Origin of the sequence: Vibrio ulleungensis (genome assembly GCF_016900875.1) — a bacterium.
GTDB classification, from domain to species: domain Bacteria; phylum Pseudomonadota; class Gammaproteobacteria; order Enterobacterales; family Vibrionaceae; genus Vibrio; species Vibrio ulleungensis.
This window is the reverse complement of sequence record NZ_JAFEUM010000001.1, coordinates 113,011-343,696: the sequence shown is the minus strand read 5'-3', so window position 1 is coordinate 343,696 and position 230,686 is coordinate 113,011. Positions and strand designations below refer to the sequence as shown.

Below are 230,686 nucleotides of genomic sequence, written 5' to 3'. Positions count from 1 at the left end.
GGCTCGCCCCTTCTGGGTTTGCTGGAAACAGTGAGTGAATTGGGTTCAAGCCCACAAAGTCGCCACCACGTTCCGCAATCTCTGCAACCAGTTGTTTTAGATCGCCAAAGTCGCCCAAGCCCCAGTTGTGTTGAGTTCGCAATGTGTAAAGCTGTACACTTGGGCCCCAAATTTTCTTACCGTCAACAATAGGCTGTTGCTTATAACACGCAGTTGGCGCAACGATTAGAGTCATCTCGTATGGCGTTTTACGACGCTTACGGGATACTTCCAAGGTGTGGTAGCCCAAATCAATATCAGCAGGAAGAGCAAACACTAAAGCACCACCTTGCTCACGGTCATCGCGAACAATTTGAGACTGTAGGTAACCTTCTAGGACTTGCCCTTGCTCGGTATTGATTTTCCAAGAAAATTCGCTTTCGCGGGCGCTGGTGCCAAGATTAAGCTCAATCTCAATAGGTTGACCTTTCTTAACCACCTTAACCGCTTCTAGCACAGGCTTTTTATGTTTCTTTTCTGCAGAAGCGAGTAACGCTTCATCTGACGAAACGTCGTAACCCATTGAACCTAAAAGGCGACGAATCGTCTCGTCGCTCACATATGCTTCATCGCCCCATGCACTGACATAGTTGTCAGCGATGCGCGCTTGTTCCGCAACTTGTTTTAGTACAGATTGATCTTTCATTGCTCTCTCCGAAGGACAAGTCCTTCATCTAATATGTGCTTAAACTTTTGTTTCCATTCCAGGAGTGGCTTTTCTGTTGGGCAATAGCCACTTTTGGAATGTTCATTATTTATTAGGTTTTAAGGCTAACAACTTAGGCGCCCAGCATCTGGGCGCCTAAATGAATCACTATTAACGGTTAACCGCTTCTAGTTTCCAGATGTTGTTCACGTAGTCGCGAATTGAACGGTCTGAAGTGAATTTACCCACTAGTGCTGTGTTAAGAATCGCTTTCTTAGCCCAGCCAGCTTGGTCTTTGTACTGCTCGCCCATATCTTCGTGCGCTTTCACGTAAGACGCGAAGTCTGCAAGACATAGGTATGGGTCACCACCGTCTAGTAGGCTGTCGTATGTTGCACGAAGCAGTCCTGGTTGACCTGGAGTGAACTCCTCACCTAGTAGTAGGTCCATAGACGCTTTCAGTAGGTGATCCGCGTTGTAGTAGTCATACGGGTTGTAGCCGGCAGCTTTAACACGATTAACGCCGTCAACATCAAGACCGAAGATGTAGATGTTCTCATCACCAACTTCTTCACGGATTTCAACGTTCGCACCGTCCATCGTACCGATAGTTAGGGCGCCGTTTAGAGCCATCTTCATGTTACCGGTACCTGATGCTTCTTTGCCTGCCATTGAGATTTGCTGAGAAACGTCAGCGGCTGGGATCAGCATTTCAGCCATGCTTACACGGTAGTCAGGGATGAAGACCACTTTCAGCTTGTCGCCAATGCGTGGGTCGTTGTTGATCTTCTCAGCGATCTTGTTGATAGCAAAGATGATCTCTTTCGCTAGGTGGTAACCTGGCGCCGCTTTAGAACCGAAGAAACATACGCGTGGTGTGCACTCGAAGTTAGGCTCGTTGATGATGCGGTGGTACAGAGACAAGATGTGTAGCAAGTCAAGTTGCTGACGCTTGTACTCGTGCAGACGTTTGATCATTACATCAAAGATAGCATCAGTATTTAGCTCAATACCCATGTTCTCTTTAACCCAAGCAGCCAAACGCTCTTTGTTCTCTTTCTTAACAGCCATAAATTCTTTTTGGAATTTCTTGTCTGTAGCGAATTGAGAGATACCTTCAAGTTGCTCAAGCTTAACTGGCCACTCAGTGCCAACCTTATCAGAGACTAAGTTAGACAGGCCTGGATTACAGAACTTCAGCCAACGACGTGGTGTAATACCGTTTGTCACGTTATGTAGACGTGTTGGGAACATTTCGTGGAATTCAGGAAATAGGTCTTTCTTAACCAACTCTGAGTGAAGTGCCGCTACACCGTTAACTGCGTAAGAACCGATTACACATAGGTTAGCCATGCGCACCATACGGTTGAAACCTTCTTGGATGATAGAAAGCTTAGCTTGCTTTTCACCGTCGCCAGGCCACATTTTACGAACTTCTTGTAGGAAGCGGTGGTTGATTTCAAAGATGATTTCCATGTGACGTGGAAGTAGACGCTGGATTAACGACTCTGGCCAAGTTTCTAATGCTTCTGGCAGTAGAGTGTGGTTGGTGTAAGCGAATGTCTTAGAGCTGATTTCCCAAGCTTGATCCCAGTTAAGCCCTTTCTCATCCATCAAGATGCGCATTAATTCAGGGATAGCGATGGTTGGGTGTGTATCGTTAAGCTGAATGGTTTCTTGCTCTGGAAGTTGCTCTAGTGTAAAGCCCGCTGCTTCGTGACGACGTAAAATATCGCGAACCGACGCTGCTGAGTGGAAGTACTGCTGCATTAGACGCAGAGTTTTGCCTTTCTCGTGGTTGTCGTTCGGGTATAGAACTTTAGTGATGTTACCCGCATCGATGAGCGAGTGCTGAGCTTCAAAGTAGTCACCGTTGTTAAAGCTTTCTAGAGAGAATGGGGCAATTGCCTGACATTCCCAAAGACGCAGTGGGTAAACAGTGTCTGACTCGTAACCAACAATTGGCAAATCCCAAGGCATAGCTTTTACACTCATACCAGGAACCCACTTACGCACTTCTTTACCGTCGACGTGAACAACTTCTACGTGGCCGTAGAAACCAATTTCTTGTGCGATGTCTGGGCGAGCCACTTCCCACGGGTAGCCTTCAACACCACGCCATGCGTCAGGTGCTTCTTTCTGGCGACCATCTTCAAAAGATTGCTTAAATAGACCGTATTCATAGTGCAGGCCGTAACCCACAGTTGGAAATTCTTGAGCAGCACATGAATCCATGAAACAAGCGGCAAGACGACCTAGACCACCGTTACCCAATGAGGGGTCACGCTCTTCTTCAAGAAGGTCTGTAAGGTTATGACCTAGCTCTTCCATTGCGTCTGTTACAGCTTCGTACAGGCCCATGCTGATAAGGTTGTTACCCGTTAGACGACCGATAAGGAATTCTAGAGATAAGTAGTTAACGCTTTTTGCGTTTTTGATTTTCTCGTCTGATTCTGTTGCCAGTAGATCGAACGTAGTTAAGTCGGCAAGTGCACGACCCATTGCTAGGTACCAATGACGAGCATTTGCGTCTTCTACTGTTGTCGCATAAGTCGCTGACAGGTGATTCTTAACGCTTTCTTGAAAAGCTTTTTTATCAAATTGCTTCTGTTGAGTAGGTTTCATCTCGAAATCTCACATTTGGGTTAACTTCATCTTGTATACATCATGGGGTGTTACAGTTTTAAGAACATCCTCCCGTATCAAGGAGGAGGAGGAGGAGGAATAAGGGCGTAGAGTCGTAGAGGTGGTATCTGTGTTGATCTAACTCTCATAGGAGTGAACTACTGCCATATTTCTCGTGACCACGATCACCAAAAACAGCTCTTTACACAGAAATCTAACCAACCTCACAAAATGCGTAGCCAAGCGTATTCGCGCGCATTTTGAGAGTTAGATCACGCAATTATTTATTCTCCGCCTCACCAAATATCGCTCTAAATCTCACTACCTACCCTTTCGACCACCAACCAATTGAGATGCGCATCACATTAATAGGGCGTAGATAAGCCGTTGTGGCCCGAAAATAGCCAAATAGGACTTTGATCAATCTGATGGCTCAATAAATTGACGTACACTAGTTGCCGGTGCGCAAGCGTGTACTCAACGAAATCAAAATTGTCATTAAGAACTCTTAGGATCACTAATAGCTATGTGGATACCCTCTAAACTTACTCGCCCTGGCCGTTTGCACAACGCAATACTACGACCAAGAGTGTTGGATCTAGTTAATCAAGCTTCTCACTATAAGCTGGTACTATTTCGCTCTCCCGCTGGTTACGGTAAAACCACCATGGCGGCACAGTGGCTTGCAGACTGCCCCAACCTTGGCTGGTTGAGTTTAGATGACAGTGATAATGACACCGTTAGATTCATGAACTACTTTATCCAAGCGTTAAATAGAGCCACCCACGGGGCGTGTCCAACGGCACAATCATTGGCAGAAAAACGCCAGTTCTCTTCAGTAATGAGCTTAATGGGCGAGATCTTCGGTGAGTTAGGCCAATATCACGAAGAAGCCTTTGTGGTGCTCGATGATTACCACATCATTAATAACGAAGAAATACACGAAGGGTTGCGCTTCTTTTTAAAGCACATGCCCGATAACATTACCGTCGTGGTAACCAGTCGCGCGAATCCTCCACTTGGCATCGCTAACTTGCGTGTTCGCGATCTTATGATCGAAATAAACGATCAGCTTCTAGCTTTTGACACTGAAGAAACGACTCGATTCTTGAGTTCTCGCACTGGTAACGACATCGACAGCGACACTGCCAACAATTTGCGCGGTTACGTTGAAGGTTGGCCATCGGCACTGCAACTGATCGCAATCCAAGCTCAGCAGCAAAACATCAGTTTGGCTCAGTCTGCCGAATCGATGGCCGACTTTAATCATGCGCATCTTTGGGAGTACCTCGTTGAAGAAGTATTTGACTTCCTAGATGAGAAAACTCAGCTTTTCCTACTGCAGTGCTCGGTATTAGAAACCTTTAACGACGCGCTGGTCTCGCAAGTGACCAATCGGGATGACGCCCTGTCGGCGTTAGAAAACCTCAATCGATTTGGACTGTTTGTCACCATGATTGAGGGCGAGCAAAACTGGTATCGATTCCATCGCCTGTTCAATGACTTCCTAGGTCATGAGCGACTTGCCCGCATTCCACAACAAGAACAAATGTTGCATCAACGTGCGGCAGAAGCGTGGCTCAATCTCAATAGCCCTAGCCAAGCACTCTATCACGCTCAAAAAGCCAAAGATTCGGAGTTGTGCGTCACCATATTGGTAAAACATGGCTGGACCATGTTCAATATGGCGGAATTTGCGGTCATGGAGCAGGCAATCCAAGAGCTCAGTGATGATGAACTGTATTCAAACCCAAAAATTCCATTACTAAGAGCTTGGGTTGCTCAGACTCAACATCGCTACAATGTGGTTGAGGAGCTACTCACTGAAGCAGCCAAGCAACTTGAAGAGCGTAATATCCCTATTTCAGAAAGCGAAATGGGTCAAGTTAACGCGCTGCTTGCACAAGTCGCCATTAACTTTGGCAAGCCCGAAAAAGCCCTTCAACTTGCCGAGCTTGCTCTGAGCCAAATCGACAATAATGATTCACGTAGTCGCATTTTCGCCACCTCTGTGATTGGCGAGGTCAACCACGTATTGGGCCGCCTAAACCGCGCTCTACCTATGATGCAGCAAACAGAGAAACTCGCGCGCCAATATCGAGTCTTTAATCAGGCTTTGTGGGCGCTTCTTCAACAGAGTGAAATTTTGATTGCCCAAGGCTACGTCCAAGCTGCTTACGAAGTACAAGATAGTGCCTTTAAGCTGATTGAGGAGCAACAACTGCATCAACTTCCACTGCATGAGTTCTTGTTGCGTATCCGCTCTCAAGTATTGTGGTGCTGGAATCGTTTTGATGAAGCCGAAGAGTATGCGTATCGCGGAATCGATGTGCTGGGAGAAAAAGCCGCCAGCAAGCACCTACACTGTTACTCGATGTTAGCTCGAATCGCCATTGGCCGCGGGGAGTTGGATCGCGCCGGTCGCTTTGTTGAGCACATCCAGCAGCTACTGAACGAATCAACCTATCATATTGATTGGAGCGCTAACGCATCGCTTACCCTCATATTGTTCTGGCAAGCCAAAGAACAGCATGACGACATGCAAAAATGGTTAGACAACGCAGAGCGACCTGAGATTGCACCAAATCACTTTATGCAGTTGCAGTGGCGTAATATTGCACGTGCGCAGATCTATTTAGGCCAGCTTGAAGCCGCTAAACAGTCCGTGGCATTTTTGGTTGAGCAAGCCGACTCACACGAGCTACTGACCGATCGTAATCGAAACCTAATTGTACAAGCGCTGTTAGCCGATGCCTTAGGGCAAGAAGAAGGCGCCATGAATCTGATGTTGCAAGCCATTAAACTGACCAATCAAACTGGCATGGTGGCTAACTTCCTCATTGAAGGTGCTATTGCTGGTCGCTTACTCGAAAAACTGATCCAACGCGGCGACCTTGGCGACCTAGAGAAGCATCGCGCACAGTCACTGATTAAAGAGATATCCAGTAAGCAGCGCAGCCGTTTTGTCCATTTTGACGAAGAATTTGTTGAGCGCTTAGTCAATCACCCGAATATTCCAGAGCTGGTAAGAACCAGTCCGCTAACTCAGCGGGAGTGGCAAGTACTTGGGTTGATCTACTCCGGCTACAGCAATGAACAAATCGCTCATGAACTTGATGTTGCTGGGACTACGATTAAAACCCACATACGTAACTTGTATCAAAAACTCAATATTGCCAATCGTAAAGAGGCGATCGAAACCGCTGAGCGACTGATGAGCCTTATGGGTATGTAAGTCTGGCTACTAGTCACGCATCAAATGAAGCCCTGCCTATGCAGGGCTTTTTAATTGCTTGTTTTATATAGGGTTAGTTCGTTTAGCAGTAAAACTATCTAGTTTTCGATGTCGCAAAGCAAAGAAACCAGCCGTAATCACCAACAATAAATTAACAAGCAGTTCAAAGCTCTTTATTTGCGCAAAATTATCGAGCTTAACTCGATATTTATTGATTTATATAGAATATTAATAAAGAATAAATGTAAATCAAATGTAAACAACAATTATAAACATGTGTGTTTCTGAGGAGACCGTAATGTTACATGCACATACCCTACACATCACCCAGCTTAGCGAAAAAGCACTATCTCAACTTTCACCAAGCTTTACTCAACTTCCACGCACTCAACATGCCGATGGCCAATACCGTTTAAGACGATATTCAGTGATTCGTGTCGAGCAAGGTAAAGTGGTCAGCACGGGTAAAACCGAGTTTATGCAAACCGAAGAGATTAATCATTTTCAAGGCAACGTTGTACGCGAGTTCGAAGCCATTGAAGAGTGTACGTTATCCAGTGAAGGCATGAGTGAGATGTGCCAAAAGTTTATGGAAACCAACAACCTACCTGATGGCCAAGAAATTGAAATTCATCAAATGCGCATCACTGCCATTTATGACGAAACACAAGTGGCACCAGAAGGCGTACACCAAGATGGATTCGACCATATTGCCCTCATTGGAATTGGTCGTCACAACATTGTTGGCGGCGAAATCATGCTCTATGAAGATCAACATCAAGCCCCGTTTTTCCGCAAAGTACTCGAGAACGGTGAGATTGCGATTTTGGCTGATGATGTTCTATGGCACAACGCCCAGCCTATTCGTTCGATACAACGAGGTGAGGAAGGTCATATGGACGTATTTGTATTAACCGCGAAAGAGGCCTCACATGCTCTTCACTCCTGATAAAGCTCGAGCTCAGTTTTCAGCATTAAACCAAACTTATCAAGGCGAACCTGTCATCTTTGCCGACGGCCCCGGTGGTTCTCAAGTACCTCAATCGGTGCTCGACGCTATGGTGCAATATCTCGGTCACTTTAATTCCAACCTTGGTGGGCACTACTTTTCTAGCAGGATAACCACCGATCTGGTTACGACGGCTCGCGAGCACGCCCAAACCCTGCTGAATGCTGAATCTGCAGGCAATATTGTGTTTGGGGCAAATATGACCAGTCTCACATTCTCACTGAGCCGTGCAATTTCTCGCCAGTGGCAAATGGGGGATGAAGTGATCGTAACAGCGCTTGATCATTACTCCAATGTCTCTAGCTGGCAACAAGCGGCTGAAGATAAAGGGGCCACTTTGCATCAGGCTCGCGTCAATACTGAGACCGGCTCGTTAGACGTCGAACACTTAATAAGCTTATTAAGCCCGAATACAAAACTGGTGGCTCTGACCTACGCGTCAAATACCACGGGAAGCATTGTTGATGTACAACGAGTGGTTGAAGCCGCGCACAATGTGGGTGCTCTGGTGTACGTCGATGCTGTCCACTACGCCCCTCACCATCTCATTGACGTGCAACAACTAGGTTGCGATTTTCTTGCCTGTTCTGCGTACAAATTTTTTGGACCACACTTAGGCATTGTTTATGTTGCTGACCAATGGCTTCATAGCTTGTCGCCGTACAAAGTGGAACCTGCAACCAACATTGGGCCTGGCCGTTTTGAAACAGGCACACAAAATTTTGAAGCATTGGCAGGCTTCATTGCAACCGTCGATTATCTGGCTCAATGGGGCAATCCCACCAAGCCTTTGCGTGAGAGACTGCAACAAAGCTTTGAACAAATTAATGCTCATGAACAGGCATTGAGCGAACGTTTCCTAAGCAGAATCAGTCAGCGCTCAGCAATTACGCTGCATGGTTCATCCCAAAGCGCGAGTGCAATCCGAACACCAACGTTCGCTCTCACCTTTGATGGTGTATCGCCAAAACAGGCGGCCACAGCGTTAGGTAAACACAATATCTGTGCCTGGAATGGTCATTTTTATGCGCTTGGATTAATCAAACAGCTCGGACTCGATGATAACGGCGTACTTCGTATTGGATTTATGCATTACAACACCCTGCAAGAAGTCGATGCGCTGTGCGACAACCTTTTTGCTCTGCTGCCAGAAACAGAGATCACTTTATAACATGGGGTAATCCTTGCTTCGCTAACTCACCGTTAGCATCGAAGTGGGGGCGCTAGAGCATTGTGAACAGGCTGGGCGTTGGGCAAACCCTGTCCATATCAATAGATAGTAATCATCAGCGGGTTTGGTAGGCAATTATGTGAGCGGTGGCAAAGAATCCAATCAACTAACAATGATTCTACAACTTTCAGAGCATGCGCAATAATTCTGAAAACTAGATGCGGTACTACTAGATGTAAGCTCATTAGTTGTTGATATTGGAGGAATAAGTGCCTACCAGAAACTTTAGTAGCAATAAACGTAGCGGCTCGAAGTGCGGTCGCAAAAAAATGACCTACACCCAAGCCAGCAAAAGGAAAGCGGCGCAGCAATATTGGCAATTCCGGCTAAGTAAACAAGACAGCAATCGCACACGGCTCAAAGAGTTAGTGAATCAGTTAGCGTACCAATAAGGTGGTGATCTTCATCTCGTCTCGCTGAACGAGCGACATGTCCTTTGGCAGCTTTAGCAAAGCAATGGATACAACAATAATTGTTAGAGTGTGAAATAGTGGAATTTCGGTTTTGCATTCCTTTTTTATTTAGTGGGCTAGTCGCAAGCGGCTAGCTTTCTTTTCTCTCAATAGGCCGGCTAGCCTAGATGAGGAAAACCAGATCCTCCTTTCACATCTACACCTATCAGCTGTTGTCACTTTAACTGCTGTTTGACCGCACCATCATTCCCTTTAAAGCGTTATTTTACTGTTTCGAATGCGCTATCGCATAGGTTTATGCCTTCAACTACATCAAATTTTTTGACCATCTTGATAAATCTTGCCGACTACAGACTCGATACCGCTCCTTTTATACTCACTTTAACCAAGGAGATACACATGACTCTATTTAAAACGGTAAAACAGCTCATTGCAGCCCACCCGACCAGCGATGGTGACGGTGTTAAGATTTCGCGTGTAGCTGGATTTCAAAACAGCCAGTTCTCACCTTTTTTAATGTTGGACGAACTTAAATCCGATCAGTCAAAAGATTACGTCGGTGGATTTCCTCCGCACCCACATCGTGGAATTGAAACACTCACCTACATGAAGCACGGCCACTTTCAGCATCGCGACCATATGGGTAACGTAGGTGAGCTCAGAGGAGGAGGCGCCCAGTGGATGGCTGCGGGACGAGGCGTAATACACAGTGAAATGCCTATTATGACCGATGGTGAACTTCACGGATTCCAGTTATGGATCAATCAGCCTGCCAGCCACAAAATGACCCCTGCAAAGTATAAAGACTTTCAGCCAGAATCGATTGTAGAAGTGCCGCTCCATGATCAGCAAAATAGTCCTTTACGATTGCTTGCTGGTGAAATTGGCGTGGAGGCTAAAACCTACCAAGCTGCATTAACCGATACGGCCGCCGAAGCTACCGTTGCCGATTGGGCACCTGAATCCGAGCAATCTCTGCAGTTTGAGGTGCCACAGAGCCATAATACGCTGCTTTTTGTCTACAAAGGCGAGATGAATATGGACAACCAAACCATCAAACAAGGTCAGCTGGCTGTGCTATCACCAGGTGACACGGTGGCTTTGAAATCTGCTGATATTCCATCGGGGGTATTGATATTGAGTGGTGAGCCCCTTAACGAGCCCGTCGCTCATTATGGACCGTTTGTAATGAACACGATGCAAGAAATCGAACAAACGATTCAGGACTACAACAGTGGCGTATTCGAAACTTACTGAATAGCAACGTCGTTGTACGCTGAATAATTTGGGAGCATCGTTGATTAAATGCGCGTTGAGTCATACGCCCAGTGCAGTAGGGCTTGACGCTGTTTTTTACGACAATTGTGGTCAAAGGGCTCGCAATTCTTAACTACTGCACTCCAATGACGTCGAAAGCTCTTCCATCGTTTGATTTGTCTTGCATCATCCTCAGTTCTGCGCCCCATATAGTACCGGCAATACCACTGAAACCATCCTCGAGGATCTTGTGGGTGTATCCACCCTTTTCGTTGCCACTCAGCCAGCGGTTGGGACGCATCTACACCAAAATAGTTAAGGGAGGTATCTTTAATGTCTGGACTAATGCGCGCCTGCTCAAACCAATCTTTCGGGAACTCATTCTGGCAATCGGTCAAATACTTCCCGCCAAACACGCCCAGGGCTAACATCTGCTTAGGGGTAAGGTGAGGGTCAAAATCTGGTGCAAAGTGTTGACCTTCAGGCTCGGTTAAACAGTATTGATAATCGATTTGCATTTTGTCTTCAACGACCACTGTAATCATGGTTTTTTCCTAAAATGAATCAGTCACAATGTATACGAAACGTCCCCCTAGAGCGATCATCAATGTCGCAGGGAAGTCATCACTTTACGAGCGAAAAAAAACCGCTCATTATGAATGAACGGCCTTATTTGAAGTAACCAACAAAGGTTGAGGTTAGAGTTTACAGCGCAGGATCTGCGTAAATAGTGCCATCACCTTCTAATATCCACACCTCTAGGTCGGTCTCAGGTACGTGGAATAAGTCGTCAATGCTGTTTTTCTCATCCCCTTTATGCACAATGAATCCAACTTGCGCTGTGGGATCATCCAACTCAATCAATGCGTATTGGCCGAATGAGTCAACCCCACTAAACGCTATAGGTTGGGTCCATGTAGGAATGCTAGCAGGATTTACCCCATCTCCCCACACATGGAGTCCCCAGCCATCGTAATCAGCGTTTTGACGTTGATAATGTACGATAAGTGCTTGTAACTCATTAACAGTCAAGCTTGGCGCGGCGGTATCTGTCGCATTGATGGTGACACGATAGGCAGTATTACTTGCCGGTGTTGCGAGTGTTAGATTTCCTCCATTATCAACAAGTCCCTGCTGCTCGCCTAGGGTTACAGCGGTGCCACCAAAGTTGATTGATGCCCAATCGGCATCAGCCACCTTAAACTCAATGACCCCATCACCATTGCCATCCGATTGCGGCCCTAAAACCACATCCAGTTGATAGCGATTTTGACCGATATACTCAAGCTCATCTTGAGTAGACCATCCGTTTAGCTCGCCACGAACAAATACCGGAACATCAAACGACGGTAAATCCTCACCCAAGCTCGCACCTTGTTCAACCAGCAACTCTAAGTTGTCACCAATAGGCGTAAACGTTAAGTCGTAATACGCGGCAGCGGGTGCTTCAAATTGGTCATTTCCAGACTCAGCGCTGGTCAGTAATACTGGCGTATCTAACTCAACCAATTCAGACGGTGCTGACAACTGGCGACTCCAATCGCTATTGGCTAACTTAAATTGAGTGTTCCCAGCATCCAGTACAATTTGATGACGATACAGCCCATCACTCCAATAACTTAATGGAGCATCTGCCGCCCAGCTATTGTGGTCTCCACGCAAGTACATCGCTTCCCCAAGCGGCCCAAAATCTGGACGTATCAATGGCAGTAGGTAATCTTGCAGGCCATCTCCATCTTCATCGGCAACCACCAACACAAACTCGGTCAACCCACCAACATCGAGTGTACTCACCAAATTGCTTGGGTTTGAAGACATCAACAAACCATTTTCTGTTACTGGCCCACCTATATTGAGCGGGCTCCAGTTACTGTCCGCAAACTTAAACTCCATGTCACCGGCAGACACATCAATGCTGACACGGTAGTGTCCTTGACCTAGGTACTCCATAGGGTCTGCGCCCCACCCATTTAGGCCGCCACGCAAGTTAACATCACTGCCAATTGGGAGATCCACCGCACTCAGTAAGTCAATGCTTATCGCATGTTGAGCGCTAGAGTTGTCTTCTTTGGCCAATGCTCCTTCATGGTTAAGGAATAAATTAGCGCTAAGCTCTGCCGAATCATTTTCATCAGACAAGCTCACTACCTGATTACGGGTAATGATTAAAGGTTTGTCCAACTCGTAGAAAGGTTCCGAGTAATCACCAAAGACCAGTAGTTGAGTTTGATCTGACTGCAACCATTCTAACCTAAACTGCCCCTGATTAAGCTCGATAGGCCCTTGCATACGTCCACTTTGGTTGATTGCGTACGCAATGGATCGATCATTGCCATTTTGGTAGGTAACACTTAATTCTGTAGGCACACGAGAGTCCACCAGAGCGTTCACCCACTGCTGAGCAAAGACACCATCAGCATTACTGGTACTCACTTCGACTTCCAATTGAGTACCATCAGCAAACTCGCTGACATCCCAAAATAGCTGATAAGGGGGGGTCATATCTGTGGCGATAGGCACCAACTCACCACCATTGGCTCGATAGGCGAAGTTAACTTGGTAAAGAGGGAGTGGCGTCGACGCAAGCGCGTCTAAATCGACCGATAGCGCGATGCTACCGCTGGCAATGTCGCCATCATTTAACCCTGTGACTGACACAGAGGATGTTGGCGAAACTTCAGCAGCGCCTTTTGCTTTTAACACCACAAAATCCAACGCACCCACTTGAAGTTGCAGCTCTCCACTACGAACTTTGCCGGCACGTTTTCCACCGTAGACCACATCGTATTTTTTAAATTGAGTCTCCAGGGTTAAGCTTTGAGCGTCGCTGGCGTTATTCATTGCCACTAAATAAGTTTCGCCAGTTTGAGGATCGACACGGTTAATCACATAGAGGCCAGCACCTTCGGTTTCGGCGTAGCGTTCGATCTGGATTCCGCTTCGTAATACAGGATGCTCGCGATAGATTTTGGCGATCTTGCTAAGGTGTTTATAAATAGGGTGCTGCTGATCGTAATTTGCATCAGCGGTCGTCGCAGACGTTCCGATGAGCTGATTGTCATTGTAAGTATCGACTAATGATGGGTCCATATTCTCACGAGCATCTTGATCGTTACCATCACCGGTAAAGCCCTGCTCATCGCCGTAGTAAACCACAGGTACGCCGCGTAAAAAGTACATCATTGAGTGAGCTAATTTGGTTTTTTCCAAATTCTCGGCGGTATCTTCGCCACCCAAGAAAAACCCAAAGCGTCCCATATCGTGGTTACCCACGAAATTCATTAAACGACTCGCGTCGCTGTCCGCATCGTTGTAATAGTCATCTGCGATAAACAAATCGCGCAGTGCAACGGGAGACTGCTGATCCGCAACCACCGATCGCATAGCGCCTTGAAATCCAAAATCGAGCACGGAGGGTAACTGACCAACAGTCGTAAACTTGCTTAAATTTTGTGGGTTGGCATCGTACACTTCGCCAAACATAAAGAATTGTGGAATGCCTTCTTGCTGAGCATGCGCTTCAATCGCGGGGGCAAACTCCTGCCAAAACTCAATGTTTACGTGTTTTACGGTATCGATTCTAAACCCGTCTGGCTTAAATTCAGACACAATGTTCTTGAAAATATCGATCATACCTGCGACCACTTCCGGGTCATCGGTGTTGATATCGTCTAAGCCAACAAAGTCGCCATAGACCGAGTTTTCACCCGAGAATGTACTGTCACCTTGATTATGGTAGTACTTAGGATCGTTCAACCACTCTGGTACTTTGTCGTACTCTTCTCCTGCAGGAATAAACGGCGTGTAGGTATCACCGGCCGCGACTTGCTCAAGAGACTTGTACTCACATGAGGTTAAACCCTCCTGAAAGCGACCATCAACATCGTGACACTCTTCGTATTTAATAACGTCAGCAGTGTGGTTGGTAATGATGTCAAAGAAGACTTTAATGTTTCTATCGTGAGCGTCATCAATCAGCGCTTGTAGATCATCGTTACTCCCCAAATGTGGGTCTATTTGGGTAAAATCGAGTGTCCAGTAACCGTGATACGCCGAGCTTTCTCCTTGTACCGCTTTGTTCTTTAGAATCGGGGTCATCCATATTGCCGTCACCCCCATGTCTTCTAAGTAGTCGAGCTTAGCTCGCAGGCCTTGCATATCTCCACCGTGATACCAGGCTTTATGCGTAGGATCAAAGCCGTGGTCCTCGCGACCACCACCAATATAGCCCTGGTCGTTATCGGTATCACCATTGTGGAATCTATCGGGCATAACAAAGTAAAAAACGTCATCTTTAACGTCTCTATCTAAATAATGATCAAGTTGACTATCTGGCTTACAAGCACTCAAGCCTAGCGCTAGGGTGATCGCTGCTGCTACCCCAGTCCAAGCCGCCTTTGGTTTTGACATTTTGGTTGTCCTCCATTGACATTGACGTGTATTTTTCTCACACCTCAATGTAGCAACGAAATTGACGACTTTTATCGTGAAAAAGGGTTAAATGCTGATTTACCAATTAGAAAGCGGTTTCTTAGAGCTTTTTTATTAAAATCATGATTTTTATAACGTTTTGTAGGGTATACAAAATGCGAGGTAGATAATCATTTGTACAATTTTGGATAACTCTCAACTAGATTACACGCTGTGCAAAATGTGACCAGTAACTCAATCACTTTTACCGGCTGTCGCACGAATTATTCCGCTATCACAAAGTGAGCTCTCAAATATGAGAATAGTCAATCTGATTCATAAAAAAGGGGCATTTCAATAAGCCAATTACTCCACGTTGGTATTGCGGAAAGGGTTTGTTTTTGAACAGTAGAAACGGATTTTGGTCACATTTTGAACAGCTAAAACTACACCTTTAACATTCGCCAATAAGACTTGGATCACACGTGCTCATACTTCATTAGCACTGTCTAAGTAGCCCACTACTTTCATTCATTGTTCAGATTGGAAAAGGAACTCAATCATGTTCAGAAAGCCCTTATTGGCCAGCAGTGTCATTGCCGCGATTGCCGCGCTCCCTGCTTACGGTTCGTCACCACACTCAGTGTTTATTTCAGAGTACATAGAAGGTGGCAGTTTTAACAAATCAATTGAAATCGCAAACCCAACCGAAAGTGACATCACTCTCGACAACTATTCTTTGGCTAAGTCCGTCAATGGTGGTGGCGCATGGGATAACCTGTTAAGCCTCAATGGTTATTCCATTGCTGCTGGGGACGTTTTGGTTATTTCACACACCGATGCGGATGCAAAGATACTATCAAAAACTGACTTAACCAATACGAGCGTCATTAGTTTTAACGGCGATGATCCTGTTGCATTGCTCGACAGCAATGGCGATGTGGTCGATGTTGTCGGCGTTATGGGCGACATCAACTTTGGTAAAGACGTAACCTTAGTAAGGTTGTCAGAGTACTTCACACCGTCAAGCACCTATGATGCAAATCAGTGGCTACAATTGGGCAAGGACAACAGCGATGATTTGGCCATGTTAGGCGCAGCCACTGCACCGACTGCCTTTAATTGCCTAGACAATGATTTAGAGCCTGTATTTACCGATATCCAAACATTGCAAGGGGACGGTTTTAGCTCTCCCTACGTCGATGGTTACCCCTACGAATCGTCAGAAGAGTTTTACGTTAAAGGTGTCGTATCGGCAGTTACCAGTGGGCTAACTAAAGGGTTTTATTTACACGCCTTAGTCGACGACAATGATCCCAATACCTCAGAAGGTCTGTTTGTCTCAACCCAAGCGAATGTCAGCGAATTGAGTCCTGGTGACGTTGTGTGCGCCTACGGTAAAGTGCAGGAATACTACAACCTTACGCAGCTAAAAATTGATGATGACAAATGGGTCACATTAGACAACCAAGAAGCGCCACAAGCTGTCGCGATCTCGGTGCTCGATACTGATCAAAGCTTTGAGCAAACCTTAGAACGCTATGAAGGTATGTTGGTCGAACTCGACCAAACTTTAGACATGCGTGTTACTCGCACCTTTGGCTTCGATTACGCCGCCTATCGCAACAACATGGTCGTGGCCCACGAGCGCGTCAATATGCAGCCTAATCAGCTACACCCTGCTGGATCGCTAGAAGCAAACCTAGCACAAGCTGAAAATGATGATCGTCGATTGTTCATTGAGTCTGACGCCAAAGCACCCAACGGCGTGATCCCTTATTATCCCGATTTCGGACTGTACGATGATGATGGGGATGGTTCTGCCGATGATTATATCCGCATAGATGACACCCTCACTGGTGCTCAAGGTGTGATCACCTACAGTTACAACGATTACCGTCTGATTGTCACCAATACGCTGTCGAAGGATAATTTTGTTCATAATCAGCCTCGCATAGATGAGCCTGATGTGGCCGCGGGTGATTTGCGTATTGCCACCTTTAATGTCCTAAACTATTTCAACTCTCCGTTTGGTGGAAATGACAATCAGTTTGGCAGTAATAGAGGCGCATACAGTGACGACGAGTTTGCGCTGCAGCAACAGAAAATCGTTCATGCTATAAAAGGCTTAGATGGCGACATTGTAGGCTTGATGGAGATTGAAAATAATGGCTTTGGAGAAGGTTCGGCCATTGAGCAACTCGTAACTGAACTCAATGCTACGATTGACGACGAAGATAATCATTATGAGTACGTAGCTGTCGACTCGAACCTTAATGATGAATTCGATGCCCTTGACTCAGTGGGAACCGATGCGATTGCAGTCGGCGTTATTTACAAACCAAGTGCGGTAAAACTGCTTGAAACAGGCGTGATCGTTATGCCACGCCAAGATGCCCCAGCGGTGATCATCGACGGCGAAGAAGTAGAAAGTGGCAAGAACTACCAACGCGATGCACTCGCACCCACCTTCCAAGTATTGGGTGGTAAAAAACGAATCACTGTCGCGGTCAATCACTTTAAGTCGAAAGGCTCTTCATGCTGGGAAGACGTTGCACCAGTTGAGGAAGGCGGTCAAGCTGATCAAGACCCTGATAAGCAAGGCTCTTGTGAAGCATTTCGTGTTGCTGCGGCGGTTGCCTTAGGCGAAGCACTTAAAGGCGGCGGCTCGTATAAAGTCATACTGGGCGATCTTAACTCTTACGCTAAAGAAGACCCAATGCTTATCTTAACCGATTACACCATGGGTCAATATGGCAAAGAGATTCGAGCTGCAAGAAACACCTACATTGGCGATGAGCCTCAGTTTGGTGACGAAGGAGCAGTGATTGACCAACACTACGGGTACATCAATGCAGTTGAAATGATGCAACCTGAAAGTTGGAGCTACTCGTACAACGACGAAGTGGGTGCGCTGGACCACATTTTGGTCAGTAAATCTCTTAAAAATCGAGTCGTTGATGCCGCTGAATGGCACATCAATGGTGCAGAATCGAGTCTGTTTGCATACAGCGGTCAATACACTGGAGACTTACCTAAGTACTCCGATATTTATCGCTCTTCGGACCACGATCCTGCTGTTGTCGAGCTGCAAATTTATAAACGTGGTGGCTCAATGGGATGGGGTGTGCTCTTTGGTCTCATAGCGTTGCTAGGATTGCGAAGACGTAACCTCGCTTAACCAATAACCCTGTTACCCAACCGTTACTAAGGTCTCTAGATAGCTAGGGACCTTTTTAATTTCTAATCTGTTCACTGTCTATCCAAAAACTTTCTAATCAATAACGGTGATATTGTCTTCTTATAACTGATTCTCAATAAAGTAAGTTGACAATCTCAACCATTGTCCGTGACAATGATCGCGTTTTAGTCCACTACGCAGCAAATACAATGAAAAAATTACTTACTCTCTTGGCGCTGATTCCACTATCTAGCCTAGTGCAAGCGGCAGAAGCCAAGGAAGACAATCAAAAGTTGGCGGATGACCCAACCCGTATCACGACACAAATGGGCGTCTCATACTCAGATAACTACCATGGCAATAACGACAAGTGGACATTTTCTGGCTCATTGGCGTTTGATCCAGTACGAAAAATCAATGTCTCACTTAACGAAGACGCTTCACAGTGGCGTGTGGGTGGTTCTTGGTTATTCGACGTAGGCATCGTTAATTTTAATTTTGGTAAGAATGAATTTGCTGACGGTACAACGCAGACTAATTACAGCGTTGGAACATTCATGCCATTGTCGTACTTTGGGTTCACCCCAGGTGGATTCCAAATATTCCCAATGGCTGGTTATACGTATAACGACGCTGAAGTAGTGTGTGACACATCAGATACCAGTGCAGCGTGCTTCAATCCAGGAGCATCACTGGATAACCCATATGTCGTGATTCCACAAACCAGCCACTCCGGTTACCTTGGTGCATTTGCACTTAGACCGTTAACGACCAACCTTACCTTTACCATGTTTGGAGGCGGAGCTATGGGAAGTAACGACTACAGTGGCTACTGGATTGGTGGTGGATTCGGTTATCAAGTCACCGACCAACATAGTTTGACCGCGTATACCTTTATTCAAGATAACTCTTACGGTCAAGAAGAGCGCTTTAGCCTAGGCTACAAATACCAGTTCAATTAAAATTTTGCGCTCACATTTCAAGGTGTGGGCGCATTCGCTTCAGCTCTAGTCGCAATCGTCTAGCCGATTCGGTATCCTAAGCGCAGTTTCCCACTGTACTCTGCGCGATCTACTCTCATGCCGACCCCTTCTCTCGATACACTGTTTTTCCCTCTGCGCTCTGACTCTATTGAGCTACCAAAGCGATTTACCTTTCCCTTTTATTATCAGCCACACGATATTGCGGTTTTAGCCTCTCAACACCTACAGCAAAGGCTAATAGCGAACAAAAAGTGGAACGCTCTATTTGCGCTTTCCGAGATCGGCGATTTAAACGATACGCAACAAAGTTCGCGCGGGAAGATGTTTGGAGTGCTGATAGTAAAAAACGCACAAGGTGAAACGGGTTATTTGTCGGGCTTTTCTGGCAAAATTGATGATAGTAATCACCACCTAGGGTTCGTACCTCCTGTTTATGACATGCTGGATGCAACGAGCTTTTTCGCAGAGGAGATGGACACGCTTAACGCATTGCACGCCAAGCTAAACGATCTAGAAGCCGACCCTACACTGCCAGATCTGCTTTCTAAGCTATCCACTATCGAGCAGCAAGCCAAAAGCGAAATTTCCGCTTTACAAGCAAACATGGTGAACAGTCGCGCGGAGCGTAAGCAGCAGCGCCGCCTCGCTGAAACGTCTCAACAGCCGCAAGCCATTGAGGTACTGAATCAGCAGCTGGCGCAGCAAAGCATTGTAGAAAAAAGAGCGCTGGCGACACTAAAAGCGGATTGGAAGCAAAAGACAGAGCACATTCAGTCTCAAGTGAATGAGTGTCAGCAAAGCTTGGAAAACGCTCGACAAGCTAGAGCCGAGCAGTCACATCGACTGCAGCATAAACTCTTTGCTCAATACTCGTTTCTTAATGCACAGGGTGAATACAAAGATTTAAACCAAATCTTTGCCAATACCGCCTATAAAGTGCCGCCCGCAGGAGCCGGTGAGTGCGCTGCACCTAAGCTCCTACAATACGCTTACGCGCATGGCTTAACGCCAATTGCCATGGCCGAATTTTGGTGGGGACACTCTCCTAAGTCAGAAATTCGCCATCACAAGCAAGTGTACCCGTCATGCATGAGTAAGTGTCACCCAATTCTGGGACACATGTTACTAGGCTTAGAGGTTGACCCAGATCCCTTAGAAGAGAACCCAGCGCAGCATAAATCCATCGAAGTGATCCATCAGGATGAGCATTTTATCGTGATCCATAAGCCCGATGGGTTGCTATCGGTACCGGGTCGCAAAATCACCGACAGCGCCAAAACACGCGTTGAAGCACTGTGTCCAAATGCCGATAAAGTGTTTGTGCTGCATAGACTCGACATGGCAACGTCTGGCCTGCTGGTATTTGCTCTTTCGCAACGCGCTAACAAGCACCTGCAAAAGCAGTTTATTACCCGAGAAGTCAAAAAGCGGTATGTCGCGTTAGTGCAAGGTGAGCTGTTAGAACAAAATGGTCAAATCGATTTGCCGCTATGTGCTGACCCTTATGATTTGCCACGTCAAATGGTCAGTAGCCAAGACGGCAAGCCTGCATTGACTCATTTTTCAGTGGTGGATCATGTCGACGCCTTCACCAAAGTCACGCTTGAACCTCACACAGGACGTACTCATCAGCTACGTGTTCATTGCGCCCACAAAGAGGGATTGAATGCTCCGATCGTCGGTGATGCATTGTATGGACAAAAAAGTGATCGCCTATATTTGCACGCAGAACAATTGGCGTTTACCCATCCTATCACTCAGCAATGGGTGAGCTTTTGTCGAGAAGCGGACTTTTAAGCTAGCCCATTGGGCCAAGATTCTTAATCGTAAAGAAGTGAGCGTTATTGTATTGCCGACAGCGTAGAAAGTTTTTTATGCAATTCACTTGACCTGGGAGCTACTCCAAGGTTTTATGCTTAAGTCATGATGTTACCGTGGATTGCCATTATGCTCACTTCTCAACTCGCTAAAAAAGCTGCCGTACCAACGGACACCGTACGTTACTACACCAAACGTGGTTTACTGACGGCAACGAAAAACCCGCACAACGGATACAAAGAATACGACTTGGCAGCGTTGCAGCGACTCAAGTTTATTCACCAAGCGCGTGAAATTGGTTTCAGCTTAAATCAAATAGAGCAAATCATCGACGCAGCGAATGAGGGGCAATCTCCCTGTCCAACCGTCCGTCAGTTATTGCTGCAGCACATAGAACAAACCAAAGCTCAAATTGAGCAGATGAAAACACATTTGACCATGCTTCAAGAGACCAAAGCACAGTGGGAACAAGAGCCCGATTCGACGCCCAATGGTGAATCTGTTTGTTGCTTAATCGAATCTTGGGCGGACACCACCAAGGAGATCAACGCATGAGCCAGTATCAATTGAATGTTAGTGGTTGGTCGTGCATGGGCTGCGTGAACAAGACTCACAAAGCGCTCCTTGAGCACGATCCTCTGTTAGAATTAGCAGCCGCTGAGGATAAACAATCTGCAGTATTGACCACTCACCTAGCACCACAACAAACCATCGCCATTATTGAAGAGGTGGGTTACCGCGCGAGCTTATGTCATCAGGATAATCAATTCGACACCCAAAATGTAAATTGTGGTGGCTGTGCGAAAAAACTCACTAATGCCATTTTAGAAGACGATGCGAGTGCAAAGGTTACGGTAAATGTCGCGGACAAAACGGTGACGATTGAGTCGTCGCTTAGCCGAGCACAATTATCTGCGCGTCTTAATGACTTAAATTATCTTGCGACTTCCAGCGCGGTTGAAACGGTTAAAGAAGGCGCTCCTAATCAAGACCCAACTACCTCTCTTTCTGACAGTGACTCTCAAACACAAAAATCAGAACAACCAAACACTCAATCCTACTTGCGATACAACTTGTCTGGTGTCACCTGCGCAAGTTGCGTGCGAACTATCGAGAATGCATTAAACAAACTCGAAGGGGTTGAAGACGTTGCCATCAACTTTGGTAATCGTACCGCCACGGTCTATACCGAGTTGGATTCTGCTCGTATCAAGCAAGTTATCGAAAAAGCCGGTTATGGCGCATCGCCGATCGTCGATGAAGCAAAATCTGCAGAGCTACGAGAGCAAGCAATACAGGACGAATACAAGGATAAACTGCGCAACGCCGCACTAGGGACAGGCTTGGGACTGATCCTCATGGCCAGCATGTTTGTCGATGGTAGTATGGAGCTTGTCAGCACCAGTTCACGCATTCTTTGGTTCTTAGTAGGACTTGTCACCCTTGCCATCATGTGGATTGCAGGGAAGCATTTCTTTACTGGTGCTATCAGTGCACTGCAAAATCGAACCAGTAACATGGATACCTTGATTGCCCTTGGCACCTCATCAGCGTGGCTATATTCGATGTTCGTGGTGTTATTTCCAGAGCTTGTTCCTGCCAACTCTCGTCATCTCTATTTTGAAGCAAGCGCGATGATCATAGGACTCATTAATCTGGGACAAGCTCTTGAGGTTAAAGCGCGCGGTCGAACCTCAAAAGCGATCAATCGCCTGCTCGACTTGCAAGCCAAAACCGCGATGGTCCTCGATGCCAAAGGTGAGCCTCAACTCACTCCCATAGACGATGTGCAGGTGAGTGACCAAATTCTGATCCGTAATGGCGAACGCATCCCAGTAGACGGCATTGTGCTTAATGGGAACACCAATATTGATGAGTCCATGTTAACGGGTGAACCAATTGCCGTCAGCAAATCGAAAGGTGATAGCGTATCGGCAGGCACGGTTAATGGTGATCACTCCATCACCATCGAAGCCACTAAAATTGGCCGTGACACGTTGCTGGCGCATATTGTCGACATGGTGTCCAAAGCGCAAAATTCAAAACCACCCATTAGCCAGTTGGCAGATAAAGTGTCGGCGATATTTGTCCCAATCGTCATCATCATCGCTATTGTTACTGCTGTCGCTTGGGCTCTATTTGGACCGCAGCCTGTACTGGTCAATACTTTGGTCGCCGCTACATCGGTATTAATCATCGCTTGCCCTTGTGCTCTGGGATTAGCTACGCCAATTTCGACGATGATTGGGATCGGCAAAGCCGCTGAGGTCGGTGGGCTGATCCGTAATGGGGATGCATTGCAAAAAGCCAGTGAGATAGATGTGGTGATCATGGACAAAACCGGCACGATCACCCAGGGTAAACCTAGCGTGACACACCATTATTTACACGCCAGTGAGCTCGCCACGCCAGAACAGATTTTGACATTGGTGTATCAAATGGAGATAGGGTCGTCGCACCCTCTTGCCGATAGCCTTAAGTCATTTAGTTATAGTGCGCATGAAGCCACCACCAACCTTACTCTTTCAAACATTCAAGCGGTTGCTGGGTTGGGCTTAACAGCCCATTGGAATGAGCACCGCATTTCGCTAGGCAATCAGACTCTAATGACACAAGTTGGTGTCGACAGCACCAAAGGTCACTGCTTTGCTAGTCACCCGAGCGATACCCATGTTTATTTGGCGATCGATAACCAATTTGTGGCTGAGTTTGCGATTAGCGACCCTATCAAGTCCGATTCCAAACAAGCCATTGCTCAATTGCAGGCGCTCGGTGTCAAAGTCGTCATGCTTACCGGAGACACACCAGAAGTGGCGAAGGCAGTGGCAGCGCAAGTCAATATTGATGAATACCATGCCAGTTTAATGCCCTCAGATAAGCTCGACTGGGTTAAGCGCTTGCAGCAACAGGGATTAGTGGTCGGAATGGTTGGAGATGGAATCAATGATGCCCCTGCCCTTGCGCAATCGGACGTAGGATTTGCCATCGGCCAAGGAACCGATGTCGCCATCGAAAGTGCCGACATCACGCTTATGCGAGGCTCACTCAATGGCATATCGCACACGATAGCCATCAGTAAAGCGACACTCAGCAACATAAAACAGAACCTGTGGGGGGCGTTTATCTATAACAGCTTAGGCATTCCTATCGCTGCGGGGTTGCTGTACCCAATTACGGGTATGTTGCTTAACCCAATTGTCGCGGGCATCGCAATGTCTTTGTCGTCAATTACGGTAGTCAGCAATGCCAACAGGCTAAGGCTTTTTAACCCCAACTCACGTTCTGGAACAAAATAGTTCCTTAGACGCGACAGGCGGTTAATCAGTCGCCTAAACTGGCTTGTCGAGGTTGCGTGCTGCGATTACACTGTGCCAAATACTAACGCTGTCAAACGGTTGAGAACTTTAATGCCAAATCCACACCCTGTAAGTTGGGTTATTTTAGCCGGTGGCCAAGCCACGCGCATGGGAGGCGAAGATAAAGGCCTTATTGAGCTGGCAGGCATCCCGCTGATACACCATGTGTTCAATCGTTTATCAGCCCAAACAGATAGCATTAGCATCAACGCCAATCGTAACCTTGATGAGTATCGCCAGTTAGCCCCTGTTTTCAAAGATGAGCTAACCGGATACCCAGGACCATTAGGCGGTATACATGCAGGACTCACCCATTCAAGCACTCATTGGGTTGGTTTTGTTCCTTGTGATAGCCCTTATCTTGCCGATGATTACGTTAAGCGCTTCATGCACGAAATTTCTGATGATATCGACATCTTAGTCGCTCATGACGGCGAGCATCAGCAGCCGGTTTTTTGCATGTATCATCAAAATGCTCTTCCTAAGCTCAACCAATTTCTTGAAAGAGGAGAGCGTAAAGTTCGCTTGCTCTATCGAGAGTGTAAGGTCGGTTACGTCGACTTTAGCGATGCTACGCATTGTTTTATTAACCTTAATACGCCGCAGCAACTTTCTGAATATGGACAAAAAAATGATAACCAATGACCACACACTACCCATACTAGGTTTTGCCGCGTATTCAGGAACCGGAAAAACCACCCTTCTTGAGCAACTGCTGCCTAAGTTAACTTCAGCTGGCCTAAGAATAGGCATGCTTAAACACGCTCACCACGACTTTGACATCGACCAGCCAGGTAAAGACAGCTATCGGCTGCGTAAAGCAGGAGCCGCTCAAATGCTAATAGCGTCTGCAAATAGACACGCAATGATGGTTGAAACACCTCAGCAAGAGCCCAGCTTTGAAGAATTACTTTCTCGCTTTGATATCGCACAGTTAGATCTGATTCTTGTCGAGGGCTATAAGCATCTATCCTTTCCCAAAATAGAGCTTCATAGAACGGAACTGGAAAAACCGTGGCTGCACGTCAGCGATCCAACGATTATCGCCATAGCTGCCGACGAGCCTGTGCAACGCACAGACCTGCCGCAGTTAGCGATTAATGATATCGATTCTATTGCACAATTTGTGGTGGATTACGTATCGCAACACTCAGCGTTAAAGCGCAAATAGCACCGTTGCACTAGAAACGATATCGACCGGCGACGCCCACAAGAAGCTGCTTATCGTCGAACTCAAGGTCGCGCATATGGACAGAGAAAGTACCTCGTATATCAATATGGCGGCTGAGCATGTGGATCACATCAAAATTGGTGTAGGTCGTTAGCCCATCACGCCAACCCAATGGCTCGATACTAAACTCTCCACGCCAATCAGAACTCAGCTGATAACCGGTGTAGAGATTACCAGTCACTCCAAGACTTTGATAGTGTGAAAATCCGTAGTCTTCGGTGCCCCTTACTGGACCTGCATTAAGCCCAAAAGACCAACGTTCACCGTCATACTGATAGCCCATAAGCAGCGTGAATTTACTGAACGAATAGTCAATCTGCTCTAACGAGGTCGCTTCGTATTGATATTTGGGCAATAGATACAGGCCATTCCAATTCCCACTTTTTAAAGCCATGTCCATGCGAACAGGGTACTGACCCGACATTTTTGATTCATTGGCCACCAACAGCCCAAGATCCGCATACTCTAGATAGCGATTCACCTCAGCCTGAGTGATCACAGGGGTTAAGCTGGCCATTGCCGCCAGACACATTATGCTATTAGACTTCATGTTACCCCTGGTAGTACGCGTAATCTGGATAGGTTTGGTCAAACTCTATGATTGGTATGTAACGCACACCCTCGCTAGAAATCTGCATCGCTATTGCGCCGTATTGAGGAGCAGAAAATACGCTGCCATCGCCAACGCCGGACTTGCGTAACGAGCCACCACCACCGCCACTCACCATGTAGGTTGTGCCGTCAAAGCTTTCTATCAGCTGCAAGTGATGATCATGCCCAGCCGCACAAAGGGTCACGTTATACTGCTTAGCCAATGCACCAATGGTGTCGACCAGATATTGATTGTCTTCATATTGTCCATACACACGTATTGGGTGGTGAGTGACAATGATTTTGTGGTCAGCTGTAGACTCGCGCAACTCTTTGTCCAGCCATGCGATTTGGTCCAGACAATAGCGGTTTTTAATAAACGGATACGAATCCAAGACATAGATATCGACGTTTAGATTGCTGTCGCTGATTTGAGTTTGCGTGACTTTAAAAAAGCGCGAGGGCATCGCCAGCACTTCACTATGTTGGTTCGCGAAATCGATCAGTGCTTGAGGGTCGCCATAATGATCATGATTACCCAGTGACCCAATCATAGGAATGTAGCTGCCATCAGACTTTGTCAGCCTTGGGTTGGCGTAGATATGTTCAAACTTCGTGTAGGCTTGGGGATCTTGAGCATCCAAAATGCCGTCAGGATAAATAATGTCGCCCGTATGGATCATAGCGTCCACTGGATACAGGGCGTGATAATCGGCGATGTTATCCGCCACTCTCTGCTGCTCGGCATTACCCATACCTGAGTCGCCCAAAATGACCAAATTTATGGTGTCATTGGGAAGCGGCAATAACTCATCGAGTGGGTTAAAATAACGGTCTAAGCCGAAGTTCCCTTCACCGGGCTCTAGGTAGTAATGTGCGGTGTTTTTAGCTTCATCACGAATATATTTACACCCAATAGCGAGTGGACTGAGAACAACAGGAAGCGTTGACAAACCTTTAAGAAGATCGCGTCGTTTCAAAGCGAAAATGACTCCAATGGATAAATCATCGGGCAGCTTAAATCACCAATCTGGATAGCGCACGACAAGTCACGATCACTCTATATTTACAGTGATCTTGCGTTAATTTAGGGTGCTATAGTAGCAACTTTAGCGAGCTGGTGCTGTACTGAAACTGTGCGATACAGTAAAAAATAATAACAAAAGGAGCTAGAGTAACTAATTGAAGTATTTAATTAATATTTTTGAGGCACAAAAGCTTGTTCTTCAATAGGGGCTCGAATGTAACCTTCTTTATTGAGCTCAGGTAAATCGATTGTATCGTACTCAATATCATTATAGTCAATTTGCGATAGCAGATGACTTATGCAATTAAGTCGAGCACGCTTTTTATCATCCGACGGAACCACCCACCAAGGAGAATGTTTAGTGTCGGTATAAGCAAACATTTTATCCTTAGCTTCGGAATATTCGGCCCAGCGATTACGAGATTCCAGATCCATCGGACTAAATTTCCATCGTTTCACCGGTGTTTTTATACGCTCCAGAAAACGTTTTTCTTGCTCTTCATCGGAGACCGAAAACCAATACTTAATCAAGATAATGCCAGAACGTTGCAACATACGTTCAAACTCAGGGCATGAGCGCAAAAACTCATCGTATTGCTCCTGCGTACAAAACTCCATCACCTTTTCAACACCGGCTCGGTTGTACCAACTGCGGTCGAATAACACGATCTCACCCGCGGACGGTAAATGCGCCACGTAGCGCTGAAAATACCACTGGGTTTTCTCTTTTTCTGTCGGTGCAGGAAGCGCGGCAATTCGGCATATACGCGGGTTGAGCTTTTCGGTGATCCGTTTGATCACTCCCCCTTTACCCGCAGCGTCTCTACCTTCAAACAAGACCACGACCTTAAGACCTTCTTGCTGCACCCATTGTTGCAGCTTCACCAGTTCGACATGAAGCTTGGCCAATTCCTTCTCATACAACTTTTTGTCTAACTTATTTCCCATACGCCTTTCCTCCTTGGCTTTTCAATATGTTAGCAGTTAGACCTGTATTTAGCCTGTCGCAGCAATCAATTTTGTGCGCACCTTATCTCATCGAAAATAGGCTCGGCAGAACACTTTAAACCCCAGTAACAAACAGGTACAGTGCCTTATCTTCCCCTTAAACACGATTGCTATGACTATCTCTACTACCATCATTACGGGCTTTTTAGGCAGCGGTAAAACTACCACCATTTTAAACTTACTCAATACCAAGCCCTCAAACGAAAAATGGGCGGTGTTAGTTAATGAATTTGGTGAAGTAGGCATAGATGGAGCATTGCTATCGGACTCTGGGGCGTTAATCAAAGAAGTGCCTGGAGGCTGTATGTGCTGCGCCGCAGGAGTGCCCACGTCGGTCGCACTTACCGCACTGCTGCGCCAACAACCCGACCGGCTGATTATCGAGCCAACCGGATTAGGACACCCAAAAGAGATTATTGCGCTATTAGAGTCGCCACAATTTGCGCCCTACCTCACGCTCAATGCGACCATTGCCTTGGTTGAAGCTAAACATTTAAGCATTCCGCGCTATGTAGAAAATGACAACTTTAACCAGCAACTGTCGGTTGCAGATATCGTCATTGCCAATAAAGCCGATCAAGCGACCGAGCAAGATCGTCAACGCTTTGAACAATGGGCCAAAGCGCAAACGCCACCTAAGCAGCACTACCAGTTCAGTGAGTATGGCAATTTGCCCCTTTCCTTACTGGATACGACTAGAGTTCTCGAAGACGCAGCGCATTCACAGGATCCGCACAATCATCACCATCATGATCACGCGCAGCAACAGCCGCAGTTTGAGTTAACTCCGCAACAGCGATATATCCGCAAGCAAAATCAAGCTCAAGGCTACTACAGCTGTGGTTGGGTATTTGGGGCGGAGTTGGTGTTTCCGTATCAATCCCTGTTTGATTCTCTGTCAGCTCTTCAATGCGAGCGGATTAAAGGCGTTATAAACACCGATGAGGGCTGTTTCTCATACAACAATGCTAAGGGTATGATCACCATAACGCCAATAACGCTCGAAGGCTTTGAAACACGTCTTGAGCTCATTCACTCTGCAGTACTCAATTGGGAAGAGATTGAACAAAATTTATGTCAGTTAGTCTCGCTGTAGCTGCGATTTTACGTAAACACAAAAAGACTCAAGCAGAGGCATAGGCGAATCGCAACAATATCGTTACAATGAATTTACTTTCACTCGACGATACTGCGCTTATGTCTGCTTTGGATCGCTTCCAACATCGCTTTGCTGATTTACCTAATGGGTTTTACACCCGCGTCACTCCACAACCACTGGAGGAATGTCAGTGGCTGATTTGGAACGGTGAACTTGCCTCTCAATTAGGTCTGCCAAGCACAGGGCCCACCGGTGAGTTGCAGCAGTTTTTGCTGGGTGAACTCAATACTGCTGAGCACCCCATTGTGGCGATGAAGTATGCCGGTCACCAGTTTGGCAGTTACAACCCAGATCTGGGTGATGGTCGAGGTATGCTATTAGGGGAATTGCCCGATCAGCATGGAACCTGTTTTGACATTCACCTCAAAGGCGCCGGACTGACGCCATACTCTAGGATGGGAGATGGCCGCGCGGTACTTCGTTCGACCATTCGCGAGTACTTAGGCAGTGAGGCCTTGGCAGGGCTCGGCGTTCCTACGACTCGCGCACTTGGCATGTTTAGTAGTCACACTCCGGTCTATCGCGAACAACAAGAAACCGGAGCCATGTTACTCAGGGCAACGGAAAGTCATATTCGCTTTGGCCATTTTGAGCACTTTTTTTATACTCAGCAAAATGACCATTTGCGTCTACTCGCCGACACTGTGATCCAGTGGTACTGGCCCGAATGTGTTCACCGAGAAAAACCCCATCTGGCGATGTTCGAGCGTATCATTGATGCCACAGCGTTGATGATTGCCCATTGGCAAACCAAAGGCTTTACCCACGGGGTAATGAATACCGACAACATGTCGATTTTGGGCCAAACTTTCGATTTTGGACCTTACGCCTTTATGGACGGCTTCTACCCTGAGTTCGTTCCCAATCATTCCGATTATCAAGGTCGCTATTCATTCTATCGACAACCCAGTATCGCTCTGTGGAATCTAAGTGCACTGGGCTATGCATTAACGCCTTTACTCGACAAACTAGATATTGAGCAATCCCTAGAGCAATTCTCTACGCTGTATCATGGTTACTTTGATCAGCAAATGTCATTAAAGCTTGGATTGGTCGATTGGCAACAAGATGATCGTGACAGAGTTCGCTCGTTACTGGATATCCTCACAAAAGAGCGCACCGACTATACTCGATTTATGCGCGAGCTTAGTCGTATCGACCAGCATGGGTTAACTCCAGTTACCGACCTATTTGTCGATAAAGACGCTATCTCTCAATGGTTGACAGAGTATCTAGCACGCTGTGAACACAACGTTGATGAGCACGGGAAAAACCTTGATGCTGCTGCGCGTTGTCAATCTATGCGAGCACACAACCCCAAATATGTACTTAGAAACTACCTAGCTCAGCAAGCTATTAGTCTCGCCGAAGCGGGCGACTTTAGTGAAGTTCATCGATTAGCAGAGCTGCTGAAACGCCCCTATGACGAACAACCAGAAAACCAGCATTACGCAAACCTACCGCCCCAATGGGCAGCAGACATAGAGATCAGCTGTTCGTCTTAACACACTCGGCAGAGCGTCACTGATGTATACGCACTATGCGCCACTTCATCAGTGACGACTAAACATAGAGTGCTGCAAAGGCTCAATCTTCACTTGGTTTCGCCCTTCACTTTTAACTTGGTAAAGTTGCCTATCAGCCTGCGCAATACTCACTTCCATCACTTCGTCAAAATGCGTAGATGCAGTTAATGGCAAAGATGGCTCTATGAGTACAGAGCCAATAGAGAGTGTAACGACACCAAAAGGCGCATTTCCGCTGTGAGTGATTTGTGCATTCTCTATCTCTTGATTAATTGCGTTAAGCCGCTGGGTTAACACCGCTTTAGAGCCCGCTTTAGCCAAGATAACAAACTCTTCTCCACCAAAACGAAACACCTCACCATATTCGCCAATACCCTCTTCAATAATGCTCGCAACCACGCATAAGGCGTTGTCACCATCGATATGCCCATAGGTATCGTTGTACGATTTAAATTGGTCTATATCGCACAACGAAATAGAGACAAACTCACCGTCTTGATGGCCACGAAGAATGAATTCGTGCGCAACTCGATTGTATTTGTGGCGCGAAGCAAGACCGGTGAGTGAATCTGTATCGGACAGTTTTTGCAGTACCCTCAGCTGATTATGAATTTTAACAATCAAACTGGAGTAAGCACGAGTAAGCTCACCAATTTCATCGTTACGCTTAGACATATTTAACTGAGCGGGATCTATTTGATGTATATCTTGCCTCATCGATTTTGCCAAAGATTTCAATGGTGATACGATCCAAACGGTAATGGCTGAAATCAATAAAATTGAAATAACGATTGCAACACAAGCTTCAATTAACAGATCCATCAGTAACGATTGCCTCATCGCGATAAGACCACTCGCGTCGACAACCGCCCATATTTCGCCACCATTTTTATTGGTTAACTCTAACGCTATATGCAGCACCGACTGTGTGGTATCCAGCGCATAGCCATTGGTGAAAAGGTTAGGCCGTGGCCACGCCAGCGACACTGATTGTGCAAGCTCTATACTTTGGCTTAGAGAGTCGATATCAGTAATCGATTTGTTGATCAAATAGTCCAGCTTTTTATGACGAACTTCATTGTCTTCCGCTGTCATAAGTTTTTGTTCTAAAAGGGTAGAAAGTGTTGCTTCAAGGTCGGATAGCTCTTGGGGTTCTATATCGGTGCGCCAAACCATGTCTTGGCCAGGCAAGTAACGCACCGAAACAGCTTCTTGTTGGTAGTCAGATACCCCAGCGACTTGCATAAACAACAAGTTTTCGATTCCAAAAATGGTGCTACGAGTGGTGGGCATCATTAAGTTAGCATAATTACGACCTGCCACACTGCCCGACAACAGGGTCATAAGCGATGTGTAAGAGCTCTTCGCTGAGGAAACTTGCTGGGAAATGCGAACGTCAAGTTCGCTGTGATAGCGTGAATAACTCATCCCTGCTATCACCACAGAAATCAGCAACAGATGCGAAACAAATAGCATCTGATTAATGGTTAACTTACCCCAAAGTCTCTCGTTCACATTCTATTACCTTTGTGAGTGATCAAGACTAGTTGGTATCGCCGTACACCTTCAGCACAGGTTCAGTACAGGTGCCGTTCTTACAGATGTCTTTGTAACGAGTGTGGCAACTGCTGCAAAATTGTGGCTCTAAAGCGGGATGGCTGGACGAAATATCCTGCCCTTGGCGATTATAACTACCGTAAATAGCTTCGCCTGCGATGTGCTCCGTCACCCAAATAATACCTTCAACTTCCGATACCGCGACTGCGGTGATGCCGTCGGTATAGGGGCCATGAGTTTTATACTGCTCTAGCTTTTCTGGATGCACGCGAATAGTCAATGGAGAGCCTTGACCATTATTGATCCAGCTGTAAGAGCTCACTGATTCTTGAATAAATAGAGACGTGTCTTCGGGTAACACCACATCGGCAGGTAGATTGACCGACTCTTTAACAACAGGCCATGTTTCCCACCCTTCAGGGTAGCTTGCCAAGGATGCTGCCAACGCATTTGTCACAAATAAAGTCATTGCTATTGCAGCTAACCTAAGACGAATACTTCCCATGCAAAATCCTTGTCATATTTTGTTACAGTCAAAATTAGGCGCAAAGTTGACCACATTCGGATGGAAAAATCCACATATTTTGGATTAGACCCAACAGTTGTATGCAACTAAATGCTTTAACGTCAACAGATTAAACAAGACGCTGTTTTTTAAGTTTTACGAGTCCATTGTGAAAGTGAAATACCCATGTGTAACTTGTCATCATAACCATCAGCAAGCTTATAGTAATCGGTTTGCCGGCCTTCCTCACTAAGCCCTGATTTTTGCAAAGCGCGGTAAGAGCCAACATTTTGCGCGTAACAATCGGCAGTGACTTTATGCGCACTTAACTCTGAGAAAGCAATCTCGATAAGCACCGTTGCCAAGCGTGTTGCAAGTCCCCTGCCCCAACTGGCATAGGGTAGCTGAAAGCCGACTTCGAAATTGCCCTCATGAAAGGCTACTGGTGTCAGTCCAGCCATTCCAATAAAGTCACCGTCTCGGTTTCTGGCCACTAGCAATAGATCGCTAGGCCATTCAGCTTGATCTTGCGCCTCTGCGCATTTATCAATGATGGGTTGAAAATATTGATGGTAAACCTCTACTGGAGAGGGGGCAAAAAACAGGTACTCAGTGACTCGCTCATCGGCGAGCATCTCTATCAAATCATCTAGATCTGTTTGCTTAACGAGAGTCACTATCACATCGTTATCTAAGACAACTGCATGACCTTGCTTTAGTAAATTAGCATCAACGATATTGGCCATTCACTTTACTCCTTGGGAAATCACTCCCTAGCATACTATTTTTTTGGCGATTAACGAGTTGCTCGCAGATTTACATTGTAAATAGGTACTCTGCTTGCCTTTTTATGACGACAAACGATAGACTTCTTGTCACGGACATGAATAACAAGAAAAGGAGGTCTATTATGTCGCTGTGGTGTTCCATCAACCCACACTTATTTGGTATAGACACTCGCTCAAGAGTTTTTGATATCGCACTGCGATAATCTCAGCTTGAGCGAACGATATATTTGGGCAAACCCCACCTAGAGGTCTCACCTCAAGCTCGTGAATTATTGTCAGTATAGACAACGGTGCTTTGCACCCTAAATTCTTGAGTTTATTATGAATACATTATTATCAGCACAATCCTTAGCACTGTCTCATTCTAGCGCTCCGCTATTTGAAGATGTCAGTTTCACCTTATCGACTGGCGACAAAATTGGGCTTATTGGCCACAACGGATGCGGCAAAAGTTCACTTCTAAAGCTACTCGCAAACCATAGTGAGCCTAGTCTAGGCCAACTTTCTGTCGCAAAACATTGCATCGTCAGTTACGTAGAGCAGCACTTACCCGATACATTACGTGGCCAAAGTGTCTTACAAGCTCTGTGCGACAAAACGGACCCAATGCAAGAATGGCAAGCAGAGCGCTTGCTCAATGAACTTGGCTTTGATCCTCGTGAGCAAGCTATGTCAGTTGAAAGTTGCAGCGGTGGTCAGCAAATGAGGTTGCTACTTGCAAGAGCAATCATTAATCAACCTGACCTGTTACTGCTTGATGAGCCAAGTAACCACTTAGATCTCCCGTCACTGCTCTGGCTTGAAGGCTTTCTTGATAGTTGGAAAGGCGCATTTGTACTGGTTTCCCACGATCAAAGAGTATTAGACAACACCACCAACACTAGCTGGATCATGCGAGATGCAACGCTCTATCACTTTGACTTGCCTTGCTCTGAGGCCAAACTTGCGCTCGAAGAACGAGATCGTACTGACGAGTTAAGGCATGCCAGTGAACAAAAAGAGATCGACCGCATTGAGAAAAGCGCCAAACGCCTCGCACAATGGGGAAAGGTGTACGACAACGAAGATTTAGCCCGAAAAGCAAAAACCATGATGGCTCGAAAAGAAAGACTGCAATCCCAACAGACGCAGTTAACTCAGGGTGCGCCATGGACACTCAGATTGCTTGGCGATGCGCTGCCCGCCAACAGACTGCTCGAGCTCAATCGCTATTTAGTCACCCCACCTGAGAGTGATTTTGAACTGTTTCAAACCGACCTGCAGCAGCTCAAAAGCGGCGATCGCATCGCGATTATGGGCGAAAATGGCAGCGGAAAATCATCTTTGCTAGAGCAGCTTTATTCTCAGTACTGTACGCAAGTAAACTCGGTTCCAGACGATCCAGTACGTTTTCACCCATCGATTAAGCTAGGCTATTACGATCAATCGCTTAGACAGTTACGTGACCATCATTCGCTAAGCGATGCGTTGATTCAGTTTGCGTCCATTAACGATGATGACCGAAAACATGCACTCATCAGCGCCGGATTTGAATATGCAAGGCATGGGCAAACTGTCTCCTCTTTAAGCGGCGGAGAGCGTGCGCGACTACTGTTTATTGGTTTATCGTTGGCTCGTTATCAACTGGTCTTTCTGGATGAGCCCACTAACCACCTCGATATGCATGGGAAGCAGGAGCTAAGTGCAACACTCAACGACTATTTGGGTGGAGCAATGATTGTCAGTCACGATAGAGAGTTAATCGAATCGAGCTGCAATCGATTTTGGGTAATTCACAACAAACAGCTCCATGAAGTACCTGATGCCGATCGCGCCTATGAGTTGATGAGTGGTGGAGGGTTCGATCAAAAACAGAAACATTACGCTCATGATGAAGCTCAGCTTACGAATCAAAGCGCTGTTGAGGGTGAGCTATCTGAAGAGCAGAAGCTAGAGCGGCTTATCGAACTTGAAGCTTTGCTTGAAGCAGACAGTGCTCGTAAGCCAAAGCATCAAAAGCCAGCGATGCAAAAAATGTGGCGACAAGAGATAGACCAGTTGTCAGCTCAACTTTAATAAGGTATTAGCAAAAAAAAGCCCAAATGTTCTATCTCATTTGGGCTTTTCTTAATGATTAAGCTTCGTTAAAACTAGACTGTCGCCACTACATCTTCAAGTGCAAGGCGCGCTTTAGGAAGACCGTGATTGTAGTCTTCACCGTCTTTGTGGTAACCCATAGAAAGCGCCACAGTACAGATGTGTCCATCCAATTCCTTTTCAAACGCTTGACCGATGAGTTCGCTGTCTACACCTTCCATCGGAGTAGAGGCGATGCCTAAGCGAGCCAAAACATGCAATAGGTTTCCAAGCGCGAGGTAAGACTGCGCTTTTGTCCACTCACCATTGTGTCCATGTTCATCGGTGTTTGCATCAGCAAACGCGTAGGCACCCATAAATTGGTCATACATCTCTGCTGGCAAGTGGCCAGATGCAACTTCTGCATCTACACGCTTAGCAAATTTCTCTTTAGTAAACTTAGGATCGTAAGCAAACAAAATAGTGTGTGACGCTTCTTTAGCGTGAGGCTGGTTAAACTGGTGCATGCGAGAAAAAGTATCGTGAAATCGCTGCTTGGCTTCGTCACTTTCTACCACAACAAACTTCCAAGGTTGAGAGTTAATTGACGAGGCAGACAGGCGCAACGCTTCTTTGATCACGGCCATATCGTCGGCAGAAATGCGTTTCTCAGCATCGTATTTTTTAGCAGTATAACGGGTATTTAAATCTTTGATGATTGGGTGAGTCATAGTTGAATCCTCTAGTAAATTACGCCCTAACGCACGACTTTGTCTGCTGTGCCTAGTTGATGAAGGACATAGTACGCTTTTTGATTGCGACCACAATATGTCACCCAAATGAATCACTTTCAATATTTCGTTGATAATCAGATCACCACCAATTGAGTAAACGTGAACTTGTTTACAGTATGCGTAATCAACACTTTCTATAGTGGATGCAGCTTCCTACCGTCACCCTAAATAGAGCTTATTATGCGACTCTTGGTTAAATTGTGTTTTGCACTTACTTTTTCAGTCTCTGCAGGTGCGAGCGAATACCCTCTTCCAACAGGCGAAGAATGGCTCACGCACGCTCAGCAAGGACTGGCCCCGTATTGGTTGATGCCTGAGGCGCAAGGTGAACCGGTAGGCAACTTTCCTACCTTTCGGTGTGACGATGGATCGTTGATGAAGCTACAACAACTATGTTCTGAGCTAAAGCAAGGGTGGATGGAGCCTCACTACGCACGTGAGTACACTCGGATGAAATCGCGGCAAACATACGCGTACGGCGTTTTATTCCATCTCACCGGCGATCCACAAGCACTTAAACTTGCAAAAGCGGGGGTCGATTACTTATTAAGTGAGTTACGTGATATAGAAAATGGTGGCTTTTACAGCTTTACCATCAACGGCAATCCTGGCTTAGAGTGGACACAGCGCACCTCTCAAGATCTGTCTTACGCCCTGGTCGGTTTGGCTATGTACTACTACCTTACTCGCGACAAAGAGGTGGAAAAGGTTCTTATAGACACTCAAGCTTTTATCTTTGAGCACTATAAAGACATTGAACTTAACGAGCTCAAATGGGTCATTAAAAACGGCGATGGGCAAAGCAACCATCAACGAGAGCTCGTTGCCCAATTGGATCAAATTAACGCTTACATGCTGTTAGTGACACCTCTGCTACCAGAGCCTTTCCAGTCTCAATGGCGCAGCGATTTAGATTGGTTAATCGAGAGTATGATCGACAACTACTATAGCGCCGAGGACAATCGATTTTACGGCGCAATTCACGATAAGTTCGCGAAGCAGCAGAGCGCTCGCCATAACGATTATGGACACACCGTTAAAGCGTTTTGGATGACGTATTTGTCGGGAAGGATGCTAGATAATGGAGGATTTGAAGAACTCGGGTGGCAAGGACTCAAGTACATAACCGATGCAGCGGCGAGTACCGCGCTAATCTATCAGGTGGACCGCTACTTCTCGGACGAGCTTAAACTGCGATGGAAAGGACTGCGACAGATACCAATATGGATCAGTGGCCCTTACGACTACAGTGTATCTTCATGGCAATGGGCGGAGCTCGCTCAAGCCAGTATGACATTACATATGCTTGAAGGTAGTCAAACCAAGCATCTTCACTACACACACAACCTGTATTTTGACGCTTGGGTGGACCATGAATTTGGTGGTGTTGGGATGTCGCCAAAATCGGTCAAAGCTTTTCATTGGGGTAATGGCTATCACCAGTTCGAACATGCATTAGTCGGCTACTTATCTGCTCAGCAGCACTACAATCAACCTGCAACACTTCATTATGCATTACCACTAACCGATGATTTAGCGGTGTCACCCTATTACTATCAGGCTAAGACCCAAGCTAAAACACAAATAGGTACCGACCAGGTACCTATTTTAAAAGTCGAATTTATCGACGTCACACCATAGTAGCAAGAGTAAACCCACGCACTGCCAAGGACTGCATTGCTGCTGTCGGTTACTTGGCAGTTGTAAATAGCGTAGAGTTAGCGGCCTAGCATTCGGCTAATTGTGCCATCTTTATCGATAAACTGATGCTTAATCGCGCCGGCAAGGTGGACCAATAGCAGTAAAATGATCACGTTAACCGCACTATGGTGCACGGTACTTCCTACGCTCTGCAACCACTCAATTTTATCGCCTGCAGCAATTAGCTCGAACCCAAAGACTTCAAGTGCTCTACCGCCACCGCTACTCATCATAATTCCCGAGATTGGCATGGCCAATGTGGCCAATAGCAGTAAGTGGTGGGTCGATTTTGCAGCGATTTCTTGCCATCGAGGAGCTTGTGACAAAGGAGGCAGCGCCCCTTCTTTAAAGCGCCAAGCAATACGAGCAAGCGCAATCACCAACACAATAACCCCAAAGGATTTATGATTAGCAAGTAACTCAAACTTTTCCGCGCCTCTTGGCATATTTTCGACAATTTTACCGACGACTAGTGTGCCAATGAACAAAATCGCGGTGAGCCAGTGAAACAAGATAGTTGGTTTAGAAAGTTTTTTCACAGTTTCCTGTCCTATTACTAGTTAATCTGCGCATAGCGTACTTCTAAGTAAGCTTTTTGGCGATAGAAACAGTGTAAATCTGTGTAAAGTGCACCTTCAAGTGACTCATTTAATTAATTTATATAAAGAAAACCAGTAAAAGTAAGCACTTAAACGAAACTCGTCCATGAGTCGTATCCAGTTAAGTCCTTAAAGACTAATAATGCAACGTAGCAGTAAAGTTAATTAATGGAGTGTTTACTTTGTATCCATAGATTTATCCAACATTACTGATTTCTTTAGTTGCGATATTGGGCGCGCTGCCAGATACCCATTTTCTCGACCATTTGATCGATTGAAAATGATCCTGGCACTTGTCTCGGCGGGAACGCTTTAAAGGTTTGCAGGTATTCTAAGGTATAAGCAGCGCCTAAATACATGTAGGGTAGGTGCTCGACAAACCACTGGTCATATTCTCCGGCCTCTTCCACCGCTATCTCGTATGGATCTTGGCGCAAGTTGTAGATATAAGGTGTACGCAACTCGTCAAATTGGCACATCCAGGTTTCCAATCCGTGGCAGTTATTGACTGTATAGACGATTTTCCAATCACCAATGCGGACCGCCGAAATGTGGCCATCATCAGCGGCATAGACAAATCCCTTACGTGGCCAGTTCGAATTATTGTATTGAGCACTACTCTTGCCTTCTTTAAGCGCGGGCAAAATGTTGTATCCATCAAGATGAACCTTGTAGTCACGCCCATTAATGGTAGTACCTTTCACAAGATCTTCGTTTAAAGAGTCATTGCCTGCTGCAGCCAAGAATGTTGGTGCCCAATCGTTGTGCGCGGTGATCTCATTGACTACTTGTCCGGCTTTGATGCCATTAGGCCAACGTACCATGGCAGGAACTCGCATTCCTCCTTCCCAGGTTGAGTTCTTTTCTCCACGAAAACGCGATGTACCACCATCAGGCCAAGACCACTTTTCGGCGCCATTATCCGTGGTATAAAGGACTATGGTGTTATCCGCGATATCCAATTGGTCCAGCTTGTCCAATAGTGTGCCGACCATATTGTCATGCTCCACCATCCCATCACCGTACAATCCACCGCGTTGTGATAATCCTTTAGACTCTTCTTTAAGATGCGTCCACACATGCATGCGGGTTGCGTTAAACCATACGAAGAAAGGCTTGTTCTGCTCATGAGCTTTATCAATGAACGTTAGCGACGCATCTAGGAACTCTTCGTCGACCGTTTCCATACGTTTAATGGTGAGCGGCCCTGTGTCTTCGATTCGCCCGTCGGCAAAGGAATGAATCACACCACGAGGACCAAATTTCTTCTTAAACTCAGGATCTTTAGGGTAATCCGGATGCTCTGGCTCTTCCTCTGCATTTAGGTGGTAAAGATTGCCAAAAAATTCGTCAAAGCCGTGCTCTGTCGGCAAATGCTCATCCAAGTCGCCTAAATGGTTTTTGCCAAATTGCCCCGTCATATAGCCATAGTCTTTGAGCATAGTCGCGATGGTAGGATCTTCAGCGCGCATTCCTTGTGTCGCACCCGGCATACCTACTTTTGTCAGCCCGGTTCGCATTGGGTGCTGACCGGTAATAAATGCGGATCGGCCTGCAGTACAAGATTGTTCGCCGTAGTAGTCGGTAAACAGCGCGCCTTCATTAGCGATTCGATCGATATTGGGCGTCCAATGCCCTGCCTGTCCTCGTGTATATGCGCTGATATTGTCGATACCAATATCATCACCCCATATAGCAATAATGTTAGGACGAGTCGTATCGGTCGTCGCTATTGCTGGTATAGCGGTTGTGCAGGCCAACGCTGCAAGCGCAAATTTGACCGTAGAGTGGTGTTTAAACATGTGTTAAACCTTAAGTTAGAAACAGGGAGACTTACGGACACATTATTTAACACCAGCTTTAAGTGAGTAATCAGTATATTTACTGCTTTATTTGCTATGAGATAACACCATACTGACCGTCTCTCAATTATGGACGATTGTTTGCTTTGCAAGGCAGCGTTACACGTCGACATTCCAAATTGAAAGAGAGAAGCCAGTATGCCTATTGCTCAACAGACGATCCTACCTGTATCCGACTGGAATCCATCAAGCCAAAGTTTTGAACAGCTGATGATAGCCCAAGCTCATCAGATCAATCGCGCAGCGCCAAACCAATTTATTGAGGTTCTAAAAGCTCTTTCTCTAGAAGCAATGGAGTGGTTTAAACTCGATAGGATCACCCTATTTCCTAACTCAATGCTGCTCCTAAATGATGGTCGAACACTCACCACCGCTCGGACAGGTCACCGTCAGCTCGACATTAATAACTATCTACGCAGTAATTACAAAGAGTACTTGGATCTATTAAGAAGCAGGCAGCCGTGGCAGTATTTTAACCAAGATCAGTTAAGACAATCGCAACTCTCCACGCTCAACTTCGTGTATGAAGAAGGGGCCTTTTCCATGGAATTATCCGTTTAGAAATGTTTGGTCAAACTTGGGGGGCCATTTCATTCTCACGCTTTACAGATGAACACAGTGACTTCAGTGAGCAGGACTTTCAACGACTAAAAACTGCTAAGCGACCGATGGCTTTCCTACTGGCAGCATGCGACCATAAGCTTAGGCTTAACTCAAGGTACAAAGGCAACATCTGATGAGTCAGATAAACTCTTAAGGCTATCCATAAAACAATGTTCAGTGCTCGCGCTTTTGGCTCAGGGCAACACGGCAAAACAGTGTGCAGAAAAGCTGTTTCTGAGTCCTAGAACAATAGAGTCGCACAAATACCGTATGTTAGACATTTTAGAGCTGGATAATCATACCGAATTGGTGCGCTTTGCGATGCGTAATGGCCTTGGCTTAGAGTCTCAATCGAAAAGGGTTTAGGCTTTAACCAATTGGGCACGGGCAACCACATACAGACTTCCAACAATCGATAGCAGTGCAGACGACATTAACAACCACATAGGGTTGTCTATTTTTAGTAGTTGAACGGCAATACACGCAGCGACGAGAGGACAATTTACTCCAATCGCCCATTTGGCGTTGATGTCTATTTTCACTTGCTGGCTACACTGAGGGCAGTAGCGATGGCGCGTGTCAGATCGCGGCTGCACACCGTACTTATGAGTCTTGCTTAATCGACTTGCAGTGAGTCTAAACCCACATTTGGGGCACAGTTTTTCGAACATCCTTGTTCCATTTTTAGGTTCGGCTGAACTTAGCGCGACAACTCAACTGCGCAATACGACGGTATGAGAATAGTGTACCGCCACACCCAAGGTGTTCACAAAACTGAGAATTGGAATAAAGATGCCATAGCGATTGATGCACCCATCACTTTTTTAACCAAAACTGTATGGCTTCAAACTAAAAACGCCTACCTCAACAGCGTTAATACCAACCAAAGCAATTAACTGATCATTCTTGCTTGTTAAAATCGCTAATAGCGGCGTTAAAGATTTTGTAGGTAGAACAACTATCTACGGCAATCTTTGCCTTGCTCTTAGCGATTTTACCAGCGCAATTTTCTGACCAGTTAATTACTTCGATTGGTATAAGATAGGCGTTACCATCCATTTGTAAAACTAGAATAAAAATCGTGTTTCCATACCAACAGAAGTAGAGTCAGGTGCATCCCCTCCTGCAACATAGTCGGCGATAACCCCCAATCCAAAGTGCGTATTGAAGTAATAATCGGCGTTACTAGATAGAGTCATACTGGTGTTATCAAAGCTATTGCTAAGTCCAAGACCGACACCTGCTTCCCAATGGTCACCAAAACCTTGGCGCAGCTCAACATCGCCACCATAAACAAAGTCGTTATCTGAATATGTTTTGTTTAGGTTTTCAAATTTTACTTTTTGCCATGCATACCCTAAATCGGCACCTACTAAAACATCGGTGTTTTGCGCAACGGCAAATCGGTATTTTAGTGACGCGTCGATTTGGTCACTATCGAAATCCGTGTCTTCGAAATAAGAGTTATTACTGGCGCTAGTACCTTTATATTGACTGCCTACTATCCAGTGTTCTGAAAGCATATTTTCGCCTCCACCCGTTAAGGCTACACCCGTAGAGTCAGCGCCGTCCATCGAAAAGCCTTGGACCCCTAGTTGGGCGTAATTGTAATTCACTGGAGTACTATTATCTCGATAACGCTCTGTCGCAGCCTGCGCAGAAAAAGCGGCTAAGGTTGCAGTACCAAGCATCAAGGCAAGAACGGTAAAACGAAATGAAGTAGTGGCTGTACGCGCAGAAGGTGAAATTGCGGTCATGATTCGGTTCCTCACACAAAGAGTGAAAAGAGTCACTGCTCATCAAAGAGTGAGTAGGAGGGCTCCGTAATGTCCTTTTAATTTACGCCCTCTCATCGCCACTAGCAATCACTTGATAAGACCGTTTCGTAATATTATTACGTAATTTAATTCCAACATTAACTATAAAGGCAATTTTTCAGCCCATTTCAATGTTATTTACATACAAAAAAGCCTGAAGGATAACCTTCTGGCTTTTTACAACTGATTCAATTATCGAATCAATTAAGTGTTACTGCTGTGCAAGCTCTGGCTTATCGCCGCTACGAGATGCATTGATGAGCAATATACCGACTGTCAGTACAATCGAACCACACAACAAGAACAGTAGACGACCTGTTGGCTCATTTGGAATCAGTGCCATTGCAAGGATACCAAAGCCAGCGGTGCTGATAAGTTTACCAAGCATGCCACGCTGTTTTGTGTCTAGGTTAGCTTGTTCTTCACTGTCTGCGATTACTGGAGTATTCCAATTCTCAAACAGTTTATCGACTTCTTTCTCACGCTCTGGTGACAGACCTTTGTAGAAGCGAGTTGTCATTAGGAAGTAACCACCCGTAATCACTACGTGCGCTGCCAAGCTTAGACCCACTTTCAAGTCAGACCATTCGCGACGAGTTAGTTCGTGCTCAAGACCAAATAGGCTTTCGATATGACCCGCTGTTAGTGCAATACCGAATACGTAAGAGACGATACCACCGACAACTAGCGTTGACCAACCTGCCCAATCTGGAGTCTTGCGTACCCACATACCAAGCAGTACAGGGATAAGCATTGGGAAGCCAATCAATGCGCCGACGTTTAGTACGATGTCAAACAGACTTAGGTGGCGCAGCGAGTTAATAAACAGACCGATACCAATGATGATAATACCCATCATGATCGTGGTGAACTTACTCACTACAACCAATTCTTTTTGTGTCGCTTGAGGACGTAGAATAGGTGTATAGAAGTTAACAACGAAAATACCAGCGTTACGGTTTAGACCCGAGTCCATAGAAGACATGGTCGCAGCAAACATTGCTGACATAAGTAAACCAACCATACCTGCTGGCATTACGTTTTGAACAAACGCAAGGTAAGCAGCATCACCGGCTTTATCACCCATTGATGCGTATTGGTCAGCAAATTCTGGCATGAACGCACTTACGTACCATGGTGGTAGGAACCAAATCAGTGGACCAACAATCATCAGCACACAAGCAAGACCTGCTGCTTTACGTGCATTGTTACTATCTTTTGCACATAGGTAGCGGTATGCGTTGATGCTGTTGTTCATTACACCGAACTGCTTAACGAAGATGAACACAACCCAAAGAATGAAGATGCTCACATAGTTAAGGTTGTTACCGACTAGGAAGTCGCCATCGAAGTTAGCAACAATATTGCCAATGCCGCCACCGTGGAAGTAAGCCGCTACCGCACAGGTAATGGTTACAGCCATGATCACAAGCATCTGCATAAAGTCTGACGCGATAACCGCCCAAGAACCACCTGTAACCGCCATAAGCATAAGCACTAGGCCAGTTACCACAATTGTGGCTTCCATAGGAATGTTAAATACTGCAGCTACAAAGATTGCAAGACCGTTTAGCCATACACCCGCTGAAATTAAGCTGTCTGGCATGCCCGCCCAAGTGTAAAACTGTTCTGATGTTTTACCAAAGCGTTGACGGATAGCTTCAATTGCCGTTACAACACGAAGTTGGCGGAATTTTGGCGCAAAATAGATGTAGTTCATGAAGTAGCCAAACGCGTTGGCCAAGAATAGGATAACTACAACGAAACCATCGCTGAAGGCGCGTCCTGCGGCTCCCGTAAACGTCCATGCTGAAAATTGAGTCATGAAGGCGGTAGCACCTACCATCCACCATAACATCTTACCGCCTCCTCGGAAGTAGTCACTGGTCGATGTCGTGAACTTACGGAACATCCAACCAATAGCTACTAAGAAGAAGAAGTAGACAAGCACAACTAAAGTATCAATAGTCATCTTTCAGCCCTTAATAATTAACATTTTGATGAAGCCTAGCTTACCTGCGACTCCACGCCATTTGTACTACAATATGCCTTTTATGTGATCTAGAACAAGGGTTATTTACCGCCTAAAATCACACCAAAGGCACGCAATGCCTAGTCCCGAAGCATAACACCTTGTTTCAAAACATAATATAGGAAAATTCAAAAATTACTTTTGTATTACAAATAGATTTATGCGTTCAAATTGACAATTAGCTGACAATCACCCACTCAACGTTCGCTAAACACTTTTTAAATCATTAAAATACAAAGGGTTAATACAAATTCGCACTCTCAATGCCGATATTACATTGCTCATTAATCCGCAGTATTACCTGCTGAATTAACAAATAACATCCGCCTATAAAAGTGACAAAATCCCATATCAATACCCCTAAGCAGCAATTAATAGCGTAAATAGACCTTATTTGTACTATTTAAACATCAGTATTGCCAAGATTACAGAATGCTATTTTGTCTTACAATTATAGAGAGTACAGATATCCAAACATAGCCTCGTAACAAATTGTTACAAACTGAGCACAGTAGAGAGTAGCCTATAACGGGAAAAAATGTGCATTGAGTTTAGTAGCAAATTGCTGTCAAAAGGCATTTGTGTGAATCGCGAACGTTGGGCGTGTACTCATTGATGGCTAATGACAGCACTCACCAGCCGTGAGACTTTCTAGCAGCAAGTCTCACCCGAAACTGTTGCACATTACCCTTCGCTTCATTGAGGCGTGTCTACGGCTCTATATACCGATAAACATTGAATCTAACCCAATATGCTCACTTACGATTTGCACTCCAATACGAGTTACACGCCGCGATCAATTGCGCTCAATAGGAATCTTCCTATCGCACTCTAAGCTGGGTCTACATTGAGGAAGAATTTTCACATCTTTGGCAGGCTTGGGCTCACCTATATAGCCACTATTTGACAGAGATTTTTCAAAAAAAAAAGGCGAGCACAGAGGCTCGCCAAAAATTGACAGAAATAAAATTATAATTAGTTTACTTTTGCAACAGCATCTTTAACTAGTGCACCTAGTTCGTCCCACTTACCTTCGTCAATAAGGTTAGTTGGAACCATCCAAGTACCACCACATGCTAGTACAGAAGGGATCGATAGGTAGTCGTCTACATTTTTCAAGCTCACGCCACCAGTAGGCATGAATTTAACTGGGTAAACCGCTGTTAGCGCTTTAAGCATGCCAACACCGCCTGATGGCTCTGCAGGGAAGAACTTAAGTGTGCGAAGACCCATTTCCATTGCTTGCTCAACAAGGCTAGGGTTGTTAACACCAGGTACGATAGGCATATCTTTATCAAGACAGTATTGAACGGTGCGTGGGTTGAAACCAGGGCTTACGATGAAATCGACACCGGCTTCAATTGCTTCGTCTACTTGAGCGTTAGTAAGAATAGTACCCGCGCCAATCAGCATTTCTGGGAACTCTTTACGCATGATAGAGATCGCTTCAGCTGCACACTCTGTACGGAAAGTGATTTCAGCACATGGCATGCCGTTTTCAACCAAAGCACGGCCCAGAGGGATCGCATCTTCAGCTTTGTTGATTGCGATTACAGGGATAACTTTTAGGCTCGCCAGTTTGTCATTTAAAGTGGTCATATTGGGTTTCCAAATTTTAAATGGCCAGGCTAACTGGCCGTTCAACTTACATGTAAATTAAAGAATTACAGCTCAATAGTTGGCATAACTGCGCGATCGATTACCGCACCTTTATGCTGAATCACTGCACCAGCCATCACGTGGCCAGCTTTGGCAGCTTGCGTTGCAGTGCCACCAGTAAATCGCTTCGCTAAAAATCCAGCGCTAAAAGAGTCGCCTGCTGCGGTTGTATCCACAACATTCTTAACCAGTGTTGGTGCTACGTATTCAGATTTCTCTTCGGTAACAACAAGACAATCTTTGCTGCCGCGCTTGATGATTAACTCACCAACACCCATACCAAGACTGCGCTCAATACACTGCTCTACATCAGAGTCACCGTAGAGGTCTTGCTCGTCATCAAAGGTTAGCAATGCAATATCGGTACAAGACAATACGTGTGCATAGGCTTGTTGTGCTTGCTCAGCATTTTCCCAAAGCTTTGGACGGTAGTTGTTATCAAACAATACCTTGCCACCTTTCTCTGAAAACGCTTTAAGGAAGTTAAACAGAACCTCGCGACCAGCTTCAGTCAATATAGCTAGAGTGATCCCGCTCAGGTAAACCGCGTCAAAGGTCATTAGCTTATCAACAAGTGCTGCGCTGTCTGCTTGTTCAAACAAGTATTTTGCTGCGCTGTCGTTACGCCAGTAAAAGAATGTACGCTCACCTGTGTCATCGGTTTCGATGTAATAAATGCCAGGTTGCTTGTCTTCAACAGTCAAAATAAGGCTTGTGTCGATACCTTCAGCATCCCAAGATGCTTTCATATCACGACTGAATGCGTCTTTACCTAGCGCTGTTACATAGCTAGTAGAAATATTTTTCTCACCCGTTAAACGAGCTAGATACGTGGCAGTGTTTAAGGTATCACCACCAAATGCTTGTTCAAGCCGACCATCCTTATCTTGAAGCTCAACCATGCACTCGCCAATAACGGCAATGTTCATTGCTGCAGTCATCTGCTTACCTCTTAAGTTGGAGTGGTCTTATAAAAAGTCTTGACGAACTGGGTTGAAGATATCAACTAGCACGCTGTCTTGCTCTAGTGCAACAGCACCGTGCATTACATTTTTAGCGGCAAAGTAAGCATCGCCTTTCTTAAGTACTTTTTTAACACCGTCAATTTCCGCTTCGAAGCTACCTTCAGCAACGTAACCAATTTGGTCGTGGATTTCATGGCTATGAGGAGCACCGATAGCGCCTTTGTCAAACTTAACAAGGACTGCCATAAGGTCGTCAGTGTATGCTACGATTTTGCGGTGAAGGCCTTCGCCTAGATCAATCCACTCTACGTCGTCTGCAATAAAAAATGGGTTCATTGTTATCTCCTAAACCAAAACTGAATTTGTTTGTTGCCTATTACAATAAGGCATTTTAGCTAATTGTCATACAATATATCCAATAAATTGTGATTTGAATCAATATATTTTGTCAGCAAGGTTATCTAAGCCTAATTGTACTCAGTAATTACAGCCACTAACAAACATAATTTACCCCTTTAAATTCAATGCTATAGATAGACAACCGTGATGTTGATCATTATTTTTTGCGGCAATACTACCTAAAAACCTATTATTGTATTACTTTATATAGCAAAATTGACATTACGAATCCGCATAGGGTGGCCAGCAATCATGACAACACAACCAATTTTGTTAAATGAAGACGAAATCGAGGCACTTCGCAGAGAAGTCGGTACATCAACCCTAATGGGCAAAACCATCGCTTCGCACATCAAAGACGTCGAAGCATTTATGGCACTACCACTCGATGTTCCAGGCCACGGTGAAGCTGGCGGCTACGAACACAATCGTCACAAACAAAATTACACCTATATGAACTTGGCGGGTCGATTGTTCTTGGTCACCCAAGATGACAAATACGCAAAGTTTGTTCGTGACCTACTGGCGATGTACGCAGAAAAATACCTAACGTTTGATTTTCACGTTCAGAAGAACACCAACCCTACGGGTCGCTTGTTCCATCAAATTCTCAACGAGCATTGTTGGCTAATGTTTACAAGCCTAGCCTATTCTTGCGTAGCGTCCACCATGAGCGAGCAAGAACGTCAAACTGTGATCGATCGCGTGTTCGATCCTATGCTCGATATGTTTACGGTTAAGTATGGACACGATTTCGATCGTATTCACAATCACGGCATTTGGGCTGTTGCTGCTGTCGGCATCTGTGGTCTAGCAGTAGGCAAACCAGAATACCTAGAAATGTCTGTGTATGGGTTGGAGCGTAACGAAACTGGCGGTTTCTTAGCTCAAATATCTAAACTGTTTGCGCCTTCAGGTTACTACATTGAAGGACCTTACTATCACCGCTACGCGATACGTCCTTTGTGTGTGCTTGCAGAAGTGGTTCATCGCCACATGCCAGAGCTCGATATTTACAACTACAAAGATCAAGTGATCGGCAATACCGTACAAGCTCTACTCTCTACCGCTTACCCAAATGGTGAATTCCCTGCATTAAACGACGCATCTCGCACCATGGGCATTACCGACATGGGTGTTCAAGTGGCTGTAAGTGTTTACAGCAAGCACTACGGAATGAACGACAACATCCTCGGAATGGCAAAAATCCAGGACAAAGTGTGGATGCACCCTTGTGGTCTAGAGTTATCGAATGCTTACGAAGCTGCTGTTGCAGAGCGCAAAATTGGCCTACCGTTCATCCCAAGTGTCGAATTGAACGAAGGTCCAAATGGCGATCGCGGCGCACAAGGCTTTGTCCGTATGCAGGATAAGACCGGTGACGTTTCTCAGCTCGTCATGAACTATGGCCAACACGGCATGGGCCACGGCAACTTCGATACCCTTGGTATTAGTTTCTTTAACCGTGGCCAAGAAGTGCTTCGCGAATACGGCTTTGGTCGCTGGGTGAACGTAGAACCTAAATTTGGTGGTCGCTACTTAGACGAGAATAAGTCGTACGCTCGCCAAACCATCGCTCATAATGCCGTTACGGTCGATCAAACTTGTCAAAATAACTTTGACGTAGCGAAAGCAGATTCGGTGCATGGCCTTCCTCATTTCTTTAAAGTAGACGATGAGCGTATTAATGGCATGAGTGCATTTGCCAATGAACACTACGACGGTCTTGGTATGCAGCGCTCAGTATTCATGCTTAACCTTGACGAATTGGAAGCCCCGTTGCTACTGGATCTTTACCGCCTCAATGGCGAAGGCGAGCATCAATACGATTACTCTCATCAATATCAAGGCCAAGTAATCCGCACCAATTTCGATTACCAAGCGAATCAAGAGCTGCACACACTGGGTGATGATTTTGGTTACCAACACCTTTGGAACGTAGCATCTGGGCAAGTTGATGGTCCTGCACTAGTAAGCTGGTTGCAGAACAATCAGTATTACACCTGGTTGGGTACAAGCACCCAACAACAAGGTGAAGTTATCTTTACCCGTACGGGCGCCAATGACCCAAGCTTTAACTTACGCAGCGAGCCTGCGTTCCTATTACGAGCAAAAGGCAAGTCGACACTGTTTGCCTCTGTTCTCGAGACTCACGGTTACTTCAACGAAGAGTTTGAACAGTCAGTCAATGCTCGCGGCCAAGTTGACAACATTACTGTCATTGGCAGCAACGAAATTGCATCGGTTGTAGAAATTACCACCAAATCGTCTACGGTTACTGTCATGGTAAGCAACAACGCTTCGGCAACAGATGCTACAGAACACAATGTCGAATTTAACGGCAAAACTTTCAGCTGGACCGGTTTCTACTCCCTTGAAATCGCCAACCAATCTTCTCAGGAGAAATAATAATGAGCTATCAACCTCTTCTACTTAACTTTGAAGAAGCAGCGGAGCTACGCACAGCACTTGGCACGGATAGCCTATTAGGAAAAGCCCTTGCAAGGGACATCGAAAAAACAGACGCATACATGGCAGAAGTAGGCATTGAAGTTCCTGGCCATGGTGAAGGTGGCGGCTACGAGCACAACCGCCACAAGCAAAATTACATTCACATTGATTTGGCAGGCCGTCTATTTTTGATCACTGAAGATCAAAAATACCGTGACTACATAGTCGATATGCTTACTGCATACGCAAACGTCTACCCAACACTGGAAAGCAACACCAGCCGTGATACCAATCCTCCTGGCAAAATCTTCCACCAAACACTTAACGAAAACATGTGGATGCTTTACGCATCGTGCGCATACAGCTGCATTTACCACACGCTTTCAGACGCACAAAAGTCACACATCGAAACTGACCTGTTTAAGCAGATGATCGATCTATTCGTTGTGACTTATGGCCACGACTTTGACATCGTTCACAACCACGGTTTGTGGGCTGTTGCCGCTGTGGGTATTTGTGGTTACGCCATTAACGATCAAGAATCTGTCGACAAAGCTCTGTATGGTCTAAAACTGGATAAAGTGAGCGGCGGTTTCCTAGCACAGCTAGACCAACTGTTCTCTCCAGACGGCTACTACATGGAAGGTCCGTACTACCACCGCTTCTCATTGCGTCCAATCTACTTGTTCGCAGAAGCGATTGAACGTCGCCAACCTGAGCTAAAAATCTATGAGTTTAACGACTCAGTGATCCAAACAACCTCTTACGCTGTGTTTAAGACTGCGTTCCCTGACGGAACACTGCCTGCACTTAACGACTCATCAAAGACGATCTCTATTAATGATGAAGGCGTTATTATGGCTACGTCTGTGTGTTACCACCGTTACGAGCAAAGTGAAACACTGCTCGGCATGGCGAATCACCAGCAAGATGTATGGGTGCACATTGCAGGTAAAACCTTGTCTGATGACGTTGCTAAAGCCGACAACATCAAACCGTTTACTTGGGGCAGCTTGTACGTAACCGACGGTCCTAAAGGTGAGAAAGGTGGTGTGAGCATCTTGCGTCATCGTGACCAAAATGACGACGACACTATGGCGCTCATCTGGTTTGGCCAACACGGCTCTGACCATCAGTACCACTCTGCACTGGATCACGGACACTACGACGGCCTGCACCTAAGTGTATTTAACCGTGGGCACGAAGTGCTGCACGACTATGGCTTTGGTCGCTGGGTTAACGTAGAGCCTAAGTTTGGCGGTCGTTACATTCCAGAGAACAAGTCTTACTGTAAGCAAACTGTTGCGCACAATACTGTTGTTGTTGACCAGAAGACCCAAAATAACTTCAACACTGCTCTGGCAGAAAGTAAGTTTGGCTCAAAGCATTTCTTTAATGTACAAGACGAAAACTTCCAAGGCATGAGCGGTCGTATTTCTGGCTACTACGAAGGCATCGATATGCAACGTAGCGTGATCTTGGCAGACATTGAAGAGTTTGAAAAACCTCTCGTTATCGATGTATACCGCATCCTTGCTGACGCTGAACATCAGTATGACTTGCCAATGCACTACAGCGGTCAAATCATCCGTACTGATTTTGATTACCAAGTAGAAAGCACACTTAAGCCACTGGGCGAAGATAACGGTTATCAACACTTGTGGAACGTGGGTTCTGGTAAAGTCGAAGGAAGCTCACTGGTTAGCTGGTTGCACGACAACAGCTACTACAGCTTGATCACAAGCGCAAACAGCGAGTCTGAAGTCATTTTTGCTCGCACGGGTGCCAACGATCGTGACTTTAACCTTCGTAGCGAACCTGCATTCATCTTCCGTCAATCAGGCGCAAACCACGTATTTGCTTCTGTTCTAGAAACCCACGGTTACTTCAATGAGTCTATTGAAGCCTCTGTAGGTGCTCGCGGTTTAGTTGAGTCTGTAACAGTGATAGGCACAAACGATGTCGCGACAGTGGTTGAACTAAAAACAACTACTGGTAACAGCTACAACTTTGCCATTTGTAATCTTGACGAAGCACAGCAAGATGCAACGCACAGCGTAGAATTTGAAGGTCGCACCTTCACGTGGAACGGCGCATTTGCTCAAGTGTAATACTCGGGTGTAGATGTCCACAAATGAATTAGCCGAGCAATGCTCGGCTTTTTATTGGCTAAAAGATTTCTCGCCGATTGCGGCAGTACATTTTTGTTAATTAGGGAGCGTTACTATGAACACACTATTTGATCTATCCGGTAAAGTGGCCATCGTTACCGGCTGCAACACCGGTCTTGGCCAAGGGATGGCGGTGGCGCTTGCCCAAGCAGGCTGCCACATTGTCGGTGTGAATCGAAGCGATTCAAGTGACACCAGAGAACGTGTTCAGTCCAATGGCCAGTCTTATCTAGAAGTGCGCGTAGACCTTGGTGACACAAAGGTGATCGACTCCATTTTAAAAGCGACACTAGACAAGTTTGGTCGGGTTGATGTGCTGGTAAACAATGCAGGGATCATACGACGCAATGACGCGGTGGATTTTACCGAAGCCGACTGGGACGCAGTCATGGATCTTAACTCAAAATCGTTATTTTTCTTATCCCAAGCCGTTGCCAAACAGTTCATTTCTCAAGGCGAAGGGGGAAAAATCATCAATATAGCCTCCATGCTTTCTTTCCAAGGAGGGATTCGCGTACCTTCTTATACAGCGTCAAAAAGCGCTGTGCTTGGCTTAACTCGTCTAATGGCCAACGAATGGGCCAAATACGGTATATGCACCAATGCCATTGCACCAGGCTATATGGCGACGAACAATACTGAGGCTCTGCAACAAGATGAATCTCGCAATAGAGAAATCCTAGGCCGCATCCCTGCTGGCCGTTGGGGCACACCACAAGATATGGCCGGTGCGTGCATATTCTTAGCCTCTGACGCCGCCAATTACGTAAATGGCCATACACTTGCTGTCGATGGCGGATGGTTAGCGCGCTAATCAGTAGACTGTCGATACAATAATCGCGCAACATTTTCCTTACATTGCAGTTTACTAACGAAGACTCTAAGCATGGGCGATGTTGCGTAACAGACCCTATTTGACTGATAAATTTGCTAAAGGGACGCTATGCTTTCTGATTTTCACCTCTATTCTGCAAACAACAGATTTCAAATACCAGATTTCAAACAACACGAGCTTTACACATAGATTGTTGAACCAAAGTCAAAATTCGCACTCTTGTTACTAAAATATTTACATCTAGATTGGGTGATTGTTTGACGACTCTTTTATGTTTAAGTTCACTTAATTGAGCAGCAAATAGACACTGCTCGTTTTTGGTGCATCGTACGCAATAAAATACTACAAATAGTGGTTGCTTTTCACCCGACCACAATCAAACCCCCATCACACAAAACGTGAGGCAAGCGAACAAATTCGGGATCAAACGCACCATATTTGATCACCGATAGTGATCAGCACAACATTTAGTAGAACATCCATTACAATTCTCACATGTCATACAATATCATTTGTTCATCGGTTAACCTTTGTTAACACAAGGACTATAAATGAGAACTCACCAAGAAATCGCAGCTGATGCAATCCAACTCGTAACACCCGCGATTGAGCGCCTGTTTGAACGCACAAATCGTAAAGAGTTGCATATTGTAATCATGGACCCACGTGTCAAACCTTGGGAAAGCAGTTTCGAAGACGCTATTTTGCACCAAGCTTCACTTGGCTCACCGAGCGAATGGACAATCCCATTTGATCAGTTCGCACGTAAAAAAGCGCATCAAGCTTGGCGCAGCAACACATCAAATCTAAACAATCAAACGTTTCACACTTCATCACTACGAGATGACGACCTACTTTTCTTTGGTTCATTTACCTATGGAGACGTAGTTGTTGGTTGTAGTGGCGTAGAACAGTGGTACGACATGCTAATTAGCGGTTGGATTGCAGTCGCATTCGAACAGCTATGTATGGCGGAGTACCAAACCAATAAAACCCAAAACCCTACTCAAACTTATAAAGGCGCATAGTTATTGCGCTTAAATCAAAACAACAAAATGTAAACACAAGGACAGAGCTATGAGCAAATTACTTAAAACCCTGCTTGTTGCAGCTGGCATCATGATGTCAGCCTCTACAATTGCTGCAGACTACCCTACGAAAAACATTCGATTGGTCGTTCCATTTGGTGCCGGTGGTGGTACTGATGCTGTTGGCCGTACACTCGCAAACTCAGCCAAAGACATTCTTGGCCAAAACATTGCGGTAATGAACCGTACTGGTGGCGCAGGTGCTGTAGGCATGAGCTTTGGTGCACAACAGCGCGCTGACGGTTACACACTTACCGTTGTTACCCGTGAAATCGCATCACTACCTCAAATGGGCCTAATGCAACACGACGCAAGCGACTTTAAACTGATTCGTCTTGTTAACCTTGATCCAGCAGTTGTACTTGTTCCTGCGGACAGCCCATTCAACACCATCAACGACCTTATAGCTGAAGCGAAAAAAGGCGAAGGTAAAGTTAAATTCGCATCGACTGCAGCGCCAAACTTTTACTTGATGGCTCTTGAAAAAGATCAAAACATCAAACTTAATGCAATCCCTTACAACGGTGCTTCAGAAGCAATCCCAGCAGTACTTGGTAAGCACACTGACGTAACTATGGTTACTCCTGGTGAAGCAATTGCTCAGCTACGTTCTGGCCAGCTAAAAGCATTAGGTGTTATGTCTGAAGATCGTATCTCTTACATCCCTGACGTACCTACTCTTAAAGAGCAAGGCGTTGATGTAACGACAGGTACATGGCGTGGTATTGGTGCTCCAAAAGATACTCCAGATGAAATCATCGAGATCCTTGGTAAAGCATTTGACGAAGCAATGGCAACTGAAGAGTTCAAAGAGTTCATGGCTAAAGGAGCTATGACTATTCACCCAATGAACGCTGAAGAGTTTACTTCTTTTGTAGAACAAGATGCTAAATCACTTGGCGCTCTAATTAACTAAGAAATACACAATTTTGGAGCACCCCTTTGGTGCTCCAACTTTTTTGTGGGGTAAGTACTATGAACAATAGAAATATTGTCTTCCCATCTATTGTGATTGTATTAAGTGCAATCATCCTATTTGTTATTGGCCAGTTTGCTGAGCCACGTTTTCAAGATGCCAGTGTCGACGCTAAGTTTTTTCCAACGGTGATCGCCATCGGCCAAATCCTTCTCTGTATTGCTCTTATCATTCAACACAAACTTAAGAAGTCTCCTGAGCAGCTGGACCCTCTAGTCAGCAAAATGGCCACCTACGCTGTTGGTTTCATTATTGGTTACGCACTGCTCATCTCTCAAATTGGCTATCTGTTTGCGAGCTTGGTTGCTTTTACAGTGTATTTACTATTTTTCAAAGTCAAAAAACCTCTCTACTACATTGTGGCATGGGTATTTGTTGGCTGTGTTTACTATCTATTCGGCGAAGTGTTCTATATTGCACTTCCTGAAGGCCGATTCTATTAAGGAGGCGCTATGTTAGAACATCTTATTAATGGCCTCTTTACTGCCTTTAGTCCTGAAATTTTACCTATCTTAATCTTTGGTGTTGTCGGCGGTATCGTCCTCGGTGCTCTGCCTGGATTAACCGCGACGATGGGTGTGGCGATTTTGCTGCCATTTACCTTTGGCATGGAATCAACAGCCGCTCTAGTAATGCTGATTGGTGTTTACATCGGTGGTATCTACGGGGGCTCGATCGCTGCTATCTTGCTTAAAACGCCGGGTACCCCAGCGTCAGCCGCGACCGTTCTCGATGGGCATACTTTGGCAGCGAAAGGCCAAGCAGCACGTGCGCTTAGTATTTCCGCGGTTGCGTCGTTTGTTGGCGGTTTGATCAGTACCATAGTGCTGATTGCTATTTCTCCGCTGTTGGCGAACTTCGCCTTGCGATTCAATGCTCCAGAATATTTTGCACTCGCGCTATTTGGCTTAACCATAATTGCCAGTGTATCATCGCAAAATATATTAAAGGGTCTACTTGCCGGTACTATTGGTCTATTGGTTTCTACCATCGGCTTAGACCCAATCAGCAGTGTGCCTCGCTTCACTTTTGGTGTCATGGATCTATACAGTGGCGTAAACGTCATTCCTGTACTTATCGGCCTGTTCGCGTTGTCGGAAGCAATTAACCAGATCGAAAAGATCATCAAAGAGAAACAAGCTGAAGTACCTAAGTTTGATCACAAACTGATGAGCAAACAAGACCTTAAAGACATGATGCCGACCGCGGTTAAAAGTGGTTTGTTAGGCACATCGATTGGTTCTGTTCCTGGTGCTGGCGCCGATATTTCGGCCTTTGTCTGCTACAACGAAGCCAAGCGTGTCTCTAAAAACCCGAACGAATTCGGTAAAGGATCTGTGCGTGGCCTTGCAGCAGCCGAAGCGGGTAACAACGGTGTAACGGGCGGTTCATTAGTACCGCTACTAACCTTAGGCGTACCTGGTGACGCGGTAGCCGCTGTATTGCTTGGTGCATTGATCGTACAAGGTTTGACCCCTGGTCCGCTTCTGTTCGCTCAAAACCCTGACGTGGTTTACGGTGTATTCAGCTCAATGCTGGTTGCCAATGTGGTAATGCTTCTTGTCGGTCTTCTCGGTATTCGATTCTTCTGTCGAATCATTGAGGTGCCTAAGCTGCTCATGATTCCTATCATCATTTTCTTGTCTGTCGTTGGCGCATACGCCATCAACAACTCGATGTTTGATGTAGGTATTGCAATCAGCTTTGGTATTCTGGGTTACCTATTGGGCAAACTCGAGATCCCATCATCGCCAATATTGTTAGCGATAATCTTGGGCCCAATGGCTGAGACAAACTTACGTAAAGCGTTGCTGATGTACGATAACTCATGGTCATTCTTATACGACCGTCCTATTGCACTAGGCTTTATTTTGCTGTCTGTTTTCTCTGTATACTCTACATACAAAATGAAAAAGAAAGCTCAAGTCCCGCAAGAGCAATAACGTACTCATCGCGACCCCTACTTCGCCCACTGTCATGACAGTGGGCGTTTTTATTTCTATCTAAAAATGTGATCCATTAAGGTGGCTTTGGACTATAACTAACTCATATAAAGGAGATAACAATGAAATGGATACTTCTCGTTGGCACTGCTTGCCTGTGGTTTACACAATTAAGTCATGCTGCAACTTACGTGCGTTACCAAGCCGGTGACGACATTCAATACGCTGAGCGTCGTGGTGATGCCCTCTACCCTATTTCGGGCGATATTTTCAGTTCCTTCGAAGTAAGCACAAACAGCCTACCAATTGATGACGTTGAATTGCTCTTACCTACTCAGCCTGAAAAAGTGTTCGCCGTTGGAATGAATTTCGCTAGTCATTTGGCCTCACGCTCTAGCGCGCCCCCACCGATTTTTTTGAAACTTCCCTCGTCACTTGCTGTGTCGGGAGAAAAACTTTTAATGCCATCAGATGCGACAAACGTTCACTTCGAAGGGGAGTTGGTGCTGGTAATCGGTAAGACATTGACGGAAGCAAATGAATCTGAAGCCAGTGCTGCCATCTTTGGCGTCACCGCGGGCAACGATTTGACCGAGCGAAATTGGCAAGGCAGTGACCTACAATGGGTACGAGCCAAAGCGTCAGATGGGTTTGGACCTATCAGCCCCGAGATCATTACAGATATCGACCATACAGACGTCGTCATAACCACTAAGCTCAATGGCAAAACCGTTCAGCAAGAAAGTACTAAGAACATGATCCACAGTGCAGCTAAAGTTGTTAGCTATCTCAGTCAATACTACACGCTTAAGCCAGGAGACTTGATTTTTATGGGTACACCAGGGCGTACAAAGGCGCTCTCAGATGGTGACGTGGTTGACGTAAGCATTGGCAATTACACACAAGTTAGTAATCAAATTGCGTTTTAGCGTCAATGAGATAAGTGTTGCGTGCGCAAAGTGATAGCTATCTCTCGAAGCCGTTATTTTGGGTTAATCATTAAGTAGTATATCTGTAACAGATCGTTTCTATTAACGATAGAACAGGTTACTATACGGGCAAATATTCTGTAAAAATGTTGAGTAATGGCACAACAAGATTCTAACTTGGTCATGGTAGAAATAGACCGACTAGTTCCTGGTATGTTTGTCTCTGCCATTGAGCAAGGCAAACGTATCGATCTAGCGTCTCCGGGCCGAGTATCTTCCGACAAAGCGATCCAAAAACTGCGTGCTAGCAAAGTGCAGTTTGTGTGGGTTGATGCGAGTCGATCCGCCAAAGGCGTTAAAGTTGTGGAGTATGTTCCTCCAGTTAAACCTGCGCCAGTTGAAGAAGCCAGTAAAACCCCGAAAAAGAAAGTCAGCCGAGAAATCAGCCAAAAGCGAGCCAAGAGCTTAATTATAGAAGCGAAAGGTCTCGTTAATAAACTGCTTATCCAAACCAAAGCCAACCAAGAGATGGATATTGGTTTGGTCGCCGACCTTTCTGATGAAATGATAGATTCTGTTCTGTACGCGCCAGATGCCATCAAATGTATGGCCGCACTGCGTCAAAAAGACAGCTATTTATTAGAGCACTCTATCAATGTTGCACTGCTTCTTGTCACCTTTGGCCGCAGCTTAGGATTTGAACGTGAAGAGCTTAAGGCCCTATCCATTGGTGGTCTCATCCATGACATTGGCAAAACCCAAATTAGAGACGACGTGCTGCTTAAACCTGGCAAATTAACCCCCGAAGAGTTTGAGCATATTAAGCTGCATCAGGTGTACGCGCAGCAGCAACTTAAAACCATGGATAACTTGGACGAGATTAGCCGCAATGTGTGTCTAATGCACCACGAAAAGCTTGATGGCAGTGGCTACCCACTAGGGTTAACGGCCGACCAAATGCCAATCTATGGCCGTATGAGCAGTATCGTTGACATCTACGATGCACTGACAGCGGATCGAGTTTATAAGCAAGGCATGTCGTCTTCTGAGGCCTTTAAGATATTGCTAAAACTAACCCCAAATCACTTAGACGCTGATTTGGTGTACAAGTTTATCAACTGCATAGGTATCTACCCGGTAGGTTCGCTGGTCGAGCTCAGTGATGGTCGTGTAGGCATTGTATGGACAGGAAACGACAACCAACCGCTTAAGCCTGAGATAAAGTGCATTTACTCGAATAAGTACAAACGTTTTATCGACGTGTCGCTTATTAACCTTAAAAATAGCTCTGTAACTATCAGCAAAGCGATTTCACCCAATACGCTTAACTTCGATGTAGCGCCTTTTTACGATTAGTGGGCCCTACTGCTACACAGTCTAACTATTCCCCGAGTTAACATCTAAGCGTTTTAAAATAAATAATGGCCAACTTTACGTGGCCTTTATTTTATCTAAGGCTTTGCCTGGGCAATTACCACTAATGAATCTTTTTTGGCAAATTCGCCATAGGATTGGATATTAACAACCCTAAAGTCACGCTCAAACAGTTCTTGTAGTTGCGACTGCTTGTAATACTGAAAGTGCAACTCATGGAAGACTTCAAACCCTTCACCGGCCCAAAAAGTGTGTACTAACCAACCTTTAGGGTTCAATTTTTCGCGCTGCTGTTCTAATGACTGTTTTAGCTCATCGATGTCTAAGTGGTGCAGTACTTTATTGCTGTAGATCACATCAAATTTTGGGGCGTCTGGCAAAGATGTCGCGTCCAAATAAACAAAATGATGAGCAGGATAATGGCGACGCAAATGCACCAAAAACGGCTCTGAACAATCCGAGCCAGTATAATCAAAGTGTTTGTTAAGAAATGGGATGTCATTGCCTGGGCCAGCGCCAAGTTCAAGAAGCGAACCTTGCATGGGGATCGAGACTTGGATGATCCGCTCTAACGACACACCATCGTACTCGGTACATGAAGCGATATAGTCAGCCACATTTTTTGCATCATGGTAAAACGACATGCTATTTCCTTGGTGGGTAAATGACTAACAATCAGACTTGTTCAGCATCAAATTGATATTGGCGTTTTAACTCAAACACTTCCACACGATACGAAAGATACCACTTATCCTGTCCCAATTGCTGGGCCAACTGATGCTGTCCATCCTTACGCCACGCGGCTATGTCTTGCTCACTTTGCCAGTAAGAAATCGCAATTTCTTCACCCTTGTGGGTAGTGGTTATAAAGTCGAGACATCCATATTTTTCGAACGCCAGTGCTCTTAAACACTGCACCATGTCATCATAGTGACTATCTTGAGCGCCAGCTTTCGCCCTAAAAATTACCGTAAACATTGTCACTCCGATTCTTGTTGGGGTGGTCCGAATGGATATTGCGGCACCCCATCTGCAATCTGTTCCCACTGCGCCTTTGATGCCACGTGAATATGCCGCTCTAAGCGGATATCAGGATCACCGTTGACACACCCCAAGGTAACGCCATGTACGACCCCATTGCCTATCCCTGTAAGCGTGGAGCCACACTTGCTGCAAAACTGCAGGCCGTATCCATGTTTACCGACATACGATGTTAAGAGGTGCTCCCCTGCTGTCCAAGCAAATTGCTCGGGCTTAACCAGTGCATAGGCCGACGCTTGTGCACTAAATGCTTTACGACACCGTGAACAGTGACAAGAACGTGCATCAAACAACTCGCCAGAGATTCGATAGCGGACGTCACCACAAAAGCATTCCCCAGTTATATCCATGTTTATGCCTTTACCCTTTAACGAACCACTTCAAAGTCGACGCCCCGGTGTTGGGATAAATCGACTTCTACACTTTTGCCACCGTAACCGTGCTGATTGCATTTAGCACGCACTGTAACAATCGCCTCATCATCCAAAGTGATCCCGCATTGACTGCGTGTAAATGGTTGCTCGTTGTCATGGGGGTGCATCAATTCTCTAAATGCGATTGGGCGATTGGACCTATCGACCACTTCCCATCCGTCAGCGTAATGCTCCCAGCCTTGATCGTCATGTCGAACGGTAGCCTCAAAGCACCAAGAGCCACTGCTAGACTGAGTGGCTTTAACAAACACCACCTGCGCATAGTCCAAGCTTGAGTTAACCTCAGTGGACGCTAAAGCATCAACAGATAGTGCCATAGCGCTGCTAAGTAACGCTGTCTTAATTAGATGTCGTCTTTTTGGTAACACTCTCATTGTGTGTCCTTTCGGCCGCTTGCAATCGAAGTTATAGCTCAATGCTAGTGTTGTTTAATGCGTAGTTCCATACTCGATAGAAATAAAAAATATAGCCGATTCCCAAAGTTACAATAGAGATCAGCATCCAGATGATCACATGTCCCAAATCACTAAATAGGTCGATATTACAGCGCATTTTTCTTTCATCTCCGCTGTCATCAACCAGTGAGGTTCTGTTAATGATGAACTTAGAGAACGAATAGGGGAAAAACATCATCGCAATACCGAATGTAATAAGCCCTAGCAACAGCCATAACACTATATGACCGATAATATCCATAATCGCGACATCTGCTTTGAGGTTCATTGAAGGCTCCTTGCCAAAAAATAGTAGTCTTGGGAATACTACCAGCCATTCCAATTCGGCTGCATTATCTTTCTGAATTTAATCAGGTTTAGTTGCAATTATGAATACGCCCAATCCGCTTTTCCCATGATGCCACTGAGTTTCAACCACCAACCCCGCTTGTTCCAACTCAGCAACTAACTGCTGCTGTGTAAACACAAACACGTCTGGCATCAAACCCAGCGCTTTACCAATGGGGGCAACAAATTTGATCAGCGCAAGTGGCGTTCCACCGATACAGGCACTGCTACTCACAAATGACCCACCGGGTTCAAGCAATTCTACTACGTGTTTAATGACGTCTTGCCAATTAGGCAGCAGGTGCAAAATATTAAGACCTAGTACCATGTCAAAACGGTGCTGCGAGGCGTCTAGTTCGTCCAGTGTTTGACGTTTGAAGGTAATGTTGGTGATGTTCTCTTTGTCTGCCTTTTGACGAGCGATTTCCACCATGTTTTCGGAGATGTCGATCGCCAAAATGTGCTCGACAAAAGGGGCATGTATAATTGCGGTGCTGCCCGTTCCACAGCCAAACTCCAGTATTTTCATGTCGGGGGTAAACTTGGCTTGGGTTTGCTGCAGTTTTTTCTGGTAGGCTTGCTCGTCTGCAATCGGAGACTTAGCGTATTTTTGCGCGACTTTGTCCCAAAATTTCTGAGATTTGTTCAAAATATGACCTCTTTATATCCGTATCAAGAGTAGTCAGTGTAGACTAGAAACGTGTTGAAAATAGTATCAATTTACTGAGCTAGCCACTGCCGCTCGATGATTAGCGTGTCGTCTAACCAAACCTTAGCACTAAACCGATCTCCAGCCTTCACTTCACCTACCCCTTTTGGTGTCCCTGTCATCACAATATCGCCGTCTTGCAATGTCGAGAATTGACTGATTTCTTCGGCGATCTGTATGGGACTGTGGATCATCAGGTTTGAATCACCACATTGAATAACGCTATTGTTTATCTTCACCTCAAAGCGAAAATGATGATCCAAGCTATCGATGTCGACAAATTCACTAAAGACAGCAGAGCCATCAAACGCTTTTGCTCTCTCCCACGGCAACCCTTTTGCTTTTAACTGAGACTGCAATCCACGTTTAGTAAGGTCAAATCCAAAGCCGACAGCGCTCAATACACCGTCTTTTGCAACAAAGCATAGCTCTCCTTCATAGTGAAGCGGCTCTTGATCAAAGGAGTGCAATTGGTCACTGATCGATGAGTTAAATTTTGCAAACAGCACCATCGAGTCGGGGATGTCGTTATTGAGTTCTTCAATATGAGCGTAGTAATTGCGCCCAACACAGAGAATTTTACTGGGTGAAACGTGAGAATGATTGACAACGACGTGATTCATTTGGCCTCCCTGCCCTATTGATTAGTGGAAACTTGGTACGGTGCTTAGCAAAAGGTTTGGATATACAGCGCTTCGACTTTATCTCTAGCCCAAGGTGTTTTTCTAAGAAACTTTAGCGATGACTTTATCGAAGGGTCGTTACTAAAACAGTTGACTCGAACGTGTTGATGCAAGCCTTCCCACCCATAATGTTCGACCAATTGTGTGACGATTTTTTGCAACGATAGCCCATGTAGTGGGTTGTTTGGCTGATCTTGGCTCATTATCTACTCCTAATGCTACGAGGTGCGGTCACTCGTGAATGCCTACACGGTAATCACATTATTTTAGGAGTACAACCGATTAATAGCTTTTTTCGTAAATCACCCCTTCACGCTGCTCATCGACTTTTACAAAGCCACATTTTTGCTCGTAGAATCGATGATTTCGCGTAGACCAATTAGGCGTATCCAATCGCCACTTTAGCGTAGGAAAGTGACGTTCAATATACGTCCAAGCCTGCGTGGCAAAACCTCGTCCTTGATACGCTGGATCGACAAAAATATTACCCAACACGCTGGTACCATTTGGGTTCCACCACACTATAAACGCACCGACTGGCTGACCATCTGCAACCAATTTGAACGCCTTTGAGTCACTGTTGTTGATCGCGTACTCAGTCAAAAAACTACCATCGTCATAGCCTGGAGGCCCCATTTTTTCTTGCCCTAAATGCACAAACGCATCATCGTCAAACGCAAAAGTCATTGGCTGTATCAGTGACGATACGTCCTCAGCAAGCAGAGGCGATATGTCTAGCTGAGAGACTTTCCCTACTCGCATATATCGACGAAAGGTGATTTCACCATGAGTTTTTAGGTAAGCTTGGTTGCCAATCAAATCTTGCCCATATTTGTCCCAGCGGCGAGCGAACTGTTTAAATTTGAAGCAAGGGTAGGACGAGCATTGGTGGCAAAACTGCAACTGTTTTTTGGTGACACAGCATTGGTAAATCCCTTTGCATTGGTGACAACCGTATTCAGCGCCTAAGCAGTCGTGACAATTGACATAGCGAGGGCACCCCCCACAAAAAATTCCACATGGAGGAATTGTCCCTTGATAGGTTTGGTTCATACCACCTCCACCTCCACGACAACACACTGATTTCTAAAGTGTAGTAAGTGGAAATTTGTGCGCAATAAGGGGCATTTCAAACAGTGAACCAGATGCTCTAAAAAGTCCTTTAGTACTAGTTATAATTTCACCCAACCTAATAGTTGTAGCTCATCGATAGACGACTTTAAATCGCTCTAAAAGCAGTAACATCGTTTCGGCTGGCTTAATGTCTAGCTCCCTACATTCGTCGCTAAAAAATCGCCAATGCGCCTCCCGCCACCACGCGAGTGATTTATCCCCTTCTCCTTCTGCCGCAGCAAACGCTTCATCCACATCGCAGAATCGGCTTTCAGACACAGACATCGTTTCAATAATACACACCGGCTCGCCATCCCATCGGGTCACTACCTGTAAATGGCCAACGGCAGGCCTCAATTCACCCTTTTGGCTATACCAATATTCAAGACTGCAGGTCGCCTGTTTGTCACCTTGCACCACAAGATCAGCACACACATTCGCGTTGTGCTCATCGGCACAAAAATAGTCCGCACTGAACGACGTATACTGTTTGGCGACATCCAATGGCAAAGAAGATAAATAGCGCTCCAAATACGCTTTACTTCTAGAGTCCATAGCCTTTCCTTAACATTTAATTTTGTTAAGCAGCGTCATCAACTGCGTGATCTCGTGCTCTTCAAATAAGGAGAATGCTTGATTACAACTGTATTCGAATGACACCAATGCATTGGCATACAGTTCATGTCCAGTGGCGGTCAAGCCGACTAGGCTCTGCCTGGCATCTCTTGGGTTTGCCGTTTTTTCGACAATATTGTTTTTATCCATAGGCGCCAGCAATCGGGTGACACCCGATGCGGTAAGGCCCACCGCTTCAGCAAGCGCAATTCGACTCATCACGCCACCAGGCGAGTGATGCAGTTTATGCATGATAATAAATTCGCTATAACTCACCCCATGAACGCTCAAACCGCCCTCCACTCTTTTACTGAGCAAAGAGCTAATATAGCTCTGCTCTAACATGAGCGTGGAAATGGTTGGTGATGTTGGGGTGGGAGATGACTGACTTGAAGACATAATAATAACCTTGAAATATACTTGATCAGTCAAGTATATTTCAATTACCAAGCAAGTCAAGCCGTATTAGTAGCTATTCGATAAATTGGAACCCAGCAGGGTAAGAGTGGAGGCCATCGAAATCACCTTTACTCAGAGGGACGCCATTGGCTCGAGCGATTGCGTACACCATTCCCATATGAAACAGCAAGTTAGGGATAATGTACAAAGAAATATACTCGGATTCTGGTAAGTCTACCTCGGCAAAACCCGCTTTATCTGAAATGCGATTGTTGTCGTCCAAAGAGGGTTTATTTTGTAGCGACTCCAAGTAATCCACAGTCGCGTCAATCTGTTTTAGTACTGGGTCGCGCCCACTGTCTGACTCAAACAAATCAGGTGTATCTTGCTGAATTAAGGGGCAATATCCACGCAAACTAAAATTGCTGGCAATCTTGGCGTGCATCTCTAAAGAAAACATTCCCTCGGTCAACGTTTCGCCAAAATACCCGTCGGGTATTTTTGAGACCATGTGTCTAAGCTGGACTAGATGATGCAAAAAAAGCGCTTTTACTTGTGTCACACTACAACTCCCTTTTTCTCAGTCGTGCCTATTTTATCTCTAGCTGTAAAACAGGCAACAGTCGTCCAGATGGAATAGACGCTTTTGTCGCGATCTGTCTAGCGCCCATTTTTTCATAGAACCCTAAAGCATTTGGATCGGCGACAATCGTTAACTTCTTCCCGTTATGTTGCTTAGACCATAGCAGGACAAAGTCCATTAACTTGCGCCCAACGCCCATTCCTTGGCAAGACGGCGACACCCAACAGTCTTCTAACTCAAAGCTGAACGGTTTGCTAGCAGACAACGACACCACACCCACTATCTGCTGACGCTCTACAGCAACCCAAAAATGTCTAACCGTTAAAGCAGAAGGATCAATAAGTAGATCTGGCAACCACAACGCCATCATCGCATCACTGTAACCCCAGCTGCGCTTTGCGTCAGTGATCACTGTGTTTATTTCTGGGATGTCGTGCTCGGTCGCAGGAATAATCTTCATCGCCTTAATTCACTCATCATTTTTTCTCTTGCGTACAAGTACGCGGGGAATGCGCAACTTAATCCAACAGTGAGATTGATAATGATGAATAGTGCCGGACTCGGCGCTTTCGCACGACGCTTCTCATTGAACATATAGATCCAAAACACACAGGAGGTCACCAATAAATCAGCGCTAAACCCACCAGCAGCACCGTTAACAAACAAGGAACGCAGAAACAAAGGTAGGTTTACCCCTTCCGCTTGAATAAAGTCCATAATAAATAGGTACGGGATCACTGCACCCACTATTGCCAAAATCAAGTATAAGGTTTTCATGTTTGCTCCCACAGACTCTTCTCAACCAAGGGTAGTGGCAAGCTTCAAAAATGACCAATGTTGTAGAGAAAAAGCAAAACCAAGACTATTTGATCAATGAAAGAATCGGCCTAAACGCTGGTGAACGGCAGTCTTGAACAAGTTCATACAAGCACATTTCTAATCCAGTAATCGATATGCCCCTAGCGCTTAGCGTGTGAATAGCCAGGCGCTTATTCTCTTCGCTGCGAGACGAAACGCAGTCACTAACAACATGCACATCGTACTTGTTTTCCATCAGCCCAAGTGCGGTCTGGTACACGCAAATATGCGCCTCGATGCCACAAATAAGCCATGATGTTTTTTGGCTCAATTCAATCTGTTTAATAAACAGGGGCTCTTCACACGCATTAAAACCGAACTTTGTAATCGGCGGTGAACCCGACAAGCGCTGGTGCAACTCTTCGACGGTTTGGCCAAGTTTATCGGGATTTTGCTCTAACCACACGACAGGTAATCCCAGTACTTTAGCGCCATCGATCAATGCTGCGCAGCGTACGATTAACTCGTCGCTGTTGTCAACCAGTCGCGCAAGCTTGCCTTGAACGTCTACGACAATCAGTCCTGTGTTATCTGGGTCTAGCATGGTCACTCCTTTGACGCTTAACAATTAAGCTTGGTGCGCCATCCACGAACAAGGCTGCAAACTCAACTCACTAAATCGAGCGCTGAAAGACGAATCCAACGGACTGCACGCGTAGACACCAAACTGAACGGGCGATTGTGCCGGCAGAGGTGGGTTACTTTTTCCCATCGCTTCACTGGTTTGCCCCAATGCGTGCAGATGAAATATTCGCATCTGATTGAAGGTTTTACCGTCTATCGACGATTCGATTAAAAAGTCTGGACCGCGACGACTCAAGCGATACCACATGCACTTAGGCAGTGGAATGTCGGTTGTTGCCCAGTCTGAGTAACCCAAGTTAGTGACAACGCTTCCTAATCGAGAGAAGTGCTCATTTTCAAATTCTATAGAGGCTTTAAACCAGTTTTCACTGTCTAAATAGATGATCAATCCACATTGATCAAACCGTGTTTGATAATCAAAATCGACTTTTGTAGTAAAGGTGAAGTTTTCGTTACTCTCGAGCTGCAAAGCCGGTGCGTTATCGTTGCGAAAGCCATAATAAGACCGTTGCCAAAAGTCGGTGCCAGGTTCGGTAATGATCTCGATACTGTCTTCGGTCACTGTACTGTTTTTTGGAGGGTGCACCCAACTACCCCGTGTAAAATCGACCATACTTTTTCCTTTAATTTCCAGAGTTGGGGAGTAACAGGTATTGATAAAATACAACGGACTGCTGCCTATCGTGCGGCATTGCAACAAATCCCAACTTCTCCAGCAGTTTTATCGATGCCACATTACTTTGATCTACCCCACCAATCAAAGCGTGCCACTGCCCTAGCTGAGAAGAGTGTGCCATAAACGCTAGCAGTAATTCGCTGGCCAACCCCTTGCCCCAGTGCGACTCAGCAAGTAAATAACCGATATGCGCACCGTCATCACAAGGAGACGCAAACAAAAAACCAACCACCTCTTCACTGTCTCTCGACTCAACCATAAGCAGCACACTCTCTGCGAGCAAAATCTCTAACCACTGGCGCGCATCTTGCCGACTCGCAATATTGTGAAAATAGGGTGGCAGATTTTCGACAACTTTTGCGGTTAATAGAGTTGGGATCCGCACACACAGAGAGTCCATAAACGGCTTTTGCAGATCGGCGCGACTGAGCTCTGTGATCATAAGCCGCTCGGTAGAGAACTTAATCATCTGGGCGCTACCTTTGTTGCCATTGGTAATCCATTTGACGAGCCACCGATTGAGCAAATAGATAGTTAGTTAAACGCGAGACCATATGCAAACTCATATCGATGCCCGCTGATATTCCGCCGCTGGTCACGTACTTTCCAGTATCGACCCAGCGCCTACCCTCAACGACCTCTAATTGAGGAAAGCCATCTCGCAAATCGCCAATATCTTCCCAATGGGTTGTCACAGCTTTACCATCAATAACCCCAGCCTTAGCCAACAAAAAGGCTCCGGTACAAACAGAAATGACATGAGTAGCCTGCTTGTCGACTCGTGCAATCCAATCGATCACTGCTGGCTTCTCAAGCTCGGCGGTATGAACGCCACCAACCACAACCAGTAGATCAATCTCAGGATGGTTCGACATACTATAGTGAGGGAGCACTTGATAACCACCTCTGGCAACAACGGGCTCATTGTGCTCAGCAACTAAAAAGACATTCCAGTGATTAGAGGCTAGACGCTTGGCGGTGCTAAATACTTCAAATGGACCTGAAAAGTCGAGCACCTCTGCATCATCGTAGATATATATCCCTATGTTCATCGCGTCTCCTTACGCTTGGCTGTTCAGTTATTCGCTGGTTTGATAATCACCACAATGGAATGTCATCGACACATAATCAATGCCTTGGCCATATCCATTTTCAACAATGTCTGTTACCTCAAAACCTCGCTTGGCATAAAAGCCTTGCGTAAGTTGTGACGTTTCAATCTTAATCCTGTCTATGCTGGAAATACGTTTGATCTGCGCCATGCGAAAATCAGTTATCTCAGCGCCAAATCCTCGCCTATGGTAGAGGCGATGTACCATTCCCCAAGCCAGAGAGCCTGTGTTTTGATTGGCGAAATACCCACCACAGGCTACAACGGTTCCTTGCTCCTCAAACACAAAGTAGTGTTGCACTGCATTTGCATCTTCTAGATAAGCGACAAAATCGTTACGCTCTGATGGGTCAAAATAGACCCCAACATTACTGTCAAATATCGCCAAACATTGGGACTGATACTCTGTGGTATACGGCTTAACGTTCAAAGTAAAAGGCTCTTCAAAAAAGATTCATTGCAACGTTAGGATACCTGTTTAATGTGCGCACGCAATTTCTTCGTTGCCCAATCATAATGGCTCGGTAATGCAGACACACAGTAACTGCCTAGGGTTGTAGTGCCTGTCCAGTCATAAAACTGTTTGGTGAAGAGCTCGTCATTGCTAAACGTCGTAACAAGATCTAGGGCCTCTGCATGACTTTGCCTAAGCATCTTTTTAGCTTGTTGCAATTGAGTCGACTGATGCTTATCCCAAAATTGAATATTCAACTCTCCATAGGTTTTCCAATTGTATGGAGGGGGTAAGAAAGGGGTGTTTTTTCCACACAAATTACCATTGACCCAGTTAAGTAACAGTTGATGCCACTCATAGAGATGGATAAGTATATCGCGAAGGTTTTTGTCTCTTTGCCAGTGAGCTTCTTTCTTTTTGGGGTCAGAGTCAAAATCGAACTCCGTCTCTAGCGCTCGCGTTGACATACTATCGATAACTTGCCAAAGCTTATCGAAGTTAACCTGCGATTGTTCTATCAGTTCTTGCTTAGTCTTTGGCCTGGCCATAGTGATACTCCTCATCATCATGCGCACAGACGGCTCAGAAAAGTGTCCGCCTGTTCATCGCACCGCCACCTTATGGCTGCCAGAGTAGTACAAAAAACAACCAAGCTTACTGATTTAGGGCAACCAAATACTGTTTATCGGCAACGATGATTTAGGATTTCAAATACTGCATCAACTCAACAGGGGCACCATCAACTTCAATAAATGCCACAATCAGCCCTTCACTGGGTGAGTTTGGCTTAATAATCACGTTTTTGCCCTGCAATTCGGCGTGGAGATCCTCAACTTCAAAGGCAACGTGCGGCACGGATTTAACCAATTCGGGATAGGGTGCATCATCCCAATATCGCTGCCACTGGATCCCATAAGGGTTACTTTGATGATCCGATACGGTCATTTTTAGGTGTGGAAGATCGATTTCACCCTCAAAACGCTCGGTGGTAGGGATCCCTAAATGGTTAAATTTCATGAATCAGAGTCTCCGGATTTCTGGTTATGGCTTCCATTGAACAGGGATATCAAAATGCAGTACTTCTTCTTTCTCACCCAAAGAGTCATAAAGCTTTATAGCAGGTTCATCGACATAATCAGCTTGCACAAAAATCACCCAAGCGCCCATGTTCTTTGCGATAGGCTTCAATGCGTTAATCAGTCCGGTTGCGATCCCTTGTCTTCGAAAGCGTTCATATACCCCCAGATCGTAGATGTACACTTCACTGCGAGCCTGCTCGAACTTTTTCAGCTCATAGGCCACCAGCCCTGCCACCACTTGATCACCCTCTAACGCCACCAGTGCGATAAATGACGGATCATTCAATCGCTCTGTTAAATAAGCGTCCGTGGGTCGTTTGTGGCCGTAATTCTCCGGTTCTTCAAAAACGGTTCCAAAGCAATCCATAAGCTGCTTCATCCACTCAAGGTGATCTCCGTTAAGTTGAACATAATTGATGGCCATGGCTTCTCCTTTAACGTTGGAAAAACAATATGTTAATGATAAGGGCAATACACGAAGCACGAATTAGTAGCGTTACCACGTTGATACTGCTCTTCAATGCAACATCACTATAAGCTAGCACAATATAATCACTCGCGCGGTTGGCGAGCCCCATAACTAGCACTAGCCCTTTGGCCCATAATCACACACGGACAGCCTCTTACCACGCCCCTCCAAACTGAATGTACGTGGTCGTTTCTTCTGGACCTACCGCAATATCTATCCCCGTGGTCAAACCTAATTGGCGAGCGACAAGATAGCGGAAACCTGCACCTTGCATGTTATAAACTTTTGCATTGGACAACTGTTGGTCATGGTTAAACGCTGTGCCCGCACCTGCAAACCCTAGCACTGTCCAGCGGTCATCAATGTCATAACTCAATTCAGCCTCTAGTACGCCGGTGTTATCACCCTGATAGCGCATCATTGCGATACCACGCATATCTATAGAGGGCGCGGCATAAAAGGGGCTATATTTGTCGCCATCTAATGACTTTGCGTCGGCACGTAAGCCGAGACCCCATTTACTGGCAAGGCGAAGGTGATGTTGGGCGAACGCGTGCCACAGTTTATACTCGCTTTGCGAGCCAAAAGCCTTCGAGTGGGCAGATGCTTTAACGCCCGCTTTGGTGCCCGTTGTTGGCGAAAACTGGTTATTTCTACTGTCATAAGTGAGCTTTAACGCCAATGCGCCGTCGCGTACTTCAACCGCTGGAGTCGGGCCTAATCCAGAGATTATCGACGAAATATCGAAAGCCGTGTCTGAATCTGTGAATGTATAACTCGCACCAGCAAAAAAGTTAGAGTTTCCAAGACGAAAATCAATGTCTTGAAAGAGGTGCATAGCTTTAGATTCGAACTTAATGGGATTGTTGTCTGCATAGAAGTTCATGTTAATTTCTGCGCCAAACAAGCCACCAAGATATCGAATATTGTCATTCTTCCAGTTTCCAGAATGAAACCCACCGTAGATTTTGGTGCCGTTGTTGGTAGCAATGCCGACTAAGCCCGAAACGCTGGCTGGGATATCCGCCACTTCTTCTCCCGCTTTACGTTTTTGTTTACGATCGTCCGACTCATGGAAAAACAGCAGCGCCGCACCACCGCCAATACCCACCGCGGGATCGGTCACAACAACCGGTACAGGTAAAAAACCTGTGGCATTATCTAAAATGTATTGGCTGGCATCGAGCTTTCCATCGGCAGGGTCGATAAATTGGTCTAATGCACCGGCATTCGAAATAAGAGGTAACACAATCCCGAGCAATAGCACATAGGCTTGCAAGGGCCGATGTGTTTTGATTTTATTAAGCATAGTCTGATCTCATTAGTACGCGAGATCGAAATATAATCTTACAATTAGAAACATCCCAATGAGTAAGTATTAGGATATTTAATAGGTTGGTGAAGTAAACGGCTTGGTTAAATCAACGGCCTGGTGACAGCCAACCATAGCTGGGGGTGCATTAGGATCTGTAGAGATTCACACTGCCTGCTTTTGTACAATCATATAAGCATGAAGCTCTGGGTATTGATCAAATTCCAAATGCTTTATTTGGCAGTTCAATTCAATAAACAGCGACAAAAAACCGCTTGTACCCAAGGAGGAGTAATAGACTTGTGGCCCCATAAAGTCATCAACGTGATCGCCTGCTTCATCTACTCCACCAAAAGACAAAATAAACACTCCATTAGGATTTAGGCTATCCACAATCTTTGTCAGTACCGCTTTTTGCTCACTTAACGGAATATGCCAAATGCTGTCCCATGCGCTAATAAAGTCGTACTCTTCTTGCATGGAATAAGTGCAGATATCCGCTTCAATAAATGAGATTTCTGGCATCCGATGTCGAGCAATATCCAGCATTTTCTTCGACACATCCAGACCGCTTGGCGTAAAACCTTGTTGCTTCAACAGGTGTATAAATCGTCCAGTTAACCCACAGCCAATATCCAACGCCAACCCACGTGACTGGGTAAGCTCAATCGCTTTGACATGCGCATCTATGCCATTGTTTAGATTAAATTCAGGCTTCTCCCACAAACCTGTAATTTGATCGTAAGCTTGGCCAATCTGTTTTGGGTTCATGTTGCACATCCTTGCGAATCAAAAGTAGCTGAATTGATTTGGGTACTTATGTGGACTATTTTATCAGCTTGACGATAAACAGCACGTATCACAGCACGTATCTAAGCCCAGGGCGAGCGCATGAGTATGCAAAAACCGCACAATTTGGTGTATGACTGCCGCAAAGCGCCGTGAGATCATCCCTGATGGCTCCACCACGGCGTCCATGCCGTGTAGGTTTGCTCCAGTCACACACCAAATTGAGCTCACAAAACGTTCATGATCTTGCCCTGTAATTAAGCCCTTCTTTACAATGTAAATCTTAGCCAACTAATCAGTGATCGTTCCAATCAATACTCTACAACTGTTTACGCATAATGTGCTGTGGCCCTGCTGCTCCGCCGTGGTATAGCTCTAACGTGTCTTCAAAGCCGGCGTTTAAGTAACAGGAAATCGCTGCCGGATTTTGACAATTCACGGTCAAGTACACATACCGGTAGTGTGAATATTGGCTGCGTAAATAGCTAATCAGCGCCACTACGCTTTTTGTCCCTATCCCTTTTCCTTGTTGGCGCGAATCCAGCGCGAAGCTTCGCAGTCCCACCCCATCCGATGGACAGAATTCATAGTATTCAGCGTAAGCGACATCGAGCTTAAAAAAGCCCACCACATCCCCCTGCCACTTGATAACGTGTAAGTGTGTGGTATCGACCGTATCGGCCAAAAACTCCTCCGCCGTTGCGGCAAACTTTACCTGCTCAGGTGCAAGCTGGACAGCCTTTAGTGGCGTAATATCGGACTGTGTTAGTTTGGATAGGGTGATCATTTTTGGCTCTTATAGTAACGAATGCACTGCAACTAAAATTTAAACCTGTTGCATCGACAATACAATACGGTGGGCGCACTCGTTAGCGCTTGATTGAGATGTATCGACAGTAACATCATAACCAACGCCAACATGGACTCGCCGCGCTTGTTCTATGGCGGTTCCGCATTGACGATCTTCGCGGTTTTTTTCGCGCTCATTCAAAACGTCTTCATCACAAAACACGCCAACATACGTCACTTGGTGATCCTCAAGCGCTTGTTGCCATTGAGCCTGCTCTTGCTGACCATTCATGACGTCATCGACAATGACGTTAAAACCAGTATCGGCAAAATGCTTCACCGTTGAGCGATAAAGTTGATTGATTTTATGGCCATAAGCGCCGCGCTGTATGGTGAGCATTGGTTGCTCATCTTGCCTTGTCGATGCCCAGTAAAAGCCATCACTGATACGCTTTGAGCCATCAAGGGCGTTACATTTGTCCGGCATCATGGCTATAAACGTATCGATGCCGATGTGTAAGTAAGGTTGAGATAACTGGTTTTGTAGTTCTTTAGCCAGCGAGCTTTTCCCTGAGCTACTTGCTCCGTTTAGTATGATGATGTCCATATTCGAAAGTCTAACGCGTATCCATTTGCTCAAAGAATACACGTTTTTTGCCACAACGAAAAAAACCTGCTAGTCAGCAGGTTATTTAACTCTTTGGTGCTTAAGCAGTCTTTATTTGTATTCAATCACACGGGCAAAGTAACGAAATGTGTGGGTATCGCTGTGAAACTCGCGAAATAGATCAACCGAAAAATAGTCTGGTTGCTCTTTCTCAATGCGCACTTTAATTTCATCGCTGACTTTATCTAAGGTCGTTTTGTCAAACACATGAAATTTGGCCACTCTTTCTAAGCCAAGCTCTTTTGCTTCATGACGAGTCACGTATATTTTATTGTAGTGTTCAACGATGTAGCTTTGGTATTCCACTTCTTCAAAGCTTGGGGAAACTTCTACTTGCGCAAACACTTCTTCGGCCACTTCGCTAGAAAGGCCTGCCATGTCGTGTTCAAATTCAATTTTTTCATCGCTGAGATTGTTCGCCATGGCGGTGCTAGTGGTTATGGCAAGTAGGGCTAATAGTAGTGATGTATTTTTCATTGAGATTCCTAGTGGGTCATTTGCATCCACATCAGTCATGAATCGCGAATGACTGGCAGAAGACAAAACTTTTAAGTTATTGATTTAAAGTTAGATTAAGACCTAATCATAAATACCTTTAAGTCTACAACCACATAGTATCTGCAAACCACACCGTACCTAACTCGGTTATGATGGATCCCATCATCGCTAGAGATCACACTAGTTTTTCATGCAGCACACAAAACCCGTTGCCAAAAGGATCGACGCAGTAAGCAATAGCGCCCCAGTCACCGCGTTCGCCACCTTCGTGTTGCCCACCCAGCTGCAGAATTTTTTTAACCACACTGTCGACGTCTTCGGTAAGAAAGTCCAAATGAACCGGCGTCCAATGACGTTGGTAATTTCGCGCAATATCACCGCTAGGCGTTGCCTTACTGCCCTCGCCTTTAAGCTGTAAGTAGATCGCGCAGTTTTCGACCGAGACGACGCTCATGCCGTTTTTTTGCGGTCGAGTCAGAGTGCATCCTAGTGCTTGAACATAGAACGTTTCGGCTATGTCTAGATTGGATACATCGATGCTGATAGTCACTTTCATATAAAATCCTGTGCTAGCTGAGTACGAGGCAGAGCCTTAAATCGGACAGACACTAAAACGCTACATCACTGAAGTGGTGTCCTACTCCAACGCCTCTAAGCCTGAAGTATCCACGCCTTTAACCGCTTCTTTGGCAACATCGTCTGTGCTTTGCGTAGCACTGTGAGCTGAGTAACCGCTGGCTAAGCCTTGACCTACTGTAGCCGCTTGAGATTGAAGCTTTTTACCTTCAGCTTCCCCAGCCAACCAACCTTGCTGATACTCTTGGTCGGTAGCAAAGCGCTGCTCATCTTTGATAAATTGCTCGTAGTGATTACCCGTTTCCTGCATGCCACTATGACGACCATCGTGAAACCCCATAATGTACGAGTCGCCATGGCCACCTTCCCTCAACGCGGTATCGCTAGTACCACACCCAAAGGATAGCAAAACTACCATGCACAATGTCATTATTCTTGCCATATCGTCTCCCGCTTGTTGAGTTAACCTGACGTTAAACACTGAAGTAAAGTCTCGACTTAAACCATAGACGATGAATCTAAAAGGCGCTGTTTAAATGCCAACAGAAGCGCTTTTCGGTACTTTAAAGCACTGAATATTTTCAACGCATAACATAGGAGGATAGGCAGCTAATTAGAGGCTGAGTTGAGTTGTAGCAGATCCCATTTGGTTCCATAGAGATCCTGAAAAACCACAACGGTTCCATAAGGTTCAACCCTTGGCTCTTCATTAAACACCACGCCATTGGCTTCCATTTGACGATAATCTCGCCAAAAGTCGTTGGTGTGCAAAAACAAAAATACACGCCCGCCGGTTTGGTTTCCTACTGCATTAGCCTGCGCAGTATTACTCGCTTTGGCCAGCAACAAGTGGGTGCCATTGGAGTTTGGAGGGGAGACGAGTACCCAACGTTTTCCGTCACCAAGATCGGTATCCTCCACCAAGGTAAACGCCAGTTTTTGCGTATAGAACTCGATAGCGTCATCATAATCTTCGACCACCAGCGCAATGCTGCCGATGTGTTGTGAAATAGGATCAGACATTAGGATTTCCCCAGATTAAATAGTGAGTGTACACAAGCCTTGTGGCCTTGTGGCCTTGTGAAAATATCTCCGATTGCGTTTACCCGTTTTAGCACCACACCATGTTTGCTCAGCACACAGGCAAATGGACTGTCTACTTGTGAAACTACCTGGCGTATTTTTCTGGCAACCACTGTCTAATGGTTGAATGATGCTCACTCCATGCCTGCCAAACACACTTTGCCCACGCTATTACGCGCTGTTTATGCTCACTAGGGGACGTTGCTTTAGCCACATCCGCGGCCGTAATGTCGCCCAGATTGGCCGGTGGTACTAAGTAGGTAAAACTGTGTTTGTTTTTTCCCGCTTCCAACATCGCCGCGTTTGCTTGCTCGGGGGTTAGATTGTGCTCTAGGAACAAGCACAGCCTAATTAGGTGTACGCCAACCGACTGGACACTTTGTCTATCCTGCCCGCCCGGATGCTGCACAGCATAGGCATCGACCGTTAACCGATGCACATCAAAGTATTGTCTATCACTGTATTCTTTCGCCAATACATCACCGTAAACGGCCCAGCAACCTGGCGATGAACTCATATAGGCGTGCGTAGGCCCGTCCCTATCTGGGTATAAACCTTTGCAACTAAAACAAGGGATATCTCGCATCGTTCCATTCCTATTCCATCATCGCCATTGCGGTACTTTTTGCAGCGTCCTTGCCGTACGGATAAGCATCAGTTTTCAAGTATTTTGCCTAGAGCCGTGCAGGTTACTCGCCAATGAAACACTTAGCCGCGAAGGATGATCTTCTCTCAATAATCTTTACGAAACAAGGCTCAAATTATATCTCCACCCATCGCCCATGCTTAAGCTAATGATTAATATGGCTTTATAGACAGCACCACAAAGTTTATTGTCTAAAGTTTGTACCTTTCCTTGACAAGAGACCATCGGTCTCTTAATCTTTAAGCCAATAAGAGACCAGTGGGCACTTAACGGTATGAGTTGGAAACGAGCAAGAACAGACGACAAGCGGAATGAAAGAAAAGCTGCGATTTACGACGCTGCCTACACACTGTTTAAGGCTCATGGGTACGATGGCGTTAGCTTTAACGGTATCGCTGCTCAAGCCGGATTTACCAAATCAAATATGTACCGCTATTTCAGCTCTAAAGAAGAGATTTTTTTGGGCATATTTCAAGATCTGTTTGAAGTTTGGTTTTCGGACACCCAAACACGTTTACAAAAACTAGAGGTCGACTCTCCCACAGAAACATTTTCCCAACTTTGGGTGGACGCCTATCTCGCTCACCCCGAGTTTTTAGACCTCATTCCACTGCTGTTCACTGCTTTAGAGCGCAACAGTTCACTTGAACAGTTAACCGTCTTTAAGCGTCGTTCGAAAGAGCTGCTTTACATGCTCACACTCGACATAGCGCGAATTTATCCCGACATACAGGGTGACAAGGCTTTTCAATTCTTATCTCTAAGCTTTGCAGCCACATCCAATTATTGGGCAGGGGCCACGCGCAATGCGGTCTTAGACAGTGTCTATGCCTTGGATGAATTCAAAATGCTAAAACCCGATTTTAACAACGACCTCTTTAACTCTATTTGCATCATTGTTAAAGGGCTACGCGTAGGCTAAGTCGTACTGTCTACTGTTTGACACTCGCTGGCAAAAAAGGATTTACCTATGAAACAGCACATTGAGAAAGCCATGACATTCAACCTTTCGGCTTCGGCAGTTTGGAAAATACTCGACGACTTTGGTGGAATTGAACATTACGCGCCAACCATTCAATCGTCATCGATCATCGGCGAAACTCACACAGGGCTTGGCGCACAGCGTCAGTGCAGATTTGCGGACGGTTCGAGCTTGATCGAAACGATCATCGAGTACAACGATGGAGAGGGCTATCGCATGGAGCTGTCGGACTATTCGTTCCCGCTAAAATATATGTATTCAGACATTTCGGTTATCCCATTAAGTGATACGTCTTGCGAAATCACAATGTCGACCGATTTCTTGGTAAAAGCGGGACCATTAGGGTGGTTACTAGGGCATTTTGTGATGCGGCCGATAATGAAAGGCGCGTTTGAAAAAGTGATGAGTGGACTGGCTTGTTATACAGCATCAGGGGAAGTCATTGGCGACGCACTGCCTACTGACAACACGTTAGAGCGGCTAACCGCAGCCTAAAGCAATAATCGCAACTTGATTGCAGGGTAGTAAAAAACACCTCAAAGAACGAGTGTTGTCATTAATAATGAGAAGCTAAAAAGTGTCGAGACAGAGCGAAGCGCGCTCTATCTCGTATCACTTTGTTGGTGAGTGGCTTACTTGTAATAAGCCTCAACAGCACCTTTTAGTTTGATCAACATTGGTTGACCCCAACGGTCTTTCGCTTTTGGTGAAGGGATCTTCACCCAACCTTCACTGATGCAGTACTCTTCCACGTCTGTACGCTCTTTACCATCAAGACGAATACCGATTGGATGTTCAAAGCATTCTGCCACGTGGTGAGGGCTGCGTGGGTTACCTGATAGGTGATCTGGAAGTGCTGGCTTAGTGTTAGAGTCGCTCATTGTTTTGACCTAAATTTGTAGAGTGAGCCCGCATTCTAGACAAGTCCAGTGGCCGACTCAACCCACTTCATCGCGTGAACCACGATTCGGACGCTATAAAGCGTGAGCCATTTTGTTTAACCAGCTAGGTAGTACCTTGTTGTACCACTCTATATAGGTGTTTTTTTGAGGTTTATTTCGTAACTCGAGCAGGTTAATAACTTCAACCACGATCCACGTTTTAGCCACGATAAGATTGCGCAGTGGATTAGCAGGTAAATTAGCGTGGCCAAACCTAGCGTAATGAGCGATCACTCGTTCAAAATCGTCCAATGTGCCCATACCTTTAACCAAGGGTGCTAGATCGATGGTTGGACAGCCATAACCAAATCTCTCCCAATCAAACTGCACATATTGCCCATTGGCCCTACGTGCCCAGTTACCAGCATTGCTGTCACCGGAAATAGCCGATTGGTGATTAAAAAGTAGGTGTTTCGCGGCGAAAATATGCTCAAAAGCATCCAGTGATTCTTGTGGGAGATTAAGCGATGCTAAGGCACGCAAAGACGCGTTAAGCGGCCAATGATGGCAATGCATATTATGAGTAGCTGGCTCGCTATATTCGTGTATTGCTGCAAGCTGAGCGAAGGTTTGGGGAGAGCGAGAAAGCTCGTCAACAGAAACGGCATGAGGTACATACTCAAGTACTAGGGTATTTCCATTTATCTCATAAACTTCGGGAACGACCACACCAACCTCATTCAGTCGTGGCGCTGTATGCTTATAGAAAGCAACCTCCGTAATGGCTGCGTTATTTTTTATGACGCAAGGCCGTCCTTCATGCTCGGCCAGTTTAACCGATGCTCTGCCCATTTGAGAAAGGTCTTTAGACTCCATTACATCTATCCTTGGTGGCATTTTTGTTCAATGCGTTTTTGCTTAACGCGGTTATTGAGTACGCAAGGATCACAGCGGTAATAAGGATTCCCAATAACCCTTGTAACTAGCTAATAAACCTAAGCAATCTCTTTACAGTAAATTCGAGTCTTCTCTCCCGAAGGTTCAAAGCCATCTTCGATTCGTTGCCAACCAAACTTTTCATAAAGACCGTCATGATCTGTAGTGAGATACAACGTCGAATACCCCATTTTTTTGACCACACGATACGCATGATCAAACATCGTTTGACTCAGTCTTTGCCCGCGATGCTCGGGTTCAACAAACACCGAACTTAGCCATGGGTAGAGGTCGTGACGGCTAATGAAGTCATTAATGATCACCCCAAAGCACCCTACAATGCGCTCGTCATGCACAAGCACATAAAACTGAGGTACCGACTGTTCGTGTCTGTCCGAATGGCGCATTGCATCTTCAAAATAAGCGTAGTTATCCTCAGATCCCCACTTAGAGTGAATATACTGTGCACACTCAGCAAAGCCCTTAGCGTACTGATGCACATTGACTATTTTGTACATTTTCCCTTCCGTTTCTTTATAACCAACTGCTTAAAATCATCTCTTTATAAGCATCGCAATTTAAAACCTTTTACGAGCTCGAACTTTGACAACTACCTACAGATGACTCGATGGCTTAACGAAGGTAATTTTGGGTGCATTTGCAGAAAAGCCCAAATGAACGTCGCTGCAACACAAGCCAAATTGCCACCTATCATTGCCGCGATCGCTCACATCAAATCGAATGATGTCCCAAGGCAGGGCTAAATCGGTGCTGTCTGCTGTCGAATCGAAAATGGTATCAAAATACTCAACCTGCACGTCATCGAACACCGCAGTAGCTTCATTTTCAAGGTCACTCCATGGCGCAACGACCAACGCAATAGAGTTTGACGACATTGAAAGCTCTTTTAGTGCGTGAGTGCCTAATGAACGAAACAGCTGATCTGAAATACTGGTCATCGGTTTTCCTTGCTTCTTTATTGCTGACGCGCCCTGCCAAACATTTTCATACATTAACGTTTAGGCTTACATGATACGCCCTATTCACTTAATAATTTTTTGATGACTCACTCGAGATTCCGCAGCCGGAGTGTAGCCTCGCGCTTCATAAAATTTACTCGCGCTCGCTGTGTCAGTAAATAAGGTAATACGAGAAAAGTATTGAGACGCAAACATTTCTAAATTTTGCAGCAGTAATGTCCCTACGCCTGACTTGCGATACGCTTTTTTCACATAAAAGCGACGCAAACGGGCAACGCCATCGTAATTGCTAATGCCACCAATCGCTATTAGGCGATCGGCATCTCGAACCACCATCAGCGTTTCGCCCTGTTGATCAAAAGCTTTACCGTTACTGTCTAACTCATTGCTTAGTCGAGTTAAAAAACGAAAGCCTTCTAACTCGCTTTCACGAACTAGCTCTTCTAGTCCTATGGGCCGTCTATTTATCGATTCGATGTCCATTTTCTCCTAAATTGAACTATGTTAATTTGCCCACCACACCGACAGTAACAGTAAACACTTCACTTCCACTCTAAGCGCTTGTGATGTCACTCCCCAACAGGCACAATCGCTAACCAAGACATCAACAGCCCGTGGCTAGGCAATCGAAATATGCTATTTGATAATGAAATTGAAGAAATGATGGTCTATTTAGAGCGTTACTGCAAACAGCCTCATATAACGGCCCTTGATGACGTCTCGGATGAACAAATCAACTTGTTGCTCGATTTTTTATCACTCGCGCATAAGCTCAAAAGCGATATCTACGCCACCGCAAACAAAAGCAGCTCACACTTTCTGGCCATCGGGGTGTTTGCACTTGAGCAAGAAAGAGCGCCACAAGGAAATCTGTTTCTCAAACTCGAAGCAAACCAACTCTATTTATCGTTTGAACTAGATAGCTGTGATAAAGACACGTTGCTCACACCGATTCGGGTTATAGACGCTCTGAACTACTTATCTGATCTGCAAGGTCATGCTTATTTGCCTGAGCATTATAAGTAACGCCTGTAAGCGGCTTTCACTCTCGTTGAAATTATGATGAAACGGATCCGAGTGTTCGGTGATACACTCGTCCCACTCTCCCTAACCCTAATTGAGGCCATGAAAGAGTGTAACCAGTGCGGTAAATGCTGCATTAAATATGGCGACGGCGATCTCGCAGCCACACAGGAAGAAATTGACCTTTGGGAGCTGTTTAACCCCGATATTTTTGACTATGTCCACAACGGTAAAATTTGGCACGACCCTAACACCAAAGAGCCTCTGCGCCGCTGCCCATTCTTAGAGCTTGCTGCTAAAGCTCGGCCAGACGAAAAAGACAAATACACCTGCAGCATCTACCTCGACAGGCCAGAAGATTGTCGCCACTACCCAAGTTTGATTGACGAAATGGTGCGTGATGAGTGTGAAATGATTGAGGTTGTAGACCTAAATAACCCAACAAAAGCTCAAAAGACATTAGACAAATTAATGAGCAACAGCCGCCCTACTAGCCACTCATAGCGCTATTTACACCAATCGAAGTAATTGACTGGACAGAAAATTGCGCCGGTAAAATCGCTAAGAGCAAGGCAAAGATTGCCGTAGATAGTTGTTCTACCTACAAAATCTTTAACGCAGCTATTAGCTATTTTAACAAGCAAGAATGACCAGTTAATTGCTTTGGTTGGTATGACTAAGCCGAACCAACGCAAACAAAAACGCCCAAAGCACACTGCTTTGGGCGTTTTATTCACCATTTAGTATTTACTGCATATTCAGGTTTATTCTGAATCCATCTCGGCAGAGTTGGGACGCAGCTGGCGCTGAACACCCAATAAGAAATTACGCAAGATTTGATCTTTGCATTCGCGATAATGCTTATTACCAGGCTTGCGGAAAAATGCGCTCAGCTCGTGTTTACTCAAACGAAAATCAACCAAATCTAAGATCTCTAGAATATCTTCGGCCTTTAAGTTAAGGGCAATACGCAGCTTCTGGAACACCATATTGTTATTTAACTTATCTTCCGGCGTTGGTTGTTCACCATCGCGCTTTCCGCGCTTAAGATTAATCAATCCATTTAAAAATGTGGCCAATTCTGTATCGGTCAGCGTAATAAAGGCATCATCTTCATCTTTCTTAAGCCAGCTGGTCACTTGTTCGGCATTAACGCTCACATCGGCCAGAGCGAAGATTTCGATGACTTCATTATCTTTAAAATCAAAGGTGTAACGTACACGACGCAAAATATCATTATTGGTCAAAATAGATCCTAGTCTTAGGTAAACCCAGCATAATCAGAACGATCACTGGAGAGACGTTGATTTTAGCAGAGTTACGCCTCAACCCCTATTAATACTATCCAGCCACTACCCAGAGAACACGTGGACTCTGGCGCTTCGGTGCCGCTTTTCTGTGAAGCCTTTCGCTTAAGTCTTTTCAATGCACTAAGTCGATCTTCTCCAACGTAGTTACGTTGAGCCGCACGCCAATCAATCAGGTACCACAATAAGCCCTAACGGCTCCAACAACTGCTCTTGTTGCCATGCACAAATCTTCACCCCAGTAAGATCGACCCTTCTTGGATCTAAGCCATAAAGCTCTGAGTGACTCAAATCGCATCCGCGCACAGTAAACTGCGACCAACACTCTTCAGAAAAAACACCGCGGCTCAGATCGGATTCTTTAAACGATGCGCCACTTAAATTGGCTCCAATCCATCTATTTTCGAATAGATCGCACTTTTCAATCACCTGCTTTTCGAAGTTTGCGTACGACAAATTACAGCCGGTAATGTAAGCCGAACAAAAGTACATTTTGTTGGACACCTGATTCACGAAACTGGTTTGTATAAAGCTAGCTCCTTTGAGATCGCACTCTCTCATCTCAATACCAAAGCGGTTGGCACCATTAAATGTGGCCAAAGAAAGTCGACAACGCTTGAACGATGCATCGCGTAGATCAGCGTAAGAAAAGTCACAGCCGTCTAAATTGCCTTGTTCGAGGAAGGTGCAATCTACAAACTGAACGTCTCTTAAGTTTGCGCGGCTAAAGTTACAGCGGACAAAAGTGCATTTTGAAAATACGCTGCCATTTAAATCCTGCCTAGAAAAGTCCATGTGCTCGTACGACTGTTCTGTTTTTTCCATTGCGAGTTCCTCATCATTCTAATGCGCTGAAGATTACCACGTAGTGTTAACTTCACAAGAAAAACAAAATCAATAAAAACAACAAGTTAAAATCGCTCGAAATGGGCTATAGAAGGCGCCAAATTGGCTCTGTAAGGTGTTTGAAGCGATCCATCGAATGGTGGTAACCAGAAAATAGTTTAGCCGCCTGTATGACGTAATTAGAAAAGGGGTGTATAGCCATTCTTTGCGACTCACTCGACATAAGCCTGCAGCAAAAAACCATCACAAAAAAGCACTTAAAGGGTCAATGACTGTAACCTGTTACTGTGTATTCTCTGCCACCCTACTCGACACCAGTTTACCGGCCTCAAAGTTCAGGGACACCTTGTGGCTGTAGCAAAGTTGATAGCCAAGTTCCAGATTGCATCCTAAAAACTTGCCGTAGGGAAGCTCCAACTCCCCAGTAAACCAGTGGGCAAGAAGTGGTGCGTTATCTAAGAGCTGATATTTCCCATCAATGTGTTCCAGAAACAATTGACCATTTTTTACCGCCCACCGAGCCACATAGTTTCGCCAGCACGCGGTAGAAAGATACCAACCACTGGTGTCTGCCTCTGCCAGTTCGGCATCACTTAACACCGCAATGCTAGGATGATCAACCGGAATCCCCATTTCAGTATGTATCGGGTACTCGCCATCTAAGTACTTGCAGGTATCTTTAATTTGGTCTGTCATTTCGCTTTGGTCTTTTGCTTAGGTTTGGTTGCTCATTGATGAGTCGTAGTGCACCTCGATGTTTAAGCTGCACTATTTAGTACCAGCACTAAAAGCTCGAGTTGGGCTGCTGCAAAAAAGCCAACTCTTCTTCAGTTGAAGTTCGGTCCAATATCGCATTGCGGTGTGGATAGCGCCCAAACTTATCGATGATGGCCTTGTGCTTATATTCAAAGTCCAACTGCTCAGGGTTATCTAATTGCTGGATAAGTTTTACCGCCTCCAAATGAACGAGTGGCGATTCGCTGTGCATAAACGGCATATATAAAAACCCGCACTCAGTCTGAGTAAGCTCACGATCAAAGCCCTTTGAAATCGCGGTTTGCGCCAGAGCCAACGCTAGCGGATCGCTGGCAAACGACTCGGGAGCATCTCGGAAAATATTTCGTGAGAACTGGTCAAGAACAATGACTTCGGCAAGGCTGCCGCGAGCAGTATTTCGCCAAGAGGCATGCTCTCCAGAGTGCGCTTGTTGATGCACCGCGCCAAAGCGGTGTTTAATTTGCTCGTCGAGCGCCTGATCTTTCACCCACCACTGTTTTGGCTCTAGCTCAGAAAACCAAAATGTCATCACATCTTCATGCGTCATAGATCTGCCTCTTGGTATTATTTGGTGGTGCGTTGGTCGTTGGCTATCAATCAGTTTAGTTGGCTAAACGTGTTTGTGACACAGCCCCAGCGGCACTATTTATCGCTTTTGCGAGCGACTTTAAGGTACTAAGATCCAATATCATGGTCGTAGATCCCGAAAACCCCACCAACCATTTTAGGTAGGGAAAGCTCTCGACCTTTGTTGCCACAAAGCCTTTCGATTCATACAGTTTTTTGGCTCGCGGATTACTGTCAATCACATCTAATCTCACCGAGTTAAACCCATTGTCTTGAGCATGCAAAATAATTTGGTCGAGCAGTTGCGAGCCAATCCCTTGCCCTCGGTAATCACTGTCTACGGCTATACCATCCATAACCAATTCGCCTTTTTTGGGCGTTCGTTCAAACAGGCTAAACACCGCACTTGCCCACAGGCCAGCAAAAAGACCAAGTTGATGAATGAGCCCTTTTGCGCCAATTCCCCCAGTTAACGACCCTTCTCGCACATTAAACCCAGACAATCCCACAATTTTATCGTCACTGTACGCAACAAAGGAAAACTCGGTAACAAAGCTTTTAGAGAGAACGAGAATACGCTGCTTTTTATCGGGAATAGCTCGTTGAAACTTAGCGCCAAATGCCTCTTCATACAGTGTGGCTACTTGCGTGGCATGCCTGATGTCCCAGCCTTTTTCGATACGAATCGTCACTAGAATCCCTCTCTTTGTAAATTACGCTACAAAACCCAAATTGCGATTAGCAAAGTTTACTTAGAACATCAAAAGTGCAACGCGATTGCCGAGTGAGCACTGTCTCAACTGTTACGAAGGCTTATTTCCACGAGCTTGTTTTCGCGCATGTTTTCGTGAATGGCAATGATGCAGGACGGTTTTCTTTTCTTGGTCTGATGCACCCGACCAAGCAACAATTTCGTCAATGCTACGAAAACAGCCCACACAAATATCGTGCTCATCTAAGCAGCAATTTCGCACGCAAGGCGATTCGACGCTGCAACATTCAATCTCACTGTCCATGTTGGAATTCTAGCCTGTGATTATTTTAGTAAGTGTTTCTTAACGTTACCTTTAACTGCCTACAAAGCCAATACCGTCGTAACTATACATAGGCTTCAAGCAGCAGCGCTGAATAAAAGTGACAAATTGATCCGCCGTTACCCAGAGTGCTGCTGGTAACTAGGAATGGCGGTTATTTTTTCCAGCCAGTGTAATTGGGTATCACAGTAAATGTTCACGGTAGGCTTAGGCAAAACGTCATTGTCTAAGGTGCAAATATAGATCATTGCCAACCCTGGATAACGAGCGTTTATATTGTATATCGCTGTCCCACAGTGGCCGCAAAAGTGCTTATGCGCGCCCTCTTTAAAGCGATAGCTATTTAATTGTCCACTGATTATCGAAAGCTTGTCTTCTGCAATAACGCCGTAAGTAGACAGTGCCGCACCGTTCATTTTTCGGCAGCGATTACAGTGACAATTAACGACTCGGTTAATCTCTACCAGTACTTCAAATTTAACATGGCCACATTGACAACTACCATGAAGGTTTTCCATTTTTTGTCCTTTCGATCTCACATCAGCTTTGCGTTAGTACAATGAAGATGGAACCTGCGGCGCCGTTGCACGTATTGCACCAACTCGCCAAGATCCTTGCAAAAGCCATTCTGTACCAATGTATTGTGTGTTTAACTTGGACAACGCCCCAAAACCTATCGAGTTTGGTGACACAACGTGGACCTGTACAAAACGTGATGGTGCCAATAAATGTACCCAAGCTGAGCAAAGTGCACGATAAGGACAGAGCACCCTTAATGTGAACACTGCTGGCCTAGCCTACTCAGAGCGACTCAGCATGCTTTTTGAAGTTATTCAAAATGCTAAGCCAGCCTTGGCGTTGTTCTTCACCTGTGTGAATGTCCTCTGCATCAAAGGTTTCAATCACTTGAGTACCCGTTGCCGTTTCAATAAACCTTACCGTGACTGTTCTGCCGTCTTCTAGGATAAAGTCTATCGCTGAGCTTGGTTCGATCGCTGTAAACTCACCGCTAAAATCAAACCCCATCGAGCCGTCTTTCGCTTCCATTCTGTAGGTGAATGTCCCGCCAACAGTAAGATCAATATCGGCCGATGGGCAGCACCAGTCGTCAGAGGCAAAATTCCAATGGGTGATGTCTGTAGGCGACGTCCACGCGCTCCAAACAGTGCTGAGAGGGGCATTGACCATGACCTCTATGGAAATATTCATCGTAACTCCTTGTACTCTGTAAACTGTCGCAGCCAATCACGTTATTATCCGCAATTGGGCGGTTTCTTTTAACACAGCAAATCCACTCGCAGCGCCTCCCACCTGAGAGTGCTACCTGCGACTTAAGACATGCCTACATAGCCTTCTAGTGACGCAATAGACTGAATCCAGCGCGCAATGTTGGGATAGTTTTCTAGATTAAAGCCTCCCTCATCCGCCACATGGGTGTAGGCGTACAGCGCAATATCGGCGATGGTGAGAGTGTCACCCACCAAGAATGCTGATTTGGATAACTGCTGCTCCATGATGCGCAGCGCTTTATGCCCACCAGCCTGCAGCGAGTGATATTCATCGAGACGCTCGGATGGCATACCTTGGTATTTTTGAATAAAACGCGCCACCGCAATGTATGGTTCATGAGAATACTGCTCAAAGAACAGCCATTCGTACACTTTGGCTTTTTGATAGGTGTCGGTGGGTAGAAAGTCGGTGCCTTCTGCAAAATACCCCAATATGGCATTAGATTCACAAAGGACGCGTTGATCATCGAGAACTACGGTCGGGATCTTACCGTTTGGGTTTAGTGCTAAGAATTCGTCTGTATGTGTTTCTTTTTCTAAAATATTGATGTGCATCCATTGATGCTCAATATTGAGTAAAGACAGTAACAATTTCACTTTTAAGCAGTTACCGGACTGCATATCTCCGTATACGATCATTGCACACTCCATGTGTTCATCGTGAAAGGCAAAAACGCCTCAAAAAACTGTTATTGAGTTAACCAACTTTAACGACGCTAGGGTGTTTTTCCGATGCGTACTCATGGTAAATATCGTCAAGATATCGGCCCAATTCTGTGGCTTCCAATTCAGAAGGTATAACAACATCATAAACTCGTGAGCGCAATCCAGTCGCGGATTCATTGTACAAATGCCACTGGTGCTCTTTTCTATGCACCGACATCGCTTTGCCAAAGACATTAAATTTGATGATCATGTCCTATCTCCCCACGCTTTCGCATCACCGCACGCGCCAAAGCGCTTAAGTGTTACACAGCGCCAATCACTCTACGCTAATTTAGCGATAGGCTTGTAAAACGCCTTACCAGTTTATTTCGTTTCCGCCGTCAACCACGCGGCCAGACTCAATAAGCGATGTCATTACAATAACCTTATCCGGCTCGATCCCAAAATGCTCTGAGAGAGCGCTTGCCAAGCCCAATTGGAGCAAACTCACGGATTTAGGTGACCATAGGTTGGGTAAAGTTAAGGTGCAAGTCGCGTCGTACGATTTACCCGCTTGGTCTATCGCTTGTACAATGGTTATGGTCATTTCTGAGGAGTCTAATCCAGAATGTCGTCCCCACTTTTCAATAAGCAGTGTTGAATCATTGCTTGGATTGGCAACATAGGGTGAGAGCACGCAGTGAGCAATCGGCATTGAGTCCTCCATCAATAATTAAAGTCAAAGCTTATACGAGTTCGCATCGTAAATTCAGCCTTTACTTTAATTAGTTTAGTTAAAAGTGACTGTCACACTCATCAATCAGCTAATTGAAATTCGAGCACTGATTTAGCCCGTTCATTCATCAACGAACCGCAACACCTTCAACTTCAATCACAGAACTCACGTTCGCTCGTTCAATAATCTTTAGCACAGTGGTTTGAATAAGCTCATTTTCTCGTATCTCGGTCTCACAAGAAAACCGCTCCTCTTGGGCGCTTTCACCCTCGGCCATCTTAAATTGAAGCACCACCTCTGTTGCGCACTCTTTGGTATCGCCGTAGTACGCTAAGGTGATTTGTGGGTAACCATTGAAGCCTTTCTTAACGTGTTTTGCGATTCGCTTTTTTGCTTTATCTAAATTCATGTTGCTTCCTTTTGATTCGGTATCCCGTGAAAGAATAGGTCGAGTTACAGGGTAAGTGAATGGTCACTTACTTGTGAGCTTCTTAAGGCTGGTACACATTATCTGAGCCTATCATTTTGTTAAGACTTTTTCTCAAGCAGCTCAGACACTGTGACAAATTCAAATCCGTCTTGCTTTAATCCGTCAATAATAGAGGGTAAGGCGTCTCTGGCGTGAGTGTTTTTGCTGCCAAGAACATGCAGCAATATAATCGCCCCTGGCTTTGACTGCTCGATAACAAACTCTGCGATGGATTCTGAGCTCTTATTTATCTCTGAATAGGTCTCGGGCTCAATGCTCCACATTACAGTGACTATGTCTTGCTGAGACAAGTAATGCGGCAATACAAACAGCTTTTTACCGTAAGGCGGCCGAAAGGTAATGTCGCCCTCATACCCAGCCGAACGAATTAATTGATTGGTGGTCTCAATTTCGTAGGCTATTTCTGTGGGAGTTTTAAACACCAATCTGTCGTGTGAGTAACTGTGATTGCCAATCTCATGTCCATGACCAATGATACTGCTGGTCGCATTAGGGTTGGACGCCATACCTTTGCCATTCAAATAGAAGGTTGCTTTCACCTGATGCTGATTGAGGGTGTCTAACACTTGGTCAGTAATATCGGCATTCCACGGTCCATCATCAAATGTCAGCGCAATAAGCTTCTCGGACGTCTCAACCTGTGACACAATGTCGCCAAACAGCTGGAAACTTCTCGCTTTGCTAAGCTGCCACAAGCCTGCTGCCAGCGCGACGACGAGCAGTAAACTAACCATTACTTTTTTCATTGTGTCTTTCTCAATAAATTGTGGACGTAAACCACCTAACAAATCTGAGTAAGGTTAGACAACGGGCAAACCGATGCGCGCTTGCGTTCCAATCATACATGCTTTGACTCGTAGAAACGGACGCTTAGCGCTTGAACCAACGTTGGTTAATTGCCTTGGCGATTTGCAAAAACGCATTAACCGCTGCACTTTCTGGGTGAGAATTATTCATCTCTTCCGTCAGGTGAGTAAAGTGGGAGGTGTACTTCTCGATGGCTTCGCGATCGGTGGACGCAAAAATGACGTCACCGTCAACTTCAAGCCCAGAGTTCAATAGCTGAGCCTTTTCTTCTAAAAAGGTCTCGGTCCCCATGACAAGAAACGTGAAGTTTTGTCGCTCTTTTCCTGGCTGGCAGAAGAACTGATACTTGGCCATTAATCATTCCTTTTTACGCGATATCCAATACACTGTGCATGCTAACTTAAATGTGTTGCGAGGCTTAGTAATCAATTGATAATCAATGAGATACATACCAAACATTAGCAAGACTGCGATGACAAATATGTCTCGTATCCAATACTTTATCTGTTGATTTTCACACTAAGACAGGTCAAAAAGCAAAACCTATCGGTCGATAGCTTATGGGGAGGATTGCCAACCGACTTCACCACAACCGCAAAAATGGTAACATGCAGCATCTGTAAAAATCATGAGATAAAACAACCATGTCCAATCAAAACCCAGTCATCAAAGACGTATACGTCGCATTCCAAGTTATCCCTAGACTAAAAGAAGGGAATAACTTTGAAGTCGTTGATAAAGCGATTGAGGTGGTAAAAGCGGCGGATGTGCCCTTTCAGGTAGGCGCGATGGAAACAACAATGAGAGGAGAGCTAAACCATCTGCTCGAGATTGTAAAAGACGCCCAACAAGCCTGTTATGACGCGGGCGCTCTTGAAGTGATCACTAACATCAAAATTCACAGTAAAACTGAAGCCGCAACCGATACATTCTGCACCTACGATCGCGGTGTGACTAAAGCTAATCACATGTTTGTAGACAAGTAGTTTTTTAGCCACCGCGATTACATCATCGTGGTGGCTTACCGACTTTAAGGAGAAACTGGCGCGTAGCCTAGTTAAGCAAAAGTGAGTCTACACGCGTTCATAAAGCCGACTCAAATAACCTCGATAGGCGTATCAATATTAACCCGTACGCAGCGCTAATATGGCAGGAACATCATCAATCTCTCGGTAGCGTGACAGATTTTCGTCCTTGGCATCAATAGCAACAATAGACATCCTGTCAGCCAACTCATTCCCCTCAATGCCCACGTGTCCGTTGACATGATGAATAGCGATCTTAGAAGCAATTTCCTGATACAGCGCATACGCAGGTTGAATAATGTCTAGGTTTTTAATCTCACCACCCGCTTTCGTCCAACCATTTTTCTCCCAACCAGCGGCCCATTTGGTAATGCAGTCGATTGAGTATTTAGAGTCACAAAAAATACCCACAGTTTGGCCAGAGCTTAACTTCTCTTTAGCGATGATCAGCGCTTGGTTTAGACCATTTAGCTCAGCGGTATTATTTGTGCCCATAGATTGGTAAAGGCCATACCAAAGCTCACTCAATACATTGTCGTCATACACCGCCAGACCAGTCCCCGCTTCACCTGGGTTTGGATCGCAGGCGCCATCGGTAAAGACTTTAACTTGATACTCCATAGCATCAATTTGCTGCTGAGTGAGCGGAGCTGCTTTTACTTTTTTAGGCTTGCTTGCGCCCTTTATTGCTTTGCTCGCAGCGGTATTAGTCGAGCTACCACCAAACGCAGACTCGGCTTCTTCTAAAGTTGGGAACGACTTATACCGAGCACCCGCAAAACCATCAACCAGTGACTTGCACTTAGGCCAAGTGGTGAAAATGCCCGTTTCACGTCCTTTCCAAACAACATAATATTTTTTAGCCACACAGCCTCCGCGACTGAAATCTTAAAATAGAACTATCAACGCCCAATAAACAGGCGAAAAACGCGACCTCATGGGTCGAACGAACCGCCGCGATCACCCACCTAAAGCCCAAATAAGTAGCGCCACATTGTGACTGCCCGCTTAAGTTGTCTTTTAAAGAGTTATGTCAACATTATAAATTGTATTCTGCTCGTTCATCCTTGCATTCGTATGAGCCCATTTCAAACTCTCTACAAATTAAAGGGCGATTTTCATAAATTGTGCATGTGTAGAGTTCGCGGTCTAACGCAGAGCACCAACCATCCGATAGCCTAAGCATGGTTTCACCGCCCCATCTATCACGCTTTATATGCTCTTCCGGCACGCCAGTATCGGTGAGAATCATAACCTCTAAGCGGCAACAACACGCTTTGCAATTTGAGCAGGATACTTCGAGGGTTGATAGAGTTTTGGTGGGGATATTCATAAGGCTTGGTCTGGTGGTCAATTGGGTAGTATACCTGAATTAGACCGAGCTAGGGGTTGGGAATATCGCGATGGATTGGCTACTGACGCCATAGTCGTTTGTTAGATGCCCGACCGCTTAACTTAATTTAGTAGTGGTAGCGACATGAAATTATTGTTATCGCTTGATCATCGACTGCGTAAACAAGTCTATTAGTGTCGTCAATGCGGCGAGACCAAAAACCAGATAAGTTCTCTTTTAACGGCTCTGGTTTGCCAATACCCTCAAAAGGCGAACGCTTAACATCATTGATGAGCTTATTAATGCGCTTGAGTGTTTTCTTATCTTGGGTTTGCCAATACAAATAGTCACCCCAAGCCTCATCAGTCCACGATAGTAAACGTTGGTTACTACTCATCAATTAACTCTCGTGCGGTTGCTTGACCAGCACGGTACTGCGCTATAGAGCGGTTTAAGTGTTCAGCATTTTGAGGAGAGCGTAGTAAGTGCACTGTCTCCATAAGACTGTTGTAGTAGTCTAAAGACATAACCACAGCATCTTCAGAGTCACGACGTGTAATGACTGTCGTGTCTGCGTCATTAACTACATCGTCTAAAACAGCTTTAAGACCATTCCTAGCTTCAGTAAAAGATACGATTCTCATAAGAACCTCAACATGTACGTTTAATGGTACAAGTATAGTCTTCACTCATATACTTGTACAGTAAATTGAACATGCGATATTGATAAGGCAACTAACGCTTTGCTAACACCACGAAACCCAAACAATGCCACCGTAAACACTAAAGCCAACCGAACCGAAAATGCCCAAGGTTGGCCGTCACTCTTAAGCAATTTGTTAGTTGCCCGACCCAATGCGTAGTGCTAACATTTGTACACACACAAGAGGAATGCATTATGGACACTAGAATTCAATTTCGTGTTGACGAGGAAACCAAACGCCTAGCACAGCAAATGGCTGAGAGCCAAGGCCGAACACTTAGTGATGCTTGCCGGGAACTCACAGAGCAACTAGCTGAACAACAAAGAAAATCATTATCGCATGATGCTTGGTTAACAGAACAGGTAAACCTAGCATTTGAGAAGTATGACTCAGGGAAAGCCGTTTTTATTGACCACAATACAGCAAAGTCTCGAATGGCAGAGCGTAAAGCAAGAATTCGTGACCGTGGCAACCAATGATTTTCTGGGAAGAAGAATCTCTAAATGATCGTGAGAAGATTTTTGAATTTCTATACGACTTTAACCCAGCAGCAGCCGAGAAAACTGATGACCTCATTGCGTCAAAAGTTGAGTGCCTGTTAGAGCAACCTTTAATGGGAGTTCAGCGAGATGGAATACGAGGCAGGCTGCTGATCATTCCTGAAATTTCGATGGTTGTCTCGTACTGGGTTGAGGTAGAGATCATTCGTATCATGCGTGTACTCCATCAAAAGCAGAAGTTCCCGACAAACTAATTTCAGCCGCTGGGCAACTAACGCCGCATTAAGGTGTGAGCGGCGCTTGGCTATACTTGAGCGAAGCGAAACTGCCAAGCGTTGCGAATCACTCTTAAATGCTTTGTTAAATTGCTATTTTCCGTAGCTTTGCATTTGCTGATAACACGATTGAGCCAGCTGAAATACGCCTTACGCCAAAATAACCACCTGACGACGAAAGTTGGTGTACCTGAAGTGAATCTGAGTTAAGCCTGTCAATCCAGTATGGAGCTAAAGAGCATTGAGCGGAACCTGTCGCTAGATCTTCAGATATACCAATTTTGGGCGCAAAATATCTTAATACGTACCCATTTTCGCCATTTGCTGCGGTCACGATTAAAGCATGGTAATTATCAAGCTGTTTAAAGCGCATATCATCAGGCTTAAAATCTCTTACAGATTCTATTGAGGGCAAGACTATAACTAAGTCTCGAGTTGAAAATACATCAATAGCATCAACAGCCAAATCCGCTATTTCTGGTGGAACGACACATGTTTCACCTTTCCAACTAGGCAACTCAAGAGTATAAATACCATTCTTTTTGGCAATTGAGACGTCTCCGTATTTGCTACTGAAAAGTACACGATCGAGTTTGTTCTTAGAGATGATTGCAGCACCAGCCCCTAAGCTACCATGCCCACACAGGTTAATTTCCCCATCCAGCGCAAACCAGCGAATGTGAAACTGTCCATTAATTTTAATAACAAAAGAGGTAACTGGAAGTCCTGCTTCACAAGTTATTTTCTGTAACTCTTCATCAGAAAGCCAATTATCAAGCTCTAATACACCACAAGGGTTACCAGAAGCTGACTCACCACCAAACACATCATATGTTTCTAATTTAATAATCCACCATCCTCGATTGCAATTTAACGCCGCATTAAGGCGTGGAGTAACGTGTGCCACACTTGAGCGAAGCGAAATCGGCACACGTTACGGAATCGCTCTTAAATGCTTTGTTATGTGCGCTACCCAGCTCTAGCGCCATTAGGCATTTCTGATTCTGGGCAAGCTAAGCATGGTTGTAACTTATCTTCATAGCCAATGTCGAACAACATACCTTGAGATACTTCACCTACCATTTTTCTTTCTGGCAAATTCACCACAAACAAAGCTTGCTTACCCTCTATCTCTTTCGGGTTTTCACGCTCTTGTTTTATACCAGCTAAAATCGAGCGCTTATGGTCACCAAAGTCTACTGTTAACTTCATTAGTTTGTCAGATTTAGCTACTTCAGATACCTCTTCGATTAAACCAACTCGAATATCAATTTTAGAGAAGTCATCAAACGTAATTTCATCTTTAATTGGGGCATATTTCATACTTCTATCCTCAAATTTCTCACTAGCACATAACGCCATGTTAAGGGGTGAGCAACGCAATACCGATGTTGCCGCAACCACCTTAAACACAAAAATCAACGCATAGTAAAAATGCCACGCGTTGCGAATCCCTCTTAAACATTTTGTTATACATATCTACCGGGGACTGTAATCTATTGATGGGTCAACCCCAAAACAGATCGAACACTCATCCTTACCAATTGAGTATCCGCATGATAAAGCTTGGACAACAGCGTCAAACTCGATTCTAGCCTTGCTTAATATATGCAATTGCTCTGGTGTCAATTCCGAGGAATTATTAGTTTCCATATAAATACGAGCTTTACTAACCTCATTAGATAAATACGCAGCAATACTGTGCAAATGTTTGCTTTCCCCGCCTAAATTGTCTTGGAACATCCTCATCGAAGCAAAAAAATCCTCATATTTCTGTTCATTCCCAGAAAGTACAAAACCATGATAATTAAGCCTATTAAAACTATTTTGCACTTCAAGAGATAATGGCGACTGCTCAGCACACTCCGGACGTTCTAAAAATTTAGTAGCCCAATATGTAACAGCGCTCACTATTATTGGGATAATTACGCTCAAGAGTAGTATCTCAAGTTTCTTCCTTTTCAAACCTTCAATTTCATCTTTCATCTTGAGCCTTCCATATGTATAACGCCGCATTAAGGGGTGAGCAACGCTACCATGGAACTTAACCATGCCGCCATAGACACAAAACCCAACGATGGAATGAAAAATGCTATTCGTTGGGAATCACTCTTGAATGCTTTGTTATGCTATCGCTAGCACTGAACCCACTGTTTCTTATCTGTATCAGAACGTCTGATCTTATTGCTACTAGAAAGTGTATTCACCGCTTTAGTAAATGCCTGACGGGATAAGCCCAACTGTTCTTGAAAACTAGGGTCTAGATTTTTTGGTGACTTTAACGCCGCATATAGCTTTTGTTCAGCTGATATAAAGTTAGATTTTTCGTTCACAACAATAGGCACGACAACTTCATCTTTAATTCTTACAACTCTGAACTTAGCTCCTAACTTTTTACATTGAAACTCGAAAGCTGAAATTAAGCTTTCATCATTGCTAAATAGCTCAAAGTGAGCAGAAGCAAGAGCTTGTTGCTCCAATGTTGAAAGCACACGTGATAGGTATGAAATGATATAGAAATCAGCTTGGTTTTGACCACTAGGGTAGTCAGAAAGATGATGGAAAAGCTCTTTTTCACAATGTTGCTGAATACTATTTGATTTGGAAAAAACAAAAACTTTATCAGCTAGCGTAGCTTTTACTCGCTCGATTCCTTTCACTCCAACGTTCTCTGCGTCCACAAACACAAATTTCATTAATAGCTCCTGCTATATTGCGATAAATGATGTTTTAAATTACCTAACTTTAGTCCTGATATCAAATAGGTAGCATAACGCTTAAGCTAACCGGCGGCAAAAGTGCTGTAGCGCGAAGCGCGACTTTTGGCGTCCGGTTGAGCGCCTTGTTAGAAGTTGCTTCAACGGCAACTCCTCGTTTCCACCTGCGGGTCGTGCGGACGGCAATAGTTATAGGCATATGCGATGTGCCGACTCCCAAAGTCATCAACTATGTAACACTCAACCTGGCAAGGTTGACCTATAGCAGAGCGGAAGAAATGGTGCTCTTGCTGAAACTTCGCCTCAAAGCGAACGACAACCTTCGCGGACTTTACCCAGCCCTTAGGAATTGATCGTTTCCTCAGCAGGTTAAGTAGCATATCGCGATAGAACGCCAACATTGTGTCGAATTCATGTGTGGGTGGTGCTGTAGAGGACGCTAGAAGATCCAACTCAACCACTTTCTCATGAGCGAACTCGACAAATTTATAGAGTTTGCCTATTCCCCAATAGCCGTCGACATCATTGTTCCTGCTATTAAATGAGCCTACGATTCCACTTGCGAGGCTACCAAGCTCTCTTCTGTTAGCCATATCTCCTCGGTAACTTCTAACGCCAAGCTAAGCTGTGAGTGAAAGTGTTCCAGAATTAGAGCGAAGCGAAAATGGCACGCGTTCACGAATCAGACTTAAGCGCCTTGTTAGTTGCGCAGTTAGGTTATTCGTTGCGAAGTATTGAAAATACCAATTGCAATGAGACAAAATACCACGGTAATTAATCCAATATAATTGACCTTAATTTTGTCAGATTCTTTGGAAGGATACTTTCCTAACGTAAAGGTTTTGGATACCACAAAACCAACACCATAGAAGAAAAGTTCAACGACTCTTATCTCAAGAACAAATTTAATAGCAGCACCAAAAATTCTAAGCACTGCATTTATTAGATCATCCATATCGAAACCTTTCCAATTAGCAACTAACGCCAAGTTAAGTGGTGAAATACGTGTGCCATGTTTGAGCGTAAGCGAGTCGGCACGCGTATGGAATCCATCTTAAACTTTTTGTTATATGGTTTTTCGCGCAATTATGTGGCTTGCACTACTCTTATGCCCTGTCATCGTATTCGTGTCAGTTAACCGCGATAGTTCAATTACTAAATTGCTAGCAAGTTCTTCAAGTTCATGATGACTACTATGCCACATTGGCACACCTTGGCCGGAGAGAAACTTGGAGCTTTGTGGCGAGCTAAATTCAGCAATGTAAATAATACCATTTGGTTTAGTCACACGAACTAGTTCGTCAAATATACGCTGCCTTTTTTCTAACTGGTCAATACACGTAAAAACTGCACACGTAAAAACAACATCGAACTTAGCGTCTGGAAATGGCAAGGTATCCGCATTTGAAAATCGTAAATCCAAATGGGGAAAGTCGAAACTCCCTCGATTAATCATTTTTTCAGAACTATCAACACCGACAATTTTGCGATAGCCCAGAGAATACAATTGATTTGATATTCGCCCATAGCCACAACCGAAATCAAGGATATTTGAACCAATTGGAGCATGATCCATTAGATCTTTAGTGGATATTTCAAGGTTAAACTGCACTGTATTTGCTACGGAATTCCAATTATTCAAACGGTTACTCCTTGAACCATATAACGCCTCAATAACCGGCGCAGCTTTGCTGTGTCCGGCGCCGAAGGCGCGAAGTTGATTGACTTGTTAGCTGTTCCATCTAGTGCCCAAATTTGCTAGCTGGATGCACTTTTTCAATGTAAGCATCTATCTGTTCTAACGTTGGGTTCTTACTGTTGACAAACTCAGCGAGCATTTTTACATCATCTTCTGTTACTGGGGGGAATGCTGTTAGCTGCCCATTATTGTCCTTTTCCATTTTTGTGCTTCCGGTACTGTGACAGCTATAACAATTTGATTCTTTACTTCCCCATTTGGGGCCACCTATCATTACGCCTCCGTATAGGATTTTTGCTTTCTTCTCAGAGACTCCAGCAGCACGATTTGCATAGTAAAATATTCGATGGACATCTCTATAAGGTTCTGATTTTGTATCGCAGTACACATCGTGAATTACGGCAGCTTCACGATATTGACCAGCATATGGACCACCTACAAACGTCCAGACCACTTTGGGAATTGTTGCCCCATCAGTCTTACTTCCGGCAGGAGCTATCCATTTTTTTCCTTTGGGGTCGATATAAACAAAATCTTCTAACAAAACCATACGACGCTCAGATTCTGAACCTCGCATCCATTCGGTTTTTACTGTGCCTACATAACTACCGTAATCGGCCTGTGAAAAAGCCATACATGGGATAATCGTCAATAAGACTAGTACAATTAGATTACGCATTATCTTCTCCGTGACAGCTAACGCCGCAATAAGCGGTGACATACGCGTGCTATGTTTGAGCGTAAGCGAGTCGGCACGCGTATGGAATCCGACTTAATTGCTTTGTTATATGCGTTCACTCTTCATCTAACTCCCTAGTACATTTCACTGAATTTAAACCCAAGTACACAGAAGATAATATGAAGAAACTAAACGATACTAAGTAGTTAGTGGAATAAAATAGCACAATTCCAATTGTCACTAAGATAACGGCTTTATACCTATACTTTTTATGCTTAATCCACAACCGTCGCATTTCAGATGTAAAACCAAATGCAATACAAAATATAGACATAAGCAACAGCGAAATACCACCTTCTCTTTCTGGGTACTCTAATAAAGCCAAAATCATAGGGAATGCGCAAAAGAACAAAACATTAGTTTGAACTCTAAAGTATTCACTGTATTTATCGTGCCTTCTTGTCATGTATATCTTAATCTAATTTCAATTCTCTTAAGTTAAGTATGCCGTGAGAGCTTCTAACTCTTGAGCATATAACGCTAACCTAAGCGGTGAGTGAACGTTGGCTATGTCTGAGCGAAGCGAGTTCAGCCAGCGTTTACGAATCCGTCTTGAGCGCCTTGTTATGGCTTTAGCTCAAATTTATCTACTTTAGTTCCTTGATGATAAACCATTTTCCAGCCGTCCACTTCTAGTCTCCAAATTGAAGTACGACGAGAATATGCCCCGACCACATTATCGCGAGTTGTAATATGTGCTCTAAAAATTAACTGAGCAATATTCTCATCCAACTTTCGAAACTTAAAATCTTGTGCATGGCATTTCCAGTTATTTTGAATCGGCAGTTCGTTCAATACTTCTGGTAACCCGAAATAATCTCCTGATGCACCAACTTCTAAGAACTCAGATGATAGCAATGATTTCAACGCGCTTTCACTATGCCTTACCTCAAAGGTTAATAGAGAAAGCTCTTTTTCAATGATCAGTTTTTCTAAATCCAAGTTAGTCATCCTTAGCAAACGGTTAGGCGAGCCATAACAGCTTATTAGTAGGCGTTCCCACTAACCCACACGATACCGTCGGGACTCATAGCCTGCTAATAGGTTTCCTATTAACTCATCAAGATAGTTTTTAACCTATTAATAATCAAACACATTTATCCCTCATTGCGATCCAATCGGGAATACTCATCTCAAAATCACACCTTTTTCAGTCCCTGGCCTTTCGATCAATCACATATGCTAATAGCTTTATAACAGCGAGGGTAGGCTCGGCCGTATGGCAAGCGAATTTCTAAGTGAAGTGAAGCAAGGAATGCGACTGCGTGGGTATGCGCTTAAAACAGAAAAAAGCTATCTGTATTGGATCACCTACTTTATTCGGTTTCACAAGTTTCGACACCCCAGTGAGATGGGCGCAAAAGAGGTTGAAACATTTCTATCGTACCTTGCCAATCAGAAATGTGTTGCCATTGGCACTCAAAAACTGGCTCTCAATGCGCTAGCCTATTTATACAACCAACACCTCAATAAGCCGTTGGGAGATTTGGGTTTTCATCATGCAAAATCGCCTAGGAAGATACCGAGTGTCCTCACTCCTATGGAGGTAAAGCAACTTATTGAGGCGAGTGATGGTAAATTTCGCACGCTTTTTTCTTTGCTATATGGATCAGGACTGCGGGTGAACGAGGGGCTTAGGTTAAGGGTGATGGACTTTGATTTTGAGGCTTGCGCCCTTACTGTCCATGATGGAAAAGGGAAAAAAGATCGCAAAACACTACTAAGTCAGCATCTTGAACCCGAGGTTTCGGCATTGATTTCCCAAGCGAAAGCGCTACAAATTAGAGACAATAAACAAAATGTTGGACCATCGCTTCCCTATGCGCTCGATCGAAAATACCCACACGCATATAAGCAGCTAAGTTGGATGTATATTTTTCCATCTGTTGGGTTGTGTCTACACCCTTATACAGGGGTTTTATGCCGACACCACCTCAGCGACTCTGCGGCAAGAAAAGCACTGAAGAAAGCGGTGAATGCCTGTGGGTTTGGCCACAAGCGGATCCATTGTCATACCTTTCGCCATAGCTTCGCGACCGAGTTACTTAGAAATGGCAAAGATATTCGAACGGTGCAAGAATTGTTAGGCCATACCGATGTTTCTACTACCCAAATTTATACCCATGTACTGGGTACCCATTTTGCTGGCGCCAGAAGCCCTTTAGACGACATAAAATAAAGCCCCGCGACTGCGAGGCTTTTAGTGTGATTTTCTGCGACTTACACGTCGTAGGTGGTCGATGCGGTATCGCCGCCTGTTCCTGTCCAGTTGGTGTGGAAGAACTCACCACGTGGACGATCAATACGCTCGTAGGTGTGTGCGCCAAAGTAATCGCGCTGTGCTTGCAGCAAGTTTGCTGGCAAGCGAGCGGTTGTGTAACCGTCTAGGAACGTAAGCGCTGAAGTGGTACAAGGCATTGGAATGCCGACTTCTAGCGACTTAGCCGCAACTTTACGCCACGCGCCAAGGCAGTTGTCTAGGATGCCTTTGAAGTATGCGTCTGAGCCAAGGAAAGCAAGCTCTGGATCGCTTTCGTAGGCGTCACGGATATTGCCTAGGAACGCCGAGCGGATAATACAGCCGCCGCGCCACATTAGCGCTACGTTGCCGTAGTTTAGATCCCAGCCGTTCTCGTTAGACGCTTCACGCATCAACATAAAGCCTTGTGCGTAAGAGATGATCTTAGACGCAAGCAGTGCTTGGCGAAGGGCATCAACCCACTCTTTTTTGTCACCCTCAACAGGTGCAATGGTTTTGCCAAACAGTTTTTCGGCGTCAACACGTTGGTCTTTAAGTGCCGATAGGCAGCGAGAGAACACAGACTCAGAGATCAAGGTCAGTGGAATGCCAAGATCTAGGGCGTTAATGCCGGTCCATTTACCGGTGCCTTTTTGGCCTGCGGTGTCGAGAATTTTTTCAACCAGCGCTTCACCATCTTCATCTTTGTAGCCAAGGATGTCGGCGGTGATTTCTACAAGGTAGCTGTTTAGTTCGGTGGTGTTCCAGTCGGCAAACACGGCTTGCATTTCGTCGGCGTTCATACCTAGGCCGTCTTTCATGAACTGGTACGCTTCGGTAATCAGCTGCATGTCACCGTATTCGATGCCGTTGTGCACCATTTTAACGAAGTGGCCAGCGCCATCGTTGCCCACCCAGTCACAGCAAGGCTCGCCGTTGTCTGTCTTTGCAGAAATGCCTTGGAAGATTGGCTTAACCGCTTCCCAAGCTTCAACTGCGCCACCTGGCATGATAGACGGGCCAAAGCGCGCACCTTCTTCACCACCCGATACACCAGTACCAATAAAGTGGATGCCTTTTTCGCGAAGGCTTGCCACGCGACGGTTGGTGTCTGGGTAGTTAGTATTACCGCCATCAATAATGATGTCGCCTTTGTCCAGCAGCGGTACCAATGCGTCGATGAACTTATCGACAACGTCACCGGCACGTACCATTAGCATCACTTTACGCGGTGATTCTAGTTTCTCTACCAGCTCTTCCAGTGAGTAAGCACCCACAATGTTGGTGCCCTTTGCTGGGCCTTCCAAAAACTCGTCCACTTTTGCAGCAGTACGGTTATGAGCCACCACTTTAAAACCGTGGTCGTTCATGTTCAATATTAGGTTTTGCCCCATAACAGCAAGACCAATTACACCAATATCACCTTTCATTATCTCTTTCCCTATATGTTTTGGTAGCAGTCAAATCAGGCGATTTTCGCTGCTGCATCTAAATCTAAAAACCACTCGGTTTCACCCTTAGTGGAGTGAATTTTTGCTGCCGGATAAGGCAGGTTCGCCGCGTCGGTGGTGTGAATTTCTTCTACTATGTCAACTTTGCCTGCGCCTAGCACCAAGTAGCTAATGCGTTTGGCCGCTTGCAACACTTTGGCACTTTTAGATACGCGCACTTGCCCAGATTCTGGGTGTGTGGCGGTAATGCCTAGTCGCGGCTCGTCGTAATCGGTTTGCCCTGGAAACAGTGATGCAGTGTGGCCATCGGCGCCAACGCCTAGCAGGATCCAATCGAACACTGGCACGCCGTCTTCACAGTCAATCTCGCTGGCCATTTCGTTGGCAAATCGCTCGGCTTCGGCTTCTGGCTCGTTTTCACCTAAAATGCGGTGAATATTTTGCGCAGGAATGTCAATGTGGCTAAACAGCAGTGTATTGGCTTCGCCGTAGTTGCTCTCGGCGTCGGTTGGCCCAACACATCGCTCGTCACCCCACCAAAAATGCAAGTTAGCCCAATTGATACTGGTGGCGTAATCACGCGCCAGCAAATTGAACAGCATTTTTGGCGTGCTGCCACCAGATAAAGATATGTGAACAGGTGTGCCCTGCTCGCTCAGTTGTTTTAGCTCTTGCGCAAGGTGTGTGACCACCTTGTCGGCTGAATCAAAGATCTTGGCATTGATCATAGTTCGCAATAATCCGTGTCAGTAAGGTTTTTACATGGGAAGCGCCAAGCGCGATCGCGACGTGCGAGCAGGTCGTCCGCTTCTTTTGGTCCCCACGTACCACAGGCATAACCAAACAGTGCTTTTGGCTCTTGCTTGTAGTCCAGTATGGGTTGTACATATTCCCAGCACGCTCGTACCGCATCGCTACGGGCAAATAGAGTTGCATCGCCGTTGAGTGCATCGAGCAGCAGTCTCTCGTAAGCGGTCAACATGCCGGTTTCTTGTAATGAGGTGTAGTGGAAGTTCATTTTCACTTCCTTGGCTTTAAAGCCAGCCCCTGGCTCTTTTAGACCAAAGCTCATCTGTATGCCTTCGTCAGGCTGAATACGGATGATCAATTTGTTCTCTGGTGCATTTTGGCCAAACACAGGGTGTGGCGTGTTCTTAAAGTGGATCACCACCTCGGTGACCCGCGTTGGTAGGCGTTTACCACTGCGAATGTAAAATGGCACACCGTTCCAACGCCAGTTGTTAATGCACGCTTTTACCCCTACGTAGGTCTCGGTGCGCGAATCGTCTGCGACACCGTTTTCATCACGATAGCTAGGTAAGAATTTACCGCGCACGGTCGATTCGGTGTATTGGCCTAGAACGAGGTTGTCTTTTAAATCGTTTTCATCCAGCGGTTTTAAGCACTGCAACACTTTAACCACTTCGTCACGCATTGAGTCTGCGTTGATTTGAGCTGGCGGCTCCATGCCCACCATCGCAAGCACTTGCAGAAGGTGGTTTTGGAACATATCGCGCACCGCACCCGACCCATCGTAATAGCCGCCGCGCTCTTCAACACCAAGCGACTCGGCGCCGGTGATCTCAACATACTCGATGTAGTTGCGATTCCATAGTGGCTCAAACATCGCGTTAGAGAATCGAAACACCAGTAGGTTTTGAACGGTTTCTTTACCTAGGTAGTGGTCAATTCGGTAGATCTGATGCTCTTCAAAATGCTGATGAATATCGGTGTCTAATTTGATTGCCGATTCCAGATCATAACCAAATGGCTTTTCAACAATGAGGCGTTTCCAACCGTCACTTTCGTCGTTAAGTCCATGGTAGCCAAGGCTTGCCGGGATCACGCTGTATAAGCTCGGTGGCGTTGCCAGATAGAACAACGTATTGCGATGCTCAAAGCTATATTGTGTGGCTAGCTCGTCTAAACGGGTCACTAACTTCGCGTAGTCTTCGCAGTCGGAGGTGTTCACTGCTTGGTAATGCAAATGATCACAAAACGCATCCAGCTTTGAGGGCTCGGTTTTTTCTAACTGGTGAAGGGATTCTTTGAGTTTTTCTCTATAGCTTTGATCGCTATATTCAGTGCGGCTTACGCCCAAAATAACAAAGGATTTTGGCAGTTTGTCTGCGGCATAAAGGTGATAAAGAGCAGGGATCAACTTACGGGAAGTTAGGTCACCAGATGCACCAAAAATCACAATACTACTGTTTTCAGGTATTACCATGGTCTTTCCTTGAGAAATAGTCACAGTTTGCACGTTAATGCCTTTTTCCCCGACGTAATGCGGATAGGAGTCGACCAAGTCGCTTCGATCCCAAGGCTAATTTGTTAAAGAAGATGAGTCTATCTTGTTGCGAAAAGGCTATATGGCAAAGCCAACATCGTCAAACATAATTTGATATTTATCACAATTCTCATTCTCACCTATACAGTTGTGGTCGACCCTAGCTATTTTCAACCCTCTGAGCGCAGATTCTGCGGGCTATTTTGTTCCTGTCTATACTTAGTGCATCAAACTGACCATAAGGACAGACTATGAAGATTCGCCCCTTGGTAACCACCCTGATTTTCTTAGCATGTTACGGCCTGTCGTTGAGCAGCTTTGCGGCCGCAAACTTTGGCTTAAAGTGTCAGCTTAAAGAGACTCAAGATCACTTCGTTTTCTATCCGTCGCAATTGGTTTTTCAGAGCGAACAATTTGCGCTTTTTCAGAATTTTAAAGGTCGTGTGGTGACCCAAGTGGATGTCAAAACATCACAAATGGTGAGGACAACCTATTTAGGGGTAGATTACACGCCTCAATACCAAATACTGTTTGGCGAATGTAACAAAGTGAAAGAAACTTTGTCACTTTGGCGTAATGAACAGGTGTCACTTCACTCGCTCAATTAACAGGCCATTAACCAGCATGGCGAGAAAATAGCCAGCCGTTAATTTCGGCCGATTTTGTGCGTGACATAAAAATAAGATTTGCTTACCATACGCGCAATTATCGAAACCCGATAATTGTTCCGGTGAAGACCGCAGGAGAGTGGAAACGTCCAGCTTATGATTAAGAACTGGCGCTTCCTACCGAAGAAGTAAATCTTTCAGGTGCTTTATTACGCAAGTAATGGGCGGGGACTGTCGTTGGAGGAACCTCTGGAGAGAGCCGCACTACTTAGTGGTAGAAATCGGCCGCCGAAGGAGCAAGCTTTGCGCATATCGCAGAGTGAAACTCTCAGGCAAAAGGACAGAGGAGCGAAAGGCACCAATATTATAGTATTGTTTTTACTACACATTTTTGTACGTACTATCTACTGGTCTGCAGGTTAATACCCATAAAATTTACCCTTTACAGTGTAAATCCTTTCTCTCTTCTCCTTATTTTTTAGTTGTTTAAGGAGAAATCATGCTTGATGCACACGCGATACTGCTCGCAATTGACAATTTTGTTTGGGGACCTCCCCTGCTTCTGCTACTGGTCGGCACTGGCGCGTATTTTACGTTTAAGCTTGGGCTTATTCAGATCCGCCATTTACCTACGGCTTTAAAACTCGTTTTTAGCAAATCTAGCTCCAGCAGTGCCAAAGGTGATGTCTCGAGTTTCGCAGCACTATGTACCGCATTATCGGCGACCATTGGTACGGGTAACATCGTTGGTGTTGCCACCGCTATTAAAGTCGGTGGCCCAGGTGCGCTATTTTGGATGTGGTTGGCCGCTTTATTTGGTATGGCGACCAAGTACGCCGAGTGTTTGCTCGCGGTTAAGTACCGCAAAACCGACAGCAAAGGCGAAATGCTAGGCGGGCCAATGTACTATCTGCGCGATGGTGTTGGTTCTAAATGGCTCGCAAACCTGTTTGCTCTATTCACTATTGGTGTGGCGTGTTTTGGTATTGGTACATTCCCGCAAGTTAACGCCATTTTGGATGCAGCCAGCATCACGTTCTCACTTCCTCGCACTGGCTCAGCGGTTGTGCTAACCCTACTGGTTGCGCTTGTAACCTTAGGCGGGATTCAATCTATTTCAAAAGTCGCGACTAAAGTGGTGCCTACCATGGCCATTGTCTATGTAGTGGCGTGTTTAAGTGTGATTGTGCTTAATGCCGATAAACTGGCCGACGCGGTGCAACTGGTATTGGTGTCTGCCTTTACCCCAACAGCAGCCAGCGGCGGCTTTTTAGGGGCGAGCATTATGCTGGCCATCCAATCGGGTATTGCGCGCGGGGTGTTTTCTAACGAATCTGGTCTGGGTAGTGCTCCAATGGCAGCGGCAGCGGCGAAAACCGACTCGTGCGTTAAGCAGGGCCTAATCTCAATGACGGGGACGTTTTTCGATACCATCATCATCTGTACGATGACGGGTTTGGCTCTGATCCTAACGGGTGCATGGCAAACAGACTTTGCCGGTGCTGCGATGACAACGCATGCCTTTGCAACGGGGCTCAACTCTGACACCTTAGGTCCAATGCTAGTGTCTGTGGGTCTTATCTTTTTTGCCTTTACCACTATTTTGGGTTGGAACTACTACGGTGAGCGCTGTGTGGTTTACTTGTTTGGCCAAAAAGCAGTTCTGCCTTTTAAAGTGCTATTCATCGTATTGGTGGCGCTTGGGTCTGTGATGAAATTGGATATGATTTGGATCATCGCCGACATCGTTAACGGATTAATGGCCATCCCTAACCTAATTGGCCTAGTGCTGCTGCGCTCTGTGGTAATTGAAGAAACTAAACTGTTCTTCCAGCAGTCTCGCTCTGCACCAATCGATCACAACGCTTAATCTTCTGTGCTCGCCTCTTTAAGATCGATGTTTCTCTTTAACATCGATCATTGAGGCGAGTCCGACTGGTAGGTAACCCCATCCCAGCTTTGCTGCTTAAAGTAAAACTGCTTAGGCTGGACGCTCGCCAAAGACAAGCCTAACTGGCTCAATACCTTGATTGCAGCTTCGTTGTCATGCAGCGTCTCTGCGTAAAAGCGCGTCACCTGATATTCGCTTTGCATAAAGCGCATTAACTCTCGCATCGCTTCAACAACATAGCCTTTTCCCCAATGCTCTGGCGACAGGCCAAAGCCTATCGACGCCGTACCACTGCTTTCAATTCGTGCGCTGGCCACACCAATCCATTGGTCATACTGCGAGTGGCAGATCGCCATGTGAAATCGCAAACGCGGCCACTGCTGCGATTCGTCAATAAAGCTGTGCACCAGCTGCGTGCCAAAGGCTGCGCTGCACTGCTCGTCGGGGTAAAAGCGTTGATACGACTCACAGGCAGTCATCGCCAAATAGTGGGGAAGATCTTCTAATCGAAAATTACGCAGCATAAGTCGTTCGGTAAATATTTTCATTTCTCAGACTCGTTTTGATAGATACCAGGCTGCCAAATTTGCATCAGCATTTCTGGGTACAGCACCGGCTCAAAACCTAATTGCTTATATAACCCATGGGCATCTTTTGTCGCCAACATCATGCGGCGAAGGCCTTGAAGCTCGTCATCGTCTAACACTTGTTTTACCAGTTTCTTTGACAGGCCTCGCCCGCGATAGTCGGGCATCACAAACACGTCGGCTAAATACGCAAATGTGGCGCAATCGGTGATCACTCGCGCAAACGCAACTTGCTTACCTTGTTCGTCTACATAGCCGTAGCAGCGCGAATTGGCCAACGCTTTATCAAATAGTGGCCGTGGCATGTCTTTCGCCCAGTAGCTCTGACTGATAAATTGATAGATGGTCTCTGTATCCATCTGCTCAAGTTGAGTATGTAGTTTATAAGTCACAACCCCTCCTTGGTTATTACGATGCAATCAATCCTTGAATGATTGTGTCTCGGTTTGAGTGCATATACTTAATGTCATTTATGTAGGTGACTAACTGCGAAGACGTCCCGTATTCGCCACCTTGGCTCGACTGCATAAAATCCACCAACGCCTGTACTCTATCTTGCATCACTTGAACAAGCTGAGCCCGCTGCTGATTGTCTAAACCATAGCTATCACAAAACAGTTTAGCTCGTTGGATTTGCTGATCTAACGTAAACAGCTGATCGTGCTCGTCGGTTTTAAAGGGTGCGAAGCAATACACAGTATACGCCACATCCCATAATGCAGGCCCCGGGTGCACGGTATCAAAATCAAACACGCCAGTTACCGTCTCTTTGTTAAGCGCGACATTGTAAGGACTAAAATCCCCGTGACATAACACCTCAATGGGCTGGCGGCTGGGTAACATCCACTCTATTTGTTGCCAATCTGGGCGTTGACGAAGCTGCTCTAAGTAAGCAGCAGAGAGAGTGTGGTAACGCTTGAGTAATTGCGCGCAGCTTTTTAAGGCCGTTGCCGATGCTATGGGTCCTGTGAGCGGAAAGTCATACGTCTCTCCCTCGACCAGCGTCAACACTTCCCACTGGTTTTGCTGCTGGTCTGTTTCTACTCGTATTAGCTGTGGCGCTGTCTCGTATCCGGCCTGAGCGAGAAAATTAAGCAGTTTATGGACCTCAAATGACCATGTTTGAAAGGGTCTACGTACTTCACTGCCGTTTAGCGAAATGCCATCGCGGCCTAGTGCGGGTTGCGTCATGGATAGTCCTGTTTTTATGTTCTTAATCTCGCCATATAGATAGCATCAACATACTCACCTTTTCGATACGCAAAACCTTGCGCGATCCCTTCTTGGACGAATCCAAACTTTTCGTACAATGCAATCGCCGACAAGTTATCTGAAAATACGGTGAGTTCAATGCGTCGTACATTCAACCAGTTGTCGGCAAGCTCAATCATGGCACCAATCAGTGCGCTTCCTACACCTTGCCCCTGATAGTCATCCATAACCCCCATCCCAAACGAAGCGACGTGACGACGACGAGGATTTTTTTGGATCTCCATGCCTAGGTTACCCACAATTTTGCCGTCAAATTCGGCGACAAAGCTGTAAACATTATCGGGGATGTTGGATAGTCGCTGCTCCCATACCTTTCCTGATGGGTAAGGCAATTGTAACGTACCGGAATGAGCCACTGGGTGGGTGTAAATGTCTTTTACCGATGGCCAATCTTGTGGTTCGGTATGACGGACGACAATGGATCCCATAGTGCTTCCTCGCTGCTTCTAACTGTGATCATCTACAATTACAGTGTGCAACGAATGAGCAATGAAAAACAATAAGATTTTGTTTATTAACAGTAAATAGACGCAAAAAAGCCAGTCAATGACTGGCTTCTATCTTTAGAAAATTGGCTACTGTTGACGGCGACGGCGTACACCCACTCCCATACCTATCAACGCAAGACTGAATAGCGCGAGATGAGCCGGCTCTGAAATTGGATCAGGATCGGGATCGATACTGACGGTCGTAAACTCAAGGCCTCCGCCATAGATGAATGCACTGTCGCTACAATCGCTATCCTGATCATCATCAAATGACGTAATCACGTTACAACTCAAATCAAGTGCTTGCACATGTGCGCCAAATATTCCACCAGGACCTGCGGCATCGTCATTACTTACGCCTAAGGGTGCATCGGTAAAATCTTCAATCACCCACGCTGAGTCTTTGGTGACGGTAAATATAAGATCCGTACTAACCGTGACATCTTCAACCGCATTCCCTGGATTAGGTTTATCAGCCTCGAACGCAAAACATGCTTTACCAGAGCCTTTAGCCGTACCACCAACTGTACATGTTGGAGAGTCCAGTTCATTCATAAGCCATCCAGCTGGTTGAAAATCACTAAACGAAAACTGGCTAAGCTCACCATCCAAGTTAAAGTAAAACGCATCTAGCTTGGCACCGCTATGGTAATACGGCGGTGTCAAACCAGCGTCTTCACTTTCAAACGAATCCAACAAATCGAATGTAAATTGGATCTCTGTGGTGGATAACGCTTCTAAGCGCAATTCGGCAAAGACGTTATTAGGGTTATCTGGCCTTGAATCCCCAACCATCAAAATTGTTGCGGTATCACCCGCCAAAATGGGGGTAGCCTGTGAGGTAAACGGAAGTAACATCACTACGCAGAGTATAAACAGCTGTCTCATTTGCGCTCTCCTATTTTTGATGTACGCCTTTATCTACAGGCATAATTAGTGCCATATTAGTAAATGCTTGAATACGTTCACCTTGAAGTATTAGCTCTAAACTTAAGTGTAAAGAAACCTGACAGAAACTAGCCCTAAAACAAGCGTAGCCAGCTAATCCTTTGCAGCGTTATACTGCTTGGGATTAATGCTTTTATAGGAAAAGGATATGCAGAAAGTTAAAACGGCCGTTATCGGCTTTGGGATGTCAGGACAAACGTTTCACGCTCCTCTTATTGAGGCTATTGAAGAGACTGAATTAGTAGCATTTCTTTCCTCTAATGAAGCACTGGTGCACCAACGCTATCCGCAGGTTAAAGTCTTTCAAGATTACGACGCGTTGCTTGCTGATCCCGCCATTGAATTGGTCGTGATAACCACACCTAACCAGATGCACTACCCCATGGCTAAAGCCGCTATTTTGGCTGGTAAACACGTCACCATTGAGAAACCTTTCGTGGTGGACGCCGCGCAGGGCGAACACTTAATCGATCTTGCGAAACAACATGGCGTTGTGCTCTCGGTCTATCACAATCGCCGCTTTGATGGTGATTTTAAAACCGTTAAATCCCTAATACAAAGCGGTGAACTAGGCGATGTTCATACCTTCGAATCCAGCTATAACCGCTATCGACCTGAAGTAAAAACCCGCTGGAAAGAGTCTGATGATGCAGGAAGCGGTATTTGGTACGATCTTGGCTCTCACCTTGTCGACCAAGCGTTGCAGTTATTTGGTTTACCGACCTCGGTATACGGCTCATTACGTGCTCAACGAATTAATGCGAAAGCGGTAGATCAGTTTCTGGTGATCCTCCAATATCCTCAGCTAGATGTGCTTTTACGTGGTGATTGCCTTAGTACGGAAGCAGGACCAAGATTTACCATTAAAGGTACGAAAGGTCATTTTATAAAACATGGTTTTGACCCCCAAGAAAATGCGCTACAACAGGGCTTAACACCAGAAAAAAACTGGGGTATTGAGGAGCCAAGTTATCACGGTACCTTAACCAACGAAAATGAAGTAAGCAGCAAAGTGGCTACAGAAAATGGTAGCTACCCTGAATATTATCAGCAACTTGCAACCCACATTCGTAATGAAGCCGACACGCCTGTGTCAGCGATTGACGCGCTAAATGTCATTAGAGTTATTCAGGCTGCAGAAGAGAGCGCTGCGACACAAAGGGTAACATTTATTTAACATCCATTGGTTTTCTGGTTCACCTAGGGCATGTTTTGAACCACGCAAAATATGTCCTAGGTCACAATTCGTACATCTAGTTACATAGAAGTGAACTTTAGGACCAAAAAACAGTCTTCGTTACACCCTGTTACAATTGACCCTGTTTAACGTTCATCGTACTATTAATTGGATAAGGAACCCCGTTCCGTAACGAAAAATTAACAATGACACAAGGCAGTGGCTATAATGAAAAAAACTCTTCTATCGGTGGCGATCCTGTCAACCGGTTTCGGCCTAGTGGGCTGTAATGAAGTTGACCAAAATGGTGAGCTTTGTTCTTACTACGTTAAACAAGACATGAACGCAAAAGACTTTGACTCTGCGCTCTCACGCCTAGAAACACAATCTTGCCAAGAATCTTACCCAGCAGATGGTTACATGGTCGACAAAGGCACCGCATACATGGGCCGCGCCGGAACCTCTCTGCCGGACATTATGTTCTCGGTTATGGACTCGAATGATGAAGGCTCAGAACAAGACGACAGCTTCCAGACGTTTGTAGATTCGATGACGAGCACTCAGTCAGCTACCGCGTTGACTGACCTAAAACTTGCAAACGACGTTTTATCAGAATACCTCGATGGTACGGGCGATGATGAACGGCTCGGTGTACGCCTGATCAATAGTATGGTGAACATGGCGCAAACCACATCTGCGATTAACAACCTGTTAGGTGGTGAACTAGACAGTTGGTTTGATGATAAGTCGGATATTACCGACACTAGCGAAGCTAACTATAAACTAGAGCGTGCAACCTGTGCGTTAGAGATCATCAACTCAATTGGTACGCAAGAAACTTGTAATGATACCGCTGTGATCACTAGCTACTCTGGTCCTGTTTCAGTCACTTTTAACGATGGTTCAACCTACTCAACATATACGGTTACTGATGTTAATGCGGTTGAAGAAACTTTCCTTGCTGGTACTCCTGCGTTCATGGTCATGACCGAAGGCTTCTGTGACGTCAACTACGCTACAGGTACCGAAGGCGATACAGATATCTATCCGTGTCCACTAAACCGTGGTAACGGCGACGAGTTAGGTATGGAAGAATACCTACTAGACACATTAAAAGACGGCATTGCAAATATCGAATCGGTAGTCGATAACCTTCCTTCCGTTAGCGAAGAAGATAAAGCGGATATTCTTGACAGTATCGATGAGTTTAAAACCGAAATTCTTGCCGAATCTTCAGAAACTGATATCGCAAACATTGAGATTGAAGATCTACTAGCCTACCTAAACAAAAGTGAGAGCAACTAATGAAAACGAATTGGATTTTACCCTCACTAGTAGCAATGGCAGTATCTGGCGCAGCAGTCGCGGCACCGCAGTCTTACTTATATAAAGATACGCGTACAATGGCTATGGGCGGCGCAAGTGTTGCCACTGGCGGTTACAGCACAGCAGTTTTTTCTAACCCAGCGGGTCTGGCAAAGTTGCCGACTGATCACGGCATGATTGTCGAGCTACTGGGCTTCCAAGCGACGGCCACTCAAAATGGTACAGAAATCTTTACTGACCTTGCAGACGCGTCTGACTCTGGCGACAGTAGTGACATTGAAGATGTCCTAGAAAAATACGCAGGCCAACCTGTGTACATCGATTTTTCAAACTACAGCTCTGTCAGTTATAACCATGGCGACATTGCCTGGAGCATTGGCTTACTAGCAGCGACTGACATTAATGTTATTGCAAACCCATACAACATTAGCGTATTGGAGCTTCAAACACGTGCCTACGGTGGTGTAAATGCGGGTGTAAGTTACACCTTGCGCGATATGTGGTTAGGCGATCTTTCACTGGGTCTTGGTGGTAAGTTCTATGGTCAAAACTCTTACGAGGATGTTTTGGACCCAGATGACATTTTAGATTTCGAAGGAAAAGCTGACGAGATCATTGATGAAGCAAGCGAAACCAACACTGCATTTGCATTTGATTTAGGTGCTATCTATCAGTTTAACGTACCTCTAAAGCCATCATTTGGCCTTAGCATCATGAACATTGGCGGATTGGACTTTGACGACGCGTACGGCTCACAGCCAATGACTGTGAACATTGGTGGTGCTGTTGAACCTGAAATTCCATTCATCAAACGCACTCGTATCGCTATCGACTATGTTGATGTCCTTAATGCCAATACATTCCGTATCTATGATTACAACCCAGATGAAGATGGCTTGAGCTACCGTGATGTTGAATCAAACGACATCATCCAGCAGCTCAACCTCGGCATGTCTGCATTGCTTTACGATAACACATGGTCATCGCTTGAGCTTGCTGCGGGTCTATACCAAGGTAACTGGACTGCAGGCATCGACTTTGCTGCATCGATATTCAAACTCTCTTTTGCCTCTTATGCAGAAGAAGTTGGACCAGTATCAGGTGACAAAACTGACCGTCGTTACACAGCAAGCCTAGGTCTAGGTTGGTAATCTCAATCAATCGACACTGATACATTCATCAAACTTCTAGAATGATCAACCAAAGCGCCTCACACTGAGGCGCTTTTTTTTTGTTTTTGTCCTTCACACACAGCTAACGTGGCATCTTCCACCAAAATAAAAAACACCGCCTGCTTTTATTAAAGTCTCTTACGCACAGGGCCGATAGCCATCGTATTAAGAAAAGCACGTTTATGCGCGTCCATTAATCACAGCACTTTAGACTTCACAAACAGTACGTCATTCTATAAAATACACGTTCTTATAAGAAAAACTATGAACACAGAAAAGTAGGGTCTTTCAACATGAAATTCAGCCACAAAATTATTGCCGCATCATCGGCCTTATTCTTACTTTCGGTAGGGATTCTCGCCACCAACCAATATTTTGAATCCAAAAACGCCATTCATGAGCAAGTTCAAAGCTCGATGAGTGAGCTCACTAATAGCCTTGCTAGAACGGTGTCTGCCGATATTCGTGACAAACGCTCTATGGCAAAAGTGGTCACCGAGATGATGTCACTCGATCCTAGTGAACAAAGCGTTCGGTCAATCATTGAGCGTCCTGAAGTCAAAGAGCGTTTCATCATTGCCGCACTAGGTATTGAAGCCACCGGTGAAACATGGGAGAACGACAGTGGTTGGGATCCAGAAGGTTACGACCCAAGAACTCGTGGTTGGTACTCTCAAGCGCAAAAGGCAAACTCGCAAACTCTGACCGAACCCTACCTAGACGCCAATACTGGGGAGACAATTATTTCGATTGCCGAACCGGTTCGTGAAAACGGTCGTTTTGTCGGAGTCGCTCTGTTTGATGTTAGCCTAAAGGGCTTGGCTGAATCGGCTAATGCCGTCAACTTTAGCAATGCTGGACATGTTTTTGTTATGACAGAAGCAGGAACCATCATTGCGCACCCAAATGCCGAGTTTAATGGTCAAAACCTCAATGACTATATTGCAAACCTAAGCGTTACTGAGCAGCTTCAACAGGTAGAGCAGTCGGGCAAAGAATACACGTTGAAGCTGGCTAAAGTGGCGGGCGAGAACTGGTATGTGGGCATACTCGTTGATGAGAAGATTGTCTACGCGAGCATCGACTCCCTGCGCTCGACCACCATCGTCTTTAGCTTAATTGCACTTGGTTTAACCATGGTTGTTCTCTACTTTGTCATTAACCGATTAATGCATCCATTAGGCCGTCTAAACGCAGCGATTGAAAGCTTATCTCAAGGGGAAGGCGATCTCACTCAGCGCCTCGACACAAACACCGATGAAGAGTTTGCCTCGCTAGCCAAAGGCTTTAACAGCTTTATGCAATCTCTACAAACCAAGATCCAGGACACCAAGTCTATTGGACAAGAGATCCTTAATGGTACAACCGTTTCGACGACTAACGCGCAAGATACGGCGAATGCAATGAACGTTCAGATGCAAGAGCTAGAGCAGTTAGCCACCGCAATGAATGAGATGGCAACCACATCGACCGAAGTTGCCAATACTGCGCAAGGCGCTGCATCTGCGGCTAAAGAGGCCGATGAAGCCACCTCGCTAGGCTCATCCATTGTTGAACATACTGCGAGCGCGATTGGCGATCTCTCCCTAAGGATCGACCAAGCGGTTGAAGAAGTGGGCACACTGGAAGCCGCGACAGACAACATTGAAACGATCTTAAAAGTCATCAACGATATTGCAGACCAAACTAACCTGCTGGCGCTTAATGCTGCTATTGAAGCGGCTCGAGCGGGTGAATCAGGCCGTGGGTTCGCGGTCGTTGCTGACGAGGTTCGAACGTTGGCACAACGTACCCAAGAATCCACCACTGAGATTCGTAGCATGATTGAGCAGCTTCAAGCTGGGGCAAGCGCGGTCTCAACAGCAATGAATCAGAGCCGGGATACCGCAAATAGCACGGTGCAAAGCGCGGAAGAAGCGAATCACTCATTAGAGCGTATTCGCAACGCTATTGCTCAAATCAGTGACATGAACATTCACATTGCCTCGGCCGCCGAAGAGCAGTCTTTAGTCGCAGAAGAAATTAACAATAATACGTTTAAGATTAAAGACTTGTCTGAGCAAGTTTCTGAATCGGCTCAAACTGCAAGCATTGCACTCCAAGCACAAACAGCCAACGTGCAAGATCAAGAGGCAATCATGAACAAATTTGTCGTGTAACTAAAATCCTTTCAATTGGCGACATCTTTTAGCCGCAGCGTGACACTGCGGCTCTTTTTGACTCTGTCTTACGCGTGGCTACAAACTACTTCGCCTGCTCAAAGACACTCACACTCCATGGTCCCACCGTAAAGGTAGTATCGACTATCGAAGAAAGTGCCTCATTGCTCATTGCTAAGCTTCCTTGATGCTGCTGTAATGTCGACAGCTGATACCCGCTCATGTCTAACCGATTAAACCTTTCTACTGCATTTGGAGAAGCGTTGATCACTACAACAATTGACGAGCGCAGAGCATCGAGTGACTCATCAAACAGCACTCCGCTGTTATCAATACGCATCACAATCAAACCTGGGATCTGCTCGCTACCGGTATTATGAAAACTCACACGCTCACTAATCAGTTCTCCCTTACCCAGACGATACAGTGCTGAAGATTGTCTTAGCGCTGCCAGCTCTTTAAAGAAGCTATCCATGGCTGAAATGTGCTGTGGTGTAGGCTGTGCATTGTCGGCAGCTTGTTCGATCACCTTGCTAATGAGTGGCCAGTTTTTCCCATCTTTGTCTTCTCTAGGTAATCCGCGGTTCCAGTTATTCGACTGCTGAGTAAAATCAACTTTGTTGTACCAGTCGCCAGAGTCGTAAGAGTCTCTTTCCATCGATTTTGAGCGAAGTAACTCACTGCCCATATGAACAAAAGGAACGCCTTGACCTAGCATCACCGTGGCCAAACTCACCGCCTGCATTCTTACTCGGGTCTGGGCATCTACTTGATAGGCAATTTTGTACTGATGGTTATCCCACAAGGTTTGGTTATCGTGCTTAGAGACGTAGTTTTGGATCTCCCAAGCGTCTTTCGCGTAACCGGCCGGTACGCCGTTATAATCCACTTCGTGTCCTGTCACTAGCTTATCTTTGCTATCGACAAACCGGAAGTTGGCTAGATTACCCGCCATGCCCAAGCGGATCACATCAGCAAGGTGCAGTGCTTCTTGTTTTGTATGCTCATCAGCGGCGCTTAAATCATTAGGCAGAACGTACAAGCCATTACCAAAACCTTGTCGTCGACGAATCGTTTCTTGCTCATCAAACGGGCCGCCACCACGAACAGCATCACGTAATCGATCTGAAAACGAGCCTATCCCCGTGCCAGCTAAATTGGGCTGAGTCGCCTGCTTAAAGCGTTTATTGTTTTCGACCTCACCGAAGTTCCACCCTTCGCCATAAAAATAGACCTCTGGGTTATGTTGGTGCGCGGCCTTTAGGGTGCGTTTCATCTGCGACAGTGGATGGTGCCCCATCAAATCCCAACGAAACGCGTCAATTTTATAGTCCTTAACCCAAGTTTGAATCGAGTCGTCAATCAACTTGGCAAACATCCGATGCTCAGGAGCGGTATTGGCACAGCACGTTGATTTTTCAACCGCACCGCTATACTCATTAAGCCTGTGGTAATACCAAGGGACCACCTTATCCAACACTGATTTGTTCTCGAGCCCTTGCGCATTGGTGTGGTTATAAACCACATCCATCACCACGTTCATACCTATGTCATTTTTGATAGCCATGACCATTTCGCGAAACTCTACGATCCGCTGCATCCCTTCTGCATCCGTTGCGTACGAGCCCTCTGGTACGGTGTAATGGTAAGGATCGTAACCCCAGTTGAAACTGTCCAGATTACGAATATGGCCATGTAGCTGCTGCACTAATGGATTGTCGACGGTTTCAAATGCTTGGAGCGATGCAAGCACCTGCGCAACGGTATCACTCGAGGCGCAATATTGGCCAAAATCCTTACTCTCTAATAGCTCAGGTGCGCGCTCGCACAGCTGGCTAATTGGTTGGTCAATATTAACCACGTTGGGCTCTGCTTCATCAATCGTCGCAATATCAAAGGCGGGTAAAAGGTGAAGATGAGAAACTCCCACATCGCTGAGCGATTTTAGGTGTGACAAAGGCGCCGTGTTTGCTAGCGTAAATGCCGAGTATTTTCCGCGGTGCTCAGCGGGCGTCGATGCATCTAACGCACTAAAGTCACGAATGTGCGCCTCGTAGAGCACAAAATTCGCTGGGTTAGCTTGAGAGTGAGGGGCTTGTAATTGGTCCCATCCACTAGGTTTAAGCGAGGCATCATCTAAGTCAACCACTTGGCTAAACTCAGAGTTTGTCGACAGACTCAGGGAATACGGGTCAGTCACTTCATAAGTCTCGATCTTTTTGCTCGAAGGATGATACAAAGTGATCAGGTATCGATAATAGTCGCCGTGTGACAACTCTGCGTGAGTGTGCCAAGCCCCCGAGTGGCTATCTAAGGTCATCCCATGCGAGGCAACTAACTGCTTGTCAGCACTGTACTGCTGTAGGGTGACCTGGTGAGCAGTCGGTGCCCACAGTCGAAACTCTGCGCCTTGCTCAAGCACCTTTGCCCCATACTCTAACGCAGTAGCTCGCTTTGCATACAACGCATCGAGCAATCTCGCTGTTTGCACTTCCGTTACCAACAGTACGCCGTTGTCATCTTCTGCCACTGCAAACAATTGACCTTTTACCCACTGTTTTAGTAACTCAGTATCAACATCAAGGTCAAAACCCACAAAGTTAGACTTTAAATGGGGTGCAGATACTTGCCACACGGTGCGGCTTACACCTACCGCATCGATGGTCTGCTCGCTTCCACGTACGGCCTGCTTCTCCTCGTCAAAAGCCATCTCGCCTGTAGAGGAGTAGTACAAAGTGAGTGACGTTGCCTCTTGCGCGGGCACCGCTATAACGTTTTTATCAACAAAAATAGCGCTTGCCCCCGATAACTCCGCCTTTGACACTGGCGCGGCGGTTAACGGTTGGTAAAACACTTTGTCGGTTCCTTTAAAGACCATAGCGATGTTTCCCGTTACGCCGACTTTATTAAGCCTAAATTGAAGATCGGCGGTTTGAAAGTTGTCAGCAGATTGATTATTGGCAATAAAGTTAAAGCAGCCTTGCACGCTTTGAATGGGCACATCCCAATACACACCGTAAGCCTCACTCACACCCGTTGGTGCAAATCCTGGCCAGGTACTGTTTTCTCCATCATACTGGTCACATTGCTCGTCATTCCAAACGTGTAACGCAAACTCATCGGCCTTTAAATCTGGGGTATTAAAGTGGATCCGAGCGGTATTGCCAGTCACTTCTTTTACAGGAATTAACTCTGGATACACCGCCGCAACAGAGGCTTGCGTATAAACAGAGCGATCAACGCCAACCGCACTAAAATCCAATTTTGCGTCAAATTCACCCAGCGGTTTCACACCATTGACTCGAGGAATAAAGTTGATGCATTGCGAGGGGTGATCGGTTGGTGTTAGTTCCCAAAAAGCCCCCAACGAATCATCAACGCCTGTCGGCTTCATCCCCACCGCCCAGTCGTTAGCATCCGGCGAAGGCATCTGTAGCGCACCACAATTATTATCATTCCACAGATACAGCGTAGCACTTTGATAGTCGTGATTAGACGGCGCTTGATAATAGACGCGATATGGCTCTAGTGAATTATCACTCGCAATCGCTGGCGTAGGTTGCCATGCAGTTCCAATCAATGTTGCCGTGGCTATGGTAAAAGATAACAAACGAAAAGGTGTGGTGATCACAAGAGCTCCTTGGCACTGTGCAGTCCAGCAATAAGTGCGATGAATCCTAGTAAAAGCTGGGGTGTACAGTGTGTGAAGCAGTGTCCAGTTTTATAGATTGGGGAGTAGGATGCCCTGATTTACCGAGCAAGATCACTTTATGTAAGCCTACAAAATCTGAGTTTCATCACAGCTTAATTGACGTCACTATTCAGAAATTTAATCCGAATTTTACTTGGCAATTCCAATTCTAATTCCTACTATTTCTCAATAGGTTATGAAATCATTGAGGGAATAATGAAAACACTACTTCATGGAATGATGCTTTTCATCCTGTGCCTTACTTTGCCAAGCTTCGCAAACGAAGAATCAACGCAAAGTGATTTAGCAGGACAAATCTTGGCTGTATTGGAATCTGATGCCACTCAAGCCATCTACTTAGAAGATATCTTACGTCGGAAAAACACCGAACACAGGAAAGCGCTCTCGGAGTCAATCGAGGCTGGCGTGCAAACACCAGAGATTAAAGCACAAGTTTCTGAACAAATTTATGTGTTAGAGACCCTGTTGGTTCATTCCGATAAAACCGCTGAACAGCTATTAGAAGCGGCGCTAACCGCAGAGCCAGACAAAAAAGCAGTGCTATTTTTTGAAGCTCAGCAGCGGATAAGTGCAGCAGACACCTACACCCAGCAGCTTGCTCAAACCTTTAAGTGGGCAGACCAACTTGATATTGAATCTGACACCAGTGATTTTCTGACCGAGCTTAATCTTCGAGCGAAAGATCTGTCCGAACTCATTCTATTTTTCGATGAGCGCAACAACGGGTTGGCACAACTTGCCAAACTTACCCCAGCAGATGAAGTGGCTAACGTTGAAAAGCAGCAACTTGTCTACACCCAAATGCAGAATTTCATGTTGATTAGCCTCAATGTAACGGTGGGCCTGTTAGAAACCTATAAGCAAGATGTCACCGAGTACAAACAGTTGCTGTTCACTCTCACCGGAGACATCAACTCTGGCATCTTGGATGTCAATGTTGCTTATGGCTTGCTCAATCAATGGCTGGAGTCTTTTAAAGACTGGGCAATAGAAAATACCCCCACAATCGTCATGAAACTGCTGGTATTTTGCTTGATCATTTGGATTACCCGAATGGTAGCGCGCGGTGTGGCTAAGCTAGTTAGGCGCAGTGTTACGCAAGCTAAGCTTAAGTTCAGTATTTTGATGCAAGAATTCTTTATCTCAATGGCATCCAATGCGGTGACCTTTGTGGGTATTCTTATTGCGCTTTCGCAATTGGGCATCAACCTCGGCCCCTTACTCACCGGTTTTGGTGTAGCCGGTGTGATCATTGGTTTTGCGCTGCAAGATACACTGTCTAACTTTGCATCCGGACTCATGATCTTAATATATCGCCCATTTGATGTACGCGATTTAGTTCAGGTTGCGGGGATTAAAGGTAATGTTAGCCACATGAGCTTGGTATCTACTACTATTCGAACCTTAGATAATCAGACTCTGGTGATCCCAAATAACAAGATTTGGGGAGATGTGATCAATAATATGACCGCCGAGCGCGAGCGTAGAGTCGACATGGTATTTGGCATTGGTTATCAAGATAACTTTGAAGACGCAAAAGCCATTATTAACGACATACTCAGTGAGCACAAAATGATCCTGGCGACACCAGAGCCTATCGTGCGCGTCCATACACTCAACGAGTCATCCGTAGACATCGCTGTTCGCCCATGGGTGAAAACCGACGACTACTGGGACGTATACTACGACGTCACCGAGCAAGTGAAACAGCAGTTCGACGCCAAAGGCATTACCATTCCATTCCCTCAACGCGATGTGCATATATACAAAGAAGAGAGCTAATACCAACCAAATAAAAAAGCCCCAAGTGACACACTCACTTGGGGCTTTTTTTAGAGCTCGTCAATCAGCATGACATACCCGCGAGCTGGGATCTCAAACTGAATGTGTGTCCCGTCTTGATGCACTAATTGTCCATCGACCATATTTTTCATCGCTTTGGACCATCGCAGTCGAACCGTTTTAGCCTGTTCTGATTTATTAATGGCAACAATGCCTTTATCGCCACGGCGACAAACAAAGTGGTCATCACTGACTTCCGACACACCCATTTTTTTGCCATGGACTAAGTTGTGAAACGCAATCATTGGCTGAATGCGCGGATCGCACCAACTATTCTGCCAACGAGGCTCTCCATTTGAGTCCTTAATACCACTAGTATCTAGGTCGGTGTAAATCAACGGTACGCCACCGTCACGACACAACACATAGCAGTACGCCAACCATTCGAGCTCTTCACTCATGATCAAAGGCATAAACACATCGTTATTGGGAATATCGTGAGTAATGGCAAAGGTGATGGCACGCTTACGAGACAACGCCTCACCAAAGGTAAACGGGTCGACCAGGTCTGACAGTACGCCGTCGGCTTGCAATGAACGATACAAGGTACTGAACAACGGGAAGTCGTACGCAGCCAGCAATGTTTCTTCTAAATAGGGCTTCAAAAACAGCGCGTATTCTTTGCGTGTTGCACCACCATCGGTGATGATTTCACCAAATATATGCACGCCTTCACTGATCTCTTCGGTCCAAACTTGTTTGATATGTTCGATGCTCAAATGTTTTGCCGCATCGATTCTAAACCCTTTTACACCTAATGCCTTGAGGGCTTTAATATAGTCTTGTTGGACTTGAACAACGCGATCGCACACCTTTAACGTTGGTAGGCCTGGATCGTGCTCACCGCCTGTAATACGGCCATTTTGAACTTCCCATGTGTTTTGCCAATCCTTGATACCAAACGCTTCAACAAAGTGCTCTTCAGTAAAGAGCGGTTCGGACAAATCGCCAAACAGTTTTAGCGATTCATAATACTTAGCGTCTTTTTGGTAAGCGGCCATCTCTTGCACACTCGGGTATTGCAAGTCTTGGCGCTGATAAGCTTCATTGGCCATATGGTTAAACACCACATCGACATACACGCGCAATCCGTGCTGCTCAAGCGTATTGACCATCTGTTTAAAATCTAATGTATTCCCTAACTGATTCTCGATCACTCGATAATCTTGCGGCTGGTATCGCTGCCACCATTTTGTGCCCGATTCATGGACGAAAGACTTCATCGGTGGTGATATCAACACGGTTTTATAGCCAAGCAGATGGATCTGCTCAGCGCGTTCGGTGATCAATTGATAGGGCCAATCAAATGCATGCAAAATCACATCTTTTGGCTCACTTTGGTGGGTTAAATGCCCCATACCTTTAATCCTTGTGTCTCGATCGTCAACTGGACGCACTGTAAATCAAGCAATAATTGCACCTAGTGGCGCTCAATGAATCGTTGTGATTTGCCCGAATTCAGCAGACCAGTTGAGAGTATAACGACCAATGATTACAGTTCCGTCCTTTAATGGCCGACATTATAATCAACTCTCAATGTTCTCACTCCCCCCTAGTCAAAAATTAGACGGTGGAGAAAAAAGGCGTAGAAACAAAGCTATACCAAAGGGCGAATATCAAATTGTTGCATAAGAATGGTGTATTTCAGAGGTATTTAAGGCGAGCTAGTTGGCATGGGTTCCAAAGTTCACAGCGTCCATACCAAAGGCAGATTGTTGGTCAAGAGCGTATGAGGTGTTCGATGTTCCTTTAGGCTGTTCGTGACTCACCTGCTCGGTTTTTGCACCAATTTGAGTCGCATCGTCAGCCGATGTAACTTGCGAATCGGCTAATTTTGAATCGGTTTCGGCCGTTTTCGCTGTGACTTCAGGAAAATAGATGGGCCTGCTATACAGCTTATTGAGCGCTTTGATGATGGAGTGTTTCACCACGTCACCCTTGGCAATCTTTTGATGAAGCGGCTTTGCCAGTGCTTGCAAACCAACAATAACGTCAACCCCAATGGCAGAGGCGACCACATCACGTTGCTTAACTGACTCGGCGTGGCCACTTTTAGCGGCCATAAATAGCCATACGTAAGCAACAGTATGAACACCAGCATTGGACCAAAGGCATCCAGCTCGATATTGAGCGTTCACATCGCCTTTTTCGCCCGCCAGTTCATACCAGTACCCCGCTTTACCAATGTCTAACGGCACACCCTTACCGTGCTCGTACAGCTCGCCCAATCGAATCATGCCCACGGTACTTTGCATCTTAGCAGCGCGTCGAAACCAGGTAGCCGCTTTGGGGTAACTGCGCTCTGAATTCTTAGGGGACTGGCACCAGTCGCCCATATAAATGATCGCATCAATATAGCCAAGCTCTGCGACTTCTTGCATTTCTTGAATGCCTTTCTCTAACGCGATGTCGACCCCAAGACCTTCTATTAGCGCAATCGCCTTTTCTACCTTGGCTTCATTGCTGCCTTGTAGCGCTCTAATGGCTAACTGCCAAAACTGTGCTTTTTTCTGATAGATAGGGTCGCTTTGCGCGCGCTGACACACACGAACGATTCCGCGCATCGCAATTTCGTTATCTTGCATGGCGGCTTTTTCGTACCAGTACAGCGCCTCTTTGGGTTGGTTGCGCTCGGCTTCTTTGGCCAAATAGAGTTGCGTCGCTATGTGACCGGTCTCGGCTTTAAATACTTTATCACTGTGCTCTTGCGCTCGGGCCTGTTGCATTGCTTTTCTGTAGGCGATTTCTTGGCGACGCTTTTCACGGCGCTCACGCTTTTGACGTGCGATCGTAGAGGCGATGAACATACAGGCCATCAAAACTAAAAAACAGATCGCGCTAATAATCAGCGTGGTTGAGGTCATATTTCCTATACCGTTTGCCTGATTCCGAGTTCAAGCACCAAAAAAGAGTCAAATGAGAGTATACAGTAGCCCTTCTAATATCGGCCAATGCATTCCATTCTTTACAAAAATTTATCTGGATCACGGTTTTGCGCTCTACGCCCCCTAAAGATCAAGAAAAGGAGGAGTATGAGCCCCACGAATCAGCGATATGATTATGGCATTAACCTCAACCTTATAGAATGCCATGTCATATAATAAACTTAACGTGTACCAAGTTTTCACCCGCCTTTTTGGTAACACTCAAAGCCATGTCACACCATGGGGCACCATCGAACAAAATGGCGTCGGCAAGTTCGGCGACTTTACGCCTCTTGCATTACAAAAAATCCACGAGCTCGGGATGACCCACATTTGGTATACCGGAGTTCCGCACCATGCGGTCATTAATGATTATAGCGACATTGGCATTAGCAATGACCACCCTACCGTTGTAAAAGGACGTGCGGGCTCTCCTTACGCGGTAAAAGACTACTACAATGTTAATCCAGACCTTGCAGACGACCCATCGCAGCGTTTACAAGAGTTTGAATCGTTGATCGAGCGAACCCACCAAGCCAACTTGAAAGTGATTATCGACATCGTACCTAACCACGTTGCACGCCAATATCAGAGCACCAGCAATCCAGCTGGTACGGTTGATTTTGGGGCAAATGATGACACCCGCGTAGAATACGCCAAGCACAATAATTTCTACTACATCCCAAAAGCGCACTTTGAATTGCCGGATATCCCGCAGCACCTTCAGCCTTTGGGTGGGGAAAAGCACCCTTCTATGGCAACGCCTTTTGAAGAATACCCAGCAAAATGGACTGGCAACGGCTCTCGCCTTGCCAAGCCAGATGTGGACGACTGGTATGAAACCGTCAAAGTAAACTATGGCGTTCGCCCAGATGGAACCAAAGATTTCGATACTCTACCAGAGCACTACCGCACACTAGGTCACCAAGAACACTTTGAGTTTTGGCGAGGTAAAGAAGTCCCCGATTCGTGGGTTAAGTTTCGCGATATAGCCCTATATTGGATTGAAAAAGGGGTCGATGGTTTTCGCTACGATATGGCTGAGATGGTGCCTGTCGAGTTCTGGAGCTACATGAATGCTTCTATCAAAATGCGCAATCCAGATGCCTTTTTGATGGCCGAGGTCTATCAGCCCCATCTTTACCGAGACTACATTCAGCTCGGTAAAATGGATTACCTATACGACAAAGTAGACCTCTACGATACACTAAAAGCCATTATGCAAGGGACACAGTCCACACAGGCTATCAATTCCATCCAGCGCGACATGCTCGATATAGAGCATCACATGCTGCACTTTTTAGACAACCATGACGAGCAGCGAATTGCCTCACCGGAGTTTGCGGGCAATGCCGATAAAGGCAAACCGGCGATGCTGGTCAGCGCGCTGTTAAGCACGTCACCAACCATGATCTATTTCGGTCAAGAAGTTGGAGAGCCTGGTGACGAGATGGCTGGGTTTGGCCAACCCACTCGCACCTCGATTTTTGACTACGTGGGAGTGCCGCATCATCAGCGCTGGATGAATGACGGTAAATTTGATGGTGGGCAGCTTACTGAGAAAGAAGCTAACTTACGCCAATTCTATCAAAAACTTCTCAACTTCACTCTGGCAAGCAAAGCGTTAGAAGGCGATTTTGATGCACTGCATGAGGTGAATGAGCAGCAAATGTCTGATGCCTTCTCTCGCTGTTACGTCTTTGCACGCAGTAACGTAACAGATGATCAATCATCCATCGTGATTGCGGCGGCTAACTTTGACGCGCATACTGCCCATGAATTTGAGCTCACAATTCCTGCCGAGCTAATCTCAAAGTGGGGCTTGTCTGATGGCACACACTTAGCCGTTGAGCATATAGAGCAATCCGATGCTTATCAGCTAAAAGTGACGCAGGGTGTTGGCACATTGGCCATTACCTTGCCGCCACTCGGTGCGATAGCACTCACGCTTTAACGCGTTTAGTTAGAAATAGGGTGGTGCAGCGTCTAGGGACGATGCACCACTTTTTTTGTAGTTGCTTTTCTAAGAGCAGTGTTGGATGAAACTAGGGACTCGTTTTTGCCAGTCCCGTTCGTTGTGAATCGCGTCCTCACATACCTCAAACCGGACACACACATTGTCCATTTGGGTCATTACCTCAGCCACTTGTTTTGCGTCATCAACGTAAATTTGATTAAAGTCATCGCGTGACTCGTCGCTGGTCTCATTGGTCCCAACGTCCATATACAAGCGCAAAGGCAAGTTCAATTGCACTCCAGATAACCAGGTTAAAAATTTGGATTTGTTAAACCAGAACGCGGGAGAAAACACACCTGCACTTCCAAACACAGCGTTATAGCGCATCGCTATAAAGGCGCTGATTAAACCGCCCATCGAACTTCCCATAACGATTCTATTCTCTCGTGCAGTTAGGGATCTAAACTCGCTATCAATATATAGGCGCACATCGTTAGCAACGAACTCTGCGTAAAGTTCACCGAGTCCTCCTAGCTCATAGATTCCAGCGTCTCGTCCAGGCAACTTAAAATCTGAGTCCATTTTCCAAGGAGAGTACTCGTTAAACCGTCCATTGAAATCATGCGTTGGGCTGTTATCTATTGCCACTACGATCCACTCTCTAGTGGGATCAGCTTGATAAATACGCTCTAGTTCATCTTGAATGCGCCAACTAGTGCCATATTTGGCGTCCTTATCAAAAAAAGCATTCTGCCCATCGTGAAAGTAGATGACGGGATAATGCGCGTCCGATTGTTGGTAACTGCGTGGCAGTAACACCCGAATTCTTCGGGTTGTGTTTAGTCCTGGAAAAGGAAAGTTGTCAAGAGTGACAAGTCGTGATTCGATATCTAATGCAGACATAGCAGCCTAATTGAAAAGAGATTTGTGCAACCACAAACTCTTTCATATTTTGTTGTTTTTTGACGTGATCTCGTTGGCAATCAGATTAAAAGTGTCGTCAAATAGGCGAAATACGCGTGTTGGGCGTTTATCGCGAAAAAAATCAAAGCGCAATTTGCAGCACAGCCACAATGTGGGAAAATAGGCATGTCAGCCGAAAATAACGCCCAACCATAAAAAACACCACAAAGTAATGTCCATAAAGGCCAAACACCACTAGCCAAAAAGATAAAACGTTAGCCAGCAAAGCCTAATGAGCCTTGCAACCGGCCTACGAACAGTGAGCAGAGTCACTTTGTCATGACTTATTCATGAAATGATGCGACACTGTTGTTGATTTTCGTCCGTGAAGTATTAATTTAGCTATCAAAACAGTAGATTCGCAAAACACTATGAATGTTCAGTCTCGCCCTTTCCCACTAGGCGCCACACTTAGAGACGGTGGCTGTAATTTTGCCGTCCATGCACCACACGCATCGCAACTCAAATTAGAACTCTTTGACGGCACTTCGCGCCGCACTATTGAATTTGAGCATCACTACTCTGGTGTACGTCACGTATTTGTACCTGGTGTCACTGCTGGTCAAGAATACGGTTTTAGCGTCAACATTGATGACAATGCCTATTTGCTCTCAGATCCTTACGCTAAGGCGATAAGTAAAGCGCTTGATTACAAGCTGCCGTACACCGCTGAAAAAAGCTGGGACATGGCGCACTCAGTGGTCTGTGACCCTGACTTTGATTGGCAAGAGACTCAGCCACCGCGCATTCCTCGTGAACAAACGGTACTGTTTGAAACACATGTGAAAGGCTTGAGTATGCTTCATCCCGAATTAAGCAAGCAAGAACAAGGTACGTACCTTGGGCTCGTTAGCAAGCCAATGCTGGAATACTACAAGCAACAAAACATCACTGCATTACAGTTACTCCCTGTTGCCGCGTGCATGCACGAGCCGCATTTGCTCGATATGGGTAAAGTGAACTATTGGGGTTATAACCCTTATCTGTTCATGGCACCGGATCCACGTTACGCCAATCGAGATGCAGTGACAGAGCTTAAAACAGCAATCAGAGAGCTGCACCGTAATGGCATCGAAGTCATTTTGGATGTGGTTTACAACCACACCGCGGAAGGTGGCGAAGGCGGACCCATCTTTAACCTTAAAGGTCTGGATAACCACTACTACCTGAAGCACGGCTGTCACTATGCCAACTACACGGGCTGTGGAAATACTGTCGATTTAGACCATCAAGCGTCGCTAAATTTGGTCATGGATACTCTGCGTCATTGGGTGAGCGAATATCAGATTGATGGGTTTCGCTTCGACCTTGCTGCAACGCTGGGTCGCAATGGTGACGACTTCAATCCACGCGCTGCGTTTTTCCGCGCGGTCGCTCAAGATCCTGTGCTTCAACAAGTTAAGTTGATAGCAGAGCCTTGGGATATCGGTCCTAACGGTTATCAAGTGGGCGCTTTCCCTGACGGCTGGAATGAGTGTAACGATAAATTCCGCGATATTACGCGCAGTTTCTGGCGCGGCGATCAAGGCTACTTGAAAGAGTTTGCAACGCGCCTTATGGGTTCTCGCGATCTATACAGTGCCAGTCGCTGGCCTCAAAAAATGACCATCAACTACATCACCTATCACGATGGTTACACGTTACAAGATCTGGTGAGCTACAAACATAAGCATAATGAAGCGAATGGCGAAAATAACCGTGATGGTCATGGCGACAACCGCTCAGACAACTACGGTGTAGAAGGCCCAACTGACAGCATGACCATCAAGGCCATGCGCGAAAAGCAAAAACGCAACTGTCTGGCTAGCCTACTATTCTCATTCAGTATTCCGCACATTCTTACTGCAGACACCTTGTCACATACACAGAATGGCAATAACAACGCTTACTGCCAAGACAATGAAATCAGCTGGCTAAATTGGGATCTCACCGAGCGTAAGCGCTACTTTAGCCAATGGATTTCGGATATGTTGGCGGCACGTAAGCAATACATGACTCCGTTTATCGAAGCTTTCAGTGGTGAGACACGCAATCAGAACCGTGTCGGTTGGTATCGCCCAGATGGGCACAATATGGAAATCGCAGATTGGAATCAGCTAAAAGCTGTTGCGCTGCATTTGGGCATTAATAAAGACGGTGACGAACTGCTGTTTTTCATTAACCAATCTCCATCACCGGCGCGTTTTGTTACTCCAGTAAAAGGCGACAACTGGAAACTGATTGTCGACACCGCTCAACGCTCTGTGGGCGAAGGGGATTACATCGACAAACCACTCATTGAACCTGTTTCGATGATGATATTCAGTCGAAGTGTTAGCTAGCTAACCAACGCCAAGCCTAATCAGCTTGGCGTTTTTGTTTACCCTAAAGCCCGCCACAAACGTCAATAAAGGATCCGGTGGTAAACGAGGCCTCTTCAGATAGCAGCCACGCAATAGAATGAGCGACTTCTTCTGCTTTTCCGCCTCGCTGCATCGGTATGATCGATGCCAACCTATCGACGCGAGCAGGCTCACCACCATCGGCGTGCATCTCGGTGTAAATCAATCCTGGCCTAACCGCATTGACCCGTAAATTTTGATGGGCAACTTCTTTTGCCAACCCAACGGTTAACGTATCGATTGCCCCTTTACTGCATGCGTAGTCTACATACTCATTCGGTGAGCCACTTTTGGCCGCACCAGACGAAACGTTCACTATCGCCCCTGCTGCGCCATTACGGCGCAACACAAACTCTCGACAGCACAGAAAGGTGCTGGTTAGGTTGGTGGTTACGGTTTGTGTAAAGCGCTCTAGAGACGTATCCACTAATCGCGATTGAGTGAATAGTCGACCAGCATTATTCACAAGTGCAGTAACTTCGCCGTACTGCTGCTCGGCAAAATCAAACAGCTGCTTAACCTCTACTTCATCCGACACGTCCGCTTGATAGATCTGCGCTTCAAATCCGAGCTTGGTCAACTGTTGTTGCAACTGTTCAGCGGGTGCGCGTTGAGAGCGAAAATTAATGATCACCGAATAGCCCTTTTGCGCAAGCAAAGTACTCGTTGCCCTGCCAATACCGCGACTTCCACCCGTCACCACAACCACTTTTTTCACAGGTAAATCCTTTTACATTATTGAGTTAGGTGCGAAGCAGTATGACCAAAATGACGCTTAAATTCACGGCTAAATTGCCCCAAGTTGTTGTACCCGACTTTATAAGCGGCTTCAGACACACTCAATCCTTGCCATAAATAACTGCGCGCCTGTTTGAGCTTTTGGGTTTTTATAAAGTGTAGTGGCGTATCGTGCATCACCAGTTTAAATTTTTCATGAAAGCTCGAATGCCCCATGTTCGCCAAACTAGCCAGCTCGTCCACGGTGAAGTGCTGTTCGATGTTCTGGGTGACATGTTGTACGACTCTCGACATGGTACTTGCATCCTTCGTTTGATGTAAAAGACGCAACAACTGCCCAGCAGGCAATGGTGACAAAAGCCGGTAGTACAGCTCGTCGAGCAGTGATTCACATAGCACCTCCCGCTCACTCGCATCATCGAGTAACCACGAAAGACGCAGTAAAACCATCCATAGTTTGTCATCTAAATCCATCGCAAAATGATCGTTGGGGTTGTTGCTTTGACTGTATGACGACGCTCCGCGGCTCGATTGCAGTTGCAGTGCAACTTTGGTCATTCGGTCTGGGTCGAGCAGCAGTACCAGGCAACTGATCGGATGTTCTGCACTGATCATGTCTTTTTGGCACTCCACCATAGTGGGTGACAAATTGGAAAATAGAGTCCCCAAAGGTTGCGCATATTCTTGCTCGGCAACTTTCAATACTCGCTCACCTTGCAGACCCACAATCGCCATAGGTTGATACAACTCGTCGACAGGACACCCGCGACGACTATTGCGATAAACAAACATCTCAGGAATTGGCGTCTGGTGGAATCCATCAAACTGCATATACGGCTTAAATCGCGACTCAAGCTCTCGCAATGATTGTGTCTGTTCCATCAAACTGCTCCAGTTAACATTTGTGTAACCAATATACTATGTAAACGTTACCAAAACTACAAATTGGAGTTTTGTGTAAAAGACTCAGATTTTCGTGCATTCATCCCTCTAGGCGGTTTTCTTAGACTGAGGCCACATTCCTTGGCCAGTTCTCTGAGCCTTAGGATTTCAACCCGTTACTTCAAGGATCGAGTATGAAACCAACAACCGCACTATGGTTAACTGTTGGGGTGTTCAGCGCACTATTAACAGGCTGTAACTCCTCCAGTTCGCCCAAACCCGAATCAACACCCAGCGCGTCAATATCCACGGCGACCTGCGAAACAGAGCTTACACAGGGTCGCTGTGTGGCCAGCACCGATGGGGTCAATGATCGTGGTTACTATGAGTACATAGCAGACAGCGTTACCGACGAATCACCTGCACTATTAATCAGCCTGCACGGCTTCGGAAACAACATTGATTTCGTGACTGAGTTCGCGCACGGAAAGTCGTTGAGTGAGGCGCAAGGGTATGTCTATGTCGCCCCTCAATCTTTTAAACAGACCGACGGCGGAAGCGCATGGAATGGCCCGACAGCGTGCTGTTGGTTTGACCGATTCAACCCAGCAGGTGTGCCCGAGCCAGACGACAAGGCATTTCTAAAGAACATCATCGACCAGCAAGTTGCAGACAACAACGTCGATCCTAATCGCGTGTTTATAATGGGTCATTCTAATGGCGGATTTATGGCGCTGCGAACCGCGTGCGAAATGTCTGAAAAAGTGACTGCGGTAGTGAGTATTGCAGGATTAATGAGACCTGATGTTGACCAGTGCCAACCGGAAAACCCCGTCTCTGTTTTGCAGATCCATGGTGAAGCAGACCAAACCGTTTCCTACTTGGGCAACACCTTTAACGCGCGTCTTTTGGCGATGGCTAGCGCCGACGCTGTAGTGGGTCGTTGGGCGCAAATCAATCAGTGTGATGCTACCCCGACAGCTAGCAGCACGATTGATTTGACCGAATCCGATGTGGTCGGTGGCATTGGTGATCCAAGACACCCATTGCTCCTGACAACACGACAAGCACAGGTCTCTCAATATCAGCAGTGCGCCAACGACACCAGTGTCCAGCTCGCCACCATAGAGCAAGGCACCCATGTACCTGAGTTTATTGAGTCGCAGTTTATCGATCTGGTTGGACGCTTTTTAGAGGATTACGGCACTCGTACCATCAGTACGGTTACCGACGTTGCCGACATGGCAGAGCCTATCGTTTTTGATGTGCAACATTACGCCATTACACCGCTTAATCGCAAAGCCTTGTCACTAAGCAGTCCTTCGGAGGCATTTGGCATCGCAAAAATGACGCGTGTTAACGACGACACGGTTCACTTTGAGCTCAACCTCTACGATATTGACCCGGCGACCATTACCTCAATTGCTATCAATAGTGATGCTAACGGTAATGCTGATAGTGAACTGATCGAGCTGTTTGCTGGCACCTCGTACGCTTTCCAAGGTCAAAGTTTGTTTGGCTTGGCGGCACTGTCCCAAACTGCGTTTGATGCCGCCAATCAGCCCTATTTGCTGATCAAAACCACCAACAACACCGCAGGTGAACTAAGCGGTAACATTGTCTTTGATCGTGCGCTGCTACCCACTCAGCAAATGGCCACCCTGTCAGGTGGAAGTGGTGAAACTGCAGACGTCACGCTGTCTTGGAATGGCCGTGGCAACATGAGCTACTCTCTCGCGCTCGAGGGTGTTGATAGTAATAACATCACTTCTATCACCATAAACCCAGTTGGCAGCGATGAGGCTGTACTCAATTTGTACCCTATCCCATCTGGCTTTCCAGATCCTGACGACTTTGCGGGTATCAACGCAGTGAAACCTGAGCTAGAAGCGTTGTATGGAAGTGTAGACTGGGTTGGAACCATTTTAGATGATGGCGGCCTGCAATTTGTGAGAAACAGTGCCACGTCGGCTGAACTGTCTTCTACGCTTGAAATAAAATCGGGCACACAAGGCGTGTACGAACAGATGCTTGCTTACCCAGAGCTGTTTGAAGTGATTGTCGATACCAACGCGCAATCGGCACAGCTAACTGGCACTCTAACGCCATAAGTAGCTTAAACCTTTGAGTAGCATTACCCTTTGAGTACTAATGATTCAGCGAGCAGCTAGCCTGCTCGCTTTTTTATTCCGCTGTTGCCAATTCAAAACAGATGGCATAGAGCTGAGTGATTCCAGGGTAAATCTCTCCGATAACACTGACTAGCTCATCTAATGTCATATTTTCTTGCTTCGCGTGCTCGATGGTTAAGTCCTCCAGCCGAATAGGCTCAACCGACAGTATTTTTAAGTCGCAGAAATAGCGGTCGTCTTCAAAGGTAGAAACCGGCACGACGCTGCCGACTTTATAGGCTTTTTCAGCCTCATCACGTAAGGTGATGGTTTTCTTGCCAGCAACAATATCGTGCTCAAATCGTTCGAAGAAGGTCATTTTAGATAGGTACATTGTGTGCTCACTGTATAGGTCTGAAAGGACAGGTTAAGTGGTGACATTTAGCCGCAGTTTTGGCCATTGACTGAGCCAGCGCTTTGCGACAATACGCTGCTCAACCACAGTAATATCTCGTTTGGGGTTAGGGGTAACCTGCAACGACATCAGAGACTCGAAACCAAAGGCCGACACACACTCGTATTGCTGGTGTGGGAGCTGACGAATAGCGACTGCCGTTTCAATTTCCGGCCAATAACGCATGGCATCTATCGAACTGGTGTAAGGAGCGTCACCGTTTTGTGCATGCATCCTAGCTTGGTTTCGAACCTGCCAGTTAACGTCCGGCATCCAGTGCGAAAGCAACCGCTCGTAGTGATACTCCATTTCCGCTGAGACATTCTCAGGATCGTAATAAATCACGTCGATGTCATTGAGCGGGGTCGACGATTCAACGTGGTGCAGATGGTCCCACACTAAGTTGCGTATAAATCCTGCAGCTATATAACACTCTGGCAACTGCAGGCGAAATACACCCTCTAAGGCTTTACATCGGAGCGGATCGTTTTTGACCCACTGAATTATTTGCTGCACCAGTCACCTTTTAGTTGGTTTACGCGCGTCGACCTGCGACAATCATACCGAATTTAATCTCAGGCAACTATTATGAAATTACTCGTACGCAATTTGGCTCGTACAACTGCAGAGCAAGATCTTCGCGTGGCATTTTCTGCACACGGAACCGTCACTCACTGCAACCTAGTCTTAGACCAAGAAACCGGCAAATCTAAAGGTTTCGCATTTGTGGAAATGCCAGAAGAGGCAGAAGCAAAAGCGGCACTTACGGCCTTAAACATGACGTCGATGGACAAAAGCACGATTCGAGTGAAACAGGCTAAGGACTAACTCTTAGGCGATATTTGTTGGCAATACGATGACAAAACCGGATATTCAGACAACGATTGAACGCTTCACTTGTATTGAAGAGGCGCTTGATTACTTTGATATTGGTTACGACAGTCAGTTTATCAATGAATATCGCTTACCTCTGACAAAGCGATTTAATGGCTATTTGATCCTAGAGAAACCCGACGATTGGTTTTCAGCTAGGCGTGCACTGAAAAATGCTTATTGTAAAATCCAGCGTGGCCGACTGGACAAACACACCCGTCAAGCGTGTACTGGATGCACCACCTGCCAAAGACGCTAGCTCTCTTTATTCGTTAAGTATCACCACTTCATTATCCAGTCTCTGCAACAGTGGCTTTAACTGAGCCATATTGATGTCTAGCGTAACTGCATTATCAAACGGATGACATTGGGCACTTTTGCAGTTCCACACCGATGACGTCACTAACAGTGTAACTTGATGTGGCTGCGCGTTAAACATGTCCAATAACGATACGCGACCCGGTGCCGACTTAAGAAATGCTGCTAGTCGATCATTAGACGCCAAACTTAGTCGTTTTACCTCTAAACGTAGTGCAAGCGTTGCGAGATCCAATGGATCATCGTCCGCTCCGACCCATAACCAATGACGCTTCCCCTTACCATCACGCAAAAATAGGTTTTTTGTCGCCAAACCCGATATCTTTACATCCAGTTGATTGGCCTGATGAACCGTAAACACTGCAGCATGGTCGTAACGCTGATACGACACATGTTGCTCAGTAAGAAATTGAATAATGTCCATGAGTCCCTCCTCTTTCATTAAATCAGACCTCCGAAAACGAGAAAAGGCACTTTTCAACTTTAATCAGTCTCTAAGTGCCTCTTATTACCAATAGTTACGAGAGCGACTCTCTACCAACTATTAGGCATTCGCATAACGTAATGAGTGCGCCGCTAGCTCTGTTTTAAGCCCCATAAGCAGTGTCACACACATCAACAGCAAAATAATAGTAAATGGTAGCCCTGTCGAGATTGTTCCCGCTTGGAGTGCCTCAATGGTTTCTGTTCCACCTACCCAGAGTAACGTACCCGCAATAGCCCCTTCTGTCGTCGCCCAGAATATTCGCTGCGGGACAGGAGCTGTCACCTTGCCACCGGCGGTAATACTGTCTATTACCAGCGAAGCTGAGTCTGAAGAAGTGATAAAGAAGACCATGATCAACGCGACAGAAAGCAGCGACAATAAGTTGCCCATTGGCATCGCATCGAAAGTATGGAACAGGGCTAGCGTGATGTCGTTAAGGCCATTTTGCCCCAACTCACCCACTTGATTTGCCAACTGATCAATCGCCATACCACCAAATGCCGCCATCCAAAGAAAGGTGATAAGAGTTGGTATAAAAATCACGGCAGATAAAAACTCACGAACAGTGCGTCCCTTCGACACTCGCGCGATGAACATACCGACACAAGGTGACCACGAGATCCACCATGCCCAATAGAATACCGTCCAGCCGTGCATCCAAGCTTCGTCTTCTCGGCCATACGGATTACTGAGCGGGATCATGTTTGTCACATACCCACTCACCGTCGCCCAAAGTGAATCAAAAAATATTGAAAACCCCGCCACAATCATAAACACCAACAGAGCAAATGCTGCCGCTAAGTTGATGTTACTCAGTATTTTAACTCCGCCATGGATGCCGCGGATCACCGATACAATCGCCAATGAGGTCACAAACACCACAATGGCCAGCTCAACTTGGACCGTCGCATCAAAACCAAACACATGACTTAATCCACTTGCCGCTTGCTTTGCGCCTATGCCCAAAGACGTCGCGAGACCAAACAGGGTCGCAAGTACCGCTAGAATATCGATGACATGTCCCATCCAACCCCACGCACGATCACCTAAAATAGGATAGAACGCAGAACGAATCGACAGCGGCAATCCTTTGTTGAAGGCAAAAAACGCCAACGACAAGGCCACTACAGCATAAATTGCCCAAGCGTGGATTCCCCAGTGGAACACACTGGCTCCTAACGCTGCTCGTTGTGCTTCTTCTGTAAACGGTTCAACAGCCAGAGGGGTTTCGTACCACCCTGTATAATACGCTGCAGGCTCCGCAACTCCGTAGAACATTAACCCTATACCAACGCCAGCAGCAAAGAGCATCGCTATCCACGACACATTAGAATATTCTGCTTTGGCATCGGCTCCACCAATACGGATTTTTCCGTAAGGGGACACGATCAGCCCTAAGCAAAATAAGATGAATATGTTACCTGCCCACATGAATAGGGTGTCAAATTGACCAATGATGCTCCATTTAGCACCATCGAGGACGGCTTTAGCGGTAGAAGAGTCGGCGACCAAAAGGGCCGCTAAGAAAAGAAAGATGAGTCCGGCGCTGGCGCCAAAAACAGGGTTGTGAACGTCAAACCCCCACTTTGTAATGTTGTCTTGACCAACTTTATAGTCGGTGTTTTCTATACTGTACTTATCAATGCCTCGAGTCATGGATCCTCTAGTGTCTTGCAGACACAATTAAAAATGAGCCCGAAGTATACCAATCCATGGTCCAGTATATTATCTGTGCTGTAAGCAAACCTCACTAAGTGTTTACAGAAGTTTCTGCGCCTCTTTCCCGTCAAACACCTTTGAGGCTCATTCCATCACATACGTAAGTCTTGAAGCCGCAATTAACCAGCATTAAGACCTAGCGCCTGGCAAGCATTTTGATAAGCGTCCAGTAACTCTTGTTGCCTAGGGATTTGAGCAATCACGTCGGGCTCTAGGGGGACATTTTTTAAAACTTTTCCTGAGAAAATGTTTTTAGAGTTATCACCAACCAAGCGTGCTCCTGTTTTGTCCATTATGGTGTAGGACTCGCTAAGAGGCTGTTTAAGATCCATAAAGTCACTGATTTGAGCCAGAGTATCGGTCGGGTTATCTCGCACCGCTGACGCGCGAAAGCACATTGCACGGCTCTTATCGCTTAATGATTGATATATTTCACTCAGGGAGTTGGCACGCTGGATATAGTAATCGATAGCACCTTCGTAGGTTGCATATTCGTGCTCTGGTTTATTCTTTTTGTATAACTTGACCGTACTCACTACCGTTTCAAAAGGCTCACGTATGGAGAAAAGCAGCTTAACAGATGGATGATTGACTATGGCTTCACTCACGTGATGACCATCGTGCAGCACCTTATCAAAAAAGATCGACTGAAACGGCTTATTTGGGTTTTGCTCCATATACTTCAGCTTTTGGCGATACAAACTTTTCCAGCTGTAATAACCAATATGCATTTCGTAGTAGCCGCTAACCTGTGGATTACTGCCAATCAAATGAGACACAAGGCTGGAATTAGAGCGCATGTGACTTAACAACAACACATGCTTTGCAGGTAATAGAACCTTGGCATAATTAATCACAGTATTCACAGACTCTCCTTCTTTGGTAAAACCACCCGTGCTGATTACGCTGCACCAAGTGATGGAAAAATTCCCAAAAGAGAGGTCGAATTCAGGCCTGCTCTTTGGGTGCAAGAATAGGAGAAAGTGTGGGACTGTAGATGTAGCAAAACTAAGATCAGTCGATCTGAGAACCTATATTCACTTTAGTTTGAATATTTGTCTCATAAATGGAGTTAATAGTATTAGCTGGCTGAGTGCACTCCCGTCACAAATCGGCAATGCCCAGCTCTTGTTGTTTTCGTTTACTCAATCCTTTTGCAACCAACTTATAAGACTCGGATAAATAGTATCTTAAGTCCTCATCCAATTCTCCACTGGTGTTGGTCTGCTGGATCCATTTCATCCCGCGGTTAGCAAAATACGGTGCGGGAATATAACCGTCATGATCGCTAAGAAACTGAAAATTTAAGTCTGAGGTTTTAAAGGTGAAGGTTGCTTGGCTGGCTTTGCTTGTCCCGCCAATGGCAAATACCTTCCCGCCTACCTTCCACACCTGCGCATTCCCCCATTGGACGACGTGTGTGGTTGCTACAAAGCTTTTGCAAAACTGATTAAACTGATCATGATCCATGGGTAATATTGACTCCGTTTGGTCTGTTTGGATAAAGGCTTTATGGTTCTACACACCCAACAATGGCAAGTGCTTAACACGTTTGTAAGTAAGTGCTAACTCTAAGCAATGTGTAACGACCGTATGTGAGGGTAATGCATCCATCTTGAGGACAATCGCTCGGTTTCCTTCAAAGTTCAAGCAGTCAGAATAGATCTCTCGAAATGTCTCGACCAACCTAGTTTGGCAATGAAACAGCAACTGACACTGCCCTGGACTTCGGTCACTCCAGTCTAAACGCACCGGGCTTCCCGACTTAACACTGTAGCTAGGTTGCCCCCATTTAAGCTCTTCTGACACAGGCCCCAGATCGTGTCTGGTCGCAATATCAAAAATGCATTGGCGCATTTCCAGTAACAGCGTTTGAGCCTCTTCAGAAAACAGTTCAAACGCTTCTTCTACTTTAGGGGGCATCACTTATCCCTCGCTCCACGAGCCTTCACCACAAATTTTACCACTACAGCTACATTCAAGCAGAGAATCCACTTAAGTCCAATGCAACTTCATTCCCGAGCCAATAGGCAAAGCGGGTGTGATCAGCATAGTCATCCCCAGTATCGGCATGGACAAGTATGCTAAGAGATTGTCGGTGCTGGTCGAGCCAAGGAATAAGCTTATCGAACTCTGAGCGGCTAAACAGAATTTGGCAGCTCCACATTGTATGAGGACCAACAGGCTTTTGATGAACGCGACCTACCTGCAAACCAAGCTTTTCTCTAGCCGCTTGGCATAAATCCTGTGCAATGGCCAAAGTCTGCTGATCAAAATAAACGTGAGCATGATAGTGCTGATGAACGTTTATGGGTCGGTTGGGTGACGGCATTAGTACTCCTTAAAAATGCATTCAATCCTTATAATCTATCGCCAATGCTAAGCTTTCTTCACATATTTGGCCGTGATCATCATCTCACCCGCACCGTCGACTCTACAATCAAGTTGATGGTCTTTACCTTCAACAATGCGGCGTATTTGCGCTTTGGTGCCAATTTTTATTACCTGTGAACTGCCTTTCACTTTTAGGTCTTTTGCAACCGTCACCTTATCGCCTTCTGACAACAATGTACCATTGACATCCTTTACCATCGGTTGTTGTTCTAACTCATTAGGATCCCACTCATAAGCGCACTCTGGACACACCAAAAGACGTTGGTCTTGGTAAACATATTCTGACTGACAATTTGGACAACTAGGAAAGGACATGATGGCTCTCATTTCATTGGAATGAGTAAGACTACTCATAAATGTAGTTAAGTCAAAGAAGGCTGTTATGGGGTTCATAAAAGTTGGCAATCATCTGAAAATAGATAAAAAAAATGCCTAGCTCAAAAGCTAGGCATTGATTGTTAGTAGCAAAAAGCCACCAATCTAACAGATAGATTATACCAATCGGAGTAATTAACTGGTCAGAAAATTGTGCCGGAAAAATCGCTGAGAGCAAGGCAAAGATTGCCGTAGATAGTTGTTCTACCTACAAAATCTTTAACGCCGCTATTAGCGATTTTAACAAGCAAGAATGATCAGTTAATTGCTTTGGTTGGTATTATAGCTCGATAGTGACTTTTTCACCGTCGATGACTAGCTCAAGCGTACTACCGTTTAATTGGTAAGATACGTCCGCTGCTACGCCATTTTTCTCTGGTACTAATAGCGTCAATACATTGTGCTCTTTAGCGGCAGAAAACTCAGTTTCAACATGGCGGTGGATTTCGAGATCTTTAAACTCGTACGGGTCAACCTCACCAAAACCTTCAACGTTCTTAATTGAAGTGATGTTGTCAGCGCTGTCGTTAATGAAAGACACGTTAAGCGTGGCTTTTTCGCCAACAATCTTGAACGATTTGTCTGAAGTCTCAGTGCTGAATGTGGTGTGCATTAGCCAAGTCAGGTCTTTTTCAGACTCAAAGCTTGCTTTGTCTTGCATTACGAAGACTTTACCTTTTGCAAACCAAATCTTACGCTTGTATGACTTGATGTCTGGAGTAAAGAACTTGTACGACGCAGTCGCATCACCTTCAACAAACTTCACTTCTGACTCGGTATCGTAGTCAGTGATGTTGCCGCCTGCTTCGATACAGAAGCGATCTTGGTGACCTTCAAACTTGGTGTTCTTATTCTCGCCGTATTGGCCTTTACCACCAAACAGTGGCAAATTTTTAGAGAACGTTTGACGACGCCACTTAGTGTGCATGTCTACACCAAAACCACCGTAGTAACCAGTGATAGACGCAAGCGTCTCGCCAAACGCGTGCAGCGTAAAGGCATTTTGGTCACCGTGTGAGTGGCTGATAGAGCCAAATGGGCTGCACTTGAAGACCATATGAATGTGCTCGTCACGCTCACACATCTTGTTGTGGAACGCAGCCCAACCTGTGATTGGGAACACTTTCAGTAGTGGATCATTTGACGGTGCTTTCTCTTCTGGTGCATCCCAAAGGATGTTGAAGCGAAGATCGTCGTAGCCAAAGTCCCACCAACCGAAGTTGTAGAATTTAGTGTGCGCTTCAGTGTCACGACCTTTAAGCTGGTTGTAGTACCAAACGTACTCTGGCTTTTGGTTTACGCCAGCGTAATGCTTGATGTTGTATGCCAGTTTAAGTCCTGGGAAATCACCAATGGAAGACTGGTCACAGAAGCTTGCGCGCTTTGAGTGAACAGGCATGCAGTAAAGTGGGAAGTCGCCAGTGTTTTCGTAGAATGTTTTGTTAAACATGTCTACACCACAGTACGCTTTCAATAGGTCAAACGCTTCGCCTAGGAATGCAGTCTGCGTGTTCCAGTAGTCAGGACCTTCAGCCCAACCACCATCTTCACCGCCCCATGGTGGGTAGTGTACTGCGTAGTATTCTAGTGCGTAAGCGATGTACTCGCCTGCTTTCGGGTGATCGTGATAAAGCGCGATACACGTTGGGATGATAGCAGAAGAAATTGAGCGAACACCGTGGCTGTTTAGTGGGTTGTTAAGTAGATCAACGGTCACTTTCAGGTGGTGCATGATTTCGTCTAGACGCTCAATCAACGCATCTTGAACTTGCTGACGCTCTTCGTCTGTAAAGTAAGCGTGTAGCCAGTCGTAACCCCATGCCATTGCTGCAATAACGCGAAAAGCCGCTTCATCGTTGTAACCGCGAGACGTTACACCTTCTGGATCGTACGTCGATAGCTTCAACGTCCACGCTTTCGCTTTTGCGATAAGCTCGTCGTCTTCTTTAACGATACCCGCGATAGACAAGTTACGCGTTGCGTTCATCGCCATTTGGCAATCAACGTACATTTGACGCCAGTAAGGACGCCACAATGATGCTTTACCAACAGTCTCTTCTGGGTAAGGCTTTGGCTCTTCGTATGGTGCGGTATCAACAAACTTCTGAGTTGAGTTTTTGAAGAAATCGTCAAACATGCAGTATGAAGGGTCAGCCTTCACTTTTGCTTTAAAGTCAGCCAAGTCTGCAGACTGAACCAACAAGCGTGGACGAGCCTCAGATAGGGTATCTAAGAAAGAGAGGTCGAAGTCGCGCTTTTGCACTTCGATTGGCAGCAAATCAACTAAGTTACCTGCTGAGGTATCATTTTCTAACTTCATCGCTCTAATAGCGTCTAACGATTTTTCTGTACTCATAAGAACCCTTTACATATCTAAATATGGATGCAAATTCACCGTACCGGTGTTTATATGACTTATTGTATTACAAAACGACAATAACAATAAAGCATAACCGACCAAATTGAGATCTCAGTACGAGAAATAGTCAGTCATACCCCTTGATTTCGTAGCAACGCTTATAGCGTAGAAGAGTAAGCGTAAGGATCAAACTGAACTGCGAGAAAGTGTAACCAAACGTGACAAGGAGACTAAAGATGTGATTTGGTATGAGTATTGACTCCCGAGTTAAATGCATCTCGATTCAGCGTAATTGAAATAGTGATATGGGATGGTCTGGAATGAATATTTACCAGCATTATTAGTGGATTACGATTTACTTTATCGATAACGTATACGGATAATGATAGGAAGACATAGAAGGATCGACGAATAACGATGGCAACCATGGAAGAGCTAATTGCGCAGTACACAGGTGCAAACGAAGATTCGCGTTTAACGCGGCAATACATCGCCCAACTTGAATACGACACCACTATGCACAAGCTGCGGCCTTACTTACAAAACGCTGAACATGTTTGCGAGTTAGGCGCGGCAACGGGACGTTACTCGTTAGCCTTTGCCAAGATGGGCTGTCATGTCACTGCGGTGGAATTAGCGCTCGATCAGGTCAACATCCTTAAACAAAAAGCCGCCCAGCAGGGCTTTGAGCTGACCATCCATGAAGGTAATGCTTGCAGTGTTCCCTATATTTCCGACGAGTCGCAGCACGTATGCGTCATTCTTGGGCCACTCTACCATCTAAAGACACTGGCAGAGAGACAACAAGCTCTCAGCGAGGCTTATCGAATGCTCAAACCTAACGGCCTGCTCGCTGTTGCCTATATTTCTTCCTTTTTTGTAGCCGGTATGTTCGCACAGCAATGTCCAAAGTTAATCACTCCAGACGTACTGTTGCAATTGCGCCAAAGCGGTACTGTCTCTGACCCACGCGCTGACGACTTTTTCAAGGTTGGGTACTTTGCGACCCCTAGTGAAATAGAACATCTAATTTCTGAGGCGGGATTTTCGGTGAATGAGCATATTGCGACTGATGGGTTTGGCCGCTACATCGCCAAGGGAGTCAATCACTTTTCACCCGAGCAATATCGAGCCTGGCGAGATCATCATTTTGCTACCTGCAACGAACCGACTCTTCTCGGCTCAAGCAATCACGGTTTAGTCATCGCAAGAAAAGTGGGTTAAAGCATTGGTAAACGAGTACCTGAACATATCACTATTGGCCCAATGCCCAGATGAAGCCAACAAGATAGCCATTTGGTACTACGATGAATGGGCGCAACATGCCCCAGCTGTCACACTCGATATGGTGCTTAAAAACGTCCGAGAGAAAGCCGCCAATAACAGCGAACTCCCAATGGCGTTAGTTTGTCATATCGACAATGTGCTGGTTGGCGCATTGGAGCTCAAAATCAGAGAGAACAAACACTATCTTGACTATGAGCATTGGGTGGGTGGGGTGTACACGCACCCAGACTATAGAGGCAAAGGTATTGCCAGTGCGTTACTCACGCGCGCCAAACAGCAAGCGAGCGCGATTGGTGTACATAGACTATATCTACAATGTGACAATCAATTAGTCTCGTTTTACACCCAGCATGGCTTTACACAGGTACATGCTGCTGAAAATGATCTATCGACCAGCATCATGCTGTGGACGCAAATACCATAATGTTGAGTGGTGGTGGATTCTAGACTGTTCCACCAACCAACTCATTACGCGTCGAGCTGATAGAGCAAAGCTGTCATTGCTGCTGCGCAAACACCTCCGCCAGCATGCAACGCACACTGCCACCGCCAATGGATTCGATGGTAGACACATCAAACGGCAGTAACTTTCCATGAGAGGCCAACTGCGCCTTTTGCGCATCGGAGAAATGATCAAACGCAGACTGTGACATGGCAATCAGCTTGTTACCTTTAGCGTTCTCTAACTGCAAAATATTTCCACAAAAATGAGCCATTTGCTCAGCATTGATTGAGATCACCTGTTTCGTTTTTGCTAACTGCTTAATCACATAACGCCTTTCAAACTCTGGGATCACTTCATCACAAATCACCGCAAAACGTTCACCTACCGCCATCATTACATTGGTGTGATACACCGGGGTGCCAGATTGAGTTTGGGTTTGGAAAGTGATCGCTCGATAACCTACCTGCTCGGCAAATCGCTCTAAAAGATCGCGATCGCACCGCTGTGAAAGCCCTGCGTACAACTCACGATTTTGATGATCAAAAATCATCACACCCGTGCTTTCTAAAAAGCTTTCGTGGATGGCATCGTCTAACCAGTGATCTTGCACATTTTTCAGGTGAAAGCTGTGCTGAGTGAGAAGCTGCGTAAGCTGATCGGTGCGAACCTCTTCTCGTCGATTGGCGCAGGCCATGGGAAACAGGTGTAATTCGCCATTAGGTAACGAGCAAAACCAGTTGTTTGGAAACACGGCATCAGGTGTCGACATTTTACTTGGGGAATAATCCAACGGCATCACATTGACGCCATTTTCTCGAAGTGCAGTGACCATGCGCTGAAATTCACTCATCGCCCGTTCACGGATTTTCTCAGAGGTCAGAGAGCTGCTGTGCTGAAACTCATTATCCGCTGCCGTTTGTGGGTTAAACCCAAACTCTTTGGGCGGCACCATCACAACATGACGAGTATTTTGAACAGCCAATTTTGGCTTATGCGATAAAAAATCGAGTGAACGCATGGTTAATTCCTTTAACCAAATTTAGGACGAAAGCCAATTGTAATCAGTTTGTAACCCTTACTTTTACCGTTTACCCTTACTTTTTGAAACAATCGCAGCAATTTTCACTTAGTAATAACGAATATTCAGCAATTATTGCTTTTAACTAAAGCTACCCTAACAGCAGCCGATATAAAGTTATGTAAACAGTTGATGTTGTTATGTTTGTCTGTTTTTTCGTCGCACTACCCTTTTAACAGGTATACAATAGACTCGTCACGGATGATTTAAGCAATGCATTTCACAGCGCCTTCTCAAGGGTTTTCTAACAATCGTCCTCTTTGCTTACTCTGTTTAGGAAAACACTATGTTCAAACTGTTTGAAGGCTTCACTCAAGCCTTCCCGCAAGACGATCCCGGGCAACCACCAAAAGGGGTGTTTGCTTTTTGTCGTCACTACACCAAGGGATTTGAAGTACCACTGATCTTGATGGCCATCATGAGTACTGTCGTCGCCATTGTCGAAGTGTCATTATTTGGCTTTATGGGGCAACTGGTCGATTGGTTGTCCCAAAGCGATCCCGCAACCTTTTTAGAAGACAATGGCTCAACACTCTGGTTTTACGGCATTCTTTTACTCGTGGTCATGCCCATCCTGATCGTCGTCTACTCGCTGTTGGTTCATCAAAGTTTACTTGGTAACTACCCAATGTCGATCCGTTGGTCGGCCCATAGGTATTTACTAAAACAAAGCCTGTCATTTTACCAAGACGACTTTGCTGGACGTGTTGCCACCAAAGTCATGCAAACCTCGCTGGCGGTTCGCGAAAGCGTTATGAAAACCATGGATGTGTTTGTCTATGTCGCCGTTTACTTCACCTCTATCGTGATATTGCTAGCCAGTGCGGACGTTCGTTTAATGGTGCCATTTTTAGTCTGGTTAGCGGTCTATGTAGGTATTCAAATTTACTTCGTACCTAAGCTTAAAAATGTTGCTTCACAGCAAGCCGAAGCTCGATCGATGATGACCGGACGAATTGTAGACAGCTACACTAACATCGCCACCGTTAAGCTGTTTTCGCACAGTACTCGTGAAACCGAATACGCGGAAGAAGGCATGGATGGCTTTTTACAAACCGTTTATCGACAAATGCGCCTAGTTACTGGCTTTGATGTGTGTGTAGAGATCACCAATTACATCTTGGTATTCAGCATTGCCGCTCTATCCATAATGCTGTGGATGGACAGTGCAATTTCGATTGGTGCTATTGCGATTGCGATTAGTTTGGCGCTGCGTATTAACGGCATGTCTATGTGGATCATGTGGGAAGTCGGTTCACTGTTTGAAAATATAGGTACTGTAGTTGATGGCGCATCGACACTCTCCAAGCCTATCGACATTACTGACAAAAAAGAGGCAAAGCCTATTGATGTGGCTAAAGGGGAGATCGCCTTTGACGATGTTAGTTTCCACTATGGTGAGAATAAAGGTGTCATTGATCACCTTAACCTCACCATCAAGCCGGGTGAAAAAGTCGGTCTTGTGGGACGCTCAGGTGCTGGCAAGTCAACGCTAGTCAATCTTCTGCTGCGTTTTCATGATGTTGAGCAAGGCCAAATTCGAATAGACGGACAGCCTATTGATGCTGTAACCCAAGACTCTTTGCGCAGTAATATTGGCATGGTGACTCAAGATACGTCACTGCTGCATCGCTCCATCCGTGACAATATTTTATACGGACGCCCCGATGCGACAGAAGAGCAATTGATCAAGGCAACGTCACAAGCACAAGCCCACGAGTTCATCGAAACCCTGACCGACCCGTTTGGTAATATTGGCTACGATGCACAAGTTGGCGAGCGTGGCGTTAAGCTATCTGGTGGGCAAAGACAACGCATCGCAATCTCGCGAGTATTGCTCAAAGATGCACCACTACTTATCTTGGATGAGGCAACATCGGCACTCGACTCTGAAGTTGAATCGGCGATTCAAGAAAGCTTAAACGAATTGATGCAAGGTAAAACGGTGATTGCCATAGCGCATCGTCTTTCTACCATTGCTGCGATGGATCGCCTGATCGTTTTGGATAAAGGTAAAATTGTAGAAGAAGGTACCCACCAACAATTGATCAAAGGCAGCGGCATTTATGCTCAGCTTTGGCAACACCAAACCGGTGGGTTTATTGGAGACGACCCTCAATAGACATACTCCCTTATGCGATAATCCATCACACTTATAAAGCCCGCTTTGCGGGCTTTATTGATCTAAGTCCAACACATCCACATTGACGCCAAAGCTGGTTTTATGTTCTTCAATCACAAATTCACTTCGGGTTTGAATGACGCCTGGTAGGGTCGGCAACTTGTGAGCCATAAACGCTTGGTACGCACGCATGTTTTTCACTCGAACTTTGATCATAGTGTCGAAGTCACCAGACAAAGAATAACAAGACTCTATTTCTGGCAGCACGGCTACCGCATCTGAAAACTTTTGGAAAATTGAAAAGTTATTTTGATCCAGTCTTATGTGTATGAACACTTGCACATCCATGCCTAACTTTTCGGGGTTCAATTGCGCATGGTAGCCAATAATGTAGCCTTCTTTTTCTAGACGTTTGACCCGCTCAGAACATGGGGATGTGGTCAAGTTAACGGCTTTTGCCAACTCAACGACAGGCATCCGGCCTTGTTTATGCAATAACCTCAATATCTGTTTATCGACTCTATCTAATTTCATCCGATCTTATCTCGTAGTTTCGGCGCAATAATTGCTTACATATTATCCTGTTATGAGCCAAATTTGAAAATTGATTCTATACCGTACAGTATGAGCTAAATCGAAACATTGATTTAGTATTCACTAAGATAAGTGTGATCAAATGTAAGATCTCGATCACGCCACGGTATATAAGGCATTCAGCGTATCAATGATCTTATTATTCATTAACAGGCAGATACAAAACACTGACAAATGTGTGCTTTCTAATCAATCTTTTGAGCTAATTTAGAAAGCCTTATGTCAGAAAAAAGTCAATAATGTATGTGTAAAGTGTAAGAAGTTACCCTTAGGGTAAGGCGCATAATAATAACTAGGAAGATTTTTGCGAGGGTAAGGAAAATGATTAAAGCAACATTGTCGTACATTCCATTGGGAATTGGGTCTTGGAATACAGTAACTGTTTCTAAAGAAATCGCCGTAGCACTAGCGGAAGAGTACAGCTCATACGGCTGGCCAGTACAGCTAGATGGTGAAGACTTCTCAGTAGATTTGTCGACAGCAGCATAAGCTTAGCAATCACCCATAAAAAAAGCAGCCAATGGCTGCTTTTTTATTTTTAAATTCATTACTTTACGTCAACAATCGCTTGGCTTATTAAATGTGATCTTGACTGATTTTCTAGACTAGTTTGCTGGTTACATTCTCGACAAAAATAGCGATGAACAAACTCCTCGTTGTCGTCAAACTTGCTTGAGCCAAAAGTTAGTATCGACAAAAACATTGCAGATTTTGGTGTTAACTTTCGCTTTACCAGAGATTTGTGCTGAGTTTCACGCTCACATTCGCAGCAAAATAGTTGAGGCATCACTTCCTCTCGACTTATCTTTCAATTTATCAGTTATTCAAACTACTCTATTAAATTGCTTTAGTTTTGTACCACTAAAGTATCAAAACTGTGTGCTTTCTCGCCATATCATCAGGACTTACCAGTTAAAGGTTGATCATCATCACGTTCAAATTACGACCAAGATATGCCTTGCCAGCGGCAAGGCATCACCTCAACTAAAGTACTAGAAAGTTCTTAGTGGCTCAGCTCCAATAAGGTGGCATTTCCCCCAACGGCAGTCACGTTAATAGTGCGGGTGCACTCTGTGATGTAGCGGAAACTCAACCTTGGGTCATTGAGTAGCGATGAGTCCAGATGCCCCGTATCCTCAATGATCGCAGTTATCGCCCCGATATTGCCAGCCAATAATGACGCGGTCTCCGCGGTTGGTGCTTGTTCTCCCACCAAAGTAACGACGGCAATGTTTTCGTCGCACAACTGCATCCATTCTTCAATCGATACCACTTGCAGCACACCCTGAGGAAAGTCTAACCCTACAGTGTTTAGTCTACCTGAGAGCGCCTCAGAATCGGTGGCAACCAATGCGGTGTTGCCGGTCATCAAAGCAATCACCACATGGACAAGCACGCTTAAAGAGTCACCGTGTGCCGTAAAATCGCCAATCAACGCCACGCCACGCCCTTGCGTGTAAAGCTCATTGCTTTCGCCCGTTGGACCAGGCATTGGTAGCGTCTTACTCACAAATATCTCAATGTCATTGCGAATCTTCGCCATCGTAACGTCATCACACACTTCGTGGTGAAGAAAGGATTTCGCCACTAACTCAATGCGAGCGTCAATGTCCACCAAATACCAAGTCTGAAATGCGCTCATCGCATCGGTCTTAATAAGTGTATTATTCATAATAGCTCTCCAATTACTGCCAACGACTTGCACTAAAACGCGCTAAGTATCTCGGGCCACCCGCTTTAGGCCCAGTCCCAGACAATCCCTGCCCACCAAAGGGTTGGACACCAACAACCGCACCAACTTGATCTCTATTGATGTAGCAGTTGCCAACCCGAACGTGTCTTTCTATCCAGCGATAGGTGGTTTCATTTCGGCTGTGAACACCCAGCGTTAAGCCAAAGCCCGTTTGATTGATTGCTTCGACCACTTGCGGCAACTGATCCGATTTAAAATGAATGATATGCATGATTGGGCCAAACATCTCTTGTTCCAGTTGGGCAATAGACTCTAAACGAATCACTGTTGGTGGGACAAAATCACCCTGCGCACAGACATCACCGATCTCCAACTGAGCAATCACGCTGTTTTGATGGTGTTGAATGTGTTTCAGCAATTTCTGTTTTGCCGCGTTATCAATGACCGGTCCAACATCCGTTGAATGATGATATGGGATGCCAATGCTCAACTGCTCCATTGCACCTTTGATTAAGGTTTCTATTCTTGGTGCGATATCTTCTTGTACGTATAAGACACGCAGCGCTGAGCAGCGCTGGCCAGCCGATGCAAACGCCGATCGAACAGCATCTTGCACAACTTGTTCAGGTAACGCAGTACTGTCAACAATCATCGCATTTTGGCCACCGGTTTCAGCAATCAGAGGGACACTGCCGACTCCTCGTGCACTCAAACTGCGGTTGATTGCTTGCGCAGTCTGAGTGGAACCGGTAAATGCCACGCCCGCAACACTTGGATTGGATGTGAGTGACTGCCCCAACTCCTTGCCACTTCCAAGAATCAATTGGATGGCCTGTTTAGGAAAGCCAACTTCCAACATAAGCTCAACAGTGCGAAAAGCGATCAAACTGGTTTGCTCTGCAGGTTTTGCAACGACAGTGTTGCCTGTGACTAGTGCTGCACTAATTTGCCCCAAAAATATCGCTAGCGGGAAATTCCAAGGGCTGATACACACAAACACTCCTCGACCATCGTAGTGCATCGTGCGAGTCGTTCCATCAAATGAAGCCATAACTTCCGGCGTTAGCTTTAGCGATTGATTCGCGTAGTAACGACAAAAATCGACCGCTTCTCTCACTTCGTCAATACTGTCATGAATGGTTTTGCCGGCTTCCATATGACATAGGGCGACCAACTCGTCCATATGCTCTTCCAAACTGTTGGCGAGTTGTTCGAGTAACGTACTTCTTTGTTGTCGAGGCGTGCTATTCCAAGTTGGCTGATAAGACTGAGCAACGTCAAAGGCTTCGGAAACATGATCAAGGCTAGCAGTTGTCCAACGTCCCACTTTAACTCGGCGATCAAACGGTGCGCAGACGTCAATACTCGTTTGATCATCCTTGATCATGCTTTCGTGATTGGTCACTCCATTTACAATAGAACACGCCTGCCAATGATGATCTAAGAAATGCTCTACACTACGCTCAAAAGGTAAGCGCTCACTATCCACATCGATATTGATACCTTTAGAGTTTTTTCTATCTTCAAAGATTTCTAATGGAAGCGGGATTTTGTTATTAAATAGCTGGCTCTGACGCTCGATTGCTGTGACAGGGTGTTCGGTCAACTCTTCAATGGGACATGTTGCATCAACGAGTCGATGGACAAAAGAGCTATTGGCACCATTTTCCAATAGTCGACGCACCAAGTATGGCAATAGGTCTTTATGGCTGCCGACAGGTGCATAAATTCGAACGCGCTGTTCATACGCCGCAATAGCATGTTCGTATAACGCCTCTCCCATGCCATGCAGTCGCTGAAATTCATAATCACCGTGTTTAGCCATTGACGCTATGGCACTGACCGTGTGTGCATTGTGACTGGCGAATTGCGGAAATAGCGCACCTCGAACCGAGTCACTCAATAGAAAACGAGCACACGCTAAATAGGAGACATCCGTCCCTTCTTTTCGCGTAAATACGGGGTAATTGTGATAACCCGCTTGCTGAGACCATTTTATTTCACTGTCCCAATAGGCACCTTTAACCAACCGCACTGGAATGGTGTCGCCCATCTCTTTAGCCAGTGCCGTTAGCCACGCCAACACAGGAAGTGCGCGTTTTGAGTAAGCTTGAACCACCAAGCCTAGCTTACCCCAGCGCCGAACGGCTTCATTTCTATAGACCTTTTCAAATAGACGTAAACTGAGCTCGAGCCTATCGGCTTCTTCTGCGTCAATGGTGATAGCAACATCTTGTGCAATCGCTCGCTTAACAAGGCTCATTAATGTGCTAAACAACTCGTCCATGACTCGCTCTTCGCAAGCCACTTCATAACGAGGATGCAGCGCTGACAGTTTTATGGACACCGAAGGGGCTGGATCCACCTGATGCTGCCTTGTATGCGCACCGACTTCATCTATCGCACCTAAATACGCGTCATAATATTTCTTCGAATCCTGCTCGGTGAGCGCCGCTTCACCCAACATATCGTAGGAGTAGGTTTGGCCCTTCTTCATCGCCGATTTGCCATTAGATTGCGCCTCAGCAATTGTGCGACCAAGAACAAACTGGTGCCCCATTATTTTCATTGCTTGTTGCATCGCTTTTCTGACTACGGGCTCAGAAAGCTTATTAACCAAACCGCCAAGAGCCGAACTGGCCGAAGCATTGTCTTGAGGCGCAATACCCACGACTTTGCCAGTCAACATCAGCCCCCACGTGGAGGCATTGACGAATACAGAATCAGAGCGTTTAAGATGCGACTTCCAATCTGCTACTGTCAGCTTATCCTTAATGAGTGCGTCTGCCGTGGCTTTGTCGGGGATCCGCATTAATGCTTCAGCAAGGCACATCAACAAAATACCCTCTTGGGTATCTAAACTATATTCCAACAGCAACGCATCAATCATCTGAATGGCATTTTTGTCCGCTCGAATTGCTTCAATTAAACGAGTCGTAGAAAGCGCTATAGTATGACTTTCTTCTTCAGTGGGTGTTGCTAAGGGGATCAGTTGCTGTAACCACGCCGATTCATCAACGCAGTACATTGGAGATATTTGTTGCCACAAAGATTGAACCAAATCGCTACTCGATGATTGGTCAAAATACCCTGGTGCAAGCAAATGCGATGCAGTAAACATATCAACTCCTCACAATAATTTATGCGCGCCAATTAATGCCCTTTTGCAGGGCGTGGCACGTTAGTGTCGTGAGACGCAGTGTAATTGGATAGCAACGCGTAAAATTGCAAAATTCTCGGCTATGATTGCAATATTCTTCACAACCTAACAAACCTAGAACAACCTCTCACATTTTGCTCACAACTATGGCAATTTGTTGGCAGGTGTAGGAATGAGTGATTGGAATTTTGCGGGGGTCACCCCAACCGCTTTTTTAAAGCTATTGGTCATCGCGCTTTGGCTACTGTAACCGCATTGCTGGGCAATTTGAGACAGAGGTAGATCGGTCAGCAGCAAACACTGCTTAACCTCTTCAATACGTAACTGCGAGACATAATGCGCTGGTGTAATGCCCATTTGCTGCTTAAAACGGGTGTAAAACTGGCTGTCGCTCAGAAACACCAATGCGGCAAGTTGTGGAACGGTGAGTTTGCTCCCCAAATGTCGTCGAACGTAAGCTTCGATGACCGAAATATCGAGCTTAGACTCTCTAAATTGACGCTCAAAAGTTTGGCTACGGCGCGCGACAAGAGTCAGCATTGTTTGCTGACAGGTTTGCAGCAGAATAGCGTCACTAGGATCACTGCGCGTTTGCGCCAACAACATGGCAATGAGTTGCTGTACTTGAGCATCGAGTTGAAAAAAAGCCGGTGAATGTGTATCGCCCAATGAGGACGCAACTCCCGGCTGATTAAGCACTAAAATTCGAGAATCGTCCGACAGTGCCGCATACTGATGCGGCAAAAATGCATCCACGGCACAGCCTTGCCCAGGCAAGATTTGTCTTGGCTCACCATTCACTTCCATTAACGAGACCCCTTCTAATCCAACCACCACTTGTGAGTGCTCGTGATGATGAGAATGGGCCTGTTCTGGTAGCGTGATCAAATCGATTAAAGGAAGTCGTTGCAGCATACTGTATTTTGAAAGCTATTCACCGTATAGTGTGCATCAAACCCTAAACAGAGCGATCTGGTTAAGACTTTTTTACTTCTAATCTATGGAAGAATGATCAAGCGCACACTAATTACGGTAAACGCTTGCTCAACACCCTTAAAAAAGGATTTACTCAATCGATCAGTTTAGAACTATTACACCAATTAGTATGAATATTAGTGGTATATTATTTGCTTCTACTATTTACTTTCAGCTTGACTGGCAATGACGATCAATTGGATGATGACTATTGCTATGGGCCGTTAAAAAATAACTAATAATGACATATTTTGGCAAGGAACTATGATGAGATGTCGACAGTCAGCGCTGCTTGTTGCGCTGTTATCCACGCTAACCGCGACCAGCTATGCTGCCACTGAGAACCGCTCTCCTGTAGATCCGGTTTCTGCAATTACGCAAGATATTGAACAAAAAAGAACTGATATCGTCGCTATCGATGCGGTTGTCGCTCAAGAAGCTGACGCCCTCAGCGAACTGCAACAAAACAGCGTCATCTTAAGTCGTCAATACAATGATCTAGAAACACGCCTAAACCGTGCAAAATCAGAGCTCGACAAGCAGTACGCTCGCCTTCTAGAAGATCCAGATGTCGATCTCTCTAGCTTTCAAAAGCGCTATCAAGAGACGTGGGCTCAAATTAAAGAGAACCAGCGTCTACAGCTTGAAACCAAGCAAAAAATAGCCGAAAGCGAACTTAAGGTTAGCCAGACCAAGCAGAAAAAAGCTCGTCTATACAGCGAACTAGAAAACCTGCGCGAAGCAAAAGTGGGTGCACGAGTTAAACGCATCAACAGTGAATTGCGTGAAAGCTCTGTCGTTGAGACAAGCTACCAAACCACGTGTTCAAGTACGATGACCTTAGGTGAATGTAGTAACCAAGGACGTCATCTAAACAAACAAAAAGCCGTTAACGAATTTAAAACCCAGTTGATTGCCAAGCTCACCGAAACCAATCTTGCTAAGCAAAACATGGAAGGTGTGCAGCTGAATATTCATATTCAAGAAAGCCAGTTTTTGACCAGCGGTTTTACCGGAAGCAATGGTTACTACACTGAGCTGCAAGCTCAACTACAAGCCAAGCCAGATACAACGGCCGCATGTTCGTTACTAAACGTGGCAAATCGCTACTGTTTAAATAACAGCTCCCAAACAAGTAAGAATGATAAAGAGTGGGCAAACATTACTGTTCGTTCTGATCAGTACAACGATCGTGTCACGATTAATGGCGTCAGTTACGGCAGTACGCCGGTTGAAATTGTACTGCCATCGGGTCAACATCAGATTTCTGTAGCAAAAGATGGCTACGAAACATACAACCGCAAAGTGAGTGTAAATGGTAACGACACCATTTGGGTGAAATTATCACCATCTAAAGAAGGTTAGCCCTTCTAAAACAGAGACTTTTGCGCTTCTAACGCCACTATGTTCACATCTGCATCGATTGCACGTTGTGACCTAGTGGCGATTTTGTATAGAATACGGGATATTCAACTTTCGTTTAGCTATTGGAACATGCGCCAAGGATTATCAGCACTATGCAGTGCACTGCTTTTATGTGGTGCAGCAAGCGTCAATGCGGCAGAAGAGACGACTCAATCAGTAGATCCGGTCGCTCAAGCACAGCTTGCCATTGAACAACAACAAGCGGAAGTTACCAGTACCGGTACCGAACTCGACTTAATCAAGCAATCTCTTGATAACGCCAAGAGCAAACAGTCACGTCTCGAAAATGAAGCCGTTGAGCTTGAGAAGCGACGTAAGTCTGCACAGACTAATTTGGATCGCGACTATGCGCGTATGCTTGAAGAACCCGACCTCGATATCGCCGCGTCTCAGCGTGCTTACCAACAGACGTGGGAAGCCATTAAAGACCACCAGCAATCGGTACTTAACAACCAGCATCAAGTCCATGAGTTAACGGCGTCGTTACTGCTGGCTCAGGCTCAGCAAAAACGAAACCTTGAGGCACTTGAGCAAGTCAAAGAAGAGCACATCCGTGCTCGCGTCACTCGATTAAGAACAGAGCTTAGCACTGGAGAAATCGCCAACGTCGACTTTACTCATGACTGCGACACGTCAATGACGATTGCTCAGTGTGCCGATCAAACTCAAACCCTTGCGGTTCAAAAAGCGGTGAGCCAATATCAAGACAAACTGATCTCTGGCACAACCGAAACCAAGCAAGTTAAACGTCACTTGGGTGAAGCGTCTCTCAATATTCACGTTGTCGGTAAAGACGTAAAACTAGCCCAGTTATTTGGTGATAACAAATACCGCACTGAACTTGATATCCAACTGGAAACGCGTCCAGCAACCAATGCTCCTTGTCGCCTTCTAGACGTTGAGTCTCGATACTGCTTTGCACCAAGCAGTAACGACAGTGAAGCGGGTCAAAGCCAAGAAGTTCAGTGGGTCAATCTAACGATTCGTTCAAACCAATACGACGACCAAGTATGGGTGGATGGCGTATCTTATGGCAGCACACCTATCGATGTGATGCTTCCTGTAGGCGTCCACCGCGTGACGGTCTCTAAAGAAGGCTACAAGTCGTTTAATCAAGACCTTACTGTTCGAACCGATCATACGTTACGGGCTGTGCTTCGTGAACACAGCAACTTGCCTAAATCAGGCAAGACATTTGCTGACAAGCTAAAAGATAAAAGCAATGGCCCAACCATGGTGGTGATCCAACGTGGTGAATACGCAGTAGGCGATAACGCCAGTGAAACAGCCATCATTAAGCGCTCGTATGCGATTGGCCAAGCGCCCGTAACTGTGGCTCAATTTGGACGATTTGTTGAAGAAGCCGATTACCAAACCGACCCAGAAGTGAACAAAAGCTGCCTAGCCTTTGCTACGAGTACCCTGACGCCAAAAGTAAACAGCAGTTGGCGCAGCCCAGGCTTTAAACAGCAAGGTGACTCACCGGTTGTTTGCCTATCGCGAACTGACGCTCAGACATATGCAACGTGGCTTTCAAGCCAAACAGGGTTTAAGTACCGCTTACCAACCGTTTACGAATGGGAAGTCGCGGCGCGTGCTGGTAGCGACACACAATATTGGTGGGGTGACGAATTTGGTACTAGCCGCGCCAACACTGGCTGGGGTGGCACCAATTGGTCTAACCAAAGCACTTCTCCGGTGAAAAGCTTCAGTGCAAACGCATGGGGCCTATACGACACGGTAGGCAACGTATGGGAGTGGACCAACTCTCCAGAAGGTGTTGCTAAAGGTGGCGCATGGAGCTTTGCACCAAGCAAAGCAGCCGCATCGGAACTGCTGTATGTGAACCCGAACTCTGGTGCGAACTTCTTAGGCTTACGCTTAGTTCGAGAAATCAATTAGCGCCCAAACTAAGGTTTACCTTCAATTCAATTAAGGCCTTTCATTGTTATGAAAGGCCTTTTTCTTTCTTACCGATACCCATACCTATACCCATGCAATCCCAACATGTATCCCTCAACTCCAACTTAGAAAACGCGCCAAGCCAGCTTTTATTCTGACAACCTATAAAAGTGTGACATTGCGCACTGCACGACATTCTATAAGCTGAAAGAATCTGTGCGGATTTTTAAACCACAAAACACATTAAAACAGGTTTAATTAACTATCCATTCGCATAATCACAACATAAGGTACAACAATGATCAATAAAAAACGATATCTCAACAATATCGGTGTTCAAGTCGTCATCGCCATGATTGTCGGTACGATCGTCGGTGCTCTCATGGGCGAAACTGCCGCTGTTTTTGCGCCTCTTGGTGCTATCTTTATCAGCCTAATTAAAATGCTAGTGATCCCGCTGGTTGCGGTTGCGCTCATTTCTGGTGCAGCAGGATTGGGCAACAGTCAGTCTGCCGGCAAGGTGGGCGTGGTTACTTTAGGCTACTTTGCGCTTACCAGTGCCTTAGCAGTCGCGCTAGCCCTAGTTATGGGTGAAGTGTTTAAGCCTGGTGTTAACATTGACATCGCTGGCATCGAGAGCATGTTCTCAGCAGAATATGCGTCTCAAGGAGAGCTACCTACATTTTGGGCTACCGTTATTGGTATGATCCCAACCAACATTTTCCAGTCTCTCAATGAAGCCAATATTCTTCAAATCCTAGTGTTCTGCCTATTCTTTGGTATTGCACTATCAAAACAAGCAAAAGAGAAACGCGATCCTATTATCAGCGGTGTAAACACCATTGTTGATGCGATGGTTTGGATGATCAACAAAGTGATGATCATTGCTCCTCTTGGCGTGTTTGGCCTGATGGCAGAAGCGGTGGGTACCTTCGGTTTTGGCGCGTTGATGGTGGTATTCAAGCTGTTTGTTGTTTACGTCGCCGCAATCTTAATCTTTGGTTTTGTCGCATACCCTCTAATGGTGCAAATCTTTACCAAAACATCGGCGAAGGAGTTCTTGTCGGTAATGAAAAAGCCACAAGCAGTTGCACTATCTACAGCGTCTTCTATGGCCACTCTTCCTGTGACTATGGACGCGGTTGAACACGACCTTAAAGTTCGCAATTCAACGGCCTCTTTCGTGCTGCCACTGGGTGCGACAATCAACATGTCGGGCAACGCGATTTACTACGGCTTGGTTGCTATCTTCTTTGCGCAGCTGTTTAACATCGATCTGTCGATGGGCGCATACGTTGCGATCATTCTAACATCGACGCTAGGTGCTGTTGGCCAAGCAGGTGTTCCAGGCCCGTCTTTCCTTGTTGTTGCAGTACTGATTGCAGCAGGTATCCCAATTGAAGGTCTACCACTGCTGTTCGCTTTGGACCGTGTATTTGACATGATCCGTACCGCATTGAACATCACCGGTGACGCAGCCTGTGCTGTGATTGTGGATGCGCTGATTGAAGAAGAAGATGCTCAAGCACTCGATCTTGCAGAGCAGAACTCTTAATCGCAACACCAATAAATAGTGATAAAGGCAGCCAATGGCTGCCTTTTTTGATTCGGCCGCTCATAGAGTAAAGCCGATTCCCGATGATTCAGTCATTCATCCTTCCCTCACTAAATACGCAATTTCAACGCCAAAACATCAACTCAAACAAATAAATAGACATCCATACGTCTAACTATTACACTGCCTCTCGCTGGTCTCCGATTGTCACAACAAACGGATCTAACAGGGAATCTGGTGCAATTCCAGAACTGACGCGCAGCGGTAATAGAGAACAAGCGTTCATTCGCACACTGTCTTATGGAAATTAGGCGGGAAGTGGAACGTAAGGTGGGTGAATAACCCGTGCTCTTAAGTCCGAATACCAACCAGTGAACGGGGATGGATATCCCTTCAAACTACGCGATTTTAGGATACAAAATGAAAATCACACCTTTAGCGAGCAAGGTTGCATCGCTGTGCCTTTGTGCGCCACTTTTTACAAGCCCATTCGTATTTGCTCAAGATACATCTGATGAACCCGTTGAACTGACTATATCGTATACAGCGAACCGTTTTGAACAACCGACTGCATCGGTGTTAGCGTCGGTCAGCACAGTAACACGCGAACAGATTGAAACTCTTAACGCAGACTCCGCTCTCGACGTCCTCCGAACTCTATCTGGAGTTGAAGTGGCTTCACAGGGCACGAGAGGCAGCACTACCGGCGTATTTTTACGTGGGACAAACTCTAACCAAACCGTCGTACTAGTCGATGGTGTTCGTATTAACTCACCGTCTAGCGGCGCTGCTCAGTTTGGTTTAATCCCTGCCTTTGCTATTGAAAAAATCGAAGTCATTCGCGGACCGCGTGCAGCCGTATATGGTTCTGATGCCATTGGTGGTGTGATCAGCATAACTACGATTCCTTCTAATAACGATTCAGTGAATGAAATCGCACTTAATGGTGGCAGCAACCGCTATAACCAACAAGCGTGGAGAACGGTAGGTCAAATTTCCGATAAAACTTCGGGAAGCTTTGTGGTCAACAATGAAAGTGACGCAGGCTATAACTCCAACCAGGCAGGTCCAGACGACGAAGAGTACGGGTACTCAACGCAATCTCTGTTTGGCAATCTTAATCACCAATTTAACGAGCAATGGAGTGCAGCGTTTAATGGCTATACGGCTAACAACACTGCTGAGTTTTGGGGATACGATCCAAATACATTCACCAACGTTAAAGATGAAACGACGCAACAGTTTTATAGTGTTGCAGGAAGCGTAGCCTTTAAACAAAATAACTACCGCAGTGTTGTACAATACAACTTAACTAATGATGAGCTTGGTACGCGAGATGTTGAGAAAACACGTGCCGAAGCAATCATTTCCGCTAAACGCCACACTGTATCTTGGATTAATACGGTTCTTCCAACCGACTACTTAACCCTTAATGTCGGTCTCGACTTTTACAAAGAATACGCCGACCAATCTGGTGCAAATGACGCCAATTTTGCGAACAACAAAAAAGACAACGCCGCTATATTCGCAACATCTCTGCTCGATTTTGGTGACACAATTTTGGAGCTCAGTGCTCGTTATGACGATAACAGTGCCTTTGGTGATCATTTAACTTGGAACGCAGCCGCTGGGTATTACCTAACCGACTCGATCCAATTGACGGCAGGGGCTGGCACTGCATTCAAAGCGCCAACCTTTAATGATCTATACTGGCCAGAAGATCCTTATGGCGTAGGTAATCCAGACCTCAAGCCTGAAACATCGATTAGCGGTGAGATTGGGATCCGTGGCCAGCACGACAAGTTTGATTGGTCGTTGGCAGCATACAGCTCGACTATCGAAGACCTGATCGAATGGATGCCTGTTGATGATGCCAATCCATTTGGTCAATGGACACCAACAAACGTAAGTGAAGCCGAAATTAAAGGGATTGAGTTAGAAGTAGCCTTCGATACTGGGCCTGTTGAGCATCAATTGGTCGGTGATTGGAAAGACACCGAAAATGTCACTACTGGTGAACAACTGATTCGTCGTGCCAAGCAAAACTATAAATGGGTAGGTACGTATCGTATTGGTGCACTTAGCACTACGTTGGATACCCAGTATGTGGGAGAACGTCTCGATGCTTCTGGCGACATGATGGATGCCTACACACTTGTAAATCTGGCTGCGATCTATCAGTTTACTGATAACTTCAAAGCCAACGTAAAAATCAATAACCTGTTGGACAAAGACTATGAGACCTCATATTACGGTTCTGATTTCGTAACCGGTGAGAAGTTTTATTATGTAGGGCCAGAGCGTAGCTTCTACGCTGGGTTAAACTACAAGTTCTAAGTTAACTTACAGTATGCCAGCACTTTCAGTGCTGGCTTTTTTACGGATATTACGAGGTTGTCACCCGAGCCTCGGTTTTCCCCATCTGATACCCCTCCTCCAAAATCTCAACGTCCGTCGTTAACCTCCCAACCCGAAATTCAGGTGGAGGTGCAATCACATTGATTGTGCAGTCTGCTGGAGGGTTCTCAATAAAATCGATGGCAGTATTATAGTTTTGGGCGCGACGCAGCATGGCTTGAGCTAACACTGGTTGTTGCTTTAACAGCGCTTTTACTAACCAACCGGCTTTAGTGGGCTTTTTTCTATACCCGAGCGGTCGCGACAATACAACAGTAATCTCCTTTGCTCCCATTTCGTATGCTTTGATCACCGGAATCGAATCGGCGATGCCTCCATCGGTCATCTCTTGCCCAAGATGTTTCGGAAAGCGGCGAAATGCCAAGGGTACCGAGCAAGACGCCTTTAAAAGCTCTTCCAATGTTTCGTTATCACCTCGATGGTACTCTGCTTTTCCTGTTGCGATGTTGGTGGTCACCACATAAAAAGGCATGCTTTGCTGATTGTAGGAGTCCATATCAAACGGGCAGTCGGTAGCTAAGATATCCCACAGCCAGTCTAAATCTAACCAGTGACCGCCTTTGACAAAGCGCCTAAAGCTTATGAACTCAGGCATACAGGAGAAGTGAGTAATAATACGGTGGTTACGTTGCTTTTGCCCTGACAACCAAGACGCCAACGCCGTTGACCCTGCGGATACCCCAATACAGAAATCAAAAGGGTTGTATCCTCTGTCTAAATAGTCGTCGAGTACGCCAGTGGCAAAGATGCCGCGCATAGCGCCCCCTTCGACCACTAACGCGTGCGCAGCGCAAGGTTGGTTTTCCGATGTCGAGTTAGGCATAACAGAAGTTCTCAGCGTCCTTGTTTTCATTTAACCTACTGATAACTAGCCTAAAGGGTTTTTACTCTAGACACAACTTCACGTTGTGAGTGCTCGGTAGGCTAAACTATAGAGTTTTCTGCATCCATACATCACACCCATTGTGGATTGTGCCGGGCATAGGTTGGTCTAGGTGCTCGAAGCCAAACTTTTGATACATGCGAATAGCCGATAACATGCTCGATAACGTATCGAGATAGCATTGGGTGTAACCTTGCTGCTCAGCAAAGTCTAAACACATTGCAGTCAGTTTTCGCCCTAATCCTAAAGCGCGATACTCGGGCAGAATAAACAGTTTTCTGAGTTCACACGTCTGTGGGTTAGGCGCTCCCTCAAAAGCGGCCAAACCACAGCCTCCAACCACTTTGCAGCCAACGAGCGCGACATAGTAAACACTCTTATTAGCTTGGCTGTAGTGTTGACTCATGTGGTCCACTTCCGCATCTGAAGGTCCAAACCCGTCCCCTACCGCGCCAAACTCCTCGCCCACTTGACGAATAATCTCGGCAATAGCTAGGTCATGAACGGGCTGAATAGGTTCAATTGTTAACGTCATTTTCGCTGCGGTGTCATCCATTTGAGTCTCCTAGAAGCATGGTCGCGTTGGATCGGTGATGTTATGGAGCAAGTCGCTGTATCTGCCACGCATCATCTTCACGCGTATACACAAAGCGATCATGCATGCGATGAGCGCCACCTTGCCAAAACTCTATCGACTCAGGGATCACCCTATATCCGCCCCAAAACGCCGGTACAGGCACTTCCCCTTGTTGGAATTTTTGCTTTAGTTCCATAAATTTACCTTCCAAGACACCCCGTGCTGAAATGCGTGAACTTTGTTTGCTGGCCCATGCCGCGATTTGGCTTTCGTGAGGGCGGCTTAAAAAGTACTTCATATTTTCTGCGGCGCTGAGTTTTTCTACACGCCCCGTAATGTGCACTTGTCGCTCTAAGGGGTGCCAAGGGAAATGCAGGCTGATATTTGGATTGTTTTGAAGATGTTTGGCTTTGCGGCTTTCAAAGTTGGTGTAAAACACAAACCCCTGTGCATCGACATTTTTGAGTAGCACGATTCGTTGAAACGGCATGCCTCTTTCGTCAACGGTCGCAGTAGTCATGGCGGTTGGATCCGTTAACTGCGCCTTCACTGCCTGCTCTAACCAATGATTGAAAAATTCAATCGGATCCTCGGTTAAGTCTTCTCGGCGGAGTCCACCTTGTAGGTAGTCTCTACGAATGTCCGCTAGTTTCATGCCATGTCTCCTGCTGTATGGGCGTGAATCGATTCCATTGATGTTGTTCGCTTGCAACGCACTTTCGCGTACCGCAACTAGGCTGTGTATGCGCCTTGTTTGCCACAAAGTGATTGCAGTTCTGTTACTTAGGATTGTGGAGTGAAGCGTTTTTAAATACAAGTTCAATTCGACAAATGGCGCTTGCATCAATCATTCGACATCAAATAGAGCCGCTGTGGTCGATTTTCTTGCCCAAATAGACCTTTGGAATGAGAAACTTGCCACGTTGGTACAACCCCGACTTAACATTTGTGTGATAACCCCGTAAAATCAAACGGTGTGCTGTAAAAATCAAGGAATGCTTTGCAGCACGGTTCGGGCTTGTCTCTAGTTAGTTAGTGCCCACCCACTTTTCACCGTAGACATACGGGAGCACATGGAAGTATATGGACAAAAAAGATCTTAAGCGGCTCAGTGCAGACGAATTGGATTTTGTCGACGACAAAACCGCGGCAATTCTGTTAAACACCCCGTCTCACGCGCGTATTTTATTATGGATATTGGTGCTGTTTTTTGGCTGTGCCATTGCTTGGGCGCACTGGGCAGAGATCGACAAAGTGACTGTAGGCTCAGGAAAAGTGATCCCAAGCTCCCAATTACAGGTGGTGCAAAACCTGGAAGGCGGCGTCGTTAAAGAGATCCTAGTTCGAGAAGGCGCGCAAGTTGTCGAGGGCCAACAACTGCTGCTCATTGATGACACCCGCTTTCGATCGGACTTTCGTGAACGCGAGCAGCAGGTTCTCAACCTAACGGCGAGCGTTTTGCAACTTTCTGCATCTGTTAGCAGTGTGCAAATCAGCGAAGATGTGAACCTTGGTAATTGGAAGGAAAGCGTCATCATCGACCTTAACAAGCTTGCTTTCCCACCCTCGTTTGAACAAGAAAATCCTCAACTCGCGTCTCGTCAAAAAGTGGAATACCGCCAAGATCTTCTTAATTTACGTAACCAAATCAGTCGTCTCGATCAACAAGTGGCTCAAAAACAACAAGACCTCGTTGAGATAAATGCTCGCATTCGAAGCCTCGAAGAGGGCTATCAGTTTGCTCAAGCAGAGCTCGAGCTCACTCAGCCACTCGCCGACGAAGGCATTGTGCCTAAGGTCGAGTTATTAAAACTGCAGCGTCAAGTCAACGACACTAAGCGAGAGCTCACCTCTTCGCAACTCACCGTACCTGTGCTTGAATCCGCCAGTCGTGAAGCGGTATTTGCGCGTATAGAAGCGGCGCAAAACTTTCGTTCTGAGCAGCAAGAAAAACTCAATAACGTGCAAGATGAATTGTCTTCATTAACCGAATCGACCATTGGCCTGCAAGACAAGGTCAACAGAACCACAGTGATATCGCCAGTAACAGGCACAATTAAGAAACTCTATGTTAATACCGTGGGCGGTGTGGTTCAGCCTGGCATGGACATTGTAGAAATCGTCCCAACAGAAGATACCCTACTGGTTGAAGCCAACATTCTCCCCAAAGACATCGCTTTTTTACGTCCAGGATTGCCGGCTATTGTGAAATTTTCGGCGTATGACTTTACTCGCTATGGCGGCTTACAAGGACAACTTGAACACATCAGTGCCGATACCATTCAAGATGAAGAAGGCAACAGTTACTACTTAGTCAGAATACGCACCGACAAAACAGAGTTTGGCCAGCAGGGAGAGCTTCCTATCATCCCAGGTATGACGGCCACCGTAGACATTATTACCGGAAAACGAACTCTGCTCGATTACTTGCTTAAGCCGATTATTAGTACCGGCAGCAACGCGCTGAAAGAGTAGGAACACCCTTTGCGTTTTTGGATATGGATATCACTAGCGTTATTAAGCGGCTTTACTGCAGCGCTAAATACGCAAGAGCAAAGGTGGGTATCTGCGGTCGAGTCGCTTTATGGTGAGGCAGCAGGTCGACGAGTCACTGCTTGGCGTAACTTAATTGCCGACCTGCATTCGCAGCCAGAGCAGCAAAAAATTGAGCAGGTGAATCAGTTTTTTAATCAGCTCAACTTTGTCGACGATATCGATTTGTGGGGTCAGAGTGACTACTGGGCGACCCCGCTTGAATTTTTAGGTGCCAATGCAGGGGATTGTGAAGACTTTACTATCGCCAAATATTTTTCATTGCGTGAACTGGGTGTATCCGACAACAAGCTACGCCTCATTTACGTAAAGGCGTTGGAGCTTAACCAATTTCATATGGTGTTGGCTTACTACTCCACACCGAGCGCCGTACCAATCATATTGGACAACTTGAACAAATCTGTACTGCCTGCGACGGCTCGCAACGATTTACTGCCGATTTACAGCTTTAATGCTCAGCACCTTTGGATCATGAAAGAGAACCCATCAGGCAAACTTGCTGGAAACTCTTCTCGGTTGAGCTTATGGAACAATTTGCAACAGCGAGAGCGCGACCTGTCGCTCAAGCTGCCTGTATTAAAATACTGAACGAGTAACGATTATGACACTATCTCGACAACTAGTGATTGGAATGATCTTGGTCTTTACCTTGCTACTGAGCGCGGTATTTACCATTGAGTTTCGATCGACACAGAATTACCTGATTGAGCAGCAACGCTCCGAAGTGCACAACACAATTAATACTGTGGGGTTGGCTCTCGCGCCCTATCTACAGGATAAAGATCATGTTGCCGCTGAGTCGGTCATAAATGCCCTGTTTGATGGCAGTTCATATTCGGTGGTTCGGTTGGTATTTTTGGATGATGGTCATGAAATTGTTCGCTCTTACCCCATCACCGCAAGCCATACCCCAAAATGGTTTGTCGACCTTGGCCTGTTCTATCCACAGCACGATAAACGTATTGTCACAAGTGGCTGGATGCAGTTGGCTGAAGTTGAAATTATTTCTCATCCAGGTCAAGCCTATGCTCAGCTCTGGAAAACCGTAAACAATCTTGGACTGCTGTTTATTTCGACGCTGCTGTTTGGGGTGTTCGCAATTTCTGTATTGGTGCGTAAAGCACTCACCCCACTCAACGCCATTTCAACCAAAATGCGCCAAGTGGCAAACAAGCAGTTTGGCGAGCCTCTTCCATTACCAAACACTAAAGAGTTGATCCCAGTTGTGGCAGGCATTAATTCGATGGCAAAACAAGTTGAAGCCAGCTTTATTCAACAAGCCAACGAAGCGGAAGCGCTCAGACAACAAGCCTACATGGATCCTGTATCTAAACTTGGTAACCGTAGTTTCTATATGGGGCAAGTCACTCAATGGTTAGAAGAAAGTGCGACTGGTGGATTAGCACTTATCAAAGCACCTTTCATAAAAACCGCTTACGACGAACTCAATTACGAACAAGCTGACAAGTTGGTTAGCAGTATGGGCGAGCATTTTGAAGCAACCCGTCCAACACAAGATACCGTTATAGCTCGACTCAGCGTCGATGAGTTCGCGTTTATTATCCCTAATGTTGGCGAGCAAGAGCTGAAAGATATTTTTGACAATTTGTACAGCTACGCCACTAACCTGCGTCCTGATCCTCTGGGCACTGCAGAGAAAGATTTATTTGCTGGGGTGCTGTTTAACGATGCTCCAAGCGATAAAGGCGCAATTTTGTCGCAGCTCGACAACGCATTGTCACTGGCGCTCTCTCAGCCAGAAATTAGCTTTGGTTTCGTTGGCAGCAAGCAGCAGCACACCAGTTTGGGCAAGCAGCAATGGTTAACGGCGGTGCAAGAAGCCATCACCAATGACAGCGTCGCCTTTCGCTTTCAAGCGGCCAAAGATGCGCAAGGCAATATCTACCACCAAGAAGTTCTTTCCGCTATTGAGATCAATGGTGAGCGTGCAGGTGCGAATCAATTCCTGTTTGCTCTCGATCAGCTCAAATCCGGAGCACTGTTTGATGAATACGTCATTGCCTCGATGATAGAAAAACTCGAGTCAAAAGAAATTACCACACCCATCGCAATCAACCTTACCCCAAGCAGTATTGAACAACCTAGCTTTATTCGCTGGTTGAATGACACGTTAGCAAAACACTCATCAATCTGCTCAATGCTGCACTTTGAGATCCCTGAAAGCAGCTTTATCGACAATCAACATCACACTGCGCTGCTTTGTCAGGCGATTGAACATCAAGGAGCGCTGTTTGGTATCGATCACTACGGCCGTCGTTTCCACAGTTTGGAATACATTAAACAGGCTAACCCTAACTACGTGAAGCTGGATTATTTATACACGCACCAATTGGAAGACGAACAGCAAAAATTCACGTTAACCTCGGTGGCCCGTACTGCGCAAAACTTGGGTATTAAGACCATTGCGTCGCGAGTCGAGACTCAAGATCAACTCGACTTTTTGCTGGAACACTATGTCGATGTGTTCCAAGGTTTCATTGTTAATCAATAAGCGGTTAGATTACTTATGCAAGATGCATTGCTTCACTCTCTTATCTATGTGAGCCGCTACTATGGGCTTTCAAATTCTCCCGAGGCGCTGGTTAACGGCTTACCTCTTGCCGATGGGCAGCTCACCCCATTTTTATTCACACGCGCTGCCAGTCGTGCGGGGCTACTCGCCCAAGAACATAAAAAGTCTCTGGCCGATATTTCTACTATCAGCTTACCAGCGGTTTTGCTGCTGGAGTCGGGTCAAGCTTGTGTGTTACTGAGCATTGATACCGAGTCTCAACAGGCGGAGGTCGTCACTCCAGACTCTCATAACGTGCCTATTTCTCAGTCTCTTAGTGAACTAGAGCAGCACTACATCGGCCGACTGTTTTTACTTAAAAAGCAGTTTCAGTTTGATCAGCGCTCGCCAGAGGTATTAAAACCCAAAGAGGGGCACTGGTTCTGGGGTACACTCTTTCAATCCAAACACATTTATCGTGACGTGTTGATCGCAACGATACTCATCAACCTGTTTGCGTTAGCCACCCCCATGTTTACTCGATTGGTGTATGACAAAGTCGTCCCCAACCTTGCCTTTGATACTTTGTGGGTCCTCTCGTCAGGGGTGCTGGTGGTGTTTCTGTTCGACTTTGCACTTAAATCTCTACGCGCCTATTTTATTGATGTTGCTGGGAAAAAGTCGGACGTACTCATCTCATCTAAACTGTACGAGAAAGTACTGGGAATGAGAATGGAAGCGAAACCCGCGTCAACGGGAGCGTTTGCCAAACATTTGCAAGAGTTCGAGTCTATTCGCGAGTTTTTCACCTCTGCAACGATTTCATCTCTTATAGACCTTCCCTTCGCCATTCTGTTTTTGGTTGTGATTTGGCTTGTCGCTGGCCCTGTAGTGATTGTTCCAATCATTGGTATCGTGCTGCTATTGATCCACTCTTTGATTATTCAGGGACCTCTAAGACGCAGTATTGAGGAAGGGTCGAGACTATCGTCGCAGAAATACGCAAACCTAGTAGAAAGCCTTGTAGGGCTTGAGTCGGTTAAGTTATTTAATGCACAAAGTCACTTCCAGTATCGATGGGAAGAAGCCGTCGCACACATGTCTAACTGGGCCATTAAATCACGCCGCTTAACGGACTCTATTCAAAATAGCGCCTCTTTGGTTCAGCAGCTCTGTAGCGTTGGAATGATCATTGTGGGTGTGTATCTGATTTCGGAAGGCGAGTTGAGCATGGGTGGTTTGATTGCCGCTACGATGCTTAGTAGCCGCGCTATCGGCCCAATGATTCAAATCGCTGTGCTCTCAACACGATACAACCAAGCCAAGTCAGCCATGACCATTATTGAGCAGATCATGCAAACGCCCGATGAACAAGTAGAAGGTCAGCGATACATCCACCGTCCGGTATTGCAAGGTAACATTGAACTCGAGAACGTGACGTTTAACTACCCAGAAGCACCGATGCCGTCAATTCGAAACCTATCTTTGCGCATCAAACAAGGTGAAAAGGTCGCGGTCATCGGCCGAATAGGCTCGGGCAAGACTACGCTCGAGCGCTTGATTATGGGATTATACCTTCCCACTCAGGGCTATATTCGTATTGATGAAACTGACATATCGCAGCTACACCATGTCGACCTACGCCGAAATATTGGTTGCGTGCCTCAAGACACCCAACTGTTCTTTGGTAGCATTCGTGACAACATCACCTTGGGACAAACCATAGTGGATGACCGTGAAGTGATGGAAGCGGCGCAGCGTGCTGGTGTCACCGCCTTCACTCAGCAGGATCCTGCGGGATTAGAAAGGCAAGTAGGTGAAAGCGGTCAATTGCTCTCTGGTGGCCAACGGCAGTCTGTTGCTATTGCTCGAGCATTACTGGGGCGTCCACCGATACTGATCATGGATGAGCCAACCAGCGCCATGGACAATCGCTCCGAGATGCACATTAAAACGCAACTGCGCCAGCTTAAAGACGATGAGACGCTGTTATTGATCACCCACAAAACCAGCATGCTAGACGTTGTTGATCGGCTAATTGTCATGGAGAAAGGCGCTATCATCGCTGATGGCCCTAAAGAGCAAGTACTGAAAGACCTACAACAAGGCAAAGTGAAAGGCGGCAGTTAACTTCGGTTTGTACAACTGCCAAACCGTAGCCACAGTTAGCCCCTCTTGATTTGATGCAGAGGGGCTTTTTTATAAGCGGCAATTAGTCTCAGATTTTGGGTGTAAATTTTGCTTTTTGACAAAGACTACCTACGCTTAAATTGGGTTCCCAAACGACTTCAATTAAATAAGAGGCTACGCACTATGTTAGGAGAAAATCACTCCCTTTTGCACGACTTCCCCGAGTACAAAGATCAAATCCAAACCTTGCTCAACAGTGACAGCAAGTTTGCTGAAGACACCAAAGCTTACAATGCACTAGATAAAGAAATTCGCACCCTGGAATTAAGAGACTCTCCTATCGATGACATCGAAATGCACCGCCTAAAGGCTCAACGAGCAGATTTAAAAGATGCTCTGTTTAGTCAATTCAAATAGAGCCTTATAGAAAGAGAGGGCCGTCAAACTGCCCTCTTTCCATTACTAATCTCAACCTTCTTAATCCCCCCACAGACAGAAAATCTCCTTAAATCACTGCTTCAGATTAGACATCAGAATAACTCTTCAAAGCCATAACGCTCGCGTTGTACTTGGATTTACACTGTAAAGACAAACATTAGACAGAACGGGAAAACATAGCGATAAGATTTAGATCTAAAACAGAGACATTTGTGCGCTTGGTTTAGCTGGGGGCTCGGCATTTGAAATGATAAACTCTTCGTCAGGCAGCACATTAAGCAGATGTGCGCGCTCGTCAATCGTGCCAAGTACCCAAGGCGTTATTTGGTCGTGATGAAGAATAAGAGGCATACGGTGGTGGTAATGACTGCACTGCTCCGTCGGCGAGCGAGTTAAGGTGACGACATTCCCATCTACGACAACGCCTGCCATATAGAGAACGGGGCTTTGGCCTTCAAACAAAAACTTTTGCTTTACCCCTTGTTGCGTCGACCATTCGTACCATCCGCTGCAAGGAACAACTACCGGTGAATGGGCGAACCCGTACTTAAATGTTGATTTACTGGCGACAGTTTCACTTTTGGCATTGATCAATAATTTGGACGACCACGCTGGTTGTACGCCCCACCCTAAGGCCGTTTGCTCAAAGCTATGATTAGACGAAGCAGATACAACAGAGAGCGACTGCGTCGGTCTAACGTCGTGATTGGTGGTTGTCCAAAACTCGATACCTAAGGTTTCAGACACTAATTGCGCGAGAGGGTCGGCTATTATGTTGAGTCGTCCACACATACGAATCGTTCCTAATCTGTAGCTTTAGTGAGTCACTATTCTGGCTTTATACTTTGGCGATCGATGTGGTATTTATCGAATGAAAACAAACTGTAATCGTGTTCACTGCGAGTGGTCACCACCTCTTCACCGTAGTGGATACTGACATGAGTATAGACCTTTTTCAAAACTTCAACGGTACAGTTTTCTAGATGATCATTAAGGGTTTCTTCTAATGTGTCTTTTCGCTTTTTAGCGACTTCGAGGTTACGTTGAGACTGCTCTCTATACTCATCGAGCGCTTGAACTTCTTCTTCGGTTCGCTCAGTTTTCGGCTTTTTCTTAAGCTCAATTTCTTTACGCACCACATCCATGGTTTTTTCTTGAGCCAAGGTGTACACCTTTTTTGCCTCAGCCAGATCGACAAGGTGCTGTTTGAATGCGCCAAACATGTTCACTTCCGTTGCCGCGTCTCCTTCGCTGCCCAGCTGAGAGCACAACAGTTTTCCACCGACATTGACCACACCACCGCTTAACAAGCCGCGGTTTCTTGATTGGTTGAGCACTGTGATGTCGCCTTTTGCGGTCAATAACGAGTTAATGCAATGTAGGCCAAGCTCGATGTCTTTTCCGCTTTTTATTTGTGCATTCAATGCGTAGCCGGCTATAACGCCTTGCTTAGCCGTCACTTGGCAATTGGACTCATCACCTGAAACCTGACCTATAATTCCTTTTGCAGCAGTGACCGTGCCGTGAGCCTGTACCGTTGCCGACTCAATAAATCCCGTCACTTTCACGTCGCCAGTGGCTTTCACCACCATACCTGGCTCTATATTACCTTCGACAACCACATCGCCTTTAAACCCGATATGACCCGTTGCAACCGACACAGAAGAGAGCAGCAATGCATCGTCTACATCCACACCATTATCTCGAACTTTAGGTAAGCCATTGCGTGCCGCAATCATGTAGGCGGGATCTTTCTTAGAGAGGCGACTGCCCGCAAACTCGCCATACGGGATATCTTTGCCTGGTTTTGGCGCTAAAACCGCTCCTGTGACCGTATAGCCTGGTGTACCCGGTGTTGCCGCAATGCGTTTCATTAACACGTCACCCGGTGCGACAGTGATCTGCTCGCCAAAATCTTTGAGGTCGACTTTTCCGGTTTTACTTTGGGATTCAACTTGGGGAGAGAGTACGCGAGTTCGGAAATCTTTGGTCATTGAGACAAAGCGGGTGTCTTTACCTGCAACGGCGTATTCACCTTTTGCTATTGGTTGTGAATGCCTTTCACCAGGTTTCAACTCTTTGGCGTCATTCAGCGCTTTCTTTAACGCTCGCTTATTAATTCCCTTAGTCACATGGGCCTTTGATAACGCATCCATGATCATTACCGGGGAGAGACTTTTCCCTCCATAAGCGCCAGTAACGTGTAAAACGGCCAACAAGTCATTATTTTGAAGTTCGATCTCAACGAGAGTGTCGACGCGCTCCGCTATGACCACTTTCTGGCTTTGTAATTTATCACCAGAATGAACCAGCCCTATAAAGGACTTAACTGCCTCGTCATCAACTTTAAATGATTCCGCTCCGACTTCTTGCAACGCCTGAGCTAATCCTTGAATATCAATATTGCCTTCACTGTGCTGACTATCGTCAATGATAGCCATCAAATTAGGCTCCTCGATAACCAGGTACTGTGTCCACATTTGATGTTCCTCAGAGATTGTTTTTCACTAAAGTTAACCGAATTCTATACTTTATGCTGCGCAAGCGGTCATAAAATCACACAAAAGTACTAGAGAATTTAACGATTTACACTGTAAATCGGAGTTTATACGGCTGACACTATGAGTCTAGTGTCAATTTACAGTGTAAATTCATCCACTCACTAACGGTGTCTCGAAGCCTTTGTTCAATCTGTCGACTACCTGTAACAGGGTAACGCTTAACTAATTGTTCTGTGCTCACATTTTTGATAAACACATCAATGAGCAAAGTTCTAAGCTCGATAGTTTGTAATGCAGAAGGATCGCTTCGTAGCCCCTCCATTACTGACGAGCGCACACTTGCAATGCTGTTTCCACCTTGGCCAAAGAGTTTCATCATATGTACGTCATTATTCGGTATTTGAAGAGTGTCAAAGCTACTTAACAAGATTAGCGCAAGTTCGCTATCAAGAGCCTTTGTTTCATGACTTAATTGATCTAGGAGCTGAGATCTAGAAACAGAAAGAGCCTGCGTAATCCACTCCATTGGCTTCAGCGAGTACAGCCAAATGCCTGAATATGTGCCACTACTGTTGTCTTTAGATACGCCCATTTTTACAAAGCGAAAACCACAATGCTCCCAGAAGCAAACTAAATCCTGAGTGACACCAAAGCTGGTAGAAATGAATTCAACCTCGCTTTTTTTGCGGTCTATCAACTGCTCAAGTAGATACTGCCCAACCCCGTGCTTCTGCCAACTCGGGTGTACGGCTATTCTCATTACTCGACAACTAGGCAATGATAGCGCCAGTTGCTCACCCAGGTGATTCGCCAAATTAGCTGCAACCAGATGACCTTTAGGGCGACGTTGCCCAGCTTGTACATCAGCCACTACATCTTGACTGACGCCACCTTCATCGACGGTGAGCAACACGCCAACTACACTATCGCGGATAGTAGCTACATTGAGAGATATTGCGTCATCGTCAAGCAAAGTAAATATATCGTTGGGAGAGGTCTGATAATGAGCGTTGACCAGTAGCCCTACACAAGAAGAGAGTAACGATGAATTGTTTAGCAACTCTGGCTTATCAATCGTGTTATAACACAGCTCGAGCTTGTTAACCGACTCAATAGTATCGGGCTCAGCAGACAGCAAAAATGTTTGGTTGAGCCAGTATTCGAGAGGATCGCGTGGCGCCCAACGCATCGGGTTTTCTAGGTGAAGTTGTTGCCAACCCTTGCGATGATTGTCTAGCCATTGCATAAACTTAAGCGAAAATCCTCTCCCGCATCCTTCGTATCCATGGATGGTGGAAGAGAAAACCAGTCGATGATAATGCTCAGCAATCGTTGTTAGTATTGGTAATGGAAGTGCTGATGCTTCATCGACAATAACAAGATCAGCAAAAGGCTGAGTTTCTATTAGTTCATCGGGCGCAATGAATCGAATCGAACTTCCTTGATACTCAAGTTTTGCCGAAGCGGAAATACCAAGGTTTTCTGCAGCGTACTGAAATAGTGGCTCGACGGCAGCACGTCTTGGCGCGGTAACAATGACTTGGCAACGTTGCTTTTGCAGTAGCTTGGCCAGTGCGAGTCCAATTCCAGATGACTTTCCCCTCCCCCGATCAGCCGTTACTACCAAAGGACGTTTGCGATGCCCAGTAACAACCTTACCTAAGGCGGGAACGATGTGTTCTTGTTCTGTGGTGTCACATTGATAGCGAGAATAGTGTATTTCAGAAAATAAGTCTTGAGCAGATGCACAAACCGGAGAGGTTCTATTTTCGTCGAAAAAGATTGTAGGTAACCGATCTAATGCAGCGCTAAGCCATTTCATCGAATGTGAGGACGGTTCATCTTGAATCGACAAAACCAATAGACCGTTTCCTGCAAGGCAACCTATCGCTGCGTTAAACCCATTGGCATCAAACGGTTGATCTAAGCTAATTGCAAGAAACTGACACTCGCTTCCAAGCAGCGTGCGAGCCTGCTTAAACATAACATGACGCCTAAAAGGTAATGGTTCCCAAGCAACAGCAATAGCATCGACAGTGCGAGAATCGAGAATACTGTCATAGTAGGTGCGAACTATCTCGGTCGCCCACTCTGTAGGGCCTTTTAGAACGACAACTGCGCGATGACCGATGTTTGCAGCTTGTTGATGCAACGAGACGATGCGCTGCAATTCCTGAGCTATTAGAGTCACATGAATACCTTTAACCTGAGTGCCCATCAAGTGTAACACGCAGATTTATGAGTGGTCATGATTGTTGTGAGCATTCTGTGTTATCAACTCTTGCAGATGCTACGCCTCTTTGGCAATAAAAAAGGCTGCACTAGGCAGCCTAAATCTTTCGACATTTTACTGATGACGCTTAAACAGCTAAGACAAAGTCTTTTGCACAAACTCAAGAATCTTTTGACTCACTTCTTCATCAACAGATTTTAGGTTCAGCGTTAAGTTATTGCCCTTCCTGACATAATCAGCGCGGCCCTTGACCAATTGCTGCTTCCCGCTAGGTTTCACAGCAGATTTAGGCGCATGTTCGCCAATCCAACTGAGAAGAGTTTCTGTCACTTCCTTTGTCACTTGTGTCAAGCTCGACAGCTCGACATGTTGCTTATCGACAATAGCCTCAGTTAAACTTTTCTCTATAACTCTTTTTTGCTGCGACGGAGCGAGCTCAAAGAATTGTTTATGAAGCTTAACGACTGTCGGACGACCAAGTTCGGTAACACTAGGGTAAGCTTGCAACAGTTCAACCGGCAAAGTCGCTGCTTTTAGCGCACCAGAGACTAGCGCTTCACTGCATTGGAACAGTTCGGCCAGTCCTTTTTGATCTTGCACTTCACCTGAATCCAGCTTAGCTTGCATTTCGCGGCCTTTTTCGTAAAGAGACAATGGCTTATGAGCATTAGCCACGTCAGACAAGAACTTAGCGTGTTCAACGTCAATACTTTCGGCAACATAAATCAGGAAGTCTTTCTTAGCCAAAATACACGACATACGACGTCGGCTACCATCAAGGACTTCGATTTTGCCCTCAGGGGTTCGACGACCTACTGCTGGGTATTGCTGACCGTGCTCTTTAAGAGTGGTCAAAATATCCGACAGTGCTGTTTCGTTTAAAAACGACTGTTCACGAGCGTTTTGCTCAAACACAACCGTTTCAGACTCGATCTTAGAAGCAGCAACAGTGGTCAGCTCAAACTCTACAGCGGCCTCCCCTGCAACAGCCAGTTCAATCACTTGGGCCTTTGACTTAGCGGCTGATTGTGCCTGCTCGGGACTGGTTACTCGACGCTTATTTGCTTTGCCGAACAGTTTGGCATTTAATTCAGATGTTTTAATGGCCATAATAAATTACTCCTGATTTAGTGAATGCCAGTGACTGTGTAAGACTCGCTCAAGCTCCAATGCGCTTTTTTGAACCGCGTCCTGTGCTGTGGCTAATGTCTTTTTGCCCCCTTCAAAGTCCGACGCGGTCAGATCGAACACCGTACTATAGGTGTCGGCACAGGTTTCAAACGCCCGACTTCTAGGGATTGTCGCCATCATTACCTGATCTTGGAGCAAGTAATTCATCTCGGTCAGTACAGACACTTGTTTCTTATTATCATCTTCAAACATGGTCGGAAGTAACTTAACAAACTCTAAACCGCTCCAATCGTCCGGGAACATCTCGTACACCGTTGGAAGGTGTTGGAAGAAGTTAACGGTTGAAGCCCAATCGAGGCGTTTTGCAGCGCACGGGATCAACAAGGAGTTTGAGGCATACATCGCGTTCCAGACCAATGGATCAACGTGTGGACCAGTGTCTATCATGATGATATCAAAGTCGTCTGCAATCCGATCAATGAGCTTTTCTTTTAGTAACTTTACGATATCCAGTGAGTCACTTTGAGTCAGACTTTGCCATGCGTCGGCATTAAACATCGCATCTTCAGGGAAAGCTGAAACGGTCTTCAAGTTCGGATATTGAGTCGGCAACAGCACGTTTTTACGCAAGAAAGCGGCATCAACAGTGACATCCTCAGGAACGTTATCCAGCATAATATCGACAGCTGAATAGATGTTATCGTGTTCACTAATGCTGATCTGTGGGTTTAAAAACAGACGTAACGAACCTTGAGGATCCAAATCTATGAGACAAATTCTGTAGCGTTTGTCTAAGTTTAATGCCAGACAAGCCGCCAGATGTACCGCGGTCATTGACTTACCAGTACCGCCCTTTTGATTTTGAACGTTCACTACCCATGGCTTATTGCCAACACTTTGCTTACGCTCGTGAAACTTGGGTACTCCAGCAGCGTCCATCAAATGATGCGCTTCCTGGAGAGAAATTGAGTAATGGTTAGCATTATTCTTAGTAAACTGATGACCGTCTTGTTCCAATTTAGAAATGGCATCATCGAGTTTTCGGCGCGTCAGTCCTGAACGGGTTTCCATTAATGCCTTGGACATAGGAGGAAAATGTTCATCTGAGCGCTCTTCTAATACTATCTCGATACGATCGGCTTGAACTTGCTGAGTTTGCTCGGCAAGCCGAGCTAAGTTTTCTATCGTTTTCTGTCGCTTCATATTACATGCCCAATTAACTTTTCATCCATTGTACAGCATTTCTTTAACCAAACAACGAAATGGTGCACACCTCTAAATTTTTACCAATAGTATCAAAAAACTGAATTTTAGCTCAATCAATATGAGATATGAATTTGGTACAAATGGGGTCAAACGCACATTTTATCAGCATAACATCACCATTTTTCTGAATAACTTTATGTTCTAATCGACACAGATTAAAAGTGTTACAGCGTCACTTAATTTTACACTGTAAACGTTATTCGATGCGTTACTCGATAGGCAAGGTGCAATAACTTCGGAAGCATAATAAACATACGATAAATTACAGTCGATGTAATTTTGACTTAGAAACTGGAAACGAACTGCGTGGTACTCGCTAGCATATGACCTCTACACCAAAGAGAATAGGAACGATGATCAAGGGTATGCTTGATCATGCTTTCGGATCGATTTGTATGTAAATGCAGACGACCGAAACGATGATCAAGGAAAAAATTGCGCTAGCGTAGAGTAGGGCAGTGAAAGAGGCTTAGACATTGTAGTCGGAACGATGATCAAGAGTGAGCAACTATCGGAAGCATGTAAATCATCAGCCAAATTACGGTCAATGTTATATACAGCGGGGGCTGAGAGGATCCAAAGCGGATCTTCATTGGTTATATTCCGATCTTCATTTTTCCACTATAATCTTACACATCTCTTGATCAAGCTTCCGAACTGACTATTTCTATAACGAAAAGATGCATTTATCTGTTACGAAGGTCATAAAGACGAACTGACAATCGACCGTTGTGTAAACAATCAGCAATCAGTGTCGATTGAGGCATTATCAACGTCTTGATCATCGTTCCGATTGGCTATATTCAGAGACTCTAAAGAAGCAAAGTTACAGTGATCACAGTTCTGCTGTGGATAACCTGTGACGTATACATGATCATCGTTTCGTAAGTCGCTTGATCATGGCTCCAAAATCCAATGATCATCGTTCCTATTAGAAATGATCATGCTTACGGAGATAGCTTGATCACCGTTTCAACAACGTCTTGATCATCTTTCCGAACACACAAAAAATTAAAACAATCAAATACAATAACTTAGAGCGGTTTTCACTCTCGGATCATTAGATCATATTTATCAATATAGATCAGTTAATCAAATAAGATCAGTATTATAGAAACAATAATAAGTGCTTTATTTATCTTTGGATCCCCGTTAGAGTACTCGGAACAATGACATCTTTACAAAGTCAGTCAAATAGAATGAGCAAACCGGAAAAGATCTTAATCAAGCTACCTCGCAGTCACAAGGATGGACATTTATTTGAAATCAATGACCAAGCGATCGACTGGATCACTCAATACCAACACTTTAAGGGTGTGACTAAGAGTATTGTTGAATTACTGAATTTAATTTCTCTAAACGGAATGACATCGATTGATGGCCTGGTATCAACAACGCAGATTATTGATGCGACGGAAGGGCAACTGACTCGAGCAGCGGTACAGCAACGGCTTCGTGCAGCGGTCAACGTTGGTTTATTCGAACAAGTTCCAGTTAGGTTTGAAACAGGTCTTGCGGGCAAAACGATGCTACATCGATTCATCAACCCGTCAAAGCTGGTTACTGTCTTGGGGACTCAAGTGCTGAATACTGAGTCGACTAAACAGACTCAAAAGCAGAAAAAGTCTAAGGCACTGGCGCAAAACCTCGTCAATAAACAGTTGCTTACAGAGCATGGTTTACCTACGCCGCCTTCAATGCGCAATGAAGCCGACCAGTTTGTTGTTTCTCCGACTAATTGGGCTGGGATCATTGACCAAGCATTGGCGCCACCGCGGACTCGTAAAAGTTATCAAAAGTCGTTGGTGTCAATTTCCGGAACGCGTGCAGTGATTGAAACACGCTCGTCAAAGAACATAATGACAGTTGATGATCTGATGACGCTGTTTGCCTTGTTTACATTGACGGTGCAATACCACGATCATCACAAAGATGAATATCACATTGATGTTAAGACGCCGCCAAATAAGACTCCGTTGTATATCACCGATATTTTGTCGATTCGTGGCAAGAAAGACAGTGGGCCAGCACGAGATTCTATCCGTGACAGTATTGATCGCATCGAGTTTACTGACTTCCAATTGCATGAGCTAACCGGGCAATGGCTCAGTGAGAACATGCCAGAGGGCTTTAAGAGTGATCGATTCCGCTTTTTAGCCAGAACGATCACCGCCTCAGAAGAGGCTCCGATTGAAAGTCAGACTGGTGAGATCAAGATCAAACCGAATCTGTACATTTTGGTGTGGGAACCTTCGTTTTACGAAGAACTGCTCACCAAAGATTATTTCTTTTTGTTTCCACCAGAGATCTTGCGTCAACACTCGTTGATCTTTCAACTGTATTCATTCTTCCGCAGTCGACTGTCTCGTAAGTACCGTGAAAACATGACCTTAAGCGAGTTGAACCAAAAACTCAGTCGAAATATAGAGTGGCGTCGATTCTCTATGGATATGATTAGAGAACTGAAACGCCTCGCAAAAGACCCAGTTACTGAAAGCATGATCAAGGTGAATCTGTGGGGCTATCATCTAACGATCACGCCCATAGAGTCTGATCTCAAACTAAAAGATTATCAGTTTGATATAGAGTGCCACGCCGATGAGGTGTTGAAGTACGCTCGCGCTAAGATGAAAAATCAGGGCAAGCGGAATATGGCGCCGACACTTCCAAACCCATTACGTCACGAAATTGTGTCGAAGAAAAAGCTGGAAGAATTGAGTGAAGTGATCGATGGTGAGTTTGAACCGATCCAGCGCAAAGCGACAAGATCTGGCCGCTTAGGACGTCGTGTGAAACTGAAAAAACACCTCGTCGAGATAAATGCGGAAGAAATCACTATTACATTGACCAAGTATACCTCTTCAGAAGCGCTAGAACGCAGTATAACAGCCTTGTCCGCTATGACTGGTCACCCAGCTTCGATAGTTGAACAAGAGTGCTTAGAATTGATTGAGAAGCTTGATTGGCTAAAAGCGGGAGAGCAGGTTATTTCGTACGATAAGCTTAGTGAAGTTATAGACCTATTCCAGCAAAGCAATCAGGACAAGCACATGACCATTGAAAAGTTGATTGGTGGGTTAGCTGTGCGTCGCAAGGTGTGTCGCAATATTGCTGATGGTCATTACGATGAAAGCGTGATGATTGCGTTACAAGATATTGCAGGGTAGGGGTCTAACCTTGGGTTAGCACGCAACTGACGACACGCTGACATTTGGTGCGAATTCAATACTTAAGATGTGGTTGAGTTCAGCCTTTTTCATAATACCCGAAGCGTTGGCTCATTAAGTTACATTCATAGTTCATTTTTGGGCGAGGTTTCATACCTCGCCATTTTTTTGCTTGTACGGATAGCGTGTCATGAACTTTACATGCGCCTCTATTTGATCGAACTGTTCCTGCTTCCACTCATCCCCTTGTTCGCTGCAAAACTCTAACGCCAATATGATCAATTGATCCAAACGCTGCACGCACCAAGTCTTAATTTCGATGTCGACGTCGCTATCACTGGCGACTTGTTGCAATTTGGCGATGGCAAAATTGAGGTATTGGTATGAGTCGTCCGGATGGCCGGTTGAGCTAAAGTGTTGATGAGCACGCAGACAGCCATCGAGCCAACAGGTTAACCCTTTTTGTTGGAAAGACGAGAGAGCAGGCCCCCAAATTTCATTGGGAGGAGATTGCAGCAACGGTAACAGATCTTCTACTTGATCATGCTTCCGAGATTGATACCAGTTTGACACGGCTTCTTGCCACAGCTCTTTATTAAGAGACGGCTTTGAAATCATTTCGCACACCTTGGACGCTAATTAAAGGGAACCGACTAGACGTACTCTCTACTGTAGTCCCTTCAAATCGTCATACTAGGTTCATAATTGCGACACATTCAAAGTTGTAAACTGTGTCCGAGCTCACGCTCAGATTTGCGACTGCGAATTTCTTAAACCTATCGCGAAATTTACTCGGGGGCAACGAATATCCATCGTGTAAATAGGGTTTATTGTGAGAGTTTCTATGAGTTCACATTTCGCGATTAATCGGCTTTTCTAAGCCGTGTTGTATTGATATCTATAACTCGAGAAAACAACCTAACTAGGAGATGAATCATGTCTATCAATTCGATTAATCATGACGAAATTTCAAACATTGCTGAAAAGTGGACACCCGTTGATGATACGCCGAAAACACGGTCTGACCGACGCGTAAAATCTGCTGTCGCTCGCCGACGTATCGAAGCGCTTCAAGAGATAAAAGAGAGTGGTTTGACGATTGAAGAAGCACGCGAATTGGGTTTAATTCACTAAAGGAATGTCTGTGATTGTCTATAACTGACACCAAGCAGTGGTAACATTGCTTGGTTTTCCGTTTCGGTCACCCCGCACACATCACATCTTGTTGTACAGTTTACACTGTAAATACCGCATCAAGAGCAGCAGTTACCCTCACCTCATTTTGTGTTAAACTTCTCTCCCTAACACTCACAGCTAAGATACTCTCAACATATGGCTTTTAATCTATCGCTTCTGCCAGCCGACGAAAAAAACGCAATCGAACTCGATAAACAAGCGTCCTATATCGTATGGCAAATCAAGAATGGCAAAGTAGGAAATGAAGCGCTTCGCGATGCTCAACAAAAACTGTCTCCGCAACAGAGTGCAATTTTTGACAGCAGCGTCAGTAAGTACAAATCGATGTTAGGTGTGCAGTAATTCGTTTGTGGGTCTAAAAATCGAGCTTCGCTTCGCATTTTTAGACTGGTCAATCTAAAGCGCGTTTTGATATCATGCGCGCATTGTATGTAAAGATGAGAGATACCCCAAATGGGAAGAAGTTTTGAAGTGCGCAAAGCCTCGATGGCGAAAACACAAGGCGCAAAAATCAAAGTCTATTCAAAGTACGGTAAAGAGATCTACATGTTAGCCAAGAATGGCGGCAGCGATCCTGATACAAACCTGTCTCTGAAACACTTAATCACTAAAGCAAAACGCGACCAAGTACCAGGCCATGTTATCGACAAAGCGATCGATAAAGCGAACGGCGGTGGTGGTGAAGACTACCAACCGGCACGTTATGAGGGCTTTGGTCCAGGTGGTGCAAGTGTGATAGTTGATTGTTTGACGGACAACGGTAACCGAACTTTCCAAGACGTTCGCCAATGCTTTGTGAAGACGGGTGCAAAAATTGGTAGCCCAGGTACTGTTGCGCACATGTTTGATCATCAAGCGGTCTTTCAGTTTAAAGGCGATGATGAAGAAGTGGTTCTTGAAGCACTGATGATGGATGACGTTGATGTGACTGACATCGAACTCGACGATGGCGTGATCACTGTATTTGCTCCCCACACCGAGTTTTTCAAAACGAAAACCGCATTAGGGGCAAACTTTGCTGACGTTACCATGGATGTTGAGGAGATCACTTTTGTTCCTCAAACCCATACCCCTGTAACGGGTGAGGACGCTGAAAAATTCCAGAAGTTTTTAGATATGTTGGACGACTGTGATGACGTTCAGCAGGTTTATCATAACGCTGAATTATAGATTGAAAGAAAGCCGAGCACCCGCTCGGCTTTTTTAGTTTTGGTCAGACTACGATTTACAAGGAGAGGGCAGTGAAGGTTACATTTCTAGGGCTAGGAGTGATGGGATTCCCAATGGCAGGGCACTTGTCTGCTGCAGGGCACGATGTGACGGTGTATAACCGAACTCAGAGCAAAGCAAAGCAGTGGTGTAAAGAGCATACCGGACGTTGGGCTGCAACTGTCGCAGAAGCCGTAGAAGACGCTCAGGTGGTGTTTAGTTGTGTTGGTAATGACGATGATGTGCGTTCGGTGACGACAGGCCCTGAAGGCGCATTTTCGGCGATGACCAAAGGTGCCATTTTTGTTGATCATACCACGACGTCGGCAGAGTTAGCGCTTGAGTTAAACGCTGCCGCTAAACCGCTGGGTATTCGTTTTATGGATGCGCCAGTGTCTGGTGGGCAAGCGGGTGCAGAAAGTGGCATGTTAACCGTTATGTGCGGCTCAGACCCTTGTCTGTTCTCGACTCTTGAACCTGTATTTGAAGCTTACGCTAAGTCTTCGGTTATGATGGGTGATGTTGGTCAAGGTCAACGTGCAAAGATGGTCAATCAAATCTGTATCTCTGGTGTGCTAGCAGGTTTATCTGAAGGGTTGTTGCTGGCGCAAAAATCAGGGCTTGATATTGAAGCTCTTATGCACTGCCTTAAAAATGGTGCAGCGGGTTCGTGGCAGATGGAAAATCGCGGCTTATCGATGAACTACGACAAGTTTGATTTTGGTTTTGCTATCGAGTGGATGATTAAAGATCTTGGTATCTGTGCAACAGAAGCGCGTAAACATGGCTTAGGGTTAGCGTTGACAGAAAAAACCTTGCATGATTATCAAGCTCTGGCAGCCCAGGGCCATGGCAGAGATGATACCTCTGTGTTGATCAAAGCGATTGCAGAGCAGTCCAAAGTACCTAAAAAATAATAGATTGCCGCGGAGCCTTGTCCGCGGCACTAGAACGTCTGAGTAATCCAAAGCACCTCTATAAGCGTACAACAGTAATAAACCATCATTACGAGTGCGCTTTATGTCCCTTTCAGCCACCTCACCGTCAACTTTCACCGCTCGACGTGGCCTTTTTGTTTTCACTCATGATTTGCGAGTGTGTGACAATCGAGCCCTCAGCGCATTGGCCTCTCAAGTCGACGCTCTTGATGCCTTGTATGTGTTGGAGTCGAGCTCAGTAAACTACCGCAGCGCCTCTAGAGGGGCTCTCCCTACGTTGTATCTCGACGCTACTCTCAAACAATTGGACGCGGCATTGCGGCCGTTCGGTCAACGCCTCGTGCTAGAACAGGGAGCATGGACAGAGACTATTGTTGCGTATTGTCTTCGACATGGCGTGACGCACGTAGGGGTCAGTGAAGCGTTCGGTCTCGATGAGCTCAAGCGCCAAGCCACGTTAGTAAAAGCATTGCAAGAACTGAATATTGCACTCACTACTGTCGACCAACACTCGCTGTTTGAGAAGCACCACTGGCCTGTCGTACCTCATCCACATCAGTTGAGCTTTAGTCAGTTTCGCCGCTTTATTGAACGCGCGAATCTTAATGTAAAAGGTGTATACACACCCACGCATTTACCTGCGCCTATGTCAGAGTCTACTGCTAACCACAGTGAGCGAAGTGCTGCTGGCACGCAAAGCCACAGTTCATCAGTGTGGCTTGCGAAAGCGGGCTGCATAGAAGGGAAAAAGCATCTTGCTGATTATTTTTGTAGTGACTTACCGCAAGTGTACAAGCAAACGCGCAACGCAATAGACGATTGGGATTCGTCCACCAAATTGAGCCCTTGGCTGGCGCTGGGTAGCCTATCTGTGCGTCAAGTATTGCGTGAACTAAAACATCATGAACAGTGTTTCGGCAAAAACGATTCGACACAGTGGATCCAAGTGGAGCTGTTGTGGAGAGAGTATTTTCATTGGCAAATGCACCACGCTGGACCTGAGTATTTTTCAGCATCAGGAGTTAATCGACAGCCTAGGGCAAGTCGCCAAAGCACTGCCGATTTTAAGCAATGGAGTTTGGGAAAAACGCCTTATCCCATTGTTAATGCCATCATTAGGCAGCTCAATCAAACCGGGTATATCTCCAACCGAGCGCGACAAATAGCTGCCAGTTGCTGGGTGAACGAGTATCAGGGAGATTGGCGCTGGGGGGCTGCTCATTACCAACAACAGTTACTCGACTATGACGTCGCGATTAACTGGGGCAACTGGCAATACATCGCGGGTGTTGGGTTCGACAAAAAAGGAGGAAGACATTTCAACTTGGGTAAACAAACGCAGTTGTTTGACCCACAAGGTCATTACATTCAACGTTGGGCACCCACATCCCATCAAGATTTTGAGCAAATGGGGCAAACGACGACTGTGCCCAAAAGGTCTGTTCAGCCTCATAGTGTAGAGAGTGACAGTCCACAACTAGGGCTGCCATCGTCGTTTGGCTGAACCCTTAGCAATTCTATATAGGACAGATTATTAATACGCTTTAATACCGTATTGGCGAAGGCGTTTTGGCAATAGGTCATCCAACTGCTCAATCTCATCGGCAAATAGCTCAATCAATTCGAGGTCATTGCTCTGATACAACGAAAGCAACGCGTCTCGCACTGAAGAGGGTTCATCGTGATTAAAAGGCCAATACTGCAAGTACAAATTTGCTTGAGGTAAATAGAAGTCGCACCACTCTTCTTGCTCAATAGGTAGCTGCCGCGCATAGGCGTGGGTGACGCCGGCCATGTACAGCCAGTTATCCAAAATAAGCTCGCCTTCGGTTCTTACATAGTGACCATCAAGGGTACGATGTTTTGCCTCAAATTTTTTCCTAAACTCACTGATGGAATGATCGGTAGCTAGCTTTGCAGATTCTTGCCCGATAAATTCACGCACCGTTTGCACTAAGCGAGGGTGGCGTTGAATTGATGGGTGCCACAGCGCATAGTCATTGTCGTCACGTTTTTTCTGATGACCACCAGCACGCTTTCCATGATCCGTCACGCGCCAACCCGATTCAGTTTTAGCAAGCCAACCTAACTCTTTGAGCAACAAGTTGATCTTTTTTGCCGCAAGGGAGAAATGATCACCCAAAGCGGTAGCAGTCATTAACGGGTGATCTTGCCACGCATGATCAATAAATAGAGTTCTTGGCCACGCTATGTATTTACCATAGGTCGGATGATCTTTATACTGCCCACCAAATCGCTCTCCAAGGTAAGTGAGTACCCAACGGGACTTTCCTTTGGTTGATTGTCGGTATAAGTATCCGGCTTGTTGCAACTGGTCAAACAGTTGCGCCGCCTCAAGCTGCTTGGTTTTGGCCAGTGCAGTGGTTGAGAGCATCGAATCCATATAGTTCCCCCTTTTATGCCTATTGCTATTGTATGTGGCGTTGGTGGGGTTTGAACAGCGCTACAGAGCAAGTTTCCTCAATTTGGCGACGATTACCCAGTTGAGACGCTTTTAATGCGCCATAAGATAAGTACCATCATCGTATGAAACAACATGTCATCGTTTCCATATCCACCGTCGAAGGATCGCGACACTACCAATTAGGTAAGTGGGTACGACGCAGCCTAAAAGTGTTGGGTTATTTGACCTTATTAGGATTGGTCGCCATTGGTGGAGTCATTTTTCATCTAATGGATGAAATTGACTTAAGTAAGCTGCGCCACGATCAACTGCGCAATGAGTCACAGGCACTTAACGAAGAGTTAGCGGATCTTAAGTCACTTAAGCAAGAGCTTGAGCAAGATCTGGTTGAGCGAGAGCAAGACATCCTTGAACGAGAAGATCGACTATTAAGTGTATCTGAACGGCTTGGCGATCTTGAAGTCGTACTCGGTGTGGCAAGTACAGAAGGGGATATCGATAGCGAAATTGAGGCCCGCCTCGACACCGCTGCAATTACCTCGACAGTTAGAACACATATGCTAACACTTATTCCATCGGGCTCCCCTGTTGGCGACGAGCGAATTTCGTCAAAATATGGCTATCGAATCCACCCTGAAACCAAGCAAAAGCGGTTACATCGCGGCATTGATTACGCGGTGAATATAGGGACTCCGATATACGCACCTGCTGATGGCGTAGTGGAAGTGGTTAGGCCAAGTAACACTGGCTCAGGCAATTTCATTCGCTTACAGCACGCCTATGGCTTTAGCAGCTCCTATTCTCACCTGCAGAAATTTGCGGTAAAGTCAGGCAATTTTATACAGAAGGGACAATTGATCGGATATAGCGGCAATAGTGGACTGTCTACTGGGCCCCATTTGCACTATGAAATCCGATTTGTTGGTCGCGCATTGGATCCCATCGACTTTGTTGCTTGGGACGTAGAAAATTTTGACACTATATTTGAAAAAGAACGAGGCATTCGATGGGACTCTTTGGTAAAAATGGTCGAGCTAAGAGTAAGCAGTCAACTACAACTCTCATCGCAGATGGGTGTTTCATCACCGGAGAACTCCGGTTAGAGACTGATATTCAGGTAGACGGTGAAGTACAAGGTAAGATCCAAGCAGAAAAAACGCTGATCATCAGCCCATCAGGTCATTTGGTTGGCGACGGCTATGCCAAACTGGTGATCGTAAATGGTCGTGTAGAAGGGGCGTTGCACGCCGAAGCGGTTGAGATTTTACGTCATGGCGCGGTGTCTGGAACGATTTTTACCGATGATTTAAGTATTGAACGTGGTGGTAAGTTCAACGGTGAAACACTGCCTTACGCTGTCGATGGTGACAATGCTCCTAGTCATGAGTCAATAAGCGAATCGATTGATGAACAAGATGGCGATAATCGAGACTAACCGGTGATCCAAATTTATGCAGATTCGTAAATAGGATGATAACCGCTATTAACAAGGATTGTTCAATGGACGTTTCAAGCTCGCGCATCGCATCTACAATTGGCATTGCATTAGTCGCTTTTACCTATCCACTGTCAGCATTTGCGCAGATACAAGTTACTGCCAACGTGACGGGATTTACAAGTCAATCAGGCAATGCCGTCTTTGTTTTGTACGACGGTAAAAAAGGTTTCGCATCGGATTTAGACACTGCAGTGTCATTACAAACTCTGCCAATACAGGGTGCCGGCGTATCGGCTACGTTTGATGGTCTAAAGGACTCGGATTATGCGCTGTTTGTGTTTCATGACGAAGACAATAACGGCGAGTTTAAAACCAACTGGATCGGTTTTCCGAAGGAAGGCGCGGGTAATTCCAACAACCATCAAGGTATGCCTAGCTTTGCGAAATCAAGCTTTAATCCTGCTGCCGTTGATACGCTCGATATCGAGATGTGGTATCCCTAATCAAACCTTAATTTCATTTAAAAAGGTAGAGACAATGTTGTCTCTACCTTTTTTGTATCCCTAGAAGTAAATGGCATTTAACCATAAGTGAACGGCAATACTTGCTGCGTACCCAAGGGCTATGACAGGCATCCACTTTAGGTGTCCAAAGAATGTGTATTTCCCATGTGCAGCTCCCATCAGGGCGACACCTGCCGCAGAGCCAATCGACAGTAAACTGCCTCCGACCCCCGCGGTTAAAGTAACCAGCAGCCAGTTACCCATCGAAAGGTCAGGATTCATGGTTAACACTGCGAACATCACTGGAATGTTATCGACGATCGCCGACAAAATACCGACCATCACGTTTGCCCAGATAGGATCCCATTGGGTGTACATGATTTCGGAAACGATGGAGAGGTAGCCCATCAAGCTTAAACCACCCACACACATTACAACGCCGTAGAAGAACAGCAGCGTATCCCACTCCGCGTGAGAAACACGGCGAAACACATCAAAAGGCACTACTGAACCAAGACGCTTTAACGCTGCGGTATCGTGATGAGCTTCTGCTCTGGCGCGTTTTTTAGCCAATGACGCCGGTAAGGTTTTGCGAAGGAAAAACCCAAAAAACTGCAGATAGGCCAGTCCCATCATCATGCCAATGACCGGTGGGAAATGCAGAAAGCCATGAAAGCCCACAGCCGTTGCGATAGTCAGGATAAATAGTCCAACAATCCGCTTAGCACCGCGTTTGAGTTCAACATACTCGTGCACCACTTCGGGCTGCTCTTTAGGAACAAACATCGCCATGATCATGGCAGGTATTAAATAGTTCACAACGGACGGAATGAACAGCAGTAAGAAGTCCTTAAACGGCAGATGACCGGCTTGCCACACCATTAGAGTAGTAATATCCCCAAATGGGCTGAAAGCGCCCCCTGCGTTCGCTGCAATGACGATATTGATACAGGCTAAGTTGATAAAGCGATAGTTTTTGCCGCCGACTTTAAGCACTACGGCGCACATTAGAAGTGCTGTGGTTAAATTATCGGCAATAGGCGATATGAAAAAGGAAAGAATACCGGTGATCCAAAACAGCGAGCGAAAATCGAATCCTTTGCTGACTAACCAGGCTTTTAAAACGTCAAACAGTCGCCTTTCTTCCATGGCGGAGATAAATGTCATCGCCACCAACAGAAACAACATCAGTTCTGAGTACTCTAAAAGGTTATGCTCAATGGCTCTTTGTGCGACCTCTGACTCGCCCATTTTTGAGAATGTGAAGCCTATAATGATCCAGATTAATCCGGCTGCAAGCAGCACTGGCTTGGATTTGCGCAGTTGCAAATACTCTTCAGCCATAACCAAAGAGTAGGCGGACACAAAGATTGCTATACACAGATAGCCAGCGGTCGTCTGGGTGAGATCGAAACTGGGCATTGCGCTGGAAGCAAAGGTTAGGGGGCTAAAAAAAACAAGCAATAAAAAGAGTAGTTTTAGAGGCATAAACAGGCGTCCACTAGATCAGAACTTTTAAAGTTCTTTAAGGTTAGGCCGTAATAAAAACAATGACTTGAAGCGGATCACCTTTTTATTATCTCGGTGGATTATTGTTTGTCTTGCCTCACAATCTAAACGATTAGCTTTTTGCTCGCGGGACGACGTTGTTCAGCGCGTTTTCTAAGTCTATGGGTTTAAACGGTTTGAGAATAAATCCGTTAAATCCTATTTGCTCACATCGCTCTTTCGCGGATTGCTGAACATCGGCGGAAAGGGCAACAATAGGAATATGTTGAAACTGCTCGAGTTGACGAATGCGCTGCGCAGCTTGATAGCCGTCCATTACCGGCATATGCAGATCCATAAAGATAAGATCAATAGCGTGCTGCTGCAATGCATCAATCGCTTGAGCACCATCACCGACAATAACCGACTCTACCCCAAGGTTTTTGAGCATACGCTCTATGACAAGCTGGTTCATCAATACGTCTTCTGCGACCAATACCTTAAGTTTCATGGACGCTAATGTAAGGTTATTTTTCGCGTGTTGTTTCTGCCCATCTGGCGTTGTTGTCATACAATGCTGAAGTGTAGTGAGTAACTTTAGCTTAGTGAATGGCCAAGGAAGATGCGTGACTGAGCCCCAATGGTTGTCTTTTCTGTCTTGCTCAAAGGCGTACAGCGGACCTATAAACACTAGCGGTAAGTTGCGTGCTATCGACTGTGGCTGACTATGTGTAGCAGCGTGATGGTCAACGATGAGTAGAGAGCAAGACTCAAAATGATTGCTCACCTCTATATTCAAATGCTTGAGCAGCATTAGGCAATAATTATATTGATGCTTATCGTTTAACTGGAGCCCTACTTGGATATGAGGGCCAGAGTAAACCTGATCTGAAAATGCCTCAGGTTGCGCTGATGCATCAGGTACTTTTAATGGCAGAGTAAGCGTGGCTTGACTTCCCTTACCCAGACGACTTTTGATGGTGATTTCACCGTCGAGCAGCTGTGCGTATTTTTGTGAAATAGCCAATCCAAGGCCAGTACCTCCGAAAGTTCTTGTGGTGGAATTGTCAGCTTGGATAAAGGGGTCAAAGACTCTATTGATTTGCTCTTCACTCATTCCAATGCCGCTGTCGGTAACGGAAAAATGGACGTGAGTCAGCGTTGCAGATACATGCAAAGTGATGGTGCCTTGCTGAGTGAATTTGATCGCGTTACTTAGCAAGTTGAGCAGGATTTGACGTAACTTTGCAGCATCCGAAAGTAGCTGTACAGGCACGTTCTCATCGATAATAACATCGTAATTAAGAGATTTTTCTTCTGATGACAGTCTAGTGACGCCAATGACAAAATCTACTTTTTCACCAAGATTTACCGTACTTAAGTCGATGACACTTTGTCCTGAGTCGACCTTAGACCAATCCAAAATGTCGTTAATAATGGTCATCAACGCGTTAGCAGAACGCAGTGACATAGTGGTGTAGTTGCTTTGGGTGTCGTTTAGCTCTGTAGCTTGTAGCAAGTGACAAAAGCCTATAATGCCATTCAATGGCGTTCGTATCTCATGACTCATATTGGCTAAAAATTGCCCTCGAGCCTCGGTTGCCGCCTCGGCCTGGCGCTGGGTAACCTCCAGCACCTCAATCTGCTTTTGCGCTTGTATGACGTCATTGTGGATGCGCTCTTGCATATGATTGATGGCGTTATTCAAGCTTTTGAGCTCGTGAATTTTTGAACGTAGTTTTAGCCGGCCACCAGGTTGGCTCGGTGAGTATGTGTTCGCGTAATCACTGAGAATAAAAAGTGGGACAACAATAGAGGAGTATAGAAAGCGGATCAGCACTAAAATGGACACTACCAGTGCAATATTCACTGTCCAACTGATGCTTCTGTAAAAGCGAATGTTGTCGATGATGGTCTGAATTTGACCACTATATTTGTCATCCACATCGGTCGCTAGATGCTGAATGTGCTTAAAGATGCGTTCTTTTATTGTGTAGTAGTCTGCGTTATACAGCATCGCCAAAGCGTTGGATTTGTTGACATCAGCGAGCGCGATGGCGTCTTTTTCGATGATGGCGAGACGATTGGACAACTGCAATGCTTGATCAAATTCTTGCAAATCAATCGTAATTGTAGCCGATTGAGTAAGCTGCTCGCGTATAGAGCTCAGCTCGGTGGTCGGTAAGACCGACTCACCCCAGAAGTATTTTTGTTTTACGGTGGATAGGATGAGTGGAGTTTGTCCTTTGCGGGCTTGCAGAATTTGATCATAGTCTTCTGCAAACGCGGGATCCAAAGTGACTACATAGGCGCGAGCAAGCCGGGTAAGGTCTTCTGAGCTGGCAGCGAGTTGGCGAACGATCAATTGAATGTTTTTCTGCGATTCCGTCAGTTGATTCAACTGACGAAGCTCAGTTTCATAAACATGCTTAGCAACTAAGTTGACGGTAAGCAGCAACCCAATAAGCGATAGAAATAAGACAAAGTAAGTGCGCAGTGACATAGTAATCTTTAGGATCGTTTTAGGGTGAGTATTGCTGTTAACGCATGCTTAGTCCACCCACAACGTTAGACTAGCACTCATCGCTCAATAGCATGTAGCCTTTACCGCGTACTGATTTAATCAGCGTTTTGTTCGCGCCCGCTCGCGACAGTTTATCTTTAATTCGAGAAATATTAAGATCAAAACTGCGGCTTTTGCCATCGTATGCAATGCCTTTGATCGCAAGATAAAATTGTTCTCGGGTTATGACTTGGTCATGATGTTGCGCCAAGTAAAACAGAATCTCAAATTCGCTCTCGCTTAAGCTTATCGGCTGTCCGTTTAGCTGACACCACTGATTTTTAGCGTTCAGCGCGAGGTTATTGACGTCAACGATGTGCGATTCGCGTTTTTCTGGCTGACTACTGAGTAGACGTTTGACTCTTTCAATGAGTATTTGGCTATCTTTGGACTTAAATACGATGTCGTCCACACCTTTTTGAAGGGCGCTGATTTCGTTTAGATCCGACTCGTGACTGGTGTAAAAAACGATAACCCCGTCGAAGGTTGACTTGATGCGCTCTAGTACTTCATAGCCGTCTAAGACTGGCAAGCCGATATCTAACACCACGCAGTCTGGGTGAAACTTGTAGATCGCGCGTTCGACCTGATCACCTTGGTCTACGATGTGAGTAATATACCCAGCATGACTGAATTTTTGGGCAAGTACCGCCGCGGTGATTTTGTCGTCTTCGGCGATTAGGAGTGTTTGATTCATCTTTTCCCTTTAACCAATGTGGCTATTCTCTATCGTAGAGTTAATGCTAAACATTGTTAATGTGGTTGTCGTGTGTATGGTACAAGTTTCACACTTTCAGTGAGTTATTGAGTAAATTCTTGGCGTAAACGGTCTAAAATAGGGGAAAGCAGAGTCTGAATATCGTTTGGCACCGATGTTAACTCGACCATTGTGGCACTTTTGGAATATTGGTACAGCTCATCAAGTGCGTTTTGTTGTTCACTAAACCCTAAGATCGCGGTGCTGCCTTTGAGCCGATGTACGAGCTCACAAACCATGTGGCGATCGTCATTGTGTAACGCATCGTCTATTTGCTCTGCTGTTTGTTGGACTGCGTCTATGTACATATCGGCGAGTTGTTGTGCCAGTACAGGGTCATGATCCGCAGCGTTCCAAAAGTGAGTTAAGTCAATCATAAGCTCTCGTCGGTTATGCAGTTTATGTTTTTAGGGCGAGCTTGGTACCATCAAATTTCAATTGAGCCAGCAGTTTCTTAACGGCCTGTTGCCCCATGTCGTCAAAAGCAACCCCATATTTCGCATAGTGTTGGCTATTTTGCTGATTACATATAGTGCCACTAAGCACCCCAATGTTAGGGATGGCTTTCCCTTCGTACTTCACTTGCAATTTAACAACATCGGTCAGCTTAAACTGACGAATGAGCGGTGATGTCACCATTCGGCAACCTCCCCGAGACAGATCTCTTATTTCGCACTCAAAACGATTATCGTCGACGAGCCCCATAGCATCGAGCGCGACATCGTAACGTGCTTCTTTACGAAGTTGCTCGACCTGCATTTTAGGTGGCAGAGTGATCACTGCCAATGATATTGGCTCAGTAATTAGGTGCTGAATTTGGCTTCTAAAGTGAATGAGTGCGCCTTCACCTCGATGAGATATGGCACGAACATTTATCCAAAAACCGGGTTGGAAGAAGTAGTCGCGATCGCTGTCGGTCATGGTAGGCAGCTCAATCAAAATGAGGCTTTCATCTTGCGTTCCAATAAAACGACTGCATCCCAGATACTTTATCCCAACAGGGGTCGTAATGTTGTAGGTTAACTCACTGCCGTGAGACACCATCGCAATTGCATCACTGCTTTTGACCGCAAGCTCGATAACATTGTTGCTGTCTGACACGCCTAGCGCCTGGGTGTTGGGGGCACTCATCTTCCGCACTTCCTTTATGATGTTCTTTTTATTTGTTGATGTTGGATTGATACCCTAAGCTTGTGATTTAGATAAATATTTGTCAACACTGCTTGGTTTTTGGTGTCATACTTTGTAACACATTACCTTGGTATAGCTAAAATCTTACCAGATGACGTATTGAAATCAATCGAAACCCTGCTACCAATAAGACAATTATTGGCCAGAAAAAAGGAATTAGGAGAGGTCATGCCCAACTCAGATCAACAAGACGCACCGCATAACTCTAAGGTCTTGGTACTCTTTGCTCATCCATCCATTGGACGGTCCGAGGTCAATAAGCCGCTGTTTGAATTGTCACAAACGATTCCAGGAGTAACTGCGGTCGATTTGTACGCCGAATATCCGACTTTTCGAATCAATATCGATAAAGAGCAGCAGCGGCTTAAAGACCACGATGTGGTGGTGTTTATGTTTCCGCTTTATTGGTATTCGACACCGGCGATTTTTAAAGAGTGGCAAGACTTAGTCCTTGAGTATGGCTTTGCTTATGGCCACGACGGAACCGCGTTACATGGTAAGTCGTTTATGTGTGTGATTAGCGCGGGTGGTAAAGAAGAAGCTTATCAAACCGACGGCTATAATCACTTTTCTATTCGAGAGTTACTCCAACCGTTAGAGCAGACGGCAAATTTAACCGGAATGCGTTATCTCGCACCTTTTGTGTTGTTTGGCTCGCGCACCGCTGTTGAAGAGGGCAGGGTTAAAGCGCATGCCGAACAGTGGAAGCAGACCTTACAAGCTTTGGTCGCGGATCAAGTGGATCTTAAAAAGGCCCGCCAAGTCCCTTTACTTAATCAGCATCTCGGAAGCGTGATCAAGGAGCCTCAACTATGACAGGTCTGTTTTTACAAGCATTTATCTATTTGATAGCAGCGGTTATCGCGGTACCAATCGCTAAGCGGTTGGGCTTAGGGTCAGTGTTGGGGTATCTCATTGCAGGAGTGATTATTGGGCCGATTACCGGTTTAGTGGGAGAAGAAACCACGACCATTCAGCACTTTGCCGAGTTTGGCGTGGTGATGATGTTGTTTCTTGTGGGTTTGGAGCTCGAACCTAAGATGCTGTGGGGAATGCGCCACAAATTATTGGGGCTCGGGGGGCTACAAGTTGTCGGTACCGGTGCTGCGGTGATGGGCATCGCTTTGGCGCTTGGACAACCGTTTACCATAGCGCTTACCATCGGGATGATCTTTTCTCTCTCTTCTACGGCGATTGTGTTGCAAACATTTAGCGAAAAGGGACTGGCCAAAACAGAAGGTGGGAAAAGTGCGTTTTCTGTGTTGCTGTTCCAAGATATTGCGGTTATCCCAATGCTTGCGTTCATTCCCTTATTGGCCATACCTGAACTGGTTGAGCTTGCACAAAATGCCGCTCATCACAGTGACGGGCATCATGAGGAGTTGAGTCTCGTCGCTGGATTGCCAGGGTGGGCCTACGCACTTGTCATTGTGGCTTCAATCGCCATTGTGGTCGTGGGTGGTCACTTCCTAAGTCGACCGCTGTTTAAGTTTGTTGCCGCCTCTGGACTGCGAGAAATCTTTACTGCGACCGCATTAATGTTGGTTATCGGTATAGCAGCATTAATGAGCCTGGTTGGCTTATCTCCAGCCCTTGGCACGTTCTTAGCCGGGGTTGTACTGGCCAACAGTGAGTTTCGACATGAGTTGGAGTCCAACATCGACCCGTTTAAAGGGCTATTGTTGGGGCTGTTTTTTATTACCGTAGGCGCAGGTATCGATTTTGGTATTTTAGCTAACGATTTTGTGGTGATTGTCGGGTTAACTCTGGGGGTGATGCTGCTTAAAGGAGCGGTGCTATTTATTCTGGCGCTGATCTTTAAGATTAAAAACAGTGACCGTTGGCTCTTTGCGTTAAGTCTGGCGCAAGCAGGTGAGTTTGGCTTTGTATTGCTGAGCTTTAGTGTGCAAAACCATGTGCTCCCGACAGAGCTGGCGCAGACACTTCAGTTAGTCGTTGCCCTCTCAATGTTCCTAACGCCGGCGCTGTTTATCTTGTTTGATAAAGTCATTTTACCTCGCTATGAGGCGAGCAGTAATGATCGAGAGTCGGATGACATTGATGAGCAAGGCAGCGTGATTGTTGCGGGCGCAGGACGGTTTGGACAGATCATTAATCGCCTCTTGTTGGCCAACGGCATAAAAACCGTGGTTCTGGATCATCAAAGCAGTCAAGTTGATGTGTATCGCCGTTTTGGACGCAAAGCCTTTTATGGGGATGCAAGTAGGCCAGATTTATTGCATACCGCGGGGATTGAATCGGCAAGTTGCTTGGTCGTTGCGATCGATAATCGCGAGAGCAGTGTCGAGCTTGTACACTACGTTAAACACACTTATCCAAAAGTGAAAATATTAGCGCGCGCGTTCGACCGCGGTCATGGCTATAGGCTTAGGCAGGCAGGAGCAGACGTTATAGAATCAGAAACCTTCCACAGCGCGTTGGAGGTGGGGTGTCATACGTTAATCGAATTGGGCATTCACCCATTTAAAGCCCAACAACAGGTCAGTGCGTTTAGAGATATTGAAGATTCGTGTTCTGATAAATTGTTTAAAGCGTGGCAAGAAGAGAGCGAAGAAGAACGTTATGACAATAACTACCGTAAGCTGTTTATCGAGCTCGAAGAGTCGATCAAGAGCGCGGTGAATACTGAAAGAAGCGATCGACATACTGGCAGTGAACGAGGCTGGACGCCTCCACCTAAAGGTTATGCCGATGATTTTGATGAGTAACCGAACGTCGTAAAAAAGCGAGCCCTCTGGGCTCGCTTTTCTATTTTGTAGTGCGTTTCACGCAAACTAAAATCGATACGTCATACCTACACTGGTGATGAGTCCTTTAGAGTTGTAAAAGTCCACATTAGCGTCACTTTGGGTATAGCCTGCGATAGCGTTGAGACTGGCATTTTTCCAACCAAAAATCCCAGCGTAATCGTAAATGAAGAACCCGCTGTATTGGGTTTGTTCAATGGTTTTATCAAAGATTGGATTAGCCTCTTTAGTTTCACTTTGACCCCCTTCAAAGTTCATGATGAAGGTGTGAGGGGCATTAAAATGAAGCACACCCATTTTTAGTGTGTAATCGGTGAAGGCGATTGCTTCACCTTTGGCATCGCGATAGGTCGACTGAATCGCTGGGCGCAAAAACCACCCTTTAGCAAATGGAAACATCGTTTCTAGTTCGAGGCGATGAGCGTTGCCATCTCGCTCTAGAAGCTGCTGCTGCGCTTCATTAAGACCTAAACTTGCGCTTGAACCACTGTTTTCCGTTTCGACATCAATGTTTGCGTATGCGTATTTCACGGTCAGTGGTGTACCTAAAAACTGCTGCCAAGCGATACGCGCGCCAGTGGCGTTTTCTTCAGTTTCAACTCTGGGTGCGCCCAATAGGTACGGATCTTCCCACGTAGAATTTAGAAAGGGTAATTGCGGGAAGTACGCCAAAGTCACTTCTCCGAGCTTTGGCGACTGGTGGGTATAGCCTAACTCGTACTGAAACTGTGCGTTAGAGATCTGCTCGCTAGAGTTACCAATATAGAACTGGTTTCTGCGATCGCGTGTGGTGTATTGAACACGCGCTAGCGGGTAAACGATAGTCGACGAGGTTTTGTGCTCTGGTGAGCCAAATTCAGTGATGGTTTGATTGTCATCGCTGGTGGAGAAATTATTTTCACTGGTGACGTAACCCAAGCTGAGGTTAAGTGTGAAGTCCCAACCCGGTTCGCCGAGTGGACGTAGCTGCGCTTGAGCTGATGTCGTGCCCATCAACAACAACGACGCAATAATGGCCTTTGAATGGTGCATACTGTCTAAATCCTTTTTGTTCCCTTAGTAGGGCATCCATAAAGTGAGGGAGCCTTGGCTCCCTCCTTTCAGTTTTAGTGATCCAAGTAGAGGTAGTTTTGCCAACTCTTCATTCGAATCAATACTTTTCGCATGATCGCTACGTGGGTGAAGCTATCGGAATACACTGCTATTTCAGCTGCGCTACCCATTGGAAGCTGATACTCACTGAGATCATCGTTTATACGTAACTTAACCAAAACTCGACCACTTGTGACTAACGCCGCCGAGTTAAGCAGTGCGCCTCGTGCTTGAACTTGGCCCTCTGCAATCGCTGGTATCACCTCGATGACTTCACCTTTGAAGATCTTGCCGGGCAGGGCACGGAAGATGAACTCGGCCTCAAACCCTTTTTTCAGGCGCTGGGTGGAGTTTTGTCTAAAGGCACCTACATAGTGACCATCATCAGTATGCACAAAGGTTAATACTGGGCTAAGCGGCAATGGTACGGCCATCATGCCAGGGCGAAGCGCTAGGTGTGACACGTATCCATCAGTAGGAGCACGAACCGTGGTTTCTTCTAGGTTGAACTCCGCGGTGGCTAGCAGTGCTTTTAGGCGTGCAACAGAGGTATTTTCGCCATTGATTTCAGACTCAAATGCCAAGCGAGCGCTGTTTTCAAGCGCTTTAGCGGCGTCTAGTTGCGCTTCACTGGCTAAATAAGCCTGTTTGCGGGTGTCGACTTGCTGCGCGGTAAATGCCCCTTTTTTAAAGCCTGCTTCATAACGCTCGTATTCGCGCTGAGCTTTATCTCGATCGGCTTCGGCTGCAATACTGTCAGCGGTTGACGCTTTGTAGCTCGATTCCAATTGGAATACTGATTGCTCGGCTGCTGCGACTTCAGCTTTTAGACGAATAACTTCGCTCTCAAACGGTGTCGATTCTATCTTGAACAATACATCCCCTGCCAGTAGAGGCTTATTTGCTTCTACCTTGACCTCAGTTACGCGACCGCGAACTGTAGACACAATCGGAGTGGTGTTAAAGACACTGCTACCAGTTTGGGTGTAAGGGTGGTTGTAGTTCATCAATAAAATCAGTGTACCGATCAGCACGATGCCGCCCAATACAGCGGTTGGGACAGTCCATTTGTTGAGCGGTATTTTAAATATTTTGAATACAGCAACACAGAGCGCGGTGTACGTCAGTATTAACAGTAAATCCATTATGCGTCTCCCTTGCTTGACTCAGTATCTGTGGTCACCGTATTTTGCGTGCCGTCTACTTCACTGTTTGCTCGCTCATTTTTGAGGCTGTCGATTTGATGGTGTAAGTACTCGATATTTTTATGCAGTGACAGTATTTGAGATTGGAGCTCATCCTGCTCGTGTTTGATTTTACTGAACCCCCAACCTCGGTCTTTGCGCCACAATGTTGACCAGATCCACAAAAATGGCCAAATTGCGTGTAGAGTGAATAGACTCACCCAACCTGCTACATGGATGGCGTCCGCATGCGGGTGGTCGCGTTCGAGCGCGATTTCGTAGGGAATATCATGAATGACGATGATGCCGTAGAAAATGACTAGGGCGACGAAAATGAGCAATCCGAGTGCGAAGTAATCGAGAAACATAGGTATCCTTATGTTTTGCTGTGTAATATATCGGTTATCATACGTTATTATTTGGTAATCGGTTTAAATATACAAACCTTTGTTAGATCAAATTGTTATTAGTCTGTGCTTAAACATTACATAGGGAAGTGTCAATGAGCTTTGTTGGGGAAAGTGCAGCGTTGTCTGCAGCGGTTGTGTGGGCTATAGCAACATGGATTTACGGGCAATTTAGCCATCAATTTAGTGCCTTTCAGCTTAACTTTATTAAAGGGGTTGTCGCGTCGACATTGATGGTTGTCGCAATAGTCTTTACGGGTGCATACGATGGCCTTGCCGAGATGCAAGCGGAACATATTTGGGTTCTGGCTGTTTCCGGGGTCATTGGTATCGCGATTGGCGACAGCGCTTACTTTGCTGCGCTAAAACGTATCGGTGCAAATAAGACTTTATTACTCGAAGCGTTAGCACCACCGCTATCCGGCGTTTTGGCGTTGATGGTGTTAGGAACGCAAATTCCTATGCTGTCATGGTTAGGGGTTGTGGTAACTACTATGGCCGTCACCTATGTAGTGTTTGAACCCAGCGATGCTGAAGCAGTAGACCGAAAAGGCATTCTCTTTGGCCTTCTTGCCAGCGCTTGTCAGGCAACAGGGGTGGTGATTTCTCATTTTGCCTTAGTCGCGGGTGATGTTGATCCTTTGGTTGGCGCCTTAGTTAGGTTATCTGTTGGCACATTAGCCGTTTGGTTGGGTTTGCGCTGGATACAGAAAGTGACGTTGAAGCAGTTATTGGTCAAATGGCAAAAAATGCAAACATCGCAACAAACTCTATTGATGTGCGCCATCGTCATCGGGACTTTTCTTGCCCTTTGGTTACAACAAATTGCGCTTAAGTTTGCGTCACCAGCGATCGCTCAGACGCTGATCGCAACGAGCCCAATCTTTATCCTCATGATCTTTGCATTGCGAGGCGAAAGAATCACCCTTAAACAAGCGATGGGGACACTCTTGGCGGTGGTGGGAATTTCTCTCTTTTTTGTTCGTTAATACCAACCAAAACAATTACCTGAGCATTCTTGCTCGTTAAAATCCCTGATAACGGTGTTAAAAATTTTGCGGGTAGAACTACTACCAACGGCAATCTTTGCCTTGTTCTCAGCGACTTTTCCGTCGAAATTTCTGACCACTTAATTCCTTCGATTGAGATAACTCTGTTTAGAGGGTCGTAATCGGGGGATTTTTCGATCACGGGCAGAGTCATACACCCGATGTATTTACAGGAAATTGACTGGGCTTCTTGTGTATTTCACCTACGCTTAAAAGGTGTGTGAATAGGAGGTGGCATGGAATACCCTGTTAGTGACAGTCAACGACGCTCTGCAGCGTTTGTGACCTTTTATCCCGTCCTTTTGGTCGCTATGGCATGTTTGGGAAATTGGGTTGTTTTTGGCGTAAAGCCCCTTCAAGTCGGTCTTCCATCTAATTTTAGCTTGGCCATTATGACGATAAGCGCAGTATTGATGTGTCTAAACCACACTTGGTTAATGACCGTGACGGAACTTACCCGAGTTCGATTTCATATCCAGACTACTCCTGAGGAGTGGTCCGACAGTTCAGTCGCGCGAGACGAGATCCCGCAAAAGGGATGGGATGAACTTGCACGAGCGCGCAATGCGCATCGCAACTGCACTGAAAACAGCGTTTATTTTGTGATGTTAGGTATCCCACTAATGTTTTGCTCCGCCAATGACATTGTCAGTGTTTGGCTACTCGAGTTTGCATTAGGGCGACTTGGGCACACTTATGGCTATCTATACAAAAGTGACGTGCTAAGAGGACTCTTTATGTCTATCAGTTTGCTCGCTATGTATGGCATGGCGACCTATCTGTTAATGTCGACGTTAATGCTACTATTTTAGAGGCGCTCTACAGGTCGTAGCATACTTGGTTGCGGCCATTTGCCTTAGCTTCATATAACGCTTTATCTGCACGATAGAAGGTCCGCTGGGTATTTTCACCCTCACGATGTAACGTAACGCCTATGCTCACAGTAAGTGCTCGCTCACCTAGCACTTTTTCCCAGTCGTATTCGGCGATTCGTTGACGGAAATTATTGGCATACATTTGCGCTTTCTTAAACTCAGTATGCTCAAGCAGCACCAAAAACTCTTCACCACCAAAGCGCACCGTGGAAGAGCCTTTAAACTTAAACTGTTGTTTTAGCTCGCTGGCAACTTGGGTGATCGCTTTGTCACCGACTAGGTGGCTTAACTCGTCATTAATCGATTTAAAATGGTCGATATCGATGATGAGCAGGGCGAAAGGTGTGGTATTGAGCAGCAAGTCTTTTAGCTTGATATCGAGCCAGCGACGATTGTTTAACTGTGTCAAAGGATCGGTGTACACGTCTTGTTGCAAGCGAGCAACATGGCTTTTTTGTGTTTTGGTTTCGGCTTTGAGCTCGCGATTCTCTTGCTCGGACACAATGAGTCGTAGTTTTGATTCGTTCTGAGTTAAGCGATCAATCTGTCCTGTCCCTAATTCTGAAATCGGGATCGCTTTAATCAGTTGCAGATCTTTACTAAACGCAATTTTATGTCGGGCTAATGCGGGTTCGAACTGCCCTTGCGCTGCGTATACCTGGCTCAATTGATGATTGACCGTTCGAGAAATGGGCAGTGATTTTAGGCGGTGGCTTCGTTTAGCAATATTGGCAAGAAATAGCTCTGCCTTTTCTGTTTGTCCGCAATCAAAAAACAGCTGAGCAATTTCTAGTTGGATCATACTCCTAAGCCAAAAATCTCGATTTCCTTTAGACAGCTCGATGGCTTGGCCTAGACGGTGTTGCGCTAGCTGAGTTCTTTTTTGTAAACGATACAGTCTGCTTTTGAAAAAATAGAGGTAGGCTTTAAGGCTTCTATCATTGACCAAAATAGACAGCTCTTTGCATTCCTTAAGCAGAGAGCTAGCGTCACTAAATTGCTCCAGCTCTAGCAAACAGGTGATTTTGTGCAGTTTGTAGCGCAGACGAAGTTCACGACTTGCGATTGCAGCGTCGAGCAAATCGATGTGTTTAAAGTAACGCAAAGACTGTTCGTATTGCTGTGCATCGGTACTTAAGACGGCAATCCCCAACACTGCATATACGTACTCATCAATATTACCGTGCTCCAACGCCAATACCTGCGTGGCTTCGCATATGCGTAAACACTCTTCAAATTGATTATTGGTGTGCAGCACTTTATAAAGTTGGTGATGGATCTCGAAATATAGGCTTAAGTTCGCGGGTAGATCAAGCATTGTAAGCGACAGAGTGAGCTCGTCAACGCTGCGAGTGAGTTCGCCATTGGAGAGGTAAATTTCGGCTTTGAACAGATGACAGAGTGCTTTTTCCGGTCCTTTATCAGCAATATGCAGTTCAACGTGATCCCAAAAAGTGAGCGCCTGCGTATTGTCGGTTTGTTTTGGTGAAAAACCAGCTTGGTCAATTTTCTCTAGCAGAGTTTGTAAAGGCAAAATTACTCTCCCATTTGGGTCAATTGTTCGAGCGTGAACGGAAAGCGAGTCAAACTGTGAAGTGAGACGTCGATTGCGCCACTAGGAAGAGCGTGGCGCTCCCACGGGAAATGGTCGATAAGCTGCTTAAATTCCCCAAATGCGGCATTGGCACCTTCATTTTGCTCCTCAATGAGCCACCCAAGATACTCGTCATTGAGCATCGCTAAGTAATCGTCGGGGCTTGCAATACTATTGATAAATTGAGTCGTACGTTCCACGACCTTCGCATCGTTGCACTTAATCAATATGACACTGTGGGTGCTGCTATTGAGCTGTGTTTTAAACAGGATCAGCTTCTCCCACCAACTGGTTTCTGGAACGAGCGCACCGTTGTTGTTTCGTTTGGTGCTATCGAGCAATTGACGCAAACGATGCAGCAGCTTTAAAGAGCGTTGATCAAGCTGGCTCTTTGACCAATGCGCTTTACCGTGTGTGAAGCTGGCAGTGTAATTGGCGTATTTTCTGAGGCTGTACTCTCGATACTGCTTGTGAGCCTCGAGAGCTTGTTCATATTTGCCTTGCTCTTCGGAAGATTGAGAACGGCGTAAAAAGATCTCAGCTAAGATTTCACCATTGTCAAAAGTAACAGCAATGCGCTCTGCAATTGACAAATGATGGTCGACTTTTTCGTACTGGTGCTGACTGAGATAAAATCGCGCTCGCGCGACATGAGCAGGTGCACTCATCCACGTTAAATCGAAGCGCTGGCAAAGCTCTAAAGTCTCTTGCGTGGCGACATCAGCGTCTAGTAACCTGTTGAGCTCCAGCATCGCCATCGCTCGATAATTGCTGATCTCTGCTTGCCACGTATAGTCTATATGCTCGACCGCAAGCTCTTCCGCCGCATCAAGCTCCATCAACATGTTTAGGTAATCACCTTGTTGATAAAGATCTTTGGCTAATAAAATTCGTGATTTCTTTTCTAAAATTAGTAGATGCTGGTAATTCGCAAGATCGATAGCGAGTTGGTGAGCAGTCCCTGACAAAATGGTTTCATTAGTCAGACGCCATGCATTGCCAAGCCCAACAATGGCCTCAAGCTCTATGTGAGAATCACTGTTGAGCGCCGCTTGTTCTAGGGCGATATTCCAGTGGTGCTGTGCGATGAAGTATTCGGCCTTGCCAAAGTGGTTGAGAGCTTTTAAATGATTGATTTCGGATGAAAACTCATCACTGTCCAGCATATCTTGTACCTGACCAGCTTCAGTGGCCACTTTTAGTCCCTTGCCATAGCTCATGTTGTTCCAATGACAATGTGCAAGGATCACTTTCGCCAAGATAATGCCGCGCGGGTAATAGTATTTTTCAGCGCGCAGCAATACTTGCTGAGTTTGTTCAGCCGTTCTTAAGGGGTGATCGAGGATCGTGGTGCGCAGAACACTCAGTTCTGAATCGATCTGCTTTTGTGGTTTATCCAACATCATCCTCTTCCTTAAAGAATCCCCTATTATACGGACTGCTATACCATTTACCATCTAGAAATGGTCAATTATTGCCGTACAACACTGTTATTTCGAAACAATTGGCAACTTAATGCAATAACTATACCGAATAAATGACGGTTAGTTGGCTATGCAAGTAACTGTCTTAAAGACAGCGGGTGATGGATAAGCCCTTGTTTCATAGCCGGTGTTTGTCCTTGTTTGTTTTGACTGCACAAGTTATTCCAAGCTCTAAAAATATCCAATAGCGGAATAATCCCAGCGGGTCTTGCCTTGCGTCTAGGTTCGTTTATGAATGACGCAAAATGAGCCTGAAACTTTGCTTGGTATTTATGAACAGCATTGATTGAGGCGTGCGATAACCAATAGTCGGGGTCCGATGTTGGGCCAGCAATATAGCAAATGCCTTTTTCGATATCTTGATTCGAATCACGGTGCGTCTGTGAAGAAATAGCCCAGCGATCTTGCCACCAGCCCATGTGCACAATATCTATCTTTCCGTGGCTCTGGTGTTTATTCCAAAGGTACGGCTCATCGACATACAGTAGATGCATGCTGTGATCGTTGATGCGATCTTGATAAATGCTGATCACCGCAGAGCGAAGTAACGGCTCTTGCGTGAGGTACATGATCAAAGGCTTTTTGGGATCGCATTGCAATTTCAAATTATAGAAATGCGCATAACTGGTGTACGGCGGAAACACCAGACGTCCTTTTTTTGGGTGATGCAGCTGGTGGTAATTGCCTAGAGGATCTTCAACGTTGTTACGCGCCAAAATATTCTGGTACTTAGCATCGATTCGTTCTCGTAGAGTCAGGTTGTCGTGCTGCGACGATTTACCAATGTCTGCAAGGAAGCTACTTTCTACATAACGATTTGGCGTGAATGGCTCAGATATGTGCGAATCAAAATCTTGGCTGGCCGATACGTCGGCTTCGTCGTAGCTTACGTGTTGGCTCACCACATAGCCGCTTTGGGGCTCGGCGGTGACTAACCACTGGACGCCATTGTGGCTTTGAGGCTGCAGTGCTTGGTGGTGAGTGGCCAGTTGATACTGTTCGACTTGACCAAACCATCGCATATCGAACAAAGCCTGTTTTTTACGGCATCGGCTGGCGATTTGGTTAATGTGGTCGTAAAACGTTTTTGGATTTATTCCAAGTTTAGAGCAAATCTCTTGTACTGAATATCCGGTAAAAAGCAGTGCTAATAATTGCTCTTGGATATCGAGCTTTTTGTTCTCACCTGACCATTTGTCCACAAAGGTGGATTGACAGGCTTTACAGCGGTATCGTTGGCGCTCGCCTGAGTACCCAAACGCATGATAAAGATGTTTATGATGATAGATAGACAGGCCAAGGTTTTTACACTCAATATTTCTGCAGGCAGGCAGTCCATCGGATTCGTGTTTGCGTAGGCGACGCCATTCGTCATGAATTAACTGATTACTCAGCAGTGGCGGAAATGCACCACATTTTTTGCATACAATTGCGGGACGTTGAGGGTTGAGATATTGAATGACATACCGCTCTTCGTCGCTGCACGCAAAATTTTCACAACCGACCGTTTTGCAAAAGTTGACCTGCAAATGATCGTGCCTTGGGGGAAGTGTTGCCATTAAAGTACCTGCTGTAAGTTCCATGCGACTCTATATTAGCTGCAGCTAACATGCTACCACAGGGTTCAAATAACTGAAATTGTTGAGCGGTGAATGATGCGTTATTTGCGCTTCGTCATTGCCTTCATGTAATCTGAAACCAAAACAAGCTAAAGGTGTCACAAAATGACCAAAAAGGTATGGCTCTCGTGGAGTAGTGGAAAAGATAGCGCTTGGGCTCTGTGGCAGATGCAACAGGACCCTTCGCTTGATGTAGAACGTCTGTTTTGTACCATAAATCAGCAGCACGAAAGAGTGGCTATGCACGGGGTTCGAGTCGCGCTTTTACAGCAGCAAGCTAAAGCATTGGGGCTACCTATCACTATTATTGACCTTCCAGACCCCTGCACCAACGATGACTACCAACGCATTATGGGCGAGTTTGTTGAACATGCTCAGCAGCATAAGGTTGATGCGTTTGCGTTTGGCGATCTTTTCTTAGAGTCGGTACGTGACTATCGGGTAGCGCAGCTTTCGGGCACCGGCATTGAGGCGCTGTTTCCACTGTGGTTGACCCCGACGGCAGAGCTCTCACTGCGACTTATTGATCAAGGGGTGAAGACCGTTTTGACTTGTGTGGACAGTAAGCAGATTGATGCGAGCTTCTCGGGTGCACTGTACGACAAAAAGTTGTTAGATTCGTTACCCGAAGAGTGCGATCCATGCGGGGAAAATGGCGAGTTTCATACGTTTGTGTTCGATGGACCCATGTTTAACGCGCCCCTTTCAATACAAGTGGGTGAGCAAGTAAATAGAGACGGCTTCGTCTTTACCGATGTGACACTAGCGAAATAAAAAAGGCCATTAGCATTGCTAATGGCCTTAATGTATTTAGCTTGATATTGGCTAAAATTAGATTGCGCAGTACTCTTTGGCGATGTTTGCGCCTAGGCGTGCATTGTTAAGCACCAACTCAATGTTGGAATCTAGGCTGTTGCCACCTGTTAGCTCACACACTCGAGCCAGCAAAAATGGTGTCGAATCTTTACCCGCAATACCTTGCTCGTCAGCTTCAGCGAGAGCTTGATCGATAGCGCCAGTGATCGTTTCAACAGGCATTGCAAACTCGGTTGGGATTGGGTTTGCGACGACAACACCGCCTCTTAGTGCCATACCCCATTTAGCGCGTAGTGCCAGAGCAATCTCTTGCGCCGAGTCTAAACGGTAGTCAATGCTGTGCTCACTTTCACGTGTGTAGAAAGCTGGTAGCGAGTCGGTTTGGTAACCAATGATTGGCACGCCTTGAGTTTCTAGATATTCGCGCGTGAGTGATAGGTCAAGAATTGATTTTGCACCGGCACAGATTACAGCAACGTCAGTATTGGCAAGCTCTTGCAGGTCTGCAGAGATGTCAAAACTTTCTTGAGCGCCACGGTGCACACCACCAATACCACCAGTGGCAAAGACGCGAACGCCCGCCATTGCGGCTAAAATCATGGTCGCGGCTACCGTCGTCGCACCATCTTTTTTACCTGCCACCATAAAAGGAATATCACGGCGACTTACTTTAGTGACAGCAGTGCCAGCTTTACCAAGGTATTCGATTTGGTCTTTTGACAACCCAACCTTTAAACGACCTTCAATGATTGCGATGGTTGCTGGAATAGCGCCTTCAGCACGAATGGTGTCTTCTACAAGCAATGCGGTTTCAACATTACGTGGGTAAGGCATCCCGTGAGAAATAATGGTCGACTCCAACGCGACAACAGGTTGATTATTAGCTAACGCTTGTGCGACTTCAGGTTGAATATCTAGGTATTGGTCTAGCATTGTGGAGACTCCTCTAGCAGATCCAACACGGCCTGCTCTGTCAGTTGTTTATTAATGGTTTCGGATACTGTAATGGCGAGGTGTGATGCACCTATGGCAAATTCCACACTTTCCACCCAGTTGCGATTGTTCAAATAAGAATGGATCAAACCAGCCATCATGGCATCACCGGCTCCGGTCACATTGTTAACCTGAGTTGGAATGGCTGGTACTACATGTTGTTCATATGGGCTACTGGCCAATACCCCTTGGCTTCCGAGACTGATTGCCACTTGCGGTACACCTTTATCGTGCAGTGACTTGGCCAACTGTGATGGTTCAATGTCGGCATCGATATCAACACCAGCCAAGATTTTAGCTTCAAGACTATTGGGTTTCAGGCAGTCGATTTTGTCTATATAAGGGATAAGCTTTGATGCTTTAATTGAAGATACAGGATCGACAAAAATAGGCTTGGCACCATGGCGTGTAAACAAGTAGTTCAACGCATCTTCCGGGAGATTGGCATCTAAAACGAGTACGCTGGCTCGGTCGATGACACCTGCACGTTTTGATAATTCATTGGCGTTTAAACTTTCGATAAGCTGCATGTCGTTGAGAGCGACTAACAGCTCGCCCTGGTCATCGAGTATCGACAAGTAGCTACTGGTTTTCGCGTCATTTTTGTATAACGAATGATCCGTACCAATGCCGCATTGGTGGCAAGAGTCTTTTAAGTCTTGTCCCCAACTGTCTCCTCCAAACGCACCGATAAATTCGACTGTTGATCCAAGTCGTGACAAATTTTCGGCAATATTACGTCCCACACCACCGGCGCTCGCGTCTAGGTGTCCTGGGTTTGAGTCTTGTAGGACGATGGGGTTGGATGAGTGACCACACAAATCGATATTAGCGCCACCAATGACAACGGCATAACGATCCGGAGCGATAATATAGCCCTTTCCTTGAATGTAGCCCTTGCGGGTTAACTGCATAATGTGTCCAGCAACCGCGCTGCGACTTAACCCTAATAGATCAGCAAGCTCTTGCTGGGGGATTAATGGGTTGTGTCGCAGTATTTCGAGTATTTGTTGTTCTCTATTGGTCATAAACATTTGTCCGCCAATCAAACATTTGTTTATTTTAGGGTGAAGGTATGAGGTTGTAAAGAGCTTATCTGCGATTAGACTGTGATGCAGCGCAAGAGATTACGCTCTAATTATGGAGCCATTCTGAGTTACACTAGAACTCATTTTTAGCCAATGTAGAGGCTTAGGTCTGTTACGTGCAGTATTTATCCATCCAGCAAGCAATATTAGAGCAAATTGAGTCGGGTCAGTTAGAAGCACGACAGAAACTGCCTTCAGAACGAAAACTTGCCGAGCTTTTTGATACCACAAGAGTGACCTTGCGCGAAGCATTAGCACTCTTAGAGGCGGACGGAAAACTGTATCGTGAAGACCGACGAGGGTGGTTCATTGCACCAACGCCTATGATATACGATCCAAGTTTGATGATTGGATTTGTGGAGCGAGCGCAACAGCAACAGCGAGTAGCAACTCATCAGCTTTTAACGGCAAAAAGCGCTTTAGCGACAAAAGAGGCGAGTAGGCTAATGACCCTGCCTCCTTTTAGTGATCTGTTTACGATCACGCGCGTTCGCCAACTCGAGCACAGACCCGTGTGCCACGTCACGAGTATGATCGTACCGCGCTTTGCTCCCAATTTACTGGACAGTGACTTTGCAACGTCGGTCAGTAGTGCATTGAACGAGTCGTTTAGTGTGAGTATTTCTAAAATTCAATATAGGATCTCTGTAACCTCACTCATTGGTGACATCGCGGCAGCGTTAAATGCAACCGACGGTGCCATCGCGATAAAAATTATGCGCCATATGTATGATCAGCAGCACAGCCTCATTGGGTGCAGCGTCGAATACTGGCGTCACGATGCGATAAATATCCAGACTGAAGTGGTGAGTTAGATGAAGAAAACACCTTCAACACCGCGTTGCGGCCAGTGCCGACAATTTACGCGAAGCAAACAGGCTCAAACAGACTATTGTGAAGCTTGGGATCAGCCGACTGTTGCGACGCAAGCTGTTTGTGGGCACTTCATGCCCAAAACCGTGGCAGCCAATCTGCGAGATTAACGCCCAGCGAGGTCACATATGACTACTTCAACGGCAACAAAAAGTTTAGGAACACTTCATTTGTTGTGTGGAAAAATGGCGTCAGGAAAGACAACATTTTCGCACCAAATTGCCGCTCAATACCAAGCGTTACGGCTAAGTGAAGATGAATGGTTAGCCGAGTGTTTTCCTGGTGATGTAAAAACCATTAAAGACTATGCCCATTACAGTGAGCGTATAAAGCCGTTGGTGGCAATGTTAGTCACGCAGTCGCTGCGAAGCGGCGTTGATGTGGTGATGGACTTTCCTGCCAACACACCTAAGCAGCGAGCGTGGCTATTGGGTCTTGCTCTGGCTTGCCAAGCCACTCACCAACTCTATTGGATGATCACGAGTGATCAGGAGTGCTTGCATAGACTGTCGATACGGCGCGCAGAGCAGCCAGATCGCAGACGTTTCGACGTGCCAGAAATGTTCGAAACTATGAGTGCCTATTTTACGGCACCAACTGCAGACGAAACCAAAAATATCACTACAGTGGATCCCAGTCTGGCAGAGCATTTTTTTGAGCTGACGGTGACGATGGAGAAAATAGAGCCTTTCACTATCCCAACCGACTTACTACTGATCGCTGATCCCAATATAGAAAGTATCCAGTCATACCAAGAAACGGGCTTTGGTTTTGTTGCCATTGCTCACCAACGTGGCGAACGGAATATCGTCGCGGCATGTGTTGTTAGTGCTCACTCTTCAGAGTTGGGTGAACTGAAGAATATTTCTGTAAGGCCGGATTTCCAGCAACAAGGTATAGGTCGTCGCTTGTTAGATTATGTCATTGAACAGGCCAAAACTAAGGAGTGGAAAACCCTAAACCTTACCACAGGGACCTTTGGGTATCCGCTGACACTGTATCAACGTGCAGGATTTAGAGTTACCGAGGTGAGAAAGAACTACTTCATTGATCATTACCGTGACGCCATTTTTGAGCACGGGATACAGCATCAAGACAGTTTATTGCTATCGCTGGATCTGACTTCTTTTGATAGTAGCATTACCCGTTAATTATCAATAAATTGTTGAAACTGTTTTGTGGGTTGAGCGCTTGGTGATTGCTGTAAACCTCCTATACTAGGGCCACTGACTTAATAATGATCAAGGCCCATTTATGAAGAAAATCATACTGCTCACAGGTGCAACTGACGGCATTGGATTGCAAACCGCAAAACAGTTGGCTGCGCAAGGTCATCAATTACTCCTGCATGGACGTAACCAAAACAAGCTCCAGCAAGTGGTCGATACTGTATCGGCGCTACCGGGAGCTGGGCCTGTTGAGGGTTTTATAGCCGATTTATCAAAATTAGCCGAAGCTTCCCAGCTGGCCACTCAAGTGGCCCAATTGCATGGCAAGCTTGATGTGATCATTAATAACGCGGGTGTGTTTAGTATGGCTGATCCTAAAACCGTGGACGGTTTGGATGCTCGGTTTGTGGTCAACACTATCGCGCCGCTAATATTGACCCAAGAGCTTTTACCTCTATTAAACCAATCCGGGAGAGTGGTCAATTTATCATCGGCCGCACAAGCCAGTGTCGATCTGTCAGCGTTGACCGGCTCGCCAACCCTTTCTGATAATGCAGCTTATGCTCAAAGTAAACTCGCCATTCTAATGTGGACTCAGGAAATGGCTAAGCGTCACCCTGAAGGGCCAATATTTGTTGCGGTAAACCCGGCGTCGTTTCTTGGCAGTAAAATGGTAAAAGATGCCTATGGTGTGGCGGGTGGTGATTTGTCGATTGGTGCTGATATTCTGTGTCGCGCTGCACTTAGCGACGAGTTTTCGGCGGCCAACGGCCTTTATTTTGACAATGATCTTGGTAAGTTCTCATTACCTCACAGCGATGCGCAAAATACCGCGACCAGTGGTTCAGTATTTAGTGCTCTTGAGCTTTTTATCAAGCAAAGAAGCTAGTATTTTTAGATGCAAATAAAAATGGGATAAACATTCGTTTATCCCATTTTTTATTCGCAGAGCGATTGTTATTTGTTACGACGTCTCGCAACGCCTAGACCAAATAACCCAAGACCAAATAGAGCTAAACTAGCTGGCTCTGGAACAAGTACTGGTGGAGAGAAAGTACCAAAAGAATCACCACCGACATACAGTGCACCTAATGCAAAGTCATCACCAAGTAGTTCGATTGAAGATACATAATCCATACTCACATCAATGGTATAGAAGCCGCCATTGACTGTGCTAGGGGCAGTAATACAATCACTAGTGAAGAATGAAGTGCCATTTATATCCGATAGTGAGTAGGTTGCTGAGTCATCTTGCACAACGCCACAAGTGTCTTGTGGGAAAAGATCGACAAGTACAATACTTTCTAGGTAGCCAGCGATCGCGTCTCCTTCCATATCAAAAAACGAAATGGTCATAGATTCGTTGGTAGATACTTCGTCATCCACGATACCAAAACCATCGATGTCACAGGCAAGTGCGCCACCATCATCGGCACAATAGTCAGCATTAACGCCACCATCATAGGTTGTAGCGGTTAGATCGTCTGGTGTAACGTCAAACACCACTTGAAATTCAAATGGGTCTACTAAAGCACCGTTAGAAAAGTAATAAGTATTATTACCCTGATCGATCAACGAACCGTCCGTGAAGTCGAGTAAAAGCGCCTGAGCATTAAATCCGCAAAGCAGAGCGGATAACCCAATCAGCGACTTGTTTAATAAAGGATGTTTCATGTGTCCTTACTCCTATACATTTAAATCAAAATAGCGTGTTGCTTCATTTCCATTTCAAGGGTTGTCACAGCAAATCCACCCTTTTCATTACTCTATTAAGCAAAACTCGATCCACTTTTTAAGCTATTGATTTAAAACGTTTTATATGGCTTTCTAATATGCGATCGTAATGTTTTCTGACACTGTGCTGACAATCTTTTGAGGGAGTTATACAGCTAATAAAGTTGATATGAATTGTAACCCTATGAAAATTATAAACTAATACTTTAGAGGTATTTGGAAATCCTACTGTAAGATAAAGAGACCGATGATACGGACGGATAAGGAGCTCTTTTGAAAACAACAATTGTTCAAGATATTTGTGAAGGTCGAATAGACGCAGCGGTAGTCTATCGATCTGATTTAGTGATTGCTTTTGCGGACCACGATCCTATTAACCATGGTCATTTACTGATTTGCCCCGTGGAGCCTTACGAATCATTGATGGATTTACCAACTCACGTAGATTCAGAAATTCAACGAGTTGCCAAGTTACTGTATGCACGGGTGATGGAGCACTATCAGCCCGACGGGATCTCTTTTATTCAAAATAACGGTGCGTTTAATGAGTTGACGCACTATCACTTGCACCTTTTTCCACGTTATCACGGCGATAAGTTTGGTTGGAGCAGTAGTGGCTTAGGTGTTCAATCTATAGCGGATATAAAAAAACAGATTGCGCCTTTGTGTATCGAGAAAACGTAAGCCCTGGCTAGGCTTATACAGGCATGCAAAAGGAAACTTATAAGTAGAATGCGCCACTGTCTCTGATTCGATAATCCTTAGTGAGGTAATACAGGTATTCTAGTCGCTGATGGGTTTTTCACCTGTCTTTGCTACCACGCTATTGCGACGACACTAAGGGATGATCATGGATATCGAAGTCAAACTTAAGCAACTGAATATAGTGTTACCCCCTGTTAGCGAACCGCAAGGAAGTTATCGAAATTGCGTGCGCACCGGAAATCTATTGTATGTCTCTGGCAAGGGGCCAATTACAGCAGGAAATATACCCCCTAAAGGTAAATTGGGGAACGAGTATGGGGTTGATGAAGGGTATCAATTTGCCCGGCAAGCAGGGTTAGATATTTTATCGACGGTGCAATACGAGTTGGGCAGTCTGAACAAAGTTTGCCGAGTGATAAAGCTCCAAGGGTTTGTAAACGCAACACCTGAGTTTGACCAACACCCTAAAGTGCTGGATGGATGCTCCGACTTAATGGTAGAGGTTTTTGGTGCCAAAGGGGTACACGCGCGTTCAGTGTTTGGTGCGACCTCAGTAAGAAACAATCTGCCGATCATCGTTGATTCCATTTTTGAAGTGATTGATACCCATATTTTGTAGATCCATTAATTTTGAGTGAGGGATTTAGTGTGATTCAAGCAAGCTGCCACTGTGGCAATGTACAGATTGTGCTTCCAAAGCTGACAGATACCGCAACCGAGTGTAATTGTTCGATCTGTTTTCGATATGGAGCACGCTGGGGCTATTTTACTGAAAAAGACCTTACGATATCGGTTGGCAGTATGGGCGTTCAGTCCTATACACATGGAGACAGAATGATCGCGTTTGTACACTGCAGACAGTGTGGCTGTTTAACGCATTATACTTCTGTTAACACAGGCCCCGACTCTCGTGTTGCCGTCAATTATAGAATGATCGACAGCGGACTTCACAATAAGCTTAGAATTCGTCATTTTGATGGCGCCGACAGTTGGACGTTTCTCGACTAAGCGCATTTTTTACAGTGTAAATTCGTCCAAAAGTTTGAACTCTACATCGCATGTTTTTTGCCAATGCCAGTATGATAACCCTCTACAAAATTACGGTGTGGAATCAGCATGGATCTCGAAGACAAATTACACAGTCAACAAGTCTATTTTTATGACGAAGGGTTAGAAACAGAACAAACCAAATGCTTGGAGTTGCTGTACGATTTTAATCATACACGGCCCAGTGAATACGACAAACGCCAGCAGATGATGAAAGTACTGTTCGCAGACGTTGGTAAAGGGTGTTACATAGAGCCACCTCTTCAGGCTAATTGGGGGCGTTACACACACTTGGGAAACAATGTGTATGCAAACTTCAATTTAACCTTAGTCGATGACACTCACATTTATATCGGTGATCACGTTATGATCGGCCCTAATGTCACCATTGCAACCGCAGGGCATCCCATCGAACCTTCACTTCGCCGCCGCGTAGCGCAGTTTAATATCCCCGTTCACATTAAAGCGAATGTATGGATTGGCGCAAATTCGGTGGTTTTACCCGGCGTGACCATTGGCGAAAACAGTGTGATTGGCGCTGGAAGCGTGGTGACCAAAGACATCCCAGCCAATGTTGTGGCCGTAGGAAGCCCTTGCAAGGTCGTTAGGGCCATTGATGAGCACGATAAAGCTTATTATTTTAAAGACCGACCATTAGCTGGAAATATCCTAGACTGATCATAAGCGAATCTTCGCTTAACCACACAAGGACCCAATTATGGCTGGAGCCAGTTTACTGACACTGATCGACGATATTGCGGCGTTAATGGATGATGTAGCGGTTATGTCTAAGGTTGCGGTCAAAAAAACCGCGGGTGTATTGGGTGACGATCTTGCGGTCAACGCTGAGCAAGTGAGTGGAGTATCTACAGAGCGAGAGCTGCCCATTGTGTGGGCTGTGGCGAAAGGGTCGCTGTTAAACAAAGTGATCCTAGTTCCCGCAGCACTGTTGATCAGTCTGTTTGTTCCTTGGCTTATCACGCCGCTGCTCACCTTAGGTGGGGCATTTTTGTGTTACGAAGGGTTTGAAAAAATTCATCATTGGTGGACTCACCGAAATGCGCCAACTGACTCGCAAACTGATCCCATTGCAGCGATGAGCGACAGTGAGATGGCCAGTTTTGAGGCTAATAAAATCAAAGGCGCGATACGTACAGATTTTATCTTATCGGCAGAAATCGTGGTCATCGCATTGGGTACAATGGTATCTCAAACACTTACTATGCAGGCCGTATCTCTGAGCCTAGTCGCCTTACTGGTGACGGTCGGCGTGTATGGCTTGGTTGCGTTGATCGTCAAAATTGATGACGTAGGACTATGGCTACTAAACAATAACCCCAACTCGCGACCACTGCGCAAAAAGTTGGGTATGGGACTGCTTAGTTTTGCTCCGTGGCTAATGAAAACACTAGGCGTGGTAGGCACCATCGCCATGTTCTTAGTGGGTGGCGGCATTATTGCTCATGCGCTGCCTTGGCTTGAGCACCTCAGTGAAGCGCAAGTTGATACCTTCAATCACATTCCGAGCGTCGATCTATTTTGGGAAAGTATTGGTGCCACAATGATCCATTTAGTCAGTGGCATGATTTTGGGTGCGATCTGCTTTGTTGTTGTGGGCTTCATTTCAAAGGCTCGAGGTAAATAGCCTAATCAACTCAGCGTTAGTTTTTTCTATTATTGTGTTTAACCACTTGCCAATCATTATCAATAATTTCGATAAACTGATTGTAGTTTAGCCTCCATTATCAATATTGCGCGAGATTGTTAAGCTCTCTTCACGATAAGACGGTGGTCATGATGCACCGTTAATGTGTGTTGATCTTGCCTTAAGGAAATAGGGCAAAGGTCGCTGGGAGTTGAAGTATGCAATTTGTCGGAAAAGTATATCGCCCTTGGATGGAAGCGAATAGTGTCCTTATTCAGACCACGTTGGGCTGCAGTATTAATACCTGTACCTTCTGTACCATGTTTGACGATAAACGATTTAAAGTTCGAGATATCGAGGACGTGTTCGCAGACATTGAGCAAACACGAAGAATGTATCCTGTGGTGAAGTCCATTTTCTTAATCGATGGCAATGTGTTGGCGGCGCGAACCGACTTTCTTCTAAAGGTGATCGACAAAATTAAGCACACATTTCCTGAGCTTGAGCATTTGGCCATGTATAGCGGGTTAAATGACTTTCGTCGTAAAAGTGTGTCAGAGCTGGTTGAGTTGAAACAAGCGGGTCTTGATACTGCGTATTCAGGTTTAGAGTCTGGTGACGAAGTTGTTCTTAAGCGCATTAAGAAACATCTCACACCAAGCCAAGCAGTAGAAGGCGCTTTAATGGCGAAAGAAGCCGGCATTGAAGTGCTGCAGTCGTTTATCTTTGGTTTGGGTGGGCGCTATCGTTCGCAACAACATATTGAAGCGACAGTAGACTTGCTTAACCAAATGCAACCAGAGCAGATCGCCCCTATGGCTTTGGCTGTGCAACCTGGCTCCGAGCTTGAACGTGAGGTGAACGCGGGAGAGTTTGTACTTCCTACTGAAATGCAGCTGCTAGAGGAAGAAAAGTACCTGCTTGAGAACATGAATTTCAATACCGTCTATTGGGGAGATCATGGCAATAATATGATCCAAATGCGCGGCATGTTTCCAGAATCAAAGCCATTTTTCTTAAAACATGTGAACGAAGCGATCGCCAAAAAACCGGGCGCTCAAGAGAATGTGATTCAGACATTCGCGTGGTAATAAACTGGGCGCTGGCATGATATTGGCCAGCACCGTTGCCTATTAGTGATCCCAGTAAGGTGGCTCACCAAAGTAATCTGAGAAAAAGTCGATAAAGGCGCGAACTTTGGGTGCGACAAAACGCGAGCTTGGATATAAAACCCAAATTGCGGTATCCGATTTGTAAGGGGTGTCGGTTAAGATTTCTATTAACTCGCCGCTTTTAATTTGTTGATATACGCTCCACATAGAATTCATGGTGATACCATGTCCTGCAACACATAACTCTCGAATGGCATCTCCGTTATCGGTTCGAATTTTTCCTCTTGTTTTGATGTCGATAACTTTGTCGTCAACATTAAATAGCCAGTTTTCGATCCCGATAATATTAATGCATTGATGGTCTTTTAGATCATTGGGGTGCTTCGGCGTGCCGTACTGCTTTAGGTATGCGGGAGAGGCGCAAATAATACGCCGATCACTGGCGAGCTTTTTGGCAATCAGGCTCGAATCCTTTAACTCGGCATTGCGGATAGCCACATCGAATCCGCCATCAACGAGATCAACGATTGAGTCCGAAAAACGAAGGTCGACACTCAACTCAGGATACTGCTCAGTAAAGGATTTCATCGCTGGGATTAAGTGCATACGCCCAAACGAAGAGGGTGCAGTCACACGCAGTACTCCACTAGGAAGGGCGCTTTTACCCCCCACGGATTGTTTTGCAATATCGACGGCGTCCACCACGTTTTCTGCTTGAGGTAAGAACGCTTCGCCTTCTTGAGTCAGTGAGACTTTGCGTGTCGTTCGGTGCACCAGTCTAACGCCAACCGACTCTTCCAGCTTATTAATGTGAGCGCTTGCGACCGCGGGTGACAGTCCTAACTCAGCACCTGCTTGGCTAATATTATGTGTCGACGCTAAGCGGATAAAGAGGCGTAAATGGTCGATATTCATGAGTTATTTTCAATCCTTGCTAAAAAGTCATGTCTAACTGAGACGGATTATATAGAAAACACTATAGATCTCGCGATCGTTTGTTGCAAACTGTTCTCCGCTTTCAAGGTGCTATATCGCTGTTTTTATTGTGTTAAACCAACGTGGTTAGGCGGGCTTAGTTGGCTGTGCGTTTACGCCGATAAAAACAGAGTAATACTCGGGTTTTTACGTGTTTCAATTTCCAAATAAACTGGTACGATCAGACGTGTGTGGATCGTTAATTGATTAAACTATGGGCTTTAATAACATCAAATCATTCGCTAAAACGAGCTTAGTGCTGGTGGCTCTAACGTTGACTGGTTGTGGCTTGATCTATCCAGATCCCTTTCCTGTACTGCACACAGTTGAGGACGAGTCAGTAGTATTAATCCATGGGTTAGGGCGTGGCGCTGCCAATATGCGGCAGCTAAAGGTGCGCTTGCAAGTTCAGGGCTATGATGTGTGCAACATTGATTACCGCACCATAGGTAAAGGTGTTGACAGCATGGTTGAAGAGACGTCTGAGAAAATTGATAAGTGCATTTTATCTGAGCGCAAAGTTCACTTTGTGGGGCACTCTTTAGGCGGCTTAGTCATACGCAGTTATTTGGCAGAGCACCCTAATGTTGTTGGCGATGATAGCCTAGGTCGCGTTGTCACATTAGGGACTCCACATCATGGCAGTGAAGTCGCAGACAAATTTGATGGTGGCGTGCTGATTGAGGTTGCAGGGGGAGTAAGCCAATCACTGGTAACAGGAGACCGTAGCTTAGGTAACCAACTACCACCACCAACCTATACCCTGGGGGCCATTGCAGGTACCAGCAGTAACTTCACCACAGATCGCTATTTTGACGGTGTAAATGATGGTTTGGTCTCTTTAGAGTCCTCGCAGATCTCGGGTATGCAAGACTTTATTGCGCTGGATGTCACGCATATAGATATGCCTTACGACCCCGACGTGGCCTATCAAACCATGCATTTTTTACAAACGGGGCAGTTTGATCACCTCAACAATCGGGCATACTAAACTAGTCTTTTACTCCAAGTGTACGCAGCTTGCGATACAGAGTATTACGACTGATCTTTAGCTTGCGAGCCGTTTGGCTTACATTTCCGTGATTGTCATGAAATGTGCGCAGCAGCAGTTCATTTACTGAATCATCCAGCCCACCGACATTGTTAACATCGGCTGCGCTCAAGGCTGAATTTCCTTGTTCATTCAGAGTTATTGAAGCGGAGCTATGCACAGTCTGTGATTGCATTTGCGAGAGAGTATGTTGTGGAATGTGCTCTAGGGAGAGCTCTTGCGAATTACCGGCTAAGGCGCAGGCAACTTTAAGAACGTTATCTAATTCCCGTAGATTTCCTGGCCACGAATAATGGGTGAGTAGCTGCTGCAATTCAGGCGCTATATTCTGGTTAGTTTGAGCGTATTTGCGATGAATATTGTGTACTAATACCACTTTGTCTTGGCGCTGTGAAAGGCTAGGAAGAGCAACAAACAACCCCTGTAATCGGTAATAGAGATCGTGTCGAAATTTTCCTTGCGCCACCAGTTGTTGTAGGTCTACATGTGTTGCTGCCACTATCTGTACGTCAATTGCGTGACTTTCAACAGCACCCACTGGTGATACTTGCTTATCTTGTAAAACATGCAGCAATCGAGTTTGAGCGCTGATGGGAAGATCACCTATTTCGTCCAAAAATAATGTCCCTTTATGGGCTTGACGAAACTTTCCAATGTAGCCTTTAGGGTTCGCGCCAGTAAAAGCACCCGCTGCATAGCCAAACAGTTCAGACTCGATGAGTTCGTGTGGAAGTGCACCACAGTTAACAGAAACAAGCGGGGATTGGCGCCGCTGACTGACATTATGCAGCGCTTTCACAAATTCATTTTTACCGACTCCCGTCTCACCGAGCAAAAGAATAGGAATGTCTTTATCCAAAACCTTTAACGATTGCTGCCAGCATAGTTCAACGCACTCATCACCATGGTGTAGCGTTGAGTTGAGAGAGCTTGGCACGCGGTGTTGAACTGGCGTATTAGGGGTTAATAACGATTGATGCCTGACCGATTTGTCCATAAGAACGTCCAACGGCAATGACTCAATATTTGGTCCCATTAAACTTTGTGCTGCGTGGTTGTAGCCCACAACCTGGCCATCCTCATCGGTGATCACTATGCCTTTCCAGCTGCAGAATTCTCCCTCTTCGGCATCAAACTCAAGGCGCGTGTGAGCACTGGGTAAACGTTCGAGTAGTTGATTCTCGATCAGTTGTACAAGGGTCTGGACTAAAAGTTGGGTATGTAAATCGTGCTCTTTTTGCTCGCTAGTAATATCGAGTACGCCCAACAAGTCTCCGTTCGTATCAAAAATCGGGCATGCTGAGCAGCTAATAAATCGATGCCGCAAAATATAGTGCTGTTTCGCGACCACAGATATGGGTTTTTGCTCAATAATCGCGGTGCCGATGGCGTTTGTCCCTTTTAGACTCTCTTTCCAGCAAGCCCCAGAACTCAACGCTATGCCTGTAAGCTTCTCGCGAAATTTTGGTTGCCCCCAACTGCTAATGATCACTCCGTCTCGGTCACTCAAAATGAGTCGGCTATCACTGCGTGCGAACCTTTCGGAAAATAGAGGAAGGGCAGAATGAGTGACAACATCGATTAGGTCATTGTGTTGATGGCGTCGCTCTTTTAAATCGTAACCACTTAAGCAAAAGTCTTGCGGGCGTTGCCTTTGACTTAATCCTGCCTGTTCGCTGCGTTCCCAAGATGTGGAGAGCCAACTAGGGAGTAAGGGTTTTGATGAGAGCATAACTGTTCCATTTGTTCACATTGTGCTGTACCAAATATGAACACCTCGTTTTTAAACGGCAGTATCGAGAGATTGGGACAGGCTTTAATTTCATGTTGTTAATGAATGGTAATCATAGTGTTACATCTTTATTGCGGCAAGTTTTACGTAGTTGGCCAACTTTTTGCCTTAACCAGTGTGTCCCTAGAGTCATTGTGAACAGGTCAAATTTCTGTTTAGAAACTTAGCTTAGGGACAAGCATAAAAATAAGAGATTCCAATATAACTGAAACAAAAGGATTGATTATGATATACGCACAACCTGGATCGGCGGACTCTAACGTTAGTTTCAAAAGCCATTATGACAACTTTATTGGTGGAGAGTGGGTTAAACCCGTCGAAGGGCAATACTTTGATAATCCGTCACCGGTGAATGGGCAGCCGTATTGCAAAGTGGCACGCTCAGGAGAAAAGGATATCACGCTGGCACTTGATGCCGCGCATGCCGCGCGGGAAAGTTGGGCGAACACTAGTGTGGGTGAACGTTCTAACATTTTGCTAAAAATCGCCGATCGCATAGAGGCAAACCTTGAAGAGTTGGCGATTGTCGAAACTTGGGAGAATGGCAAACCCATACGTGAAACGCTGGGCGCTGATTTACCATTGGTTGTAGACCATTTCCGCTATTTTGCAGGCTGTATTCGAGCGCAAGAAGGCAGCGCAGCAGAGCTTGATGCGAATACCGCAAGTTATCATTTTCCAGAACCCGTTGGTGTTGTAGGACAGATTATTCCGTGGAATTTCCCAATGCTTATGGCCGCATGGAAACTTGCCCCTGCACTCGCCGCAGGGTGTTGTGTGGTATTAAAACCGGCCGAGCAGACTCCGGCCTCTATTTTGATGTTAATGGAAAAAATTGGCGACTTGATCCCACCAGGCGTTGTGAGTGTGGTTAACGGGTTTGGTGAAGAGGCAGGACAAGCATTGGCCACTTCAGAGCGCATATCAAAGCTCGCATTTACTGGTTCGACGGAAATTGGTCAGCACATCTTAAAATGCGCCGCAAACAGTTTGATACCATCAACGGTTGAGTTGGGCGGAAAATCTCCCAATGTCTACTTCCCAGATATTTTTGATCATGAAGATGAATACTTAGATAAATGCATCGAAGGCACTCTTTTGGCGTTTTTTAACCAGGGAGAAGTCTGTACCTGTCCATCTCGCGTACTAGTCCACGAGTCGGTCTACGACAAGTTTGTAGCCCTGTTAGCCGAGCGCGCTAAGTCCATTGTTCAGGGAAACCCGTTAGACATGAATACTCAAGTCGGCGCTCAGGTCTCTCAAGGGCAGTTTGATCGTATTTTAAGCTACCTAGAAATTGGTCGCCAAGAAGGGGCTAAAGTGGTGTTTGGTGGCGAAATCGCGCAGCAAAGTGATGATTTCTCAACTGGATATTACATTCAGCCAACGTTATTGGAAGGCAACAATAAAATGCGCGTCTTCCAAGAAGAGATATTTGGCCCAGTCATCGCTATTACTAAGTTCAAAGATGAAGCTGAGGCACTAGCGATTGCAAACGATACTGAGTATGGATTGGGCGCTGGCTTGTGGACGCGAGATGCCAACCTTGCCTATCGCATGGGACGCAAGATAGAGGCGGGGCGAATTTGGGTTAACTGTTATCACGCTTACCCTGCTCATGCTGCATTTGGTGGCTACAAAAAATCGGGCATCGGCCGTGAGACGCACAAAATGATGCTAGACCACTATCAAAACACTAAGAACCTGTTGGTCAGTTACGACATTAATCCGCTGGGATTCTTCTAAGTCGCTGGTGGTGATACAAGATACACGGCCTGTTAAAACAACGCTGTGTTGGCTAGCAAAATCCCCTACTTAGTGGGGGATTTTTTTGCTTAGGCCGAGAGCCGATATAAACATAGGCTAAGCAGTTCGAGTACACTGAGATTATTGTGCAGGAGGTGGTGGTGCATCAGGCCACTCCGATTCGCTCAAGGTGCCATTGCCGTCTGCGTCAAGTTCATCAAATTGGTCCAAAATAGGTCCTTTGATTTCGTCTTTGGACAGTTCACCGTTTCCGTCACTGTCCATCTGCTCAAAAGAAGGTGGTGGTGGGCGTCGTTCTTGGTTTGCAGATACTGTTTGCATTGAACCTAAAATAACAGTCGTTGCAATGATAGTGAGCGCTAACTTTTTCATAGGGTTTTCCTGCCTGTTTGATCAACTAATAGCTCGGTAGAAGTCTATGTTGATGATGGCGGAGCAATGTGCAGAAATTGTGGAGCAATAAAGGAGATCAAGTGCGACTACATTATGTAGCACGCAAGTATTGATTGAGAATATCTGATATAATATTTGACTAGAATTATAAGAAAACAAATATCATATATTTGAAAACACTATGAAGCATTCAGATTACAGTCTCATTCCTACTTTTGTATCGGTGATGCAAGAGCAAAACTATACTAGAGCCGCCAAAAAACTGGGGATCAGCCAGTCTGCGGTCAGTCAAAATGTCGCAAGGCTCCGAGATGTATTTAACGACAATTTATTTATTCGAGGCAGTCACGGTGTGACCGCCACCCCTTTTGCTCATGATATTTATCCTACGCTTGCCAGTGCCGTTGAAAGCATTGAGTACACGTTGCCAGAGCATAAAAACTTTCGTCCCCATGAATGTACTAAACAGTTTTCGATTGCAGCGCTCAGTGCTTTCGGTCACACCTTGTTACCGGATCTGGCGTTAACCATGAGTCAAAGTGCGCCGAAAGCAAGAGTTAAAATTGATCCTTTTGTGGGCCAGGACATAGGTAGTTTGCTGAGGGCTCAGCAGTGCGATTTGGTATTAGAAGCCAAATCTAATCGCTACCCTCAGTTACGTTCAGAAAGAATACTCAAAGATAGGATGGTGGTCTTGTGCCGACGCGATCATCCTAGATTGAAGGGACAAACTATCAATAGCGACCAGTTCTTGGCCGAAAAACACGTCGTGCATACCACTAATCAGCAAAACAAAGGCTACTTGATTGGTTATGGGCTTAAAGCGGAAAGCACATTGAGTCAGCGGGACGTTGTTTGGCAATCTGGAAGCATCATGGAGGCGGTGCCCGTAGTGGCTAAGAGCGATTACATCACCTTAGTACCTCAGCGATTAATTGCTAATGTGTTGAATGAGCCCAGTATTAAAATTCTAGATGTTGAATTCATAGACGAGTTCATTGACGTCGTTATGTATTGGCACCCTTCACGAACTCATGATCCAAGCCACAAATGGTTACGTAGCACCTTATTGAAAGTTGCACAGCACATTTAGTCACGATACCCACACCGTCTTAGGCGATGTGGCAATACTACAAATATTAAGGAAGATAATGGACGGTAAGATTAAGTTAGACATTATTTCGGATGTCGTTTGCCCATGGTGCATTATTGGGTATAACCACCTAATGGCCGCGATAGAAGAGTTGGGGTTGCAAGATGTCGTTGAGATAGAATGGCAACCTTTTGAACTCAATCCGGATATGCCTTCAGAAGGTGAGAATTTGCGTGATCACATTATGCGAAAGTACGGTTCTACGGAGCAGGACAGCGCCCAAGCGAGGATCACCATTGCAGAAAAAGGCGCCGCCTATGGGTTTGATTTTGCGTTTACTGACGACATGAAAATGGTGAATACTCTTGATGCTCATGTCTTGCTGGGTTACGCGCATTCTGTGGGTAAACAGACTGAGCTAAAACTTCGCCTGTTCTCGGCTTATTTCCAAGAGCAGAAAGATGTCTCTAAACGAGAAATTTTGATTGCAGAGGCTGTTGCTGTTGGGTTAGATAAAGCAGAGATTGACGCACAGTTGGATCACCCACAAGGCCGAGAAACGGTGCGAGCACTCGAGTCTCAGTGGCACCAAATGGGCGTGTCAGGTGTGCCAACTGTCATTTTTAACCGCACCAGTGGTCTAACGGGAGCCCACCCTCAAGATACCTACAAACAAGTACTTCAAGAACTATTACAAGCCTAGATAAAAAAGGGCGACGGCTATTCAATAGCTGTCGCCCTGTCTGCATTTAAATGAGTGTGTTCTTTATTGCCCAAATAGGGTCACTTACTCAGAAAGATTTTTAGCGATTTTTTTCGCAACCGCATCAAATTGAAGCAGATCTTCGTGAGAAATGTTTTGGGTCATCGACTCAATAACCTTTGCCTCCGCACGGTTCAAAATCTCTAGACGTTCTTTTCCTTTCGCTGTCACAATCAGTAACTGACTTCTCTTATCTTCTGGGTTCGGCGCTTTTTCAACCAGCTCTTGCTCAATCAAAGTCTTAATCAGCCGTGTAACCTGAGCCTTATCGCGATGCAGGAAATGAACAATATCGACGGCTGTGCAGGGTGATTTTTTGTCGATGATTTTAATCACCCGGATATGCATAGGTGCGATATCCATTCCTAACGATTCAATATGCGAATGCATACGACGTTTTAATGCGTGAGTGAGATGGAATACCGTATCCAAGCTTGTGCCAGTAGCCATAATGTGCCCTTAAAAATATAGTTGACAATATCAACCTTAGTGTCTATAGTTGACATTATCAACATAAATCAACGGGAAATCAACAATGAACCAGACTATCACCGTAAATTCTGCTGAAATCGAGACGAGCGCAACATCAACACCGCTCTATAAAAAGATTTTGGTGATGATGGGCATGATGTCACTGATGGCAGGCACGTTAACAGGTGTGATGACATACATGAACGTAGGGCTGAGTGATGCGTTCTACGGGCAGTGGTTACGTGCATTTTTGACCGCTGCATTTGTCATGGCCCCGCTTGGCTTTAGCGCTATGACAGTCCTTACCAAATTAATGGAAAAGTGGTTACCCAATACAGCTGAGAGTAAGCGAAACATCATAATAGGGCTGATAATGGCGGTATTTATGGAGTCGATGATGGCGTTCACCACAGCTGCAACAACCATTGGTTTTGCCGACAGCAACGCACTGTTTAGTGGTTGGCTGAGTGGGTTCTTGGCGGCCCTTCCTGTTGGGTTGGCATTAATGGTTTTGGTTTCAACCACCATTAAGCCCAAAGTAGAGCGTTTTTTGAAAAGTTAAGTAAACAAGAAGCAGTGAGTTAACACATGAACCTATTTAACAAGGTAAAGCAAATGAAACAAAAAAGAGCACCAATGCGACTTGAAGTGGTTTCTAACACTCAATTAAGCCAAAATTTTCAGCGTGTCGTAGTTACTGGCGGGGCATTAAGTAAACTGTCCAAGACTTGTGAAGGGCAGTACATTAAGCTGTTGTTTGATGTACAAGGTCGAAGTGAAGTGGAAGGCTTTAGCGCGGAGGATCGTCCAAGTATGCGCACCTATACCATTAGACGATTTGATCCAGATACACTGCAATTGACCATCGATTTTGTTATTCATGACTCTGATCATGGTGGGCAAGCGTCGCGCTGGGCAATAAACGCGAATGTTGGAGATACCCTCACCATCGCAGGCCCTGGACCGATTAAGGATGTTTCAGCAACCGCCGATGACTATCTGTTTGTTGCTGATATGACTGCGTTGCCCGCAGCTGCGATCGCAATCGAACGGTTGCCGAGCCAAGCAAAAGGCAAAGCGTTTATACAAGTGAGCCATGAAAGTGATATTCAACCAATAGATGCGCCAGATGGCATCGATATCCAGTGGCTGGTCGGTAGCTATGATCAATCAATGCTCGCAAACAGTGTCGAACAGTTACCCGAGGTGTCACCCAATACCGCCATTTGGGTAGCGTGCGAATTTAGTCAAATGCGAGCATCGCGTCGTGCGCTTTCTGCTCAGCCACACTTTGAACGAGAGTTGGCGTATTTTAGTAGCTACTGGAAACCTGGTGTGACGGAAGATGGGCACAAAAAGCTAAAACAAGAAGATGCCAAGTCATACGCATAATATCCGTTTTGTGTAAAAGAAAAACCCAGCCTAACTGCTATGTAAAGTAGCGTAAATGATGTTGTTATTATCAACCAACAAGGCACCATAACCTTGATTTTTGTATGGTTAAATAGCGATGTTAAGGGATGGGCATGACGCAAAGAGCGAAGAAATCATGGAAAGATGATCTAGGAAAAACTCGATATGTAATGGATGTTTGGTTACTGATAGGCTTTGTTCTGGTGTGTGTCCCACAAACCACAGGCATTCCTATTCATGAATGGATTAGCCTTGTCTTCATTGTGCCACTGGTGATCCACATCTTGTTACACTGGGAGTGGATTAAATCTGTACCGAGTAAGTTCTTTGCTCGCTTCTCCGGTGAGTCTAAGTTTAACGCCGTTTGGGACGTTATTTTCTATTTGGCCATGGTTATGGTGACGTTAAGCGGCTTTTTGGTTTCGGAAGCAATGCTTCCTCAACTAGGGATCCCATTAGTCATTCAACCATTTTGGTCTGAAATCCATCACAGCCTAGGAAATATGTTGATGCCCATGTTGGGGATCCATTTAGCGCTGCATTGGACATGGATAAAGAATATGACGAAAAAAATGCGTCAATCAAACTCTAAAAAAGCCAATGGAGAGGCTGCACAATGAAATATGTAAAAGAAGATTGGATCCGTAGAAGCAGCATTGTGCTTGTGGTGTCACTGATTGTCAGTGCTTTACTGTGGACACTCTCCTTAACGGATTGGGCTGCGACGATGAACACTGCCGAGCACCTTGGCAACCATCCAGAGCGTGAAGCCCCACCTGCTATCCTAATGTTTATCATGCCGTTTATTAAAGTGACATTATTGACCATTATTCCTGCCGCGATTTGCCTATTCGTGGTTCGCGCTGCGCGTTGGGTAAAAAGCATTGTTAAGACTGGCCTACATATGCAGCAATAGTGCTCTGCGAAAGGAAGAGAGTCGCATTGCGAAAATGGCCCATAAAATCAATCAGCAATGCGCGATCTTGACCGAACTGTAAAAACCAGCAGATAACCAATAGTAACCTCGACATTACACGCTATGCTTAAACTCGATGATAAATACTGCTAAGGAAGCACCCATGTCAGAGAGTAATAGAAGCGAAGTCACCGTTGTTGATATAAAAATGCCCTTCATGTCGATCGTTATCTTTTTGGTGAAAGCGGCGATTGCGTCTATCCCTGCGTTCATCATCTTAACGGTTATTTTTGGGCTGATGAGTGTGCTTTTGAGCGGATTGTTTCAAAGCCTTGGCATGGGGAGCTACTAGTTTACTCCACGACCACTGTAGCAAAATCAATCCAACCGTTGGCAAGCATGTCCGTTGCATCGAGCGATGTTGCCGTACTGATCTGCTGCTGGACATGAAATAGCGGACAATAGAGCGCTTTGTCGATTAGCTGTGACTCAATACGGCGTAATGCATCGATCCTTTGCAACTCATTGGGTTTAGTGAGTGCTTTGCGCACCGCAGTCTGCATCCATTGAGTAATTCGGGGCTGTTGGCTGTGCAGCAGCGCGCTGTTAGTCATCATCCAGTCAATGTAGCTAAGTTCGAGATCCTGTCCAAATACTTCACCACTAATGATGATGTCAGCGGCTTTTAACGTCTCTTCTAAACAGAACTGTGGAAATTCATATACCTTCACGCAGGCCTTTATGCCCCTAGTAGACAGCGACTGGGCAAGGTGCTTTGCGTAGCGAATGTGTTGGTCGAGTTGATAGGTTACGATGGTTAGCGGCGGATAGTCGTGTGCACTGAGTTGTGCACTAGCCT

At 45.7% G+C, this 230,686-nt stretch carries 231 protein-coding genes, 1 pseudogene and 2 riboswitches (2 of these 234 running past the window's edge); of the genes and pseudogenes, 92 read left to right on the top strand and 140 right to left on the bottom strand.

The window, feature by feature from the left end:
- A protein-coding gene (gene malQ, locus JQC93_RS01730; protein WP_205156742.1) for a 4-alpha-glucanotransferase crosses the window boundary here: on the bottom strand, positions 1–685 show its start. The gene continues 1,499 nt to the left of window position 1, outside the view; 685 of the gene's 2,184 nt are visible here — the first part of the coding sequence; its start codon is at positions 683–685; its stop codon lies off the left edge, out of view.
- 171 nt (positions 686–856) lie between these two features.
- Complete coding sequence (locus JQC93_RS01725) at positions 857–3,310, bottom strand: glycogen/starch/alpha-glucan phosphorylase (protein WP_205156741.1); 2,454 nt, start codon at positions 3,308–3,310, stop codon at positions 857–859.
- A gap of 526 nt (positions 3,311–3,836) precedes the next feature.
- On the opposite strand from JQC93_RS01725, the gene malT reads away from it, so the two are divergent.
- The 4 genes from malT to JQC93_RS01705 all read left to right on the top strand — a co-directional run bounded on the left by malT (position 3,837) and on the right by JQC93_RS01705 (position 10,455).
- Positions 3,837–6,545 carry an HTH-type transcriptional regulator MalT gene (gene malT / locus JQC93_RS01720; protein ID WP_205156740.1) on the top strand — a complete coding sequence of 903 codons (2,709 nt, stop codon included), beginning with the start codon at positions 3,837–3,839 and terminating at the stop codon, positions 6,543–6,545.
- A 298-nt stretch (positions 6,546–6,843) separates the two neighbouring features.
- Positions 6,844–7,494 carry a 2OG-Fe dioxygenase family protein gene (locus JQC93_RS01715; protein ID WP_205156739.1) on the top strand — a complete coding sequence of 217 codons (651 nt, stop codon included), beginning with the start codon at positions 6,844–6,846 and terminating at the stop codon, positions 7,492–7,494.
- Positions 7,478–8,725, top strand: coding sequence for a cysteine desulfurase-like protein (locus tag JQC93_RS01710; protein WP_205156738.1), 1,248 nt, complete (start codon positions 7,478–7,480; stop codon positions 8,723–8,725). The genes JQC93_RS01715 and JQC93_RS01710 overlap by 17 nt, the downstream gene beginning before the upstream one ends.
- A gap of 872 nt (positions 8,726–9,597) precedes the next feature.
- On the top strand, positions 9,598–10,455 hold the full coding sequence (locus JQC93_RS01705; RefSeq protein ID WP_205156737.1) for a pirin family protein: 858 nt from the start codon (positions 9,598–9,600) through the stop codon (positions 10,453–10,455).
- Positions 10,456–10,499: 44 nt separating this feature from the next.
- On the opposite strand, the gene JQC93_RS01700 is transcribed toward JQC93_RS01705, so the two are convergent.
- Together JQC93_RS01700 and JQC93_RS01695 are read right to left on the bottom strand one after the other, a co-directional pair.
- Positions 10,500–11,000 carry a hypothetical protein gene (locus JQC93_RS01700; protein WP_205156736.1) on the bottom strand — a complete coding sequence of 167 codons (501 nt, stop codon included), beginning with the start codon at positions 10,998–11,000 and terminating at the stop codon, positions 10,500–10,502.
- A gap of 160 nt (positions 11,001–11,160) precedes the next feature.
- Complete coding sequence (locus tag JQC93_RS01695) at positions 11,161–14,865, bottom strand: alpha-amylase family glycosyl hydrolase (RefSeq protein WP_205156735.1); 3,705 nt, start codon at positions 14,863–14,865, stop codon at positions 11,161–11,163.
- Positions 14,866–15,427: 562 nt separating this feature from the next.
- Between JQC93_RS01695 and JQC93_RS01690 the strand changes: the two genes are divergently transcribed.
- The 7 genes and pseudogenes from JQC93_RS01690 to mobB form a co-directional block, all read left to right on the top strand.
- Positions 15,428–18,046, top strand: a complete 2,619-nt coding sequence (locus tag JQC93_RS01690) for an ExeM/NucH family extracellular endonuclease (protein ID WP_205156734.1) — start codon at positions 15,428–15,430, stop codon at positions 18,044–18,046.
- Positions 18,047–18,255: 209 nt separating this feature from the next.
- A complete protein-coding gene (locus JQC93_RS01685; protein WP_205156733.1) occupies positions 18,256–19,008 on the top strand; it encodes a hypothetical protein in 753 nt (250 codons plus the stop codon).
- A gap of 117 nt (positions 19,009–19,125) precedes the next feature.
- The gene (locus JQC93_RS01680; protein ID WP_205156732.1) at positions 19,126–20,826 is read left to right on the top strand and encodes a pseudouridine synthase; all 1,701 of its coding nucleotides are present in this window, start codon (positions 19,126–19,128) and stop codon (positions 20,824–20,826) included.
- Between the two features lie 150 nt (positions 20,827–20,976).
- Complete coding sequence (locus JQC93_RS01675; RefSeq protein WP_205156731.1) at positions 20,977–21,402, top strand: MerR family DNA-binding protein; 426 nt, start codon at positions 20,977–20,979, stop codon at positions 21,400–21,402.
- Entirely contained in the window at positions 21,399–24,143 is a 2,745-nt protein-coding gene (locus JQC93_RS01670) for a heavy metal translocating P-type ATPase (protein WP_205156730.1), read from the top strand. Before JQC93_RS01675 ends, JQC93_RS01670 begins: the two co-directional genes overlap by 4 nt.
- 111 nt (positions 24,144–24,254) lie before the next feature.
- Entirely contained in the window at positions 24,255–24,848 is a 594-nt protein-coding gene (gene mobA, locus JQC93_RS01665; protein ID WP_205156729.1) for a molybdenum cofactor guanylyltransferase MobA, read from the top strand.
- Positions 24,823–25,350, top strand: a pseudogene (mobB, locus tag JQC93_RS01660) (molybdopterin-guanine dinucleotide biosynthesis protein MobB); the annotation flags it as partial. The gene mobA and the pseudogene mobB, both read left to right, overlap by 26 nt.
- A 34-nt stretch (positions 25,351–25,384) precedes the next feature.
- Here the strand turns inward: mobB and JQC93_RS01655 are convergent.
- The 3 genes from JQC93_RS01655 to ppk2 all read right to left on the bottom strand — a co-directional run bounded on the left by JQC93_RS01655 (position 25,385) and on the right by ppk2 (position 28,000).
- Positions 25,385–25,984 (bottom strand): hypothetical protein, encoded by a 600-nt coding sequence (locus JQC93_RS01655; protein WP_205156727.1) that lies wholly within the window; start codon positions 25,982–25,984, stop codon positions 25,385–25,387.
- 1 nt (position 25,985) lies between these two features.
- Positions 25,986–27,005: a metallophosphoesterase gene (locus JQC93_RS01650; protein ID WP_205156726.1), complete on the bottom strand. Its 1,020-nt coding sequence runs from the start codon at positions 27,003–27,005 to the stop codon at positions 25,986–25,988.
- Between the two features lie 215 nt (positions 27,006–27,220).
- Entirely contained in the window at positions 27,221–28,000 is a 780-nt protein-coding gene (gene ppk2, locus JQC93_RS01645) for a polyphosphate kinase 2 (RefSeq protein ID WP_205156725.1), read from the bottom strand.
- 166 nt (positions 28,001–28,166) lie between these two features.
- Here ppk2 and JQC93_RS01640 point away from each other — a divergent pair, with 166 nt between their 5' ends.
- Together JQC93_RS01640 and JQC93_RS01635 are read left to right on the top strand one after the other, a co-directional pair.
- A complete protein-coding gene (locus JQC93_RS01640) occupies positions 28,167–29,156 on the top strand; it encodes a CobW family GTP-binding protein (protein WP_408068584.1) in 990 nt (329 codons plus the stop codon).
- Between the two features lie 101 nt (positions 29,157–29,257).
- Positions 29,258–30,724 (top strand): protein adenylyltransferase SelO, encoded by a 1,467-nt coding sequence (locus JQC93_RS01635; protein ID WP_205157356.1) that lies wholly within the window; start codon positions 29,258–29,260, stop codon positions 30,722–30,724.
- A 48-nt stretch (positions 30,725–30,772) separates the two neighbouring features.
- Here JQC93_RS01635 and JQC93_RS20430 read toward each other — a convergent pair whose 3' ends face one another.
- From JQC93_RS20430 to JQC93_RS01620, 3 genes are all read right to left on the bottom strand, one after another.
- Entirely contained in the window at positions 30,773–32,260 is a 1,488-nt protein-coding gene (locus JQC93_RS20430) for a GGDEF domain-containing protein (protein ID WP_205156723.1), read from the bottom strand.
- Positions 32,261–32,288: 28 nt separating this feature from the next.
- The gene (locus JQC93_RS01625; RefSeq protein WP_408068578.1) at positions 32,289–32,807 is read right to left on the bottom strand and encodes a hypothetical protein; all 519 of its coding nucleotides are present in this window, start codon (positions 32,805–32,807) and stop codon (positions 32,289–32,291) included.
- A 149-nt stretch (positions 32,808–32,956) separates the two neighbouring features.
- Positions 32,957–33,553: a GNAT family N-acetyltransferase gene (locus tag JQC93_RS01620; protein WP_205156722.1), complete on the bottom strand. Its 597-nt coding sequence runs from the start codon at positions 33,551–33,553 to the stop codon at positions 32,957–32,959.
- 363 nt (positions 33,554–33,916) lie between these two features.
- Here JQC93_RS01620 and JQC93_RS01615 point away from each other — a divergent pair, with 363 nt between their 5' ends.
- Positions 33,917–35,650 (top strand): ABC-F family ATP-binding cassette domain-containing protein, encoded by a 1,734-nt coding sequence (locus JQC93_RS01615; RefSeq protein ID WP_205156721.1) that lies wholly within the window; start codon positions 33,917–33,919, stop codon positions 35,648–35,650.
- Between the two features lie 74 nt (positions 35,651–35,724).
- Here JQC93_RS01615 and JQC93_RS01610 read toward each other — a convergent pair whose 3' ends face one another.
- Positions 35,725–36,381: an NAD(P)H-dependent oxidoreductase gene (locus tag JQC93_RS01610; protein WP_205156720.1), complete on the bottom strand. Its 657-nt coding sequence runs from the start codon at positions 36,379–36,381 to the stop codon at positions 35,725–35,727.
- A 243-nt stretch (positions 36,382–36,624) separates the two neighbouring features.
- On the opposite strand from JQC93_RS01610, the gene JQC93_RS01605 reads away from it, so the two are divergent.
- Positions 36,625–38,085, top strand: a complete 1,461-nt coding sequence (locus JQC93_RS01605) for an AGE family epimerase/isomerase (protein WP_205156719.1) — start codon at positions 36,625–36,627, stop codon at positions 38,083–38,085.
- Between the two features lie 77 nt (positions 38,086–38,162).
- Here JQC93_RS01605 and JQC93_RS01600 read toward each other — a convergent pair whose 3' ends face one another.
- Positions 38,163–38,684 (bottom strand): cytochrome b, encoded by a 522-nt coding sequence (locus tag JQC93_RS01600; protein WP_205156718.1) that lies wholly within the window; start codon positions 38,682–38,684, stop codon positions 38,163–38,165.
- Between the two features lie 278 nt (positions 38,685–38,962).
- Complete coding sequence (locus tag JQC93_RS01595; RefSeq protein WP_205156717.1) at positions 38,963–40,546, bottom strand: arylsulfatase; 1,584 nt, start codon at positions 40,544–40,546, stop codon at positions 38,963–38,965.
- A 198-nt stretch (positions 40,547–40,744) separates the two neighbouring features.
- Between JQC93_RS01595 and JQC93_RS01590 the strand changes: the two genes are divergently transcribed.
- Together JQC93_RS01590 and JQC93_RS20485 are read left to right on the top strand one after the other, a co-directional pair.
- The gene (locus JQC93_RS01590) at positions 40,745–41,167 is read left to right on the top strand and encodes a hypothetical protein (RefSeq protein WP_205156716.1); all 423 of its coding nucleotides are present in this window, start codon (positions 40,745–40,747) and stop codon (positions 41,165–41,167) included.
- A gap of 93 nt (positions 41,168–41,260) precedes the next feature.
- Positions 41,261–41,575, top strand: coding sequence for a response regulator transcription factor (locus tag JQC93_RS20485; RefSeq protein WP_408068583.1), 315 nt, complete (start codon positions 41,261–41,263; stop codon positions 41,573–41,575).
- Here the strand turns inward: JQC93_RS20485 and JQC93_RS01580 are convergent.
- The 6 genes from JQC93_RS01580 to JQC93_RS01555 form a co-directional block, all read right to left on the bottom strand.
- Positions 41,572–41,880: a hypothetical protein gene (locus JQC93_RS01580; RefSeq protein ID WP_205156714.1), complete on the bottom strand. Its 309-nt coding sequence runs from the start codon at positions 41,878–41,880 to the stop codon at positions 41,572–41,574. The two genes, JQC93_RS20485 and JQC93_RS01580, sit on opposite strands and share 4 nt — an antisense overlap.
- Before the next feature lie 396 nt (positions 41,881–42,276).
- Positions 42,277–42,966: an outer membrane beta-barrel protein gene (locus JQC93_RS01575; RefSeq protein WP_205156713.1), complete on the bottom strand. Its 690-nt coding sequence runs from the start codon at positions 42,964–42,966 to the stop codon at positions 42,277–42,279.
- 271 nt (positions 42,967–43,237) lie between these two features.
- Complete coding sequence (locus tag JQC93_RS01570; protein ID WP_205156712.1) at positions 43,238–44,998, bottom strand: sodium:solute symporter family transporter; 1,761 nt, start codon at positions 44,996–44,998, stop codon at positions 43,238–43,240.
- 1,035 nt (positions 44,999–46,033) lie between these two features.
- Positions 46,034–46,657 (bottom strand): bifunctional 4-hydroxy-2-oxoglutarate aldolase/2-dehydro-3-deoxy-phosphogluconate aldolase, encoded by a 624-nt coding sequence (locus JQC93_RS01565; protein WP_084888629.1) that lies wholly within the window; start codon positions 46,655–46,657, stop codon positions 46,034–46,036.
- 65 nt (positions 46,658–46,722) lie between these two features.
- Entirely contained in the window at positions 46,723–47,658 is a 936-nt protein-coding gene (gene kdgK, locus JQC93_RS01560) for a 2-dehydro-3-deoxygluconokinase (protein WP_236009228.1), read from the bottom strand.
- A gap of 27 nt (positions 47,659–47,685) precedes the next feature.
- Positions 47,686–48,018: a cupin domain-containing protein gene (locus JQC93_RS01555; RefSeq protein WP_084888631.1), complete on the bottom strand. Its 333-nt coding sequence runs from the start codon at positions 48,016–48,018 to the stop codon at positions 47,686–47,688.
- A gap of 315 nt (positions 48,019–48,333) precedes the next feature.
- Between JQC93_RS01555 and JQC93_RS01550 the strand changes: the two genes are divergently transcribed.
- The 9 genes from JQC93_RS01550 to JQC93_RS01510 all read left to right on the top strand — a co-directional run bounded on the left by JQC93_RS01550 (position 48,334) and on the right by JQC93_RS01510 (position 59,830).
- On the top strand, positions 48,334–50,490 hold the full coding sequence (locus tag JQC93_RS01550; RefSeq protein WP_205156711.1) for a heparinase II/III domain-containing protein: 2,157 nt from the start codon (positions 48,334–48,336) through the stop codon (positions 50,488–50,490).
- A gap of 2 nt (positions 50,491–50,492) precedes the next feature.
- Positions 50,493–52,643 carry a heparinase II/III domain-containing protein gene (locus JQC93_RS01545; protein WP_205156710.1) on the top strand — a complete coding sequence of 717 codons (2,151 nt, stop codon included), beginning with the start codon at positions 50,493–50,495 and terminating at the stop codon, positions 52,641–52,643.
- 115 nt (positions 52,644–52,758) lie between these two features.
- Positions 52,759–53,517, top strand: coding sequence for a 2-dehydro-3-deoxy-D-gluconate 5-dehydrogenase KduD (kduD, locus tag JQC93_RS01540; RefSeq protein ID WP_205156709.1), 759 nt, complete (start codon positions 52,759–52,761; stop codon positions 53,515–53,517).
- 572 nt (positions 53,518–54,089) lie between these two features.
- On the top strand, positions 54,090–54,566 hold the full coding sequence (locus JQC93_RS01535) for a hypothetical protein (RefSeq protein WP_205156708.1): 477 nt from the start codon (positions 54,090–54,092) through the stop codon (positions 54,564–54,566).
- A 49-nt stretch (positions 54,567–54,615) separates the two neighbouring features.
- The gene (locus JQC93_RS01530; RefSeq protein WP_205156707.1) at positions 54,616–55,542 is read left to right on the top strand and encodes a tripartite tricarboxylate transporter substrate binding protein; all 927 of its coding nucleotides are present in this window, start codon (positions 54,616–54,618) and stop codon (positions 55,540–55,542) included.
- 59 nt (positions 55,543–55,601) lie between these two features.
- Positions 55,602–56,045: a tripartite tricarboxylate transporter TctB family protein gene (locus JQC93_RS01525; protein WP_205156706.1), complete on the top strand. Its 444-nt coding sequence runs from the start codon at positions 55,602–55,604 to the stop codon at positions 56,043–56,045.
- 9 nt (positions 56,046–56,054) lie between these two features.
- Complete coding sequence (locus JQC93_RS01520; protein WP_205156705.1) at positions 56,055–57,545, top strand: tripartite tricarboxylate transporter permease; 1,491 nt, start codon at positions 56,055–56,057, stop codon at positions 57,543–57,545.
- Positions 57,546–57,667: 122 nt separating this feature from the next.
- A complete protein-coding gene (locus tag JQC93_RS01515) occupies positions 57,668–58,474 on the top strand; it encodes a fumarylacetoacetate hydrolase family protein (RefSeq protein ID WP_205156704.1) in 807 nt (268 codons plus the stop codon).
- Between the two features lie 156 nt (positions 58,475–58,630).
- Positions 58,631–59,830: an HD-GYP domain-containing protein gene (locus tag JQC93_RS01510; protein WP_205156703.1), complete on the top strand. Its 1,200-nt coding sequence runs from the start codon at positions 58,631–58,633 to the stop codon at positions 59,828–59,830.
- A gap of 95 nt (positions 59,831–59,925) precedes the next feature.
- Here the strand turns inward: JQC93_RS01510 and JQC93_RS01505 are convergent, their stop codons facing one another.
- From JQC93_RS01505 to JQC93_RS01355, 31 genes are all read right to left on the bottom strand, one after another.
- Positions 59,926–60,492 (bottom strand): class I SAM-dependent methyltransferase, encoded by a 567-nt coding sequence (locus JQC93_RS01505; protein ID WP_205156702.1) that lies wholly within the window; start codon positions 60,490–60,492, stop codon positions 59,926–59,928.
- A 31-nt stretch (positions 60,493–60,523) separates the two neighbouring features.
- On the bottom strand, positions 60,524–60,826 hold the full coding sequence (locus JQC93_RS01500; protein WP_205156701.1) for an antibiotic biosynthesis monooxygenase family protein: 303 nt from the start codon (positions 60,824–60,826) through the stop codon (positions 60,524–60,526).
- Positions 60,827–60,828: 2 nt separating this feature from the next.
- A complete protein-coding gene (locus tag JQC93_RS01495; protein WP_205156700.1) occupies positions 60,829–61,239 on the bottom strand; it encodes a GFA family protein in 411 nt (136 codons plus the stop codon).
- 17 nt (positions 61,240–61,256) lie between these two features.
- The gene (locus tag JQC93_RS01490; RefSeq protein ID WP_205156699.1) at positions 61,257–61,697 is read right to left on the bottom strand and encodes a hypothetical protein; all 441 of its coding nucleotides are present in this window, start codon (positions 61,695–61,697) and stop codon (positions 61,257–61,259) included.
- Between the two features lie 31 nt (positions 61,698–61,728).
- Positions 61,729–62,046, bottom strand: a complete 318-nt coding sequence (locus tag JQC93_RS01485; protein ID WP_205156698.1) for a DUF6693 family protein — start codon at positions 62,044–62,046, stop codon at positions 61,729–61,731.
- 78 nt (positions 62,047–62,124) lie between these two features.
- Positions 62,125–62,754, bottom strand: a complete 630-nt coding sequence (locus JQC93_RS01480) for a class I SAM-dependent methyltransferase (RefSeq protein ID WP_205156697.1) — start codon at positions 62,752–62,754, stop codon at positions 62,125–62,127.
- Between the two features lie 71 nt (positions 62,755–62,825).
- Entirely contained in the window at positions 62,826–63,437 is a 612-nt protein-coding gene (locus JQC93_RS01475) for a fumarylacetoacetate hydrolase family protein (protein WP_205156696.1), read from the bottom strand.
- Between the two features lie 44 nt (positions 63,438–63,481).
- A complete protein-coding gene (locus JQC93_RS01470) occupies positions 63,482–63,700 on the bottom strand; it encodes a VF530 family protein (protein WP_205156695.1) in 219 nt (72 codons plus the stop codon).
- Positions 63,701–63,779: 79 nt separating this feature from the next.
- Complete coding sequence (locus tag JQC93_RS01465) at positions 63,780–64,550, bottom strand: GNAT family N-acetyltransferase (protein WP_205156694.1); 771 nt, start codon at positions 64,548–64,550, stop codon at positions 63,780–63,782.
- Between the two features lie 150 nt (positions 64,551–64,700).
- Positions 64,701–65,165, bottom strand: coding sequence for an ASCH domain-containing protein (locus JQC93_RS01460; RefSeq protein ID WP_205156693.1), 465 nt, complete (start codon positions 65,163–65,165; stop codon positions 64,701–64,703).
- 9 nt (positions 65,166–65,174) lie between these two features.
- Positions 65,175–65,624: a MarR family winged helix-turn-helix transcriptional regulator gene (locus JQC93_RS01455; RefSeq protein ID WP_205156692.1), complete on the bottom strand. Its 450-nt coding sequence runs from the start codon at positions 65,622–65,624 to the stop codon at positions 65,175–65,177.
- Positions 65,625–65,697: 73 nt separating this feature from the next.
- Entirely contained in the window at positions 65,698–66,186 is a 489-nt protein-coding gene (locus tag JQC93_RS01450) for a DUF1993 family protein (RefSeq protein WP_328832912.1), read from the bottom strand.
- 28 nt (positions 66,187–66,214) lie between these two features.
- Complete coding sequence (locus JQC93_RS01445) at positions 66,215–66,667, bottom strand: GNAT family N-acetyltransferase (RefSeq protein WP_205156691.1); 453 nt, start codon at positions 66,665–66,667, stop codon at positions 66,215–66,217.
- Positions 66,664–66,984: a DUF2834 domain-containing protein gene (locus JQC93_RS01440; RefSeq protein WP_205156690.1), complete on the bottom strand. Its 321-nt coding sequence runs from the start codon at positions 66,982–66,984 to the stop codon at positions 66,664–66,666. Before JQC93_RS01440 ends, JQC93_RS01445 begins: the two co-directional genes overlap by 4 nt.
- An 85-nt stretch (positions 66,985–67,069) precedes the next feature.
- On the bottom strand, positions 67,070–67,609 hold the full coding sequence (locus JQC93_RS01435; protein ID WP_205156689.1) for a hydrolase: 540 nt from the start codon (positions 67,607–67,609) through the stop codon (positions 67,070–67,072).
- A gap of 24 nt (positions 67,610–67,633) precedes the next feature.
- Positions 67,634–68,263, bottom strand: coding sequence for a DUF1349 domain-containing protein (locus JQC93_RS01430; RefSeq protein WP_205156688.1), 630 nt, complete (start codon positions 68,261–68,263; stop codon positions 67,634–67,636).
- Positions 68,264–68,273: 10 nt separating this feature from the next.
- A complete protein-coding gene (locus JQC93_RS01425; RefSeq protein WP_205156687.1) occupies positions 68,274–68,795 on the bottom strand; it encodes a GNAT family N-acetyltransferase in 522 nt (173 codons plus the stop codon).
- A gap of 7 nt (positions 68,796–68,802) precedes the next feature.
- On the bottom strand, positions 68,803–69,378 hold the full coding sequence (locus JQC93_RS01420) for a DJ-1/PfpI family protein (protein ID WP_205156686.1): 576 nt from the start codon (positions 69,376–69,378) through the stop codon (positions 68,803–68,805).
- Positions 69,379–69,405: 27 nt separating this feature from the next.
- Positions 69,406–69,867, bottom strand: a complete 462-nt coding sequence (locus JQC93_RS01415) for a GNAT family N-acetyltransferase (protein ID WP_205156685.1) — start codon at positions 69,865–69,867, stop codon at positions 69,406–69,408.
- Positions 69,868–69,902: 35 nt separating this feature from the next.
- The gene (locus JQC93_RS01410) at positions 69,903–70,439 is read right to left on the bottom strand and encodes a ClbS/DfsB family four-helix bundle protein (RefSeq protein WP_205156684.1); all 537 of its coding nucleotides are present in this window, start codon (positions 70,437–70,439) and stop codon (positions 69,903–69,905) included.
- A 151-nt stretch (positions 70,440–70,590) separates the two neighbouring features.
- Complete coding sequence (locus JQC93_RS01405) at positions 70,591–70,908, bottom strand: VOC family protein (protein ID WP_205156683.1); 318 nt, start codon at positions 70,906–70,908, stop codon at positions 70,591–70,593.
- Between the two features lie 24 nt (positions 70,909–70,932).
- A complete protein-coding gene (locus JQC93_RS01400) occupies positions 70,933–71,394 on the bottom strand; it encodes an AAC(3)-I family aminoglycoside N-acetyltransferase (protein WP_205156682.1) in 462 nt (153 codons plus the stop codon).
- 199 nt (positions 71,395–71,593) lie between these two features.
- Entirely contained in the window at positions 71,594–72,748 is a 1,155-nt protein-coding gene (locus JQC93_RS01395; RefSeq protein WP_236009218.1) for a BamA/TamA family outer membrane protein, read from the bottom strand.
- A gap of 168 nt (positions 72,749–72,916) precedes the next feature.
- Positions 72,917–73,522 carry a class I SAM-dependent methyltransferase gene (locus JQC93_RS01390; RefSeq protein WP_205156681.1) on the bottom strand — a complete coding sequence of 202 codons (606 nt, stop codon included), beginning with the start codon at positions 73,520–73,522 and terminating at the stop codon, positions 72,917–72,919.
- Between the two features lie 337 nt (positions 73,523–73,859).
- Positions 73,860–74,327: a GNAT family N-acetyltransferase gene (locus tag JQC93_RS01385; protein WP_205156680.1), complete on the bottom strand. Its 468-nt coding sequence runs from the start codon at positions 74,325–74,327 to the stop codon at positions 73,860–73,862.
- A gap of 39 nt (positions 74,328–74,366) precedes the next feature.
- Positions 74,367–74,936, bottom strand: a complete 570-nt coding sequence (locus JQC93_RS01380; protein ID WP_205156679.1) for a chloramphenicol phosphotransferase CPT family protein — start codon at positions 74,934–74,936, stop codon at positions 74,367–74,369.
- Positions 74,937–75,047: 111 nt separating this feature from the next.
- Positions 75,048–75,473: a hypothetical protein gene (locus JQC93_RS01375; protein WP_205156678.1), complete on the bottom strand. Its 426-nt coding sequence runs from the start codon at positions 75,471–75,473 to the stop codon at positions 75,048–75,050.
- Positions 75,474–75,669: 196 nt separating this feature from the next.
- Positions 75,670–76,050, bottom strand: a complete 381-nt coding sequence (locus tag JQC93_RS01370; RefSeq protein WP_205156677.1) for a VOC family protein — start codon at positions 76,048–76,050, stop codon at positions 75,670–75,672.
- Between the two features lie 81 nt (positions 76,051–76,131).
- Positions 76,132–76,512 carry a hypothetical protein gene (locus tag JQC93_RS01365; RefSeq protein WP_236009217.1) on the bottom strand — a complete coding sequence of 127 codons (381 nt, stop codon included), beginning with the start codon at positions 76,510–76,512 and terminating at the stop codon, positions 76,132–76,134.
- A gap of 167 nt (positions 76,513–76,679) precedes the next feature.
- Positions 76,680–77,093, bottom strand: coding sequence for a VOC family protein (locus tag JQC93_RS01360; protein ID WP_205156676.1), 414 nt, complete (start codon positions 77,091–77,093; stop codon positions 76,680–76,682).
- Positions 77,094–77,238: 145 nt separating this feature from the next.
- Positions 77,239–77,739, bottom strand: coding sequence for a DUF5946 family protein (locus JQC93_RS01355; protein ID WP_268980135.1), 501 nt, complete (start codon positions 77,737–77,739; stop codon positions 77,239–77,241).
- 334 nt (positions 77,740–78,073) lie between these two features.
- On the opposite strand from JQC93_RS01355, the gene JQC93_RS01350 reads away from it, so the two are divergent.
- The gene (locus tag JQC93_RS01350) at positions 78,074–78,721 is read left to right on the top strand and encodes a TetR/AcrR family transcriptional regulator (protein ID WP_205156674.1); all 648 of its coding nucleotides are present in this window, start codon (positions 78,074–78,076) and stop codon (positions 78,719–78,721) included.
- Between the two features lie 48 nt (positions 78,722–78,769).
- A complete protein-coding gene (locus JQC93_RS01345) occupies positions 78,770–79,276 on the top strand; it encodes an SRPBCC family protein (RefSeq protein WP_205156673.1) in 507 nt (168 codons plus the stop codon).
- A 137-nt stretch (positions 79,277–79,413) separates the two neighbouring features.
- Here the strand turns inward: JQC93_RS01345 and JQC93_RS01340 are convergent, their stop codons facing one another.
- The 5 genes from JQC93_RS01340 to JQC93_RS01320 all read right to left on the bottom strand — a co-directional run bounded on the left by JQC93_RS01340 (position 79,414) and on the right by JQC93_RS01320 (position 82,061).
- Positions 79,414–79,662, bottom strand: coding sequence for a DUF3297 family protein (locus JQC93_RS01340; RefSeq protein ID WP_084888675.1), 249 nt, complete (start codon positions 79,660–79,662; stop codon positions 79,414–79,416).
- A gap of 93 nt (positions 79,663–79,755) precedes the next feature.
- Complete coding sequence (locus JQC93_RS01335) at positions 79,756–80,538, bottom strand: phosphotransferase family protein (protein ID WP_205156672.1); 783 nt, start codon at positions 80,536–80,538, stop codon at positions 79,756–79,758.
- A 119-nt stretch (positions 80,539–80,657) separates the two neighbouring features.
- Complete coding sequence (locus JQC93_RS01330; protein ID WP_205156671.1) at positions 80,658–81,116, bottom strand: GNAT family N-acetyltransferase; 459 nt, start codon at positions 81,114–81,116, stop codon at positions 80,658–80,660.
- A 96-nt stretch (positions 81,117–81,212) separates the two neighbouring features.
- Complete coding sequence (locus JQC93_RS01325; RefSeq protein WP_205156670.1) at positions 81,213–81,557, bottom strand: hypothetical protein; 345 nt, start codon at positions 81,555–81,557, stop codon at positions 81,213–81,215.
- Between the two features lie 84 nt (positions 81,558–81,641).
- Positions 81,642–82,061: a GNAT family N-acetyltransferase gene (locus tag JQC93_RS01320; protein ID WP_205156669.1), complete on the bottom strand. Its 420-nt coding sequence runs from the start codon at positions 82,059–82,061 to the stop codon at positions 81,642–81,644.
- A 150-nt stretch (positions 82,062–82,211) separates the two neighbouring features.
- Between JQC93_RS01320 and JQC93_RS01315 the strand changes: the two genes are divergently transcribed.
- Both JQC93_RS01315 and JQC93_RS01310 read left to right on the top strand, forming a co-directional pair.
- The gene (locus tag JQC93_RS01315; protein WP_205156668.1) at positions 82,212–82,604 is read left to right on the top strand and encodes a hypothetical protein; all 393 of its coding nucleotides are present in this window, start codon (positions 82,212–82,214) and stop codon (positions 82,602–82,604) included.
- A gap of 99 nt (positions 82,605–82,703) precedes the next feature.
- Complete coding sequence (locus JQC93_RS01310) at positions 82,704–83,105, top strand: YkgJ family cysteine cluster protein (RefSeq protein ID WP_205157350.1); 402 nt, start codon at positions 82,704–82,706, stop codon at positions 83,103–83,105.
- A 260-nt stretch (positions 83,106–83,365) separates the two neighbouring features.
- On the opposite strand, the gene JQC93_RS01305 is transcribed toward JQC93_RS01310, so the two are convergent.
- The 14 genes from JQC93_RS01305 to JQC93_RS01240 form a co-directional block, all read right to left on the bottom strand.
- Positions 83,366–83,848 carry a YehS family protein gene (locus JQC93_RS01305; RefSeq protein WP_205156667.1) on the bottom strand — a complete coding sequence of 161 codons (483 nt, stop codon included), beginning with the start codon at positions 83,846–83,848 and terminating at the stop codon, positions 83,366–83,368.
- A 228-nt stretch (positions 83,849–84,076) separates the two neighbouring features.
- Positions 84,077–84,733, bottom strand: a complete 657-nt coding sequence (locus tag JQC93_RS01300) for a Qnr family pentapeptide repeat protein (RefSeq protein ID WP_205156666.1) — start codon at positions 84,731–84,733, stop codon at positions 84,077–84,079.
- A gap of 303 nt (positions 84,734–85,036) precedes the next feature.
- Positions 85,037–85,450: a hypothetical protein gene (locus JQC93_RS01295; RefSeq protein WP_205156665.1), complete on the bottom strand. Its 414-nt coding sequence runs from the start codon at positions 85,448–85,450 to the stop codon at positions 85,037–85,039.
- Between the two features lie 88 nt (positions 85,451–85,538).
- Positions 85,539–86,078 carry a DUF924 family protein gene (locus JQC93_RS01290; protein WP_205156664.1) on the bottom strand — a complete coding sequence of 180 codons (540 nt, stop codon included), beginning with the start codon at positions 86,076–86,078 and terminating at the stop codon, positions 85,539–85,541.
- A gap of 55 nt (positions 86,079–86,133) precedes the next feature.
- Entirely contained in the window at positions 86,134–86,790 is a 657-nt protein-coding gene (locus JQC93_RS01285; RefSeq protein WP_328832896.1) for a GNAT family N-acetyltransferase, read from the bottom strand.
- Between the two features lie 111 nt (positions 86,791–86,901).
- A complete protein-coding gene (locus JQC93_RS01280) occupies positions 86,902–87,114 on the bottom strand; it encodes a DUF1289 domain-containing protein (protein WP_205156663.1) in 213 nt (70 codons plus the stop codon).
- Positions 87,115–87,251: 137 nt separating this feature from the next.
- Positions 87,252–87,650 carry a GFA family protein gene (locus JQC93_RS01275; protein ID WP_205156662.1) on the bottom strand — a complete coding sequence of 133 codons (399 nt, stop codon included), beginning with the start codon at positions 87,648–87,650 and terminating at the stop codon, positions 87,252–87,254.
- 283 nt (positions 87,651–87,933) lie between these two features.
- Positions 87,934–88,341: an SRPBCC family protein gene (locus JQC93_RS01270; RefSeq protein WP_205156661.1), complete on the bottom strand. Its 408-nt coding sequence runs from the start codon at positions 88,339–88,341 to the stop codon at positions 87,934–87,936.
- A 122-nt stretch (positions 88,342–88,463) separates the two neighbouring features.
- Positions 88,464–89,060 (bottom strand): glutathione S-transferase family protein, encoded by a 597-nt coding sequence (locus tag JQC93_RS01265; protein ID WP_205156660.1) that lies wholly within the window; start codon positions 89,058–89,060, stop codon positions 88,464–88,466.
- 58 nt (positions 89,061–89,118) lie between these two features.
- Positions 89,119–89,337 carry a DUF7661 family protein gene (locus tag JQC93_RS01260; protein ID WP_205156659.1) on the bottom strand — a complete coding sequence of 73 codons (219 nt, stop codon included), beginning with the start codon at positions 89,335–89,337 and terminating at the stop codon, positions 89,119–89,121.
- A gap of 105 nt (positions 89,338–89,442) precedes the next feature.
- A complete protein-coding gene (locus tag JQC93_RS01255) occupies positions 89,443–89,781 on the bottom strand; it encodes a hypothetical protein (RefSeq protein ID WP_205156658.1) in 339 nt (112 codons plus the stop codon).
- Positions 89,782–89,929: 148 nt separating this feature from the next.
- A complete protein-coding gene (locus tag JQC93_RS01250) occupies positions 89,930–90,211 on the bottom strand; it encodes a hypothetical protein (protein WP_205156657.1) in 282 nt (93 codons plus the stop codon).
- 119 nt (positions 90,212–90,330) lie between these two features.
- Positions 90,331–91,038: a polysaccharide deacetylase family protein gene (locus tag JQC93_RS01245; protein ID WP_408068577.1), complete on the bottom strand. Its 708-nt coding sequence runs from the start codon at positions 91,036–91,038 to the stop codon at positions 90,331–90,333.
- Between the two features lie 124 nt (positions 91,039–91,162).
- Entirely contained in the window at positions 91,163–91,453 is a 291-nt protein-coding gene (locus JQC93_RS01240) for a hypothetical protein (protein ID WP_205156656.1), read from the bottom strand.
- Positions 91,454–91,743: 290 nt separating this feature from the next.
- On the opposite strand from JQC93_RS01240, the gene JQC93_RS01235 reads away from it, so the two are divergent.
- Positions 91,744–92,085: a thiamine-binding protein gene (locus JQC93_RS01235; protein WP_205156655.1), complete on the top strand. Its 342-nt coding sequence runs from the start codon at positions 91,744–91,746 to the stop codon at positions 92,083–92,085.
- Positions 92,086–92,223: 138 nt separating this feature from the next.
- Here the strand turns inward: JQC93_RS01235 and JQC93_RS01230 are convergent, their stop codons facing one another.
- The 4 genes from JQC93_RS01230 to JQC93_RS01215 form a co-directional block, all read right to left on the bottom strand.
- Complete coding sequence (locus JQC93_RS01230) at positions 92,224–92,991, bottom strand: ribonuclease H1 domain-containing protein (RefSeq protein WP_205156654.1); 768 nt, start codon at positions 92,989–92,991, stop codon at positions 92,224–92,226.
- 172 nt (positions 92,992–93,163) lie between these two features.
- The gene (locus tag JQC93_RS01225; protein ID WP_205156653.1) at positions 93,164–93,457 is read right to left on the bottom strand and encodes a YkgJ family cysteine cluster protein; all 294 of its coding nucleotides are present in this window, start codon (positions 93,455–93,457) and stop codon (positions 93,164–93,166) included.
- Positions 93,458–93,584: 127 nt separating this feature from the next.
- Positions 93,585–93,854 (bottom strand): Txe/YoeB family addiction module toxin, encoded by a 270-nt coding sequence (locus tag JQC93_RS01220; protein ID WP_205156652.1) that lies wholly within the window; start codon positions 93,852–93,854, stop codon positions 93,585–93,587.
- A complete protein-coding gene (locus JQC93_RS01215) occupies positions 93,847–94,101 on the bottom strand; it encodes a type II toxin-antitoxin system Phd/YefM family antitoxin (RefSeq protein ID WP_205156651.1) in 255 nt (84 codons plus the stop codon). The genes JQC93_RS01220 and JQC93_RS01215 overlap by 8 nt, the downstream gene beginning before the upstream one ends.
- A gap of 254 nt (positions 94,102–94,355) precedes the next feature.
- Between JQC93_RS01215 and JQC93_RS01210 the strand changes: the two genes are divergently transcribed.
- Both JQC93_RS01210 and JQC93_RS01205 read left to right on the top strand, forming a co-directional pair.
- Entirely contained in the window at positions 94,356–94,640 is a 285-nt protein-coding gene (locus JQC93_RS01210) for a type II toxin-antitoxin system TacA family antitoxin (RefSeq protein ID WP_205156650.1), read from the top strand.
- A complete protein-coding gene (locus tag JQC93_RS01205) occupies positions 94,637–94,915 on the top strand; it encodes a type II toxin-antitoxin system RelE/ParE family toxin (RefSeq protein ID WP_205156649.1) in 279 nt (92 codons plus the stop codon). Before JQC93_RS01210 ends, JQC93_RS01205 begins: the two co-directional genes overlap by 4 nt.
- Positions 94,916–95,021: 106 nt before the next feature.
- Here JQC93_RS01205 and JQC93_RS01200 read toward each other — a convergent pair whose 3' ends face one another.
- The 9 genes from JQC93_RS01200 to JQC93_RS01155 form a co-directional block, all read right to left on the bottom strand.
- Positions 95,022–95,783 carry a PhzF family phenazine biosynthesis protein gene (locus tag JQC93_RS01200; protein ID WP_328833237.1) on the bottom strand — a complete coding sequence of 254 codons (762 nt, stop codon included), beginning with the start codon at positions 95,781–95,783 and terminating at the stop codon, positions 95,022–95,024.
- Positions 95,784–95,905: 122 nt separating this feature from the next.
- The gene (locus tag JQC93_RS01195) at positions 95,906–96,259 is read right to left on the bottom strand and encodes a tRNA-binding protein (RefSeq protein WP_205156648.1); all 354 of its coding nucleotides are present in this window, start codon (positions 96,257–96,259) and stop codon (positions 95,906–95,908) included.
- A gap of 156 nt (positions 96,260–96,415) precedes the next feature.
- Entirely contained in the window at positions 96,416–96,922 is a 507-nt protein-coding gene (locus JQC93_RS01185; RefSeq protein WP_205156647.1) for a hypothetical protein, read from the bottom strand.
- A 149-nt stretch (positions 96,923–97,071) separates the two neighbouring features.
- On the bottom strand, positions 97,072–97,632 hold the full coding sequence (locus JQC93_RS01180) for a hypothetical protein (RefSeq protein WP_205156646.1): 561 nt from the start codon (positions 97,630–97,632) through the stop codon (positions 97,072–97,074).
- A gap of 161 nt (positions 97,633–97,793) precedes the next feature.
- Entirely contained in the window at positions 97,794–98,246 is a 453-nt protein-coding gene (locus JQC93_RS01175; protein ID WP_205156645.1) for a hypothetical protein, read from the bottom strand.
- A 119-nt stretch (positions 98,247–98,365) separates the two neighbouring features.
- The gene (locus JQC93_RS01170) at positions 98,366–98,608 is read right to left on the bottom strand and encodes a hypothetical protein (RefSeq protein ID WP_205156644.1); all 243 of its coding nucleotides are present in this window, start codon (positions 98,606–98,608) and stop codon (positions 98,366–98,368) included.
- 111 nt (positions 98,609–98,719) lie between these two features.
- On the bottom strand, positions 98,720–99,295 hold the full coding sequence (locus JQC93_RS01165; protein WP_205156643.1) for a class I SAM-dependent methyltransferase: 576 nt from the start codon (positions 99,293–99,295) through the stop codon (positions 98,720–98,722).
- A 100-nt stretch (positions 99,296–99,395) separates the two neighbouring features.
- Positions 99,396–100,031, bottom strand: coding sequence for a DUF1353 domain-containing protein (locus JQC93_RS01160; RefSeq protein ID WP_205156642.1), 636 nt, complete (start codon positions 100,029–100,031; stop codon positions 99,396–99,398).
- Positions 100,032–100,655: 624 nt separating this feature from the next.
- A complete protein-coding gene (locus JQC93_RS01155; RefSeq protein ID WP_205156641.1) occupies positions 100,656–101,033 on the bottom strand; it encodes a nuclear transport factor 2 family protein in 378 nt (125 codons plus the stop codon).
- A gap of 277 nt (positions 101,034–101,310) precedes the next feature.
- On the opposite strand from JQC93_RS01155, the gene JQC93_RS01150 reads away from it, so the two are divergent.
- A complete protein-coding gene (locus tag JQC93_RS01150; protein WP_205156640.1) occupies positions 101,311–102,270 on the top strand; it encodes an integron integrase in 960 nt (319 codons plus the stop codon).
- A 41-nt stretch (positions 102,271–102,311) separates the two neighbouring features.
- On the opposite strand, the gene gnd is transcribed toward JQC93_RS01150, so the two are convergent.
- From gnd to zwf, 3 genes are read right to left on the bottom strand one after another with little or no spacing between them, the layout of a single operon-like run.
- On the bottom strand, positions 102,312–103,760 hold the full coding sequence (gene gnd / locus JQC93_RS01145; protein ID WP_084888773.1) for a decarboxylating NADP(+)-dependent phosphogluconate dehydrogenase: 1,449 nt from the start codon (positions 103,758–103,760) through the stop codon (positions 102,312–102,314).
- 35 nt (positions 103,761–103,795) lie between these two features.
- A complete protein-coding gene (pgl, locus tag JQC93_RS01140; RefSeq protein WP_205156639.1) occupies positions 103,796–104,509 on the bottom strand; it encodes a 6-phosphogluconolactonase in 714 nt (237 codons plus the stop codon).
- The gene (gene zwf, locus JQC93_RS01135) at positions 104,506–106,008 is read right to left on the bottom strand and encodes a glucose-6-phosphate dehydrogenase (protein WP_205156638.1); all 1,503 of its coding nucleotides are present in this window, start codon (positions 106,006–106,008) and stop codon (positions 104,506–104,508) included. Before zwf ends, pgl begins: the two co-directional genes overlap by 4 nt.
- A gap of 311 nt (positions 106,009–106,319) precedes the next feature.
- Here zwf and JQC93_RS01130 point away from each other — a divergent pair, with 311 nt between their 5' ends.
- Together JQC93_RS01130 and JQC93_RS01125 are read left to right on the top strand one after the other, a co-directional pair.
- Positions 106,320–106,676, top strand: coding sequence for a hypothetical protein (locus tag JQC93_RS01130; protein ID WP_236009215.1), 357 nt, complete (start codon positions 106,320–106,322; stop codon positions 106,674–106,676).
- 239 nt (positions 106,677–106,915) lie between these two features.
- Positions 106,916–107,030, top strand: a riboswitch (glycine riboswitch).
- 145 nt (positions 107,031–107,175) lie between these two features.
- The gene (locus JQC93_RS01125) at positions 107,176–108,546 is read left to right on the top strand and encodes an alanine/glycine:cation symporter family protein (RefSeq protein WP_205156637.1); all 1,371 of its coding nucleotides are present in this window, start codon (positions 107,176–107,178) and stop codon (positions 108,544–108,546) included.
- Between the two features lie 47 nt (positions 108,547–108,593).
- Here JQC93_RS01125 and JQC93_RS01120 read toward each other — a convergent pair whose 3' ends face one another.
- The 5 genes from JQC93_RS01120 to JQC93_RS01100 form a co-directional block, all read right to left on the bottom strand.
- Entirely contained in the window at positions 108,594–109,115 is a 522-nt protein-coding gene (locus JQC93_RS01120) for a GNAT family N-acetyltransferase (RefSeq protein ID WP_205156636.1), read from the bottom strand.
- Positions 109,112–109,513 carry a GNAT family N-acetyltransferase gene (locus JQC93_RS01115; protein WP_205157345.1) on the bottom strand — a complete coding sequence of 134 codons (402 nt, stop codon included), beginning with the start codon at positions 109,511–109,513 and terminating at the stop codon, positions 109,112–109,114. Before JQC93_RS01115 ends, JQC93_RS01120 begins: the two co-directional genes overlap by 4 nt.
- Positions 109,514–109,562: 49 nt before the next feature.
- The gene (locus JQC93_RS01110) at positions 109,563–110,345 is read right to left on the bottom strand and encodes an aminoglycoside phosphotransferase family protein (protein ID WP_205156635.1); all 783 of its coding nucleotides are present in this window, start codon (positions 110,343–110,345) and stop codon (positions 109,563–109,565) included.
- Between the two features lie 14 nt (positions 110,346–110,359).
- The gene (locus tag JQC93_RS01105) at positions 110,360–110,854 is read right to left on the bottom strand and encodes a GNAT family N-acetyltransferase (protein ID WP_205156634.1); all 495 of its coding nucleotides are present in this window, start codon (positions 110,852–110,854) and stop codon (positions 110,360–110,362) included.
- Positions 110,855–111,001: 147 nt separating this feature from the next.
- Complete coding sequence (locus tag JQC93_RS01100; protein ID WP_205156633.1) at positions 111,002–111,802, bottom strand: PEP-CTERM sorting domain-containing protein; 801 nt, start codon at positions 111,800–111,802, stop codon at positions 111,002–111,004.
- Between the two features lie 208 nt (positions 111,803–112,010).
- On the opposite strand from JQC93_RS01100, the gene JQC93_RS01095 reads away from it, so the two are divergent.
- The 4 genes from JQC93_RS01095 (at position 112,011) to JQC93_RS01080 (ending at position 117,696) form a co-directional block, all read left to right on the top strand.
- Positions 112,011–113,039: an oxidoreductase gene (locus tag JQC93_RS01095; protein WP_205156632.1), complete on the top strand. Its 1,029-nt coding sequence runs from the start codon at positions 112,011–112,013 to the stop codon at positions 113,037–113,039.
- Between the two features lie 228 nt (positions 113,040–113,267).
- Positions 113,268–114,344, top strand: a complete 1,077-nt coding sequence (locus tag JQC93_RS01090) for a hypothetical protein (RefSeq protein WP_205156631.1) — start codon at positions 113,268–113,270, stop codon at positions 114,342–114,344.
- The gene (gene traF, locus JQC93_RS01085; protein ID WP_205156630.1) at positions 114,344–115,516 is read left to right on the top strand and encodes a conjugal transfer protein TraF; all 1,173 of its coding nucleotides are present in this window, start codon (positions 114,344–114,346) and stop codon (positions 115,514–115,516) included. Before JQC93_RS01090 ends, traF begins: the two co-directional genes overlap by 1 nt.
- A 314-nt stretch (positions 115,517–115,830) precedes the next feature.
- Positions 115,831–117,696 carry a methyl-accepting chemotaxis protein gene (locus tag JQC93_RS01080; protein WP_205156629.1) on the top strand — a complete coding sequence of 622 codons (1,866 nt, stop codon included), beginning with the start codon at positions 115,831–115,833 and terminating at the stop codon, positions 117,694–117,696.
- Between the two features lie 85 nt (positions 117,697–117,781).
- On the opposite strand, the gene pulA is transcribed toward JQC93_RS01080, so the two are convergent.
- On the bottom strand, positions 117,782–121,327 hold the full coding sequence (pulA, locus tag JQC93_RS01075) for a pullulanase-type alpha-1,6-glucosidase (protein ID WP_205156628.1): 3,546 nt from the start codon (positions 121,325–121,327) through the stop codon (positions 117,782–117,784).
- Positions 121,328–121,603: 276 nt separating this feature from the next.
- Between pulA and JQC93_RS01070 the strand changes: the two genes are divergently transcribed.
- Entirely contained in the window at positions 121,604–123,190 is a 1,587-nt protein-coding gene (locus tag JQC93_RS01070; RefSeq protein WP_205156627.1) for a mechanosensitive ion channel family protein, read from the top strand.
- 50 nt (positions 123,191–123,240) lie between these two features.
- Here JQC93_RS01070 and JQC93_RS01065 read toward each other — a convergent pair whose 3' ends face one another.
- Positions 123,241–124,608 carry an alpha-amylase family protein gene (locus JQC93_RS01065; protein WP_205156626.1) on the bottom strand — a complete coding sequence of 456 codons (1,368 nt, stop codon included), beginning with the start codon at positions 124,606–124,608 and terminating at the stop codon, positions 123,241–123,243.
- Positions 124,609–124,914: 306 nt separating this feature from the next.
- Positions 124,915–126,114, bottom strand: coding sequence for a tetratricopeptide repeat protein (locus JQC93_RS01060; protein ID WP_205156625.1), 1,200 nt, complete (start codon positions 126,112–126,114; stop codon positions 124,915–124,917).
- A gap of 226 nt (positions 126,115–126,340) precedes the next feature.
- Here JQC93_RS01060 and JQC93_RS01055 point away from each other — a divergent pair, with 226 nt between their 5' ends.
- The gene (locus JQC93_RS01055; protein WP_205156624.1) at positions 126,341–128,128 is read left to right on the top strand and encodes an alpha-amylase family protein; all 1,788 of its coding nucleotides are present in this window, start codon (positions 126,341–126,343) and stop codon (positions 128,126–128,128) included.
- 69 nt (positions 128,129–128,197) lie between these two features.
- Here JQC93_RS01055 and JQC93_RS01050 read toward each other — a convergent pair whose 3' ends face one another.
- Positions 128,198–129,034, bottom strand: a complete 837-nt coding sequence (locus JQC93_RS01050) for an alpha/beta hydrolase (RefSeq protein ID WP_205156623.1) — start codon at positions 129,032–129,034, stop codon at positions 128,198–128,200.
- A gap of 431 nt (positions 129,035–129,465) precedes the next feature.
- Between JQC93_RS01050 and glgX the strand changes: the two genes are divergently transcribed.
- Positions 129,466–131,415: a glycogen debranching protein GlgX gene (gene glgX / locus JQC93_RS01045; RefSeq protein ID WP_205156622.1), complete on the top strand. Its 1,950-nt coding sequence runs from the start codon at positions 129,466–129,468 to the stop codon at positions 131,413–131,415.
- A 43-nt stretch (positions 131,416–131,458) separates the two neighbouring features.
- Here glgX and JQC93_RS01040 read toward each other — a convergent pair whose 3' ends face one another.
- Together JQC93_RS01040 and JQC93_RS01035 are read right to left on the bottom strand one after the other, a co-directional pair.
- Entirely contained in the window at positions 131,459–132,193 is a 735-nt protein-coding gene (locus JQC93_RS01040) for an SDR family oxidoreductase (protein WP_205156621.1), read from the bottom strand.
- A 17-nt stretch (positions 132,194–132,210) separates the two neighbouring features.
- A complete protein-coding gene (locus JQC93_RS01035; protein ID WP_205156620.1) occupies positions 132,211–133,095 on the bottom strand; it encodes a helix-turn-helix domain-containing protein in 885 nt (294 codons plus the stop codon).
- Between the two features lie 194 nt (positions 133,096–133,289).
- On the opposite strand from JQC93_RS01035, the gene JQC93_RS01030 reads away from it, so the two are divergent.
- Positions 133,290–135,206 (top strand): alpha/beta hydrolase family esterase, encoded by a 1,917-nt coding sequence (locus JQC93_RS01030; RefSeq protein WP_205156619.1) that lies wholly within the window; start codon positions 133,290–133,292, stop codon positions 135,204–135,206.
- A gap of 73 nt (positions 135,207–135,279) precedes the next feature.
- On the opposite strand, the gene yqfB is transcribed toward JQC93_RS01030, so the two are convergent.
- Positions 135,280–135,585, bottom strand: a complete 306-nt coding sequence (gene yqfB / locus JQC93_RS01025; RefSeq protein ID WP_205157344.1) for a N(4)-acetylcytidine aminohydrolase — start codon at positions 135,583–135,585, stop codon at positions 135,280–135,282.
- A gap of 48 nt (positions 135,586–135,633) precedes the next feature.
- A complete protein-coding gene (locus JQC93_RS01020) occupies positions 135,634–136,179 on the bottom strand; it encodes a nucleotidyltransferase family protein (RefSeq protein ID WP_236009317.1) in 546 nt (181 codons plus the stop codon).
- Positions 136,180–136,248: 69 nt separating this feature from the next.
- On the opposite strand from JQC93_RS01020, the gene JQC93_RS01015 reads away from it, so the two are divergent.
- Positions 136,249–136,488 (top strand): RNA recognition motif domain-containing protein, encoded by a 240-nt coding sequence (locus JQC93_RS01015; RefSeq protein ID WP_205156617.1) that lies wholly within the window; start codon positions 136,249–136,251, stop codon positions 136,486–136,488.
- Between the two features lie 28 nt (positions 136,489–136,516).
- The gene (locus JQC93_RS01010; RefSeq protein WP_205156616.1) at positions 136,517–136,792 is read left to right on the top strand and encodes a nitrogenase-stabilizing/protective protein NifW; all 276 of its coding nucleotides are present in this window, start codon (positions 136,517–136,519) and stop codon (positions 136,790–136,792) included.
- 6 nt (positions 136,793–136,798) lie between these two features.
- On the opposite strand, the gene JQC93_RS01005 is transcribed toward JQC93_RS01010, so the two are convergent.
- The 8 genes from JQC93_RS01005 to JQC93_RS00970 all read right to left on the bottom strand — a co-directional run bounded on the left by JQC93_RS01005 (position 136,799) and on the right by JQC93_RS00970 (position 144,182).
- The gene (locus tag JQC93_RS01005) at positions 136,799–137,275 is read right to left on the bottom strand and encodes a YbaK/EbsC family protein (RefSeq protein WP_205156615.1); all 477 of its coding nucleotides are present in this window, start codon (positions 137,273–137,275) and stop codon (positions 136,799–136,801) included.
- 120 nt (positions 137,276–137,395) lie between these two features.
- Positions 137,396–138,994, bottom strand: coding sequence for a BCCT family transporter (locus JQC93_RS01000; protein ID WP_205156614.1), 1,599 nt, complete (start codon positions 138,992–138,994; stop codon positions 137,396–137,398).
- Between the two features lie 182 nt (positions 138,995–139,176).
- Positions 139,177–139,923, bottom strand: coding sequence for a hypothetical protein (locus tag JQC93_RS00995; RefSeq protein WP_205156613.1), 747 nt, complete (start codon positions 139,921–139,923; stop codon positions 139,177–139,179).
- 238 nt (positions 139,924–140,161) lie between these two features.
- Positions 140,162–140,527 (bottom strand): MmcQ/YjbR family DNA-binding protein, encoded by a 366-nt coding sequence (locus JQC93_RS00990; RefSeq protein WP_205156612.1) that lies wholly within the window; start codon positions 140,525–140,527, stop codon positions 140,162–140,164.
- 48 nt (positions 140,528–140,575) lie between these two features.
- Positions 140,576–140,980, bottom strand: coding sequence for a DUF1801 domain-containing protein (locus tag JQC93_RS00985; protein ID WP_205156611.1), 405 nt, complete (start codon positions 140,978–140,980; stop codon positions 140,576–140,578).
- Positions 140,981–141,035: 55 nt separating this feature from the next.
- Positions 141,036–141,389 (bottom strand): DOPA 4,5-dioxygenase family protein, encoded by a 354-nt coding sequence (locus JQC93_RS00980; RefSeq protein ID WP_205156610.1) that lies wholly within the window; start codon positions 141,387–141,389, stop codon positions 141,036–141,038.
- Between the two features lie 47 nt (positions 141,390–141,436).
- The gene (locus tag JQC93_RS00975) at positions 141,437–141,766 is read right to left on the bottom strand and encodes a zinc ribbon domain-containing protein YjdM (RefSeq protein WP_084888830.1); all 330 of its coding nucleotides are present in this window, start codon (positions 141,764–141,766) and stop codon (positions 141,437–141,439) included.
- Positions 141,767–142,106: 340 nt separating this feature from the next.
- A complete protein-coding gene (locus JQC93_RS00970; RefSeq protein WP_205156609.1) occupies positions 142,107–144,182 on the bottom strand; it encodes a DUF4962 domain-containing protein in 2,076 nt (691 codons plus the stop codon).
- Between the two features lie 429 nt (positions 144,183–144,611).
- On the opposite strand from JQC93_RS00970, the gene JQC93_RS00965 reads away from it, so the two are divergent.
- Positions 144,612–145,409: a class I SAM-dependent methyltransferase gene (locus JQC93_RS00965; protein WP_205156608.1), complete on the top strand. Its 798-nt coding sequence runs from the start codon at positions 144,612–144,614 to the stop codon at positions 145,407–145,409.
- 4 nt (positions 145,410–145,413) lie between these two features.
- Positions 145,414–145,896 (top strand): GNAT family N-acetyltransferase, encoded by a 483-nt coding sequence (locus JQC93_RS00960; protein WP_236009213.1) that lies wholly within the window; start codon positions 145,414–145,416, stop codon positions 145,894–145,896.
- A 73-nt stretch (positions 145,897–145,969) separates the two neighbouring features.
- Here JQC93_RS00960 and ctlX read toward each other — a convergent pair whose 3' ends face one another.
- Positions 145,970–146,935, bottom strand: coding sequence for a citrulline utilization hydrolase CtlX (gene ctlX, locus JQC93_RS00955; protein ID WP_205156607.1), 966 nt, complete (start codon positions 146,933–146,935; stop codon positions 145,970–145,972).
- 346 nt (positions 146,936–147,281) lie between these two features.
- Between ctlX and JQC93_RS00950 the strand changes: the two genes are divergently transcribed.
- A complete protein-coding gene (locus JQC93_RS00950) occupies positions 147,282–149,117 on the top strand; it encodes an ABC transporter ATP-binding protein (RefSeq protein WP_205156606.1) in 1,836 nt (611 codons plus the stop codon).
- Positions 149,118–149,171: 54 nt separating this feature from the next.
- On the opposite strand, the gene JQC93_RS00945 is transcribed toward JQC93_RS00950, so the two are convergent.
- Positions 149,172–149,651 carry an Lrp/AsnC family transcriptional regulator gene (locus JQC93_RS00945; RefSeq protein WP_084888840.1) on the bottom strand — a complete coding sequence of 160 codons (480 nt, stop codon included), beginning with the start codon at positions 149,649–149,651 and terminating at the stop codon, positions 149,172–149,174.
- A gap of 381 nt (positions 149,652–150,032) precedes the next feature.
- Between JQC93_RS00945 and JQC93_RS00940 the strand changes: the two genes are divergently transcribed.
- On the top strand, positions 150,033–150,200 hold the full coding sequence (locus JQC93_RS00940; protein ID WP_205156605.1) for a hypothetical protein: 168 nt from the start codon (positions 150,033–150,035) through the stop codon (positions 150,198–150,200).
- A gap of 514 nt (positions 150,201–150,714) precedes the next feature.
- Here the strand turns inward: JQC93_RS00940 and JQC93_RS00935 are convergent.
- From JQC93_RS00935 to JQC93_RS00925, 3 genes are all read right to left on the bottom strand, one after another.
- Positions 150,715–151,383, bottom strand: a complete 669-nt coding sequence (locus JQC93_RS00935) for a hypothetical protein (protein ID WP_205156604.1) — start codon at positions 151,381–151,383, stop codon at positions 150,715–150,717.
- A gap of 13 nt (positions 151,384–151,396) precedes the next feature.
- On the bottom strand, positions 151,397–154,525 hold the full coding sequence (gene putA, locus JQC93_RS00930; RefSeq protein WP_205156603.1) for a bifunctional proline dehydrogenase/L-glutamate gamma-semialdehyde dehydrogenase PutA: 3,129 nt from the start codon (positions 154,523–154,525) through the stop codon (positions 151,397–151,399).
- A 183-nt stretch (positions 154,526–154,708) separates the two neighbouring features.
- The gene (locus JQC93_RS00925; RefSeq protein WP_205156602.1) at positions 154,709–155,479 is read right to left on the bottom strand and encodes a helix-turn-helix transcriptional regulator; all 771 of its coding nucleotides are present in this window, start codon (positions 155,477–155,479) and stop codon (positions 154,709–154,711) included.
- Positions 155,480–155,803: 324 nt separating this feature from the next.
- Between JQC93_RS00925 and JQC93_RS00920 the strand changes: the two genes are divergently transcribed.
- The 4 genes from JQC93_RS00920 to JQC93_RS00905 all read left to right on the top strand — a co-directional run bounded on the left by JQC93_RS00920 (position 155,804) and on the right by JQC93_RS00905 (position 162,758).
- Positions 155,804–156,904 carry a PEGA domain-containing protein gene (locus JQC93_RS00920; protein WP_205156601.1) on the top strand — a complete coding sequence of 367 codons (1,101 nt, stop codon included), beginning with the start codon at positions 155,804–155,806 and terminating at the stop codon, positions 156,902–156,904.
- A gap of 39 nt (positions 156,905–156,943) precedes the next feature.
- On the top strand, positions 156,944–158,866 hold the full coding sequence (locus JQC93_RS00915) for an SUMF1/EgtB/PvdO family nonheme iron enzyme (RefSeq protein ID WP_205156600.1): 1,923 nt from the start codon (positions 156,944–156,946) through the stop codon (positions 158,864–158,866).
- A 298-nt stretch (positions 158,867–159,164) separates the two neighbouring features.
- Positions 159,165–160,421: a dicarboxylate/amino acid:cation symporter gene (locus JQC93_RS00910; RefSeq protein WP_205156599.1), complete on the top strand. Its 1,257-nt coding sequence runs from the start codon at positions 159,165–159,167 to the stop codon at positions 160,419–160,421.
- 177 nt (positions 160,422–160,598) lie between these two features.
- Positions 160,599–160,808: riboswitch (cobalamin riboswitch) on the top strand.
- 33 nt (positions 160,809–160,841) lie between these two features.
- Positions 160,842–162,758: a TonB-dependent receptor domain-containing protein gene (locus JQC93_RS00905; protein WP_205156598.1), complete on the top strand. Its 1,917-nt coding sequence runs from the start codon at positions 160,842–160,844 to the stop codon at positions 162,756–162,758.
- Between the two features lie 49 nt (positions 162,759–162,807).
- Here the strand turns inward: JQC93_RS00905 and JQC93_RS00900 are convergent, their stop codons facing one another.
- From JQC93_RS00900 to pdxH, 3 genes are all read right to left on the bottom strand, one after another.
- The gene (locus JQC93_RS00900; RefSeq protein WP_205156597.1) at positions 162,808–163,662 is read right to left on the bottom strand and encodes a patatin-like phospholipase family protein; all 855 of its coding nucleotides are present in this window, start codon (positions 163,660–163,662) and stop codon (positions 162,808–162,810) included.
- Between the two features lie 106 nt (positions 163,663–163,768).
- The gene (locus tag JQC93_RS00895; RefSeq protein ID WP_205157342.1) at positions 163,769–164,257 is read right to left on the bottom strand and encodes a GNAT family N-acetyltransferase; all 489 of its coding nucleotides are present in this window, start codon (positions 164,255–164,257) and stop codon (positions 163,769–163,771) included.
- Positions 164,258–164,318: 61 nt separating this feature from the next.
- Positions 164,319–164,954 carry a pyridoxamine 5'-phosphate oxidase gene (gene pdxH / locus JQC93_RS00890; RefSeq protein ID WP_205156596.1) on the bottom strand — a complete coding sequence of 212 codons (636 nt, stop codon included), beginning with the start codon at positions 164,952–164,954 and terminating at the stop codon, positions 164,319–164,321.
- Positions 164,955–165,382: 428 nt separating this feature from the next.
- On the opposite strand from pdxH, the gene JQC93_RS00885 reads away from it, so the two are divergent.
- The 5 genes from JQC93_RS00885 (at position 165,383) to JQC93_RS00865 (ending at position 171,911) form a co-directional block, all read left to right on the top strand.
- Positions 165,383–166,774, top strand: a complete 1,392-nt coding sequence (locus tag JQC93_RS00885) for an HlyD family type I secretion periplasmic adaptor subunit (RefSeq protein WP_205156595.1) — start codon at positions 165,383–165,385, stop codon at positions 166,772–166,774.
- A gap of 9 nt (positions 166,775–166,783) precedes the next feature.
- Positions 166,784–167,440 (top strand): transglutaminase-like cysteine peptidase, encoded by a 657-nt coding sequence (locus JQC93_RS00880; RefSeq protein ID WP_205156594.1) that lies wholly within the window; start codon positions 166,784–166,786, stop codon positions 167,438–167,440.
- Between the two features lie 13 nt (positions 167,441–167,453).
- Positions 167,454–169,364: a bifunctional diguanylate cyclase/phosphodiesterase gene (locus JQC93_RS00875; RefSeq protein ID WP_205156593.1), complete on the top strand. Its 1,911-nt coding sequence runs from the start codon at positions 167,454–167,456 to the stop codon at positions 169,362–169,364.
- Between the two features lie 15 nt (positions 169,365–169,379).
- The gene (locus tag JQC93_RS00870) at positions 169,380–171,494 is read left to right on the top strand and encodes a type I secretion system permease/ATPase (RefSeq protein WP_205156592.1); all 2,115 of its coding nucleotides are present in this window, start codon (positions 169,380–169,382) and stop codon (positions 171,492–171,494) included.
- Between the two features lie 183 nt (positions 171,495–171,677).
- Positions 171,678–171,911, top strand: a complete 234-nt coding sequence (locus JQC93_RS00865; RefSeq protein WP_205156591.1) for a YdcH family protein — start codon at positions 171,678–171,680, stop codon at positions 171,909–171,911.
- 216 nt (positions 171,912–172,127) lie between these two features.
- On the opposite strand, the gene JQC93_RS00860 is transcribed toward JQC93_RS00865, so the two are convergent.
- The 5 genes from JQC93_RS00860 to JQC93_RS00840 all read right to left on the bottom strand — a co-directional run bounded on the left by JQC93_RS00860 (position 172,128) and on the right by JQC93_RS00840 (position 179,000).
- Positions 172,128–172,724: an SOS response-associated peptidase gene (locus tag JQC93_RS00860; protein ID WP_205156590.1), complete on the bottom strand. Its 597-nt coding sequence runs from the start codon at positions 172,722–172,724 to the stop codon at positions 172,128–172,130.
- 35 nt (positions 172,725–172,759) lie between these two features.
- Positions 172,760–174,412: a DUF342 domain-containing protein gene (locus JQC93_RS00855; protein WP_205156589.1), complete on the bottom strand. Its 1,653-nt coding sequence runs from the start codon at positions 174,410–174,412 to the stop codon at positions 172,760–172,762.
- 139 nt (positions 174,413–174,551) lie between these two features.
- The gene (locus JQC93_RS00850; protein ID WP_205156588.1) at positions 174,552–176,624 is read right to left on the bottom strand and encodes a GNAT family N-acetyltransferase; all 2,073 of its coding nucleotides are present in this window, start codon (positions 176,622–176,624) and stop codon (positions 174,552–174,554) included.
- Between the two features lie 177 nt (positions 176,625–176,801).
- On the bottom strand, positions 176,802–177,776 hold the full coding sequence (locus tag JQC93_RS00845) for a ParB/RepB/Spo0J family partition protein (protein ID WP_205156587.1): 975 nt from the start codon (positions 177,774–177,776) through the stop codon (positions 176,802–176,804).
- A gap of 6 nt (positions 177,777–177,782) precedes the next feature.
- On the bottom strand, positions 177,783–179,000 hold the full coding sequence (locus tag JQC93_RS00840; protein ID WP_205156586.1) for a ParA family protein: 1,218 nt from the start codon (positions 178,998–179,000) through the stop codon (positions 177,783–177,785).
- Between the two features lie 1,262 nt (positions 179,001–180,262).
- Between JQC93_RS00840 and JQC93_RS00835 the strand changes: the two genes are divergently transcribed.
- Positions 180,263–182,230 (top strand): replication initiator protein RctB domain-containing protein, encoded by a 1,968-nt coding sequence (locus JQC93_RS00835; protein ID WP_205156585.1) that lies wholly within the window; start codon positions 180,263–180,265, stop codon positions 182,228–182,230.
- Between the two features lie 150 nt (positions 182,231–182,380).
- On the opposite strand, the gene JQC93_RS00830 is transcribed toward JQC93_RS00835, so the two are convergent.
- Positions 182,381–182,848 carry a transcriptional regulator gene (locus JQC93_RS00830; protein ID WP_205156584.1) on the bottom strand — a complete coding sequence of 156 codons (468 nt, stop codon included), beginning with the start codon at positions 182,846–182,848 and terminating at the stop codon, positions 182,381–182,383.
- 318 nt (positions 182,849–183,166) lie between these two features.
- Here JQC93_RS00830 and JQC93_RS00825 point away from each other — a divergent pair, with 318 nt between their 5' ends.
- The 5 genes from JQC93_RS00825 (at position 183,167) to JQC93_RS00805 (ending at position 187,078) form a co-directional block, all read left to right on the top strand.
- Positions 183,167–183,364, top strand: a complete 198-nt coding sequence (locus tag JQC93_RS00825; protein ID WP_205156583.1) for a hypothetical protein — start codon at positions 183,167–183,169, stop codon at positions 183,362–183,364.
- Positions 183,365–183,562: 198 nt separating this feature from the next.
- Entirely contained in the window at positions 183,563–183,769 is a 207-nt protein-coding gene (locus tag JQC93_RS00820; protein WP_084888877.1) for a DUF3283 family protein, read from the top strand.
- Positions 183,770–183,880: 111 nt separating this feature from the next.
- Positions 183,881–184,597 carry a YebC/PmpR family DNA-binding transcriptional regulator gene (locus JQC93_RS00815; protein WP_205156582.1) on the top strand — a complete coding sequence of 239 codons (717 nt, stop codon included), beginning with the start codon at positions 183,881–183,883 and terminating at the stop codon, positions 184,595–184,597.
- Between the two features lie 71 nt (positions 184,598–184,668).
- Positions 184,669–185,553 carry an NAD(P)-dependent oxidoreductase gene (locus JQC93_RS00810; protein WP_205156581.1) on the top strand — a complete coding sequence of 295 codons (885 nt, stop codon included), beginning with the start codon at positions 184,669–184,671 and terminating at the stop codon, positions 185,551–185,553.
- A gap of 103 nt (positions 185,554–185,656) precedes the next feature.
- Entirely contained in the window at positions 185,657–187,078 is a 1,422-nt protein-coding gene (locus JQC93_RS00805) for a DASH family cryptochrome (RefSeq protein WP_205156580.1), read from the top strand.
- Between the two features lie 30 nt (positions 187,079–187,108).
- Here JQC93_RS00805 and JQC93_RS00800 read toward each other — a convergent pair whose 3' ends face one another.
- Entirely contained in the window at positions 187,109–187,978 is an 870-nt protein-coding gene (locus JQC93_RS00800) for a glycerol kinase (protein WP_205156579.1), read from the bottom strand.
- A 143-nt stretch (positions 187,979–188,121) separates the two neighbouring features.
- On the opposite strand from JQC93_RS00800, the gene JQC93_RS00795 reads away from it, so the two are divergent.
- The 3 genes from JQC93_RS00795 (at position 188,122) to JQC93_RS00785 (ending at position 189,940) form a co-directional block, all read left to right on the top strand.
- A complete protein-coding gene (locus JQC93_RS00795) occupies positions 188,122–189,102 on the top strand; it encodes a M23 family metallopeptidase (RefSeq protein ID WP_205156578.1) in 981 nt (326 codons plus the stop codon).
- Positions 189,006–189,434: a bactofilin family protein gene (locus tag JQC93_RS00790; protein WP_205156577.1), complete on the top strand. Its 429-nt coding sequence runs from the start codon at positions 189,006–189,008 to the stop codon at positions 189,432–189,434. Before JQC93_RS00795 ends, JQC93_RS00790 begins: the two co-directional genes overlap by 97 nt.
- Before the next feature lie 65 nt (positions 189,435–189,499).
- On the top strand, positions 189,500–189,940 hold the full coding sequence (locus tag JQC93_RS00785) for a DUF2141 domain-containing protein (protein ID WP_205156576.1): 441 nt from the start codon (positions 189,500–189,502) through the stop codon (positions 189,938–189,940).
- Positions 189,941–190,000: 60 nt separating this feature from the next.
- On the opposite strand, the gene nhaD is transcribed toward JQC93_RS00785, so the two are convergent.
- The 5 genes from nhaD to JQC93_RS00760 form a co-directional block, all read right to left on the bottom strand.
- Positions 190,001–191,362 (bottom strand): sodium:proton antiporter NhaD, encoded by a 1,362-nt coding sequence (gene nhaD / locus JQC93_RS00780; RefSeq protein WP_408068582.1) that lies wholly within the window; start codon positions 191,360–191,362, stop codon positions 190,001–190,003.
- A gap of 199 nt (positions 191,363–191,561) precedes the next feature.
- Positions 191,562–193,931: an ATP-binding protein gene (locus JQC93_RS00775; protein ID WP_205156574.1), complete on the bottom strand. Its 2,370-nt coding sequence runs from the start codon at positions 193,929–193,931 to the stop codon at positions 191,562–191,564.
- A 70-nt stretch (positions 193,932–194,001) separates the two neighbouring features.
- The gene (locus JQC93_RS00770) at positions 194,002–194,688 is read right to left on the bottom strand and encodes a response regulator transcription factor (protein WP_205156573.1); all 687 of its coding nucleotides are present in this window, start codon (positions 194,686–194,688) and stop codon (positions 194,002–194,004) included.
- 104 nt (positions 194,689–194,792) lie between these two features.
- Positions 194,793–195,125 (bottom strand): Hpt domain-containing protein, encoded by a 333-nt coding sequence (locus JQC93_RS00765; protein ID WP_205156572.1) that lies wholly within the window; start codon positions 195,123–195,125, stop codon positions 194,793–194,795.
- 22 nt (positions 195,126–195,147) lie between these two features.
- On the bottom strand, positions 195,148–195,879 hold the full coding sequence (locus tag JQC93_RS00760; RefSeq protein ID WP_205156571.1) for a flagellar brake protein: 732 nt from the start codon (positions 195,877–195,879) through the stop codon (positions 195,148–195,150).
- 228 nt (positions 195,880–196,107) lie between these two features.
- On the opposite strand from JQC93_RS00760, the gene JQC93_RS00755 reads away from it, so the two are divergent.
- Together JQC93_RS00755 and JQC93_RS00750 are read left to right on the top strand one after the other, a co-directional pair.
- A complete protein-coding gene (locus tag JQC93_RS00755) occupies positions 196,108–196,755 on the top strand; it encodes an NAD(P)H-dependent oxidoreductase (protein ID WP_205156570.1) in 648 nt (215 codons plus the stop codon).
- Positions 196,752–198,668, top strand: a complete 1,917-nt coding sequence (locus JQC93_RS00750; protein WP_205156569.1) for a monovalent cation:proton antiporter-2 (CPA2) family protein — start codon at positions 196,752–196,754, stop codon at positions 198,666–198,668. Before JQC93_RS00755 ends, JQC93_RS00750 begins: the two co-directional genes overlap by 4 nt.
- 66 nt (positions 198,669–198,734) lie before the next feature.
- Here the strand turns inward: JQC93_RS00750 and JQC93_RS00745 are convergent, their stop codons facing one another.
- From JQC93_RS00745 to JQC93_RS00735, 3 genes are all read right to left on the bottom strand, one after another.
- Entirely contained in the window at positions 198,735–199,739 is a 1,005-nt protein-coding gene (locus JQC93_RS00745) for a DUF2860 family protein (RefSeq protein ID WP_205156568.1), read from the bottom strand.
- A gap of 74 nt (positions 199,740–199,813) precedes the next feature.
- The gene (locus JQC93_RS00740) at positions 199,814–200,944 is read right to left on the bottom strand and encodes an HlyD family secretion protein (RefSeq protein ID WP_205156567.1); all 1,131 of its coding nucleotides are present in this window, start codon (positions 200,942–200,944) and stop codon (positions 199,814–199,816) included.
- Positions 200,944–201,351, bottom strand: a complete 408-nt coding sequence (locus tag JQC93_RS00735; RefSeq protein WP_205156566.1) for a DUF3302 domain-containing protein — start codon at positions 201,349–201,351, stop codon at positions 200,944–200,946. Before JQC93_RS00735 ends, JQC93_RS00740 begins: the two co-directional genes overlap by 1 nt.
- 134 nt (positions 201,352–201,485) lie before the next feature.
- On the opposite strand from JQC93_RS00735, the gene JQC93_RS00730 reads away from it, so the two are divergent.
- The gene (locus JQC93_RS00730; protein ID WP_205156565.1) at positions 201,486–202,379 is read left to right on the top strand and encodes a DMT family transporter; all 894 of its coding nucleotides are present in this window, start codon (positions 201,486–201,488) and stop codon (positions 202,377–202,379) included.
- A 296-nt stretch (positions 202,380–202,675) separates the two neighbouring features.
- Positions 202,676–203,251: an MAPEG family protein gene (locus JQC93_RS00725; protein WP_205156564.1), complete on the top strand. Its 576-nt coding sequence runs from the start codon at positions 202,676–202,678 to the stop codon at positions 203,249–203,251.
- 7 nt (positions 203,252–203,258) lie between these two features.
- Here JQC93_RS00725 and JQC93_RS00720 read toward each other — a convergent pair whose 3' ends face one another.
- The 3 genes from JQC93_RS00720 to JQC93_RS00710 form a co-directional block, all read right to left on the bottom strand.
- A complete protein-coding gene (locus JQC93_RS00720) occupies positions 203,259–204,848 on the bottom strand; it encodes a GGDEF domain-containing protein (protein ID WP_236009211.1) in 1,590 nt (529 codons plus the stop codon).
- Between the two features lie 2 nt (positions 204,849–204,850).
- Positions 204,851–206,311: a tetratricopeptide repeat protein gene (locus tag JQC93_RS00715; protein WP_205156563.1), complete on the bottom strand. Its 1,461-nt coding sequence runs from the start codon at positions 206,309–206,311 to the stop codon at positions 204,851–204,853.
- 149 nt (positions 206,312–206,460) lie between these two features.
- Positions 206,461–207,975 (bottom strand): lactate dehydrogenase, encoded by a 1,515-nt coding sequence (locus JQC93_RS00710; protein WP_408068576.1) that lies wholly within the window; start codon positions 207,973–207,975, stop codon positions 206,461–206,463.
- Between the two features lie 141 nt (positions 207,976–208,116).
- On the opposite strand from JQC93_RS00710, the gene JQC93_RS00705 reads away from it, so the two are divergent.
- Positions 208,117–208,785 (top strand): adenine nucleotide alpha hydrolase, encoded by a 669-nt coding sequence (locus tag JQC93_RS00705; protein ID WP_205156562.1) that lies wholly within the window; start codon positions 208,117–208,119, stop codon positions 208,783–208,785.
- A gap of 57 nt (positions 208,786–208,842) precedes the next feature.
- Here the strand turns inward: JQC93_RS00705 and JQC93_RS00700 are convergent, their stop codons facing one another.
- Together JQC93_RS00700 and JQC93_RS00695 are read right to left on the bottom strand one after the other, a co-directional pair.
- The gene (locus JQC93_RS00700) at positions 208,843–209,760 is read right to left on the bottom strand and encodes a pseudouridine-5'-phosphate glycosidase (protein WP_205156561.1); all 918 of its coding nucleotides are present in this window, start codon (positions 209,758–209,760) and stop codon (positions 208,843–208,845) included.
- Complete coding sequence (locus JQC93_RS00695; protein WP_205156560.1) at positions 209,754–210,848, bottom strand: PfkB family carbohydrate kinase; 1,095 nt, start codon at positions 210,846–210,848, stop codon at positions 209,754–209,756. Before JQC93_RS00695 ends, JQC93_RS00700 begins: the two co-directional genes overlap by 7 nt.
- A 176-nt stretch (positions 210,849–211,024) precedes the next feature.
- On the opposite strand from JQC93_RS00695, the gene JQC93_RS00690 reads away from it, so the two are divergent.
- The 4 genes from JQC93_RS00690 (at position 211,025) to JQC93_RS00675 (ending at position 213,839) form a co-directional block, all read left to right on the top strand.
- On the top strand, positions 211,025–211,723 hold the full coding sequence (locus tag JQC93_RS00690; RefSeq protein WP_205156559.1) for a UTRA domain-containing protein: 699 nt from the start codon (positions 211,025–211,027) through the stop codon (positions 211,721–211,723).
- Positions 211,724–211,891, top strand: a complete 168-nt coding sequence (locus tag JQC93_RS00685) for a hypothetical protein (protein ID WP_205156558.1) — start codon at positions 211,724–211,726, stop codon at positions 211,889–211,891.
- An 18-nt stretch (positions 211,892–211,909) separates the two neighbouring features.
- Positions 211,910–212,932 (top strand): GNAT family N-acetyltransferase, encoded by a 1,023-nt coding sequence (locus tag JQC93_RS00680; RefSeq protein ID WP_205156557.1) that lies wholly within the window; start codon positions 211,910–211,912, stop codon positions 212,930–212,932.
- Between the two features lie 103 nt (positions 212,933–213,035).
- Complete coding sequence (locus JQC93_RS00675; RefSeq protein ID WP_205156556.1) at positions 213,036–213,839, top strand: SDR family NAD(P)-dependent oxidoreductase; 804 nt, start codon at positions 213,036–213,038, stop codon at positions 213,837–213,839.
- Positions 213,840–213,907: 68 nt separating this feature from the next.
- Here the strand turns inward: JQC93_RS00675 and JQC93_RS00670 are convergent, their stop codons facing one another.
- A complete protein-coding gene (locus tag JQC93_RS00670; protein WP_205156555.1) occupies positions 213,908–214,624 on the bottom strand; it encodes a PEP-CTERM sorting domain-containing protein in 717 nt (238 codons plus the stop codon).
- A gap of 333 nt (positions 214,625–214,957) precedes the next feature.
- Between JQC93_RS00670 and JQC93_RS00665 the strand changes: the two genes are divergently transcribed.
- The 6 genes from JQC93_RS00665 (at position 214,958) to JQC93_RS00640 (ending at position 219,172) form a co-directional block, all read left to right on the top strand.
- Positions 214,958–215,368: an HIT family protein gene (locus JQC93_RS00665; RefSeq protein ID WP_205156554.1), complete on the top strand. Its 411-nt coding sequence runs from the start codon at positions 214,958–214,960 to the stop codon at positions 215,366–215,368.
- Positions 215,369–215,534: 166 nt separating this feature from the next.
- Positions 215,535–216,008 (top strand): RidA family protein, encoded by a 474-nt coding sequence (locus JQC93_RS00660; protein WP_205156553.1) that lies wholly within the window; start codon positions 215,535–215,537, stop codon positions 216,006–216,008.
- Positions 216,009–216,037: 29 nt separating this feature from the next.
- Positions 216,038–216,397, top strand: a complete 360-nt coding sequence (locus tag JQC93_RS00655; protein ID WP_205156552.1) for a GFA family protein — start codon at positions 216,038–216,040, stop codon at positions 216,395–216,397.
- A 108-nt stretch (positions 216,398–216,505) separates the two neighbouring features.
- Entirely contained in the window at positions 216,506–217,114 is a 609-nt protein-coding gene (locus JQC93_RS00650) for a sugar O-acetyltransferase (RefSeq protein ID WP_205156551.1), read from the top strand.
- 40 nt (positions 217,115–217,154) lie between these two features.
- Positions 217,155–218,081 carry a DUF808 domain-containing protein gene (locus tag JQC93_RS00645; protein WP_205156550.1) on the top strand — a complete coding sequence of 309 codons (927 nt, stop codon included), beginning with the start codon at positions 217,155–217,157 and terminating at the stop codon, positions 218,079–218,081.
- A 218-nt stretch (positions 218,082–218,299) separates the two neighbouring features.
- On the top strand, positions 218,300–219,172 hold the full coding sequence (locus JQC93_RS00640; protein ID WP_205156549.1) for a B12-binding domain-containing radical SAM protein: 873 nt from the start codon (positions 218,300–218,302) through the stop codon (positions 219,170–219,172).
- A gap of 42 nt (positions 219,173–219,214) precedes the next feature.
- Here JQC93_RS00640 and JQC93_RS00635 read toward each other — a convergent pair whose 3' ends face one another.
- On the bottom strand, positions 219,215–220,108 hold the full coding sequence (locus JQC93_RS00635; protein ID WP_205156548.1) for a LysR family transcriptional regulator: 894 nt from the start codon (positions 220,106–220,108) through the stop codon (positions 219,215–219,217).
- A gap of 274 nt (positions 220,109–220,382) precedes the next feature.
- Here JQC93_RS00635 and JQC93_RS00630 point away from each other — a divergent pair, with 274 nt between their 5' ends.
- Positions 220,383–221,159, top strand: a complete 777-nt coding sequence (locus JQC93_RS00630) for an alpha/beta fold hydrolase (RefSeq protein ID WP_205156547.1) — start codon at positions 220,383–220,385, stop codon at positions 221,157–221,159.
- 1 nt (position 221,160) lies between these two features.
- Here JQC93_RS00630 and JQC93_RS00625 read toward each other — a convergent pair whose 3' ends face one another.
- Positions 221,161–222,951, bottom strand: a complete 1,791-nt coding sequence (locus JQC93_RS00625; protein WP_205156546.1) for a sigma-54-dependent Fis family transcriptional regulator — start codon at positions 222,949–222,951, stop codon at positions 221,161–221,163.
- Positions 222,952–223,236: 285 nt separating this feature from the next.
- On the opposite strand from JQC93_RS00625, the gene exaC reads away from it, so the two are divergent.
- Positions 223,237–224,757 carry an acetaldehyde dehydrogenase ExaC gene (gene exaC, locus JQC93_RS00620; protein ID WP_205156545.1) on the top strand — a complete coding sequence of 507 codons (1,521 nt, stop codon included), beginning with the start codon at positions 223,237–223,239 and terminating at the stop codon, positions 224,755–224,757.
- Positions 224,758–224,898: 141 nt separating this feature from the next.
- Here exaC and JQC93_RS00615 read toward each other — a convergent pair whose 3' ends face one another.
- Entirely contained in the window at positions 224,899–225,150 is a 252-nt protein-coding gene (locus JQC93_RS00615) for an EF-hand domain-containing protein (protein WP_236009207.1), read from the bottom strand.
- Positions 225,151–225,352: 202 nt separating this feature from the next.
- On the opposite strand from JQC93_RS00615, the gene JQC93_RS00610 reads away from it, so the two are divergent.
- Both JQC93_RS00610 and JQC93_RS00605 read left to right on the top strand, forming a co-directional pair.
- Positions 225,353–226,264 (top strand): LysR family transcriptional regulator, encoded by a 912-nt coding sequence (locus tag JQC93_RS00610; protein ID WP_205156544.1) that lies wholly within the window; start codon positions 225,353–225,355, stop codon positions 226,262–226,264.
- Between the two features lie 58 nt (positions 226,265–226,322).
- Positions 226,323–226,967, top strand: coding sequence for a DsbA family oxidoreductase (locus JQC93_RS00605; RefSeq protein ID WP_205156543.1), 645 nt, complete (start codon positions 226,323–226,325; stop codon positions 226,965–226,967).
- An 84-nt stretch (positions 226,968–227,051) separates the two neighbouring features.
- Here the strand turns inward: JQC93_RS00605 and JQC93_RS00600 are convergent, their stop codons facing one another.
- Complete coding sequence (locus tag JQC93_RS00600; RefSeq protein WP_205156542.1) at positions 227,052–227,477, bottom strand: MarR family winged helix-turn-helix transcriptional regulator; 426 nt, start codon at positions 227,475–227,477, stop codon at positions 227,052–227,054.
- A gap of 85 nt (positions 227,478–227,562) precedes the next feature.
- Between JQC93_RS00600 and JQC93_RS00595 the strand changes: the two genes are divergently transcribed.
- The 5 genes from JQC93_RS00595 to JQC93_RS00575 all read left to right on the top strand — a co-directional run bounded on the left by JQC93_RS00595 (position 227,563) and on the right by JQC93_RS00575 (position 230,179).
- A complete protein-coding gene (locus JQC93_RS00595) occupies positions 227,563–228,060 on the top strand; it encodes a DUF2798 domain-containing protein (protein ID WP_205156541.1) in 498 nt (165 codons plus the stop codon).
- A gap of 53 nt (positions 228,061–228,113) precedes the next feature.
- A complete protein-coding gene (locus tag JQC93_RS00590; RefSeq protein WP_205156540.1) occupies positions 228,114–228,890 on the top strand; it encodes a siderophore-interacting protein in 777 nt (258 codons plus the stop codon).
- 134 nt (positions 228,891–229,024) lie between these two features.
- A complete protein-coding gene (locus JQC93_RS00585; protein ID WP_236009205.1) occupies positions 229,025–229,531 on the top strand; it encodes a cytochrome b/b6 domain-containing protein in 507 nt (168 codons plus the stop codon).
- The gene (locus JQC93_RS00580; protein ID WP_205156539.1) at positions 229,528–229,827 is read left to right on the top strand and encodes a hypothetical protein; all 300 of its coding nucleotides are present in this window, start codon (positions 229,528–229,530) and stop codon (positions 229,825–229,827) included. Before JQC93_RS00585 ends, JQC93_RS00580 begins: the two co-directional genes overlap by 4 nt.
- Before the next feature lie 163 nt (positions 229,828–229,990).
- Positions 229,991–230,179, top strand: a complete 189-nt coding sequence (locus JQC93_RS00575) for a hypothetical protein (RefSeq protein WP_084888917.1) — start codon at positions 229,991–229,993, stop codon at positions 230,177–230,179.
- Between the two features lies 1 nt (position 230,180).
- Here JQC93_RS00575 and JQC93_RS00570 read toward each other — a convergent pair whose 3' ends face one another.
- Positions 230,181–230,686, bottom strand: the 3' end of a protein-coding gene (locus tag JQC93_RS00570) for an ABC transporter substrate-binding protein (RefSeq protein WP_205156538.1). 1,204 nt of this gene lie beyond the right edge of the window; the window shows 506 of its 1,710 coding nt (coding positions 1,205–1,710); its start codon lies beyond the right edge, outside the window; its stop codon occupies positions 230,181–230,183.

Coding starts and splice junctions, on each gene's coding strand:
- JQC93_RS00945 (WP_084888840.1), bottom strand. CDS start 149,651: ATGAAATTAGATAGAGTCGATAAACAGATATTGAGGTTATTGCATAAA.
- JQC93_RS00650 (WP_205156551.1), top strand. CDS start 216,506: ATGGATCTCGAAGACAAATTACACAGTCAACAAGTCTATTTTTATGAC.
- JQC93_RS00815 (WP_205156582.1), top strand. CDS start 183,881: ATGGGAAGAAGTTTTGAAGTGCGCAAAGCCTCGATGGCGAAAACACAA.
- JQC93_RS01130 (WP_236009215.1), top strand. CDS start 106,320: ATGAAGATTCGCCCCTTGGTAACCACCCTGATTTTCTTAGCATGTTAC.
- JQC93_RS01360 (WP_205156676.1), bottom strand. CDS start 77,093: ATGTCTGATCCTATTTCACAACACATCGGCAGCATTGCGCTGGTGGTC.
- JQC93_RS00640 (WP_205156549.1), top strand. CDS start 218,300: ATGCAATTTGTCGGAAAAGTATATCGCCCTTGGATGGAAGCGAATAGT.
- JQC93_RS01395 (WP_236009218.1), bottom strand. CDS start 72,748: ATGCTTAATAAAATCAAAACACATCGGCCCTTGCAAGCCTATGTGCTA.
- JQC93_RS01375 (WP_205156678.1), bottom strand. CDS start 75,473: ATGAAAAATACATCACTACTATTAGCCCTACTTGCCATAACCACTAGC.
- JQC93_RS01325 (WP_205156670.1), bottom strand. CDS start 81,557: ATGACCAGTATTTCAGATCAGCTGTTTCGTTCATTAGGCACTCACGCA.
- JQC93_RS01255 (WP_205156658.1), bottom strand. CDS start 89,781: ATGCCGATTGCTCACTGCGTGCTCTCACCCTATGTTGCCAATCCAAGC.
- JQC93_RS01070 (WP_205156627.1), top strand. CDS start 121,604: ATGAAAACACTACTTCATGGAATGATGCTTTTCATCCTGTGCCTTACT.
- JQC93_RS00915 (WP_205156600.1), top strand. CDS start 156,944: ATGTTCACATCTGCATCGATTGCACGTTGTGACCTAGTGGCGATTTTG.
- JQC93_RS00715 (WP_205156563.1), bottom strand. CDS start 206,311: ATGTTGGATAAACCACAAAAGCAGATCGATTCAGAACTGAGTGTTCTG.
- JQC93_RS00710 (WP_408068576.1), bottom strand. CDS start 207,975: ATGGAACTTACAGCAGGTACTTTAATGGCAACACTTCCCCCAAGGCAC.
- JQC93_RS00925 (WP_205156602.1), bottom strand. CDS start 155,479: ATGCTGCAACGACTTCCTTTAATCGATTTGATCACGCTACCAGAACAG.
- JQC93_RS01420 (WP_205156686.1), bottom strand. CDS start 69,378: ATGAACATAGGGATATATATCTACGATGATGCAGAGGTGCTCGACTTT.
- JQC93_RS01260 (WP_205156659.1), bottom strand. CDS start 89,337: ATGATCATCAAATTTAATGTCTTTGGCAAAGCGATGTCGGTGCATAGA.
- JQC93_RS00975 (WP_084888830.1), bottom strand. CDS start 141,766: ATGTCCTTTCCTAGTTGTCCAAATTGTCAGTCAGAATATGTTTACCAA.
- JQC93_RS01315 (WP_205156668.1), top strand. CDS start 82,212: ATGCTATTTGATAATGAAATTGAAGAAATGATGGTCTATTTAGAGCGT.
- JQC93_RS01580 (WP_205156714.1), bottom strand. CDS start 41,880: ATGTTCGAAAAACTGTGCCCCAAATGTGGGTTTAGACTCACTGCAAGT.
- JQC93_RS01440 (WP_205156690.1), bottom strand. CDS start 66,984: ATGAAAACCTTATACTTGATTTTGGCAATAGTGGGTGCAGTGATCCCG.
- JQC93_RS00625 (WP_205156546.1), bottom strand. CDS start 222,951: ATGCTCTCATCAAAACCCTTACTCCCTAGTTGGCTCTCCACATCTTGG.
- zwf (WP_205156638.1), bottom strand. CDS start 106,008: ATGGTAATACCTGAAAACAGTAGTATTGTGATTTTTGGTGCATCTGGT.
- JQC93_RS01270 (WP_205156661.1), bottom strand. CDS start 88,341: ATGAATATTTCCATAGAGGTCATGGTCAATGCCCCTCTCAGCACTGTT.
- JQC93_RS01320 (WP_205156669.1), bottom strand. CDS start 82,061: ATGGACATCGAATCGATAAATAGACGGCCCATAGGACTAGAAGAGCTA.
- JQC93_RS00845 (WP_205156587.1), bottom strand. CDS start 177,776: ATGGCCATTAAAACATCTGAATTAAATGCCAAACTGTTCGGCAAAGCA.
- JQC93_RS00660 (WP_205156553.1), top strand. CDS start 215,535: ATGGATATCGAAGTCAAACTTAAGCAACTGAATATAGTGTTACCCCCT.
- JQC93_RS00920 (WP_205156601.1), top strand. CDS start 155,804: ATGATGAGATGTCGACAGTCAGCGCTGCTTGTTGCGCTGTTATCCACG.
- JQC93_RS01370 (WP_205156677.1), bottom strand. CDS start 76,050: ATGAAAGTGACTATCAGCATCGATGTATCCAATCTAGACATAGCCGAA.
- JQC93_RS00760 (WP_205156571.1), bottom strand. CDS start 195,879: ATGAGTGCCCCCAACACCCAGGCGCTAGGCGTGTCAGACAGCAACAAT.
- JQC93_RS01120 (WP_205156636.1), bottom strand. CDS start 109,115: ATGAAAATATTTACCGAACGACTTATGCTGCGTAATTTTCGATTAGAA.
- JQC93_RS01500 (WP_205156701.1), bottom strand. CDS start 60,826: ATGTTTACGGTAATTTTTAGGGCGAAAGCTGGCGCTCAAGATAGTCAC.
- JQC93_RS00990 (WP_205156612.1), bottom strand. CDS start 140,527: ATGGATCATGATCAGTTTAATCAGTTTTGCAAAAGCTTTGTAGCAACC.
- exaC (WP_205156545.1), top strand. CDS start 223,237: ATGATATACGCACAACCTGGATCGGCGGACTCTAACGTTAGTTTCAAA.
- JQC93_RS00605 (WP_205156543.1), top strand. CDS start 226,323: ATGGACGGTAAGATTAAGTTAGACATTATTTCGGATGTCGTTTGCCCA.
- JQC93_RS01410 (WP_205156684.1), bottom strand. CDS start 70,439: ATGGCCAGGCCAAAGACTAAGCAAGAACTGATAGAACAATCGCAGGTT.
- JQC93_RS01015 (WP_205156617.1), top strand. CDS start 136,249: ATGAAATTACTCGTACGCAATTTGGCTCGTACAACTGCAGAGCAAGAT.
- JQC93_RS01495 (WP_205156700.1), bottom strand. CDS start 61,239: ATGGATATAACTGGGGAATGCTTTTGTGGTGACGTCCGCTATCGAATC.
- JQC93_RS00795 (WP_205156578.1), top strand. CDS start 188,122: ATGAAACAACATGTCATCGTTTCCATATCCACCGTCGAAGGATCGCGA.
- JQC93_RS01675 (WP_205156731.1), top strand. CDS start 20,977: ATGCTCACTTCTCAACTCGCTAAAAAAGCTGCCGTACCAACGGACACC.
- JQC93_RS00700 (WP_205156561.1), bottom strand. CDS start 209,760: ATGCTAGACCAATACCTAGATATTCAACCTGAAGTCGCACAAGCGTTA.
- JQC93_RS00940 (WP_205156605.1), top strand. CDS start 150,033: ATGATTAAAGCAACATTGTCGTACATTCCATTGGGAATTGGGTCTTGG.
- ppk2 (WP_205156725.1), bottom strand. CDS start 28,000: ATGGGAAATAAGTTAGACAAAAAGTTGTATGAGAAGGAATTGGCCAAG.
- JQC93_RS01445 (WP_205156691.1), bottom strand. CDS start 66,667: ATGAAGATTATTCCTGCGACCGAGCACGACATCCCAGAAATAAACACA.
- JQC93_RS00865 (WP_205156591.1), top strand. CDS start 171,678: ATGTTAGGAGAAAATCACTCCCTTTTGCACGACTTCCCCGAGTACAAA.
- JQC93_RS00835 (WP_205156585.1), top strand. CDS start 180,263: ATGAGCAAACCGGAAAAGATCTTAATCAAGCTACCTCGCAGTCACAAG.
- JQC93_RS01080 (WP_205156629.1), top strand. CDS start 115,831: ATGAAATTCAGCCACAAAATTATTGCCGCATCATCGGCCTTATTCTTA.
- JQC93_RS00935 (WP_205156604.1), bottom strand. CDS start 151,383: ATGAATAATACACTTATTAAGACCGATGCGATGAGCGCATTTCAGACT.
- JQC93_RS00750 (WP_205156569.1), top strand. CDS start 196,752: ATGACAGGTCTGTTTTTACAAGCATTTATCTATTTGATAGCAGCGGTT.
- JQC93_RS00705 (WP_205156562.1), top strand. CDS start 208,117: ATGACCAAAAAGGTATGGCTCTCGTGGAGTAGTGGAAAAGATAGCGCT.
- JQC93_RS01595 (WP_205156717.1), bottom strand. CDS start 40,546: ATGTTTAAACACCACTCTACGGTCAAATTTGCGCTTGCAGCGTTGGCC.
- JQC93_RS00970 (WP_205156609.1), bottom strand. CDS start 144,182: ATGAGTACAGAAAAATCGTTAGACGCTATTAGAGCGATGAAGTTAGAA.
- JQC93_RS01095 (WP_205156632.1), top strand. CDS start 112,011: ATGCAGAAAGTTAAAACGGCCGTTATCGGCTTTGGGATGTCAGGACAA.
- JQC93_RS00910 (WP_205156599.1), top strand. CDS start 159,165: ATGATCAATAAAAAACGATATCTCAACAATATCGGTGTTCAAGTCGTC.
- pdxH (WP_205156596.1), bottom strand. CDS start 164,954: ATGAAACTAGCGGACATTCGTAGAGACTACCTACAAGGTGGACTCCGC.
- JQC93_RS00670 (WP_205156555.1), bottom strand. CDS start 214,624: ATGAAACATCCTTTATTAAACAAGTCGCTGATTGGGTTATCCGCTCTG.
- JQC93_RS01545 (WP_205156710.1), top strand. CDS start 50,493: ATGAGCTATCAACCTCTTCTACTTAACTTTGAAGAAGCAGCGGAGCTA.
- JQC93_RS01210 (WP_205156650.1), top strand. CDS start 94,356: ATGGACACTAGAATTCAATTTCGTGTTGACGAGGAAACCAAACGCCTA.
- mobA (WP_205156729.1), top strand. CDS start 24,255: ATGCCAAATCCACACCCTGTAAGTTGGGTTATTTTAGCCGGTGGCCAA.
- JQC93_RS01350 (WP_205156674.1), top strand. CDS start 78,074: ATGAGTTGGAAACGAGCAAGAACAGACGACAAGCGGAATGAAAGAAAA.
- glgX (WP_205156622.1), top strand. CDS start 129,466: ATGAATGTTCAGTCTCGCCCTTTCCCACTAGGCGCCACACTTAGAGAC.
- JQC93_RS00885 (WP_205156595.1), top strand. CDS start 165,383: ATGGACAAAAAAGATCTTAAGCGGCTCAGTGCAGACGAATTGGATTTT.
- yqfB (WP_205157344.1), bottom strand. CDS start 135,585: ATGACCTTCTTCGAACGATTTGAGCACGATATTGTTGCTGGCAAGAAA.
- JQC93_RS01345 (WP_205156673.1), top strand. CDS start 78,770: ATGAAACAGCACATTGAGAAAGCCATGACATTCAACCTTTCGGCTTCG.
- JQC93_RS00630 (WP_205156547.1), top strand. CDS start 220,383: ATGGGCTTTAATAACATCAAATCATTCGCTAAAACGAGCTTAGTGCTG.
- JQC93_RS00980 (WP_205156610.1), bottom strand. CDS start 141,389: ATGCCGTCACCCAACCGACCCATAAACGTTCATCAGCACTATCATGCT.
- JQC93_RS01150 (WP_205156640.1), top strand. CDS start 101,311: ATGGCAAGCGAATTTCTAAGTGAAGTGAAGCAAGGAATGCGACTGCGT.
- JQC93_RS01555 (WP_084888631.1), bottom strand. CDS start 48,018: ATGAACCCATTTTTTATTGCAGACGACGTAGAGTGGATTGATCTAGGC.
- JQC93_RS00725 (WP_205156564.1), top strand. CDS start 202,676: ATGGAATACCCTGTTAGTGACAGTCAACGACGCTCTGCAGCGTTTGTG.
- JQC93_RS00870 (WP_205156592.1), top strand. CDS start 169,380: ATGCAAGATGCATTGCTTCACTCTCTTATCTATGTGAGCCGCTACTAT.
- JQC93_RS01245 (WP_408068577.1), bottom strand. CDS start 91,038: ATGAAAAAAGTAATGGTTAGTTTACTGCTCGTCGTCGCGCTGGCAGCA.
- JQC93_RS00645 (WP_205156550.1), top strand. CDS start 217,155: ATGGCTGGAGCCAGTTTACTGACACTGATCGACGATATTGCGGCGTTA.
- JQC93_RS01625 (WP_408068578.1), bottom strand. CDS start 32,807: ATGGGAAGTATTCGTCTTAGGTTAGCTGCAATAGCAATGACTTTATTT.
- traF (WP_205156630.1), top strand. CDS start 114,344: ATGAAAACGAATTGGATTTTACCCTCACTAGTAGCAATGGCAGTATCT.
- JQC93_RS01550 (WP_205156711.1), top strand. CDS start 48,334: ATGACAACACAACCAATTTTGTTAAATGAAGACGAAATCGAGGCACTT.
- JQC93_RS01290 (WP_205156664.1), bottom strand. CDS start 86,078: ATGACGCATGAAGATGTGATGACATTTTGGTTTTCTGAGCTAGAGCCA.
- JQC93_RS01005 (WP_205156615.1), bottom strand. CDS start 137,275: ATGGACATTATTCAATTTCTTACTGAGCAACATGTGTCGTATCAGCGT.
- JQC93_RS00900 (WP_205156597.1), bottom strand. CDS start 163,662: ATGCCTAACTCGACATCGGAAAACCAACCTTGCGCTGCGCACGCGTTA.
- JQC93_RS01465 (WP_205156694.1), bottom strand. CDS start 64,550: ATGAACCAAACCTATCAAGGGACAATTCCTCCATGTGGAATTTTTTGT.
- JQC93_RS01055 (WP_205156624.1), top strand. CDS start 126,341: ATGTCATATAATAAACTTAACGTGTACCAAGTTTTCACCCGCCTTTTT.
- JQC93_RS01340 (WP_084888675.1), bottom strand. CDS start 79,662: ATGAGCGACTCTAACACTAAGCCAGCACTTCCAGATCACCTATCAGGT.
- JQC93_RS01430 (WP_205156688.1), bottom strand. CDS start 68,263: ATGGTCGATTTTACACGGGGTAGTTGGGTGCACCCTCCAAAAAACAGT.
- JQC93_RS00680 (WP_205156557.1), top strand. CDS start 211,910: ATGACTACTTCAACGGCAACAAAAAGTTTAGGAACACTTCATTTGTTG.
- gnd (WP_084888773.1), bottom strand. CDS start 103,760: ATGAAAGGTGATATTGGTGTAATTGGTCTTGCTGTTATGGGGCAAAAC.
- JQC93_RS01615 (WP_205156721.1), top strand. CDS start 33,917: ATGAATACATTATTATCAGCACAATCCTTAGCACTGTCTCATTCTAGC.
- JQC93_RS01195 (WP_205156648.1), bottom strand. CDS start 96,259: ATGAAATATGCCCCAATTAAAGATGAAATTACGTTTGATGACTTCTCT.
- JQC93_RS01710 (WP_205156738.1), top strand. CDS start 7,478: ATGCTCTTCACTCCTGATAAAGCTCGAGCTCAGTTTTCAGCATTAAAC.
- JQC93_RS01435 (WP_205156689.1), bottom strand. CDS start 67,609: ATGCTAGACCCAGATAACACAGGACTGATTGTCGTAGACGTTCAAGGC.
- nhaD (WP_408068582.1), bottom strand. CDS start 191,362: ATGCCCAGTTTCGATCTCACCCAGACGACCGCTGGCTATCTGTGTATA.
- JQC93_RS01125 (WP_205156637.1), top strand. CDS start 107,176: ATGCTTGATGCACACGCGATACTGCTCGCAATTGACAATTTTGTTTGG.
- JQC93_RS01265 (WP_205156660.1), bottom strand. CDS start 89,060: ATGATCGTATACGGAGATATGCAGTCCGGTAACTGCTTAAAAGTGAAA.
- JQC93_RS00765 (WP_205156572.1), bottom strand. CDS start 195,125: ATGATTGACTTAACTCACTTTTGGAACGCTGCGGATCATGACCCTGTA.
- JQC93_RS01100 (WP_205156633.1), bottom strand. CDS start 111,802: ATGAGACAGCTGTTTATACTCTGCGTAGTGATGTTACTTCCGTTTACC.
- JQC93_RS01035 (WP_205156620.1), bottom strand. CDS start 133,095: ATGGAACAGACACAATCATTGCGAGAGCTTGAGTCGCGATTTAAGCCG.
- JQC93_RS00635 (WP_205156548.1), bottom strand. CDS start 220,108: ATGAATATCGACCATTTACGCCTCTTTATCCGCTTAGCGTCGACACAT.
- JQC93_RS01295 (WP_205156665.1), bottom strand. CDS start 85,450: ATGACAGACCAAATTAAAGATACCTGCAAGTACTTAGATGGCGAGTAC.
- JQC93_RS01090 (WP_205156631.1), top strand. CDS start 113,268: ATGAAAAAAACTCTTCTATCGGTGGCGATCCTGTCAACCGGTTTCGGC.
- JQC93_RS01690 (WP_205156734.1), top strand. CDS start 15,428: ATGTTCAGAAAGCCCTTATTGGCCAGCAGTGTCATTGCCGCGATTGCC.
- JQC93_RS01605 (WP_205156719.1), top strand. CDS start 36,625: ATGCGACTCTTGGTTAAATTGTGTTTTGCACTTACTTTTTCAGTCTCT.
- JQC93_RS00740 (WP_205156567.1), bottom strand. CDS start 200,944: ATGGATTTACTGTTAATACTGACGTACACCGCGCTCTGTGTTGCTGTA.
- JQC93_RS01525 (WP_205156706.1), top strand. CDS start 55,602: ATGAACAATAGAAATATTGTCTTCCCATCTATTGTGATTGTATTAAGT.
- JQC93_RS01705 (WP_205156737.1), top strand. CDS start 9,598: ATGACTCTATTTAAAACGGTAAAACAGCTCATTGCAGCCCACCCGACC.
- JQC93_RS01475 (WP_205156696.1), bottom strand. CDS start 63,437: ATGAATCACGTCGTTGTCAATCATTCTCACGTTTCACCCAGTAAAATT.
- JQC93_RS01335 (WP_205156672.1), bottom strand. CDS start 80,538: ATGGAGTCTAAAGACCTTTCTCAAATGGGCAGAGCATCGGTTAAACTG.
- JQC93_RS01380 (WP_205156679.1), bottom strand. CDS start 74,936: ATGGACATCATCATACTAAACGGAGCAAGTAGCTCAGGGAAAAGCTCG.
- JQC93_RS01275 (WP_205156662.1), bottom strand. CDS start 87,650: ATGGAAAACCTTCATGGTAGTTGTCAATGTGGCCATGTTAAATTTGAA.
- JQC93_RS01060 (WP_205156625.1), bottom strand. CDS start 126,114: ATGACCTCAACCACGCTGATTATTAGCGCGATCTGTTTTTTAGTTTTG.
- JQC93_RS00755 (WP_205156570.1), top strand. CDS start 196,108: ATGCCCAACTCAGATCAACAAGACGCACCGCATAACTCTAAGGTCTTG.
- JQC93_RS01455 (WP_205156692.1), bottom strand. CDS start 65,624: ATGTCTTCAAGTCAGTCATCTCCCACCCCAACATCACCAACCATTTCC.
- JQC93_RS01635 (WP_205157356.1), top strand. CDS start 29,258: ATGTCTGCTTTGGATCGCTTCCAACATCGCTTTGCTGATTTACCTAAT.
- JQC93_RS00770 (WP_205156573.1), bottom strand. CDS start 194,688: ATGAATCAAACACTCCTAATCGCCGAAGACGACAAAATCACCGCGGCG.
- JQC93_RS01065 (WP_205156626.1), bottom strand. CDS start 124,608: ATGGGGCATTTAACCCACCAAAGTGAGCCAAAAGATGTGATTTTGCAT.
- JQC93_RS01385 (WP_205156680.1), bottom strand. CDS start 74,327: ATGATCACCCTATCCAAACTAACACAGTCCGATATTACGCCACTAAAG.
- JQC93_RS01030 (WP_205156619.1), top strand. CDS start 133,290: ATGAAACCAACAACCGCACTATGGTTAACTGTTGGGGTGTTCAGCGCA.
- JQC93_RS01535 (WP_205156708.1), top strand. CDS start 54,090: ATGAGAACTCACCAAGAAATCGCAGCTGATGCAATCCAACTCGTAACA.
- JQC93_RS00790 (WP_205156577.1), top strand. CDS start 189,006: ATGGGACTCTTTGGTAAAAATGGTCGAGCTAAGAGTAAGCAGTCAACT.
- JQC93_RS01470 (WP_205156695.1), bottom strand. CDS start 63,700: ATGAGCCAAGATCAGCCAAACAACCCACTACATGGGCTATCGTTGCAA.
- JQC93_RS01405 (WP_205156683.1), bottom strand. CDS start 70,908: ATGAAATTTAACCATTTAGGGATCCCTACCACCGAGCGTTTTGAGGGT.
- JQC93_RS01185 (WP_205156647.1), bottom strand. CDS start 96,922: ATGAAAGATGAAATTGAAGGTTTGAAAAGGAAGAAACTTGAGATACTA.
- JQC93_RS01365 (WP_236009217.1), bottom strand. CDS start 76,512: ATGGCAAGAATAATGACATTGTGCATGGTAGTTTTGCTATCCTTTGGG.
- JQC93_RS01510 (WP_205156703.1), top strand. CDS start 58,631: ATGGCACAACAAGATTCTAACTTGGTCATGGTAGAAATAGACCGACTA.
- kdgK (WP_236009228.1), bottom strand. CDS start 47,658: ATGACTGCAGCAATGAACATTGCCGTTATTGGCGAGTGCATGGTTGAG.
- JQC93_RS01575 (WP_205156713.1), bottom strand. CDS start 42,966: ATGACCGCAATTTCACCTTCTGCGCGTACAGCCACTACTTCATTTCGT.
- JQC93_RS01220 (WP_205156652.1), bottom strand. CDS start 93,854: ATGAGTAGTAACCAACGTTTACTATCGTGGACTGATGAGGCTTGGGGT.
- JQC93_RS01105 (WP_205156634.1), bottom strand. CDS start 110,854: ATGGGATCCATTGTCGTCCGTCATACCGAACCACAAGATTGGCCATCG.
- JQC93_RS01170 (WP_205156644.1), bottom strand. CDS start 98,608: ATGGATGATCTAATAAATGCAGTGCTTAGAATTTTTGGTGCTGCTATT.
- JQC93_RS01695 (WP_205156735.1), bottom strand. CDS start 14,865: ATGTCAAAACCAAAGGCGGCTTGGACTGGGGTAGCAGCAGCGATCACC.
- JQC93_RS00830 (WP_205156584.1), bottom strand. CDS start 182,848: ATGATTTCAAAGCCGTCTCTTAATAAAGAGCTGTGGCAAGAAGCCGTG.
- JQC93_RS01505 (WP_205156702.1), bottom strand. CDS start 60,492: ATGTCGTTTTACCATGATGCAAAAAATGTGGCTGACTATATCGCTTCA.
- malT (WP_205156740.1), top strand. CDS start 3,837: ATGTGGATACCCTCTAAACTTACTCGCCCTGGCCGTTTGCACAACGCA.
- JQC93_RS00595 (WP_205156541.1), top strand. CDS start 227,563: ATGAACCAGACTATCACCGTAAATTCTGCTGAAATCGAGACGAGCGCA.
- JQC93_RS00675 (WP_205156556.1), top strand. CDS start 213,036: ATGAAGAAAATCATACTGCTCACAGGTGCAACTGACGGCATTGGATTG.
- JQC93_RS01460 (WP_205156693.1), bottom strand. CDS start 65,165: ATGGACTCTAGAAGTAAAGCGTATTTGGAGCGCTATTTATCTTCTTTG.
- JQC93_RS01425 (WP_205156687.1), bottom strand. CDS start 68,795: ATGATTAAGTTCTCTACCGAGCGGCTTATGATCACAGAGCTCAGTCGC.
- JQC93_RS01515 (WP_205156704.1), top strand. CDS start 57,668: ATGAAATGGATACTTCTCGTTGGCACTGCTTGCCTGTGGTTTACACAA.
- JQC93_RS00730 (WP_205156565.1), top strand. CDS start 201,486: ATGAGCTTTGTTGGGGAAAGTGCAGCGTTGTCTGCAGCGGTTGTGTGG.
- JQC93_RS00695 (WP_205156560.1), bottom strand. CDS start 210,848: ATGACCAATAGAGAACAACAAATACTCGAAATACTGCGACACAACCCA.
- JQC93_RS01160 (WP_205156642.1), bottom strand. CDS start 100,031: ATGCGTAATCTAATTGTACTAGTCTTATTGACGATTATCCCATGTATG.
- JQC93_RS00855 (WP_205156589.1), bottom strand. CDS start 174,412: ATGTGGACACAGTACCTGGTTATCGAGGAGCCTAATTTGATGGCTATC.
- JQC93_RS00860 (WP_205156590.1), bottom strand. CDS start 172,724: ATGTGTGGACGACTCAACATAATAGCCGACCCTCTCGCGCAATTAGTG.
- JQC93_RS01300 (WP_205156666.1), bottom strand. CDS start 84,733: ATGGAAAAAACAGAACAGTCGTACGAGCACATGGACTTTTCTAGGCAG.
- JQC93_RS00840 (WP_205156586.1), bottom strand. CDS start 179,000: ATGAAGCGACAGAAAACGATAGAAAACTTAGCTCGGCTTGCCGAGCAA.
- JQC93_RS01110 (WP_205156635.1), bottom strand. CDS start 110,345: ATGACGCAACCCGCACTAGGCCGCGATGGCATTTCGCTAAACGGCAGT.
- JQC93_RS01655 (WP_205156727.1), bottom strand. CDS start 25,984: ATGAAGTCTAATAGCATAATGTGTCTGGCGGCAATGGCCAGCTTAACC.
- JQC93_RS01485 (WP_205156698.1), bottom strand. CDS start 62,046: ATGAACCTCAAAGCAGATGTCGCGATTATGGATATTATCGGTCATATA.
- JQC93_RS00800 (WP_205156579.1), bottom strand. CDS start 187,978: ATGGATTCGATGCTCTCAACCACTGCACTGGCCAAAACCAAGCAGCTT.
- JQC93_RS00895 (WP_205157342.1), bottom strand. CDS start 164,257: ATGACGTTAACAATTGAACCTATTCAGCCCGTTCATGACCTAGCTATT.
- JQC93_RS00610 (WP_205156544.1), top strand. CDS start 225,353: ATGAAGCATTCAGATTACAGTCTCATTCCTACTTTTGTATCGGTGATG.
- JQC93_RS01565 (WP_084888629.1), bottom strand. CDS start 46,657: ATGACCACTTTAAATGACAAACTGGCGAGCCTAAAAGTTATCCCTGTA.
- JQC93_RS01390 (WP_205156681.1), bottom strand. CDS start 73,522: ATGAACCCAAAACAGATTGGCCAAGCTTACGATCAAATTACAGGTTTG.
- JQC93_RS01225 (WP_205156653.1), bottom strand. CDS start 93,457: ATGAATATCCCCACCAAAACTCTATCAACCCTCGAAGTATCCTGCTCA.
- JQC93_RS00580 (WP_205156539.1), top strand. CDS start 229,528: ATGAAATATGTAAAAGAAGATTGGATCCGTAGAAGCAGCATTGTGCTT.
- JQC93_RS00965 (WP_205156608.1), top strand. CDS start 144,612: ATGGAAGAGCTAATTGCGCAGTACACAGGTGCAAACGAAGATTCGCGT.
- JQC93_RS01115 (WP_205157345.1), bottom strand. CDS start 109,513: ATGGATACAGAGACCATCTATCAATTTATCAGTCAGAGCTACTGGGCG.
- JQC93_RS01215 (WP_205156651.1), bottom strand. CDS start 94,101: ATGAGAATCGTATCTTTTACTGAAGCTAGGAATGGTCTTAAAGCTGTT.
- JQC93_RS00590 (WP_205156540.1), top strand. CDS start 228,114: ATGAAACAAAAAAGAGCACCAATGCGACTTGAAGTGGTTTCTAACACT.
- JQC93_RS00785 (WP_205156576.1), top strand. CDS start 189,500: ATGGACGTTTCAAGCTCGCGCATCGCATCTACAATTGGCATTGCATTA.
- JQC93_RS01355 (WP_268980135.1), bottom strand. CDS start 77,739: ATGCGAGATATCCCTTGTTTTAGTTGCAAAGGTTTATACCCAGATAGG.
- JQC93_RS00875 (WP_205156593.1), top strand. CDS start 167,454: ATGACACTATCTCGACAACTAGTGATTGGAATGATCTTGGTCTTTACC.
- JQC93_RS01175 (WP_205156645.1), bottom strand. CDS start 98,246: ATGGCTAACAGAAGAGAGCTTGGTAGCCTCGCAAGTGGAATCGTAGGC.
- JQC93_RS00685 (WP_205156558.1), top strand. CDS start 211,724: ATGAAGAAAACACCTTCAACACCGCGTTGCGGCCAGTGCCGACAATTT.
- JQC93_RS00615 (WP_236009207.1), bottom strand. CDS start 225,150: ATGAAAAAGTTAGCGCTCACTATCATTGCAACGACTGTTATTTTAGGT.
- JQC93_RS01180 (WP_205156646.1), bottom strand. CDS start 97,632: ATGAAATTTGTGTTTGTGGACGCAGAGAACGTTGGAGTGAAAGGAATC.
- JQC93_RS01620 (WP_205156722.1), bottom strand. CDS start 33,553: ATGGCCAATATCGTTGATGCTAATTTACTAAAGCAAGGTCATGCAGTT.
- JQC93_RS01700 (WP_205156736.1), bottom strand. CDS start 11,000: ATGATTACAGTGGTCGTTGAAGACAAAATGCAAATCGATTATCAATAC.
- JQC93_RS01235 (WP_205156655.1), top strand. CDS start 91,744: ATGTCCAATCAAAACCCAGTCATCAAAGACGTATACGTCGCATTCCAA.
- JQC93_RS01670 (WP_205156730.1), top strand. CDS start 21,399: ATGAGCCAGTATCAATTGAATGTTAGTGGTTGGTCGTGCATGGGCTGC.
- JQC93_RS00585 (WP_236009205.1), top strand. CDS start 229,025: ATGACGCAAAGAGCGAAGAAATCATGGAAAGATGATCTAGGAAAAACT.
- JQC93_RS00950 (WP_205156606.1), top strand. CDS start 147,282: ATGTTCAAACTGTTTGAAGGCTTCACTCAAGCCTTCCCGCAAGACGAT.
- JQC93_RS00985 (WP_205156611.1), bottom strand. CDS start 140,980: ATGCCCCCTAAAGTAGAAGAAGCGTTTGAACTGTTTTCTGAAGAGGCT.
- JQC93_RS00805 (WP_205156580.1), top strand. CDS start 185,657: ATGTCCCTTTCAGCCACCTCACCGTCAACTTTCACCGCTCGACGTGGC.
- JQC93_RS00820 (WP_084888877.1), top strand. CDS start 183,563: ATGGCTTTTAATCTATCGCTTCTGCCAGCCGACGAAAAAAACGCAATC.
- JQC93_RS00745 (WP_205156568.1), bottom strand. CDS start 199,739: ATGCACCATTCAAAGGCCATTATTGCGTCGTTGTTGTTGATGGGCACG.
- JQC93_RS00825 (WP_205156583.1), top strand. CDS start 183,167: ATGTCTATCAATTCGATTAATCATGACGAAATTTCAAACATTGCTGAA.
- JQC93_RS01010 (WP_205156616.1), top strand. CDS start 136,517: ATGACAAAACCGGATATTCAGACAACGATTGAACGCTTCACTTGTATT.
- JQC93_RS00905 (WP_205156598.1), top strand. CDS start 160,842: ATGAAAATCACACCTTTAGCGAGCAAGGTTGCATCGCTGTGCCTTTGT.
- JQC93_RS01570 (WP_205156712.1), bottom strand. CDS start 44,998: ATGACTATTGATACTTTAGTTGTGCTTGTCTACTTCTTCTTCTTAGTA.
- JQC93_RS01715 (WP_205156739.1), top strand. CDS start 6,844: ATGTTACATGCACATACCCTACACATCACCCAGCTTAGCGAAAAAGCA.
- JQC93_RS01610 (WP_205156720.1), bottom strand. CDS start 36,381: ATGACTCACCCAATCATCAAAGATTTAAATACCCGTTATACTGCTAAA.
- JQC93_RS01590 (WP_205156716.1), top strand. CDS start 40,745: ATGCCTATTGCTCAACAGACGATCCTACCTGTATCCGACTGGAATCCA.
- JQC93_RS01520 (WP_205156705.1), top strand. CDS start 56,055: ATGTTAGAACATCTTATTAATGGCCTCTTTACTGCCTTTAGTCCTGAA.
- JQC93_RS01330 (WP_205156671.1), bottom strand. CDS start 81,116: ATGTACAAAATAGTCAATGTGCATCAGTACGCTAAGGGCTTTGCTGAG.
- JQC93_RS01400 (WP_205156682.1), bottom strand. CDS start 71,394: ATGGCCATCAATTATGTTCAACTTAACGGAGATCACCTTGAGTGGATG.
- JQC93_RS01250 (WP_205156657.1), bottom strand. CDS start 90,211: ATGAATTTAGATAAAGCAAAAAAGCGAATCGCAAAACACGTTAAGAAA.
- JQC93_RS01205 (WP_205156649.1), top strand. CDS start 94,637: ATGATTTTCTGGGAAGAAGAATCTCTAAATGATCGTGAGAAGATTTTT.
- JQC93_RS01490 (WP_205156699.1), bottom strand. CDS start 61,697: ATGAGAGTGTTACCAAAAAGACGACATCTAATTAAGACAGCGTTACTT.
- pgl (WP_205156639.1), bottom strand. CDS start 104,509: ATGATCAATGCCAAGATCTTTGATTCAGCCGACAAGGTGGTCACACAC.
- JQC93_RS01530 (WP_205156707.1), top strand. CDS start 54,616: ATGAGCAAATTACTTAAAACCCTGCTTGTTGCAGCTGGCATCATGATG.
- JQC93_RS01685 (WP_205156733.1), top strand. CDS start 18,256: ATGAAAAAATTACTTACTCTCTTGGCGCTGATTCCACTATCTAGCCTA.
- JQC93_RS01280 (WP_205156663.1), bottom strand. CDS start 87,114: ATGGACAGTGAGATTGAATGTTGCAGCGTCGAATCGCCTTGCGTGCGA.
- ctlX (WP_205156607.1), bottom strand. CDS start 146,935: ATGCGTTCACTCGATTTTTTATCGCATAAGCCAAAATTGGCTGTTCAA.
- JQC93_RS01000 (WP_205156614.1), bottom strand. CDS start 138,994: ATGACTCGAGGCATTGATAAGTACAGTATAGAAAACACCGACTATAAA.
- JQC93_RS01240 (WP_205156656.1), bottom strand. CDS start 91,453: ATGGCCAAGTATCAGTTCTTCTGCCAGCCAGGAAAAGAGCGACAAAAC.
- JQC93_RS00600 (WP_205156542.1), bottom strand. CDS start 227,477: ATGGCTACTGGCACAAGCTTGGATACGGTATTCCATCTCACTCACGCA.
- JQC93_RS01680 (WP_205156732.1), top strand. CDS start 19,126: ATGCCGACCCCTTCTCTCGATACACTGTTTTTCCCTCTGCGCTCTGAC.
- JQC93_RS01310 (WP_205157350.1), top strand. CDS start 82,704: ATGAAAGAGTGTAACCAGTGCGGTAAATGCTGCATTAAATATGGCGAC.
- JQC93_RS00575 (WP_084888917.1), top strand. CDS start 229,991: ATGTCAGAGAGTAATAGAAGCGAAGTCACCGTTGTTGATATAAAAATG.
- JQC93_RS01050 (WP_205156623.1), bottom strand. CDS start 129,034: ATGTCTGCATTAGATATCGAATCACGACTTGTCACTCTTGACAACTTT.
- kduD (WP_205156709.1), top strand. CDS start 52,759: ATGAACACACTATTTGATCTATCCGGTAAAGTGGCCATCGTTACCGGC.
- JQC93_RS00775 (WP_205156574.1), bottom strand. CDS start 193,931: ATGTCACTGCGCACTTACTTTGTCTTATTTCTATCGCTTATTGGGTTG.
- putA (WP_205156603.1), bottom strand. CDS start 154,525: ATGTTTACTGCATCGCATTTGCTTGCACCAGGGTATTTTGACCAATCA.
- JQC93_RS00735 (WP_205156566.1), bottom strand. CDS start 201,351: ATGTTTCTCGATTACTTCGCACTCGGATTGCTCATTTTCGTCGCCCTA.
- JQC93_RS01725 (WP_205156741.1), bottom strand. CDS start 3,310: ATGAAACCTACTCAACAGAAGCAATTTGATAAAAAAGCTTTTCAAGAA.